The organism is Nocardia sp. 348MFTsu5.1, assembly GCF_000383535.1.
Lineage (GTDB): Bacteria > Actinomycetota > Actinomycetes > Mycobacteriales > Mycobacteriaceae > Williamsia > Williamsia faeni.
This window is the reverse complement of record NZ_KB911514.1, coordinates 57,672-288,357: the sequence shown is the minus strand read 5'-3', so window position 1 is coordinate 288,357 and position 230,686 is coordinate 57,672. Positions and strand designations below refer to the sequence as shown.

Annotated in this window: 213 protein-coding genes and 4 tRNA genes (2 of these 217 only partly in view); 61 read left to right on the top strand and 156 right to left on the bottom strand. The window is 64.9% G+C overall.

The genetic code is table 11. The features are described from left to right. Positions 1-353, top strand: partial view of a sigma-70 family RNA polymerase sigma factor gene (locus H290_RS0113895; RefSeq protein ID WP_051122039.1) — the final stretch only. It extends 619 nt beyond the left edge of the window; 353 of the gene's 972 nt are visible here — the last part of the coding sequence; its start codon lies beyond the left edge, outside the window; its stop codon occupies positions 351-353. Positions 354-431: 78 nt separating this feature from the next. Here the strand turns inward: H290_RS0113895 and H290_RS0113890 are convergent, their stop codons facing one another. Both H290_RS0113890 and H290_RS0113885 read right to left on the bottom strand, forming a co-directional pair. Then, positions 432-3,140 carry a bifunctional GNAT family N-acetyltransferase/acetate--CoA ligase family protein gene (locus tag H290_RS0113890; protein ID WP_020107417.1) on the bottom strand — a complete coding sequence of 903 codons (2,709 nt, stop codon included), beginning with the start codon at positions 3,138-3,140 and terminating at the stop codon, positions 432-434. Then, positions 3,133-4,413 (bottom strand): acetoin utilization protein AcuC, encoded by a 1,281-nt coding sequence (locus H290_RS0113885; protein WP_051122006.1) that lies wholly within the window; start codon positions 4,411-4,413, stop codon positions 3,133-3,135. The genes H290_RS0113890 and H290_RS0113885 overlap by 8 nt, the downstream gene beginning before the upstream one ends. Before the next feature lie 120 nt (positions 4,414-4,533). On the opposite strand from H290_RS0113885, the gene H290_RS0113880 reads away from it, so the two are divergent. Then, positions 4,534-5,217 (top strand): metal-dependent transcriptional regulator, encoded by a 684-nt coding sequence (locus tag H290_RS0113880; protein WP_028463173.1) that lies wholly within the window; start codon positions 4,534-4,536, stop codon positions 5,215-5,217. A gap of 12 nt (positions 5,218-5,229) precedes the next feature. Beyond that, positions 5,230-6,210, top strand: coding sequence for a UDP-glucose 4-epimerase GalE (galE, locus tag H290_RS0113875; RefSeq protein ID WP_020107414.1), 981 nt, complete (start codon positions 5,230-5,232; stop codon positions 6,208-6,210). Between the two features lie 116 nt (positions 6,211-6,326). On the opposite strand, the gene H290_RS30215 is transcribed toward galE, so the two are convergent. Together H290_RS30215 and H290_RS0113865 are read right to left on the bottom strand one after the other, a co-directional pair. Next, positions 6,327-7,622, bottom strand: coding sequence for a DUF4192 domain-containing protein (locus tag H290_RS30215; RefSeq protein ID WP_020107413.1), 1,296 nt, complete (start codon positions 7,620-7,622; stop codon positions 6,327-6,329). A 96-nt stretch (positions 7,623-7,718) separates the two neighbouring features. Next, positions 7,719-8,441 (bottom strand): DUF5642 family protein, encoded by a 723-nt coding sequence (locus H290_RS0113865; RefSeq protein WP_155976840.1) that lies wholly within the window; start codon positions 8,439-8,441, stop codon positions 7,719-7,721. A 92-nt stretch (positions 8,442-8,533) separates the two neighbouring features. Here H290_RS0113865 and H290_RS0113860 point away from each other — a divergent pair, with 92 nt between their 5' ends. The 4 genes from H290_RS0113860 (at position 8,534) to H290_RS0113845 (ending at position 12,364) form a co-directional block, all read left to right on the top strand. After that, complete coding sequence (locus H290_RS0113860) at positions 8,534-9,673, top strand: SPFH domain-containing protein (protein WP_020107411.1); 1,140 nt, start codon at positions 8,534-8,536, stop codon at positions 9,671-9,673. Between the two features lie 4 nt (positions 9,674-9,677). Beyond that, positions 9,678-10,907 carry a hypothetical protein gene (locus H290_RS0113855; RefSeq protein WP_051122004.1) on the top strand — a complete coding sequence of 410 codons (1,230 nt, stop codon included), beginning with the start codon at positions 9,678-9,680 and terminating at the stop codon, positions 10,905-10,907. Continuing rightward, a complete protein-coding gene (locus H290_RS0113850) occupies positions 10,904-11,380 on the top strand; it encodes a hypothetical protein (RefSeq protein WP_020107409.1) in 477 nt (158 codons plus the stop codon). Before H290_RS0113855 ends, H290_RS0113850 begins: the two co-directional genes overlap by 4 nt. Before the next feature lie 105 nt (positions 11,381-11,485). Then, positions 11,486-12,364, top strand: coding sequence for an SGNH/GDSL hydrolase family protein (locus H290_RS0113845; protein WP_020107408.1), 879 nt, complete (start codon positions 11,486-11,488; stop codon positions 12,362-12,364). On the opposite strand, the gene H290_RS0113840 is transcribed toward H290_RS0113845, so the two are convergent. Both H290_RS0113840 and H290_RS0113835 read right to left on the bottom strand, forming a co-directional pair. Beyond that, complete coding sequence (locus H290_RS0113840) at positions 12,361-12,990, bottom strand: MBL fold metallo-hydrolase (RefSeq protein ID WP_020107407.1); 630 nt, start codon at positions 12,988-12,990, stop codon at positions 12,361-12,363. The genes H290_RS0113845 and H290_RS0113840 overlap by 4 nt on opposite strands. Continuing rightward, a complete protein-coding gene (locus H290_RS0113835; RefSeq protein WP_020107406.1) occupies positions 12,987-14,075 on the bottom strand; it encodes an S-(hydroxymethyl)mycothiol dehydrogenase in 1,089 nt (362 codons plus the stop codon). Before H290_RS0113835 ends, H290_RS0113840 begins: the two co-directional genes overlap by 4 nt. A 319-nt stretch (positions 14,076-14,394) precedes the next feature. Here H290_RS0113835 and H290_RS0113830 point away from each other — a divergent pair, with 319 nt between their 5' ends. Both H290_RS0113830 and H290_RS0113825 read left to right on the top strand, forming a co-directional pair. Continuing rightward, a complete protein-coding gene (locus tag H290_RS0113830) occupies positions 14,395-15,378 on the top strand; it encodes a proteasome assembly chaperone family protein (RefSeq protein WP_020107405.1) in 984 nt (327 codons plus the stop codon). Next, positions 15,375-17,867, top strand: coding sequence for an RNA helicase (locus H290_RS0113825; RefSeq protein ID WP_020107404.1), 2,493 nt, complete (start codon positions 15,375-15,377; stop codon positions 17,865-17,867). Before H290_RS0113830 ends, H290_RS0113825 begins: the two co-directional genes overlap by 4 nt. Positions 17,868-17,871: 4 nt before the next feature. Here H290_RS0113825 and H290_RS28585 read toward each other — a convergent pair whose 3' ends face one another. Further along, positions 17,872-18,810 (bottom strand): hydrogen peroxide-inducible genes activator, encoded by a 939-nt coding sequence (locus tag H290_RS28585; RefSeq protein WP_036518887.1) that lies wholly within the window; start codon positions 18,808-18,810, stop codon positions 17,872-17,874. Between the two features lie 95 nt (positions 18,811-18,905). Here H290_RS28585 and H290_RS0113815 point away from each other — a divergent pair, with 95 nt between their 5' ends. Both H290_RS0113815 and H290_RS0113810 read left to right on the top strand, forming a co-directional pair. Beyond that, positions 18,906-19,493, top strand: a complete 588-nt coding sequence (locus tag H290_RS0113815; RefSeq protein WP_020107402.1) for a peroxiredoxin — start codon at positions 18,906-18,908, stop codon at positions 19,491-19,493. 28 nt (positions 19,494-19,521) lie between these two features. Continuing rightward, positions 19,522-20,052: an alkyl hydroperoxide reductase gene (locus H290_RS0113810; RefSeq protein ID WP_020107401.1), complete on the top strand. Its 531-nt coding sequence runs from the start codon at positions 19,522-19,524 to the stop codon at positions 20,050-20,052. Between the two features lie 82 nt (positions 20,053-20,134). Here H290_RS0113810 and H290_RS0113805 read toward each other — a convergent pair whose 3' ends face one another. Beyond that, positions 20,135-21,382 carry an aspartate aminotransferase family protein gene (locus tag H290_RS0113805; RefSeq protein WP_028463172.1) on the bottom strand — a complete coding sequence of 416 codons (1,248 nt, stop codon included), beginning with the start codon at positions 21,380-21,382 and terminating at the stop codon, positions 20,135-20,137. 58 nt (positions 21,383-21,440) lie between these two features. Here H290_RS0113805 and hrpA point away from each other — a divergent pair, with 58 nt between their 5' ends. After that, positions 21,441-25,340: an ATP-dependent RNA helicase HrpA gene (gene hrpA, locus H290_RS0113800; RefSeq protein ID WP_020107399.1), complete on the top strand. Its 3,900-nt coding sequence runs from the start codon at positions 21,441-21,443 to the stop codon at positions 25,338-25,340. Positions 25,341-25,364: 24 nt separating this feature from the next. Here the strand turns inward: hrpA and nrdR are convergent, their stop codons facing one another. Next, positions 25,365-25,820 (bottom strand): transcriptional regulator NrdR, encoded by a 456-nt coding sequence (gene nrdR, locus H290_RS0113795; RefSeq protein ID WP_020107398.1) that lies wholly within the window; start codon positions 25,818-25,820, stop codon positions 25,365-25,367. 90 nt (positions 25,821-25,910) lie between these two features. After that, positions 25,911-26,417, bottom strand: a complete 507-nt coding sequence (locus tag H290_RS31170) for a LysM peptidoglycan-binding domain-containing protein (RefSeq protein ID WP_020107397.1) — start codon at positions 26,415-26,417, stop codon at positions 25,911-25,913. 190 nt (positions 26,418-26,607) lie between these two features. Between H290_RS31170 and lexA the strand changes: the two genes are divergently transcribed. Next, positions 26,608-27,327, top strand: a complete 720-nt coding sequence (gene lexA, locus H290_RS0113785) for a transcriptional repressor LexA (protein WP_081631579.1) — start codon at positions 26,608-26,610, stop codon at positions 27,325-27,327. Positions 27,328-27,409: 82 nt separating this feature from the next. Here lexA and H290_RS0113780 read toward each other — a convergent pair whose 3' ends face one another. The 5 genes from H290_RS0113780 to H290_RS0113760 form a co-directional block, all read right to left on the bottom strand. Then, the gene (locus tag H290_RS0113780; protein ID WP_028463170.1) at positions 27,410-28,552 is read right to left on the bottom strand and encodes an acyl-CoA dehydrogenase family protein; all 1,143 of its coding nucleotides are present in this window, start codon (positions 28,550-28,552) and stop codon (positions 27,410-27,412) included. A gap of 113 nt (positions 28,553-28,665) precedes the next feature. Further along, positions 28,666-30,087, bottom strand: a complete 1,422-nt coding sequence (gene hflX, locus H290_RS0113775) for a GTPase HflX (RefSeq protein ID WP_020107394.1) — start codon at positions 30,085-30,087, stop codon at positions 28,666-28,668. A gap of 45 nt (positions 30,088-30,132) precedes the next feature. Next, on the bottom strand, positions 30,133-31,023 hold the full coding sequence (dapF, locus tag H290_RS0113770; protein ID WP_020107393.1) for a diaminopimelate epimerase: 891 nt from the start codon (positions 31,021-31,023) through the stop codon (positions 30,133-30,135). 39 nt (positions 31,024-31,062) lie between these two features. Further along, on the bottom strand, positions 31,063-31,965 hold the full coding sequence (gene miaA, locus H290_RS0113765) for a tRNA (adenosine(37)-N6)-dimethylallyltransferase MiaA (RefSeq protein WP_020107392.1): 903 nt from the start codon (positions 31,963-31,965) through the stop codon (positions 31,063-31,065). Beyond that, entirely contained in the window at positions 31,959-32,675 is a 717-nt protein-coding gene (locus H290_RS0113760) for a hypothetical protein (RefSeq protein WP_020107391.1), read from the bottom strand. Before H290_RS0113760 ends, miaA begins: the two co-directional genes overlap by 7 nt. A 195-nt stretch (positions 32,676-32,870) precedes the next feature. On the opposite strand from H290_RS0113760, the gene H290_RS0113755 reads away from it, so the two are divergent. Continuing rightward, complete coding sequence (locus tag H290_RS0113755) at positions 32,871-34,244, top strand: DUF349 domain-containing protein (protein WP_020107390.1); 1,374 nt, start codon at positions 32,871-32,873, stop codon at positions 34,242-34,244. Between the two features lie 50 nt (positions 34,245-34,294). Here H290_RS0113755 and H290_RS28575 read toward each other — a convergent pair whose 3' ends face one another. Continuing rightward, entirely contained in the window at positions 34,295-34,903 is a 609-nt protein-coding gene (locus H290_RS28575) for a hypothetical protein (RefSeq protein WP_020107389.1), read from the bottom strand. Next, a complete protein-coding gene (miaB, locus tag H290_RS0113740; RefSeq protein ID WP_020107388.1) occupies positions 34,903-36,450 on the bottom strand; it encodes a tRNA (N6-isopentenyl adenosine(37)-C2)-methylthiotransferase MiaB in 1,548 nt (515 codons plus the stop codon). Before miaB ends, H290_RS28575 begins: the two co-directional genes overlap by 1 nt. Before the next feature lie 215 nt (positions 36,451-36,665). Between miaB and gluA the strand changes: the two genes are divergently transcribed. Genes gluA through H290_RS0113720 form a run of 4 tightly spaced genes read left to right on the top strand, consistent with a single transcriptional unit; the run spans position 36,666 to position 39,989 of the window. After that, positions 36,666-37,394 (top strand): glutamate ABC transporter ATP-binding protein GluA, encoded by a 729-nt coding sequence (gluA, locus tag H290_RS0113735; protein WP_051122036.1) that lies wholly within the window; start codon positions 36,666-36,668, stop codon positions 37,392-37,394. Further along, complete coding sequence (locus H290_RS0113730; RefSeq protein WP_020107386.1) at positions 37,394-38,443, top strand: transporter substrate-binding domain-containing protein; 1,050 nt, start codon at positions 37,394-37,396, stop codon at positions 38,441-38,443. The genes gluA and H290_RS0113730 overlap by 1 nt, the downstream gene beginning before the upstream one ends. Beyond that, positions 38,440-39,123: an amino acid ABC transporter permease gene (locus H290_RS0113725; RefSeq protein WP_020107385.1), complete on the top strand. Its 684-nt coding sequence runs from the start codon at positions 38,440-38,442 to the stop codon at positions 39,121-39,123. Before H290_RS0113730 ends, H290_RS0113725 begins: the two co-directional genes overlap by 4 nt. Continuing rightward, complete coding sequence (locus tag H290_RS0113720; RefSeq protein WP_020107384.1) at positions 39,120-39,989, top strand: amino acid ABC transporter permease; 870 nt, start codon at positions 39,120-39,122, stop codon at positions 39,987-39,989. Before H290_RS0113725 ends, H290_RS0113720 begins: the two co-directional genes overlap by 4 nt. Here the strand turns inward: H290_RS0113720 and H290_RS28570 are convergent. The 9 genes from H290_RS28570 to pgsA all read right to left on the bottom strand — a co-directional run bounded on the left by H290_RS28570 (position 39,973) and on the right by pgsA (position 46,147). Continuing rightward, positions 39,973-40,632: a regulatory protein RecX gene (locus tag H290_RS28570; protein ID WP_020107383.1), complete on the bottom strand. Its 660-nt coding sequence runs from the start codon at positions 40,630-40,632 to the stop codon at positions 39,973-39,975. The two genes, H290_RS0113720 and H290_RS28570, sit on opposite strands and share 17 nt — an antisense overlap. Positions 40,633-40,646: 14 nt before the next feature. Then, a complete protein-coding gene (gene recA / locus H290_RS0113710) occupies positions 40,647-41,690 on the bottom strand; it encodes a recombinase RecA (RefSeq protein WP_020107382.1) in 1,044 nt (347 codons plus the stop codon). A gap of 256 nt (positions 41,691-41,946) precedes the next feature. Further along, a complete protein-coding gene (locus tag H290_RS0113705) occupies positions 41,947-42,141 on the bottom strand; it encodes a DUF3046 domain-containing protein (protein WP_020107381.1) in 195 nt (64 codons plus the stop codon). Positions 42,142-42,151: 10 nt separating this feature from the next. Next, positions 42,152-43,327 carry a glycosyltransferase gene (locus H290_RS0113700; RefSeq protein WP_028463165.1) on the bottom strand — a complete coding sequence of 392 codons (1,176 nt, stop codon included), beginning with the start codon at positions 43,325-43,327 and terminating at the stop codon, positions 42,152-42,154. A 28-nt stretch (positions 43,328-43,355) separates the two neighbouring features. Next, positions 43,356-43,529: a hypothetical protein gene (locus H290_RS31455; RefSeq protein ID WP_020107379.1), complete on the bottom strand. Its 174-nt coding sequence runs from the start codon at positions 43,527-43,529 to the stop codon at positions 43,356-43,358. Positions 43,530-43,662: 133 nt separating this feature from the next. Beyond that, positions 43,663-44,472, bottom strand: a complete 810-nt coding sequence (gene pspA / locus H290_RS0113690) for a phage shock protein PspA (protein ID WP_028463164.1) — start codon at positions 44,470-44,472, stop codon at positions 43,663-43,665. A gap of 84 nt (positions 44,473-44,556) precedes the next feature. Further along, the gene (locus H290_RS0113685; RefSeq protein WP_020107377.1) at positions 44,557-44,886 is read right to left on the bottom strand and encodes a helix-turn-helix domain-containing protein; all 330 of its coding nucleotides are present in this window, start codon (positions 44,884-44,886) and stop codon (positions 44,557-44,559) included. 65 nt (positions 44,887-44,951) lie between these two features. Next, positions 44,952-45,467 (bottom strand): CinA family protein, encoded by a 516-nt coding sequence (locus H290_RS28565; RefSeq protein WP_020107376.1) that lies wholly within the window; start codon positions 45,465-45,467, stop codon positions 44,952-44,954. Continuing rightward, positions 45,464-46,147: a CDP-diacylglycerol--glycerol-3-phosphate 3-phosphatidyltransferase gene (gene pgsA / locus H290_RS28560; RefSeq protein ID WP_020107375.1), complete on the bottom strand. Its 684-nt coding sequence runs from the start codon at positions 46,145-46,147 to the stop codon at positions 45,464-45,466. Before pgsA ends, H290_RS28565 begins: the two co-directional genes overlap by 4 nt. A gap of 110 nt (positions 46,148-46,257) precedes the next feature. Between pgsA and H290_RS0113670 the strand changes: the two genes are divergently transcribed. Both H290_RS0113670 and H290_RS0113665 read left to right on the top strand, forming a co-directional pair. Continuing rightward, positions 46,258-46,806 (top strand): amino-acid N-acetyltransferase, encoded by a 549-nt coding sequence (locus H290_RS0113670; RefSeq protein WP_020107374.1) that lies wholly within the window; start codon positions 46,258-46,260, stop codon positions 46,804-46,806. A gap of 44 nt (positions 46,807-46,850) precedes the next feature. Beyond that, positions 46,851-47,135 carry a YciI family protein gene (locus H290_RS0113665; protein WP_020107373.1) on the top strand — a complete coding sequence of 95 codons (285 nt, stop codon included), beginning with the start codon at positions 46,851-46,853 and terminating at the stop codon, positions 47,133-47,135. Here the strand turns inward: H290_RS0113665 and H290_RS0113660 are convergent. From H290_RS0113660 to H290_RS0113595, 14 genes are all read right to left on the bottom strand, one after another. Beyond that, positions 47,132-48,145 (bottom strand): TerC family protein, encoded by a 1,014-nt coding sequence (locus tag H290_RS0113660; RefSeq protein WP_028463163.1) that lies wholly within the window; start codon positions 48,143-48,145, stop codon positions 47,132-47,134. The genes H290_RS0113665 and H290_RS0113660 overlap by 4 nt on opposite strands. Before the next feature lie 99 nt (positions 48,146-48,244). After that, complete coding sequence (locus H290_RS0113655; protein WP_081631578.1) at positions 48,245-51,037, bottom strand: DNA translocase FtsK; 2,793 nt, start codon at positions 51,035-51,037, stop codon at positions 48,245-48,247. 83 nt (positions 51,038-51,120) lie between these two features. Further along, a complete protein-coding gene (locus H290_RS0113650; protein WP_020107370.1) occupies positions 51,121-51,741 on the bottom strand; it encodes a TIGR03085 family metal-binding protein in 621 nt (206 codons plus the stop codon). A gap of 44 nt (positions 51,742-51,785) precedes the next feature. Further along, positions 51,786-53,771, bottom strand: a complete 1,986-nt coding sequence (locus H290_RS0113645; protein WP_020107369.1) for an RNase J family beta-CASP ribonuclease — start codon at positions 53,769-53,771, stop codon at positions 51,786-51,788. Beyond that, the gene (gene dapA / locus H290_RS0113640; protein WP_020107368.1) at positions 53,768-54,673 is read right to left on the bottom strand and encodes a 4-hydroxy-tetrahydrodipicolinate synthase; all 906 of its coding nucleotides are present in this window, start codon (positions 54,671-54,673) and stop codon (positions 53,768-53,770) included. Before dapA ends, H290_RS0113645 begins: the two co-directional genes overlap by 4 nt. A 70-nt stretch (positions 54,674-54,743) precedes the next feature. After that, positions 54,744-55,496, bottom strand: coding sequence for an FAD-dependent thymidylate synthase (gene thyX / locus H290_RS0113635; RefSeq protein ID WP_020107367.1), 753 nt, complete (start codon positions 55,494-55,496; stop codon positions 54,744-54,746). An 81-nt stretch (positions 55,497-55,577) separates the two neighbouring features. Beyond that, positions 55,578-56,813 carry a winged helix-turn-helix domain-containing protein gene (locus H290_RS0113630; protein WP_020107366.1) on the bottom strand — a complete coding sequence of 412 codons (1,236 nt, stop codon included), beginning with the start codon at positions 56,811-56,813 and terminating at the stop codon, positions 55,578-55,580. Beyond that, entirely contained in the window at positions 56,813-57,313 is a 501-nt protein-coding gene (locus H290_RS0113625) for a dihydrofolate reductase (RefSeq protein ID WP_020107365.1), read from the bottom strand. Before H290_RS0113625 ends, H290_RS0113630 begins: the two co-directional genes overlap by 1 nt. A gap of 6 nt (positions 57,314-57,319) precedes the next feature. Next, positions 57,320-58,120, bottom strand: coding sequence for a thymidylate synthase (locus H290_RS0113620; protein ID WP_028463162.1), 801 nt, complete (start codon positions 58,118-58,120; stop codon positions 57,320-57,322). A 103-nt stretch (positions 58,121-58,223) separates the two neighbouring features. Next, positions 58,224-58,679: a flavodoxin family protein gene (locus H290_RS0113615; protein ID WP_028463161.1), complete on the bottom strand. Its 456-nt coding sequence runs from the start codon at positions 58,677-58,679 to the stop codon at positions 58,224-58,226. Positions 58,680-58,692: 13 nt separating this feature from the next. Further along, positions 58,693-59,172: a hypothetical protein gene (locus tag H290_RS0113610; protein ID WP_051122034.1), complete on the bottom strand. Its 480-nt coding sequence runs from the start codon at positions 59,170-59,172 to the stop codon at positions 58,693-58,695. Positions 59,173-59,186: 14 nt separating this feature from the next. Next, the gene (gene dapB / locus H290_RS0113605; protein ID WP_020107361.1) at positions 59,187-59,939 is read right to left on the bottom strand and encodes a 4-hydroxy-tetrahydrodipicolinate reductase; all 753 of its coding nucleotides are present in this window, start codon (positions 59,937-59,939) and stop codon (positions 59,187-59,189) included. A 54-nt stretch (positions 59,940-59,993) separates the two neighbouring features. Further along, positions 59,994-61,142: an N-methyl-L-tryptophan oxidase gene (solA, locus tag H290_RS0113600; protein ID WP_020107360.1), complete on the bottom strand. Its 1,149-nt coding sequence runs from the start codon at positions 61,140-61,142 to the stop codon at positions 59,994-59,996. Positions 61,143-61,160: 18 nt separating this feature from the next. Further along, the gene (locus H290_RS0113595) at positions 61,161-61,649 is read right to left on the bottom strand and encodes an Lrp/AsnC family transcriptional regulator (protein WP_028463160.1); all 489 of its coding nucleotides are present in this window, start codon (positions 61,647-61,649) and stop codon (positions 61,161-61,163) included. Positions 61,650-61,782: 133 nt separating this feature from the next. On the opposite strand from H290_RS0113595, the gene ald reads away from it, so the two are divergent. Continuing rightward, a complete protein-coding gene (gene ald / locus H290_RS0113590; protein ID WP_020107358.1) occupies positions 61,783-62,895 on the top strand; it encodes an alanine dehydrogenase in 1,113 nt (370 codons plus the stop codon). On the opposite strand, the gene H290_RS0113585 is transcribed toward ald, so the two are convergent. The 5 genes from H290_RS0113585 to H290_RS0113565 all read right to left on the bottom strand — a co-directional run bounded on the left by H290_RS0113585 (position 62,878) and on the right by H290_RS0113565 (position 70,124). After that, positions 62,878-64,749, bottom strand: a complete 1,872-nt coding sequence (locus H290_RS0113585; RefSeq protein WP_020107357.1) for a putative nucleotidyltransferase substrate binding domain-containing protein — start codon at positions 64,747-64,749, stop codon at positions 62,878-62,880. The genes ald and H290_RS0113585 overlap by 18 nt on opposite strands. A gap of 44 nt (positions 64,750-64,793) precedes the next feature. Beyond that, entirely contained in the window at positions 64,794-66,119 is a 1,326-nt protein-coding gene (locus H290_RS0113580; protein WP_231373669.1) for a pitrilysin family protein, read from the bottom strand. A gap of 8 nt (positions 66,120-66,127) precedes the next feature. Then, positions 66,128-68,401 (bottom strand): polyribonucleotide nucleotidyltransferase, encoded by a 2,274-nt coding sequence (locus tag H290_RS0113575; protein ID WP_020107355.1) that lies wholly within the window; start codon positions 68,399-68,401, stop codon positions 66,128-66,130. 346 nt (positions 68,402-68,747) lie between these two features. Continuing rightward, positions 68,748-69,017 carry a 30S ribosomal protein S15 gene (gene rpsO / locus H290_RS0113570; protein WP_020107354.1) on the bottom strand — a complete coding sequence of 90 codons (270 nt, stop codon included), beginning with the start codon at positions 69,015-69,017 and terminating at the stop codon, positions 68,748-68,750. A 150-nt stretch (positions 69,018-69,167) separates the two neighbouring features. Next, the gene (locus H290_RS0113565) at positions 69,168-70,124 is read right to left on the bottom strand and encodes a bifunctional riboflavin kinase/FAD synthetase (protein ID WP_081631577.1); all 957 of its coding nucleotides are present in this window, start codon (positions 70,122-70,124) and stop codon (positions 69,168-69,170) included. Positions 70,125-70,299: 175 nt separating this feature from the next. Here H290_RS0113565 and H290_RS0113560 point away from each other — a divergent pair, with 175 nt between their 5' ends. Next, a complete protein-coding gene (locus tag H290_RS0113560; protein WP_020107352.1) occupies positions 70,300-70,998 on the top strand; it encodes a metal-dependent transcriptional regulator in 699 nt (232 codons plus the stop codon). Positions 70,999-71,395: 397 nt separating this feature from the next. Here the strand turns inward: H290_RS0113560 and truB are convergent, their stop codons facing one another. The 13 genes from truB to rimP form a co-directional block, all read right to left on the bottom strand. Continuing rightward, positions 71,396-72,334: a tRNA pseudouridine(55) synthase TruB gene (truB, locus tag H290_RS0113555; RefSeq protein ID WP_020107351.1), complete on the bottom strand. Its 939-nt coding sequence runs from the start codon at positions 72,332-72,334 to the stop codon at positions 71,396-71,398. Further along, complete coding sequence (locus tag H290_RS0113550) at positions 72,331-72,987, bottom strand: 4'-phosphopantetheinyl transferase (RefSeq protein ID WP_020107350.1); 657 nt, start codon at positions 72,985-72,987, stop codon at positions 72,331-72,333. Before H290_RS0113550 ends, truB begins: the two co-directional genes overlap by 4 nt. Then, positions 72,984-73,973, bottom strand: coding sequence for a metallophosphoesterase (locus H290_RS0113545; RefSeq protein ID WP_020107349.1), 990 nt, complete (start codon positions 73,971-73,973; stop codon positions 72,984-72,986). The genes H290_RS0113550 and H290_RS0113545 overlap by 4 nt, the downstream gene beginning before the upstream one ends. 83 nt (positions 73,974-74,056) lie before the next feature. Continuing rightward, a complete protein-coding gene (locus H290_RS28555; RefSeq protein ID WP_020107348.1) occupies positions 74,057-75,196 on the bottom strand; it encodes a DUF2235 domain-containing protein in 1,140 nt (379 codons plus the stop codon). Between the two features lie 25 nt (positions 75,197-75,221). Next, entirely contained in the window at positions 75,222-77,819 is a 2,598-nt protein-coding gene (locus H290_RS0113535) for a LuxR family transcriptional regulator (protein ID WP_020107347.1), read from the bottom strand. 36 nt (positions 77,820-77,855) lie between these two features. After that, positions 77,856-79,238 carry an MATE family efflux transporter gene (locus H290_RS0113530; RefSeq protein WP_020107346.1) on the bottom strand — a complete coding sequence of 461 codons (1,383 nt, stop codon included), beginning with the start codon at positions 79,236-79,238 and terminating at the stop codon, positions 77,856-77,858. After that, a complete protein-coding gene (locus H290_RS0113525) occupies positions 79,235-80,209 on the bottom strand; it encodes a bifunctional oligoribonuclease/PAP phosphatase NrnA (protein WP_020107345.1) in 975 nt (324 codons plus the stop codon). The genes H290_RS0113530 and H290_RS0113525 overlap by 4 nt, the downstream gene beginning before the upstream one ends. Then, positions 80,206-80,691: a 30S ribosome-binding factor RbfA gene (gene rbfA / locus H290_RS0113520; protein WP_020107344.1), complete on the bottom strand. Its 486-nt coding sequence runs from the start codon at positions 80,689-80,691 to the stop codon at positions 80,206-80,208. Before rbfA ends, H290_RS0113525 begins: the two co-directional genes overlap by 4 nt. 64 nt (positions 80,692-80,755) lie before the next feature. After that, positions 80,756-81,046, bottom strand: a complete 291-nt coding sequence (locus H290_RS0113515) for a DUF503 domain-containing protein (RefSeq protein ID WP_020107343.1) — start codon at positions 81,044-81,046, stop codon at positions 80,756-80,758. A gap of 18 nt (positions 81,047-81,064) precedes the next feature. Continuing rightward, positions 81,065-84,043, bottom strand: coding sequence for a translation initiation factor IF-2 (gene infB, locus H290_RS28550; protein WP_036518881.1), 2,979 nt, complete (start codon positions 84,041-84,043; stop codon positions 81,065-81,067). Positions 84,044-84,123: 80 nt separating this feature from the next. Next, on the bottom strand, positions 84,124-84,444 hold the full coding sequence (locus H290_RS28545) for a YlxR family protein (protein ID WP_036518971.1): 321 nt from the start codon (positions 84,442-84,444) through the stop codon (positions 84,124-84,126). A gap of 103 nt (positions 84,445-84,547) precedes the next feature. Beyond that, positions 84,548-85,573 carry a transcription termination factor NusA gene (nusA, locus tag H290_RS0113490; protein WP_020107340.1) on the bottom strand — a complete coding sequence of 342 codons (1,026 nt, stop codon included), beginning with the start codon at positions 85,571-85,573 and terminating at the stop codon, positions 84,548-84,550. After that, positions 85,570-86,154 (bottom strand): ribosome maturation factor RimP, encoded by a 585-nt coding sequence (gene rimP, locus H290_RS0113485; RefSeq protein ID WP_028463156.1) that lies wholly within the window; start codon positions 86,152-86,154, stop codon positions 85,570-85,572. Before rimP ends, nusA begins: the two co-directional genes overlap by 4 nt. Positions 86,155-86,332: 178 nt before the next feature. On the opposite strand from rimP, the gene H290_RS28540 reads away from it, so the two are divergent. Beyond that, positions 86,333-86,863, top strand: a complete 531-nt coding sequence (locus tag H290_RS28540) for a hypothetical protein (protein ID WP_231373633.1) — start codon at positions 86,333-86,335, stop codon at positions 86,861-86,863. After that, the gene (locus H290_RS0113475; RefSeq protein WP_020107337.1) at positions 86,860-87,297 is read left to right on the top strand and encodes a ferritin-like domain-containing protein; all 438 of its coding nucleotides are present in this window, start codon (positions 86,860-86,862) and stop codon (positions 87,295-87,297) included. Before H290_RS28540 ends, H290_RS0113475 begins: the two co-directional genes overlap by 4 nt. Before the next feature lie 19 nt (positions 87,298-87,316). Here the strand turns inward: H290_RS0113475 and H290_RS0113470 are convergent, their stop codons facing one another. After that, the gene (locus H290_RS0113470; RefSeq protein WP_028463155.1) at positions 87,317-89,056 is read right to left on the bottom strand and encodes a proline--tRNA ligase; all 1,740 of its coding nucleotides are present in this window, start codon (positions 89,054-89,056) and stop codon (positions 87,317-87,319) included. A 118-nt stretch (positions 89,057-89,174) separates the two neighbouring features. Between H290_RS0113470 and yaaA the strand changes: the two genes are divergently transcribed. After that, the gene (gene yaaA / locus H290_RS0113465) at positions 89,175-89,918 is read left to right on the top strand and encodes a peroxide stress protein YaaA (RefSeq protein ID WP_020107335.1); all 744 of its coding nucleotides are present in this window, start codon (positions 89,175-89,177) and stop codon (positions 89,916-89,918) included. A gap of 6 nt (positions 89,919-89,924) precedes the next feature. Here yaaA and H290_RS0113460 read toward each other — a convergent pair whose 3' ends face one another. The 3 genes from H290_RS0113460 to H290_RS0113445 form a co-directional block, all read right to left on the bottom strand. Continuing rightward, entirely contained in the window at positions 89,925-91,352 is a 1,428-nt protein-coding gene (locus H290_RS0113460; RefSeq protein ID WP_369758822.1) for an MFS transporter, read from the bottom strand. Positions 91,353-91,503: 151 nt separating this feature from the next. Beyond that, entirely contained in the window at positions 91,504-92,742 is a 1,239-nt protein-coding gene (gene cobA, locus H290_RS0113450) for a uroporphyrinogen-III C-methyltransferase (RefSeq protein ID WP_020107333.1), read from the bottom strand. Between the two features lie 49 nt (positions 92,743-92,791). Next, positions 92,792-93,736 carry an acyl-ACP desaturase gene (locus H290_RS0113445; protein WP_036518961.1) on the bottom strand — a complete coding sequence of 315 codons (945 nt, stop codon included), beginning with the start codon at positions 93,734-93,736 and terminating at the stop codon, positions 92,792-92,794. Positions 93,737-93,835: 99 nt separating this feature from the next. Between H290_RS0113445 and H290_RS0113440 the strand changes: the two genes are divergently transcribed. Next, positions 93,836-94,498: a response regulator transcription factor gene (locus H290_RS0113440; protein ID WP_020107331.1), complete on the top strand. Its 663-nt coding sequence runs from the start codon at positions 93,836-93,838 to the stop codon at positions 94,496-94,498. Positions 94,499-94,533: 35 nt separating this feature from the next. Here the strand turns inward: H290_RS0113440 and H290_RS31655 are convergent, their stop codons facing one another. From H290_RS31655 to mqo, 8 genes are all read right to left on the bottom strand, one after another. Continuing rightward, on the bottom strand, positions 94,534-94,680 hold the full coding sequence (locus tag H290_RS31655) for an alpha/beta fold hydrolase (protein WP_231373631.1): 147 nt from the start codon (positions 94,678-94,680) through the stop codon (positions 94,534-94,536). Beyond that, on the bottom strand, positions 94,677-95,378 hold the full coding sequence (locus tag H290_RS28535) for an alpha/beta fold hydrolase (protein ID WP_231373626.1): 702 nt from the start codon (positions 95,376-95,378) through the stop codon (positions 94,677-94,679). The genes H290_RS31655 and H290_RS28535 overlap by 4 nt, the downstream gene beginning before the upstream one ends. 169 nt (positions 95,379-95,547) lie before the next feature. Beyond that, complete coding sequence (locus H290_RS0113430; RefSeq protein ID WP_020107330.1) at positions 95,548-97,167, bottom strand: GAF domain-containing sensor histidine kinase; 1,620 nt, start codon at positions 97,165-97,167, stop codon at positions 95,548-95,550. Between the two features lie 2 nt (positions 97,168-97,169). After that, complete coding sequence (locus tag H290_RS0113425) at positions 97,170-98,594, bottom strand: cobyrinate a,c-diamide synthase (RefSeq protein ID WP_028463154.1); 1,425 nt, start codon at positions 98,592-98,594, stop codon at positions 97,170-97,172. Beyond that, positions 98,588-99,202, bottom strand: a complete 615-nt coding sequence (cobO, locus tag H290_RS0113420; protein ID WP_020107328.1) for a cob(I)yrinic acid a,c-diamide adenosyltransferase — start codon at positions 99,200-99,202, stop codon at positions 98,588-98,590. The genes H290_RS0113425 and cobO overlap by 7 nt, the downstream gene beginning before the upstream one ends. 40 nt (positions 99,203-99,242) lie before the next feature. After that, positions 99,243-101,147: a VWA domain-containing protein gene (locus H290_RS0113415; RefSeq protein WP_020107327.1), complete on the bottom strand. Its 1,905-nt coding sequence runs from the start codon at positions 101,145-101,147 to the stop codon at positions 99,243-99,245. After that, a complete protein-coding gene (locus H290_RS0113410; protein ID WP_020107326.1) occupies positions 101,131-101,589 on the bottom strand; it encodes a GNAT family N-acetyltransferase in 459 nt (152 codons plus the stop codon). The genes H290_RS0113415 and H290_RS0113410 overlap by 17 nt, the downstream gene beginning before the upstream one ends. A 12-nt stretch (positions 101,590-101,601) precedes the next feature. Then, complete coding sequence (gene mqo, locus H290_RS28530; protein ID WP_051122030.1) at positions 101,602-103,086, bottom strand: malate dehydrogenase (quinone); 1,485 nt, start codon at positions 103,084-103,086, stop codon at positions 101,602-101,604. A gap of 206 nt (positions 103,087-103,292) precedes the next feature. On the opposite strand from mqo, the gene H290_RS0113395 reads away from it, so the two are divergent. Then, a complete protein-coding gene (locus H290_RS0113395) occupies positions 103,293-104,309 on the top strand; it encodes an alpha/beta hydrolase (RefSeq protein ID WP_020107323.1) in 1,017 nt (338 codons plus the stop codon). Next, positions 104,302-105,720: a mycothione reductase gene (locus H290_RS0113390; RefSeq protein ID WP_020107322.1), complete on the top strand. Its 1,419-nt coding sequence runs from the start codon at positions 104,302-104,304 to the stop codon at positions 105,718-105,720. Before H290_RS0113395 ends, H290_RS0113390 begins: the two co-directional genes overlap by 8 nt. Positions 105,721-105,724: 4 nt before the next feature. Here H290_RS0113390 and H290_RS0113385 read toward each other — a convergent pair whose 3' ends face one another. From H290_RS0113385 to map, 3 genes are all read right to left on the bottom strand, one after another. After that, entirely contained in the window at positions 105,725-106,525 is an 801-nt protein-coding gene (locus tag H290_RS0113385) for an alpha/beta fold hydrolase (RefSeq protein WP_028463152.1), read from the bottom strand. A gap of 98 nt (positions 106,526-106,623) precedes the next feature. Continuing rightward, complete coding sequence (locus H290_RS0113380; RefSeq protein ID WP_020107320.1) at positions 106,624-108,159, bottom strand: cobyric acid synthase; 1,536 nt, start codon at positions 108,157-108,159, stop codon at positions 106,624-106,626. 3 nt (positions 108,160-108,162) lie between these two features. Then, positions 108,163-109,026 carry a type I methionyl aminopeptidase gene (gene map, locus H290_RS0113375; RefSeq protein ID WP_020107319.1) on the bottom strand — a complete coding sequence of 288 codons (864 nt, stop codon included), beginning with the start codon at positions 109,024-109,026 and terminating at the stop codon, positions 108,163-108,165. 95 nt (positions 109,027-109,121) lie between these two features. Between map and H290_RS0113370 the strand changes: the two genes are divergently transcribed. Genes H290_RS0113370 through H290_RS0113360 form a run of 3 tightly spaced genes read left to right on the top strand, consistent with a single transcriptional unit; the run spans position 109,122 to position 112,071 of the window. Beyond that, entirely contained in the window at positions 109,122-110,174 is a 1,053-nt protein-coding gene (locus H290_RS0113370) for a hemin ABC transporter substrate-binding protein (RefSeq protein ID WP_051122000.1), read from the top strand. Beyond that, on the top strand, positions 110,171-111,253 hold the full coding sequence (locus H290_RS0113365) for an iron chelate uptake ABC transporter family permease subunit (protein WP_020107317.1): 1,083 nt from the start codon (positions 110,171-110,173) through the stop codon (positions 111,251-111,253). The genes H290_RS0113370 and H290_RS0113365 overlap by 4 nt, the downstream gene beginning before the upstream one ends. Further along, positions 111,250-112,071 carry a heme ABC transporter ATP-binding protein gene (locus H290_RS0113360; RefSeq protein WP_020107316.1) on the top strand — a complete coding sequence of 274 codons (822 nt, stop codon included), beginning with the start codon at positions 111,250-111,252 and terminating at the stop codon, positions 112,069-112,071. The genes H290_RS0113365 and H290_RS0113360 overlap by 4 nt, the downstream gene beginning before the upstream one ends. A gap of 139 nt (positions 112,072-112,210) precedes the next feature. Here H290_RS0113360 and H290_RS0113355 read toward each other — a convergent pair whose 3' ends face one another. The 6 genes from H290_RS0113355 to puuE all read right to left on the bottom strand — a co-directional run bounded on the left by H290_RS0113355 (position 112,211) and on the right by puuE (position 119,615). Then, complete coding sequence (locus tag H290_RS0113355) at positions 112,211-114,028, bottom strand: penicillin-binding transpeptidase domain-containing protein (protein WP_020107315.1); 1,818 nt, start codon at positions 114,026-114,028, stop codon at positions 112,211-112,213. Between the two features lie 61 nt (positions 114,029-114,089). Then, entirely contained in the window at positions 114,090-114,926 is an 837-nt protein-coding gene (locus tag H290_RS0113350) for a GNAT family N-acetyltransferase (protein WP_020107314.1), read from the bottom strand. A 68-nt stretch (positions 114,927-114,994) separates the two neighbouring features. After that, the gene (gene ispG / locus H290_RS0113345; RefSeq protein ID WP_020107313.1) at positions 114,995-116,158 is read right to left on the bottom strand and encodes a flavodoxin-dependent (E)-4-hydroxy-3-methylbut-2-enyl-diphosphate synthase; all 1,164 of its coding nucleotides are present in this window, start codon (positions 116,156-116,158) and stop codon (positions 114,995-114,997) included. Between the two features lie 52 nt (positions 116,159-116,210). After that, positions 116,211-117,416, bottom strand: a complete 1,206-nt coding sequence (locus tag H290_RS0113340) for an RIP metalloprotease (protein ID WP_020107312.1) — start codon at positions 117,414-117,416, stop codon at positions 116,211-116,213. A 23-nt stretch (positions 117,417-117,439) separates the two neighbouring features. Then, on the bottom strand, positions 117,440-118,609 hold the full coding sequence (gene dxr / locus H290_RS0113335; protein ID WP_020107311.1) for a 1-deoxy-D-xylulose-5-phosphate reductoisomerase: 1,170 nt from the start codon (positions 118,607-118,609) through the stop codon (positions 117,440-117,442). A 64-nt stretch (positions 118,610-118,673) separates the two neighbouring features. After that, positions 118,674-119,615 carry an allantoinase PuuE gene (puuE, locus tag H290_RS0113330; protein WP_020107310.1) on the bottom strand — a complete coding sequence of 314 codons (942 nt, stop codon included), beginning with the start codon at positions 119,613-119,615 and terminating at the stop codon, positions 118,674-118,676. A 186-nt stretch (positions 119,616-119,801) separates the two neighbouring features. On the opposite strand from puuE, the gene H290_RS0113325 reads away from it, so the two are divergent. Continuing rightward, positions 119,802-120,056: a DUF2631 domain-containing protein gene (locus H290_RS0113325; protein WP_020107309.1), complete on the top strand. Its 255-nt coding sequence runs from the start codon at positions 119,802-119,804 to the stop codon at positions 120,054-120,056. Positions 120,057-120,121: 65 nt separating this feature from the next. Continuing rightward, complete coding sequence (locus H290_RS0113320; protein ID WP_020107308.1) at positions 120,122-123,034, top strand: BTAD domain-containing putative transcriptional regulator; 2,913 nt, start codon at positions 120,122-120,124, stop codon at positions 123,032-123,034. On the opposite strand, the gene H290_RS0113315 is transcribed toward H290_RS0113320, so the two are convergent. Both H290_RS0113315 and rlmN read right to left on the bottom strand, forming a co-directional pair. Continuing rightward, entirely contained in the window at positions 122,963-124,048 is a 1,086-nt protein-coding gene (locus H290_RS0113315; RefSeq protein ID WP_020107307.1) for a class I SAM-dependent methyltransferase, read from the bottom strand. The two genes, H290_RS0113320 and H290_RS0113315, sit on opposite strands and share 72 nt — an antisense overlap. Before the next feature lie 104 nt (positions 124,049-124,152). Then, entirely contained in the window at positions 124,153-125,262 is a 1,110-nt protein-coding gene (rlmN, locus tag H290_RS0113310; RefSeq protein ID WP_020107306.1) for a 23S rRNA (adenine(2503)-C(2))-methyltransferase RlmN, read from the bottom strand. Positions 125,263-125,347: 85 nt separating this feature from the next. On the opposite strand from rlmN, the gene H290_RS0113305 reads away from it, so the two are divergent. Continuing rightward, positions 125,348-125,743: a lipopolysaccharide assembly LapA domain-containing protein gene (locus H290_RS0113305; RefSeq protein WP_081631584.1), complete on the top strand. Its 396-nt coding sequence runs from the start codon at positions 125,348-125,350 to the stop codon at positions 125,741-125,743. 4 nt (positions 125,744-125,747) lie between these two features. On the opposite strand, the gene H290_RS0113300 is transcribed toward H290_RS0113305, so the two are convergent. The 5 genes from H290_RS0113300 to rpsB form a co-directional block, all read right to left on the bottom strand. Continuing rightward, entirely contained in the window at positions 125,748-126,620 is an 873-nt protein-coding gene (locus H290_RS0113300) for a phosphatidate cytidylyltransferase (protein WP_051122026.1), read from the bottom strand. A gap of 51 nt (positions 126,621-126,671) precedes the next feature. Further along, the gene (gene frr, locus H290_RS0113295) at positions 126,672-127,229 is read right to left on the bottom strand and encodes a ribosome recycling factor (protein ID WP_020107303.1); all 558 of its coding nucleotides are present in this window, start codon (positions 127,227-127,229) and stop codon (positions 126,672-126,674) included. Between the two features lie 51 nt (positions 127,230-127,280). Then, positions 127,281-128,012: a UMP kinase gene (gene pyrH, locus H290_RS0113290; RefSeq protein ID WP_020107302.1), complete on the bottom strand. Its 732-nt coding sequence runs from the start codon at positions 128,010-128,012 to the stop codon at positions 127,281-127,283. 154 nt (positions 128,013-128,166) lie between these two features. Beyond that, on the bottom strand, positions 128,167-128,991 hold the full coding sequence (gene tsf, locus H290_RS0113285; RefSeq protein ID WP_020107301.1) for a translation elongation factor Ts: 825 nt from the start codon (positions 128,989-128,991) through the stop codon (positions 128,167-128,169). Positions 128,992-129,048: 57 nt separating this feature from the next. Then, positions 129,049-129,903, bottom strand: a complete 855-nt coding sequence (gene rpsB, locus H290_RS0113280) for a 30S ribosomal protein S2 (protein ID WP_028463148.1) — start codon at positions 129,901-129,903, stop codon at positions 129,049-129,051. 308 nt (positions 129,904-130,211) lie between these two features. Here rpsB and H290_RS0113275 point away from each other — a divergent pair, with 308 nt between their 5' ends. After that, on the top strand, positions 130,212-130,790 hold the full coding sequence (locus H290_RS0113275) for a M23 family metallopeptidase (protein WP_020107299.1): 579 nt from the start codon (positions 130,212-130,214) through the stop codon (positions 130,788-130,790). Positions 130,791-130,798: 8 nt separating this feature from the next. On the opposite strand, the gene H290_RS0113270 is transcribed toward H290_RS0113275, so the two are convergent. Further along, a complete protein-coding gene (locus tag H290_RS0113270; RefSeq protein WP_231373625.1) occupies positions 130,799-131,698 on the bottom strand; it encodes a tyrosine recombinase XerC in 900 nt (299 codons plus the stop codon). A 129-nt stretch (positions 131,699-131,827) separates the two neighbouring features. Beyond that, the gene (locus tag H290_RS0113265; RefSeq protein WP_020107297.1) at positions 131,828-132,667 is read right to left on the bottom strand and encodes a siderophore-interacting protein; all 840 of its coding nucleotides are present in this window, start codon (positions 132,665-132,667) and stop codon (positions 131,828-131,830) included. 136 nt (positions 132,668-132,803) lie between these two features. Between H290_RS0113265 and H290_RS0113260 the strand changes: the two genes are divergently transcribed. Beyond that, positions 132,804-133,643 (top strand): SDR family NAD(P)-dependent oxidoreductase, encoded by an 840-nt coding sequence (locus H290_RS0113260; RefSeq protein ID WP_028463145.1) that lies wholly within the window; start codon positions 132,804-132,806, stop codon positions 133,641-133,643. A gap of 10 nt (positions 133,644-133,653) precedes the next feature. Here the strand turns inward: H290_RS0113260 and dprA are convergent, their stop codons facing one another. The 4 genes from dprA to H290_RS0113240 all read right to left on the bottom strand — a co-directional run bounded on the left by dprA (position 133,654) and on the right by H290_RS0113240 (position 137,962). Then, on the bottom strand, positions 133,654-134,793 hold the full coding sequence (dprA, locus tag H290_RS0113255; protein ID WP_020107295.1) for a DNA-processing protein DprA: 1,140 nt from the start codon (positions 134,791-134,793) through the stop codon (positions 133,654-133,656). A gap of 10 nt (positions 134,794-134,803) precedes the next feature. Then, positions 134,804-136,360 carry a YifB family Mg chelatase-like AAA ATPase gene (locus H290_RS0113250; RefSeq protein ID WP_020107294.1) on the bottom strand — a complete coding sequence of 519 codons (1,557 nt, stop codon included), beginning with the start codon at positions 136,358-136,360 and terminating at the stop codon, positions 134,804-134,806. Between the two features lies 1 nt (position 136,361). After that, positions 136,362-136,757, bottom strand: a complete 396-nt coding sequence (locus H290_RS0113245) for a YraN family protein (RefSeq protein WP_020107293.1) — start codon at positions 136,755-136,757, stop codon at positions 136,362-136,364. Positions 136,758-136,969: 212 nt separating this feature from the next. After that, entirely contained in the window at positions 136,970-137,962 is a 993-nt protein-coding gene (locus tag H290_RS0113240) for an alpha/beta hydrolase (protein ID WP_369758821.1), read from the bottom strand. 361 nt (positions 137,963-138,323) lie between these two features. Here H290_RS0113240 and H290_RS0113235 point away from each other — a divergent pair, with 361 nt between their 5' ends. Then, positions 138,324-138,938, top strand: a complete 615-nt coding sequence (locus H290_RS0113235; protein WP_020107291.1) for a Type 1 glutamine amidotransferase-like domain-containing protein — start codon at positions 138,324-138,326, stop codon at positions 138,936-138,938. 57 nt (positions 138,939-138,995) lie between these two features. Here the strand turns inward: H290_RS0113235 and H290_RS0113230 are convergent, their stop codons facing one another. From H290_RS0113230 to H290_RS0113160, 14 genes are all read right to left on the bottom strand, one after another. Then, positions 138,996-139,319 (bottom strand): DUF2469 domain-containing protein, encoded by a 324-nt coding sequence (locus H290_RS0113230; RefSeq protein WP_020107290.1) that lies wholly within the window; start codon positions 139,317-139,319, stop codon positions 138,996-138,998. Positions 139,320-139,393: 74 nt separating this feature from the next. Next, positions 139,394-140,053, bottom strand: a complete 660-nt coding sequence (locus H290_RS0113225) for a ribonuclease HII (RefSeq protein ID WP_028463144.1) — start codon at positions 140,051-140,053, stop codon at positions 139,394-139,396. A gap of 8 nt (positions 140,054-140,061) precedes the next feature. Beyond that, positions 140,062-140,928 carry a signal peptidase I gene (lepB, locus tag H290_RS0113220; protein WP_020107288.1) on the bottom strand — a complete coding sequence of 289 codons (867 nt, stop codon included), beginning with the start codon at positions 140,926-140,928 and terminating at the stop codon, positions 140,062-140,064. Positions 140,929-140,945: 17 nt separating this feature from the next. Beyond that, entirely contained in the window at positions 140,946-141,287 is a 342-nt protein-coding gene (gene rplS / locus H290_RS0113215) for a 50S ribosomal protein L19 (protein WP_020107287.1), read from the bottom strand. Between the two features lie 38 nt (positions 141,288-141,325). Continuing rightward, on the bottom strand, positions 141,326-142,306 hold the full coding sequence (locus H290_RS0113210; protein WP_020107286.1) for a hypothetical protein: 981 nt from the start codon (positions 142,304-142,306) through the stop codon (positions 141,326-141,328). Between the two features lie 9 nt (positions 142,307-142,315). Continuing rightward, positions 142,316-142,750, bottom strand: a complete 435-nt coding sequence (locus tag H290_RS0113205; protein ID WP_020107285.1) for a hypothetical protein — start codon at positions 142,748-142,750, stop codon at positions 142,316-142,318. Beyond that, positions 142,747-143,748 carry a WXG100 family type VII secretion target gene (locus H290_RS28525; protein WP_155976836.1) on the bottom strand — a complete coding sequence of 334 codons (1,002 nt, stop codon included), beginning with the start codon at positions 143,746-143,748 and terminating at the stop codon, positions 142,747-142,749. The genes H290_RS0113205 and H290_RS28525 overlap by 4 nt, the downstream gene beginning before the upstream one ends. Beyond that, complete coding sequence (locus tag H290_RS0113195; protein ID WP_020107283.1) at positions 143,738-144,070, bottom strand: type VII secretion target; 333 nt, start codon at positions 144,068-144,070, stop codon at positions 143,738-143,740. The genes H290_RS28525 and H290_RS0113195 overlap by 11 nt, the downstream gene beginning before the upstream one ends. After that, entirely contained in the window at positions 144,070-144,444 is a 375-nt protein-coding gene (locus H290_RS0113190; RefSeq protein WP_155976835.1) for a YbaB/EbfC family nucleoid-associated protein, read from the bottom strand. Before H290_RS0113190 ends, H290_RS0113195 begins: the two co-directional genes overlap by 1 nt. Before the next feature lie 28 nt (positions 144,445-144,472). Continuing rightward, entirely contained in the window at positions 144,473-145,192 is a 720-nt protein-coding gene (gene trmD, locus H290_RS28520) for a tRNA (guanosine(37)-N1)-methyltransferase TrmD (protein WP_036518949.1), read from the bottom strand. Between the two features lie 38 nt (positions 145,193-145,230). Beyond that, positions 145,231-145,755 carry a ribosome maturation factor RimM gene (rimM, locus tag H290_RS0113180; RefSeq protein WP_028463142.1) on the bottom strand — a complete coding sequence of 175 codons (525 nt, stop codon included), beginning with the start codon at positions 145,753-145,755 and terminating at the stop codon, positions 145,231-145,233. A gap of 16 nt (positions 145,756-145,771) precedes the next feature. Continuing rightward, positions 145,772-146,014, bottom strand: coding sequence for an RNA-binding protein (locus tag H290_RS0113175; protein WP_020107279.1), 243 nt, complete (start codon positions 146,012-146,014; stop codon positions 145,772-145,774). Continuing rightward, positions 146,011-146,466, bottom strand: a complete 456-nt coding sequence (rpsP, locus tag H290_RS0113170; protein WP_020107278.1) for a 30S ribosomal protein S16 — start codon at positions 146,464-146,466, stop codon at positions 146,011-146,013. Before rpsP ends, H290_RS0113175 begins: the two co-directional genes overlap by 4 nt. A gap of 389 nt (positions 146,467-146,855) precedes the next feature. After that, positions 146,856-147,821, bottom strand: coding sequence for an NAD(P)/FAD-dependent oxidoreductase (locus tag H290_RS0113160; RefSeq protein WP_028463141.1), 966 nt, complete (start codon positions 147,819-147,821; stop codon positions 146,856-146,858). A gap of 80 nt (positions 147,822-147,901) precedes the next feature. Here H290_RS0113160 and H290_RS0113155 point away from each other — a divergent pair, with 80 nt between their 5' ends. Further along, positions 147,902-148,474, top strand: coding sequence for a helix-turn-helix domain-containing protein (locus tag H290_RS0113155; protein WP_020107275.1), 573 nt, complete (start codon positions 147,902-147,904; stop codon positions 148,472-148,474). Between the two features lie 6 nt (positions 148,475-148,480). Here H290_RS0113155 and H290_RS0113150 read toward each other — a convergent pair whose 3' ends face one another. From H290_RS0113150 to ftsY, 6 genes are all read right to left on the bottom strand, one after another. Then, a complete protein-coding gene (locus H290_RS0113150) occupies positions 148,481-149,557 on the bottom strand; it encodes an amidohydrolase family protein (RefSeq protein ID WP_020107274.1) in 1,077 nt (358 codons plus the stop codon). 14 nt (positions 149,558-149,571) lie between these two features. Further along, positions 149,572-151,173 (bottom strand): signal recognition particle protein, encoded by a 1,602-nt coding sequence (gene ffh, locus H290_RS0113145; protein ID WP_020107273.1) that lies wholly within the window; start codon positions 151,171-151,173, stop codon positions 149,572-149,574. Positions 151,174-151,177: 4 nt separating this feature from the next. Next, positions 151,178-153,697, bottom strand: coding sequence for a [protein-PII] uridylyltransferase (locus H290_RS0113140; RefSeq protein ID WP_020107272.1), 2,520 nt, complete (start codon positions 153,695-153,697; stop codon positions 151,178-151,180). 4 nt (positions 153,698-153,701) lie between these two features. Next, on the bottom strand, positions 153,702-154,040 hold the full coding sequence (locus tag H290_RS0113135; protein WP_020107271.1) for a P-II family nitrogen regulator: 339 nt from the start codon (positions 154,038-154,040) through the stop codon (positions 153,702-153,704). A gap of 5 nt (positions 154,041-154,045) precedes the next feature. Continuing rightward, positions 154,046-155,422 (bottom strand): ammonium transporter, encoded by a 1,377-nt coding sequence (locus tag H290_RS28515; protein ID WP_020107270.1) that lies wholly within the window; start codon positions 155,420-155,422, stop codon positions 154,046-154,048. 307 nt (positions 155,423-155,729) lie between these two features. Next, positions 155,730-157,193, bottom strand: a complete 1,464-nt coding sequence (ftsY, locus tag H290_RS0113125) for a signal recognition particle-docking protein FtsY (protein WP_020107269.1) — start codon at positions 157,191-157,193, stop codon at positions 155,730-155,732. Positions 157,194-157,346: 153 nt separating this feature from the next. Between ftsY and egtB the strand changes: the two genes are divergently transcribed. Both egtB and egtD read left to right on the top strand, forming a co-directional pair. Further along, on the top strand, positions 157,347-158,597 hold the full coding sequence (gene egtB, locus H290_RS0113120) for an ergothioneine biosynthesis protein EgtB (RefSeq protein WP_020107268.1): 1,251 nt from the start codon (positions 157,347-157,349) through the stop codon (positions 158,595-158,597). After that, positions 158,594-159,559: an L-histidine N(alpha)-methyltransferase gene (egtD, locus tag H290_RS0113115; protein ID WP_020107267.1), complete on the top strand. Its 966-nt coding sequence runs from the start codon at positions 158,594-158,596 to the stop codon at positions 159,557-159,559. Before egtB ends, egtD begins: the two co-directional genes overlap by 4 nt. Here the strand turns inward: egtD and smc are convergent. The 10 genes from smc to rsmD form a co-directional block, all read right to left on the bottom strand. Continuing rightward, entirely contained in the window at positions 159,544-163,182 is a 3,639-nt protein-coding gene (gene smc, locus H290_RS0113110; RefSeq protein WP_020107266.1) for a chromosome segregation protein SMC, read from the bottom strand. The two genes, egtD and smc, sit on opposite strands and share 16 nt — an antisense overlap. A gap of 17 nt (positions 163,183-163,199) precedes the next feature. Further along, entirely contained in the window at positions 163,200-163,508 is a 309-nt protein-coding gene (locus tag H290_RS0113105; RefSeq protein WP_020107265.1) for an acylphosphatase, read from the bottom strand. 3 nt (positions 163,509-163,511) lie between these two features. Beyond that, the gene (locus tag H290_RS0113100) at positions 163,512-163,958 is read right to left on the bottom strand and encodes an OsmC family protein (protein ID WP_020107264.1); all 447 of its coding nucleotides are present in this window, start codon (positions 163,956-163,958) and stop codon (positions 163,512-163,514) included. Between the two features lie 94 nt (positions 163,959-164,052). Further along, a complete protein-coding gene (locus H290_RS0113095) occupies positions 164,053-164,697 on the bottom strand; it encodes a nitroreductase family protein (RefSeq protein WP_231373612.1) in 645 nt (214 codons plus the stop codon). 181 nt (positions 164,698-164,878) lie between these two features. Continuing rightward, positions 164,879-165,754 carry a bifunctional DNA-formamidopyrimidine glycosylase/DNA-(apurinic or apyrimidinic site) lyase gene (mutM, locus tag H290_RS0113090; RefSeq protein ID WP_020107262.1) on the bottom strand — a complete coding sequence of 292 codons (876 nt, stop codon included), beginning with the start codon at positions 165,752-165,754 and terminating at the stop codon, positions 164,879-164,881. Continuing rightward, the gene (rnc, locus tag H290_RS0113085; protein WP_020107261.1) at positions 165,747-166,481 is read right to left on the bottom strand and encodes a ribonuclease III; all 735 of its coding nucleotides are present in this window, start codon (positions 166,479-166,481) and stop codon (positions 165,747-165,749) included. The genes mutM and rnc overlap by 8 nt, the downstream gene beginning before the upstream one ends. Then, complete coding sequence (locus H290_RS0113080; RefSeq protein ID WP_020107260.1) at positions 166,478-166,969, bottom strand: DUF177 domain-containing protein; 492 nt, start codon at positions 166,967-166,969, stop codon at positions 166,478-166,480. The genes rnc and H290_RS0113080 overlap by 4 nt, the downstream gene beginning before the upstream one ends. A gap of 177 nt (positions 166,970-167,146) precedes the next feature. Then, positions 167,147-167,920, bottom strand: a complete 774-nt coding sequence (locus H290_RS28510; RefSeq protein WP_020107259.1) for a DivIVA domain-containing protein — start codon at positions 167,918-167,920, stop codon at positions 167,147-167,149. Positions 167,921-168,135: 215 nt separating this feature from the next. After that, complete coding sequence (coaD, locus tag H290_RS0113070; protein WP_020107258.1) at positions 168,136-168,618, bottom strand: pantetheine-phosphate adenylyltransferase; 483 nt, start codon at positions 168,616-168,618, stop codon at positions 168,136-168,138. A 34-nt stretch (positions 168,619-168,652) separates the two neighbouring features. Beyond that, positions 168,653-169,201, bottom strand: a complete 549-nt coding sequence (rsmD, locus tag H290_RS0113065) for a 16S rRNA (guanine(966)-N(2))-methyltransferase RsmD (protein WP_020107257.1) — start codon at positions 169,199-169,201, stop codon at positions 168,653-168,655. A 189-nt stretch (positions 169,202-169,390) separates the two neighbouring features. Here rsmD and ectA point away from each other — a divergent pair, with 189 nt between their 5' ends. From ectA to H290_RS0113045, 4 genes are all read left to right on the top strand, one after another. Next, positions 169,391-169,912, top strand: a complete 522-nt coding sequence (gene ectA / locus H290_RS0113060) for a diaminobutyrate acetyltransferase (protein WP_020107256.1) — start codon at positions 169,391-169,393, stop codon at positions 169,910-169,912. A gap of 179 nt (positions 169,913-170,091) precedes the next feature. Continuing rightward, a complete protein-coding gene (gene ectB, locus H290_RS0113055; RefSeq protein WP_028463137.1) occupies positions 170,092-171,369 on the top strand; it encodes a diaminobutyrate--2-oxoglutarate transaminase in 1,278 nt (425 codons plus the stop codon). Positions 171,370-171,447: 78 nt separating this feature from the next. Next, positions 171,448-171,846 (top strand): ectoine synthase, encoded by a 399-nt coding sequence (locus H290_RS0113050; RefSeq protein ID WP_020107254.1) that lies wholly within the window; start codon positions 171,448-171,450, stop codon positions 171,844-171,846. A gap of 205 nt (positions 171,847-172,051) precedes the next feature. Beyond that, entirely contained in the window at positions 172,052-172,963 is a 912-nt protein-coding gene (locus H290_RS0113045) for a Sir2 family NAD-dependent protein deacetylase (protein ID WP_020107253.1), read from the top strand. Here H290_RS0113045 and proB read toward each other — a convergent pair. The 11 genes from proB to H290_RS0112990 all read right to left on the bottom strand — a co-directional run bounded on the left by proB (position 172,936) and on the right by H290_RS0112990 (position 186,364). Continuing rightward, a complete protein-coding gene (gene proB / locus H290_RS0113040; RefSeq protein WP_020107252.1) occupies positions 172,936-174,042 on the bottom strand; it encodes a glutamate 5-kinase in 1,107 nt (368 codons plus the stop codon). The two genes, H290_RS0113045 and proB, sit on opposite strands and share 28 nt — an antisense overlap. Beyond that, positions 174,039-175,505 (bottom strand): GTPase ObgE, encoded by a 1,467-nt coding sequence (obgE, locus tag H290_RS0113035; protein WP_028463136.1) that lies wholly within the window; start codon positions 175,503-175,505, stop codon positions 174,039-174,041. Before obgE ends, proB begins: the two co-directional genes overlap by 4 nt. A gap of 103 nt (positions 175,506-175,608) precedes the next feature. Continuing rightward, on the bottom strand, positions 175,609-175,872 hold the full coding sequence (gene rpmA / locus H290_RS0113030; RefSeq protein ID WP_028463135.1) for a 50S ribosomal protein L27: 264 nt from the start codon (positions 175,870-175,872) through the stop codon (positions 175,609-175,611). Between the two features lie 32 nt (positions 175,873-175,904). Then, the gene (rplU, locus tag H290_RS0113025) at positions 175,905-176,216 is read right to left on the bottom strand and encodes a 50S ribosomal protein L21 (protein ID WP_020107249.1); all 312 of its coding nucleotides are present in this window, start codon (positions 176,214-176,216) and stop codon (positions 175,905-175,907) included. A gap of 169 nt (positions 176,217-176,385) precedes the next feature. Continuing rightward, entirely contained in the window at positions 176,386-179,769 is a 3,384-nt protein-coding gene (locus tag H290_RS0113020) for a translation initiation factor IF-2 N-terminal domain-containing protein (protein ID WP_020107248.1), read from the bottom strand. Between the two features lie 342 nt (positions 179,770-180,111). Then, a complete protein-coding gene (gene ndk, locus H290_RS0113015; RefSeq protein WP_028463133.1) occupies positions 180,112-180,525 on the bottom strand; it encodes a nucleoside-diphosphate kinase in 414 nt (137 codons plus the stop codon). Between the two features lie 76 nt (positions 180,526-180,601). After that, entirely contained in the window at positions 180,602-180,997 is a 396-nt protein-coding gene (locus H290_RS0113010) for a hypothetical protein (RefSeq protein ID WP_020107246.1), read from the bottom strand. A gap of 172 nt (positions 180,998-181,169) precedes the next feature. Beyond that, positions 181,170-181,601 (bottom strand): DUF4233 domain-containing protein, encoded by a 432-nt coding sequence (locus H290_RS0113005; protein WP_020107245.1) that lies wholly within the window; start codon positions 181,599-181,601, stop codon positions 181,170-181,172. Beyond that, the gene (locus H290_RS0113000; RefSeq protein ID WP_020107244.1) at positions 181,598-183,010 is read right to left on the bottom strand and encodes a folylpolyglutamate synthase/dihydrofolate synthase family protein; all 1,413 of its coding nucleotides are present in this window, start codon (positions 183,008-183,010) and stop codon (positions 181,598-181,600) included. The genes H290_RS0113005 and H290_RS0113000 overlap by 4 nt, the downstream gene beginning before the upstream one ends. Continuing rightward, on the bottom strand, positions 183,007-185,682 hold the full coding sequence (locus tag H290_RS0112995) for a valine--tRNA ligase (protein ID WP_020107243.1): 2,676 nt from the start codon (positions 185,680-185,682) through the stop codon (positions 183,007-183,009). The genes H290_RS0113000 and H290_RS0112995 overlap by 4 nt, the downstream gene beginning before the upstream one ends. Before the next feature lie 76 nt (positions 185,683-185,758). Further along, positions 185,759-186,364 carry a molybdenum cofactor guanylyltransferase gene (locus H290_RS0112990; RefSeq protein WP_020107242.1) on the bottom strand — a complete coding sequence of 202 codons (606 nt, stop codon included), beginning with the start codon at positions 186,362-186,364 and terminating at the stop codon, positions 185,759-185,761. Between the two features lie 112 nt (positions 186,365-186,476). Between H290_RS0112990 and H290_RS0112985 the strand changes: the two genes are divergently transcribed. Beyond that, positions 186,477-188,774 carry an FdhF/YdeP family oxidoreductase gene (locus tag H290_RS0112985; RefSeq protein ID WP_020107241.1) on the top strand — a complete coding sequence of 766 codons (2,298 nt, stop codon included), beginning with the start codon at positions 186,477-186,479 and terminating at the stop codon, positions 188,772-188,774. Then, complete coding sequence (gene fdhD, locus H290_RS0112980; protein ID WP_020107240.1) at positions 188,774-189,595, top strand: formate dehydrogenase accessory sulfurtransferase FdhD; 822 nt, start codon at positions 188,774-188,776, stop codon at positions 189,593-189,595. Before H290_RS0112985 ends, fdhD begins: the two co-directional genes overlap by 1 nt. Positions 189,596-189,608: 13 nt before the next feature. Here the strand turns inward: fdhD and clpX are convergent, their stop codons facing one another. The 5 genes from clpX to H290_RS0112955 form a co-directional block, all read right to left on the bottom strand. After that, positions 189,609-190,886, bottom strand: a complete 1,278-nt coding sequence (clpX, locus tag H290_RS0112975; protein WP_020107239.1) for an ATP-dependent Clp protease ATP-binding subunit ClpX — start codon at positions 190,884-190,886, stop codon at positions 189,609-189,611. A 173-nt stretch (positions 190,887-191,059) separates the two neighbouring features. Next, the gene (locus H290_RS0112970; RefSeq protein WP_020107238.1) at positions 191,060-191,689 is read right to left on the bottom strand and encodes an ATP-dependent Clp protease proteolytic subunit; all 630 of its coding nucleotides are present in this window, start codon (positions 191,687-191,689) and stop codon (positions 191,060-191,062) included. Between the two features lie 74 nt (positions 191,690-191,763). Continuing rightward, the gene (locus tag H290_RS0112965) at positions 191,764-192,372 is read right to left on the bottom strand and encodes an ATP-dependent Clp protease proteolytic subunit (RefSeq protein ID WP_028463131.1); all 609 of its coding nucleotides are present in this window, start codon (positions 192,370-192,372) and stop codon (positions 191,764-191,766) included. 162 nt (positions 192,373-192,534) lie between these two features. Further along, a complete protein-coding gene (gene tig / locus H290_RS0112960; protein WP_020107236.1) occupies positions 192,535-193,896 on the bottom strand; it encodes a trigger factor in 1,362 nt (453 codons plus the stop codon). 32 nt (positions 193,897-193,928) lie between these two features. Then, a tRNA-Pro gene (locus tag H290_RS0112955) sits at positions 193,929-194,002 on the bottom strand. A 200-nt stretch (positions 194,003-194,202) separates the two neighbouring features. On the opposite strand from H290_RS0112955, the gene H290_RS0112950 reads away from it, so the two are divergent. Beyond that, positions 194,203-194,276, top strand: a tRNA-Gly gene (locus H290_RS0112950). A gap of 48 nt (positions 194,277-194,324) precedes the next feature. On the opposite strand, the gene H290_RS0112945 is transcribed toward H290_RS0112950, so the two are convergent. The 3 genes from H290_RS0112945 to H290_RS28505 all read right to left on the bottom strand — a co-directional run bounded on the left by H290_RS0112945 (position 194,325) and on the right by H290_RS28505 (position 197,269). Then, complete coding sequence (locus H290_RS0112945) at positions 194,325-195,197, bottom strand: CPBP family intramembrane glutamic endopeptidase (RefSeq protein ID WP_020107235.1); 873 nt, start codon at positions 195,195-195,197, stop codon at positions 194,325-194,327. A gap of 189 nt (positions 195,198-195,386) precedes the next feature. Further along, positions 195,387-196,058, bottom strand: coding sequence for a response regulator transcription factor (locus H290_RS0112940; protein WP_020107234.1), 672 nt, complete (start codon positions 196,056-196,058; stop codon positions 195,387-195,389). Further along, entirely contained in the window at positions 196,055-197,269 is a 1,215-nt protein-coding gene (locus H290_RS28505) for a sensor histidine kinase (RefSeq protein ID WP_020107233.1), read from the bottom strand. Before H290_RS28505 ends, H290_RS0112940 begins: the two co-directional genes overlap by 4 nt. Before the next feature lie 339 nt (positions 197,270-197,608). On the opposite strand from H290_RS28505, the gene H290_RS0112930 reads away from it, so the two are divergent. Further along, positions 197,609-198,763 carry a lipase family protein gene (locus H290_RS0112930; RefSeq protein WP_020107232.1) on the top strand — a complete coding sequence of 385 codons (1,155 nt, stop codon included), beginning with the start codon at positions 197,609-197,611 and terminating at the stop codon, positions 198,761-198,763. 175 nt (positions 198,764-198,938) lie between these two features. After that, positions 198,939-199,616 (top strand): L,D-transpeptidase, encoded by a 678-nt coding sequence (locus tag H290_RS0112925; protein ID WP_020107231.1) that lies wholly within the window; start codon positions 198,939-198,941, stop codon positions 199,614-199,616. 98 nt (positions 199,617-199,714) lie between these two features. On the opposite strand, the gene sthA is transcribed toward H290_RS0112925, so the two are convergent. The 4 genes from sthA to H290_RS0112905 all read right to left on the bottom strand — a co-directional run bounded on the left by sthA (position 199,715) and on the right by H290_RS0112905 (position 203,487). Next, a complete protein-coding gene (gene sthA / locus H290_RS0112920) occupies positions 199,715-201,151 on the bottom strand; it encodes a Si-specific NAD(P)(+) transhydrogenase (RefSeq protein ID WP_020107230.1) in 1,437 nt (478 codons plus the stop codon). A 142-nt stretch (positions 201,152-201,293) separates the two neighbouring features. Then, positions 201,294-202,148 carry a PE-PPE domain-containing protein gene (locus tag H290_RS0112915; protein WP_020107229.1) on the bottom strand — a complete coding sequence of 285 codons (855 nt, stop codon included), beginning with the start codon at positions 202,146-202,148 and terminating at the stop codon, positions 201,294-201,296. A 51-nt stretch (positions 202,149-202,199) separates the two neighbouring features. Further along, the gene (locus tag H290_RS0112910; RefSeq protein ID WP_028463130.1) at positions 202,200-202,997 is read right to left on the bottom strand and encodes an Fpg/Nei family DNA glycosylase; all 798 of its coding nucleotides are present in this window, start codon (positions 202,995-202,997) and stop codon (positions 202,200-202,202) included. 16 nt (positions 202,998-203,013) lie between these two features. Continuing rightward, positions 203,014-203,487 carry a ribose-5-phosphate isomerase gene (locus tag H290_RS0112905; RefSeq protein ID WP_020107227.1) on the bottom strand — a complete coding sequence of 158 codons (474 nt, stop codon included), beginning with the start codon at positions 203,485-203,487 and terminating at the stop codon, positions 203,014-203,016. Positions 203,488-203,588: 101 nt separating this feature from the next. Between H290_RS0112905 and H290_RS0112895 the strand changes: the two genes are divergently transcribed. Then, positions 203,589-204,653, top strand: coding sequence for a M48 family metalloprotease (locus tag H290_RS0112895; RefSeq protein WP_020107225.1), 1,065 nt, complete (start codon positions 203,589-203,591; stop codon positions 204,651-204,653). A gap of 17 nt (positions 204,654-204,670) precedes the next feature. Here H290_RS0112895 and H290_RS0112890 read toward each other — a convergent pair whose 3' ends face one another. Next, entirely contained in the window at positions 204,671-205,282 is a 612-nt protein-coding gene (locus tag H290_RS0112890) for a DsbA family protein (protein WP_020107224.1), read from the bottom strand. Positions 205,283-205,454: 172 nt separating this feature from the next. Here H290_RS0112890 and pepN point away from each other — a divergent pair, with 172 nt between their 5' ends. Then, the gene (gene pepN / locus H290_RS0112885; protein WP_020107223.1) at positions 205,455-208,022 is read left to right on the top strand and encodes an aminopeptidase N; all 2,568 of its coding nucleotides are present in this window, start codon (positions 205,455-205,457) and stop codon (positions 208,020-208,022) included. An 87-nt stretch (positions 208,023-208,109) separates the two neighbouring features. On the opposite strand, the gene H290_RS0112880 is transcribed toward pepN, so the two are convergent. The 3 genes from H290_RS0112880 to H290_RS28500 form a co-directional block, all read right to left on the bottom strand. After that, positions 208,110-208,583, bottom strand: a complete 474-nt coding sequence (locus tag H290_RS0112880; RefSeq protein WP_020107222.1) for a DUF5130 family protein — start codon at positions 208,581-208,583, stop codon at positions 208,110-208,112. Then, a complete protein-coding gene (locus H290_RS0112875) occupies positions 208,570-208,821 on the bottom strand; it encodes a hypothetical protein (protein ID WP_020107221.1) in 252 nt (83 codons plus the stop codon). The genes H290_RS0112880 and H290_RS0112875 overlap by 14 nt, the downstream gene beginning before the upstream one ends. A 122-nt stretch (positions 208,822-208,943) precedes the next feature. Continuing rightward, on the bottom strand, positions 208,944-209,633 hold the full coding sequence (locus H290_RS28500) for an HNH endonuclease (RefSeq protein WP_020107220.1): 690 nt from the start codon (positions 209,631-209,633) through the stop codon (positions 208,944-208,946). 222 nt (positions 209,634-209,855) lie between these two features. Between H290_RS28500 and H290_RS0112860 the strand changes: the two genes are divergently transcribed. Both H290_RS0112860 and H290_RS0112855 read left to right on the top strand, forming a co-directional pair. Further along, positions 209,856-210,260, top strand: coding sequence for a globin (locus tag H290_RS0112860; protein WP_020107218.1), 405 nt, complete (start codon positions 209,856-209,858; stop codon positions 210,258-210,260). Positions 210,261-210,324: 64 nt separating this feature from the next. After that, positions 210,325-211,974, top strand: coding sequence for a glycoside hydrolase family 13 protein (locus H290_RS0112855; protein ID WP_020107217.1), 1,650 nt, complete (start codon positions 210,325-210,327; stop codon positions 211,972-211,974). A 40-nt stretch (positions 211,975-212,014) separates the two neighbouring features. Here H290_RS0112855 and H290_RS0112850 read toward each other — a convergent pair whose 3' ends face one another. From H290_RS0112850 to H290_RS28495, 5 genes are all read right to left on the bottom strand, one after another. Then, complete coding sequence (locus H290_RS0112850; protein WP_020107216.1) at positions 212,015-212,707, bottom strand: hypothetical protein; 693 nt, start codon at positions 212,705-212,707, stop codon at positions 212,015-212,017. Beyond that, the gene (locus H290_RS0112845; RefSeq protein WP_020107215.1) at positions 212,707-217,521 is read right to left on the bottom strand and encodes an NAD-glutamate dehydrogenase; all 4,815 of its coding nucleotides are present in this window, start codon (positions 217,519-217,521) and stop codon (positions 212,707-212,709) included. Before H290_RS0112845 ends, H290_RS0112850 begins: the two co-directional genes overlap by 1 nt. 88 nt (positions 217,522-217,609) lie before the next feature. Then, positions 217,610-219,283: an energy-dependent translational throttle protein EttA gene (ettA, locus tag H290_RS0112840; RefSeq protein ID WP_028463128.1), complete on the bottom strand. Its 1,674-nt coding sequence runs from the start codon at positions 219,281-219,283 to the stop codon at positions 217,610-217,612. 238 nt (positions 219,284-219,521) lie between these two features. Beyond that, positions 219,522-219,959 carry a single-stranded DNA-binding protein gene (locus H290_RS0112835; protein ID WP_028463127.1) on the bottom strand — a complete coding sequence of 146 codons (438 nt, stop codon included), beginning with the start codon at positions 219,957-219,959 and terminating at the stop codon, positions 219,522-219,524. A 148-nt stretch (positions 219,960-220,107) separates the two neighbouring features. Further along, entirely contained in the window at positions 220,108-222,213 is a 2,106-nt protein-coding gene (locus H290_RS28495; protein WP_051121995.1) for a cytochrome c oxidase assembly protein, read from the bottom strand. Between the two features lie 88 nt (positions 222,214-222,301). Between H290_RS28495 and H290_RS0112825 the strand changes: the two genes are divergently transcribed. After that, positions 222,302-222,378: transfer RNA gene (locus H290_RS0112825), tRNA-Arg, on the top strand. Positions 222,379-222,488: 110 nt separating this feature from the next. Here the strand turns inward: H290_RS0112825 and H290_RS0112820 are convergent. After that, positions 222,489-222,725 carry a DUF1059 domain-containing protein gene (locus H290_RS0112820; protein ID WP_020107211.1) on the bottom strand — a complete coding sequence of 79 codons (237 nt, stop codon included), beginning with the start codon at positions 222,723-222,725 and terminating at the stop codon, positions 222,489-222,491. A gap of 186 nt (positions 222,726-222,911) precedes the next feature. Here H290_RS0112820 and H290_RS0112815 point away from each other — a divergent pair, with 186 nt between their 5' ends. The 7 genes from H290_RS0112815 (at position 222,912) to H290_RS0112780 (ending at position 229,180) form a co-directional block, all read left to right on the top strand. Beyond that, a complete protein-coding gene (locus H290_RS0112815) occupies positions 222,912-223,310 on the top strand; it encodes a DUF6188 family protein (protein ID WP_020107210.1) in 399 nt (132 codons plus the stop codon). Between the two features lie 68 nt (positions 223,311-223,378). Then, the gene (locus H290_RS28490) at positions 223,379-224,713 is read left to right on the top strand and encodes an HNH endonuclease signature motif containing protein (protein ID WP_020107209.1); all 1,335 of its coding nucleotides are present in this window, start codon (positions 223,379-223,381) and stop codon (positions 224,711-224,713) included. 87 nt (positions 224,714-224,800) lie between these two features. Next, on the top strand, positions 224,801-225,397 hold the full coding sequence (locus H290_RS0112805; RefSeq protein WP_020107208.1) for a PadR family transcriptional regulator: 597 nt from the start codon (positions 224,801-224,803) through the stop codon (positions 225,395-225,397). Beyond that, complete coding sequence (locus H290_RS0112800; protein ID WP_020107207.1) at positions 225,394-227,439, top strand: NADPH-dependent 2,4-dienoyl-CoA reductase; 2,046 nt, start codon at positions 225,394-225,396, stop codon at positions 227,437-227,439. Before H290_RS0112805 ends, H290_RS0112800 begins: the two co-directional genes overlap by 4 nt. A 67-nt stretch (positions 227,440-227,506) precedes the next feature. Then, complete coding sequence (gene cmrA / locus H290_RS0112795; protein WP_028463126.1) at positions 227,507-228,310, top strand: mycolate reductase; 804 nt, start codon at positions 227,507-227,509, stop codon at positions 228,308-228,310. Positions 228,311-228,424: 114 nt separating this feature from the next. Then, positions 228,425-229,024, top strand: a complete 600-nt coding sequence (gene orn, locus H290_RS0112785) for an oligoribonuclease (protein ID WP_028463125.1) — start codon at positions 228,425-228,427, stop codon at positions 229,022-229,024. Positions 229,025-229,107: 83 nt separating this feature from the next. After that, positions 229,108-229,180 (top strand) — tRNA-His (locus H290_RS0112780). Positions 229,181-229,454: 274 nt separating this feature from the next. Here the strand turns inward: H290_RS0112780 and H290_RS0112775 are convergent. Beyond that, a protein-coding gene (locus H290_RS0112775; protein WP_051121993.1) for an Ig-like domain-containing protein crosses the window boundary here: on the bottom strand, positions 229,455-230,686 show its 3' portion. 4 nt of this gene lie beyond the right edge of the window; the window shows 1,232 of its 1,236 coding nt (coding positions 5-1,236); the start codon falls outside the window, past its right edge — the gene reads right to left on this strand; its stop codon occupies positions 229,455-229,457.

Sequence of the window (230,686 nt, the reverse complement as noted above, 5' to 3'; positions counted from 1 at the left end):
ACCTCCTCGACCACAGCCGGGATCCGGTGAGCCTGGACATGCCCGTCGGCAGCGACGAAGAGGCACCGCTGGGCGACTTCATCGAGGACGCCGAAGCGACCTCCGCCGAGAACGCCGTCATCGCCGGTCTCCTGCACAGCGATGTCCGGACCGTCCTGGCGACCCTCGACGAGCGGGAACAGCAGGTCATCCGCCTGCGCTTCGGCCTCGACGACGGTCAGCCGCGCACCCTCGACCAGATCGGCCGCCTGTTCGGGCTCTCTCGCGAACGCGTCCGCCAGATCGAGCGCGAGGTCATGTCCAAGCTCCGTCAGGGTGATCGGGCCGAGCGTTTGCGCGCCTACGCCAGCTGAGCAAACCTTCAATGCGCGATCAGCCGCCACCAGATTTTCTGGTGGCGGCTGATCTATGTTCGGGCCCCGGGTCGGAATCTACAGTCGACGAGGACCGGAGTCGTGTTTGGTCGGAACCGGACCCACCGTCATCCGGGCGGCCAGCACCGCGACCCCGCGGGGTGTCGCGTGAATCGGATCGCACATCACATCCCGCGTTTCGGGAATGTCGTCGACCAGCGCGGAGATCCTGATCACCAGGTCGATGAGTGCGGCCTTGTCGACGGGTTCGGATCCGCCGTACCCGGACAGCAGCGGCGCCGACCGGGGCGCCTCGATGAGATCTGCGGCGTCACTTTCGGTCAACGGCAGTGCCCGGTACGCGCGGTCCCCCAGCAGATCGCTGGTCACGCCGGCAAGTCCGAACGACATCAGTGAACCGAACGACGGATCGTCGCGAACGCGGATGACGGTGCTGATGCCCTTGGGCGCCATCTGCTGTACGTGCAGCCGGGACTCCCCGGTCACCTCGGCGAGTTCGACCACCGCGAGTTCCACGGCATGCTGATCAGGGAGGTCGAGCCGGACGCCCTCGCGGTCCGCGCGCCCGCGCCACCCCTCGGAGAATGCCTTCACCGCGACCGGGTAGCCCAGTTCGTTTGCCGCCGCGGCACTTTCGTCAACCGTGCTGACCTCACGGAACGGCACGATCTCGATTCCATAGCAGCGCAGGATATCTGCGGTGCGCTGATCATCGAGTTCGATGACCGCGCCACCGGCACCCTCCACGGCTTCCCGAACGAGGAGCCGCGCGGTGTCCGGATCCACGTCAGCCGGACGCCTGACCTCCGACGGCGGCCGCGACCGCCACTGCGCGTACCGCCAGGCGTGGCCGAGGGCTTCGGCGGCGCGTTCCGGACTCGGATACGACGGGATGGAACCGCGCGCGGGGGTCCCGTACTTCCCCAGGACGGTGAGGTGCTGCGGAATACCCTCCACCGCAAGGAATGTCGTCACCACCGGCTTGTCAGACCCGGACATCCCGGTCATCAGTGCCTGCGCGTAACGGTCGACGCTGACCGCGACCGGCGGCACGAACACCGCGATGAGCGCATCGACGTCGTCATCGGCGGCCGCGATTCGGACGGCCTCCTCGAACGTCTCCGGTGAGGCACCCGGACCCAGATCAACACGCTGGACGACCCGGAGCCCGAAGTGACTACCCGCCTCCTGCGCCAGCACGCCGAGTGCAGTCGAGTTGCCGACGATGCCCACGCGCGGTCCGCGGGGCAACGGCTGGTAGGCGAATACCGTTGCGCAGTCGAAGAGCTGGGCGATGGTGCTGACCTGGATGACCCCGGCCTGAGCCAATATTGCGCGGGTACTCGCGTCGTCGAGTGAATGGTCGGCCGCCGCCATCGCCGGCGGTACCGCCCCTCGCCCCGACTTGACCGCCACCACCGGTTTGCCACTCGCGACCCGGCGCGCGAGCCGCGTGAACTTTCGCGGGTTGCCGAAACTCTCCAGGTAGAGAAGCACCACTTCGGTGTCGGGATCGGTATCCCAGTACTGCAATACGTCGTTGCCCGACACGTCCGCGCGGTTGCCGGCGGAGACGAACGTCGAAAGCCCGAGCTGCCGACGGGCGGCGGTGTCGAGGATCGCGATGCCCAATGCACCGGATTGGCAGAAGAATCCCACCGCGCCGCGACCGGGAACGTGCGGTGCGAGTGTGGCATTGAGGGAGATGGCCGGATCGGTGTTGGCAACACCGAGCGCGTTCGGACCGACAAGTCGCATGCCGTGTTCCCGGATCGATTCGACGAGTCGCCGTTCCGATTCGAGTCCGGAGTCGCTGGTGTCACCGAAGCCGGCCGACAGGACCAGCATGGTCTTGACGCCCTTGTGCAGACAGTCGTCGAGCACCTCTTCGACAGCGTCGGCGGGCACCGCGACGATCGCGAGATCCACCGGGTCGGGGATGTCGCGCACCGTCGAATACGCGCGGATGCCGCGAACCGCACGATGCTCGGAGTTGACCGGGAAGACCGGGCCGGTGAACCCTCCGGCAACCACGTTGGCCAGCACCGCATTTCCGACCTTGAGCCGGTCCACGGACGCACCGATCACCGCCACCGAGGCCGGACGAAGCAGGTTGGCGACACTGCGTGCCTCGGAGCCGCGTTCCCGGGCGTTGCGCACCGACAACAGGGCCTCGGTGGGGTCGATGGTGAACTCCACGTGGATGGTGCTGCCGTCGAAGCTGCGTCGCAGCTGATAACCGGCGTCGCGGAACACCGCGACCATGTTCGGGTTCTCCGCCAGTACCTCGGCCTCGAACTTCTCGAAGCCACATTCGGCCGCGGCGCCCGCGAGATGTTCGAGTAGGACCGGACCGAGCCCGCGTCCCTGGTGCTCGTCGGCGACCACGAACGCCACCTCCGCCGTGGTGGGCTTACCGCTCGCGCCGAGGCCCTCGTAGATGCCGATGGCGATGATCTCGCCGCCGAGAACACCCACGAACGCCACGCGTGTGTAGTGGTCGACCGTGGTCATCCGGGCGAGTTCACGCGCCGGGATGTGCGGAAAGGGACCGAAATATCGCAGGTAGCGCGTGCGCTCCGACAACCCCGAATGGAACTTGACCAGGGCGTCGGCGTCCTCGGGAACTATGGGGCGCAGATGCACCACCCCACCGTCGCTGGCCAGGACGTCGGCGATCCAGTGGCGCGGATAGTCGTGCGGTCCACGTTGATCGGGCCGGATGCTCTCGGTCGCCGAATTGCTGATTCCAGAATTGTCAGTCACGGGGATCCTCCGGATCGAGACCGCACAGCGGGTAGACGGCTCGGCGTGTCGCCATGATGGTGGCGTCGAGCCGGGTTTGCGCTGCCTCGGTGACACCGTCCATCAACGGGCCGCCACCATCACCATCCCACGGTAGATAGTCCAGGTCGCCACCGTCGGTCATTGTGAGTGCCGGATCACTCCGCAGCGACTCGTCGAGAAGCTGTCCCTCGATTGTGGCTGCCTCGCGCCAACTTTCATCGATGATCGTCTCGGGTGCGACGTCGTTGCCGGTGACCGCGGCGATCAGGTGCGTCCAGCTGCGGGGCACCACGTCGACGATCCCGTATCCGCCGCCACCGACCGCGAGCCACCGCCCCTCGGAGTACTTGTCGGCCAGGTCGCGCATCGCCAGAATCGCCGCTCGCTGGCCATCGACCGTGAGCGACAGATCGGTCAGCGGATCGCGGACGTGACTGTCTGCGCCACACTGACTGACGATGATCTGGGGCCGGAAGGTTTCGATCACCCCGGGGACGGTCGCCTTGAAGGCCCGCAACCAGAGTTTGTCGCCCGTCTCGGGCATCAGGGCGACGTTCATCGCGGTACCGCGGCCGTCTTGCTCCCCCACCTCTTCGGGCCAGCCGCTGCCCGGCCAGAGCGTTGCCGGATGCTGGTGCAGCGACACCGTCAGCACCCGTGGATCAGCCGCGAAAACCTTCTGGACACCATCACCGTGGTGGGCGTCGATGTCGATGTACGCGATCCGGTCGTAGCCCTGTTCGAGCAGCCAGCGGATCGCGACCGCGCAATCGTTGTAGATACAGAAGCCGGCCGCATGTCCGGGCATCGCGTGGTGCATGCCACCGCCGATGTTGACGGCCCGCTTCACCGACCCCGACGCGATGGCCGCCGCAGCGGCCATCGTCCCGCCGACCAGCAGACTCGCCGCACCGTGCATGCCCTCGAACGCGGGATTGTCGGCACTGCCGAGACCGAACACGCGCTCGAGGAGCTGCGCTGCACCCTTCGTGTGGCCGTCGATGGCGGACGCGGCCCGGACCGCGTCGAGGTAGGACGCGGTGTGCACTGTCTGGAGCAACTTCTCGTCCACCGGCATCGGCGGGCTGGTCTCGACGCCGTCGAGCACTCCCAGGGACCGCGACAACGACATGGTCAGCGCCAGCCTGACCGGGTTCATCGGGTGCGAAGGCGTCCATCGGTACCGCAGGAAATCGTCGCTCCAGATCACTGCCGCGGGCTGGGGATCCGATGTGTGTGACCGAACGCTCATGAAGTGAGCCTAGTGGCCTGCCCGACAGCGCAGGCCACTGTGACCCACGACCTCCTGCGGGGTTACCAACATCACCCTTCCAGCCAGGTAACCTGGGTCCAGACGAAAGGGATGGGGATCGTGAACGAACTGATCGACACGACTGAGATGTATCTCCGGACGATCTACGACCTCGAAGAAGAGGGCATTGTCCCACTGCGCGCTCGGATCGCCGAGCGTCTCGAGCAGAGCGGACCGACCGTCTCACAAACCGTTGCGCGGATGGAACGTGACGGTTTGGTACTCGTTGCCGGAGACCGACATCTCGAGCTGACCGACAAGGGCCGCAATCTCGCCACCTCGGTCATGCGTAAGCACCGTCTCGCCGAACGACTCCTCGTCGACGTCATCGGGATGCCCTGGGAAGACGTTCATGCCGAGGCCTGCCGCTGGGAACACGTGATGAGTGAGAACGTCGAGCGCCGGCTGCTCGAGGTTCTCGACCACCCGACCACCTCCCCGTACGGAAATCCGATTCCGGGACTGGAACAGCTGGGCTACTCCCCCAGCAGCACGCCCCCACCGATGACACGGATCTCCGATCTGCCGCAGGGTGAACCGGTTGCGGTGATCGTGCGCAGGTTGTCCGAGCACGCTCAGGCCGACGCCGAGTTGATCAGTGCGCTTCAAGATGCCGGTGTCGTTCCGAGCGCCCGCGTCAACATCACGGTGTCGCCGGATTCGATCATGATCAGCACACCGGGTCATTCCGGGCTGCTGCTCTCCGAAGAGATGGCACATTCCGTCCAGGTCGAGAAAGTCTGATACCAGCCCTCGATGAAACTCCTTGTCACCGGCGGTGCCGGTTATGTGGGTAGCGTCTGCGCCCGCGTCCTGATCGAACACGGTCACGATGTGACCATCATCGACAACCTGTCGACCGGCAATGCCGATGCGCTCCCCGAGGGTGCCGCCTTTGTCGAGGGCAACGTCAGCGATGTCGCCGCCGGGGTTCTGACGGCGCAATCCTTCGACGGAGTCCTGCATTTCGCCGCCCAATCGCTGGTCGGTGAATCCGTCGAACAGCCCGAGAAGTACTGGTACGGCAACGTTGTCGAGTCACTGTCGCTGCTCGAGGCGATCCGGACCTCGGGCACGCCGCGATTGGTCTTCTCGTCCACGGCGGCCACCTACGGAGAGCCCGAATCGGTCCCGATCCTGGAGTCGGCGCCCACCCGCCCGACCAACCCCTACGGCGCCACCAAATTGGCCATCGACCACGCGATCACGTCGTATGCGCACGCCCACGGCCTCGCGGCCACCAGCCTCCGGTACTTCAATGTGGCCGGAGCCTACGGCGGTGCGGGCGAGAACCGTGTCATCGAGACGCATCTGATCCCGCTGATCCTGCAGGTGGCCCTCGGTCACCGTGAGCACATCAAGATGTTCGGGACCGACTACCACACCGATGACGGCACAGCGGTCCGCGACTACATCCACGTGCAGGATCTCGCAGAGGCGCATGTCCTGGCGCTCGAAGCCGCCATCGCCGGCCGCCACGAGATCTTCAATCTGGGAAGCGGTACGGGTTTCTCTGTGCGGCAGGTCATTTCGGCCGTCGAAGAGGTCACCGGACGAAACATCCCGGTGGTTGATGCGCCGCGACGGGCCGGAGATCCGGCAGTGCTGATCGCCTCGAGCGACAAGGCCATCGCTGAACTCGGCTGGTATCCGGCAAAAACCGACCTGTCGGTCATCGTCGCCGATGCCTGGGAGTACACCCGCTCACTCGGCGAACGCGCCCACTCTCTCGTCTGATCCCGCCGTACCCCGATGATGTGGCCTTTTGGCGACCAAAACCCCAGGTCAGCACCGCCAAAAGGGCACACTATCGGGGGTTGGGGGGCTCGGGGTCGGGTGATGGCCCGGTCTGATCAGGCCGCCGGGTTCATCACCGGCGCAGGGAGTTCCACCCCCAGCGTCCGGGCGACGAGGTAGCCGGTCTGGGCACACTCCCCGATCACCTGCGGTGGTATCCCACGGGTCAGTGCGTCGTTGTACAGCACGGCCATCGAGTAGCCAGGGCTCGCTGTGAGCGCGAGGTCGAATGCGACGCCGGCCATCGCCCCGTTGCCGTGTACGTAGTGCACGAATCCGAGGAGCGTCGCGGCGGCCGCCTGACCTCGTCCCCGGAGCCGGCGGCAGAGCGCCGCCCACATTTGCTCGGCCTCGATCCAGCGATCGGTGACGGCCAGGGCCATCAACGCGTCGCGGACGTAGAGTTCGCGCAGCGACTTGTCGAGCACGCGTAGTTCGTCGCAGGTCAGCACGCCCGTGGCGCCGCGGTAGACCAGCGACAGCGCGTATTCGAGATCCTGCCGTTCCTGTAGCCGCCGCATCTGGTCGACAACCACGTCCAGCGGCGTCCGCTCGTCCCCGAATACCTCGACGCAGTGCTCCAGCACCTGCCGGTCGATGAATGTCTGGTCCACCGAACCCATCTCGCCGGACATGGTGTCCGTCAGCCGGGCCCGGTCGGCAGCGAGATCGCGGTAGGCGAGGTCGTCCGCCGCCGACACGACGTGCGCATCACACTCCGGATCACCGCAGTGCGGCAGCGGCGCCAGGTGTTCGGCCATCTCACCGCGGGTGGCCAGCACCCGCCGGCCCTTGGTGACCGCCCGGGCCACGGCCACCGGGCTGATCAGCGGGTCACCCACCAGACCCGTCTCCGATCCGGAATACACCGGCGCCCCGGACCATTCGTCATCCGACCACTCGTCGTCGGACCATCCGCCTTCGAGATATTCGCCAGATCTGCTGTCCCACACCGTCTGCCACACGCTACCGGCGGTTATCGCGGAGACGGCGAACCCGCCGTGGAGACCTCCGGTCGCCAGCAGCCGGCGGTGGATGCCGGCGGCGAGTCGCCGATACTCGTCCGAATCGATCGGATAGGTGTCATCGACGATGACGGCCACCACCCGCACCACCTCGTATGCCTCGCAGACCGCGGCGAGATGATCGATCACACCCAGCATTGCGGGTGTGGGTACGCCGTCATCGCCGAAAGTGAGGTCGTGGCGCATCGTCGTGCCGATCTCGGTTCCGTCACCGTCAAACGTGACCAGGATCAGCGATCGCTCCGGGATGAAGCCGAGCAGGGCCGGGACCGCGGTGATCAGTGCACCGGGGCCGGATACCGATGTTGTGTATTTGTCAGATGTCATGTGGTGATGGTCGGGCCCGAGGCCGACCCGACATCATCACCGACCGTGCGTTTTCCGCGGGTTATCCACCGCGCGTCGGCCCATCCACAGGCCGATTCAGCCGCGCGAGCGCTCCACCGCGGTGGTGTACAGCTCGTCGAGGGCGGCGCCATCGGGTACCGGTCCAGAACCCGGCGCCATGACGGTCACGTAGACCCGCACGCCATCATTCTGGGCGACCAATGCCGTCATCGTCTGGGTCATCGACCCCGACATCGTGACGCGCCGGAAAGCGAGCGATTCCTGCGACTGGGCCGGTGAGGGCGGCAGCACGGTGGTGGTCACCGTCGCGGTGGCACCCTGGTTGGTGGTCGTGTACGTCGGGCAGGCCTCGAGCTGGGCTTCCAACTCGGACAACGGCGAATCGGTCAGCACGGTGATGGCGCTGAGAGTGCCCGCGTTCGCCTCCGCACTCGCCGCGACCAGTGCCACCGCCTCATCGGATGTCGCCGGCAGTGGTGTGGGCGCACAGGTCGACGGGGTCACCAGAGCGCCGACGGGGTATCCGGCGGTATCGGCCATGACCGCGGGCAGATCTTCCGCCGACACCTCGGTCGCGTCGTACCCGGCCGGGAAGTCGGCGGCGGTCACCGATCTCTCCCGCACGTCGACCTCCTCCGACGGGAAGGTCCCCGGGCCCGTCGAGGGTCCGGCACTCGACGGCGCGGCCACCGGATCACCGTCGACCGCACTCGTGCATCCACCCACGACAAGGACAGCCGCCACCGCGACCACCTGCACCCAGCGCGGTTTGAACCGCTCGGAAGACACCCGACTCACCAACCCACTGTGCCACCGCGACTACGCCATTGCCGTGCGCGACACGACTAGACTCCGCGGTAGCAACCGAATCGCTAGGGAGAACACCGAATATGGGGATCATCGGCAAGATCAAAGGTGAGCTCGTCGACATCATCGAATGGATCGACGATTCACGCTCCACATTGGCGTGGCGTTTCCCCCGCTACAACAACGAGATCAAAAACGAGGCCGAACTCATCGTCCGCGAAGGTCAGCAGGCGGTTTTTGTCTACCGCGGCAAGCTCGCCGACCGGTTCGGGCCCGGGCATTACACCCTCACCTCTGAGAACTTGCCGCTCCTGAGCACCCTGCAGGGCTGGAAGCACGGATTCAACAGTCCGTTCCGCTCCGAGGTGTATTTCATCAACACCCGGCCGGTCACCGATCTGCGTTGGGGCACCCCCAATCCGGTGACTGTCCGCGACCCCGATTTCACGATGGTCCAGGTCCGCGCGAACGGTTTGTGTGTCGTTCGAGTGGCTGAACCTGAGATCTTTCTTCGGGAGGTCATCGGCACCGACAGTTCGGTCGATGTCGACGAGATCTCGGAGCTGATCCGCCGGGTCATCACCGTGGCGTTCTCGGACATGATCATGGAAACGCGGCTCGGGGTCATCGATCTCCAGGGCCGGCAGGTCGAACTGTCGGAGAAGCTCTGCACGTTTGTCAACGGCCAGGTGGACGACGAGTTCGGTTTGTCCGTCGACTCCATCACCATGAACATCTCACTGCCCGACGAGATCACCAATGCGATGACACGCGGTGTGGCACGCGGTGTCGAGGAGAGCGGATTTCTCAACAACGTCGGTGATCTCGGCCGCTACCAGCAGGGCAAGGCCGCCGATGCGATGATCGCCGCGGCGCAGAACCCGGGTGGCGGCGCCATGGGCGACATGATGTCGGCCGGGATGGGTGTGGCGCTCGGCAGCCAGATGGCCGGCCAGTTCGGCGGGCAGGGCGCGCAGCCGGCACCGGCAACCGTTCCCCCGCCGCTACCGGGCGCGGCAACCTTCCACGTCGACAATGGCGGCCAGGCCGCCGGACCGTTCACGGTCGCCCAGCTCCAGCCCGCAGTCGCATCAGGTCAGTTCAACGCGTCGACACTGGTCTGGAGTCAGGGCATGCCGGGCTGGGTGGCAGCCGGAACCGTGCCCGCCCTGTCCGGACTCTTCAGCACGCCTCCCCCGCTCCCCAACAACCCACCGGCATAGGAACATGGCTGACTCCCACCTCCCACCGCCCTTGCCCGCCAACAACAGTGACGCGGCCGACGGCCCGCCACCGCCGTTGCCACCTTTGCCGCCCGAGCCGGCGCGCGGACCGTCCGATCCACTGCGGGCACACTTCCAGGTCACCGAGCAGACCCGCACATATCCGTGCGACAGTTGTGGCGCCGCACTGGTTTTCGACCCTTCGACACAAAACCTGTTGTGTCTGAGCTGCGGCCGGTCGCACGCGATCGTCATCGACCCGGAGCGTCGGGTGATCGACCATGATCTGCAGTCGACGATGAGCCAGTTGCGCGCGCTGATGGCCACCGAGCACCCGTCGGCCGCGGCGATCACAGAGCGGGAAGTCGTCTGTCAGAGCTGCGGCGGCAGAAGCACATTCAGCGGAACCCTGACCTCGAGCCGATGCCCGTACTGCGCCACGCCGATCCAGCGGGACGACATCCACGATGCACCGCTGCGTTTACCGGTCGACGGGATCCTGCCGTTCCAGTTGAACGACGATCAGGGCCGTGAGGTCATCGAGAAGTGGATCCACAGTCGCTGGTTCGCGCCGACCGAGTTCAAGAAATACCGGGAACTGGGCGCGTTCACCAGCGTCTACGCCGCGTACTTCACGTACGACGCCGACACGACGTCGTCGTATACGGGGATGCGCGGTGACAATTACACGGTCACCACCGGAAGCGGTGACAACCGCCGGACCGAGACCAGGATCCGGTGGAGGCATCGATCCGGTGTGGTACGCAACAACTTCGACGATGTCGCGGTGCTGGCCAACACCGGCTTCGACACCGAGCGGGTGCACGAGCTCGAACCGTGGCCGACCGCGCAGGCCACCCCGTACAGTCCCGAGTTCGTCGCCGGACATCTCTGCCGCACCTACGATCACGATGCCGACCAGTGCTTCCCGGTTGCCCAGGAACGAATCAACGAGGGCATCGACGACACGATCCGGCGGGACATCGGCGGCGATCATCAACGCATCAATCAAAAGGACACGCGGTACAACGCGTTGACCTTCAAGCACGTGCTGCTGCCGATCTGGCTACTCACGGTCGTCTATGCCGGCAACCCATTTCAGGTCTTCATCAACGGCGTCACCGGCGAGGTTCAGGGGCAGCGGCCCTGGAGCACCGTCAAGATCGTGTTCGCGGTGCTTGCCGCACTGATCGTGATCGTCGGCATCGTTCTGGCCTGGCAGGCGGCGACATGATCACAGTTGTCGTGGTGATTGTTGTCATCGCGTGCGTGGCAGCGGTGGCCGGTGTCTTCGTGATGACCCGGCGCATCCGGGCCACGGCGCTGGCATCAGCCGAGATCATTCCCGGTCAGCCCACCACTGCACCGGTGTCGTGGGCGGGTTCACATGACCCCGAGGCCCGATTGCACCGCCGGATCCGCGATGCCCTGGCGCTGTTGCGATCGGATCCCAAACTCGGTTACGAGGGCGCTCGAATCGATGCCAGGGTTCGCATCGAGCTCGCCGCGACCGAACTCGACAATCGATTGATCGCGGCCGCTGCGTCACCAGGCCGGCTCCGCGAATCGGTTGTTGCCCAATCGGATTCCGCGGTCACCGAGTTGGAGAACGTGGCGGCGGCCCTGTCGTCCGGCGCCGACCTGGACCTCGCCCGGATCGAGGCATTGGTATCCCAGATGACTTCACCACCACAACTCGAAAACTAGTGCGCAACATAGCGATTGGATCTTTGATACCGAACCTCCCTCGACGGGCCCCGGAAACCCGCCAAACTCCCACGAGCGATCGGTGACCGGACTTACCCTGAACAGGTGAGGCAATTCAGGAAGCGCAGAGTTGCGGGATCCGTCATCGCAGCGGTCGCGGCGGTGCTCGCAACGTGCATCGTCCAGCCACCGGCCACCGCTGACACATTCTCTTACGTCTCCCTCGGCGGCTCGTTTGCCGCCGGGGCCGGAGTACCGCCTGAGGCGGCCGGGTCACCGGCGGGCTGCAAGCGCTCCGCGGCCAACTTTTCTCACCTCGTCGCCAGTGCCAAGGGTTACCAGCTGACCGATATGAGCTGCGGCGGAGCACAGGCGCTGAACCTGGTCACCTCTCAGGTGCCCGGCCAGCCGCCGCAGTTCGACGCCCTGAACGCCGGCACCGATCTCGTGACGATGTTGATCGGCTACAACAACGGCTCCGTCTACAGCGACAGCATCAATTCGTGCGCCCAGAACCCGCCCGGAGGGATCAGTTCCGAGGTCTTCACCTGCGAAGTCCGGAACGGACCCCGGTTCTCTCTCGAAATCGCGATGAACACCGGCCCGGCGATCGCGGGCGCCATAGCGGGCATAAAGAGCCGCGCCCCCTCGGCACGGATCATCGTTCTCGGCTATCCGGCGATATTTCCCCAGCAGGGAAACTGCGTACCCCGAAATCCGTTCTCGGTGGCGGACACCGCCTACCTCAACAGGATCGAGCAAGAGCTGAATGCAACGCTGCAAGCGCAGGCATGGCTCGCCGGCGTCCAGTGGCTGGACACATTCACCCCCAGCGTGGCGCACAACTCCTGCCAGAGTCCGGCGAGACGTTGGATCGAGCCCTACAGCTCACCTCAGGGAGCGGTGGGTCTGCATCCGAACGCCGCCGGAGAGCGCGCGATCGCCGACCTGGTGCTGGCGGCGATCGCGGGCTCGGGGCATTAGCTGCCGCGCTTGATCCATTCTTCCAGATGCGGGGATTCCTCCCCGACCGCGGTCGAATCTCCGTGTCCGGTATGGACTTTGGTCTGGGCGGGCAGGGTGAGGATCTTGGTACGGATGGACTCGATGATCGTTGGAAAGTCCGAGAACGACCGTCCCGTGGCACCGGGACCGCCCGAGAACAGGGTGTCCCCTGAGAACAGGACATCGAGTTCGGGGACGTAGATCGCGCAGGACCCCGGTGAGTGTCCCGGCGTGTTGAGCACCACCAGATCGGTTCCGGCCACACTGATCTTCTGGCCGTCGGCCAGATCACCGTCGGGAGTGCTGTCGGGGTAGGTCTGATCCCAGAGCATGGTGTCACCGGGATGCATCAGCATCGGGGCATCCACAGCCTTCGACAATTCCGGGGCGGCGGTGATGTGGTCGTTGTGGCCATGGGTCAGCACGATCGCCTTGACGGTCCGGCCGTCGACTGCCTCGATGATCGGTGCCGCGGTGTGCGCGGCGTCGATGATCACCACTTCGGAGTCGTCTCCGATGATCCAGATGTTGTTGTCGACGTCCCAGGTGCCACCGTCGAGGCTGAACTGGCCGGAGGTGACGACGTGCTGCACCCGCACACTCACAGGACCACCACCGAGCGCAGCACCTCGCCGGCCTCCATCTTGTGGAATGCCGCTTCGATGTCGGTCAGGCCGATCCGCTCGGAGACGAACTTCTCCAGCGGCAGCCGGCCCTGCTGGTACATGTCGACGAGCATCGGGAAGTCGCGTTCGGGCAGGCAGTCGCCGTACCAGGACGACTTGAGCGCCCCACCACGGGAGAAGAAGTCGACCAGCGGCAGTTCCAGGGTCATCTCCGGGGTCGGCACTCCGACCAGGACCACCACGCCGGCCAGATCGCGGGCGTAAAACGCGGTCTTGTAGGTCTCGGGGCGTCCCACGGCGTCGATCACCACGTCGGCGCCGTTGCCGTCGGTCAGTTCCTGGATCGCGGCCACGACGTCTTCGGTCACCGAACCGTCGATGGTGTGGGTGGCACCGAGGTCGGTGGCCCATTCGAGTTTGCGGGCATCGCGATCGACCGCGATGATCTTCGTCGCTCCGGCGAGACGGGCGCCGGCGATCGCGGCGTCTCCCACGCCGCCACAGCCGATGACCGCAACGCTGTCTCCGCGGCTCACACCGCCGGTGTTCATCGCCGCACCGATTCCGGCCATCACGCCACAACCGAGAAGTCCGACCACGGCCGGATCGGCGTCGGCGGCAACCTTGGTGCACTGCCCTTCGTGGACGAGGGTCTTGTCGGCGAATGCGCCGATCCCCAGAGCCGGGGTCAGGGCGGTGCCGTCGGCCAGCGTCATCGGCTTGCTCGCGTTGAACGTGTCGAAGCAGTACTGCGGACGTCCTCGCTTACAGGCGCGGCACACACCACAGACCGCGCGCCAGTTCAGGACCACGAAATCACCCGGTGAGACCATCGTGACCTGATCGCCCACGGTCTCGACCACACCTGAGGCCTCATGGCCCAGCAGGAACGGATACTCGTCGTTGATCCCACCGTCGCGGTATGCCAAGTCGGTGTGGCACACACCGCACGCAATGATCCGGACAACCACATCCCGCGGCCCCGGATCCGGGATGGTGATCGTCTCGATCGTGGTCGGGGCACCCTTGCCCGACGACACCACACCACGCACCTGCTCTGCCATGACAACCTTTCGCCGCACTGAATGTTCGGTCAGGACCTGCCGGTCGAGACCCGTCGGCCAAGGTTTTTCCCTGCCGATTTCCGGTCCCGAACCGCTATCACCCTATTCGATGTCCAGATCGTCATGTGTGCATCCGTTACCGTTCGCCGAGGGCGAACCGACGCGAGGGAATCGCATCCGGACTACTTCTGTTGTGCAGATGGGAGTGTCCCCGGATCGAGAACCAATGCCGTGCCCGGCACAAGGATTGGGACTGGCGGTGATCATGGGGGACAATGGATGAACACGACCGTACGACCAGGCAGCAAGGAGGTTCGCCATGGACGACAAGTCCACGCTCTATGAACTCGAGTTCCCGGCACCACAGCTGGCTGGTGACGAGGGCGAGGGTCCGGTGTTGATCCACGCGCTCGAAGGCTTCGCCGACGCCGGCCACGCCATCAAGCTGGCCGCCGATCACCTGCGACAGAGCCTCGATTCAGAACTGATCGCCACGTTCTCGACCGACGAGCTGATCGACTACCGCTCGCGACGCCCGATAATGACCTTCTCCGGGGAGCAGTTCACCGGGGTCGCGATGCACGAGCTGACCCTGCACGCCATCCGCGACAACGGCGGCAAGCCCTTCCTGCTGTTGGCCGGTTCGGAGCCCGATCTTCGGTGGGAACGTTTTGTGGCGGCGGTCACCGGTTTGGCCGATCAATTCGGCGTGTCGTCGGTCATCGGCCTCAACGCGATCCCGATGGGTATTCCCCACACCCGCCCGTCGACGATCACCGCTCACGGCAACAACAAAGAGCTGATCGAATCGCTGCCCCGCTGGGGTTCCGAACTCAAGATCCCGGCCAGCGCATCGATGCTGCTCGAGTTGCGCCTCGGTGAGCACGGGATGTCGACCGCCGGTTTGTCGGTCCATGTGCCGCACTATCTGGCCCAGGCCGAATATCCGGCCGCGTCACACAAGCTGATCGAATGCCTCGGTGAGGTCACCGGACTCGACCTGCCGATGGCGGCCCTGGCCAACGCGGCCGACAAGGTTCGCCACCAGGTCGACAAAGAGATCTCCGGCAACCACGAAGTCGAGTCGGTCGTGACCGCACTGGAAACCCAGTACGACTCCTTCACGCAGGCTCAGAAGGAGAAGGCCTCGCTGCTCGCTGCCGAGGGAGATCTGCCCACCGGCGACGAACTGGGCGCCGAACTCGAACGCTTCTTGGCCGATCACCTCAACGGTGGCGGCGATCAGCAGCCGGCCGACACCGAATCGGATCGCGACGAGCCCGGGGACGACGCCGGTCAGTGACCACCCCACTCTCCTTTCCGGACCACCGCGAGCCCGACGTCGATGAGCTGTATGCCGATTTCACGGCGTGGTGGTCCGACCGGGGTATCGAGCTGTACCCGCATCAAGATGAAGCGCTGATCGAACTCGCCGGTGGGGCGAACGTCATCCTGTCCACACCCACCGGCTCCGGTAAGTCCCTCGTGGCCAGCGGTGCGCTCTACTTCGCGGCGGCACAGGGCAAACGGGCCTTCTACACGGCACCGATCAAGGCGCTGGTGAGCGAGAAGTTCTTCGACCTGTGTTCGCAGTTCGGCGCGGAGAACGTCGGTATGCTCACCGGCGATGCGTCGGTCAACCCGACGGCACCCATCATCTGCGCCACCGCAGAGGTGGTGGCCAACATAGCGCTCCGCGAAGGTCCGGACTCGCCGATCGGCGTGATCGTCATGGACGAGTTCCACTACTACGCGGAGCCCGATCGTGGATGGGCCTGGCAGGTTCCGTTGATCGAACTGACGGGCTGCCAGTTCGTCCTGATGTCGGCGACTCTCGGCGATGTCAGTTTTTTCGTCGACGACCTGCGCCGCCGGACCGGCCGCGACACCGCCGCGATCACCGGCACCACTCGCCCTGTCCCCCTTGATTTCTCGTATTCGACGAAGCCGGTGCACGAAACGATCGAGCATCTGATCGCCAAGGACCGGGCGCCGGTGTACGTCGTGCACTTCACCCAGCTCTCCGCGATGGAACGCGCCCAGGCACTGCTGTCCGCCAACATCTGCAGCCGCGCCGAACGCGACGCCATCGCGGAGGAGATCGGCGATTTCCGGTTCAGCACCGGATTCGGCAAGACCCTCTCCAAGACGGTGCGGGCCGGAATCGGAATCCACCATGCCGGCATGTTGCCGCGCTACCGACGGCTCGTCGAACGCCTTGCGCAACAAGGACTCCTGCGTGTGGTCTGCGGAACCGACACGCTCGGCGTCGGGATCAACGTCCCCATCAGGACCGTGCTGTTCACCGGACTCACCAAGTTCGACGGTGTCCGCCAGCGTCATCTGCGGGCGCGAGAGTTCCATCAGATCGCCGGACGCGCCGGCCGCGCCGGGTTCGACACCCGCGGATTTGTCGTCGCAGAGGCACCGGACCACGACGTCGAGAACGCCCGCCTGGTCGCCAAGGCCGGCGATGATCCCAAGAAACTCAAGAAGATTCAGCGCAAGAAGGCCCCCGAGGGCTTTGTATCGTGGGGCGAGGCCACATTCGACAAACTCATCGTCGCGCCGCCGGAGCCGCTTCGCTCCCGATTTGCGGTCACGACGTCGATGCTGCTCGAAGTCATTGCACGGCCCGGCAATTGCTTCACCTCGATGCGACATCTCCTCGAAGACAACCACGAGACCCGCGCCCGCCAGCGCGGCCACATCCTGCGGGCCCTGAAGCTGTATCGGGCGCTGGTGAACAGCGGAGTCGTCGAGCGTCTCGACGAACCCGACGAATACGGCCGCCGGGCGGTCCTCGCTGTCGACCTACCGATCAACTTCGCGCTCAACAATCCGCTGTCCCCCTTTGCCCTTGCCGCGTTCGAACTGCTCGACCCCGAGTCGCCGACCTACGCGCTGGACCTGATCTCCATCGTCGAATCAACCCTCGATGATCCGCGACCGGTCCTCATGGGCCAGCAAAAGGCCGCTCGTGATGAAGCTATCGCCCGGATGAAAGCTGATGGCATCGAGTACGAGGAGCGCATGGAATTGCTCTCCGAGGTCACCTGGCCACGCCCGATGCGCGAGTTCATCTTCGAGGCGTTCGACATGTACCGACGCGGGCATCCGTGGGTGATCGACACACCCCCGCGTCCCAAAGCGGTGCTGCGCCAGATGATCGAGGAGGGGATGGACTGGAGCGATCTGATCTCCCGGTACTCACTCGCCCGCAGCGAAGGTGTGGTGCTGCGGTACCTCACCGACTGTTACCGGACACTGCGCCAGAGCATTCCGAATGCCGCGCGGACCGACGAGATCGACGATGTGGTCGAGTGGATCGGTGACCTGGTCCGTCGCGTCGACTCGAGCCTGCTCGATGAATGGGAACAGCTCACCCATCCCGATGCCGATCCCACCGGCCCGGCGGACCTCGCTCCACCGACCGGCGGCCGTCCGGTCAACCTGCGGGCCACCCGGGTCCACCTGCGCAACACCATGTTCCGCTACGTGAACCTGCTGTCGCGCCGCGATTGGTACGGACTGCAGACGATCTGGCCGGATCTGGACTGGGCCGACGAGATGGCCGATTTCGTCGACGAGTACGGCCCGGTGCAAGCCGGACCCGAAGCCCGCGGGCCGGCGCTGTTCAGCCTCACCGAGGTCGACGGCGAATGGCTCGCCCGGCAGGTCCTCGACGATCCCGACGGCGACCACGGATGGTCCCTGGAAGCACGCTTCTCGATGCCGCAGACCGCCGACGACGAACCCGAGCTCCTGGCCATGGAGATCATTCCCGGCTGACCCCTCAGGCCGGCCTCGCGGCACCGTTGCCCACACCGACGATGGCGGCCGTGATCACGTGAGCGAGTTGGCGATACTCGTCCTCCCGGCCGCTGGTCGCCCGCATCACCAACCCGATCCGACGTCCCGGCCGCGGCCGGGCAAAGCTCGCGATCGCCAGTGCACCACGCGCGGTTTCGGTTTGCACTGCGGTCTGCGGGATGAGCGTGACGCCCAGCCCACCCTCGACGCACTGGACCGCGGTGGCCAGCGACGCGGCCCGGGTGGGCCCGACGTCGGGGCGTACACCGGCGAGGCGGCACACCTCCAACGCCTGATCGCGCAAGCAGTGACCCTCGTCGAGCAGCAGTAGCGGCAAATCCGCCAACGCGGCCGGATCCACCCGGCTCCGGCCGGCGAGTGCGTGGCCGGGAGGCAGCGCCAGAACGAAGTCCTCGTCGTACATCGGCACCTCGATCATGCCGGTGGCGTCCGCCGGCAGTGCCATCATCGCCGCGTCGATCGAGTTGCGGCGCAAGGCATCCAGCAATCGATTCGTCTGATCCTCGACAACCCGCAGGGTCAGATCCGGGAGCTCGGTAGCCAGATTCCGAAGGATTCCCGGCAGCACGTACGGCGCCACCGTCGGAATCAGGCCCAGTCGGAGGGTGCCGGACAGCGGCCGCGAAACGCCGCCGGCGGCGGCGGTGAACATGTCGACCGCCTCGATCGCCGCGGTGGCACGCGGCAGTAACGCATCTCCCTCACTCGTCAAGAAGACACGCCGGGTCGAACGCTCGACGAGCTTTAAACCCAGCCCGGTTTCAAGTGATGCCAGGGCCTGCGACAGCGACGGCTGACTCACTCCTAAACTCTCTGCGGCAGAACCAAAATGGCGTTTATCTGCGATAGCGGCAAACGCCTTCAGTCCGGCGATCGTCGGTTGATAAGTTTGATCGGTCATACCTATCACTATAGTGCTACTCATCACGTTTCATTTTCAGTGGATCCAGGGCAGTATTAACGAAGTTGCTTTAAACAGACCTGAGGAGTGCATACATGCCATTGCTGACCATTGGTGACCAATTCCCCGCTTACAACCTGACGGCCGTCATCGGCGGAGACCTCTCGAAGGTCAACGCCACGCAGCCCGACGACTACTTCACAAACGTCACCTCCGACGACTACGCCGGCAAGTGGCGGATCGTGTTCTTCTGGCCCAAGGACTTCACCTTCGTGTGCCCCACCGAGATCGCCGCCTTCGGCAAGCTCAACGACGAGTTCGCCGATCGTGACGCCCAGGTCCTGGGTGCGTCCGTCGACAACGAGTTCGTGCACTTCCAGTGGCGCGCACAGCACGACGACCTGAAGACCCTTCCGTTCCCGATCCTTTCGGATCTGAAGCGGGAACTGGCCGAGGCCACCGGCGTTCTCAACGCCGACGGTGTCGCCGATCGCGCCACCTTCATCGTCGACCCGAACAACGAGGTCCAGTTCGTCTCTGTCACCGCCGGTTCGGTCGGCCGCAACGTCGACGAGGTCCTCCGCGTTCTCGACGCCCTGCAGTCCGACGAACTGTGCGCCTGCAACTGGAAGAAGGGCGATCCCACCATCAACGCGGGCGAGCTCCTGACCGCCAGCGTCTGATCGTCTGCTCGAAGAACGAAAGGCACCGATGAGCATCGACAACCTGAAGGAAATCCTTCCGGAGTATGCGAAGGACCTCAAGCTCAACCTGGGTTCCATCGCACGTACCACCGTCCTCAAGGACGAACAACTGTGGGGCACATTGCTGTCCACCGCCGCAGCCACCAAGAACGCGACCGTCCTGCGGGAGATCGCCGACGAAGCCGCCGACAACCTGTCGGCGGAGGCGTACAACGCTGCGCTCGGCGCCGCGTCGATCATGGGGATGAACAATGTGTTCTACCGTGGCCGCGGATTCCTGGACGGCAAGTACGACGACCTGCGGCCCGGACTGCGGATGAACATCATCGGCAACCCCGGCGTCGACAAGGCCAACTTCGAGTTGTGGTCGTTCGCGGTGTCATCCATCAACGGTTGCGGCCACTGCGTCGCCGCCCACGAGAACACCCTGCGCGAAGACGGTGTCGAGCGTGAGGCGATTCTCGAATCGCTGAAGGTCGCCTCGATCATCGCCGGCGTTGCTGCCGCACTCAGCACTGCCGAGGTTCTTGTCGGATAGCGGAAAACCCGCTGCCACAGGTACTGCCATATCAAAAGAGCAGGGACCCCGACCGGGTCCCTGCTCTTTTGGCTTCTGTGGGCTACGCCAGCGCATCGCCGATGCGCTGCGCCATGTCGCTGACCTGGGCACTGGTCATCACAAACGCCGGCGAGATCTGCAGTGCACCCTGACCGGCCGCGCGACCACTCACTCCGTGCTTACGCAGCGCGCCGATGACCGCCGGAGCTGTCGACGGATCCGCCAGCTGCACAGCGGCAACCGCACCGAGTCCGCTCCGGATCTCGCTCACCGCAGGCAGATCGGCCAGCGGAGCGAGCACTACGTGCAGGTCGGATTCGAGCCGCGCGGCCTCTTCGAGCAGTCCCTCGGACTCGATGATGTCGAGGTTCGCCATCGCCGCGGCCGCGGCACCGGCGTGGCCGCCGTAGGTGTAGCCGTGGCGCCACCACACACCACCGGCGTAGAACGGTTCGGCGATCTTCGGTGCGATGAACACCGCACCCATCGGGACGTATCCCGACGTCAATCCCTTGGCGGTGGTGATCATGTCGGGCTCGAGCCCGAAACGACTTGAGGCGAACCAGGATCCGCCGATCCGGCCGAATCCGGTGACGACCTCGTCGACGACGAACAGGACATCGTGGTCACGGCAGATCTGCCGGACCTCGGCCAGGTAGCCGTCCGGCGGCAGGTAGATGCCACCGGCACCGATGATCGGCTCGACGAAGAACGCGGCGATGTTGTCGGCGCCGATCCGCTCGATGAGACCGAGCAGGCTCTTCGCGTCATCCCATTCGACGGTTGCCGCGTCGGGCATGAGCTCGCCGTAGTTCTCGCGGTTCAGCGGCAGACCCGACAGCGCGGTGCCGCCCACGTGCATACCGTGGTACGCCTTGGTGCGGCCGACAACGATCTTCTTCTCCGGCTTGCCCAACTCATGCCAGTACCGGCGAGCGAGCTTCACCGCCGAATCGACCGAGTCGCTGCCACCCGAGGTGAAGAACACCTTGCTGCCCGGGATCGGTGCGAGGGCGGCCAGACGATCCGCGAGTGCGGCCGTCACATCCGAGGTGATGTCGCCGAACCCCGAGTAATGCGCCAACGTACTCAGCTGGCGGGCAACGGCGTCCGCGATCGCGGTCCGGCCGTGTCCGACGTTGGTGAACCACAGACCGGCTGTGGAATCGATGTACTTGTTTCCGGCGGCGTCCCAGATATAGGCGCCCTCGCCCTTGGCAACAACAAACGGTCCCGAGGCGCTCACCGCGCCCATGTCGGCAAAACCGTGCCAGAGACCGGCAGAAGAAGAAGCAGTCATGGGGTACATCATGCCTGGCAGGTGGCGGCACGATGTCAGGGCACCGGCGACTACCATTGGGGACGATATGTCGACCGCGCCCGATCAGCCCAGCCAACCCGCCGCATCAGGGCAGCCCCCCACATCCGGGCAGCGCCGACGCCGCGGACGTAAATCGTCCGGCAAACCTCCTTCGCCGCGATCGGGATCCCGCACCTCTGCCGGCCCCGGCCCGGAGGAACTCGAACGGCGTCGCGCGCTGGTCCCGGACCTGCGCTATCCGCCGGAACTGCCGGTTTCGGCGGCCCGCGCGGAGATCGCCGCGGCGATCGAGGCCCATCAGGTGGTTGTCGTCGCCGGTGAGACCGGCTCCGGCAAGACCACCCAGCTGCCGAAGATCTGCCTGGAGCTCGGCCGCGGTGTCGCCGGCAAGATCGGCCACACGCAACCACGACGGCTCGCTGCCAGATCGGTCGCCGAGCGGATCGCCGAAGAAACCGGCACCGAACTCGGCGGTGTTGTCGGGTACTCGGTCCGGTTCACCGACAAGGCCTCCCGCGACACCCTGGTCAAGGTGATGACCGACGGCATCCTGCTGCGGGAACTCTCGCAGGATCGCCTCCTGCGCGATTACGACACGCTGATCATCGACGAGGCCCACGAGCGAAGCCTCAACATCGACTTCATCCTCGGATATCTCAAACAGCTGCTCCCCCGGCGTCCCGACCTCAAGGTGATCATCACCTCGGCCACGATCGAGCCCGGCCGTTTCGCCGATCACTTCGCCACCGAGGACCGCCCGGTCCCCGTCATCGAGGTGTCCGGGCGCACGTACCCCGTCGAGATCCGTTATCGGCCACTCGTTGTCGAGGACGAGGACGAAGCCGACCTCGATCAGTTGCAGGCCATCGGTGAGGCGGTCGACGAACTCTTCGCCGAAGGCCCCGGCGACATCCTCGTGTTCTTGCCCACAGAACGCGAGATCAACGACACCGCCGCATCTCTGAAACATCTCGAGGCACGCGGCGTCGAGGTGATCCCGTTGTTCGCCCGGCTGTCCGCGGCCGATCAGCACCGGGTGTTCGCCTCGCACAAGGGCAGACGAATCGTGTTGTCCACCAACGTTGCCGAGACATCGCTGACCGTTCCGGGCATCCACTACGTGATCGATGCCGGTACCGCCCGCATCTCGCGCTATTCGACCCGCACCAAAGTTCAGCGGCTACCGATCGAGCCGATCTCCCAGGCCAGTGCCCGTCAGCGTGCCGGCCGATGTGGCCGTGTCGCCGCGGGCGTCTGCATCCGCCTGTACAGCGAAGACGATTTCGATGCCCGGCCCGAATACACCGAACCGGAAATCCTGCGCACCAATCTGGCCGCCGTCATCCTCAACATGACGTCGCTCGGGCTCGGTGACGTCGGACGCTTCCCGTTTGTGCAGCCACCGGATCCCAAGGCCATCCGCGACGGCCAACAGCTCCTCGACGAACTCGGCGCTCTGGCCCCGGCCACCCCCGACAACCCGGTGCGGCGGTTGACCCCGATCGGCCGGTCGCTGGCGAAGATCCCCGTCGATCCGCGGTTGGCCCGCATGCTCGTCGAGGCCGACACGCAGGGTGCGCTCGGCCCGATGCTGGTCCTGACCGCAGCGCTGTCGCTGCCCGATGTCCGGGAACGCCCGGCGGACCACCGGCAGGCCGCCGATGAATCACATCGCCGCTTCGCTGCCGCCGGCTCTGAGTTCCTCACGCTCCTCAATCTGTGGGCATATCTCGAGGAATTGCGAAAAGAGCTGTCCTCCAGCCAATTCCGCAAGCGCTGCAGCCGCGAGTTCCTGCACGGACTCCGGATCCGGGAATGGCGTGATCTGCATTCACAGCTGGTCCGGATCGTCCGGGATCTCGGCATGACCGTACCGGCGGCATTCGAGATCCCCGAACCGGAATCCGGGATGGCAGCAGCCATCCATCAGTCGGTGTTGTCGGGGCTGCTGAGCCAGATCGGGGTCCGCGAGGGGGAATCCAAAGAGTTTCTCGGAGCGCGCGGGACCAAGTTCATGATCTTCCCCGGGTCACACATGTCGAACAAACCGCCCCGGTTTGTGATGGCGGCCGAGATCGTGGAAACCTCACGGCTGTGGGCCCGGACCACCGCCCGGATCGAACCCGAGTGGGCCGAGCGACTGGCCGGCGACCTCGTCAAACGCCAATACAGCGAACCACACTGGTCGGGTAAGCATTCCGCGGCGATGGCCTACGAACGGGTCACGCTCTACGGCGTGCCGCTGGTCACGCAACGCCGTGTCAACTACGGCTCGATCGACCCCGAGGTCGCCCGGGAGTTGTTCATCCGCAGTGCCTTGGTCGAGGGCGACTGGCGCACCCAACATCCGTTCTTCCATCGCAACCGGGCACTCCTCGACGATGCCGAAGAATCGGTCCACCGGGTCCGGCGCACCGACGTGGTGGTCGACGATGACGTACTGTTCGCGCACTACGACCGTCTCGTCGGCGCCGAGGTCGTCTCCGGTCGACATTTCGACACCTGGTGGAAGACCGCCAGGAAGAAGGACCCGACACTCCTCGACCTGAATCCGGCCGATGTCGTGGCCGGCGGCGGTGCCACCGATCCCGCCGGATTCCCGGACGCCTGGCGCCAGGCCGACACCACATACGCCCTGCGATACCGATTCGAACCCGGTACCCCCGATGACGGTGTGAGCGTGCTGATCCCGTTGTCGTTGCTGGTCCGGGCCCGCCCCTCCGGCTTCGACTGGCTGGTCCCGGGGATGCGGACCGAACTGGTCACCGAGCTGATCCGCACCTTGCCCAAAACCCTTCGGCGCCAAGTCGGTCCGGCACCCGATCTGGCAGCGCAGGTGCTCGACGCGGTGACCCCACGTGCACGCCCGCTGACTGCGAGTGTGGCCGCCGAACTCACGCGGATCACCGGTGTGTCCATCGCGGCCGCCGACCTGAGGGCGACCGCGCTCGCAGACCACCTGCGGATGACGTTCATCGCCGTCGCCGCGAATGGCGACGAGCTCGGCCGCTCCAAGTCTCTGGCCGAACTCCAGGAACGCCTCGGCAACAAGGCGCGCGCCGCCCTCGAGAAGGAAGCGGCCCCGGCGGCCACCCCGGTGGCCAAGACCTGGACCGCCGATACCTTCGGCACGCTCACCCGGTCCATCCGGAGCACCGTTGCCGGGCAAGAGATCACGAGCTATCCAGCGTTGGTGGCCCGGGGTGGTGGCTTCACCGTTGCCCCGATGTCCACCGAGGCTGAACAACGTATCCAGATGTACAACGCGTTGATCGGTCTACTGATCAACGATGTACCAGCGTTGAGGCCGAATGCGACCTCCGCGCTGGGCACCTCCGACCGGTTGGCGCTGAGCCAGAGCCCGTATCCCACCGCGGCCGCGTTGCTCGCCGATTGCGTCCGCGCTGCGGTCATCGATCTTGTTCCGGCACAGCCCACTGTGTGGTCGGCAGCCGATTACGCGGCGCTGCGCACCCATGTCGCGGGTCAGGTCACCGGCCGGGCGACCACCAAGTTGCGTCAGGCCGCGGCAGTTCTGGCCCGGGTGGCCCCGCTGCGGACCGCGATCGAGGCGACGACGGTCGCCGACGCTGCCGACGATGTACGCGACCAACTCGGCGAGTTGGTTTTCGACGGATTCATCTCCGCCACCGGTGGCGAGCATCTGACGGAGATTCCCCGCTACCTCGATGCCGCGCTGGCGCGACTCGATCAGTTGCCGGCGTCGGCAGCGAGGGATGCCGCGTCGATGGCCACCGTCGACCGGGTCGTGGCGGCCTGGACCAGTCACCTACGGATGATGCCGTCGGAACGTCAGGATGCGGTCAGCGAAGCCGCCGGCTGGATCGTCGAGGAGCTGCGTGTCGGGCTGTTCGCTCAACAGCTGCGAACCGCGTACCCGATCTCAGAGAAGCGCGCCATCAAGGCAATTCGCGACCTGCGCTGACCCCAACGCAAAATTCGCGGGGAGTCAGGATTCGGACTTGCCGGACCGGAGATCGTCGATTTCTTTCTGGAAGTCGTCCACCGAGTCGAATGAGCGGTAGACGGAGGCGAAGCGAAGGTACGCGACCTCGTCGAGATCGCGGAGCGGACCGAGAATCGCAAGACCGACCTCGTTGGCCGGAACTTCGGCCGAACCCGAGGCCCTGACGGCTTCCTCGACCTGCTGCGCAAGATGCTGCAACTTGTCATCGTCGACAGCTCGGCCCTGGCAGGCCCGGCGGACGCCGCGCATGACCTTCTCGCGGCTGAAAGGTTCAGTGACGCCGGTCCGTTTGACCACCGAGAGCACCGCGGTCTCCACCGTGGTGAAACGGCGTCCGCACTCCGAACAGGCACGGCGACGACGGATTGCCTGTCCCTCGTCCGCCACCCGCGAATCGACTACGCGGGTGTCCTCGTTCTTGCAAAACGGGCAATGCATGCACGATTCCTCGACGGTCGACGGCCTGGGCGGAGTGACCAGACGCTGTGGTTCCGAGGATACCGCCCGGGCTGTGGGCCCCTGCATCATCTACCTGACGTAGACCGGCGTGACCAGCGCCTGCCCCACCGACAATGCCGAGTTGCTCATCGCGTTGAGCTCCATGATCTTTGCCACGACGGCTTCGGCCGGCATCTCGGGTGCGATCCGGGAAGCGATGGCCCCCAACGACTCCCCCGACTGAACCCGGACGACCTGGGTGCCGACGCGCCCCGGATCAGCAGACTGCTCCATCACGCCGCCGAAGAAGGTCATGAATGCAACGATCAGCATCAGACCGATTCCCGCGACGGCGCCGGCCGCCCAGGCGCGCCGACGGGCGAAGACCTTCTCGCGAGCGGTCGGCATTCGTTGTTCGGTGTTGCGCGATTCGGCGCAGGAGACGGCCACGCGGCGCTGAGCAGGCAGCCGGCGATCGGCCGGACGGGCGGTGTCCGCGGGCCGCAAGGGCCGCTTGGTACGCGGAACGGTAGCGCTCTCGGCGTGGTGAACGGGCCGAGCTGTGGCCGGCCGGATGATGGTGGTGGCTGCAGTCATGGGTTCAGTCCTCGGATCATCGGATCGATGGTGCATTCGATCACTCGTTCGATTGAAAGAGTGTTCGATTTGTATCACGGGGTTCCGACAAGCGCCACGCCTGATCGAACAAATGTTTGAGACTTGTGATGATTTGCACTACCTTTGTCCACATGGACCCCGCCCGATACCGCACGAACTGGAGGACCTGATGGCCGATACAACCCAGCCCCCGACGCCGTCGGACGGAGCCGCCACCACCGTGGTCGCCACCGGACCGCTGGCAGAAGGCTCACTGACCGCCCGCCAGAAAGCCGTACTCGAGGTCATCCGCGCCTCGGTCCGCGAGCGCGGCTACCCGCCGAGCATCCGGGAGATCGGTGACGCCGTCGGCCTGACCTCGACGTCGTCGGTCGCCCACCAGCTCCGCACACTCGAACGCAAAGGCTTCCTGCAGCGCGAGAACAACCGTCCCCGCGCGGTAAACATCCAGGACACCGACCTCAACCCGGCCACGGCTGCCGGTCAGGTGCAGGCACCCGACGAATCACTTCCGACGCCGACATTTGTCCCGGTCCTCGGCCGGATCGCGGCCGGTGGCCCGATCCTCGCCGAACAGGCCGTCGAAGACGTCTTCCCGCTCCCGAAGGAACTCGTCGGCGAGGGTTCGCTCTTCCTGCTCAGGGTGGTGGGCGAATCGATGATCGACGCCGCGATCTGCGACGGTGACTGGGTGGTCGTACGCCAGCAGAACGTCGCCGACAACGGAGACATCGTGGCCGCGATGATCGATGGCGAGGCCACGGTCAAGACCTTCAAGCGCACCAAAGACGCCGTGTGGCTGATGCCGCACAACCCGGTATTCGATCCCATCCCCGGCAACGATGCGGTCATCCTGGGCAAAGTTGTGACAGTGATGCGGCGACTCTAGAGACACACATGCGAAAAAGGCGGGTGCACCGGAGATCCGGTGCACCCGCCTTCTGCCGTTCGGCGCGTTGATGTTTGAGTGATCAGACCCCGAGGCTGCGTCCGATGACTTCCTTCATGATCTCGGTGGTGCCGCCGTAGATGGTCTGCACGCGTGAGTCCAGGAACGCCTTCGCGACGGAGTATTCACGCATGTAGCCGTAGCCGCCGTGCAGCTGCAGGCAGCGGTCGATCAGGTGCACCTGATTCTCGGTGGCGTAGTACTTGGCCATCGCGGCATCGGGGACGGTCAGCTTCTTCTCGTTCAGCAGCCCGATGCAGTGGTCGACGAACACGCGCGTCGTCGTCGTGGACGTGGCCAGCTCGGCCAGCAGGAAGCGGGTGTTCTGAAAGTTGCCGATCGAACGCCCGAAAGCCTTGCGGTCCTTGGAATATTGAACGGTGGTCTCCAGGACCTTCTCCATGGAGGCAGCGGCGACCACGGCGATCGACAGGCGCTCGCGCGGCAGGTTCTGCATCAGGTAGATGAAGCCGAGTCCCTCTTCACCGAGCAGGTTCTCGGCGGGTACGCGGACGTTGTCGAAGCTCAGTTCGGCGGTGTCCTGCGCCTTCATGCCGACCTTGTCGAGGTTGCGGCCGCGCTCGAAGCCGGGCATGCCGCGCTCGACGACCAGCAGGGAGAAACCCTTGGCGCCGGCCTCGGGATCGGTGCGCGCGACCACGATCACCAGGTCGGCGTTGATGCCGTTGGTGATGAAGGTCTTCGATCCGTTGAGCACCCAGTGATCGCCGTCCTTCTTGGCGGTCGTCTTGATCCCTTGCAGGTCCGAGCCGGTTCCGGGCTCGGTCATGGCGATGGCGGTGATGAGCTCACCGGAGGTGAATCCCGGGAGCCAGCGCGCCTTCTGCTCGTCGTTGGTCAACTCCAGCAGGTACGGCGCGATGACATCGTTGTGCAGGGTGAATCCCAGGCCGCTGAACCCACCGCGTGCGGATTCCTCGGAGACGATGCACTGATAGCGGAAGTCGTCGACTCCGCCGCCACCGAACTCCTCGGGCGCGTCAACGGCCAGGAAGCCGTTCTTACCGGCTTCGATCCACACGTCGCGATCGACGATGTTCTGCTCTTCCCAGCGGGCGTGGTGCGGCGCCACATGCTGCTCGAGGAAGCTGCGGTACGAATCGCGGTAGAGGAGGTGCTCAGGCTCGAAAATCGTGCGTTCCATCAAAGTCTCCATAACGAGGGTGTCCAAACGAGGTTGCCAGCAACTGTAACTGGATTCTACATTCAACCCAAGGAGCGCTCAGTCAGGGCAAGACGACCTGTCCAGGCCCGGATTCAGAACAGATGGGGCGCGGCGAACTCGGCCAGTGCATTGGCCAGTGCCGAGGGAACGCTGGCGACGATCTCGGTGCCGTCGGCACCATGCTTCTCGCTCGACACATCGCCTTCGGCATGGATGCGTGAGACCAGATCACCGCGGGAATACGGCACTCGGACACTGACGTGGACATCGTGCCTCGACACCGACTCACGAACCCGCTCGAGAAGTTCCGGGATACCTTCGCCCGTGGCGGCCGAGATGAAGACCGCCTTGGGGAACAGGCTCCTCAACTGAGTCAGCACAGTCGGGTCGGCGACGTCGATCTTGTTGATCACCAGCAGCTCCGGCGGTGTGGACGCCTTCTCGTCGTGGATCACCTCTTCGATGACCTTGCGCACTGCGCTGATCTGACCGGTGGGAATCGGGTCCGAACCATCGACGATGTGCAGCAAGAGGTCTGCGTCCGCGACCTCTTCGAGGGTCGAGCGGAACGCCTCCACCAGTTGGGTCGGCAGATGCCGGACGAATCCGACGGTGTCGGTGACCACGATTTCGCGACCGTCGTCGAGGGACATCCGCCGGGTGGTCGGATCCAGGGTGGCGAACAGCGCGTTCTGTACCAGGACGCCCGATCCGGTCATCGCGTTGATCAGACTGGACTTGCCCGCGTTGGTGTACCCGACGATCGTGACCGAGGCGAGTGCGGCTTGTTTCCGCTTGGTGCGCTTGGTGTTTCGCGACGTCTTCATCTCGCGGATCTCCCGGCGCAACTTCGCCGTCCGCTCGCGGATCCGGCGGCGGTCCGTCTCGATCTTCGTCTCACCGGGTCCACGCAGGCCCACACCGCCGTTGCTGCCGGCACGGCCACCGGCCTGGCGGGACATCGATTCACCCCAGCCACGCAGACGCGGCAACATGTATTCCATCTGAGCCAGCGCCACCTGGGCTTTGCCCTCGCGCGATGTGGCGTGCTGGGCGAAGATGTCGAGGATCAGCGCGGTCCGGTCGATGACCTTGACCTTCACCACCTTCTCCAATGCGGTGAGCTGTGCGGGTGTCAGTTCACCGTCGCAGATGACGGTGTCGGCGCCGGTGGCCACGACGACCTCACGGAGTTCGTGGGCTTTGCCCGAACCGATATAAGTGGCCGGATCAGGTTTGTCACGACGCTGAAAGAGTCCTTCGAGTACCTCGGATCCGGCGGTCTCGGCCAATGCCTTCAGTTCGGCGAGACTCGACTCGGCCTGGGCGGTGGTGCTGCCCTGCATCCAGACCCCGACGAGAACAACCCGTTCGAGTCGGAGCTGACGGTATTCGACCTCGGTGACGTCGGTGAGCTCGGTGGACAGACCTGCAACGCGCTTGAGCGAGCTGCGTTCGTCGAGTTGTAGTTCGCCGGTCGTCGGTGAATGTGAGTCGGATGAGTGTTCAGTCATGAGGTGACCATCGTGACATCCGGACAGGTGCACTGCATAACGGTTTTAGCGCCACCCTGCGTTGAGCATGCCCGCGCCGACGAGGACGGAGGGCCCGCGAAGTTCGTTCTCGTCGTCACCGACGGTGACGGTGACCGCTCCACCGGGAACGTTGACCACGACCGCGCCGGTGCTGCGCCCGACCGACTGCAAGGCCGCGGTGGCCGCCGCGACGGTTCCGGTGCCGCAGCTGCGGGTCTCCCCCACACCGCGCTCGTGCACCCGCATCGACACCTCGCCGACCAGTGCGGCGTCGGTCAACTCGACCAGCGGTGTCATCAGTTCGATGTTCACGCCGTCGGGGAATTCGGTGTGATCGAAGGTGATCGGCGCGGTGAGGTCGATGCTTTCGAGTTGCTCGACGGTCAGCCCCTCGACAACACAGGCCAGGTGGGGATTGCCGACGTTGACCGACAGTCCTGAGTACGTCTGATCGCCGATGCTCGCCTTGCTCTCGGCGCCGGTGCGTACCCGGCCCATCAGCACACTCACGTCCGCCGACGATTCCGTCAGGTGATGAACTGTCACGCGACGTCCGCCCGCTCGCGACCCGACTGTGAAGGTCGGCTCGGTGACCAGATCGTGGGCGGCGAGATAGTGGGCGAACACCCGCACGCCGTTACCGCACATCTCCGCGATCGATCCGTCGCCGTTGCGGTAGTCCATGAACCAGTCGTCGTGGGCGACGCCCGGCGGAAGAACCTCGAGGACTCCGGCGCCGAGGAGCGCGCCCGCGGTGGCGACACGGAGGACACCGTCGGCACCGATCCCGCGATGGCGATCACAGAGCGCCGAGACAAAATCCGGCGTCAGATCGAGTTGCACACCGGCATCGGGCAACAGCACGAAGTCGTTCTCCGTACCGTGCCCCTTCACAAAATCAACACGCCCGAACATTTGCTCAAGACTACGCGCCCAGGGCGGATTGCCCGGTTCTCACCCGTCCGCGGCCCGCAACGCCTGCCCCAGCAGATCGGGTGTGGAGGCATCGAGCCAGTGCACCCGTGGATCGCGCCGGAACCACGACCGTTGCCTGCGCACGTACCGGCGGGTGCCGATGAAGGTGAGTTCCTGCGCCTGCGCGATGTCGTGGTCACCGTCCAGCGCGGCTATCACCTGTGAATAGCCGATCGCCCGCGCCGCGGTGACGCCCTCTCGGAGCCCCCGGGACAACAGTGCCCGGACCTCGTCGACGAATCCCTGCGAAAACATTCGTTCGGTCCGCAACGCGATCCGGTTGTCGAGTTCTGCGGTATCCCGATCGAGCGCGATTATGGTTGTGCCCCAACGTGGTTCACCGATTGTCGGCGCAGACGCGGCAAACGGCTGCCCCGTCAACTCCACCACTTCGAGCGCCCGCACGATGCGTCTGCCGTCGGTGTCGAGGATGTTCCGGGCGGCTTCGGGGTCGACCTCGCCCAGCCTGTCGTGCAGGGCGAGAGAACCCAGACGTTCCAGGTCGGCCTCGTAGCGCCCGCGGACCTCGGGATCGGTGGCCGGGAATTTCCAGTCGTCGAGCAAGGCCTGGATGTACATCATCGACCCACCGACCACCACCGGTGTGCGGCCCTGCGCGAGCAATGACTCCACATCGGCTCGCGCCGCCTGCTGATATCGCGCCACCGTTGCGGTCTCGGTGACATCGAGGACGTCGATCTGATGGTGCACGATCCCGCGCCGCTCATCGGCCGGCACCTTGGCGGTACCGATGTCCATGCCCGTGTACTGCTGCATCGCGTCGATGTTCACGATGTCGCCGCCGAGCGCCTCGGCGATGTCGAGTGCCAGATCCGACTTACCGCTCGCGGTGGGCCCGATCACGGCGATCGGGTTCACCATGTGAGATCCCACAGCGCCACGGTGTAGCCGACGCCGAACGGCGCACCGGCGTAACGCAATTCAGGGGTGATGGCCGCACCCTGCGTCGCGGCCGTGGCCACCTGCCACGGACCACGGCCGGCGGCACCGAAACTTTCACAGTCCGGTTGCCCGAGGGCCGCGAGCGCGCCCCGGTCACCTGATGCCAGTGCCCTGTCGATGCTGTCCTGAAATTCCTCGGCGCCGTCCGCCGATCCACCGGGAGCCTTGGCACCGAGGGTGTTGGCGCCGTCGCCCACCACGAGCAATCCGATCGGCTCATCGCGGGTTGCCAGGCTCCGGGACAGCGCGTGTCCCTGATCGCTGCAGGCCGACGGACCACTCGACACGAACACCAATTCGGTGGTCAGCCTGATGTCCTGATCGACCTGGGCGCCGAGCCATCCACCGATCAGCAGTGACAGGTCCATCTCCGGGTCGGCGTCACCGGTTGCATCAGGCACCAGATCGACCCGGACGTCCACTCCGAAGCCGACAAAGCTCCCCCGCGCGGCGATCGGTCTCGTCGGGTCGCCCGCTCCGACGATCACCCACGTGCGGCACCGATCCGCCAGATCAGCGCATACCTGCAGCGTCGCAGCACGTACCGGCAACAACTCGGGCACCGCAGGACCGGACAGTTCGGGCACCAGAGCGGGTGCGGACGGGACAAAGGCGGCGGCGATCAACACCTGCGCAACGCTAGTCGACCACCCACACCACGAAGTGCCGGTGCCGACTCGAAGGCGAATCCGACACTCTTTTGTCGGCGACTGTCCACACCCGCCCCGGTGACCTGCTTCAATGAGTGTGGGCGGTGACGGTGGATCACCGTCGGCATCTGATGCATCTGGCAGCCGTGTCGCGCGGCAGGGATAAGGAATGACATGACCGATCACACGCCGCAACCGGCAGCCACGGAAACCTCGAATCCGACTCCGAGCCCGAAACCAGGACCCAAGCCCGGGCCCCGGCCCGGTCCGCGTCCCGGCCATCATCCGCCCGCCCATCCCCATCCAGCACCCGTCGATCCAAGTCGGCCTGCCTCCGACCCGTCCGAGTTCGGGCGGATCGACGAAGACGGTGCGGTCTGGCTGAAGAACTCTGACGGCGAGCACCAGATCGCCTCCTGGCAGGCCGGCACCGCCGCCGAGGGACTCGCCCACTTCGGACGCCGCTTCGACGATCTCGTCGTCGAAGTCGAATTGCTCGAGGAACGCCTCGACGCCGGCACCGGCGATCCACGCAAGACCAAGACCGCCGCTGTCGCACTCCTCGAATCACTGCCGACGGCCGCGGTCATCGGCGACGTCGATGCCGTGGCCACGCGCTTGCAGGCCATCATCGACTGGGCCGAAGGTGCTGCCGAGAAGGTCAAACACGACCGGGACGAATCCCGGGCCAAGGCCGTGGCCCGTAAGAACGAACTGGCCGCGGAAGCCGAGACCATCGGGGCCGAATCCACGCAGTGGAAGGTCGCCGGCGACCGGATGCGCCAGATCCTCGACGAGTGGAAGACCATCAAGGGCGTCGATCGCAAGACCGACGATCTGCTGTGGAAGCGCTACTCCAAGGCCCGTGACACCTTCAACCGGCGCCGCGGTGCCCATTTCGCCGAGATGGATCGGGAACGCGCCGGAGCGCGGGCTCGCAAGGAAGAGCTGATCACCGAAGCCGAGGCGCTGTCGTCGTCCACGGAGTGGGCGGACACCGCGGCGAAGTTCCGCGATCTCCTCACGCAGTGGAAAGCCGCCGGCCGCGCACCGCGCGATCAGGACGATGCCCTGTGGGCCCGGTTCAAAGCCGCTCAGGACGTCTTCTTCGGCGCCCGCAACGCCGCCACGTCCGAACGCGACGCGGAGTTCGAGGACAACGCCAAAGCGAAGATCGAACTCCTCACCCGCGCCGAGAAGACGATCGACCCCGACAGCGATCTCGACGCCGCCCGCCGTGACTTCCGGGTCATCCGCGATCAGTGGGACGAGATCGGCAAGGTACCCCGCGACCAGATGCACACCCTTGAGGCGCGGATCAAGGCCGTCGAGAAGCGGATCCGCGATGCGGAGTCCGCACAGTGGGAGCGCACCGATCCCGCTGTTAAGGCCCGCGCCCAGCAGTTCGCGGACCGGGTTGCCCAGCTCGAGGATCAGGCAGCAAAGGCCGAGGCCAATGGCAAGGCCAAAGATGCCCGCAAGCTCCGCGAGCAGGCCGAGCAGTGGCGTGAGTGGGCCAATGCGGCCGAGGGCGCGATCAACGACTGACGTACGTCAACAAAAGACCGGGCAGGCAGGCCCGGTCTTTTTTGTTGGGATCAGTCGTCTTTCTTGGGACGCTTGGAGACCGATTTGCGTTGCAGTGCAACGGCCTTCGCTTCCTGCTCCGCCGCGTCGTCGCGTCGTTGCGCCTCCAGCGACAGCTGCACCGAAGTGCGCACCCACACCACGCGCGCCCAGTGGAAGGTGAGGACGATCATCGCCAGCCAGCCCACCACGAGTCCGGCACCGACACCGCTCGGCGGGTCGAAGCCCGAAACGCCGGGTGTGTTGCGCGACCACCACGCCAGCATCCCTGCGACACATCCGACTGCGCAGCCGCACAACGCGATCCACGCGAAGAACCAGCGCCGGGTGACCAGCGCCAGCGTCGAGAACCCGATACCGAAGATCACCTGAAGCCAGATGAAAATGCGCGAGGTGATGGTGACATTCTCGGCGACGGCCTCGGAATTGAATGTCAGAACATCGATACCGCTGACCGAACCGGTATGGGGTAACACCAACGACAGCATCACCACCAGCACTGCGGCCGCGACCACCAGTGCCCGGGCACCGGGATCGATCTCCCCCGCGACCTTGCGCTCCGCTTTGCGCAGGTCGCCTTCGAACTGTTCGAACTCGTCGTCGGGCCGCTTGGTGGACATCAGACCTCACATCCCGAACCGCAACCGGATTCAACCGGCGCTTGCATTGGTTTTCCGATGGTCGGCAGACCCAGGCCCACTCCGATCGGCGGGGTCTGCGGTGTGGTGCCGGCCGCGTGCGCGTCACCCGCACGGGTACGCCGGTGGTTCCGCACTCCGGCGTCGGCAAGCAGATAGTGCGGCGCAGCGCCGGTCACGTCGGTGTCGATCAGGTCGCCGGGACGGATCGCGGCGTCGCTGGTCTCGAAGTGCACCAGGCGGCCATCGCGAGCACGACCGGTCATCCGGCCGGAACCCTCACGCCCGTCGGCGGTCACCAGCACCTCGACCGCTGTCCCGATCAACTTCTGGTTCTCTTCCAGGCAGATCCGGTCCTGCAGATCGGTCAGGCGCATATACCGCTGCGACACAACCTCTTTCGGAACCTGGTCGACCATCTCGGCCGCCGGGGTACCCGGTCGCGGTGAGTACTGGAATGTGTATGCACTGGTAAAGCGGGCCTTGGCCACGACGTCGAGGGTGGCCTGGAAGTCTTCCTCGGTCTCGCCCGGGAATCCGACGATGATGTCGGTGGTGATCGCTGCGTGCGGCATCGCGGCCCGGACCCGATCGATGATCCCGAGGAACTTGGTGCTCCGGTAGCTGCGCCGCATCGCCTTGAGGATTCGGTCCGAACCCGACTGCAGCGGCATGTGCAACTGCGGGCAGATGTTGGGGGTCTGCTCCATCGCCTCGATCACGTCATCGGTGAACTCGGCCGGGTGCGGGGATGTGAAACGGACTCTCTCGAGACCGTCGATCTCGCCACACGCGCGCAGCAGCGACGCGAATGCACCGCGGTCACGACCCAGCTCGGGGTCGGCGAATGACATCCCGTACGCGTTGACGTTCTGGCCGAGCAGCGTCACCTCGAGGACACCTTCGTCGACGAGCGCCTGCACTTCGGCGAGAACGTCACCGGGACGACGGTCGACCTCTTTGCCCCGCAACGCCGGAACGATGCAGAACGTGCAGGTGTTGTTGCACCCCACCGAGATCGACACCCAGCCCGAGTACGCCGATTCGCGCTTGGCGGGCAGCGTCGAAGGAAATGCCTCCAGCGCGTCGATGATCTCCACCTGCGCGGACTGATTGTGCCGCGCCCGTTCCAGGAGCACGGGAAGCGAACCGAGATTGTGCGTACCGAAGACGACGTCGACCCACGGGGCCTTCTGCACCACGGTGCTGCGATCCTTCTGCGCCAGACAACCGCCGACCGCGATCTGCATTCCCGGGCGACCGGCCTTCACCGGCGCCAGGTGGGAGAGATTGCCGTAGAGCTTGTTGTCGGCATTCTCGCGGACCGCACAGGTGTTGAAGACAACGAGGTCGGGCTCGGTCTCGGAGTCGGCCGGGACATAGCCGGCTTCCTCGAGCAAACCGGAGATCCGTTCCGAGTCATGGACGTTCATCTGACAGCCGTACGTGCGGACCTCATACGAACGGGCTGCGGAGATCTGGCCGGTCGTACCGTCTGAGGCCTGCGGTTCTGTCAACGAGATTGTCACGTGCCCCAGGGTACTTGCCATCGCCTACCAGGCGAAATGACACCGACGACCTGCCTGTTCCACACCTCGACGTCGGCAACACGGAACAGTCAATTGGTGCGGTTCGCTGCCGAGCGGTCCCCTTACCCCTAGGGTCGATATTCATGACAGCATCTTCGGACGGTTCGAACGCGGGGCAGTCGGGAACGGCATCCCGGGCCGGCAGCGGGAACACGATGATCAGTATGAAAAAGGTGCAGAAACACTTCGGTGATCTGCACGTGCTCAAGGATGTCGACCTCGAAGTCCCCACCGGACAGGTCGTCGTGGTGCTCGGCCCCTCGGGCTCGGGCAAGTCGACTCTGTGCCGGACGATCAATCGTCTCGAGCCGATCGACGAGGGCGAGATCTGGATCGACGGACAGATCCTGCCGAGCGAAGGCAAGGCGCTCGCGGCGCTGCGTGCCGACGTCGGCATGGTGTTCCAGTCGTTCAATCTCTTCGCCCACAAGACGATCCTCCAGAACGTGACCCTTGCCCCGATCAAGGTCCGCGGCAAGAGCAAGGCCGACGCCGAGAAGCGCGGGATGGAACTCCTCGAGCGCGTCGGTATCGCCAGCCAGAGAGACAAGTACCCGGCGCAGCTCTCCGGTGGCCAGCAGCAGCGTGTGGCCATCGCGCGATCGCTCGCGATGGAACCCAAGGTGATGCTGTTCGACGAGCCCACCTCGGCCCTTGATCCGGAGATGGTCAACGAGGTCCTCGATGTGATGGTCTCGCTGGCCAAGGAGGGCATGACCATGCTCGTGGTCACCCACGAGATGGGTTTTGCCCGCAAGGCTGCCGACCGGGTGATCTTCATGGCAGACGGCGCGATCGTCGAAGACGACGAGCCGGAGACCTTCTTCACCCAGCCGAAGTCCGATCGTGCCCGTGACTTCCTCGGCAAGATCCTGGGCCACTGATGAGTCAGATGAACCCGGTGCGTCCGGAACCAACGCCGCGCCCCAGGCGGCTGACCACCATCCTCGGCCTGGTTCTCGCGGCACTTCTCGTCACGGTCGGGATTTCTGCCTGCGGTAATACGGAACCGCGCAACCTGCTCGAGTCGATCGAGAACGGATCGGTGATCGGGGGCATCAAGTTCGATCAGCCCGGCCTCGGTCTGCGGCATCCCAACAAGACGTACACCGGCTTCGATGTCGCGGTGACCAAATATGTGGTCAACAACATCGCCGAGAAGAACGGCTGGGACAAACCGAAGATCAAGTGGCGCGAAACACCGTCCGCCCAGCGCGAGACGCTCATCGCGAACGGTGAGGTCGACATGATCGCGGCCACCTACTCGATCAACGCGGCGCGGTCGAAGAAGGTCGCGTTCGCCGGCCCGTACCTGATCAACTACCAGGCGCTGCTGGTACGCGAGGACGACGACGACATCGAAACCCTCACCGACATGAACAAGGGCAAGAAGCTGTGTTCGGTCACGGGCTCGACGTCCGCGCAGAACGTGAAGAACCAGCTCCCCAACGTTCAGCTGCAGGAGTTCGATTCGTACTCATCGTGTGTGGAAGCGCTCCGCCGCGGCAAGGTCGATGCATTGACCACCGACGAGGCCATCCTCGCCGGTTTCTCCAACTTCTATCCGGGTGAGTTCAAGTTGGTCGACATGACCTACCCGAAGGATGGGTGCGCGGGTTCCGGCAGTTCGCGGTCGCTCAAGAAGGCCGGGACCCCATTCTCGACGGAGCGCTACGGCATCGGATTGGCGAAGGAGTACCCGGAGGCGGTCGCCGCCGTGAATGCCGCGCTCACCGACATGCTGGCGACACCGCCCGGAGGTGGACCGTCCGCCTGGGAGAACGCGTTGCGCGAAGAACTCGGTGACAGCCAGGTCGACAAGATGATCGACCGCAGCGAGACGGCCGATTCGAAGTACGGGTTCACCCCGACCCCGGGTGACCTCACCTTCCTCGATTCCAAGTCGACCCCGTGCCCGGAGGGACAATCATGAGTGAACTGTGGTCCGATATCGGACCCGGTCTGTGGCCCGCGTACTGGGTGACCATTCAGCTGACCATCTACTCGGCGATCGGATCATTGATCTGGGGAACGATTCTCGCGGGTATGCGGGTCTCGCCTGTCCCGGTGATGCGGGTCTTCGGTGCGTTCTACGTCAACATCGTTCGCAATACCCCGCTCACCTTGATCGTGCTCTTCTGCTCGATCGGGTTGTACTACAACCTCGGACTCGCGCTTGCGCCCGAGAACGAGAACTTCGTCAAGAACAACAACTTCTGGCTCGCGGTGCTGGCGTTCGTTCTGTACACCTCGACCTTTGTCTGCGAGACACTGCGGTCGGGGTTCAACACCGTGCCACTCGGCCAGGCCGAAGCGGCCCGGTCACTGGGCCTACCGTTCACCAAGGTTCTCGGGGTCATCATCTTGCCGCAGGCGATGCGATCGGTCATCGGACCGATGGGCAGCGTCCTGATCGCCCTGACCAAGAACACCACGGTGGCGTCCGTCATCGGCGTCGGCGAGGCGTCGCTGCTGATGAAGGAACAGATCGAAAACCATGGGGATCAGATCATCGCGATCTTCGTCATCATCGCGATCGGATTCATGGTCCTCACACTCACCGAAGGCCTGATATTCGGTTACCTGGCAAAGCGATTGGCGGTCAAGCGATGAGTGGCGCAACGGTTTTGTACGACGCACCCGGACCCAAGGCCCGCAGACGCAATCACCTGATCACCATCGCATTCGGTGTTGTCCTGATCGCGGCGGTCGTCTATGTCCTGCTGGTGCTGGGGGACAACGGACAGCTCACGGCCGAGAAGTGGGATCCGTTCATCAAATCCACCACCTGGACCACGTATCTCCTGCCCGGCCTGTGGGGAACCATCAAAGCCGCGGTGCTCTCCATCGTATTCGCTCTGATCCTCGGCGCACTCCTCGGCGTCGGACGGCTCTCCGACCATCGGTGGGTCCGGTACCTCAGTGGCAGCTTCGTCGAGTTCTTCCGTGCCATCCCGGTGTTGATCCTGATCATCTTCGCCTACTACCTCTTTGCCGAGTACGCCCTGTTCCCTTCTGAGCAACTGGCATTCGCCGCGGTCGTCGCCGGCCTGACGCTCTACAACGGCTCGGTCATCGCTGAGATTCTCCGTTCCGGCATCAACTCACTACCCAAGGGGCAGGTCGAGGCCGCCAATTCGCTGGGTATGCGCAAATCGCAGACGATGCGGATGGTGTTGTTGCCACAGTCGATCACCGCCATGCTCCCGGCGTTGATCTCGCAGATGGTCATCGCGCTCAAGGACAGCGCGTTGGGTTACGCCATCGGTTACATCGAAGTGGTGCGCTCGGGCATCCAGGTCGGTGCGTACTACGGCAACTTCTTGCCGTCCCTCATCGTCGTTGCGATCGTGATGATCATCCTCAACTTCGGATTGTCCACACTGGCAACCGTTGTCGAACGTCGCCTTCGCGAGGGTAAGCGCAAGGTCAAGGCAGTCCACATCGCTGAGGAAGACGCAGTCACCGCAGTTCGTTGAGTCGCGTCTTCACCAGTTCGAACGCCAGCGACGGCGCATAGCCGCGACGAGCAAGCATCGCCACCAATCGGCGTGTGTGCTTGTCGCGGCTTTCGCGGTCAGAGAGGTCTTCGGCACCCAAGCGTGACGTCTTGCGTCGGAGCAGGTCGGCGGCGCGCTCGCGTTCGGTGTCGTCGTCGACCTGACCGATGGCCTGCTCGATGACCCTGTCCACCACGCCTTTCTGGCGTAGCTCATGGCGCAGTGCGGTGCGTCCCTTGCCGCTGTGCAGGTGGCGTGAACGCACCCACTGCTCGGCAAAATCTGCATCGTCGAGCAGGCCTGCGCGGTCGAGGCGCTCCATCACCGAATCGATCTCAAACGGTGGAAAGTCCTTGTCTTGCAGCCGCCCTCGCAGCTCGGCCCGACTCCGCGCCCGCACACCGAGCAGCCGGAGTGCGGCATCGTATGCCGAAGCACCGGTGCCCGAGGACAACGATCTGGGTTCGAGTGTGGGCTCCGCGAGAGGAACCGACGCGGCCTCGGGACCCCGGACGTCGGGAGCGGCGTCGTCTACGGATACAGGTCGGGAGAGGATCTCCGTTGTCGCCGACCGCAGTTCTGCGATGCTGGCACGGATATCCTCTCCCCCAGGTACTTTCACCTGTTACTGGATCCTCAGAACTCGACCGGCGCCGGAGCCACAGTCTCGTCCGCGGTCAGCACTGCACCGATACCGAGCTTCTCTTTGATCTTCTTCTCGATCTCATCAGCGATCTCGGTGTTCTCGAGCAGGAACTTACGTGCGTTCTCCTTGCCCTGTCCGAGCTGTTCACCCTCGTAGGTGAACCACGAGCCGGCCTTACGGATGAATCCGTGCAGCACGCCCATGTCGATGATCGAGCCTTCCTTGCTGATCCCGTGGCCGTACAGGATGTCGAACTCGGCCTGCTTGAACGGCGGCGCCACCTTGTTCTTGACGACCTTGACGCGGGTCCGGTTGCCGACCGCGTCGGTTCCGTCCTTGAGGGTCTCGATCCGGCGGACGTCGAGGCGCACCGATGCGTAGAACTTCAGCGCCTTACCACCGGTGGTGGTCTCCGGCGATCCGAACATGACGCCGATCTTCTCGCGCAGCTGGTTGATGAAGATCGCGGTGGTGCCCGAGTTGCTCATGGCACCGGTCATCTTGCGCAGCGCCTGGCTCATCAGACGAGCCTGCAGGCCGACGTGGCTGTCGCCCATCTCGCCTTCGATTTCCGCACGCGGGACCAGCGCGGCCACCGAGTCGATGACCAGGATGTCGAGTGCACCCGAGCGGATCAGCATGTCGGCGATCTCGAGAGCCTGCTCACCGGTGTCGGGTTGCGACACCAGCAGTGCGTCGGTGTCGACACCGAGCCGCTGCGCGTAGTCTGGGTCGAGTGCGTGCTCGGCATCGATGAAGGCTGCGATACCGCCGGCTGCCTGAGCATTGGCGACCGCATGCAGGGCCACTGTGGTCTTACCCGAGGATTCCGGGCCGTAGATCTCGACCACGCGGCCACGCGGCAGTCCGCCGATACCCAGCGCGACGTCCAGCGCGATCGAGCCGGTGGGGATGGTGGCGATCGGCTGGCGGGCGTTCTCGCCCAGACGCATCACCGAACCCTTGCCGTAGTTCTTGTCGATCTGGGCCAGGGCCAGGTCGAGTGCCTTTTCGCGGTCTGGTTGGGCTGCCATTTTTTCCCCTAGTGGTCGGGCCGAGTCCTCGGCGGTGGTGCCGCCGGTGTGGCGGGAGCGAGCTTTTTTTCGCGTGTTCGGCATCTCTTTGCGCACTGACGTCACGCTAGATCAGCCCTCTGACAATTCCTGGACTCGCAGTCCCGAGTCCCGCCATTTCCCATCGGTTGTCTGCCCACCACTGTAGGCGAACATCTGTTCGAGTCAACTACCGGCGGGCGCGACACGCCGCAGCATTTATGAGGGATGTGCTGATCTACCAGCGTGTGCGCGGGACATCGAAGTCCCGGCACAGGGCAACCCACACATCACGGGGATCCACCCCGGATTCGAGAGCTTCGGCAGCCGTCTTGCCACCGAATTCGATGAGGGCATGGTCGACAAGCATCGAATCGGCCGTGGCAGCGCCGAACTCGGTGGTCAGAAGTTCGGTGAATTCGGTGAGTCGCACGTCGTCAAGGCTAGCGAAGGACTTCCGGACTCGCCGCACGGGCACACAATGCCACCGCGTCGAGGACGTCGGCCCCGCTCTCACCGGCCCGACGGGCGGCATCGGCAAATGAACTGTTCTGCAATATCTTTCGAGTCGCCGACGCCAACGCGTCGACGGTCAGCGGCCGGACGACCTCCGCGCATCCCCATCGCCGCGCCCGCTGGGCCAGCTCCCACTGATCCCCACCACCGGGAACCAGCACCTGCGGCACCCCGGCCAGCATCGATTTTGCGAGCATCCCGTGCCCTCCGCCGCAGATCACCAGGGCTGCGCCGGCAAGCAATTCGTCCTGCCGACCGTGGCCGGCGAGCGCCCAGGCGGACAGTTCGTCGACCTGCGGGGCCAGCCCCGAGACAACGGCCCGGACCGGCATGCCCAGCACGTCCGGATCCAGCGCCGCGAGCGCAACCTCGATCATTCCGGCCGAACCCGTTGCCGCCGTGGACGGTGCGATGACCACCAGGGGGGCATCGCCGGGCGGACGGTCGAAGATCTTGTCGGTGGGTTCCCACAGCAGTGGTCCGATCAGCTCTGCGCCGGCCGGCCAATCCGGGCGCGGGACCTCCAGGGCGGGCAATGTCGCGATCAAACGGGCAGCGGGCTCGGGTGCCTGCGGCGTCAAACCGATCCCGGCCCGTGCGACCTCTCGTTGCCGATCACCCTGCCTGATCGACCGAGCGGTGGCCGCTCGCATCAATCCGTCCCGGATCCTCCCCGACAGGCCGGTTCCCGGTTCGAGTCCGCTGCCGATCGGCGGGAGCCCGACCGAGGCCCGGTACAGCGGATGCGGGGAGAGCTCGATCCATGGGGTGCCCAGCGATTCGGCGGCCCATCCCCCACAGACAGTGATGACATCGCAGACCACGAGATCGGGCTCGAAGTCGGCAAGCTCCGGAAGCAGCGCCTGGCACATCCGCGCCGCGCGGGCACTGAGCTTGGCGCCGGCGTCACCGTCGTCGTCGTCGGACCGGGCGGCGAGCCCGGGCAACTGCCGAACCTCGAGCCCCTGTGCGGCAGCCGCCTGCGCCCAGCCCGAGCCGGTGTACACGACTGCAGTGGAACCGTTGCGCTGCAACAGATTCGCAAGAGCCAGCATGGGAAATGCGTGGCCGGCATCCGAGCCGGCCACCAGAGCTACCCGCAACTGTTGCTCCTCGCCGATGGGTAGGTCGCTACAGTCCGGTGCGTGTCGGACTCTTGTCAGAACTCGCCCACTTGATCACGGCGATGACGCCGATCACCAGGAGGCCGATCACCAGAATTGTCAGCAGGCCTTTCAGCAGTGCCATGATCAGCCCGAAAGCCATCCACACCACCAGAACTGCCAGCAGCACCTTCCACCACATGTCATCCTCCTCGTTTGCTCTTCGTTGACTTCAACGGTGCCAGCACAGCACCCCGTTGTCACCGAAGAACAGGCAAGATGGGGGGAAGTTCAGGGATAACCCCCAGCCGACGGCAGGGACTGGGGCCGATGGCTCAGTTCGCCTGAGGCTTCTCGATGTTCAGCGAGGGCGCCGCGGGGTCTGCGGCGGGCGCGGCACTGGTCTCACCGGCGGTCAGCGACTCACCGGCCATGGAGGCGCGGATCTGCTCGAGTCGCGAATGCCCGGCCATCTGGACGCTGGCCTGCTGGACCTCCATCATGCGGCCCTGCACCGAATTACGAGAGAGTTCGGCAGAGCCGAGCGCATTGGCGTAGCGACGCTCGATCTTGTCGCGGACCTGCTCGAGGTTGGGGGTGTTGCCGGGCGCTGCCAGTTCGCTCATCTGGTTCAGCGACGCCGAGACCTGTTCCTGCATCTTCGCCTGTTCCAGCTGGCTCAGCAGTTTGGTCCGCTCAGAAAGCTTGTGCTGCAACATCATCGAGTTCTGTTCGACCGCACGCTTGGCCTGTTCGGCGGCCTGCAGCGACTGATCGTGGAGTGCCTTGAGGTCTTCGACACTCTGCTCCCCGGTCACCAGCTGCGCGGCGAAAGCCTCCGCTGCATTGGTGTACTCGGTCGCCTTGGCGGCGTCACCGGCAGCAGTTGCCTTGTCTGCCAGGGTCAGCGCCTGCCGGGTGTTGGCCTGCAGCCGCTCGATGTCCTCGAGCTGTCGATTGAGCTTCATCTCCAGCTGACGCTGGTTGCCGATGACGGCCGCAGCCTGCTGCGACAGAGCCTGATGCTGACGCTGTGCATCCTCGATCGCCTGCTGGATCTGAATCTTCGGGTCGGCATTCTCATCGATCTTCGCGTTTCCGAACGCCATCAAGTAGCGCCATGCCTTCACAAACGGGTTAGCCATTGCCCCTGCCTTGTCTTCAGTCCGATTCCGAGCAGTCCTCGACTCAATCTATCGTCTGAACCCGCACAGTGACACCGAAGAGCGTCAAGCAGCAGCCAGAGCCGACGCGGGTTGCGGGATGACAACCTTCGTCTCGGTCGCAATCGAAGTGTGCGCGGACGAAGGCGAAACCCGGTCCAGATCGGTACGGAGTGTGTCGCGGACATCGAGGAGTACGTCGGCGATCTCCACCTCGAGCGCATCGCAGATCGCAGCGAGCAATTCGCTGGATGCTTCCTTTTGTCCGCGTTCGACCTCGGACAGATAGCCCAGGCTGACCCGGGCGCTCGTCGATACCTCACGCAGGGTGCGGCCTTGATCCATCCGGACACGCCGCAGACTGCCACCGAGCGCTTCCCGCAGGAGCAGTGCCATTTGAGTCCTCCTCAACACGTCAGTCTGTCCAACGCAGTACGGTCCGATTCCGTTCCCACAGCAAATCACGCGAGCCAGTCGAGCAGTTCCCCGATCGACCGTGTGCACGACATTAGACGAATATCCCAGCGGTCGCCCTGCAGCGACATGCCCACGACCTTGGTGTCGAATCCGGCATTCTCGGTTGCTGTGCCGGAGCGGGCCCGCGCCAGACCGCAGAACACCGTGCCCGGCGCTTTGCCGTCCTGCGGATCCGGACCCGCCACCCCGGTCAGAGAAATTCCATATGTTGCCCCGCAACGCTGCGCCGCACCGATCGCCAATTCTTCGGCGGTCTGCCCCGCCACCGGTCCATACTGCTCCAGCGTGCCTGCCCGGACACCGGCGAGGTCCGCCTTGAGGTCGGTGGCATAGACGATCAGGCCGCCTCGCAGCACCGCACTGGCACCGGGAATGCCCCCGATCATCGCGGACAGCAAACCGGCCGTGAGGGACTCGCTGGTGGCCACACTCTGGCCGCGGCGGGTCAATTCGGCGACCAACCGTCGCGCCGGCTCCCCTGCCAGCGGATCGGCTGTCACCGGCCGGAGCTCTCGTCCCGTTGCGCCGACCTTTCGTCCCGGCGCACGGCCGCAGCATCCCGACGACGCTGCGCCCGCTTGGCGAAGGCCTGCCAGACATAGTCGATTCCGGTGACCACCGTCGCGATCAGGGCGGCGGCCATCAGCACGACTGCGACCCAGTGCAGCGGGGCGGGCAGCGGCAGGATGTAGAGCCCGATCGCAAAGGCCTGCAGGAGTGTTTTGATCTTGCCGCCGCGACTTGCCGGGATCACCCCGTGCCGCAGGACCCAAAAGCGCAGGACGGTGATGCCGAGTTCCCGGGCGAGGATCACCCCCGTCACCCACCAGGGCAACTCGCCGAGTATCGACAACCCGATCAGCGCCGAACCGATCAGGGCCTTGTCTGCGATCGGATCGGCGAGCTTCCCGAAGTCGGTGATCAGTCCGCGCTCTCGCGCGATCCGTCCGTCGTAGTGGTCGGTGACGGCGGCGAGGGCAAAGATGCCCCACGCCAGGGTCCGCCACCACGGATTGTCGCCGTCGTCGATGAACAGGACCACGATGAAGACCGGGACCAGCGCGATCCGGAAGATCGTCAGGATATTGGCGAGGTTGAGGATCGGGACCTCTTTGCTGACCAGATCCGAAATCGGGTCCGGCTCGGTGGCGCTGACCTCTCGACGCAAACGATCAGCCACGCGCTACACCCTGCAGCGCCGATTCGAGATACCCAATACCCACGTGCACAAGGATAGGTTGCTCCCACTGCGGCAAAGGGCCGGGGTGCACACGTATTAATGTTTCACCCATGGCATCTGACAACAGCTCGGCCGGCGAGCCCGCTGCTGCAACCGAACCGAAGGCCGACGCGATCGTGCGCCGGGCCCGAACCTCGGACGTGCCGCGGATCAAAGCCCTGATCGATCAGTACGCGGGCAAGATCCTCCTCGAGAAGAATCTGGTCACGCTCTACGAGGCCGTCCAGGAGTTCTGGGTTGCCGAGGTCGACGGTTCTGTTGTCGGCTGCGGAGCCCTCCACGTGCTGTGGGCCGACCTCGGGGAGGTTCGTACCGTCGCGGTCGAGCAGTCGATGGCCGGCCACGGTATCGGGCACATCCTGGTGAGCCGACTCCTCGAAATGGCGCGGGAACTGCAGCTGAGCCGGGTGTTCGTGCTGACCTTCGAAACCCGGTTCTTCGGCAAGCACGGGTTCGTCGAGATCGCCGGAACCCCGGTGACCGCCGAGGTGTACGAGGAGATGTGCCGCTCGTATGACGCCGGTGTCGCCGAGTTCCTCGATCTGAGCTACGTCAAACCGAACACCCTCGGCAACACCCGCATGCTCGCCACCCTCTGAATCCACACCCGACCGCAACCAGACACTCCACCGAAAGAAGCCTCGTGGCAACGTTTCTCGTCGATTACACCTTCACCGCCGACACCGCCGCCATCCGCGACGAAACAAGGCCGGCGCATCGTGCCTGGCTGTCAAACCTCTTCGACGAGGGCATCCTGAAGGCTTCCGGACCGTACCCGGACGGCCTCGGCGCCCTCCTCATCTTTCAGGCCTCCGACGAGGACGCCGTCAAGGAACTCCTCCAGCACGACCCCTACGTGCCGGTCGACGCCATCGAAGCCACATCGATTCGCGGCTGGACGCCGGTGTTCGGCCCGATCAGCGACTAATCGGGAGCCTTGTCGGACGCTTGTGTCACGGCCTTCCGCTCGTCGGATCTCGTCTTCAGCAAGCTCGCCACGGTGGTGATCACCAGCGTTCCGACGATGACCGACAGTGACACCGGGGTGGAGATCACCGGCACCGAGACGTGTTCGCCACCGTTGATGAACGGCAGGGTGTTCTCGTGCAACGCGTGGAGCACCAGCTTCAGGCCGATGAAACCGAGGATGAACGAGAGCCCGAACGACAGGTAGACCAGCTTGTCGAGGAGTCCGCCGAGCAGGAAGTACAGCTGGCGCAGACCCATCAACGCAAAGGCGTTGGCGGTGAAGACGATGTACGGCTCTTCGGTCAGGCCGTAGATCGCCGGGATCGAGTCGAGTGCGAAGAGCACATCGGTGAAGCCGATGACGATCAGGACCACCAGCATCGGTGTGGCGAAGCGTTTGCCGTTCACCTTGGTGAACAGCTTGTCCCGGTCGTAGTCGTCGGTGGTGCGCAGCGCCTTCTTCACAAACTTCTGGACGCGGCTCTCGCGCTCTTCCTCCGCTTCGACCACGTGATCTGATTCACGCAGAAGCTTGATGGCGGTGAAGATCAGGAATGCGCCGAAGAGGTAGAAGACCCACGAGTACGCGTTGATGGCTGCGGCACCCACCGCGATGAACGCGCCACGCATCACCAGCGCCATCACGATTCCGAGGAGCAGCACCTTCTGCTGATACTCCCTGGGCACCGCGAACTTGGCCATGATGATGACAAAGACGAACAGGTTGTCGACCGAGAGCGCTTTCTCCGTCACATAACCGGCGTAGTACTCGGTGCCCGACGTCGATCCCCACTTCCACCACACGAACCCGCCGAAGATCAGGGCGATCGTGATGTAGACGGCCGACCAGAAGCCGGACTCCTTGATCGACGGGGCGTGAGCAACCCGAACGTGCGCGAAGAAGTCGAAGACGAACAACGCCAAGATCACCAGGCAGGTAACAATCCATACTGTCGGTGAAACGTGCACCGGTGGAGCCTCCAAAGTGTTGGGTAAAAGGTAAAGACTACTTTACCCAATCACAATGAACACCGGGTTACCAACCGTCGGCCCGGGATCCGGCAGACCTCAGAAGTCCTCGGCGTCGCCGTCTGCTTCCTCGCCGCCACCGCCGGTGATCGAGTAGATGACGCCGGCGAGGTCCTCGGGTTTGACGAGCACCTCACGGGCTTTCGACCCCTCCGATGGCCCGACGACTCCGCGGTTCTCCATGAGGTCCATCAGGCGTCCGGCCTTGGCGAATCCGACTCGGAGCTTGCGCTGGAGCATGGACGTCGAACCGAATTGGCTCGACACCACGAGCTCGATGGCCTGCAGCAGATCGTCGAGGTCGTTGCCGATGTCGCTGTCGATGTCCTTCTTGTCCGCGACCTTCTGTGCAGTGACACCCTCGGTGTAGTCGGGTTCACTCTGGACCTTCGCAAAGTCCACCACGGCCTGGATCTCTTCGTCCGTGATGAAGGCGCCCTGCATGCGGATGGGTTTGCCGGCACCCATCGGCAGGAACAATCCGTCGCCCATACCGATCAGTTTCTCGGCACCGGGCTGGTCGAGGATGACTCGCGAGTCGGTCAGCGACGACGTCGCGAATGCCAGTCGAGAGGGCACGTTCGTCTTGATCAGACCGGTGACCACGTCAACCGACGGACGCTGGGTGGCCAGGACCAGATGGATACCTGCGGCGCGCGCCTTCTGGGTGATCCGGACAATCGATTCCTCGACCTCGCGAGGCGCCGTCATCATCAGGTCGGCGAGCTCGTCGACGATCGCGAGAATGTAGGGGTACGGCTTGTAGACACGCTCGGACCCGAGCGGGGTGGTGATCTCCCCCGACTTGACCTTGCTGTTGAAGTCGTCGATGTGACGCACGCGGGACGCCTTCATGTCCTGGTACCGCTGTTCCATCTCCTCCACCAGCCAGGCCAGCGCGGAGGCAGCTTTCTTCGGCTGGGTGATGATCGGCGTGATGAGGTGCGGAATTCCTTCGTACGGCGTGAGTTCCACCATCTTGGGGTCGATCAGGATCATCCTGACCTCTTGCGGGGTGGCACGCGTCAGCAGCGAGACCAGCATCGAGTTCACGAAGCTCGACTTACCGGAACCGGTGGAGCCGGCGACCAGCAGGTGAGGCATTTTCGCCAGGTTCGCGGCCACGAAGTTGCCTTCGATGTCCTTACCCAGTCCCACCACGAGGGGATGTTTGTCTTTGCGGGTCGACGCCGCGGTCAGCACGTCGGCCAGGCGGACCATTTCCCGGTCACTGTTGGGCACCTCGATACCCACGGCCGACTTGCCGGGGATCGGGGCCAGCAGGCGGACGTTGTCGGTCGCTGCGGCGTAGGAGATGTTGCGCTGCAGCGCGGTGATCTTCTCGACCTTCACACCCGGCCCGAGTTCGACCTCGTAGCGGGTGACCGTCGGCCCCCGGGTGAACCCGGTGACGGCGGCGTCGATCTTGAACTGTTCGAGGACCGCGGAGATACGGTCGATCATCTCGTCGTTGGCGGCGCTGCCCAGCTTGGGTGGGTCGCCCTCGATGAGCAGGCTTGCCGGCGGCAGTTTGTAGTCACCTTCGATGGCGCGGTCGACCAGCATCCCGTCCCGCGGCATGTCTTCGTCTTCGTCGTCGGCCGAGACCTGCGGCGGGGTCGGTGCCGCAACAGGGCGCTTGCGGACCGGCTTCGCGCCGGCCGGCGGCGTCTGCAGGGCTTCGGTCACCGCGGTCGGTGCGCCGCTGTCATCGATGATCGGTTCGGTCAATGCCTCCGACGCGGACACCGACGGCGTGGTGCGACGGCGCACCGGCCGGCTCGGCGCATCGGTTCGAGCGGCGGGCGCCGGATCGTCGATGGGATAGTTGTTGTACGGATCCCCGAAGGCCGTGTCCCCATACGCATTGTCGGCATCGAAGTTGTCGTCGCCGAAGTTGTCGTCGCCGTACTCGCCCTCTTCGTCCCACTCCTGTTCGGCGCCGAGGCCGAGGTACGAACTGACGACGGCAAACAGGTCACGCACTGTCAGTCCGGACAACAGCAGTAGACCAAATGCGATGCACAGCAAGAGAATCGGTATCGAGATCCATGCGGTCAGCCCGTCGGTGAGTGGTCCACCGACCGCGAAACCGATGAAACCACCGGCAGTTTGACGCTCCGACATCTCGGTCGGAGCACCGGTGAAGATGTGCCACAGACCTGCCAGCGGCAGCCCGATCAGCAACGCCGAACCGATGTAGCGGCCACGACTGCGCGGATTCGGCGCATGCCGCATGAGCACAAACGCGGCGACGATGAGCACGAGCGGCAGCAGCACCGCCACCGTACCGATGACCGCACGGGCCGCCGAGTCGACAAACACTCCGACCGGGCCACCGGCGTCGAACCAGATTGCCGCCACGACGACGATCGACAGAGCGATCAGCAGGAGTGCGAGTCCGTCGCGGCCCTGGGTCTGTTGGTAGTCGACGTCGGCAGTGGACTGGTCGTCCCAGCTGTCGCCGGCGTCGTACATGCTCTCGTCGTAGTGCGGGTCGCCGCCACGCGAGCCCGTGCGGGCCACCGCGCCGACACCTTTGGCCAGCAGGCCCCATCCCGCGCCGACCCCACTGCCCACAGCCTTGAGTGCTGAACGCCGCGGCGGCGCCGAAGCCCTGGCGCGGGTGGACGTCGCCGCCCTACTCGACCCCCGGTTTCCGGCGGTCGCTTTTTTGGCCGCTGCCGTCTTCTTCGCGGCAGGCTTCTTGGCGGACGTCGAGGCCTTCTTCGCCGGAGCCTTGCGTGGGGCAGCCTTCTTGGCGGCAGGTTTCTTCCCGGTCGCAGAACTGCGACCGGGCGCGCCAGAGCGAGCAGTGGACTTGGTTGCCATGGGTGCCACCTTAGTAGGCAACAGTCACACAGACCTCATCTACAACACTTGTAACGAGGTTGCGTGTCGGATTCGTGATGGTCCTAGAAACCGCGCTTGGCTGCTTTCACTGCGGCGACCGCATCGGCGTCGCCTTCGAAATCCAAACGCGTCTGGGCGCGTCCGAACGAGAACAGCAACAGTTCCAGGGGTTCCCCGACCACCCGGACCGATGGTCCGGTGCCCCCGGTGGCCACCTGCTCGCCGTCGGGGGTGACCAATTCAACAGTTGCCGGAGACTTGGAGATCACCCTTTTCGCCATCGGCTTCAGAGTCCTGAGGATCGCCTTGTTCGCTTCGGCACTGACGGTGCGCGGCTCCCACGCCCCTGCTGCGCGGCGGACGTCTTCGTGGTGCACAAAATACTCGGTGATGTTCACAAAACGGTCGACCAGCTTCATCGGTGAGTACAGCGGCGGTCCGGCGGCGAACTTGGCGAGCATTGAATCCCAGTCCGCTTCCGCAGCCTTGTCCTGCACCGACTTCGTGTGTCCGGCAAACGCCGAAATCAGGATGCCCGGCGAGGCGTCCAGACGATATTCACGCACGATCATGTGGGCGGTCAGATCCCGGGCCGTCCAACCCTCACAGAGAGTGGGGGCGTCGGGACCGACGGCACGGAGGGTGGTCACAAGTGCTGCACGTTCATCTCGGGCAATCGTCATGACAACACCCTATGTGGCGCCGACCACCCTTGTGGCGCAGAGCGCTAGCGGTTTCCGAACTCGCTCACCGTCATGACCGTGGGGATGATCATGGGGCGACGCCGGTACTTCTCGGCGACCCAGCGCCCGACGACCCGCCGGATGGTCTGCGCGATCTGATGGCTGTCCGTGACACCTTCGTTGGCCATCTGTTCGAGCGACTGGTCAACCAGGACCGCAGCATTTTTGAGGGCCCCCGTGTCGTCGGAGAATCCACGACCGGACACCTCGGGTGGGCCGACGGCGCGACCGGTGTCGGCGTCGATCACCACGGCGATCGCGATGAATCCGCCTTCGCCGAGGACGAGCCGCTCGGACAGTGTCGACTCACCGACATCGCCGACCGACAGGCCGTCGACGTATACGTAACCCACCGGAACCCGTCCGGTGATGGCTGCGCGTCCGTCGATGAGATCGACGATCACGCCGTCTTCGGCGATGACCACGGCATCCGCCGGGACGCCGGTGGCCTCGGCGAGTGCGGCGTTGGCGCGAAGGTGGCGCCATTCGCCGTGGACGGGCATCACGTTCGACGGGCGGACTGCGTTGTAGAGGTACAGCAGCTCGCCCGCCGAGGCGTGGCCGGAGACATGCACCTTCGCGCTCTGCTGTGTGACCACGGTGGCACCGCGCCGTGCGAGACCGTTGACCACGGCAAACACAGAGTTCTCGTTGCCCGGGATGAGCGAGGACGCCAGCACTACGAGATCGTCGGCGCGGATGTTGATCTGCCGGTGTTCTCCGCGAGCCATCCGGGACAGCGCCGAGAGCGGTTCGCCCTGCGATCCGGTCGAGACCAGCACAAGTTTGTTGTCGGGCAGTGCCGCGGCGGTGTCCATGTCCACGACCACGCCGTCGGGCACACGCAGGTAGCCGAGCTCCTGGGCGATCTGCATGTTGCGGACCATCGACCGTCCGACAAATGTCACCCGGCGCCCGTGGGCATGAGCGACGTCGACGACCTGCTGGATCCGGTGCACATGACTGGCGAAGGACGCCACGATCACACGTTGCTTCGCCTTGCCGATCACCTGATCGAGGACGCCACCGATCTCACGTTCGGGGGTGACGAATCCGGGGACCTCGGCGTTGGTCGAGTCGACCAGGAACAAGTCGACACCTTCGTCACCGAGACGGCTGAAACCGGCGAGGTCGGTGAGCCGGCCGTCGAGCGGCAGCTGGTCGAGTTTGATGTCGCCGGTGTGCAGAACCACGCCGGCACCGGTGCGGATCGCCACGGCCAGTGCGTCGGGAATCGAGTGGTTGACCGCGAAGTATTCGACCTCGAACGGCCCGTGCTTGGTGAACTCGCCCTCGAACACCTCGGTCAGCTTCGGTCGCAGCCGGTGTTCTTTGCACTTGGCCGCGAGCAGCGCAAGCGTGAACTTCGCGCCGATCACGGGGATGTCCGACCGCAGGCGAAGCAGGAACGGCACGGCGCCGATGTGATCTTCGTGTCCGTGCGTCAGGATGATCGCCTCGACGTCGTCGATGCGATCTTCGATGTAGCGGAAGTCGGGCAGGATCAGGTCGACACCGGGCTGGGCGTCTTCCGGGAACAGGACACCGCAGTCGACGACCAGCAGACGGCCGTCGTATTCGAAAACGGTCATGTTCCGGCCGATTTCGCCGATTCCACCCAGCGCAACGATCCGCATGCCGCCGGCCGGGAGTTTCGGCGGGGTGCCGAGCCTGTTGGTGTTCTCGGCAACTCGGGCGTCGGTGCGCCGCTGTCCCGACTGCGGCTGACCCCCGCGGCGGTTCTGGGAAGCCTTCTGCTGGGATGGCTTTTGCTGGGAAGTCTTCTTCTGGGGAGACCGCTTCTGTGCGCCCGCTTTTGGCGCCTGCGCAGGTGTCTTGGAGTCGGTGATGTTGTCCGCCTTCGGTTCCGCCGCAGCTGGGCTGGTTTGTGGTTTCGGCTCTGCCGGTGGCCCGGCTTTGCGGCGGGACACCCGGGGGCGCTTACGCTCCGGGGAATCGGGGGCGGTCATGAAAGCACCTTGGCCGCACGCAGATCCGCGATCAGCGTCTCGATCTGTGGCCCGTTGGCCGGAACCTGTGGAAGCCGTGGGTCGCCGACGTCCAGACCCAGGATCCGCAATGCCGCCTTGACCATCGTGACACCGCCGAGACGGCCCATCGCGTTGACGAGCGGGATCATCGATATGTTCAGTTCACGGGCCCGGACGAGATCGCCCTTGTTGACGGCATCGAGCATGTCGCGCAGTCGATCCGGGACCAGGTGACCGATGACACTGACAAAACCGACGGCACCGATCGACAGCCAGGGCAGGTTCAGGGCATCTTCACCGGAGAGGTACTGGAGGCCGGTGTCGGCCATCAGCGACGCCGCCGAGTTCAGATCACCCTTGGCGTCTTTGACACCCAGGATGTTCGGGTGGCGCGACAACTCCAGCAGGGTGCGGTGCTCGATCGGGATCACCGACCGCGGCGGGATGTCGTAGAGCAGCACCGGGAGGTCCGTGGCGTCGGCGATGGCGGTGAAGTGCGCCAGCAGACCGGCCTGCGGCGGTCGCGAGTAGTAAGGGGTCACCACCAGCAGCCCATGCGCGCCGGCCGCTGCCGCCTCCTTGGCAAACCAGACACTTTCGCGGGTGTCGTAGCTGCCGGCACCCTGCACGATCCGGGCGCGGTCGCCGACCGCGTCCAGGACCACCCGAAGAAGCTCGAGTTTCTCGGCGGGTGAGGTGGTGGGCGACTCGCCTGTGGTGCCGGAGACAACCAGACCATCGCAGCCACCAGAGACAAGCCGGTCGGCAAGTTCGGCGGCTCGATCGAGGTCCAGCGATCCGTCAGCGGTGAACGGGGTAACCATCGCAACACTGACAGTCCCGAAGGGGAAGCTCTGTGGTTGCGTCGCACCGGTGATCATGGTGGTTAAGGTTACCGGAGCCAGGGCCTCTCGCTTAATCCCGTGGCGCCGATGTCGGCGCCGCGGCTATTCAGCCCTCCAGAACGAACGGCGACGTGGCCACTTCGGTGCCGTCCAGCAGGGTCCCGATCTCGAAGTCTCCGAAAACCGTTGGCGCGACATCGGTGAGCTGACGCAGGCATTCGATGGCCAGTTGCCGGATCTCGACATCGGCATGTTCGGTCGCGCGCATCCCGATGAAATGGCGCCAGGCGCGGTAGTTGCCGGTGACGACGATCTTGGTCTCGGTGGCGTTCGGCAGTACTGCGCGCGCGGCCTGGCGCGCCTGTTTGCGTCGCAGGATGTTGTTGGGGACGTCGGAGAATTTGTCTTCCAAAGCGGTCAGCAACTCGGAGTACGCCTTCCGGCTGGCGTCGGTGGCCTCGATGAACAGGGCTTCGAGTTCGGCGTCGCCACGGATTGCCGGCGGTGGCACGACATTCGAATCATGTTCGGGCACAAAGCGTTGCGAGAGCTGCGAGTACGAAAAGTGGCGATGCCGGATCAATTCGTGGGTGCACGACCGCGAGATTCCCGCGATATAGAACGTCACGGTCGCGTGTTCGAGCAGCGACAGATGGCCGACTTCCAGGATGTGCCGTAGGTACCCGGCGTTGGTCGCCGTCCGGGGATTGGGTTTGTCCCAGCTCTGATAGCAGGCCCGGCCCGCGAACTCGACGAGCGCTTCGCCGCCGTCGACGTCAGTGCTCCACGGCACATCGGCAGGCGCGTCGAACGACGTCCTCGCCACCAGTTGCACCTTCAACGGCACCAATTCCGACACTGCAGATCCTCTTTCCTATCGGTCTACCCGATTGTCCACCACTGCAGAGGCGGACATGCGATCGACCTCGACCACCTCTCCTCACCTGAAAGCGGATGATCCGATGGCCCTGGCCAGAACCGGGGCCAGATCACCCCGATCCCCGACCTCCACCCGAGCTACACCGAGCCACACGGCCATCGCGTGGAGGTCTGCGGCCAGGGACTGCGCCACCACCGACGGATCTGCTCCCGGTTCGCAGAAGGCTCCCGGCACCAGGAGCCGGTCGGTGGCCCTGTCGATTTTCAGGTCGACGCGGGCCACCAGTTGATCGCCCATCAGGTACGGCAGAACGTAGTAGCCGTGCACCCTTTTCGCCTCGGGAACATAGATCTCGATGCGGTAGTGGAAGTCGAAGACCCGCTCGGTCCGCGGCCGGAAGAAGATCAGCGGGTCGAACGGGCTGAGCAATGCAGTCCGGGTGACCGCGCGGGGGATCCGGGCGGCCGGGTCCAGGTAGGCGGGCTTCGACCAGCCCTGTACCTGCACCTGCTCGATCGCCCCTGCCGATATCAGCTCGGCAAGCGCGTCGCGCGCGGGTTGGGGTTTGAGCCGGTAGTAGTCGCGGATGTCGGCTTCGGTGCCGACTCCCAGCGCCGTCACCGAGCCGCGCACCAACTCGCGGATCGCGTCGTCACGCTCGATCTCGACGCTTGCGTACTCCCCCAGGACGTTCTCGGTGAGGTCGTAGTAGCGGGTGAATCCGTTGCGCCGGGTCGCGGAGAGTTCACCGGCGGCAAACATCACCTCGCACAGGTACTTGACCTGGCTGCGGTCCCACCACGTGCCCTTTTTGGGGCGTTTCTCGTGGCCGAGGTGGTCCTCGATCATGCCGCTGGTGCTGGGCCCGATCTCGGCAACCGTGTCACGGATGACAGCGCGCATCGCCGTGACCTTCCGGTCGCCCACGGCTTCGCGCCAACGGCCGTGCCGGAAGTCTTCCATCCGCCATCGAAACAGCGGCCAGTGTTCGATCGGCACCAGCGCGGCCTCGTGCGCCCAGTATTCGGCCAGCAGGGTCGGTCGACGCGGCCCCGGTTCCCAGGCAGCCTGTTCCAATATGGCGCGATCGTAGGCACCGAGACGGCTGAAGATCGGCATGTAGTGGGCGCGGACCGCCACGGTGACCGAATCCATCTGCAACAGACGGGTTCGTTCGAGGACCCGACTGAGATGTTTGCGGTTCACCGCACCGGCCGGTATCCGGTCGGTGAATCCTTGCGCCGCCAAAGCAATTCGACGCGCCTGCGCGCCTGACAGCTGATCCCGGCCCGGCACTACGCCCTGACCGTGTACTTCAGGAACCGGTACCGGAGCCCGTTCTCGGCTTCCTGCCACGGCTCGTCAACCGAAAGCTCCCACCGTTCGGGGTCCAGGTCAGGAGCCCGGGTATCACCGTCCGGCACCTCGACATCGATTTCGGTGACGTAGGCGATGTCCGCCAGATCGAGTGCAGCGCGGTAGATTTCGCCACCACCCATCACGAAGACGGTGTCATCGAGTTGGTGGCCGGCCGAGATCGCCGACGCGACGTCCGGAAAGCTGCGCGCACCGTCGCCGAGCCAGTCACGTGTGCGGGTGATCACCAGATTCTCGCGACCGGGCAAGGGCCGAAATCGTGGTGGCAGCGAATCCCAGGTGCGGCGGCCCATGACCACCGGATGTCTGCCGGTGACCTGACGAAAATACTTCTGGTCTTCGGACAGTTGCCACGGCATGTCGCCGCCGCGGCCGATCACACCGTCGGCGGACTGCGCCCAGATGAGTGCGATGGTCATCTGCCGCTAAACCGCCACCGGCGCTTTGATTCCCGGGTGGTACTTGTAGTCGACCACCTCGATGTCGTCGAACTCGTAGTCGAAGATCGAATCCCGCTTCGCCAGCGCCAGCGTCGGGTACGGGTACGGGTCGCGGCCGAGTTGCCTGGTGACCTGTTCGATGTGGTTGTCGTAGATATGGCAGTCTCCGCCGGTCCAGACGAACTCTCCGACCTCGAGGCCGGCCTGCGCGGCCATCATGTGGGTCAGCAGCGCGTACGACGCGATGTTGAACGGAACTCCGAGGAACAGGTCGGCACTGCGCTGATAGAGCTGGCAGGACAGTTTGCCGTCGGCCACATAGAACTGGAAGAACGCGTGGCACGGCGGGAGTGCCATCTGCGGGATTTCTCCGACGTTCCAGGCCGAGACGATGTTGCGGCGCGAGTCGGGATTCGTCCGGAGCATGTCGAGCGCCGCACTGATCTGATCGATGTGCTCGCCCGACGGGGTCGGCCAGCTGCGCCACTGCACGCCGTAGACGGGTCCGAGTTCACCCTGGGCGTCCGCCCATTCGTCCCAGATGGTGACACCGTGCTCTTGCAGCCACCGCACGTTCGAGTCACCGCGCAGGAACCACAGCAACTCGTAGACGATCGACTTCAGATGGACCCGCTTGGTGGTGATCAGCGGGAAACCTTCGGACAGGTCATAGCGCAGCTGGTGCCCGAACAGGCTCCTGGTGCCGGTGCCCGTGCGGTCGGCCTTCGGTGTCCCGCTGTCAAGGACCAGCCGCAGCAGGTCCTCGTAAGGGGTCGGAATCTTCACTGCGTCCGTCACGGGACCAAGTCTAGAGGGCGCCGAGGTCAAGGGCACCGATCAGCTCCTGCGATATCGCAGCACAACGCGGACCACTGAGCGTCTCCACGGATCACCCCTCCATCAACTGGGCAGCGATCGTCGCGCCCAGTTCCCAGCAGGATTCGAGATCGGTTTTGCTCGGTTTCCCCGCCACCACAACGTATTCGGCGGTTTTGGCCCAGCCCAGGCCAGTGGTGATCCGATCGACGGCGCGTTCGGCACCCTCTGTGCCCTCGTTGCCGTGCAGGTACAGGCCGAATGGGCGTCCCTGGGTGGAGTCCAAGATTTGGTAGTACGCACCGTCGAACGCATGCTTGAGTGCACCACTGATATAGCCGAGGTTGGCCGGCGTTCCGAGTAGGTATCCGTCGGCCTCGAGGAAGTCGGTGGCGGAGACCGACAGTGCCGCGCGCCGCACCACCTCCACCCCCTCGATCTCGGGGTCTGTCGCGCCGGACACCACTGCCTCGAACATCGCCTGGCAATACGGCGACGGAGTGTGGTGAACGATCAACAATCGCGACATCGACACTCCCTACCTAGGACTCGGCTTCTTTCTCCTGCGCCACAGCACGTTTCATCATTTCGCGGGCTCGCCCTCGGTCGCCGGCGTAGTCGTAAGCGCGGGCGATGCGGTACGTCGAGCGCCAGTTGGTGGGGTCGGCTTCCCACTCTGCCTTGACTTGCGCGAACAACTCGTCGGCAGCGTCACGTTCGATACGCCCCGACGGCCGCTTGGGCAGCGCCGATATGTCGAGTTCCTTGCCCTCTTCACGCATCCGGCGGGCCAGGCGCTGATGAGCGATGCCGGAACGCAGCGCGCCCACCACCATCCAGACACCCAGCACCGGCAGGATCAGAACTCCGATACCCAGAACAATCCCGACCACGTCGCCACTGGTCATCAGATCGATGGCACGAGCACCCAACAGGAAGAAGTAGAAGAAGAGCACCAGGACGAGTACACCGATCCCGATGACTATCGGCCGGGCGTCCTTCTGTTTCTCGTTCTCGCTCACGACTTCGGTCCCGTTCACAGATCCATCAACTCGTCGAGGCCCACGGTGAGCCCCGGACGACCAGCGATCTCCCGGACACCGAGCAGCACACCGGGAACGAAGGAGGTGCGATCGATCGAGTCGTGCCGGATCGTCAACGTTTCACCCTGTGTCCCGAACAGGACCTCCTGATGAGCGACCAGGCCGGCGAGGCGTACCGAATGCACCCGCACACCTTCCACATCGGCACCGCGAGCACCGTCGAGCTCGGTCGTGGTGGCATCCGGGCTGACCGGGACCCCCGCTTCCGCGCGCGCCTCGGCGATGAGCCGCGCGGTCCGGTAGGCAGTACCCGACGGGGCGTCCGCCTTGTGCGGGTGGTGGAGTTCGATCACCTCGACCGAATCGAAGAAACGTGCAGCCTGCTGAGCGAATCGCATGCTCAGCACCGCGCCGATGGCAAAGTTCGGTGCGATCAGGACACCGACGCCGGGGTTGGCGGAGAGCCAGCCACGGACGGTGTCGAGGCGGGCATCGTCGAAGCCCGTCGTGCCGACAACCGCGTGAATCCCGTTCTCGATCAAGAACTTCAGGTTGTCCATGACCACGTCTGGGTGGGTGAAGTCCACCACCACAGAGGTCGAGGTCTCGACGAATCGCGACAACGGGTCGTCTTTGTCGACGCCTGCGCGAAAGTCGAGATCGGCCGCGGCCTCGACGCCCTCGACGATTGCCTGGCCGACCTTGCCGCCGGAACCGAGTACACCTACTTTGATCTGGTCAGTCACCCGGTCGAGTCTAGTCAGCTCGATGTCGCGCCTCCTACCAGGTCCAAGTGACCTTCATTGCAGAAGTCGCCCCGGATCGAACAGCCCGATCGGATGGTCCGTGCGACCGTCGATGACCAGATCGGCGAGGATCTCACCGATCACCGGTACGAACTTGAAACCGTGGCCGGAGAATCCACAGGCGACAGTCACCCTGTCGAACCATGGATGACGCGCGACGACGAAGTGTTCGTCCGGGGTGGTGGAGTACATACAGGTCGCGGCATCCAGGACGTCTCCGGTCAGGCCTGGGAGCAATTCACCGACCCGCTCGAGCATCGCCGCCTTCTCGTCGGGATGAACGTCCCGGTCGATGGTGTCCGGCGTGCAATCCGTGCCCTTGCGGAAGAACGCGACTTTGGCGCCGCCCCGCGGTCCGTCGATGGCCGGGAATCCGTAGATCTGCTCGACCCGCTCGTTCTCGTGGATGTAGATCGGCCCTCCGGCCATGGGCGCCGAACCCGCGATCGTATCGATCCAGTACATGACCTGCCGCTCGATCCGGATCGGAACACCGATGTCGGACAGCAATTCCGGTGCCCAGGCGCCCGGACAGATCACCAGCTGAGCCGCTCGATGGGTTGCGGCTGCGGTGACGACGCTCACACCGTTGTCGTCACAACTCCACGACAGGACCGGCTCGCCGAAATGCAGTTCTGCTCCGGCCTGTTCGGCCAGTCGGATGTGGGCCTGCACGGTGAGTTCCGGGCGGGCGAACCCGGCCAGTTGCTCAAAGAGGGCCATCTGCCCGTCTCCTGGTTCGAAGGCCGGAAACCGTTGGTGCACTTCGCCGGCAGTGAGGACGTCGTGGTCGAGGCCCCACGTTTCGGAAGACTGCAGCGACCCGGCGAACGTCATTGATTCTTCAGGACCGATGAACAAACCTCCGGTGATCGAATAGACATCGAAACCGCTGTCCCGCTTGAGCTTTTCCCACAATTCATACGAGCGCAGCAGCAGCGGCACATACGCCGGGTCCTCGAAGTACGACTGCCGAATGATGCGGGAGCCGCCATGGCTGGAACCGCGGTCGTGCGCCACACCGAAGCGTTCCAGGCCGAGCACGGAGAGTCCGCGCGCCGCCAGGTGATACGCCGCCGCTGAGCCCATACCGCCCAGACCGAGAACGATGACGTCGTGACGAACGTCTGTTGGAGTGCTCATTTGTGAACTCCGGCCTGTTCAGAAGATCGGCGCCGAACCGCGCACGTGCTCGAACACCAGGGATGTGGTGGTTCCGGCAACCTCGGGCCGAGAATTGAGCATTTCGATGAACTTGCGCAGCGCTTCGGTGTCGGCGGTGGCCACATGCAGCAGGTAATCGTCGGCGCCTGACAAGAAGAAGACGTCGATGACCTCGTCCTTGCGAGCAATCTCGGCAACAAACCTCCTGATCTGCCCCCGGGCATCAGACTGCAAGCTCACCGCCACCATCGCGCGTAGCGGACGCCCCACGGCGGCCGGATCGATGTCGGCAAAGAACCCGCGCACCACCCCCATCTCGGTGAGGCGACGAATCCGGCCGTGACAGGTGGACGCCGCGATGCCCACTTCGGCGGCCAGCGCACTGTTCGACATGCGCGCATCGACCTGCAGCAGTGCGAGTAGTCGCCGATCGACGTCATCGAGGTCGGCTGTCCGGGCCCGAATATTGTTCGACTCAACTGCCATGACGACCTCCATTTCCGCAATATCTTCGCTAGATACTATCAATTTAAGAATATTATTCACAGTTATTGTGGATTGTTCGATGTTTCTTCACTCTGGTGTCAGGCCGATCACACCACTATCGAGGAGTCATCCCATGCGCGTCGGCATCCCACGCGAAGTCAAGAACAACGAGTTCCGAGTCGCCATCACCCCGGCGGGTGTTGCCGAACTGACTCGGCGTGGCCACGAAGTGATCATCGAACACGAAGCCGGCACCGGATCTGCCATCGCCGACACCGACTTCAAGGAGGCCGGCGCACAGATCCTCGGCACCGCCCGCGAAGTGTGGGAACAAGCCGATCTGCTGCTCAAGGTCAAAGAACCCATCGCGTCGGAATACGGACTCATGCGCGAGGGACAGACACTCTTCACCTACCTGCACCTTGCTGCGAGCCGTGCCTGCACCGACGCTCTGTTGCAATCCGGCACCACCTCGATCGCGTATGAGACAGTCCAGGCTCCCGACGGATCACTGCCCTTGCTGGCCCCGATGAGCGAGGTCGCCGGACGCCTGGCACCTCAGGTCGGCGCCTACCACCTCATGCGCTCGGCCGGCGGCCGAGGCGTCCTCATGGGCGGCGTTCCCGGAACCGCACCCGCCGAGGTTGTTGTCATCGGCGGCGGCGTCAGCGGAGTCAACGCAGCCACGATCGCGGTCGGCATGGGTGCCGAGGTCACCGTCTTCGACCTCGACATCAACAAACTGCGCGCCATCGACGCCCGTTTCAATGGTCGGGTTCACACCCGGTACAGCACCAAACTCGACCTCGACGAGGCCGTCAAGAAGGCCGATCTGCTCATCGGAGCGGTGTTGGTTCCCGGAGCCAAGGCACCGGTCCTGGTCTCCAATTCCCTGGTGTCACAGATGAAGCCCGGTTCAGTACTGGTCGACATCGCCATCGACCAGGGCGGCTGCTTCGAGGACTCGCGGCCAACCACCCACGACGACCCGACGTTCAAGGTTCACGATTCGGTCTTCTACTGCGTGGCCAACATGCCCGGATCGGTGGCCAGCACATCGACGACGGCGCTGACCGGAGCAACACTCCCCTACGTCCTGCGTCTCGCCGATCTCGGCTGGATCGAGGCCCTGCGCCGAGATCCCGCGCTGGCCAAGGGCCTGTCCACCCACCAGGGTGAACTGCTCTGCCCGCACGTCTCCGAAGACCTCGACATCCCGCTGGGCATCTCACCCCTGGCGGCCTGACACCTCCGGTTCGGACCACTGCTTGACCGACATGTAGTGGGACATGTTGTCCATTCGCCGCTGGACTGCCGACACCTCCCGGACCGCCTGTCCGAGGAGGCTGCGGTCCAGTGGCGAAAGGCGTTGCATGGTCAGCACATCCGTGGCCGACTCACCATGGTCGAGCTGTGCGACCTGATACGTCAGGCGAATCTTCTGCAGCACCTCGAACACCTCGACGAGCGTGTTCGCGTTGTCCTCACTGAGCATCGCACTTCCCGCGGCGGCCGCGAGTCGGCCGCGGGTGCCGACCTCGGGGCTCTGCACACTCAGTGCCGCCCACCGCGCGATGTTGATCACCGGGATCAGCGCATGGCTCTTGATGTCGAATGTTCCCCCGCGGCGGGACAACACATCCCGCATCGACCGCAGTTTCGCCTTGTACGACAACGATTCAGCGAGGAGCAGTCGCATCGTCCCGGGGTGCTGCCGCAATTCGCGAAACACTTCGGAGACCGCGGTTGCGCCGGGATCACCCCAGATCGGACGACCGTCGAGCAACAGCGACGCCAGGATCATGCCCTTGTTGTCGAGGGGTGACTCGAGCCATTGTCCGGCGACCGCACGCCATTGGCTGTGAGTCCTGGAGAACAGCGGCATGTCCGCGGTGGCCCCGTTGAGGTCGACCCCGAGCCCGCACTGGCGCAGCACCTCACCGACCTCGGCAAATGCGGCACGATACGCAGCGATCTGCTCCGGATCAGAAACGGACTCGTCGAACGACACCGCTGAGTCGACATCGGAACTGAGCACCGACTCCCGACGAGCGTTGCTACCCAACGACAGCCAGGTCAGGGCACTCGGGTCGAGGTCGGGACGCGACGGCAGCACGATCTCCAGTGCGCGCCGGACCACGGCGTCGGTGAGCACCGACAACACTGCGGTCACCTCGAACGACGGACGCCCCCGTCGCAGGAGATCGGCTGCCACATAACGCATTCGACGTCCACGATCGGCAAGCGTGTCGATCGAATCGGCACGGGCGATCTGGTCTCGCAGTGACATACCGGCGCCGGCAGGCGCGTTGACGAAGTCTTCGGGAACCACGACACCGCACAGAGTCCCCCGCGGATCGATCACCGGTACGCAGGTCACACCACGCTCGAGGATGTCGACGAGTACTTCTGATGCCGGGGTGGTCGTGACGGCCGTGATCGCCGGAAAGGTCATCACGTCCCGCACCGGTTGGTTCAGATCCGAACCGGTGGCGACGACACGGGCGCGAATGTCGCGGTCGGTCAGCACGCCGAACCGCCCGTCGTCGACCGGGATCACGATGTAACCGCCGTGGTGTTCGGAAATCTTCTGCGCCGCCTGCTGGACGGTCATGTCCGCGGACCCGACCACCGGTGCCGTGCGGAGAAGTTCACTGACCGTGCCGTAGCTGTTGATCGACGATGAATCGATGCGCTGGGCGACCGTCAGTTTGCGGGCCAGGAACTCCGCACCGGCCAGCGACGAGAACACCGGGCGCACCGTGTGGCCCGGAATCCGGTAGACCCGCACCGGACCGGCAGCGAGCGCCAACGGGCCGATGGCCGATCCGGTCAGCATGGCCGAATAGCCGAAAACCCCACCGGGACCGAGGATCTCGTCAGGGCCGTCAGGCTTGTGATCAGGTGTGTTCCACAACTCCACCTGACCCGACACCACCACCGCGAGTTCTTCGATCTGATCGACGAAGCCGTTCATGATCGTGCTACCGGACTCGTGATCCTCGATGCGCGAGGCTTCCGCGATCCGCGCCAGCTTCTCGTCCGCCAGTGCATCGAAGGGCGGATACCCGGCGAGGAACTCTGCGATCGACGTCGTCATGGGGCAATCGTGCCAGGTGACCCGGCGAAGCGCCGAAACTGCGGTCAGTGCACCAGCGAGGTCAACGACTTCGGTAACTGACGATGACTGCGATAGGGACCGACCACTGCCGCACCAAACGGGTGTCCGAGCAGTTCACGGGCCACCCTGGTGGTGTCGGCCGCGCTGACGCGGTCGATCTTGCGCAATGTCTCGTCGACGGTCATCCGTTTGCCGTAATTGATCTCACCGCGGCCGTTGCGGTGCATCCGGGACTGGGAGTCCTCCAGTCCGAGGACCATTGCCCCGCGGAGCGACCCCTTGGCACGGGCCAGCTCTTCGGAGGTGATCCCGTTGTCGGCGACCTCGGTCAGGATGCCGGTGATGACCGAGGTGACCTCGGCGAGATGGTCGGGCGAGCAACCCGCGTACACCGAGAAGGCGCCGACATCGGCAAACGAGTCGACCGACGAATAGACCGAGTAGGCCAGTCCCCGGGATTCCCGGATCTCCTGGAACAGGCGGGAACTCAGGCCCCCACCCAGTGCGGTGTTGAGGACCGACAGTGCCCAGCGATCGCTGCTGCCACGTCCCGGGCCCCGAACGCCGAGCAACAGGTGCGCCTGTTCGGTGTCGCGATACGACACCTCCAGCGTGGGTCGACCGCCGATCGCCTTGGCGCCCAATCGAATCGGTGCAGGCTTGGCAGACTTGTCGAGATGTCCGGCAAAGGTCTTGCGGGCGACAGCAAGGACCTCGGCGTGGTCGATGTTGCCGGCGACCGACAGGACCATCTTGTCAGGGGTGTAGCGGCGCTGGTGGAAGGAACGCACCTGAGACCGCGTCATCGACGTGATCGATTCCGACGAACCGATGACCGGCCGACCGAGTGGATGGTTGCCGTACATCGCCGTCATGAACAGGTCGGCGAGCAGATCCTCGGGGTCGTCGTCGCGCATGGCGATCTCTTCGAGTACCACCGCCCGCTCGATCCCGACGTCTTCGGTGCGGCATTCGCCACGCAGGACGACGTCGGCGACGATGTCGACGGCCGTTGCCATGTGCTCGTCGAGGACGTGGGCGTAGTAACAGGTCTGCTCTTTGCCGGTGAAGGCGTTGAGCTCTCCGCCGATCGCATCGATCTGCTCGGCGGTGTTGGCTGCCGTTCGGGTCGGCGTCGACTTGAACAGCAGGTGTTCAAGGAAGTGCGCGGCCCCGGCGACGGAAGGCTTCTCGTCTCTTGATCCAACCGCGACCCAGAGTCCCACCGACGCCGAACGCACGCCGGGAAGGTACTCGGTGACCACCCGCAGCCCACCGGGCAGTACGGATCTCCGTACTGCCCGGTGGGTGACTGGGGACACAGATGGCTGCGTCCCGGTTAAACCTATTGTGCTGCTCAGGCTTTCGCCTCTGCAGCTTCGGCGGGTGCAGCCGCGGCCTCGTCTTCGACGGGGACCAGGCTGATCTTGCCGCGATCGTCGATGTCGGCGATCTCCACGCGGATCTTCTCACCCACGTTGACCACGTCTTCGACCTTGGCGATCCGCTTGCCCTTGCCCAGCTTCGAGATGTGGACGAGGCCGTCACGGCCCGGGAGCAGCGAGACGAACGCACCGAAGGTGGTCGTCTTGACGACGGTTCCGAGGAACCGCTCGCCCACCTTGGGCAACTGCGGGTTGGCGATGGCGTTGATCATGTCGATCGCGGCCTGGGCAGACGGACCATCGGTGGCGCCGACGAACACGGTGCCGTCGTCTTCGATGGAGATGTTCGCACCGGTCTGCTCGGTGATCGAGTTGATCATCTTGCCCTTGGGCCCGATGACCTCGCCGATCTTGTCGACCGGGACCTTGACCGTGGTGACACGCGGAGCGAACGGGCTCATCTCGTCGGGCTCGTCGATGGCCTCGGCCATGACCTCGAGGATGGTGTTCCGTGCGTCCTTGGCCTGAGCGAGCGCCGAAGCCAGCACGCTCGAGGGGATGCCGTCGAGCTTGGTGTCGAGCTGCAGGGCCGTCACGAAGTCCTTGGTTCCGGCGACCTTGAAGTCCATGTCACCGAAGGCATCTTCGGCGCCGAGGATGTCGGTGAGTGCGACGTAGCGGGTCTGACCGTCGACCTCGTCGGAGACCAGGCCCATGGCGATACCGGCAACCGGCGCCTTGAGCGGCACACCGGCGTTCAGCAGCGACATCGTCGATGCACAGACCGAGCCCATCGAGGTCGAACCGTTGGAGCTCAATGCCTCCGACACCTGGCGGATGGCGTACGGGAACTCCGCGACGCTCGGCAGCACCGGCATCAGAGCGCGCTCGGCGAGTGCGCCGTGCCCGATCTCGCGACGCTTCGGCGAACCGACACGACCGGTCTCACCGGTCGAGTACGGCGGGAAGTTGTAGTGGTGCATGTAGCGCTTGCTCGTCTCGGGTCCGAGCGAGTCGACCTGCTGAGCCATCTTGACCATGTCGAGGGTGGTGACGCCCATGATCTGGGTCTCGCCACGCTCGAACAGTGAGCTGCCGTGTGCACGCGGGATGATCGCGACCTCGGCCGACAGCGAACGGATGTCGGTGACACCGCGTCCGTCGATCCGGAAGTGGTCGGTCAGGATGCGCTGGCGCACGAGCTTCTTGGTCAGCGACCGGTATGCGGCGCCGATTTCCTTCTCGCGGCCTGCGAACTGATCGGTGAGCTGGCCGAGGATGTCGACCTTGAGCTCGTCGGTCTTGTCGTCGCGCTCGGACTTGCCCGCGATGCTCAGGATCTCTCCGAGACGCGCAGCTCCGGCAGCCTCGACGGCAGCGAAGACGTCGTCGCCATACGGCGGGAACAACGGGAAGTCACCGGTCGGCTTGGCGGCCTCGGCGGCAAGCTTCTGCTGTGCCTCGCACAGACGCGCGATGAACGGCTTGGCGGCCTCGAGGCCCTCGGCGACAATCGCCTCGGTCGGCGCCTGGGCGCCACCCTCGATGAGCTCGATCACGTTGTCGGTGGCCTCGGCCTCGACCATCATGATGGCGACATCGGCGGAATCACCTTCGCCACCGACGATGCGGCCGGCGACGACCATGTCGAAGACAGCGCCTTCGAGCTGCTCGACCGTCGGGAATGCCACCCACTGGCCGGCCTTGTTCTCGTCGGTCGGGATCAGGGCGACGCGCACGCCACCGACAGGTCCGGAGAACGGCAGTCCGGCGATCTGGGTCGATGCCGAAGCAGCGTTGATCGCGACGACGTCGTACAGGTCGTTGGGATTGAGGCTCAGGATGGTGACGACAACCTGGATCTCGTTGCGCAGGCCGTCGACGAACGACGGACGCAGCGGCCGGTCGATGAGGCGGCAGGTGAGAATGGCGTCGGTGGACGGACGGCCTTCACGACGGAAGAACGATCCGGGGATGCGGCCGGCGGCGTACATACGCTCTTCGACGTCCACGGTCAGCGGGAAGAAGTCGAACTGGTCTTTCGGGTGCTTGCCGGCGCTGGTGGCCGAGAGCAGCATGGTCTCTTCGTCGAGGTAGGCGACAACTGCGCCGGCTGCCTGCTGGGCGAGACGTCCGGTCTCGAAACGGATGGTGCGGGTGCCGAAGGTGCCGTTGTCGATGATGGCGGTCGCTTCGGTGATCTCGTCGTCGTACTCCACAGCGTCTGTGCTGGTGACGTCGGTCATGTGTGGGAATCTCCTACGTTTGGGCTCGAGGTTCGCGACCGACCTGCAAGCGGTCGGCCGGCTCGCGGGCAAACACACGCGAGTAGGCCCTGAGCCAGGAGAACGCTTGCTGTCGCCGTGTGACGGCCGTCGATCGAAGCCGCCGGACGTCGTCTATATTCCGGGAGCCACTACCGAAGACCGCTCACCAGTGCGGACGCACAGACGAACATTTTCCTGGCACAAAAGCCAAGCCGAGGATATCACTTGACATCCCCGGCTTTGACAATCTTGAGTTACTTCGGCCCAACCTTGCCGGTCAGGCACTACTTACCGCACGACCCGCCGAGGCGAGTCGGGTTGGCACCTAGCGGCGCAGGCCGAGGCGCTCGATCAACGAGCGGTAGCGCTGCACATCGACCTTGGCGACGTACTTGAGCAGCCGGCGACGCTTGCCGACCAGCAACAGCAGTCCGCGACGGCTGTGGTGATCATGCTTGTGCTGCTTGAGGTGCTCGGTCAGGTCCACGATGCGCTTGGTGAGCATTGCGACCTGGGCCTCCGGAGACCCGGTATCGGTCTCGTGCAGGCCGTACTCGGCCAGAATGGTCTTCTTTTCTTCAACGGTCAGTGCCACAAAAACTCCTGGTTATGACGATCGCGCGTGAGTGGTCGAACATCGATGACCTACCAGGCCACCGGATGATCGTGGTGCGGCCACCGCGAACCGCAGCGCACACCAACGAACAACTGTACCGGCGGGCCCGCCACCGGGCCAAATCGTCTGCTAAGGGAGCAGCAGCCGGGTCTGGTCCACGTCGGCGGAGATCTGATCGATCAGGTTCGAGACCTTGTCGTACTTCACCTGACCCCGGATCCGGGCGACGAAGTCCACGGCCACGTGCTGGCCGTACAGATCGGCGGAGGTGTCGAGGACATACGCCTCGATCGTCCGGGTCCGGCCCGAGAACGTCGGGTTCGTCCCGACCGAGACCGCAGCCCGGTAGCTCTCCCCCGGTTCCACCTGACCGACCACCGGTCCGGCGCCGAGCACCGTGAACCAGGCGGCGTACACCCCGTCGGCCGGGATGGCCGAGTACATCGGTGGGGCGATGTTGGCGGTCGGGAATCCGAGGTCGCTGCCGCGGCCGTCTCCCCGCACCACAACACCTTCGACGCGATGTGGTCGTCCGAGCGCTTCGGTGGCGGTCGCGACGTCACCGGCGTCGACACACGACCTGATGTACGTCGACGACAACGTGACGGCATGCTCTCCGAGAAGTGAGACGGCTTCGACCTCGAAGCCGAAGCGCTCGCCGAACTTGCGCAGGGTGTCGACGTTGCCCGCCGCTTTCTTGCCGAAGGTGAAGTTGTCGCCGACGACGACCACCTGAGCGTGCAGTCGCTCGACGAGAACCTCGTGGGCAAAATCCTTGGGCGTCTGGGAGGCCAGGATGGGTGTGAACGGCATGACACAGAAGACGTCGATACCGAGTTCTTCGGCCAGCTCGGCGCGACGGGTCAGGGTCGAGAGCTGCGGCGGATGACTTCCCGGGCGCACGACTTCGGCCGGGTGGGGATCGAACGTCATCAGGACCGCGGGCACACCACGTTCTTTGGCAGCCCGGATGGCCCTGGTGATCAGTTGAGCATGCCCCCGGTGGACGCCGTCGAACACGCCGATCGTGACCACACATCTGCCCCAGTCCGCGGGGATATCGTCAAGCCCTCGCCAACGCAACACCGCACAAGCCTACGACTCCGTTCATGCCGGTGCGACAGCGCACACTCCCGGGCGCGCCGACCGAGCATCGGTGAGTGCCCGGCGATGAATTGATTGGTGCGGCAATGACACAGATTCCAGTCACTCGTCATAAACTCGATCGGTGCCCTCCTCTGAGACTCCCCCCGAATCCACGGTGGACCCTGCCACTCTGGCGGGGTTGAAGGCGGTCTCCGAACTGTCGACGGTCACCCAGGACTATCTGAAGGTCATCTGGACCGGGCAAGAGTGGAAGCCCGAGAAGATCACGACCAAGATGCTTGCGGAAAAGCTCGGTGTCTCCCCCTCGACGGCCTCCGAGGCAATCCGCAAACTCGCTGATCAGGGCCTGGTGGTGCACGAACGCTACGGGTCGATCACCCTGACCGAGACCGGCCGCACCGCCGCGATCCTGATGGTCCGGCGCCACCGCCTGCTCGAGACCTTCCTCGTTCGCGAACTCGGATACAGCTGGGATGAGGTCCACGACGAGGCCGAGGTCCTCGAACACGCGGTCTCCGACCGGTTCATGGCACGCCTCGACACCAAACTCGATCATCCGACCCGCGATCCACACGGCGACCCGATCCCGTCCATCGACGGTTCCGTTCCCACCCCGGACGCCTCGCTGCTGGCAGATCTCGAAGTCGGCGCCGGCGGACGCATCGCCCGGATCGCCGACACCGATCCGGAAATGCTGCGCTACTTCGATTCCGTCGGTATCGCCCTCGATCGGCAGGTCACCATCCGTGAACTCCGGCCGTTTGCCGGGACCATCGAGATCAGTATCGACGAAGGCACACCGATCAACCTGGGAGACATTGCCGCCCGCGCGATCTGGCTCGTCACCGCCTGACGTTCGGCCCCACCTGCACCACTGCCGTCACTACCCCGGACCACCGCCACCTCCGTCGAGCGTGCCGATATCACCGCCGACCGTGCCGAAATCACCGTTGACCGTGCCAATGATGCTCTCGCCCTGGGAGTTTCGGCACGGTCGACGGCCCGTTCGGCACGCTCGGCGGTCTGTTCGGCACGGTCGGCGGCCCCGTTCGGCACGCTCGACGGCGCATCGACGACGCCTGCACAAGAGGTCTCCGGCCACCGCCGCCGAGCGTGCCCTAGATACCGTCGACCGTGCCCAAAATGCCACTGCCCAAACCGTTTTGGCACGCTCGACGGCCCGTTGGGCACGGTCGGCGGCTTGTTCGGCACGCTCGGCGGCTCGTTGGGCACGCTCGACGGAGGGTGGGTCAGTGGCCTCGGAGGGTCGCGGGCCTGACCACCATGACCGAGCTCGCACGGCGGCCCTTCTCCTGCAGCAGCGCGATAGTGTGACCGTCCGGATCGATGGCGGCGTAGGTGCCTTCCATGCCGATCGGTTCGAGCCAGCGACCCTGGCTGATGGATTCGGCTTCGTCGGCACTGATGTTGCGGTGCGGGAACGCGAATTGGGCAGCCGAATCGATGTCGAGCGAGACACCCGGGTCGTCGGCCACATCTTCTAGCGTGCGCGCGACGTCGAGGCCGAACGGTCCGACCCTGGTGCGGCGCAACGACGTCAGATGTCCCCCGACACCCAGAGCGGCACCGAGATCGCGGGCCAGCGACCGGATGTATGTGCCGGCCGAGCATTCGACCTCGACGTCGACATCGGTGTAGGTGACCTCATCGGGGTTGTTCTCGGCGGGCGGCACCACCCGGACCTCACCGACCTCGAAGCGGGACACCGTGACCGGTCGCGCCTTCAACTCGAACTCGGCGCCGTCACGGGCGAGTGCATGCGCCCTGCGACCGTCGACCTTGATCGCACTGACCCGCGCCGGGATCTGGCTGATGTCGCCGGTCAGTGCCGCGACATGTGCCGTGATCTGGTCGAGTTCGACGTGCCCGGCATCGGCCGACGAGATGACCTCGCCCTCGGCGTCATCGGTGTCGGTTGCCGCACCGAGGCGGATGGTGGCCGTGTAGGCCTTGGTGGTCAGAGAAAGCAGACCGAGCATCTTGGTCGCCCGCTCGACCCCGATCACCAGTACGCCGGTGGCCATGGGATCCAGGGTGCCGGCGTGCCCGACCTTCCTGGTCTTGAGCAGCTTCCGGCAGGCGGACACCACATCGTGGCTGGTCATACCCTGGGCTTTGTCCACGATCAGCAGGCCGGCGCCGTCGAGGCCGGAACTCAACTTGCTCATAGCGAGATCACCGCGATGATCAGGCCACCCTCGACAAGCCACCGACCGTCGAAACCAAGCAGCGGTTCACCACCGTCGACGGTGGCGCCGTCGACCAGTAGCTCACTACGAAACGTGCCCATGGTCCCCGATCCGGTCTGTTCGAACGTGATGTGTGCATCCTCGAATCCCAGCCACCGCTTGGTCAGCGGAAACCAGGCCTTGTACGTTGCCTCCTTGGCGCAGAACAGGAGTCGATCCCAGTGCACGGAATCGTCTCGCACCGCCAGGACCTCCCGTTCGGGCTCCAGACTCACCGCGTCGAGGACCCCGTCGGGCAGCGGCGCGTGCGGTTCGGCATCCATACCGAGCGAGCGCACCTGCATCGAGTACCCGGCGATGGCAGCCCGGTAACCGTCACAGTGGGTCAGGCTTCCGACCACCTGCCGTGGCCACAGCGGCTCACCCTTCTCGCCCCGCATGATCGGTACCGGATCGATGCCCAACTGGCCCAATGCTTCTCGGGCACACTTCCGCGTGGTGACAAATTCCTTGCGCCGCTTCTCAACAGCCCGCGCGATCAGCCCGGCCTCGGCGGGCATCGGCGCATGATCGGGCATCTCACCAAACGATTCGGCCACCGCAACCCCGGAGGGCAACAGCTTTTCGATCATGGTGTCCCGCGATTCTGTGCGCGTTCGGCTCTGCGAGCCTTCACATCTTCACGCTTGCGCGCCAACTTCTCAGCGAACTCGGCGGCCCGCTCGCGGTAGTCGGGCGGCAGTTCGAATCGGGCACCGTGGTCGGGCAGGTGCTCGGGCCGCAGACCATCGTCGGGTGTGATCTTGCGGAGCAACGGCTCGGGCAGACCACGCCGATTCCATTCCCGGGGATAGCCGACCGAGACCTCCTCGAAGCGGACATCGTCGTACCAGGTGGTCCGGGGGATGTGCAGGTGTCCGTAGACGCAACACGTCGCGTTGTACCGGGTGTGCCAGTCGGCGGTCAGTTCGCTGCCACACCACAGCGCGAACTCCGGGTACATGAGCGTATCGGTGGGTTCGCGGCGCAGCGGCCAGTGGTTGATGAGTACCTTCGGCTCGGCCCGATCGAGCTGGTCCAACCGCTTTCGGGTTTGCTCGATCCGCGCACGACCCCAGGCGTCACGTGTGGGGTACGGCTCAGGCGACAACAGGAACTCGTCGGTGGCGACGACGTTGTTCTCGCGTGCGACCGCCAGTGCCTGCAGCTTGTTGGTGGTTCCGGCGGGACGAAAGGTGTAGTCGTACAACAGGAACATCGGGACCACCCGAACCGGCGTCGACCCATCGCGGGGATCGAACAACGGGTATATGTCCTCGGGGGTGACCACTCCGAGGTCACGGCACATCTGGACGAGGTAGTCGTACCGGGCCACCCCGAAGATCTGCATCGGATCCTTGGCGGTGGTGTACAGCTCGTGATTGCCGGGGACCCAGATGACGGTCTCGAATCTGGCCTTCAGGCGACGGAGGGTGTCGGAGAGGTCGTCGGTGCGCTCGCTCACATCACCGGCGACGATGAGCCAGTCACCCTCGTCGTGCGGATGGATCCTGTCGATCACCGATTCGTTGCCGCGATGTGCGACATGCAGGTCACTGATCGCCCACAATGTCGCCATGGAAATCCCTTCGCGCGTACCTGCCCGGACGTTTTGCCCCAACACGCGAGGGTAGTCGACCAGACGACGGCGGCGTTGCCTGGCTATCCCGCCGGACGCGTCTCCAGGTCCTTCGCGACGGTCTCGAAGCGTTCACTACCGAGGCCTTTGATCCACCGCTTGACCCCTGCCGCCGGCAAAGAACCACCATTGTCCAGCACCCATCGGGTGTAGACCTCGGACGCCAGGTCGACGGCCACATCAGCGCCACGATCTTTCACTGCTGGGCGTTGGAGTACCCGCCACCCCCGCTTGAACAGCGAGCCGCCCGAGGTCGTGAAGGACACCGCCACCACACTCAGCATGTTCAGCACCCGATAGGGACCCTTCAGGGTCTTGTGCAGGACCACCTCCTGCGGCTCGGTGACGAGCCGACTGTCCACGAACGCCAGCTCGGCGGCGCGAGCCTCCTCGACCATCCATTTCAACGACCTGTTCGCCAGCTCCGACTCGGGGTATCCACCGCCGACATCGCTGTGCACACCGTCGAACCAGATCTGTTTGACGTCGGACGTCGCCTTCTTGTTCTCCGTCCAGAGCGCCGGAGCAAATGCCCGCCGACGCTCGTGAATTGCCAAGGCGTGCCTGGCGGTGGCGACCTGGGGTGTCAGCGACACATTGTGGAATTGGTACTTCCGGCGTGTCACGCCTGGAACGCCCAGGGTTCCGACGGTGTCGAACACCCCGAGGAAACGGATGAACTCGTCATGCTTGTCGTAACAGTCGGCCCTGAAGTCGGCCGCGGCCTCGGACCATTCGGGAGTGGGCTCCTCGCCATCGGCCGGCCGCCCACGGTAGAGCGGCATCGCTTTCGACAGTTTGTTCTTCACCAGCCCGTCGGGCGTGAGCAGTCCGATCGCATTGATCATCCCCGCCAGGCTGCGCGCCGTGTAGGCACCGCGACTGAATCCGAACACGTAGATCTGGTCGCCTTCTTGGTAGTTCAACGCCAGAAACCGGTAGGCCCCGACGATCGCCGCGTCGAGTCCCAGCCCGAAAGCACCACCGGCGAGCTTCTCGAATTTGGTTGCGCCGGTACCGACTCCGGCCGCGTAGTAGACGATCTGCATGGGAAGATCTGCCGGAGCCGGATCGACCGCCCGCGCGATTTTTTCGATGTTCGAGACGTCTTTGTCGTCCGCGCTCTTCCACGTTCCGTCGCAGCACACAACCAGATTCTTCACTGCCCGCCCTCCCGTCGAACCTCTGTCAGTTCTCGTTTCTCAGCAACGTTGTCAGGTCCGCCCGATCAGAGAGATCCAACTTGGTGCAGGCCCGGTAGATGTGTCCTTCGACGGTGCGCACCGACACCGTCAGCCGTTCGGCGATCGCCTTGTTCGACAAACCGGCCGCCACCAGGGTGGCGATCTCCCGCTCCCGGGCCGTCAGCGGCAATGGATGCGCGGCCGCGACCAGGGCCGGGGTCCGCAAGCCGCCACATTCGGCCGACAACCGGCCCGCGATGGCCGCCGACGATGCCATTGCTGCCCGGTCGCCGGCCGCGTCGTGAACGTTGGCGGCCTGCGCGGCGGCGTCGGCAGCCGAGATCAGCGCACCGATCTGCGCCAACTCATCTGCACTCGCGTCCAAGGCCGCGCCATCACCCGCTGCGACCGCCGCGGCATGGCGGGCGTAGGCACCAACCAGAACCCCGTCGACTTCACCTGCCAATTCGGCCAACCGCGGCGCGGCCGTCTCATCGCCGAACCGGGCCGCGGCGTGCAGCGCTTCGGCCTCGATACCGAACTGCCCAGCCGCCGAAGCCTCCCTGGCCGCGGCCTGAGCGACGGAGACCGCTTCCCCTGTCACCCCCTGCGCTGCCGCAAGCCACGCCTCGGTGATCCTCAGTTGGGGGGCGAACACCGCAACGTACCGCCCTTCGCGCCGCCTGGCCTCGGTCAATACGCGGAGCGCGTCGGTGTCGCGGCCCAATGCCGAATATGACTGCGCCAAAATGATTCTGCCCGGAAAGCTCCAGGCCGCAGCAGACGTGGTGTCCAGTGCCGCCAGCGACTGCTCGCAGCGTCCGACAGCCGACTGAAGGCGTCCACAGGCCAGATCCACATTCCCCATCACGATGTTCGCGATCGCCCAGCCGAGAAACTGGCCGGCGGTCCTGAACTGTAGGTTGCGGGCCGCTTCCTTGCCGCCTTCATCGAACTGCCCGGTCAGGGTCAACCCGATCACGGCCCCGTACCCGCCCATGAACTTGAGCAGGCCATCGACCTTCGTCTCGACCTTCCGTCCACGCGCAGCGATCTCGGCGACCTCGGAGCCGCGTCCACTCAGTGCCCGCGCCAGACCGCCACCGAAGCACGCCCACTCCAGCGCGTAGGGCGACGCCCGTGGGGCGTCGAGTACCTTCTGGGATCGTTCGAGGGCCTCGGTGAGGCGGCCTTCGAACAACGCACAGGCCGACGCGAGGCCCTCAACGACCAATTCCAGTGCCGGATCATCGATTCGATCGGAGACCAGTGCCAGCACCTCGTCGGCGCGACGACTCTCACCCATCGTCCACAGCAGGTTGCTGATTCGGGTCAACCCCCACTGCACCAGCTGGACCGGGTCCATGTCTGCGGGGTCGAACGCCGTGAGTGTCTTGTCGGATGCCTCGGCCTTGCCTTGCCAAAGCAACGCCCGGGCAAGGAGATTCGCCGCGGCCAACCCGCCACCCGCATCGAGCGCGGCCTGCGCGAATCGTTCGCCCAGTGGGATATTCGCCAGCGAGATCGCATCGTTGGCCGCCCGGCTCATCAGCTCGACATCCACTTTTTCGTCGCTGTCGAGGGAGAGCTCCGCCAGCTTGATGCGCTCGGCGGCGGTTCTCAGGTCCCGACCCGCGAGAGCTTTCACCAACTGGCCCCGCAGTCGCCGTGACGACGCGATTCCCAGTCGGCGGCGGATCACATCACCGAACAGCGGATGTGTGTAGTGGACGTTGAACCGGGACCCCTCGCGTGCCACCCGGATCAGGCCACGGGTTTCGGCGTCGTCAACTGCGGTGTCACCCGCGAGTTCGCACAGCACGTCGATGTCCAAGGGCTCGCAGAACGTGAGCAGTTTGAGTACGTGCAGCGACTCGTCGTCGAGGTGGTCGATGCGACTTTCGAGCAAAGAGGCCAGCTCGGAAGTGACTGCGGCCCGGCCCCGCAACTGCCACACACCACGGACCTGCCGCAACGCACCCGATTCCAGGGCGCCTTCGACGAGATGGTGCAGAAAAAGCGCGTTGCCCCCGGAAGCATCCCAGATGACATCGGCACTCAAACCTTCGAGACGACCACCCAAGACCGATTCGATCAGCTCGACGCTCTGCTCTTTCGAAAACGGCGAGAGAACCAGCCGCACCAGGTGACGGTCTTTCCACAGTGAGGTCACCGCATCCGGCACCACCTCACCACTGCGGACCGTCGCGATGATCCGGACCGCCCGGTCGATGGCCAGCTGGTGCAGCAGTGTTGCCGACAGCTCGTCGAGGAGGTGCGCGTCGTCGACACCGATGACCGTGTCGCCACCGGCCAGCAGCGCGGCCCGGGCGGCGGACATGAAGGTGACGGGATCGGTCGACGTCGAGGGCCCGACAAGATGTGCAAAAGCACCCAGCGGGATGCTGCGCGCCGATTCGGTACCGGCCACCCAGCGCACCTGCCCGGCCATCGTCCCGGTGGCATAGCGCGCCAAAGTGGTCTTGCCCACGCCGGGTTCACCCGTGAGCACAACACCGAGGTCTGGTGCCTCGGACGCGAGAGCCGACTGGATCGTCTTGAACTCCCGCTCGCGTTCAATCAACGGCCATGTACGAGCCACGGGTAAATACTAGGCCGCAACTGCCCGGTTTGAAGGTTAACTCTGCGGGTCAGGCCGTTTCGCCACCGTTGTCCAGCGCCCGCCACGCACCCGCCAGAGCACGGTGACCAGCCGAAGTGCCATGAATACGACCAATCCTGACCAGATTCCGGCCAAACCCCAATCGAAGATCAGCGACAACCAGATCAACGGGAAGAATCCGATCAGTGCACACGCGAGTGTCGCATTTCGGAGAAATGCCGCGTCCGCACTGCCCAGGAGAACGCCGTCAAGAGCGAATACCACGCCGGCGATCGGCAATATCGCGACAAAGAACCACCACGGGGTGCTCACCGCTTCGAGTACGTCAGGGTCCGACGTGAATATCCTCGGCACCAGCGAACTCCCCAAGGCGAAAAACACCGCCAGCAGGATCGAGACCCCCACCGACCATTGCGTCACCCGGCGAGTGACCCGCCACGCCGCCGGAACCGCACCCGCACCGAGCGCTGCGCCGACCAGCGCCTGTGCCGCGATCGCGAACGAATCGAGCAATAGCGCCACGAAGTTCCACAACTGGAGCACCAGCTGATGAGAGGCCACCGCCGCGACCCCGAAGCGGCTTGCCACGGCGGCCGCCGACAGAAAGCAGATCTGAAAGGACAGACTCCGGATGATCAGGTCTCGCCCCAACACCAACTGCCCAACCATGACCGACCATTCCGGTCGCCGGCTCGGCAGATGTTCGCGTGCGCATTCGGCGATCACGCGAGTCGCGAACAAGATCCCCGCGATGCTCTGCCCGACCACATTCGCAACCGCGCTGCCCTCCAGTCCCATCTCCGGCGCACCCAGCAATCCGTGTACCAACATTGGACACAGAACAGCTGAAACACCGAGTCCGGCAACCACATACACAATCGGCCGACGGGTGTCCTGCACTCCACGCATCCAGCCGTTGCCGGCCATCGACAGCAAGATCAGGGGGACGCCGAACACCGCGATCCGAAGCCAGCTGGTCGCCTCGTCGGCCACCGATCCCCCGCCGGTGAGCGCGGACAGAATCCATGGGGCACCGAGCTGGACCACGGCAACAATCGCGGTGCCGATCCCGAGAGCGATCCAGGTGGCCTGCATACCTTCGAAGACGGCGCCGGCGCGATCACCGGCACCGAACTTCTGTGCGGCCCGCGCGGTGGTGCCGTAGGACAGAAAAGTCAATTGAGTGCTGACGACCCCCAGCACCAGGACGCCCACACCCAGCGCGGCGAGGTCGGTCCCTCCGAGTCGGCCGACCACGGCCAGGTCGAGCATCAAATACAGCGGCTCGGCGATCAAGACAACCAGCGCCGACAGCGAGAGCCGGAGAATCCGATTGTTCGTCGGATTGAATTCCGGGCTCGCGAGCGCGCCCTGGGATTGCTCGGATTCGGAACTCACACCGAAGCGAGGAAGTGCCTGACGACCTCTGCGGCGGTTCCGGAGGCACCGAAGCCGGCCGCGAGTTGATGGCCACCGCCGCCATGTGCCACTGCGATCGGAACCAGGTCGACCTCCGACTTGGCCCGCATCGACACCGTCCACTGGCCCGGAGAGCCCTCTTTGAACACCACGGCCACCTCGGCCTCGGCGGTTGTCCGAACGATGTCGACCACGCTCTCGCTCTCCTCCCAGCTCAATGCTGCTGCGGAGTCGTGGTCGACAATGGCGTACACCAGCCCGCGACCATCGAACGCCGACTCGATCAGCACCGCGGAGTCGAGCGCCGCCGACACCATGGCAAGCCAGGCAAATCTGTGGGTGTCGAGCAGTGTCCGGGTCCAGCGGCGGCCATCGACACCGACATCGAGCATTCGTGCCGCGATCAGGTGCGACTTCGGACGACCCCACTTGAACGAGCCGGTATCGGTGACAACGCCGGCGTAGATGCAGGTCGCCATGTCGAGGTCGACGGTCACACCGAGCTCGTCGATGATCGACAGAACGAGCTCGGCGGTGCAATCCGCTTGCGGGTCAACATAATTGATCGTGCCGAAGCCCTCGTTGGAGATGTGGTGATCGATGACGATCGAGTGGGTCGCCGATTCGACCAACGCGGACAGGGCTTCGAGACGGTAGATACTCGCGCAGTCGACCGCCACCACCACCGGATGGCCGACAACGTCTTTCGAGTCCAAGATCAGATCTGCGCCGGGCAGCTGGGCAAGTGCCGTCGGCAGCTCCGTCGGTCCGGCGAAACTGAGCTCGACCGCGGTGCCGAGCCGGCGCAGCGCCTCCGCGATCGCCAGTCCGCTGCCGATCGTGTCGGCATCGGGCCGGGTGTGACAGAGCACTGTGACCGCCGGGGCCACAGAGAGAACCTCGGCCACGGACCGCAATGCCTCGTCGAACGGAGCCTTGGTACTACTCACCGCTCGCCTGTGCTTGCCGCGCCGTCCCCGGAATCATCGTCATCGTCATTTGCCCGTGGTTCACGGTACGGGTCGGGGTCACCGGCCGGAGCCGCATCGCGGGCGAGCCGGGCCACCTCTTCGTCCTGCAGGCGGGCACGCTCGAGCAGCTCTTCCATTTCCTTCGCGGTGTCGGGAACCCGGTCGAGGACAAACGTCAGGGTCGGGGTGAACCGGACACCGGTTCCGGCACCCACCTTCGACCGCAGAACCCCGGTGGCCTTGGCCAATCCGGCGGCGGCCGACGAGTAGTCGGGTGGCGTGTCCAGCGAGGGACCCATCACCGTGTAAAAGATCGTTGCATCATGCAGGTCACCGGTGACTTTTGCGTCGGTGACCGTCACATAGGCGAGCCGGGGATCCTTGATCTCACTCGCAATCGCCGACGCGACGATCGACGAGATCCGCTTCGCCAGCCTCTGTGCCCGTGCCGGGTCTGCCATGGCAGCTCACACTCCTGTTTCCCGATGATCCGACGCCAGCCGGAACACCCATTGTGACTCATCCTCAATCGTCGCTGCCGCGAACAATCCGACGAACCGACAGTACTTCGATCTCGGGACGATTGGACACCAGCGACTCGCAGGCGTCCAGGATTTCACCGACGTGCCGAGCGTCACCGGCCACCGCCGCGACCCCTATTCGGGCGCGGCGGTGAAGGTCGAGATCGTCGACCTCGGCGACAGCCACCCGCAGACGCGCCAGTGATGCGACGATGGGTCGCACCACTGAGCGCTTCTGCTTGAGTGAGTGGATGTCGCCGAGCAGAAGGTCGATCTCGAGCGAACCGACAAACATCTCAGCTTGGCGGGACTATCAGTCCCGCGCCTTCTCCCGCAACTCGTAGGTCTCGATCACGTCATCGACCTTGATATCGTTGTACGTGATCGTCAGACCACATTCGTAACCGTCGCGAACCTCGGTGGCATCGTCCTTCTCCCGCTTGAGCGAGGAGATGGTGAGGTTCTCTGCGACGACCACATTGTCACGCAGCAGCCGCGCCTTGGCGTTGCGTCGCATGATGCCCGAGGTGACGAGACAACCGGCGATGTTGCCGACCTTGGACGACCGGAAGATCGCCCGGATGTCCGCCCGACCCAGCTCGACCTCTTCGTAGACCGGCTTGAGCAGACCCTTGAGTGCGCTCTGGATCTCGTCGATGGCCTGGTAGATCACCGAGTAGTACCGGATGTCCACGCCTTCGCGGTTGGCCAGCTCGGTTGCCTTGCCCTCTGCCCGGACGTTGAACCCGATGATGATCGCGTTCGACGCCGACGCCAGGTTGACGTTGGTCTCCGTGACGCCACCGACACCGCGGTCGATGACGCGCAACTGCACCTCGTCGTCGATCTCGATGCCCATGAGGGCCTCTTCGAGGGCTTCCACGGTTCCCGAGTTGTCGCCCTTGAGGATCAGGTTCAGCTGTGAATGTTCCTTCAGTGCCGAATCCAGGTCTTCCAGGCTGATCCGCTTGCGGCTGCGGGCAGCCAGTGCGTTGCGCTTACGCGCATTGCGGCGGTCGGCGATCTGACGAGCGATGCGATCCTCGTCGACCACGAGCAGGTTGTCGCCTGCACCCGGGACCGACGTGAAGCCGATGACCTGGACAGGTCGCGACGGCAGCGCCGCGGCCACGTCTTCGCCGTGCTCGTCGACCATCCGACGAACACGTCCGTAGGCGTCGCCGGCCACGATCGAGTCGCCGACCCGCAGCGTTCCGCGCTGGATGAGCACGGTTGCCACCGGTCCACGGCCGCGGTCGAGGTGTGCCTCGATGGCAACACCCTGAGCGTCCATGTCCGGGTTGGCACGCAGGTCGAGCGAGGCATCCGCGGTCAGCAGCACTGCTTCGAGCAGTGCGTCGATGTTGGTGCCCTGCTTGGCCGAGATGTCGACGAACATCGTCTCTCCACCGAAGTCTTCTGCGACCAGCCCGTATTCGGTGAGCTGGGCACGGATCTTCTGCGGATCAGCACCTTCCTTGTCGATCTTGTTGACCGCCACCACAATCGGCACGTCGGCCGCCTGCGCATGGTTGATCGCCTCGACCGTCTGCGGCATGACGCCGTCGTCGGCTGCGACCACGAGGATCGCAATATCGGTGGCCTTCGCACCACGGGCACGCATGGCGGTGAACGCCTCGTGACCGGGGGTGTCGATGAAGGTGACGAGTCGTTCGACACCTTCGAGCTCGGTGAGGACCTGGTAGGCACCGATGTGCTGCGTGATGCCGCCGGCTTCGCCCTCGCGGACGTTCGCCTTACGGATCGTGTCGAGCAGTCGGGTCTTACCGTGATCGACGTGACCCATGACGGTCACCACCGGCGGACGCTGTTCGAGATCGTCCTCGCCACCCGCATCCTCGCCGTAGGTGAGGTCGAAGGAGTCGAGCAGTTCGCGATCTTCGTCTTCCGGGCTGACAACCTGGACGGTGTAGTTCATCTCGCCGCCGAGCAGCTCCAGCGTCTCGTCGTTGACCGACTCGGTCGCTGTGACCATCTCGCCGAGATTGAACAACGCCTGTACGAGTGCCGCCGGGTTCGCATTGATCTTGTCTGCGAAGTCGGACAGCGAAGCTCCACGAGCAAGGCGAATGGTTTCGCCGTTGCCACGTGGCAACCGGACGCCGCCGACTGCGGGCGCCTGCATGCTCTCGTACTCGGCGCGTTTTGCCCGCTTCGACTTGCGGCCACGACGAACGGCACCACCGGGACGACCGAACGCGCCGGCTGCGCCGCCACGACCACGGCCACCGCCACCGGGACGACCCCGGAATCCACCGGGGGGGCCTCCGGGTGCACCGGTCGGAGCACCGGCACCGGCACCGCCGCCACCGCCACCTGGGCCACCGCGGTAGCCACCGCCGCCGCCGCCGCCACCGGGACGACCGCCGCCACCGCCGGGTCCACCGCGGGCGCCGCCGGGTCCACCGCGAGCGCCACCGGGTCCACCGGGGCCACTGGGTCGAGCCGAGCGTGCCGGCATCGCACCCGGGTTGGGGCGAGGAGGCATGCTACCGGGGCTGGGACGAGGTCCGCCCTGACCCGGTGCGGGACGGGGACCGCCCTGACCCGGGGCCGGACGACCACCGGCTGCCGCGCCACCCGCGCCGGGACGCTGTCCCGAGCCGGGACGGGCTCCACCCTGTCCCGGTGCGGGACGCGAAGCGGGCCGTTCGACGGGTGCTGCACTTGAGTAAGGGTTGTTGCCGACCCGCGGTGCGCGCGGACCGGGCTTGGGGCCACCGGGACGTGCGGCCGGAGCCGGACGTGACTGGGGTGCCGGAGACTGGGCTGCTGCTGCGGCCGGGGCTTCGGACGCAGCGGGAGCCGGTGTGCTCTTTGCGGCTGCCGGTGCTGCCGGTGCGGGTGCACTGGGAGCAGGGGCGGGCGCCGACGGGGCCGGTGCCTGCGCAGCGGGGCGCGGAGCCGGGGTCGGAGCTGCCTTCGGCGCAGGGGTCGGCCGCGGTGCACCGGGCTTGGCGCCGGTGGACGGTGCTGCCGGAGCACCTGCATTGCTGGTGGATACCGGTCCCGGACGCGCGGCGCCCGGCTTTGCCGGTGATGATTGTCCGGCCGGGGCAGTGCCTCCGGCGGATGCTGATTGCCCTCCGGCGTTACCGGCGGGGGCGTCCTTCCCTGGGAAGGACTGGCGTAGTCGCCGGGCCACGGGGGCCTCAACGGTCGACGACGCAGATTTGACGAACTCGCCCTGCTCGCTGAGTCGTGCAAGCACTTCCTTGCTTGTCACTCCCAGTTCTTTGGCCAATTCGTGCACGCGGGCCTTGCCTGCCACTGCTCTCCTCACTTGGAGGTCGAGCGGCATTGCCCGCTACGACCTCGGTTTACGTCCGAAACGTGCTCATCGCAAGAACTTCACGGTGTGCTCATGTCTTCTGCTACCTGTTCCTTAGTGGCCGACTGCTGCCGGCCTCTCTGTTTGGCCACCGATTCGATCTCTCGACTCAGTAGATCGGCGTCGACGGTCAACCCGCCGATCCGAAATGCCCTGGCGAAGGCCTTGCGCTGAATCGCGGTTCCCAAGCAATCGGGATCCGGATGCAGCCAGGCGCCACGCCCTGACATGGTCCGCCGATGGTCGATCACGACCACCGTCTGATCATCGTCGCGCCGCATGGCCAGCCGAACGAATTCGGTGGCCGGGTGACACTGTCGACATCCGACGCATGTACGCATCGGCAGATTTTCGCGGTGGGGCGAAGGATCACTGTGGACCACCGGTGAGTCTACCGCCCACTGCGAGTCAGATGCTAATGACACCCGTCTCGGCACGTCGGATTCAGCTCGCACCTGCCGCAGACGGCTCCGTGTCCGAATCGGTCTGGGCGTCGCTGCGGATGTCGATCCGCCATCCGGTGAGCCGGGCGGCCAGGCGTGCGTTCTGGCCTTCTTTGCCGATGGCCAGGGACAACTGGTAATCGGGCACCACGACACGGGCCGCCTTCGCCGCGAGATCGACGACTGTGACAGATACCACCTTCGACGGCGAGAGTGCATTGCCGACGAATACCGCCGGGTCGTTGTCGTAGTCGATGATGTCGATCTTCTCGCCGGCGAGCTCGCTCATCACGTTGCGTACCCGCTGCCCCATGGGACCGATGCAGGCGCCCTTGGCGTTGAGGCCGGACACCCCGGTGTGAACCGCGATCTTCGACCGGTGGCCGGCCTCGCGGGCCACCGCCACGATCTCGACCGATCCGTCTTCGATCTCGGGGACCTCGAGCGAGAAGAGCTTGCGCACGAGATTGGGGTGCGTGCGCGACAGTGTGATCTGCAGACCACGGGCCCCGCGGGCGACACCGACGACGTAGCACTTGATCCGCTCGCCGTGCACGTATGTTTCTCCGGGCACCTGCTCGGCAGGCGGCAGCACACCCTCTTGGCCGGTGGCCTCGCTACCGATGCGGACAACGACCATGCCTCGGGCATTGGCCCGCGCATCCTGCTGCACGACGCCACCGACGATCTCGCCCTCATGTGTGGAGAACTCGCCGAAGTTCTTGTCGTGCTCGGCATCTCGAAGGCGCTGCAGGATCACCTGACGCGCTGTGGTGGCCGCGATGCGCCCGAAACCCTCAGGGGTGTCGTCCCATTCGGAGATGACGTTGCCGTCGGAGTCACGCTCCTGCGCCATCACCCGGACCTGGCCGGATTTGCGGTCGACGTCGATGTACGCGTGCGGCGCGAACCCGTCGGTGTGCCGGTAAGCCGTCAGCAGTGCCGACTGGATGGTCTCGATCACGGCATCGATCGTGATGCCCTTTTCGGCCTCGATCATGCGGAGCGCTGCGATATCGATATTCATTTGTTCCCTTTCCTTCTTGCCTCGATCTGCTCGGGATCAAGGCCGCACACCTCGAGTTCGGCAGCACCCGGCTCGCCGAAATCAACCTGCACAAATGCTTTGCGTACTGATGCGAGTGCCACCCTGGTGGTGGCGAAACCCTTACTTGTCCTTGTGACCAACGCAACGCCCGACTGGTCCTCGTCGAGGACCCCGATCCGGCCGGCGAGTCGCTCTGGCGGATCGGCGACGAGGTCGACCACCACCTTGCGGCCGGCAGCGCGGCGCCAGTGGCGCGGCTGCGTCAGTGGGCGGTCCACACCCGGAGATGTGACTTCGAGTGTGTAGGTCGGCAATGCTGCAAACACGTCTTCGTGTTGCGCGCCGGTCTCTTCGTCCGTGCCGTCGAGGATCACCGAGATCGAGCGGCTCAACTCGGCCAGCTCGTCGAGCGACGCGCCGCCGTCGCGGTCGACGACCAACTTCACCAGATTCTCCGGGCCCGTCGCCACAACCGACAGTTCCTCGACGTCGTACCCCTTGTCGGTGACCACCGGTTCGATCAGTTCACTGATCCGATCGTGGTCGATTGCCCCGGGCATCGGCGTCTCCTCCATGTGCAGTTGTCAGGTCTTTGCTCCGACCAGCTTAACGCCCCGCGCCACCTGCTCTTGACCATCGGCCGCACCGCGGCGTGACGAGTGGGCCACAGTGGGGTCGCGAACCGCCGAGCGGTGAGCAGATCTGCCCCCGCTCGCGCGGGCTGGCACTATGACCGTTGTGACGGTCAGCGAAGTTTCGGCGATAGGCGACATGCGGGGAATCACGCCCTCCCGCCGCGCATTTCTGCAATCAGCGGTGGCGTTCGCCGCGGGCGGGGCCGCGATCGCCGCGGTCGCCGCCTGTGGCACGAGCGCCGAGATCACCGCGCAACAACTCCTTGCCGACCAGCTCCTGCCACAGGTGACCGCTGCCAACACCGATGCCGCCGAGGCGACCGCCGCGATCGCGGGCAACCCGGATCGGGCCGCAGCCCTCACCGTCATCGCCGATCAGCGAACAGAGCATGCCGTCGCCCTGACCGACGAGATCACCCGACTCGATGCCGGGCGGGCCGAGACCGCGTCCAGTTCGGCCACGCCGAGCCCCGCGGTGACCACCCCACCCACCATCGATGCCCTGCGCAGCCGGCTCACCGCTTCAGCCCTCTCGGCCGGAAACCTGGCGACCGAACTCGACGGCTACGTCGCCGGACTGCTCGGGTCGATCAGCGCCGGAACCACAACTCTTGCGGCGGTGCAGCTTTCATGACCACGACGACAGATGCGATCGCCGTTGCCCTGGATGCGGAAAATGCCGCGATCTTCACCTACGGCGTGGTCGCAGCCCATGCCGCATCCGTGCGGGACCAGATGATCAGCGAGTACACCGCCGAACATCGTGCGCAGAGAACCGAATTGGAAGCTGCCCTGACTGTCGCCCAGGCCGCTGTTCCGGCGGCGGCCGCCGGCTACAACCTGCCCGTACCCGTGACCGATCCGGTGTCGGCGCTGACCGTGGCGCTGGCCGTCGAAGAAGACTGCGCGATCGCCTATCGCAGCGTGATCGAGCAGGCAGCCGATCCAGAGGGCCGCCGGCTCGGTCTGCGCGGACTGACGGCGAGTGCGGTCCGGGCGGCACAGTGGCGAGTGGTGCTCAGGATCTCACCCGCCACCGTTGCCCTGCCCGGCGGAGACGCAGCGTAGCTCGATCGCGCAGCGGTGATTACCGGCCGGCGAGCAGGGTCTCGACCGCCACATCGGCAGCGATCTCCGTCGCTTCTCCGGTGAATCGGTCGCGGATCTCGACGGTGCCGTTTGCCCAGCCGCGTCCAACGACGACAACCACGGGCATACCGAGCAGCTCGGCATCCTTGAACTTCACGCCGGGCGAGGCCTTGCGGTCGTCGAGCAGCACCGACATTCCGGCGGCGTCGAGTTCGACCGCAAGACTCTGCGCGCCAGCCCAGGCCTGCTCGTCCTTGTTGGCGATCACCAGGTGAACGTCGTACGGCGCCACGGACTTCGGCCAGCGCAGACCCTTCTCGTCGTGATGCTGCTCGGCGATGACGGCGACCATGCGGGAGACCCCCACACCGTACGAACCCTGGATCAGCCGGACGGGTTTGCCGTTCTCGCCGAGGACGTCGACGGAAAATGCGTCGGTGTACTTGGTTCCGAGCTGGAAGATGTGGCCGATCTCGATGCCTCGCGCCGTGACCAGTGTTCCGATGCCGTCGGGTGACGGATCTCCGTCGCGGACCTCGGCGGCCTCGATGGTGCCGTCGGGCACGAAGTCGCGGCCGGCGACGAGGTCGATCACGTGCTTGCCGGGTTCGTTGGCCCCGGTGATCCACGACGTGCCGTCGACGATACGGGGGTCGACCAGGTAGCGAACTTCGTTGTCCTGCAGACCCTTCGGGCCGATGTAGCCACGAACCAGGAAGGGGTTGGCCGCGAAGTCCGCGTCGGTGATGAGCTCGACTCCGGCCGGTTCCACTGCCGATCCGAGGCGCTTCATGTCGACTTCGCGGTCACCGGGGATGCCGACGGCCAGCAGTTCGGTCTTGCCATCGGGGTGCCGCAGTTTCACGACAACGTTCTTGAGGGTGTCGGCGGCGGTGAAGCCACGGTCGGGGAAGGTCTCCTGCGCCCAGGTGACGAGGGTGTCGATAGTGGGGGTGTCACCGGTGTCGTGCACGGTGGCCGCGGGCAGACCCTCGATCGGCAGCGCCGGGGGCGCGGGGGTGATGACGGCCTCCACGTTGGCGGCGTAACCCGACTCCGGGCTGCGAACGTAGGTGTCCTCGCCCACTTCACTTTCAGCGAGGAACTCTTCGGACGCCGACCCGCCCATGGCACCGGAGGTGGCGGCAACGACCACGTAGTTGACCTGCAGTCGCCGGAAAATTTCCTGGTAGGCCTCGCGGTGGGCGTCGTAGGAGGCTTTCGCGGCGTCGAGATCCAGGTCGAAGGAGTACGAGTCCTTCATGATGAACTCGCGCCCGCGCAGGATGCCGGCCCGGGGGCGTTCCTCGTCGCGGTACTTGGTCTGGATCTGGTAGATCGTCAGCGGGAGGTCTTTGTACGACGAGTACTCCCCCTTGACCAACTGCGCGAACAGCTCCTCGTGGGTGGGGCCGAGCAACATGTCGGCGCCCTTGCGGTCCTTGAGCCGGAACAGCGCGTCACCGTATTCGGTCCACCGCCCGGTGGTCTCGTAGGGCTCGCGCGGCAGCAGTGCGGGCAGCGAGATCTCCTGGCCGCCGATGTTGTTCATCTCCTCGCGGACAACATCTTCGACCTTCCGCAACACCTTCAGGCCCAACGGGAGCCAGCTGTAGACGCCGGGGGCGACGCGGCGGACATACCCACCACGGACCAGCAACCGGTGGCTGGGCACCTCGGCATCGGCGGGATCGTCGCGCAGTGTGCGCAGGAACAGGGTCGACATGCGTGTGATCACGTCAGACACCATATCCCTGCGGCCGGGCCGGGCTGAATTCCTGTGGCCAGACCGGACTGCACCCCGTTGACCAGACCAGGGCGGCGATGGCCGGGGCGGACCGATACGGTCTATCACTGTGTTGATCGTGCTGCCCCCATCAGAGACCAAGGCCACCGGTGGCCGCGGCGCTCCCCTCGACCTCGATCTGCTGTCGCTGCCCTCACTGACGCCGCTGCGCCGCAAGATCGCCGATGCGTTGGTCACCCTGTCCGGCGACCCGGCGGCGAGCCAGAAGGCCCTGGGGCTGGGCGTATCCCAGTTCGACGAGATCGAGCGCAACGCCCAGTTGTGGTCGAGCCCGACCAGTCCGGCGATCGAGCGGTACACGGGCGTGCTGTTCGATGCCCTCGACTACCGATCGCTGACCCGGGCCGCGAAGGTCAAGGCCGCCGATCGGCTGGCGATCGGCTCCGCGCTGTTCGGTGTGTTGCGGGCGACCGATCCGATCCCCGCCTACCGGCTGTCGGCGGGATCGAAACTACCCGGATTCGGAACGCTCGCCGCCAACTGGAAACCGGCGCTCACCGATGCCCTCGTGGGACTCCGTGAGGATCTGATCGTCGATCTGCGGTCGGGGGGCTATCAGCAACTGGGACCGATCCCCGATGCGATCACCGTGACCGTCCTGACCGAGAACGCCTCCGGCGCCCGGACGGTGGTCAGCCACTTCAACAAGCATCACAAGGGTGTGCTGACCCGATCGCTGCTCGGCTCACGCAAGCAGGTGCGGGACGTCAACTCGCTGGCCGCCGTGGCCGTCGCCGGTGGGCAACGTGCGGAGATCGGCTCGGACCGTGAGCTGATCATCCTCACGGACTGATGCCGGTCAGGCCCGGTGATCCTCGGGGTCGACCAGGGTGTGGGCGGCTTCCTGCGCCGCCTGTCCCTCGGCTACGTCTTCGGGCGTGAACCGCATGAACAGCACCACGATGCCGGCCGCCAACGCCAGTCCCGCACAACAGTCGAAAGCCAGTCCGTAACCGCATGCCAGCGCGTCGAGCTGGGCGTGGTCCATCTCGTCGACCGGGCCCGTCGTCCCACCCTTGGACAACGTCCGGCTGGTGACCATTGCGCCGACGGCAACGAGTGCGATCGCGCCACCGAGATTCTGGGCGACTTGAGCAAGTGCGGTCAGCGGACCGATCTCGTGGGGTCCGACGCCGGCCACCACCGACAGGGTCAGCGGGATGACGGCCATGCCGACACCGGCGCCGATCACCACCACCGGGAAGTAGATGTGCGGGAAGTAGGACGGGGCGTCCTGGGCGATTCTCCCCGCATAGATGCAGCCGGCCATCACCACGGCGCCACCGGAAAGCACCAGCCAGCGCGGCTGGAATTTAAGTGCCAGCTTCGATGCGAGCGCCGCCGCCGCCCCGAGGCCGAAGGCGAACGGAACCACTGCCAGTCCGCTCCGGATCGGTGAAAATTTCAGGATGCCCTGCAGGTAGAGCGAGATGAACACCGCCATGCACATGATGATGGCGCCGGCCAGCAGGATCGCGATCAGCGCCGCCACGCGACTGCTGTTGGAGAACAGAGAGAACGGCAGGATCGGGTTCTCCGTAGTGCGTTCGACATGCACGAACGCGGCCAGCGAGGCCAGTCCGATGATCAGCGGGATCACGACCACCGGGCGCAACCAGCCACCCGGTCCCTCGTTCACCGCCAGCACCACCAGGGTGCAACCAAGTGTCGCGAGTACCGCACCGCGCACATCGAGTGACAACCGCTCGCCCTGCGACTCGCGGAGGTACAGGATCGCCCCGACCACCACCAGCAGACCGATGGGCACATTGATCAGGAACACCAGGCGCCACGAGAGTTCGGTGAGCATGCCACCGGCGATCAGTCCGATGACCGAACCGATGCCGGTCATCGCGGCATACACGGCAAACGCCTGGTTCCGGGGTTTGCCGGGGGCAAATGTGGTGGCGACCAGTGCCATCGCGGTGGGCGCGGCCACCGCCGCCGACGCACCCTGCAGGCCGCGTCCGATGATCAGGCTGATCGGATCCCACGCCAGTCCACAGAGCAGTGAGGAGACGGTGAACGCAGCGACACCGGCCACGAACATGCGTTTGCGGCCGAAGGTGTCGCCGAGCCGCCCGCCGAGCAGCATGAGTCCGCCGAAGGCCAGCACGTAGGCGGTGATGATCCAGGCACCGCCGCTGTCGGACAGCCCCAGCGCGTTCTGAATCCTGGGAAGCGCCAGCGCTGCGACCGTGCCATCGAGCACGACCAACAGCTGCATACCGCCCAGGATGACGATCTGCGGTCCCCACACACGGGTGTGTCCGACGTCAGCGGCCACGGGTGGTGAGGAGGTCATGGAGATCGACGGTACCGCTGTCGGGCCCCCGTTTCACAATCATGGTTGTCACGATGGCACGTCGATCTGCCGCTCAGAGCGCGGCTTCAAATCCGGCAACCGGACCGATCACCACGATGGCCGGTGGTTTCACCTGTTCGTTCTCGGCGTCGACGGCGGCGTTGCCCAGTGTGGTGCGAACCACACGCTGGTTGCTCAGGGTTGCGTTTTCGATGATCGCCACCGGGATCGACGCGTCCCGGCCGCCGGCGATCAATGTGCCGGCGAAGATGTCGAGACGTTCGACGGCCATCATCAGGACGATGGTGCCGCGCATCTGCGCCAGCGCAGACCAGTTGACCAGCGAGTCGGGGTGATCGGGCGGAATGTGCCCGGACACGACCACTACCTCGTGGGTCACGCCGCGATGGGTCACCGGGATACCTGCGGCGGACGGACCGGCGATGGCACTGGTGATACCCGGGACGACGGTGACCGGGACGCCGGCCGCAACACACGCCTCGAGTTCTTCGAAACCCCGGCCGTAGACGTACGGGTCGCCACCCTTGAACCGGACGACGAACTTCCCGGCCTTCGCGCGGTCGATGAGGACGGCGTTGATGGCCTCCTGTTTCATCGCCCGGCCATAGGGCACTTTCGCGGCATCGATGATCTCGACGTGGGGTCCGAGTTCGGCCAGCAGCGCCGGTGGGGCGAGCCGGTCGGCGACCACCACGTCGGCGGCGGCGAGCAGACGTCGTCCGCGCACCGTGATCAGGTCCGGATCGCCGGGTCCCCCACCGACCAGAGCCACCCCGGCGGGCTGGCGTTCCTGAGCGGCGGCCTCGATCCCGGCCGCACCCAGTTCGCCGCCGCCGAGTGCCGCTCCGATGGCGGTGCGCACCGCGGCCGACCGACGATGATCGCCGCCGGCCAGGACACCCACGGTCAGATTGCCCTGATGCAGTGAGGCCGGCGTGACGGCCGTGCCCTGACGAGCATCGTCGGCGCGAACGCAGAAGATCCGGCGTTGCTCGGCCTCGGCGACCACGGCGGCGTTGACGACTGGGTCGTCGGTGCAGGCCAGGACGTACCAGGCCCCGTCGAGGTCTCCGGATTCATAGGGACGCGCGTACAGCGTGATCCCAGGGAAGGACTCCACCGTGGGCGTGGCCTGCGGTGTGATCACGTGGATGTCGGCGCCGCTGTCGGCGAGGGTGCCGAGCCGGCGCTGCACCACCGACCCCCCACCGATGATCACCACCCGCTTGCCCACGAGATTCAGTCCGACGAGGTAGTGATCTCGCTCCACCTCGGTTGTCGATTCGGTCATGCGTAGACCGTACTGTGACCCGCCGTCGCCAAACGATTTGGACTGCCCGCTAGACGCGGGCCACCATGCGCACGCGCGAACGTTCGAACCGGTCCACTTTTCCCCGCAGGTCTTCGAGAAACACGGCGAGCTCGTCGCGGGTGCGTTCACCTTCGGGGCCGAAGTCGTTGCGGTCGAAGATGTTCCACTTGCGCAGGACGGGTTCGACCACCTCGTGGAGATGTTGGGGCAGGTCATAGATCCCCGCCTTGGCGATCAACACGGCGTTGCGGCGGAAGCCCGGCATCGATGCCCCCGGCATCTGGAACATCGAGAGAACGAGGTGGATCGCCGCGATCGTCTGGTCGGGTGTCAGGTCGAGGGCGCCGGCCACGATGTTGCGATAGAACAGCATGTGCAGGTTCTCATCGGCGGCGACCCGGGCGAGCATCCGGTCGGCGATCGGATCACCGCAGGCCTTTCCGGTGTTGCGGTGCGACACCCGCGTCGCCAGTTCCTGGAAGGTCACGTAGGCCACCGCAAACAGCATGTCCGAGGAGCGATCCCGGTTGCCGTCATCGGCGGGCATCGGGTTGAACCCCTGGGTCATGTGGATCATCCGGGCCTCCTCCAATGCCACCGGATCCACGCCGCGGGTGACCACCAGGTAGTCCCGCATGACCACACTGTGCTTGTTCTCCTCAGCGGTCCACCGGCCCACCCAGTAGCCCCAGGCGTCATCGAGGGTGAAGTTCTGGGCGATCACCCGGTGATAGGACGGCAGATTGTCCTCGGTCAGCAGGTTGGTGAACATCGCCGCCCTGGCGGTCTCGTCGAGGCCGGACTGGCTCGGGTCCCAGTCGATTCCGCCGAGAGCGGCAAAGTTACGCCCTTGATCCCAGGGCACGAAGTCATGCGGATGCCAGTCCTTCGACATCGCGAGATGCCGGTTGACCTCTCCCTCACAGACGGGCAACAACTCGCGCAGCAGGTCCGGCCCCGACATCGTCTTCATGTCACCGAGTCTGCTCGCCGGCAACCTGTCCGCGCGTGGGTCAAAAGTCCCCCTTCACCAGGGACATCGCCTCGTTTCTGGTGCGGTACTTTGTAATCCATGACGGCAAAAATCCGCGCATTCCTGGTCGACGATCACGAGCTGGTTCGCCGCGGACTACGCGACCTGCTCGGCACCGCCGACGACATCGAGGTGGTCGGTGAGGCCGCAAGTGCCGGTGAGGCATTGGTGGCCATCACCAGCGCGGTACCCGACGTCGCCATCCTCGATGTGCGTCTGCCCGACGGCAACGGCGTTGAACTGTGTCGCGAGATCCGCAGTGCCACACCATCGGTGCAATGTCTGATGCTCACGTCGTACGCCGACGACGAAGCGTTGCTGGCCGCCGTGATGGCCGGCGCCGCAGGATTTGTCCTCAAGCAGATCCTCGGGCACAACCTGGTGGCAGCGGTGCGCACGGTGGGTACGGGCGGTTCACTGCTCGACGCCGGGAGCACCGCCGCGCTGATGGCCAAGCTGCGGGCCGACGGTACCGGCGTCGATCCCCTCGCCGAGTTGACCGGGCAAGAGCGTGAGGTGTTCGCCCTCGTCGGAGAAGGACTGACAAACCGCCAGATCGCCGCGAAGATGTTCCTCGCCGAGAAGACCATCAAGAACTACGTTTCCCGGATTCTCGCGAAGCTCGATCTGCAGCGGCGCACCCAGGTGGCAGTGATGGCCACGAAATTGAAGGACAAGAACGAACGAGGCCTGCAGCCATAGATTGTTTGCCGTGCCTGGTTCGAAGTGGCGGCGGTTCAGGTTGTCGCAATGAAGTCACGTAGAACGTCGGCGAAGCGGTCCGGTTCATCAAGGTGCGGAAAGTGGCCGGCCCCTTCGAACAGCTCGACGCGACATTCCGGGACCGCCTTCTGCGCGCCGATCGCATGCCAGGCCGGGATCATCCGTCCCGGGATCCCCAGACGATGAGGGTCGGGATCGGCGCGACGTCGGGCAGGTAGTCATGGGCGTTGACTGTCTGGCCCCCGGGGTCGATGACGGCGCGGGTCGTGGCCAAAAAGGCGCGTCGGCTTGCCGCGTCTCCGAGCGAGGTGAAGCCCTGCCAGATCGTGGTGATATCCGTGCCGGCTCGCCAGCCCGCTCTGGACAGGACCCGCCCGGCGCTCTCGGCACCTGTACGAATCCACCCTGATGTCAGGACGGGCAGGACCCATTCGGCCCCGGGCAGCGACGCGGCGCGCAGAACCGGGTTGACCTCCCGACCCAACCCACCGCTCGAAACGAGAACCAACCGCTTGACGCGCGACGGGAACAGATAGTAGAACACCATCGCGATGCCCCCGCCGAGAGAGTGGCCGACGAGGGTGACCTGCTCGATTCCGAGGCGGTCGAGCAGGTCGCGCAGCGTTGCCGCGTGCGCACCGAGCGAATAGTCTCCCACCGGCTTGTCCGACTCGCCGTGCCCGAAGAGGTCTGGCACGATCAACCGGTGGTCGTCCTGCAGACGGTCGATCAGGTGAGTCCACTGGCGTTGCGAACCGAGAATCCCGTGGATGAACAGCACCACCGCGCCCGTGCCGCTGTCCAGGTAGGAAAGTTCGTGGCCGTGGACAGTCACAGTTCGGCGTGTCGGCGGCTCCATGACAACCCCCCAGCGCTCGTCGCAAACCAGTGGGTCTCACCGTACCCGAGCGTCGGACCCAGACTGTGATCGTCAGGCAGGCCCAGCCTTTCGATTTCCACGATGGCGTCAATTCCGTGGCGGAAGATGCCTCGGCGGCCACCCGGATCCGTTCAGAGGCTCCAGGCCTTCACAACGGCACGGTCCAGGTGATGGTGGTGCCGCCGCCGGGCGTATCGGAGATCGAGAAGGTGCCGTCGTTCTGCTCGGCCCGGCGCGCCAGATTGTTCAGTCCACTATGGGTCACGGTCGCCCCGATTCCCGACCCGTTGTCGGTGATCGAGATGCTCAGCACATCATCCGCCGAGACGAGAACGTCGATCCGGTCAGCCTTCGAATGCCGTAGGGCATTGGAAATACCTTCGCGCAGAACAGCTTCGATGTGTCCGTCCAACCGAGATGGCACCAGGGTGTCGACGGGTCCGGCAAAACGCACCGATGGCGAGATCGGTGCGTGAGCCGACAGCTCGGTGACGATGTCCAGGGCCCGCCGGCGCAACGTGGCCGAATCCTGAGCACCTTCGCCCGACGTGCTGAGATCGAAGATGGCCGTGCGGATCTGCTCGACGGTCCGGTCCAGGTCCACGATCGCCTGGCTGAGCTGCTCATCGCCCCCGGTCCTCGACGAGAACGACTGCAACGACATCCCGATCGCAAAAAGGCGCTGGATGACGTGGTCGTGGAGGTCCCGGGCGATCCGGTGACGGTCGGTGAGCATATGCATCTCACGGGTCACCGCCTGTTGGAGGTCGTAAGCCAGTGCCATCGACGCGATGTCGGCGGTGGCGATCAGTCCGGATTCTTCTTCTTCGGCCCAGGCAGGCCGACGGTGATGCGTCAACATCATCACGCCGAAACGTCCGCCGGCACGCAACAACGGCACCAGGGTGACCCACTGGGCCCCGCCCCGCACCAGCGGCGCCGGAACCTGCACTGCCGGTGCGACGACGATCGCCGATGACTGGCCCAGTTCGAAGGCGCCGAGCTCGGGTAGGTCGCCGGTATGCGCCAGTACGGTGGCCCGGTTGTCATCGGTCCCGAGGATGAAAACATCTGTGGCATCGGCCAAATCGGCGAGATCGAGGGCCAGCGAGGTGAGGGTGTCCTCGAGCGCCGCCCCCGCCAGGGATCCGGCGCCGCGGCGCGCGAGCATCCGCATCCATCGCTCGCGGGTGCGCGCAATCTCGTACAGCCGGGCATTGTCGATCGCCACACCGGCCGCAGCAGACAGCACGCGGACGGCTACCTCGTCGGCGTCTGTGAATCCGCCACCGGTGACCTTCTCGGTGAGATAGATGCTCCCGAACACCGATCCCCGGACGATGATCGGTGCCCCGAGGAATGTCGCCATCGGTGGATGGTTGGGCGGGAACCCCACCGCACTGGAATGTGCACCCAACTCATCGATGCGCAGCACCTGCGGATGGTTGATCAGCAGCCCGAGAACACCACGGCCCACCGGCAGGTGACCCATCGTCGAGCGCACCTGCGGTTCGATACCCGTGTGCACAAAGGCCGAGAGCCGGCCATCGTCACCGCGCACCCCGAGCGCGCCGTAGCGGGCATCCAGGGCCCCTACCGCGACATTGATGATCCGCTGCAGCGTGGCGTCGAGGTCCAGGCCACTGCCCACGGCCAGCACCGCTTCGAGGAGATCGCGCATCACCACCGGGCTGTCGCTCAGGTCGGTCATGTCGAGTCCGGCCAGCAGACCCGCACTCAGGTCCACTTCCGGCGATTTGTCCGTCATCGTTACTCGACTCGAATCCGGCGGGCGGCACCCACCAGACGCGAGACCGCCTCGGGATTCCCGGCCGGATGCGTATGCAGGTACGACGCATGCACCGCGGTACCCGGCCCCGACAATGTCCAGCCTTCCGTTTCGGTCACGCCATCGCGACGCCAGCCCCAGGCCGACGGCGTCGAATCGTCGACTGCCGTCACCGTTGTCCGGTGGAACTCGTGGCCACGGACGCGCGTGCCGGCGTCGAACAGCACCGAATCGGTGACGGCCACCGCATCGCGATAGCCCAAGGTCAGTCTCTTGCCGAATGTTCCACGTAGCGGCAGTACCCCGGCCATCGCATGGTTGTCGAGGCTTTGCGACAGATACAGCAACCCCGCGCATTCGGCATGGATCGGAATCCCGGATCCCGCGGCCGCCCGCAGCGCGGTGAGCAACGGCCTGTTCGACGCCAGCGCCGCGGCGTGTTCTTCGGGGAATCCGCCCCCGATCACCACTCCGGCGCAACCGTCCGGAAGCAGATCGACAACCGGATCGAAGGTCACTACCTCGGCACCGGCAGCCCGCAGCAGTTCCCCGTGCTCGGCGTAGCCGAATGTGAACGCGGCACCGGAGGCCACCGCGATCACCGGTCTGGAGACGGTCAGGCCGGGGCCATCGTTCGTCTGCTCCCCGACCTCGTCGTCGGCCGACCAGACCGGTCCCGAGCGGCCGGCCGGCCCGATGTCGGCCGCAGCGACCAGCGCCGGTACATCCACGGCGCCACCGACCAATTCGGTCATCGCCTCGATGGCGGCAATTGCCTCAGGTCCCCGTTCGGCGGCCGGTATGAGACCGAGGTGCCGGGAAGGCACCGCCATCTCCGGGTTGCGCGGTACGGCACCGAATACCTGGAGTCCGGCGCGGTCGCAGGCCTGGCGCAACACGTATTCGTGTCGTGGCGAACCCACCCGGTTGAGGATGACGCCGCGGATGTCGATACCCGGGTCGTAGCTGACGAATCCGTGCAGGATCGCCGCCAGAGACTGGCTGTGCCCCGAGGCGTCGACGACCAGTACCACCGGCGCTCCCAGGATGTTGGCCACCTGCGCGGTCGAACCGGGGGCGATCGCCGGCATGTGATCCTCGGTGATCCGGCCGTCGAACAGGCCCATCACACCCTCGATGACCGCGATGTCGCAGCCGGCCGAACCCGACCGATACAGCGGACCGATCCGCTCCTCGGAGACCAGCACCGGATCGAGGTTGCGGCCCGGACGGCCGGCGGCAATGCCGTGGTAACCGGGGTCGATGTAGTCCGGTCCCACTTTGAACGGCGCAACCTGATGGCCGCGGCGGGCCAGTGCACCGATCAAACCCGTTGTGATCGTGGTCTTTCCGCTGCCCGACGAGGGGGCGGCGATCACGATGGCCGGTGGGGACGCAGTCACCACTCGATGCCCTTCTGACCTTTGCGGCCGGCGTCCATGGGATGCCGGACCTTGACCATCTCCGTCACCAGATCGGCGGCTTCGATCAATTTCGCCGGCGCCCGTCGCCCGGTGATCACCACGTGCTGCTTGCCCTCGCGGGCCGTCAGCACCTCGAGAACATCGTCGAGATCGATCCAGCCCCAGTTGATCGGATAGGTGAACTCGTCGAGAACGTAGAACTGATGCTGCTGATCGATGATGCGGCGACGGATCTCGGCCCACCCCTGCGCCGCCTGCTCGGCATGATCGGCGTCGCCGCCGGCGTGGCGAATCCACGACCAGCCCTCGCCCATCTTGTGCCATTGCACCGGACCTCCCTGGCCCGTTGCGTCGTGCAGTTCTCCGAGCGCGGTCAGCGCGCTCTCCTCGCCCACTTTCCACTTCGCGCTCTTCACGAACTGGAAGACACCGATGTCGAGGCCCGCGTTCCAGGCCCGCATCGCCATCCCGAAGGCCGCCGTCGACTTGCCTTTGCCGTCGCCTGTGTGGACCGCGAGCACCGGCTGATTGCGCCGAGCGCGCGTGGTCAGCCCGTCGTCCGGAATGACTGATGGAACACCCTGGGGCACAACAATTCCCTTCTACACCACAACAACACACCAGAACTACTCACGCAGCCGACCTGACAACTGCGGCGACACCACCCGCGGTCAGATCGGCGAGCTGCACACACTCGCCGCCCAACTGGCCGGCCAACACCCGCGCCAGACCGAGACGAACCATGCCCTGTTCACAATCGACCACGACCGTCGACGTTCCGTCGCGGCGCAGACGGTCCGCAGCGACCCCGGCGCGGGCAAGCGCCCCGCTACCCGAGGTGGCACGGCCGTCGGTCAGCACCACCAGTAGCGGTCGCCGGTTCGGCTCTTTGTAGGCGTTGCGGCGAACCACGTCACGTGCGGTCAGCAACCCTTCGGCCAGCGGCGTCCGGCCACCGGTCGACACACCGGCCAGCCTGCGCAGCGCGGCGTCCACCGAACGTGTCGGCGGCACGGTGACCTCGGCTCCGGCACCCCGCAGGGTGACCACGGCAACCCGGTCGCGGCGTTGATACGAATCGGTGAGCATGGACACGACCGCGCCGCTAACCGCGTCGAGACGCTTGCGGGCGGTCATCGAACCCGAGAGGTCGAGGACGAACACCACGAGGTTGCCCTCTTTGCCACGGCGCTCGGCCTTGCGGATGTCTTGTGGCAACACCTGCAGGCGGAGCTGGCCCCGTTCGATGTGCTCGGCGGCCGCCGCCAGAATCGTGTCCATCAGATGCACGCCGTGGCCGCCGTCCCGCACACCACGCACAGCCTGGCCCCGGCTGCTCAGCGACGGCGAGCGCCGACCCGGTTCGCCGTTACCGACTCCGGTGGCGCGCAACGCCTTCACTGCGACGCCCCGGCGATCCGGTGAAAAACCCGGACCGGGCGGTGGCGGCCCACCGCCGCCGGGGTCGTCCGGATCGGGATCCGGCCTGTCCGCCGGCGATTCGCCGCCATCGGACGGGGCGGAATCCTGAGGGGCACTGTTGTTGTCGGAACTACCAGGCTCTTGTGCCTGCTGGTCGGCATTGTCGAGCGCGTCGTCGATCTGCTGCTCGGTCAAGCCGGGTTCGTCGAAGGGGTCGCGGCGGCGCCGGTGCGGCAACGCGAGTTCGACAGCCCGCCGAACGTCGATGTCCTCGACCTCACTTGCTCCACGCCACGCCGCATGGGCCCGGGCCGTCCGGGTGACCACGAGGTCACCGCGCAGACCATCGACGTCGAGTTCCAGGCAGATCGCCGCGATCCGGCGCAACTGCGCCGTCGGCAAGATCACCGATTCCAGTGCAGCCCTGGCCTTTTCGATTGCCGCGGCAATCTCGGAATCGGCCACCGTGTACTCGGACGCGAACTCGGCGGGGTCGGCCTCATAGGCCATCCGGCGTTCGATCACCGCAACACGCTGCGAAACCTCGCGCGGCGCAGTGACATCGACCGCCAGCCCGAATCGATCGAGCAGCTGCGGCCGCAGTTCACCCTCTTCAGGATTCATCGTGCCGACCAGGACAAAACGCGCAGATTGTGTGTGCGACACGCCATCTCGTTCGATGACCACCCGGCCGGTCGCGGCCGCGTCGAGCAGCACGTCGACGAGATGATCGGCGAGCAGGTTGACCTCGTCGATGTAGAGGACACCACCGTCCGCGTGCGCCAGCAGACCTGGGGTGAAAGCCTTGGCACCCTCGGAGAGGATCTTCTGCAGATCCAGCGAACCGATCACCCGGTCCTCGGTGGCGCCGATCGGGAGCTCGACAACAGCCGCCGCCGAATCGGTCCGTCGCGGCAGCAAAGGACCCAACGCACGAACCACCGTTGTCTTGGCGGTGCCCTTCTCTCCGCGAATCAGCACCCCGCCGATCGACGGCGCGATCGCGGACAGGATCAGCGCAAGCTTGAGCTGTTCCTGTCCGACCACCGCACTGAACGGAAACGGGAGATCCGGGGCGACCGGGTTCGTCAGACCGTCAGCGATATCCGCCACGCTTCATCGGGACGTGGGGCACACCGTCGAGCAGGTATTCCTCACCGTCGATGGCAAAGCCGTGTTTGGCATACATGTCGACCAGGTAGGTCTGTGCGTGGATCCGGCACAGGTTCGAGCCCACGTCGGCCAATGCCGTCTGCAGAAGTCGGCTGGTGTGTCCCTGTCCACGACGCGAACGTTCGGTGCACAGTCGGCCGATCCGGAACGACGTGACGCCGCCCTCGTGCTCTTCGAGCAGACGGAGAGTACTGATGATCTCGCCGTCTTCTTCCAGCCACAGGTGCCGGGTGCCCGGATCGAGGTCTCGGCCGTCGAGTTCGGCATAGGGACACGCCTGCTCGACAACGAACACCTCCATCCGCAGCTGGAAGATCTTGTACAGAGTCGGCAGGGCGATGTCCTGGGTCCAACTGCGGTGCAGGCTAGCGGTGGCTGTCATATGCGATACCTATCACACGGCGGCAGGTGCTGCCAGGTGAGCAGATGCGTCACCGGTGCCCTGACCGTGGTTGTCGGCCAACTTCAGGATCTTCGATGACCAATCCCACACCTGCCCGAACAGGCCCGGGTTGTCGTTCAGCTTGGTGCCGTACGACGGGATCATCTCGGTGAGCTGCGGCTCCCAGGACTGGTAGTGCTTCGGGAAGCAGCGTTCGAGAACGTCCAGCATGGCCGGAACCGCCGTCGAGGCACCCGGTGAGGCGCCCAGCAGACCGGCGATGCTGCCGTCTTCGGCAGCGACCACCGCGGTACCGAACTCGAGCACGCCGCCGCGACCCTTCTTTCGGATCACCTGGACGCGCTGGCCGGCGACGATCATCTCCCAGTCCTCACCGGCAGCCCGGGGCACGAACTCGGACAGTGTCTCCACCCGGTCGGCGGGCCCGGCGGCCAGTTCGCTGATCAGGTACTTCAGCAGACCGAATTCCTTGGGAGCGATCGACAACATCGGGATCGCGTTGCCCGGCTTGATCGACGCGAGCAGGTCGGTGTTCTTGCCCTCTTTGAGGAACTTCGGCGACCAGCCGGCATACGGCCCGAACAGCAGTCCGGCGGTGCCGTTGATGACGCGGGTGTCGAGGTGCGGGACGGACATCGGGGGTGCACCCACCGCGGCCTTGCCGTAGACCTTGGCGCTGTGGTCGGCGATCAGGTCCTTGTTGGTGCAGCGGAAGAATGCGCCGCTGACCGGGAAGCCACCAAATCCCTTGGCTTCCTTGATGCCCGACTTCTGCAGGAGCTGCAGCGCACCACCACCGGCACCGACGAACACAAAGTTCGCCTTGGCCGTGGACTTCTCTTTGGTGCGAAGGTTCTTGACCTTGAGCTTCCAGCTGCCGTCGGACTGTTTGTCCAGGTTCGTGACGGCGTGACCGAAGTTCACGGTGCCACCGGAACGGCCGACGAAGCCGAGCATCTGCTGGGTGAGCGCGCCGAAGTCCACGTCCGTGCCACCGGTGAACCAGTTGAGTGCCACCGGATCCGAAAAATCGCGGCCGGCCGACATCAGCGGCAGGCGCTTGGTGAACTCGTCGGGGTCGGTGATGTATTCCATGCCCTTGAACAGGGTCTGCCCGGCCAGGTTGTCGTAACGCTTGCGGAGATAGTCGACATTCGACGCGCCGTGGACGAAGCCCACGTGAGGAATGGGGTTGATGAACTCTTCGGGAGTACCGAGGACACCGGTCTCGACCGAGTTGGCCCAGAACTGACGGGACACCTGGAACTGTTCGTTGATCGTCAGTGCCTTGGTGATGTCCACATCACCGTCGGCGGTCTGCGGGGTGTAGTTCAACTCACACAGTGCGGAGTGCCCCGTGCCCGCGTTGTTCCACGGATCGCTGCTCTCGGCGGCGGCGGCGTCGAGGCGCTCGTAAATGCTGATCGACCAATCCGGCTGCAGGCGATGCAACAGCGTCGCCAGCGTGGCGCTCATGATTCCCGCGCCTACCAGCGCAATGTCGGTTGTGATCACTCCACCGGCGCGCGGGGTTGCAGACTCAGACACTCCAGCTCAACTTCCTGTTTCAGCCTATCTACCTGTGCCGAACATTGTTCCTCATCCGCCGGGGTCTTCTCCAACTGGCCGTCCGCGCCGCGCCGCGACACCCCCGGCACCGGCGCGCTCTACAGTGGACAATCGTGGCACCTTCCTCCTGGCAGCCCGATGCCCTCGGCCCGGACTTCTCGACACTGACCTTCGATCTGGGACCCGATCCCGACGGTGAGGGCCAGATCGCGGCGTCGCTGGTCCGTCACCGGGAGCCGTCGGCAACGTCCGCGGCGGTCCTCTACGTCCATGGCTTCACCGACTACTTCTTCCAGCGCGAACTCGCCGAGTTCTTCACCTCGCGAGGTTACGCGTTCTACGCCCTGGATCTGCGTAAATGCGGTCGTTCGCAACGTCCTGGGCAGACCCCTCACCAAATCACCGATCTGGCGGCCTACGACACCGAACTCGACCTGGCCCTGGCCCGGATCAACACGGAGACACAAGGCGTCCCGGTGATCGTGGTCGCCCACTCCACCGGAGGCCTCATCACCCCGCTGTGGCTCGACCGGCTGCGCTCGCGACCCAGCCCGTCGGCCGGTGGCCCGGCGGGCCTGATCCTGAACTCGCCCTGGTTCGATCTGCAGGGCGCGCCGCTCCTTCGTACCGTCGGCACCACCGTGATCAACTCGGTCGCCCGAGTCCGTCCACTGCAGGCGATCCCCCGCAAACTCGAGGGAGCCTACGGCCGGAGCCTGCACAACTCCGTCCACGGCGAGTGGGAGTACGACCTCAATTACAAACCGCTCGACGGATATCCGGTGACATTCGGATTCCTCAGCGCGGTCCGTCGTGGCCAGGCCCGCCTGCATCAGGGGCTCGATGTCGGGGTCCCGTCGCTGGTGCTCCGCTCCGATGCGACAACACTCGCCGGTCCCGGCCCCGATGGTGCGGTGCCGCACATCGATTCGGCCGATGGCGTTCTGGATACGCGACAGATCGCCCGCTGGGCCGGCTGCCTGGGCGACCGAACCAGCGTGGTGCCCGTGCCCGGTGCCCGGCATGACGTCTTCTTGTCGAGCGCAGGTGTCCGCGAACTCGCGTACACCGAAATGGACAACTGGTTGCTGAGCAACCAAGAACGAATACGAGGTGGACAGAATGCCTGAACCGACAGCCATCGGAGAACCGAAGAGGGTTGATCTGGCGATCATCGGATCGGGTACCGGTAATTCCATCCCCGACGAGCGATTCGACGACCAGCAGATCGCGATCTTCGAAGAGAGCATCTACGGCGGTACCTGCCTGAACGTCGGCTGCATCCCCACCAAGATGTTCGTCTACGCCGCCGAGGTCGCCGCGACCATCAGGGAAGGCGAGCGCCTCGGTGTCACGGGCTCGGTCACCTCGGTGGACTGGCCCGGCATCGTCAACCGGGTCTTCGGGCGCATCGACCCGATCTCCGCCGGCGGCAAGCGATACCGCGTCGAGGACTGCGACAACATCACGGTCTACTCCAGCCATGTCGAATTCGACGGTGTCGATGCCGACGGCCGGTATCGATTACGCACTGCCGCAGGCGATCTCGTCCTTGCGACCAAGGTTGTCATCGCATCCGGTTCGCGCCCGGTGATACCCGAGGTCATCACCGACAGCGGCGTGACCTTCCATACCAACGACGACGTCATGCGACTGCCGGAGGTACCCGAACACCTCATCATCGTGGGCAGCGGCTACATCGCCGCAGAGTTCGCCCATGTCTTCGGCGCACTGGGCTCCAAGGTCACGATCATCGCCCGCAGCGGTGCGATGCTCCGCGCCCAGGACCACGACATCTCGGCCCGATTCACCGAGATCGCCTCCGCCGCCTGGGATGTGCAATTCAACGCCAAGATCACCGACCTGCAGTCCACCGAGCGGGGACTGCGAATGGAACTGGGCGACGGTACCGTCCTCGACGCCGACGCCGACGCATTGCTCGTTGCCGTCGGCCGGATCCCCAACTCCGACAAACTCGGACTCGACTCCATCGGTGTCGGCGTGGACGACGAAGGCCGGATCCGTCGGGATGCGTACGGCCGCACCGCAGCTCGAGGTGTCTGGACACTGGGTGACGTCAGCTCTCCGCACCAGCTCAAGCACGTCGCCAACCACGAGGGGCGCGTTGTACAGGCAAACCTGTTGCGAGACTGGGACGGAACCGATCTCGATTCCTTCGACAACCGGTTCGTCCCGGCGGCGGTGTTCACCCACCCGCAGATCGCCTCGGTCGGGTTGACCGAAACCCAGGCCATCGAGGCCGGCCTGGACATCACCGTCAAGATCCAGGCCTACGGCGACGTCGCCTACGGCTGGGCGATGGAAGACACCACCGGCCTGTGCAAGCTGATCGCGGAGAAGGGAACCGGCCGACTGCTCGGCGGGCACATCATCGGCCCGCAGGCTCCGACCGTGATCCAGCCACTGATCCAGGCGATGTCATTCGGCATCGACGCGCGCACCCTGGCGCGGGGCCAGTACTGGATCCATCCGGCGATGCCCGAGGTCCTCGAGAACGCCCTGCTCGGCCTGGATATCTAGCGGTTCACCACACGGACGACCGCAGCGCGATCTCGCTGGCAACGGCAGCGGGAGCGTTCTGCGGGATCCAGTGATCAACACCTTCGAGTGCCGAGAAACGGAAGTCGGAGTAGACGAATCGCCCGCTGGCCTCGGCCTGCTCGCGTCCCAGTGCCGTATCGCCGTCACCCCAGAGCACCGTGGTCGGCGTCTCGATCGGTCCGCAGGCGAGGTGGGACTTGATGTCGCCGGTGAAGTTGGCGCGGTACCAGTTCAGTGCCGCGGTCAGCGCCGGTCGTTCCGTGAGGGGCAGAACGCTGTCGTCGGGCACGAGTTCGCGCAGGACCTTGGCGTCGTCCGCGAGCATCGCATCCTCGGATCCGGGCTTGACGAAGTCGAGGATGTACGACGACCTGTCGCGTTGGTCGCTCGACGCCAGCGATGCCGAGATGGCCGACGGATGGCCGACACTGATCGCCACCAGTCCGGTGACCCGCTGTGGATGTTTCGAGGCCAGATGCCAGGCGACCAACGCCCCCATGTCGTGGCCGACGACCATCGAGTACCCGACACCCAGGGCGTCGAGGATGCCGATGGCGTCGGAGACCAGATGCCCGAACTCGTAGTTCTCGGCACCCTCGGGCCGGGCCCCGGCGCTGTATCCACGCTGATCGGGAACGATCGTCCGGAGGCCGGATTCGTGCAAACGACCGACTACCTGATCGAAACAGGCTCCGGTGGTCGGGAATCCGTGCAACAGGAGGACTGCGGGTCCGTTGTCGGGGCCACCGATCCGGACGTCGAATTCCAGGTCGCCCACAGTGATGCTGCGGTGTTCGATGCTCACCGCGCCAGCCTACGTGCCGATGACCGCGCTGCGGGTGAACCCCGCAACAGATGTATGCGGCGACACCGGCGCAAGGATCAGGTCAACGCGGTCGTGATCACCGGCAATCCGCCGGTCGGCCCTTGTGCGATGATCTCCATCACGCGTTCGAAGTCCAGGTGTGTCTCGACCAGATCGGCGATCAGATCGAGCTGCGCCATGCGGGCCGCGTCGAACGAGGTCCGGCCGGCCACGAATCCGGGCCGTCCGGCCTGCGCGGCCACGTTCCCCAGGTAGTCCCGCCGGAACTCGTCGCACGCCAGCAACCCGTGCCAGTGCGTCCCGACAACCGCACCGCGGATACTGCCCTCCGGACCGAAGTCGTTGTCGGTCAGCAACGACGCATCATTGTTGGCAACGACCCGGCCATGATGGATCTCGTACCCGTGCACGGGTTTTCCGAATGCGTTGCCACGAACCTGCCGCAGGACTTTGTCGGTCTCGAACCGGATTCGCAGATCGAGCACGCCGAGACCCGGTACCGTGCCCACCCCGGCCTCGACATCGTCGACGATCTCGCGCCCCAGCATCTGGTATCCCCCGCAGACGCCCAGAACCGGCCGCCCCGCGGCAGCCCTGGCGATCAACGCGACGTCCAGGCCCCGCGACCGCAACCACGCCAGATCCGAGACCGTCGCCTTGCTACCGGGCAGCACCGCAAGGTCCGCCGAGGCCACCGCCGCCGCATCGTCGACCCACCGGACATCAACACCCGGTTCACAGGCCAGCGCCTCGACATCGGTCGAATTCGAGATGCGGGGCAGCCTGATCGCGGCCACCGACAGGCGCTCGGTACCCAGGGCCGCCGCCGCCCGGCCGACGGTGTGACCGACAACCGACGCCAAGGAATCCTCCGCGTCGAGCCATAGGCCCTCGGCAAAGGGCACCACCCCCAGCGTGGGCCTGCCGGTGAGTTGTTCGAGTTGCACCAGTCCCGGCTCGAGCAGCGATTGGTCTCCGCGGAACTTGTTGATCACAAAACCGGAGATGCGGGCCTGATCCGAGGGACTCAGGCACGCCACCGTGCCGAGTAGATGGGCCAGCACTCCCCCACGATCGATGTCGCCGACCACCACCACCGGGAGATCGGCCGCCTGCGCCAGACCCATGTTGGCGATGTCGGAACGCCGCAGATTGATCTCGGCGGGCGAACCCGCACCCTCGCAGATCACGACGTCGAAATCAGTACGCAGAGAAGCCAATTCGTCGGCCACGATCTGTGCCAACGCCGCGCGCCGGGTGTGATAGTCGGCGGCACCCACGGTTCCGTCCACGTGTCCTCGCACCACCACCTGCGACTGCCGGTCGCTGCCGGGCTTGAGAAGCACCGGGTTGAAGCGGACCGACGGCGCCAGTCCGCAGGCGACGGCCTGCATGGCCTGTGCCCGGCCGATCTCACCGCCGTCGAGCGTGACCGCCGAGTTGTTCGACATGTTCTGCGCCTTGAACGGCGCCACCGACACCCCACGTCGATGGAGGGCACGGCACAGACCTGCCACGATCAGGCTCTTACCGGCATCAGAACTCGTTCCGGCGACCAGGAGCGCGCCCCGGATCGATTGCGCGTCCGGCACCGATCAGGCGTCCGGCAGGGTCAGGATCTCGGTTCCCGAGTCGGTCACGACCAGCGTGTGCTCGAACTGGGCGGTCCACTTCTTGTCGGCGGTCACGACGGTCCAGCCGTCATCCCAGATGCTGTATTCGAGTGCACCCAGATTGATCATCGGCTCGATGGTGAACACCATGCCGGGCTCGATGACGGTGTCGATGTTCGGCTGGTCGTAATGCAGGATCACCAGGCCGTTGTGGAATGTCTCCCCGATCCCGTGACCGGTGAAGTCGCGGACGACGTTGTAGCCGAACCGATTCGCGTACGACTCGATGACCCGGCCGATCACGTTCAGCTCGCGTCCGGGACGTACGGCTTTGATCGCGCGGGCGGTGGCCTCACGCGTGCGCTCCACCAGGTCGACGACCTCGGGCGCAACATCGCCGGCCAGGAACGTCGCATTGGTGTCGCCGTGCACGCCGTCGATGTAGGCCGTCACATCGATGTTCACGATGTCGCCGTCCTCGATCACCGTCGAGTCCGGGATGCCGTGGCAGATCACCTCGTTGAGCGAGGTGCAGCACGATTTGGGAAAGCCCTTGTAGCCCAGGGTCGACGGGTACGCGCCGTGATCGATCATGTACTCGTGTGCCACGCGGTCGAGTTCATCGGTGGTGACACCGGGGGCCACGGCCCGGCCTGCCTCGGCGAGCGCATTGGCGGCGATCTTCGACGCCAGCCGCATCTTCTCGATGGTCTCCGGGGTCTGCACCCACGGTTCATGGCCTTCATTGGCGGTGGATTTCCACACATACTCGGGACGAGCGATCTTGCTGGGGACCGACAGCGTCGGTGAGATCTTTCCGGGGGCGAGGGCGGCACGAACTGGCATGCGCACCAGCCTAGCCCGAGGCGGCCGGCTCTTGGCCTGAGGTTGCAAAACCGGAAGTAAGGTTATGCTCACATGACCTGTGAGAGGGGTGGTGGATGACAGGCAGTCGGAGGTCGGCTGCGCACGGCTACAAAGCCATTGCCGCAGTGCTGGCCCTCCTGGTATGTGGAATTGTGGGCTGCTCGACCGCCCCGATCACCGACCCCTCGCAGAGTTCCGCAGCTCCCGGCGAGTTCCTGCGATCAGGTCCCCGGACCGCGGTCATCGCAGGACCTGTGGTCGAACCGATCGCCGTGAATCCGACTCCGGTTCTGCCCGTGACGGTCCCGTCGCCGGGCCACGGAGATGTCACCGTCACCGATGTGAGCCGGATCATCCCCATCGACCGCGGCGGGACGCTCGCCAACATCGTCTACTCGTTGGGGCTGGGCCCCAATGTGATCGCGAAATCGCGCGCCGCCGGAATCCCGGAAGCCGACAAACTGCCGGTGATCACCGATTCCGGCCATGCGGTCAACGTCGAAGCTGTCCTGGCCCAGAATCCGACGGTCGTGCTCATCGACGAATCGACCACGCCGCCGGGAACCATCGATCAATTGATCGCCGCCGGTCAGACCGTCGTGGTGTTCACCAGCGACCGGACCATCGCCACCACTCCGACGTTGATCCAGGATGTCGCCGATTCGCTCGGGGTACCCGAGGAAGGTGAGCAACTCGCCACCCGCACCGTCAATCAGATCGAGGCGGCCCGGCAACTGGTCCCGGAAGCCGCCCGCGGCGCGAAGATGGCATTTCTCTACCTGCGCGGACCACGGCTGCAACTGCTCTCCGGCCCGGGCTCCGGCGCCGACGACCTGATCACCACACTCGGGGGCGTCGACGCGGGTACCGCGGCCGGACTGAAGGCGGCATTCACCACGGTCAACACCGAAGCGATGATCAACGCGGACCCGGATGTGATCATCGTGATGACCCAGGGTGCCGATTCGGTCGGTGGTATCGACAAGGTGGTGACGCTGCCGGGATTGGCCCACACCGACGCCGGACGCAACAGCCGGGTGGTCCAGATGGATGAAGGCGAGGTTCTGACCTTCGGGCCCAACACGGGGCGGGTTCTCGCAGCCCTGGCCCAGGCGATCTACCAATGACCTCACTCAAGGACCGCGTCACCGCGACCACCGGCGCGCGGGCGAACCTCTGGACCCGCAACACCGCGATCATCGCGCTGATGCTGTTGCTGCTGGTGGTCCTGGTGGGCTGGTCGGCGTCCGTCGGCCAGGTCCCGATCCCACCCGCAGAAGTCTTCGGTTCGGTCATGCATCACATGGGATTCGACATCGGCCCGATGCCGGCTTCACCCGTGGGCGAAGCAACGTTGTGGGAGGTCCGGTTCCCGCGCATCGTGATGGGTCTGCTCGTCGGAGCGACCCTGGCCTGCGGCGGCTGCCTGATGCAGGGCGTGCTCGCCAACCCGCTGGCCGAACCCGGTGTCATCGGGGTGTCCGCGGGAGCGGCGGTCGGCGCCTGCGTGACGATTGTCTCCGGCGGAATCTGGGCCAGTGTCTGGGGTATCGCCGGTGCCGCGTTCATCACTGCGCTGATCACCGTGGCGATGGTCTACGCGTTGTCGATGCGCGACGGCTCGTCGTCCCCGGTGATGCTGATCCTCATCGGTATCGCGGTCAACGCCTTCGCCTCCGGCATCATCGCGTTCCTGACTTTCGCCGCCGACACCAACGATCGTGAACAGATCGTCTTCTGGCAGTTGGGGTCGTTGCAGGGCGTCGGCTGGAAGCCGGTGTGGGTGGTGTTGCCCATCGCCGTCGTCGCGATCTCCGCGAGCATGCTGCTGGTGCGACGTCTCGATCTGCTCTCACTCGGTGAGATCTCGGCCGCGGCACTCGGTGTGCCCGTGGAAACCGTACGACGCTTCGCGATCCTGTTGGTCGCGTTGTTGACCGCGGCGGCAGTCGCTTTCACCGGCATCGTCCTGTTCGTGGGCCTCGTGGTGCCGCACGTGATGCGGCTCATCGTCGGCCCACGGCACCTGATCCTGCTTCCGACAAGTGTCATCGGCGGGGCCATCGTGATCTGCGCCGCCGACCTGGGTTCACGGACGCTGATCGACGGTGCCGACATACCGCTCGGTGTGCTGACCTCGCTGGTGGGCGGGCCGGTGTTCTTCCTGCTGCTTCGGCGCAGCCGTCACGCGGGGGTGGGCTGGTGAACCGGCCCGCCCTGACCGCGGCCGGTGTCGAGGTGACGATCGGTGGCCGTCGCATCGTGGCCGGCATCGACCTCGAACTGCATCACGGTGAGATCGTCGCCCTGGTCGGCCCCAACGGCTGCGGCAAATCGACGCTGCTGTCCGGACTCGGCGGACTGCGACCGTTGTCTTCGGGAACCGTGAGTTTCGACGGCACCGGCCTCACCTCCATCGGCGCGCTGGAGCTGGCCCGCCGGCGCGCCCTTGTCACCCAATCGGGGCGGACCGACATCCCGTTCCTGGTCCACGAAGTGGTCGAGATGGGCCGCTATCCCTGGAGCCGAACTCCGCAGGCGGCACAGTCCGCGGCGATCATCGAAGAGTCGATGGCCGAGTGCGACCTGCTAGAGATTCGGGACCGGCCGTTCAGTCAACTATCCGGTGGGCAACAGGCCCGGGTCTCGCTGGCCCGGGCACTGGCGCAGCACGCCGGCATCCTGATGCTCGACGAACCGACGGCGGCGCTGGACATCCACCATCAGGAACGCGTGCTGGCGCTGCTGGCCAAGCGTCGGGCCGCCGGTGCGGCAGTCCTCATGGTCGTCCATGATCTTTCGCTCGCGGCGGCATATGCGAATCGGGTGATCCTGATGAAGGCCGGGCAGATCGTGGCCACCGGGCCGACTGAATCCGTGATGACCCCTGAGCTCCTGTCGAGGATCTACGACCATCGGGTGTTGACGTGGACTCATCCCGACACCGGTCAATTGGTGGTTCTGCCCGACAGATCGCATGCCCCGACCGCAGGTCACCCGGGCCGGCGGGGTACTCCCCTCTAGCGCCCCGCCGACCCGGGTCATGATCTGACGCCGGCAATCCAGTTGCGGTTCCACTGACGACCGAATCCGCAATCGGCAGCAATCGAGGAAATTATAGGCAGGGTGTCTTTTAGAACGCCAGCGCTACGCAGCGCTGCCGTCATTCCGGCAGCGCGGCCAACATCTGATGGGTGACGGCCACCGCGTTGTCGGAGCTGCCACCGAGGACAACCAGCGTCGCGAATGCCAGGTCACCGCGGTATCCGGCGAACCAGGCGTGCGATCCACCGTCGACCTCGGCCTCCCCGGTCTTGCCGTAGACGACCCCGAGATCTGCCATCCGAAGGGCGGTTCCGGATGCGATCACCTCACGCATCATGGGGCGGATCCCGTTGATCGCGTCCACGTCTGCCGCCGGATGTGGTCCGGCGATGGTGGTTTCACGGCCCAGGATCAGCTGGGGAACCGGTGTCGAGCCGTGGGCCACCGTCGCGGCCACCATGGCCAATCCGAACGGGCTGGTGAGCACCTTGCCCTGACCGAAACCGTCTTCGGTCCGTTGTACCAATTCCGGCGCTATCGGCACCGACCCGGAATCGAGGGGTAGACCGACCACGGAATACTCCGGTCCGATTCCCATCGACGCCGCCGCACGCGTGAGGTCGGAGGGCCCCATCTGGCTGGCGAGTTTCGCAAAGGTGGTGTTGCATGACCGTGCGAATGCGGTCTGCATCGGCACGACACCCAGCGCGAAGCCGTTGTAGTTGGGCACGCTTCGTTCACCGATCGTGATCTCGCCCGGGCAACCGACCATCGTCGAGGGTGTCGCCAGGCCGGTCTCCATCGCGGCCACCGACGTCACCATCTTGAACGTCGAACCCGGCGGATACAGGCCGATCGTCGCGATCTGTCCGTCTTTGTCGGCCAACTTGTTCTGTGCCACGGCGAGGATGCGGCCGGTGGACGGTTGGATGACAACCATCGCCACCTGAAAGTCGTTGCGGGTGTTGACCGCTCGCTGTGCGGCTTCCTGCACCTGGCGCGACAGACTGATCTCGACGGCCGGCGCCGGATCCGGGGGCGTCTGCGCCAGGACCCCGGCGTCGGCGCCGTTGGGATTGACCGCCACCACCTGCCAACCGGCCTTGCCATCGAGGTCCTTGGAGACCTCTTTTTTGACCTGCGCGAGCAACGCCGGCGCGAAGTCCGGATCCGGGGCCACCAGATCCGACTGCTCCACGGCGCTGACACCGGGCAGCCCGGCCAGACGATCCCGCACCAGGTCGTAGTCGCGTTCACTCAGGATGATCACCGAGTACGTCCCGCTGTGTCCGGTCGCCTGCTCGGCGATCACCTGCGCCGACATGTCGGGCTCAAACCTTTGCAACGCCTCGGCCAGGGCGCCGGCAGTCGAGGCCACCGCACCTGACTGTGCGGCCACGGCCGCGTCGAACTGGATGTTCAGGACCGTGCCGGGCACCAGAACGTTGGTTCCGTCGCTCTCGCGCACCGGGGCGCGGTCTGGTGTCAGGGTCCGCAACGACATTGTCTGCGTGCCACCGAGCTGCGGATGAATGGCGGTGGGCACCCAGCGAACCACCCACCCGGTGTCGTTCCTGGACATCTGCAACGTCGCCGAGTATTCCCAGCTGTCCTCGCCGGGGAGCTCCCACGTGTAGTCGGCACTGACCGTCGCGGTGTCGCCGGTGATCTTCACCTGACCGGTGTCCGCCGACATGTCTGTGGCCCGCAGGCCGTCCCAGGTGGCCGTCACCGCAGCTGCAGCGGGATCAGGGCGGTCGGTCGCTTGACCCGCCCGCTCGGGGTCGTTGTCGGCGAAAGCGTTCAGGAACCGTTGCGCGGCCGCGCCGGGGCCGTTGTCATCTGCTGAACAGGCCAGAGCGGTTGCCGACAAGGCGAGTGTGGTGACAACAACCACAAGTACCTTGATCTGCCGGCGGCCGGCGATACGAATCATCACCGGTCATGCTATTTGCGAACGGCACCCGAACCCGGTTGCCACGCAGGAAAATCCGAGGTCAGTCGACCAGAACGGTGGCGAAGGTGCCGACCTCGTGCATGCCGACGCGCCGATAGGCCTCGCGGGCAGCGATATTGAACGAATTGACGTACAGGCTGGCGGTTCGGCCACCGGCGACGATCGCCTCGACCACGGTCGCGGTACCGGACGCCCCGAGTCCGAGGCCACGCTTGTCCGGGGACACCCAGACACCCTGGATCTGACCGACACTGCGGGAGAGCGCGCCGATCTCGGCCTTGAACACCACCTCGCCGTTCTCGAACCGCGCATACGCCCGACCGGCGTTGATCAGTCCGGCGATCCGGCGACGGTACGAACGCCCACCGTCGCCGGCACAGGGATCGACCCCGACCTCACCGATGAACATCTCCACCGCAGCCGGCAGGTAGGCGTCGATCTCGTCGAGGCGGACGCGCCGGACTTGCGGATCACCGGCGATCACCGGTTCTGCGGCCATCGCCAACAGTGGCTGGCTGCACCGGATTTCACGCGCCGGGCCCCAGTGTTCGCTGGTGTACTCCCACAGTGGCATCACCAGTTCGGACGGACCCACGATCGACGAGCAGGCCCGCGGATTCCGGACCGCGCGTTCGGCGAAGATGCGGACATCGTCCTGGGTTCCGAACAGCGGCACCAGATTGGCACCGGAGAAACACAGCGACGACATCGGCTGGTCGTTGCTCCACAGCTCGCCACCGAGAGATCTGGGGTGGATACCGTGGTCTTCGACCCGGGCGGCAACCATGCAGGAGGCAACCGGATCCTGTGCCAGGGCATGGGTCACCGCGTAGTAGTCCCGCTCACCCAGCGGACGGTCACCCAACAGCTTCAGCACCGCGGCTCCCAGGGTCGTAGCAGACTTTTACGTTCTCTCGCCATTCTGCCAGCCGGGAACCGTCGCGGTCAGCTCACCGTGACAATCGGTTCGCCGGATTCCGATTCGCCGGCGGCTTCGGCGATGCGCATCGCCTCCTCGATGAGTGTCTCCACGATCTGTGCCTCGGGGACGGTCTTGATGACCTCGCCCTTGACGAAGATCTGGCCTCGGCCGTTGCCCGAGGCGACCCCGAGGTCGGCTTCGCGGGCCTCGCCCGGTCCGTTGACCACGCAACCCATCACGGCCACGCGCAGCGGGATCTCCATACCCTCGAGTCCGGCACTCACCTCTTCGGCGAGTTTGTAGACGTCGACCTGGGCGCGACCGCAGGACGGGCAGGACACGATCTCGAGTTTGCGGGGCCGCAGGTTCAGCGATTGCAGGATCTGGTTGCCGACCTTGATCTCTTCGATCGGCGGGGCGGACAGCGAGACGCGGATGGTGTCGCCGATACCCTCCGCCAGCAGCGCACCGAATGCGACAGCCGATTTGATCGTGCCCTGGAAAGCCGGTCCGGCCTCGGTCACACCGAGGTGAAGCGGGTAGTCGCAGGCGGCCGCGAGTTGCCGGTACGCCTCGACCATGATCACCGGGTCGTTGTGTTTGACCGAGATCTTGATGTCGCCGAACCCGTGCTCCTCGAATAGGCCCGCCTCCCACAACGCCGATTCCACCAGCGCCTCGGGGGTGGCCTTGCCGTACTTCTTGAGGAGTCGTGGATCGAGCGAGCCCGCGTTCACCCCGATCCGGATGGGGATGCCGGCGGCACCGGCGGCCTTGGCGACCTCTTTGACCCGTCCGTCGAACTCCTTGATGTTGCCGGGATTGACCCGGACGGCCGCACATCCGGCGTCGATCGCGGCGAAGATGTACTTCGGCTGGAAGTGAATGTCGGCGATGACCGGGATCTGCGACTTCTTGGCGATCGCGGGAAGCGCTTCGGCATCCTCGGGGCGAGGGCAGGCCACCCGGACGATGTCGCAGCCCGCGGCGGTCAGTTCCGCGATCTGCTGGAGCGTCGCGTTCACGTCGTGCGTCTTGGTGGTGGTCATCGACTGGACCGACACCGGGTGGTCGCTGCCCACCGGTACCGAACCGACCTGGAGTTGGCGGGTCTTGCGGCGCTGCGCAAGGACCGGTGGCGGCGCGGACGGCATCCCCAGACCGATTGCGGTTGCGTCTGCACTCATCGAGTCACTTCCTGATCTCTGCGGTTGGCTGCTTGTTGGAACGCCTTGGTTTTTAGAACGCCTTGATCGGGTTCACGATGTCCGCGGTGAGCGTCAGGGCCATGTATCCGCCCATGATCGCCAGTACGACATACGTGATCGGCATCAGTTTCATGTAGTCGACGGGCGGTCCGGCGGCCAGGCCACGGGAGCCGCGCAACGTGTTGCGCACCTTCTCGTAGCCCACGATTGCCATGTGCCCACCATCCAAGGGTAGTAGTGGCACCAAATTGAACAGTGCCAGGAAGAAGTTGATGCTTGCCAACAGGAAGATGAAGAACCACCACACACCGTGATCGGCCGCATCTCCTCCGATGACCGAGGCACCGACAACGCTCACCGGGGTGTCCGCCGCGCGTTCTCCGCCGGTGACCGATGTCCACAGATCGCTGATCTTCGAGGGCAGTGAGATCAGCGATTCCCAGGTCCGCACCATGAGGTCGCCGGTGAATCCGGCGGCGGCGGGGACCGCCCCGAGGACCGAGGGGTTCTGCCAACCGGTGTCATAGCCGATACCGACCATGCCGATTTCTTTGGTGACCGGCGCGCCCTGCTCGTCGGTGCCGGTCACGGTCACCTTTTGCGGTGTGACGATGACCTCACGCTCGGAACCGCTTCGCTCGACGGTCAGGGTGACCGGAGCCGTTCCCGCCCGCAACACCGTGCTCAGCTCGCTGGTGCTGCTGATCTTCTCCCCGTTGGCGGCGACCACGGTGTCGCCGATCTGCAGGCCGGCCTGCTGCGCCGGGCCTTCGCCCGAGCAGGATGCGAGTTCGTTGTTGTTGATGGTCGTGCCCACACACGACAACGATCCGACCTTCGCGGGCAACGTCTCGTTCAGACTCGGCAGACCCCATCCGATCGCCATGATCACGATGAGCGCGAATCCGAGGATGAGATTCATCGATGGTCCGGCGACGAGCACCACGATCCGCTTCCACGGTTTCTGCCGGAACATCGCCCGTGATTCGTCCTCCGGTGCCATGACGTCGTGCGTGGTCATGCCTGCGATGTCGCAGAATCCGCCGAGCGGGACCGCTTTCAGGCCGTACTCGGTCTCGCCTTTGCGAGTCGACCACAGCGTCGGACCGAAGCCGACAAAATAGCGGCGAACCTTCATTCCGGTGCGCTGCGCGGCCCACATGTGGCCGCACTCATGCCAGGAGATCGAGGCCAGCAAACCGAGGGCAAAGAGCACCACGCCCAACACAAACATCATCGGTCGTACTTACCCTTCTAGAACTATCGGCGACGTGCGCCGGCAACAAGTGCGCGGGCACGTTCCCGCGCCCAGGCGTCGGCCGCCAGGACCTCATCCACCGTACCTGGGTCGGCAGACCACTGATCTGCACTGCCGAGCACCTCCCCCACAATCCCGACGATCCGCGGGAAGGTGATCTCACCGGCGAAGAAGCCATCGGCTGCGGCCTCATTGGCGGCGTTGAAGACCGCCGTGAGGCATCCGCCCCGGGTTCCCGCCTCGCGGGCGAGATCGATCGCCGGGAACACCGCGTTGTCGACGGGCGCAAAGGTCCACGTACTCGCCTGACCGAAATCACAGGCGAGCGATGCCCCCGCGATCCGGTCGGGCCACCCCAGCGCCAGCGCGATCGGCAGCTTCATCGAGGGCGGCGAGGCCTTGGCGATCGTGGCCCCGTCGATGAAAGTCACCATCGAGTGCACGATCGATTGCCGGTGCACGGTCACGTCGATGCGGTCGTACGGAACACCGAACAACAGGTGCGCCTCGATCACCTCGAGCGCCTTGTTCACCAGCGTTGCCGAGTTGAGTGTGATCATCGGGCCCATCGACCACGTGGGGTGTTTGCCCGCCTGCTCCGGCGTCACATCGGTCAATTGTGCTGCATCCCAGCCGTAGAACGGTCCACCCGACGCGGTCAGGACCAGTCGGTCGACTTCCTCGGCGGTTCCGCCGCGTAGGCACTGCGCGATGGCCGAATGTTCGGAGTCGACCGCGACGATCTGTCCCGGGGCCGCCGCCGCCAGCACCAGGGCGCCACCGGCGACGAGCGACTCCTTGTTGGCCAATGCCAGCCGGGCCCCCGACGCCAGCGCCGCCAGCGTCGGTCGCAGTCCCAGCGAACCCACCACCGCGTTGAGAACGACATCGGCCTCGACGTTCTCGATCAACTCGCACATGGCATCGGGTCCACTGCGGATACCGTCGACACCGGCCATCGCGGCAACCTTGTCCGCCTTGCCGGAATCGGCCACCGCCACGGCCGAGCCGGGCAAGCCGAGGTCGACGATCTGCTTGGCGAGCAGATCCACATTTCCCCCACCGGCACCGAGGCCCACCACCGTGAAGCGGTCACGGTTGTCGGCTATCACTTCCAGTGCCTGGGTGCCGATCGATCCGGTGCTGCCGAGGATGAGAACGCGTGTGGTCACCTCCCCAGTGTCCTCGATCGGGTGGGCATTCGGTCAAGTGCGCCGAATTCGACCACCGCTGCGGCTATGCCACCGGCGGGTGAGTTGCGATCCAGTGCCGCGCGATGTCGATGCGACGGGTGATCCAGACCTTCTCGTGGGACTGCACGTGGTCGAGGAAACGTTCGAGTGCCGCGGTGCGAGCGGGACGTCCGGCCAGCCGGCAGTGCAGCCCGATCGAGAGCATCTTGGGTGCACCCGCCTCGCCTTCGGCGTAGAGGACGTCGAACGCGTCTCGCAGATGGGCATAGAACTGATCCCCCGACGGAAACCCGGCCGGCGACGAGTACTTCATGTCGTTGGTGTCGAGTGTGTACGGCACCACCAGGTGGTCGACTTCCGATTCGCCCAGCGGAACCTTCACCCAGTACGGCAGGTCGTCGGCGTAGCTGTCGGAGTCGTAGATCAATCCACCGTGTTCGACGACGAGGCGTCGGGTGTTCGGTGAGTCGCGGCCGGTGTACCAGCCCAGCGGTGCGCTCCCGGTGAGGTCGGTGAGGATCTCCATGGCCTCGGCCATGTGCTCGCGCTCGATGTCGGGGTCGGTGAGCTGATAGTTCAGCCAGCGCAGTCCGTGTGAGGCGATCTCGTCCCCACGTTCGAGAAAGGCCGCCACCGCCTCGGGGTTGCGGGCCATGGCCTGCGCCACTGCGAAGATCGTCAGCGGGAGTCCACGCCGCTCGAACACCCGCAAGATCCGCCAGAGGCCGGCCCGGGATCCGTACTCGTACAGCGACTCCATACTCATGTGCCGGTTCGGAAAAGCGGTGGCGCCGACCATCTCCGACAGGAACGTCTCACTCCCCTCGTCCCCTTCGAGGACATTGTTCTCCGCGCCCTCTTCGTAGTTCAGGACGAACTGGACGGCAATGTTCGCCCCTGCCGGCCACTTCGGATTCGGCGGCGTCGGGCCGTATCCGATCAGATCTCTCGGATAGTCGACGTGGGTGTGATTCTCGAGCGGCACGGCATCATTCTGGCACCGGCCCCCCAACACTGCCGGTCGAGCGGCGCACCCGCACCCCACGGTGCGCGGCGCCTCTGCCCGGCGGCACGCCGTCAGTCCGCTGCAGACGGCCCGCGACTGCCGGTGCCCGCCGGGTCACGATATGCTCAGCGGAGCAAAAGTCGGATCGAACCAGCAGGAGTAACCGTGGCCAGCACTGAGGTCGAGTACAAGCCCGAACCCGCAGAAGCGCCTTCAGCCCGGTTCGGTTGGCACGGCGAAGGCCTGCGGACCTTCAAGATCGCCGCCTGGGTCTCGGTCGTCGCACTGCTCGGCATGACCATCGGCAACCACGAAGGCCACGTCGAGGACTTCTACCTCCTCGGCTTCGCCGGCCTGCTCGTCTTCATCCTCGTTCGCGGCGAGATCAAGAGCCGCGGAAAGTGGAAGCGGCGCAAGTAGCGTTTCGCTTCCTCCAACGGGGAATGGCGCGCATTTCCTGATCGTCCGCGCCTATCCTCGTCAGCATGGACATACGCGTCCTGGGGCCGCTACAGGTAGTCAGTGCCACCGGTGTGGATGTCACTCCCACCAGCCCGAGCCAGCGAACGGTGATTGCCGTCCTGGTCGCGGAATTCGGCTCCTACGTCGACGCCGATTCCCTGACCGAAGCTCTGTGGGGTGGTGTGCCCCCGGCGTCGGCACACCGAACACTGCACAGCTACCTGTCGCGGTTGCGCTCATCGCTCGGTCCGGTGATCAAGTCCAGCGCCGCCGGTTATGCACTCGACCGGACTCAGATCCGCTTGGACGCAGCCGAGTTCCGGACCGCGACCGACATCGCCGGAAATCTTCCCGCAGCGACCGCCGCCGATCAACTCCGCAGCGCGCTCGCGCTGTGGCGGGGAAGAGCGTTCGGAGAACTCGCCGGGCTACCCCAGATCGCCGCCACCGCACACGGACTCGAATTGATCCGGCTCGGCGCGCGAGAGCAGTTCGCCGATGCGCTGTTGCGGTCGGGCGACCATGCCGGCGCGATCGTCGAGGCCGACGCCCTCGTCACCGAACATCCCCTCCACGACCCCGCGTGGGTGCTGCTCGTGCGGGCGTACACCGCGGCGCGCCGACAAGCCGAGGCGATCAACACCTTTCGACGCGCCCATCGGGCCCTGACCGACGCGGGTCTGGAACCGTCCGAGCGCCTTCGTCGCGCGCAGCAGGCCGCGTTCGATACTGCCGGGACATTCGAGCGACCCCCCGATGAGGGAGACGAAGCCGGCCTCATCGGACGAGGCAGTGACCTGGACGCGATCTGCGCTCTGCTCGAACGGTCGAGTCTGGTCACCGTGGTGGGCGCTGGGGGCGTGGGGAAAACTGCGGTCGCGCGGGCCGTGATCGACCGCCACCGCAACCTTCACAACGCGGGGGTCCGCGTTGTCGAACTGGCGGCCGTCACCGATCCGGGCGCGGTCCCCGACGCAGTGATCACCGCGATCGGACTCACCGGCGACGCGGGCAATCCCCTGGACGTGTTGCGGCAGGCCCGGCATCTGGATGTGCTTGTGCTCCTCGACAATTGCGAACACGTCCTGGATTCGGTCTGCGCGGTGACCGACGCATTACTCGGTGGTGGCGACGGCTCCCTTCGGGTGATCGCCACCAGTCGGGAGCTGCTGGGAATGCCCCGCGAATACGGCTGGCCGTTGCGCCCACTGGACACCGGCGGCCCCGATTCGCCTGCGCAACAGTACTTCTCCGTCCGCGCGTCCGCTGCCCGCCCCGGTGCGCTGGCCGCCGGCGACGATCACGTCGTCGACCGGATCGTCCGGCAGCTCGACGGTTTGCCACTCGCGATCGAGTTGGCCGCGGCGAGGGTCGCGACCCTGGGCGTGGCCGATCTCGCCGATCAGATCGAGGCGAACATCAGCGGGTCCACCGACGCGACACCCCTGACCCGTCGGGGAGGCGAACCTCGACATCGGACCCTCAAAGCCGCGATCGACTGGTCTCGTGCCCTGCTGCCGCCCGACGCCCGCCACACGCTGGATCAGTGGACGGTGTTCGCCGGGGCTGTGCGCGCCGACGATGCGGCCGCCATCCTCGCCGTCGATCCGGCGACGCTCGACCTCCTGGCACAGCAATCATTGCTGTCCACCGAAATCCGTTCCGGCCGAACCTACTACAGAATGTTGCAGACCGTCCGTGCGGTCGTCGGCCGGCCCGACGACCGGACATTGCGCGCGCACCTTCGGCACTATGGGGCGGTCGCGGCCGAATGCGCACAGACTCTGCAGACATCCGGCGAGGCGGATGCACACCGACGTCTGACCGAGCTGATCGACGAACTACGGATCGCCCACAGCAGGGCACGAACGCTCGACATCGAGGCGGCGGTGGCGCTGTCGGTGAATCTGCACTGGTTCGGCGTATCGCGTCTGCACACCGAATTGCTCGGCTGGGCAGGCAAACTGACGCCCCTGGTCCAGGATCGACCCACGCTCGCGGCCGCGGTCGATGCAACGCTGTCGTACCGCCTGGTGATCGCCGAACAGCTCGATTCGGCCCGGGTTCGGGCCGATTGCGCCATCCGGACGAGCTCCGAGCACTCGACACGCGCACACGCTCTCGAAGCTCTCGGCGATTGCAGTCTGTTCGAAGGTGACCTCCCGGCGGCCTACGACCACTATGGCGCACTGAGCCGCGTCGGCATCGCGATGGGCAACAGCTACTACGAATTGATCGGGCGGGTCGGCCAGATCATGACGTTGGCATACGGGAACCGCCGCGCCGAGGCAGCAGCCGAACTCGGCGCCCTGAACGTTGACTTCGCCGGCCGCATCCTGAGCCCGACCCAGGCGAGCTGGCTGGAGTACGTACGCGGCGAAGCGGTCCTCGACGACGCACCGGTGGCCGCGACCGCGGCATTCGACAGGTCGATCGAGCTCGCAGACTCTGTCGGGAGCCGCTATGTCGCCGGCGTCGCAAGAGTCTCGGCGGTCAGCCTCGAGGCCCGCACCGGTGATCCGGTCGCCGCACTGACGCGGTACGCCGAAGTCATCGAACACTGGCTCGGCACCGGCTCGTGGTCACACCTGCTCACCACGATGCGCAACCTGGCGTCCACGCTCGAGGCAGTGGGCGCCGACCATGGCGCCGCGCAGCTGATCGGCGCGGTGTCACGTCCCGATAAGACACGGTCGTACGGAGCCGAGGCAGCTCGGCTGGCCGATGCCACAGCGGCATTGCGGTCCCGGCTCGGCACCGACATGTTCGACAGCGAATACGCGGTCGGTGCGACGCGTGACCTGTCCACCGGCGGCCGGATCGCCATCACCGAGATCCGACGTCTACTCGAGCACCGGACACCGTCACTGCAGCCGGTAGAACCGGAACATGTCGTGATCGATGTCGACGATCGACGCACCATCGAATCCGGCTGAGCGAGCATAACTTTCGAGTGTCGAATGCCGCATGACCGTACCGGTCGCCGCGCTGTCCGGATCCGACATTCCGTCGGGCAGGCAGCACAGGATCGAGAATCCGTAGAGGATCTGCTCAACCGGCCCGGCATCGGCACCGAAGGATTCCGCGGTGCGCTCATCCATGATCACCACCGGTGCGCCCGGAGCGGCGAGACGCCTTGCGGTCGAGAGAAATGCCACCGGATCGGACAGATCGTGAACGCACTCGAACGCGAAGACCGCGTCATATCGACCGGTCAGTTCGGCCTCCCGTAGATCGGCGATCCGGAAATGCACACGATCCCCCACCCCGTGGGCAGCCGCGTTGCGGGTCGCCGCCGCGATGGACGCCGCGTCGACATCAAAACCGTCGACCGTGATCTGCGGATATCCGAGAGCCAGGGCAATGGCCGACCAGCCTTCACCGCAGCCGATGTCGGCGACCTGACCACCGGTTTGCAAGCGACTGTGCAGGTCGGGGATCTTCGGGAGGAATTCCTGGGTGAGCTGGCCGAGGAACATGGGCCGGTTGGCGTAGGCCTGCGCCTCGCGCGCGTCGGTGCCGAGCTGCTGCCACGACACCCCACCGCCGTTTCGGTACACCTCGACAAGGGACGGCAGGGCCGCTCCGGTGGCGGCGAAGAAGCGGGACAACGACGCCATGTAGCTCAGACTGTCCTGGTTCACCAGAACCTCGGCATGCGCCGGCGGCAACGCGAACCGAACCGGATCGTGTTCCATCTGCGCGGTGATGTATCCCGCAACACTCTGATGTTCGAGCCACTCACGGGCATACCTCGGGACTGTGCCCGTGCGGTGTGCCAGTTCGTCGGCGGTCATCGGACCCTCGGCAGCCAGCGTCCGGTACCAGCCGAGTCGATCGCCGAGGTAGAGCGCAGACACATTCTGCGCTCCCAGCAGGTCTGCAAAGACGCTTTCGGCGAACTGTTCGACCGACGGTTCGGAGCCGGTGGGTGCTGCTGTGGTGGACATTGGACGATTCCTTCCTCGTATCGAATGATGCGAGTCCAGAATCGCGGGCGGACGTTGCAGCCCGGATGCAGCCCGGTTGCAGCGCCAGAGCCGCTGACCCGGTGCTACTTCTCCTCGGCCGCCAACTGTCCACACGCGGCGGCGATCTCCTGGCCACGGGTGTCTCGGACGGTGCACGAAACACCCTGCGCGAGAACCCGTCGCACGAACTCCCGCTCGGCCGGCTTCGGGCTGGCATCCCACTTCGAACCCGGCGTCGGATTGAGTGGGATCAGGTTCACGTGGACCAGAGGTCCGAGAGCCTTGCGCAGCTTCTCCCCGAGCAGGTCCGCACGCCACGGCTGATCGTTGATATCGCGGATCAGGGCATATTCGATCGAGACCCGGCGACCGGTGTTGTCGGCGTAGTAGCGCGCGGCGTCGAGCACCTCTTTCACCGACCAGCGGTTGTTCACGGGTACCAGCGTGTCCCGGAGTTCGTCGTCCGGTGTGTGCAGGGAGACGGCGAGTGTGACCGTCAGGCCCTCATCGGCCATCCGCCGGATCGCCGGAGCCAGTCCCACCGTCGACACGGTCACCGAACGCTGCGAGATGCCCAGGCCGTCAGGTGCCGGTGAGGTGATCTTCCGGACCGCGTCGATCACGCGCTTGTAGTTGGCCAGCGGCTCGCCCATGCCCATGAACACCACGTTGGAGAGGCGTCCGGGTTCACCCAGCTCTCCATCACGCATCGCGCGGGCCGCCGACCGGACCTGGTCGACGATCTCGGCGGTCGACAGATTGCGGTCCAGCCCACCCTGCCCGGTGGCACAGAAAGGACACGCCATACCGCAGCCGGCCTGGCTGGAGATGCAGAGTGTGGTGCGGTCGGTGTACCGCATCAGCACCGATTCGAGCAGCGTCCCGTCATGCAATCGCCACAGCGTCTTGCGGGTGGTGTTGTCGTCGCAGGCGATGTGCCGGACCACGGTCATCAGCTGCGGAAACAGCGCCTGCCCCACTGGCTCGCGCATCGCCGCAGGTAGGTCGGTCATTTCGGCGGGATCGGCGTTGAGCCGCGTGTAGTACTGACGGGCCAGCTGGTCCGCGCGGAACTTCGGCAGGCCGAGCTTGGCAACCGCGGCAATGCGACCTTCGGCGTCCAGATCTGCCAGGTGCTGTGGAGGTTTGCCGCGTTTGGGCGCGTCGAACACCAGCGGAAGCGGAACAGTCATCCTTAAAGCCTGACGTAGATCGGCCGGAGATGCCAATCTCGCAACTGTGATTGTCGCCGACCGACAGTTGGCGGACGATGGAATCATGACCCAGCCGCCAGATGGATATCCGCAGGAACCCGCCGGCAACTACCTGCCACCTGATCAGGCGCCGCAGGCCAACTACCCGGTGGCGGGCGAGGTCCCGGCCGCCGACCACCGCGATGAATTCAATCGTCAGGCCCTTGATGATGTGAAGCACACCCGCATCAATGCGCTCTGGGTCGGCTTGATCGCCGGTGCGATCATCACGCTGCTGCTGCTGATTTTCATCGTGCAGAATGTCGAAAGCCAGAGCATTCATCTGTTGTTCTGGACCGTCGAGCTACCACTCGGCGTCAGTCTGCTGATCGCGGCCATCCTCGGCGCGGTGATCACCGGAATTGTCGGGAGCCTACGGATGTACCAGGTTCGACGGGCGGTCAAAAAGGCTCAGGTCTGACGGCTCAGAGCAGGGCGCCCAGGATCGCCCACACCACGAACGCCGACGGCAAGAGAGAATCGAGCCGGTCCATGATGCCGCCGTGACCGGGTAGCAGAGTTCCCATGTCCTTGATCCCGAGGTCGCGTTTGACCTGCGATTCGACGAGGTCGCCGAGGGTGGCGCAGATGACCAGAACCGGACCCAGGATCAGTCCGATCCACCACTGCGCATCCACCACGAACATCACGGTCAGCACTGAACCGGCAACACCGAAGATCAGTGAGCCGACCATCCCCTCCCACGACTTCTTGGGACTGATCGCGGGCGCCATCGGATGCTTGCCGAACGAGACGCCGAAGAGGTAGCCGCCGACGTCGGAGCAGACCACCACGATCATCAGGGTGAACACCCGGGCGGCGCCGTTGTCCTCGAGCACCATCGACGCGCCGAACGCACCCATCAGTGGGAGCCAGCAGAGCACGAGCGTGGTGCCCGCGAGATCTTGGAGGTAATTATCCGGCGCGGACTGCAGCCCTTGGCCCAGCAACTTCCAGATCATCGAGACCAGCACAGTCGCGGCCAGAGCCACGATGGACGCCGTAACGCCCCACGGCCAGCTCACCCACATGATGGCCTGGCCGCCGACCAGGACCGGGATCAGCGCCACCTTGATGCCACTCTCGCGGAATCGCTTGGTCACTTCCCAGCTCGCGACACCGATGGCCACGGCGACAACCGGGAACCAGACTTCGGGCACAAAGATGAGAATCAGGATCAGGGACACACCCAGTGTGCCGCCCACCCCGATCGCGGCCGGCAGGTCACGTCCCGCTCGGGAGGTGGAGCCCTTCGGCTGCGGACCCGGTGTGCCCTGCGGCCGATCTGTATCGGTCACCTGTTGCCCTGCTCCTTTGGTCACCACCGAAGACGTGTCATCGACGATGACTCAGACCTCGAGTAGTTCGGCTTCTTTGTGCTTGACCAGATCATCGATCTGGGTGACGTACGACGCGGTGGTCTTGTCGAGGTCCTTTTCCGCGCGACCCACCTCATCCTCACCGGCTTCGCCGTCCTTCTGGATGCGCTTGAGCTCATCGACTGCTTTACGTCGCACGTTGCGGATGGAGACCTTGGCGTCTTCGCCCTTTGACTTGACCTGCTTGACGAGCTCGCGGCGCCGCTCTTCGGTCAGCTGTGGAATCGAGATCCGGATGATGTTGCCGTCATTGGTCGGATTGACGCCGAGATCGGAATTGCGGATGGCGGTCTCGATCGGCCCCAGCGAACTCGCCTCGTAGGGCTTGATCACCACCATGCGAGCCTCCGTGGTGTTGATGGAGGCTACCTGTGTGACCGGAGTCGGAGATCCGTAGTAGTCGATGGTGACCCGGTTGAACATCGCCGGATTCGCACGGCCGGTGCGGACCGAGCCCATGTCATCCCGCGCGACACTGACAGCCTTTTCCATTCTTTCTTCGGCGTCTAGGAGCGCGTCGTCGATCATGGTGTCCTCCGTTGTCGATGTGTCATGGCGTCCGGGGTATATGTCTACCGGTCAGGTGGTGACCAGTGTTCCGATCTTCTCACCTGCGACCGCTCGCGCAATGTTGCCCTGCTCGAGAAGGTTGAAAACCAGGATCGGCATCTGGTTGTCCATGCACAGGCTGAACGCCGTCGCATCGGCGACCTTGAGGCCCTTCTCCAGGACTTCGCGGTGGGTGATCTCGCGGAACAGTGTGGCATCGGGATCAACCCGGGGGTCGGCCGAGTAGACGCCGTCGACGCCTTTGGCCATCAGGACGACCTCTGCCTGGATCTCCAGGGCGCGCTGCGCGGCGGTGGTGTCGGTGGAGAAGTACGGCATGCCCATACCGGCACCGAAGATGACGACGCGGCCCTTTTCCAGGTGCCGCTGTGCGCGCAGCGGGATGTAGGGTTCGGCGACCTGACCCATGGTGATGGCGGTCTGCACACGCGTCACGATGCCGCGCTTTTCCAGAAAGTCTTGTAGTGCAAGGCAATTCATGACGGTGCCGAGCATGCCCATGTAGTCCGAGCGCGAACGGTCGAGGCCACGCTGCTGCAGTTCGGCGCCACGGAAGAAGTTGCCGCCACCGATGACCACTGCCACCTCGACACCTGATTTGACCACTTCGGCGATCTGGTCGGCCACAGTCGAGACGACGTCGGGATCGAGCCCGACCTTGCCTCCGCCGAACATCTCACCACCGAGCTTGAGAAGCACGCGCTTGAATCCGGTGCGGTCTGGCGCGATGTTCTCGGTCATGTGGGGAGTCCCTTCGTAGTGCCGGGTGTTCGTCAGGCTAATTCTTGCGCCCCAACACAATGTGTCATCTGCGTCGGGCTCGATCGTAACGGGACGCCTGCGCAAAAGAACCCCGGCGAATCAAATGATTCGCACGGGGTTCCTTGCACAAAAATCAGGCCTGTCCGACCTCGAAACGGGTGAACGACACTACCTGTGCGCCCGCTTCCTCGAGAACAGCCTTGACTGTCTTCTTGGACTCGGTGACCGACGCCTGGTCTACGAGGACGACGTCCTTGTAGAACCCGTTGACGCGACCTTCGACGATCTTGGGGAGCGCAGCCTCGGGCTTGCCCTCCTCACGAGCGGTCTGCTCGGCGATGTGACGCTCGGAAGCGACAACCTCCGCAGGGACCTCGTCACGGGTTGCGTACTTGGCGCGCAGCGCAGCGACCTGCATGGCAGCGCCGCGAGCGGCCTCTGCTGCAGCGTCGGTGTCGCCGGTGTACTCGACCAGGACACCAACAGACGGCGGCAGATCCGACGCCCGCTTGTGCAGGTACGAGGCAACCTTGCCCTCGTGGAAGGCCACGCGACGCAGGACCAGCTTCTCGCCGATCTTGGCAGCGAGTGCCTGAACGAGCTCGTCGACCGTGCCGTCGCCGACCTTGGCGGCCTTGAGGACCTCCACGTCGGACGTCTTCGCAGCGACTGCAGCGTCGAGAACCTGGGCCGCGAGGGCCTGGAACTCTTCGTTCTTCGCAACGAAATCGGTCTCGGAGTTGATCTCGATCATCGCGCCGTCTTTGGCGGCGATCAGACCTTCGGCGGTGGACCGCTCGGCACGCTTGCCGACGTCCTTGGCGCCCTTGATACGGAGCTCTTCGACGGCCTTGTCGAAATCGCCATCATTGGCGGCCAGAGCGTTTTTGCAATCGAGCATTCCCGAACCGGTGAGTTCGCGGAGCCGCTTGACGTCAGCGGCGGTGTAGTTCGCCATGGGTGGGCGAGCCTCCTGTAGTCGAATGTTTCTGGAAGTTGTTGAACCAGAAGGGAATCAGGCCTGTGCAGGGGTTTCGGCTTCAGCGGCGGGAGCCTCTGCTGCCGGTGCCTCTGCGACGGGTGCCTCTGCGGGTGCGGTGGCCTCGGTCAGCAGTTCCTGCTCCCACTCGGCGAGGGGCTCGCCGGCGGCATTCTGCGGCTTGGCGTCGGAAGAGCTCTGGCCGGCGCGTGCCTGCACACCTTCAGCGACTGCAGCGGCGACCACGTGGGTCAGCAGTGCAGCGGAGCGGATGGCGTCGTCGTTGCCCGGGATCGGGTAGTCGACGAGGTCGGGGTCGCAGTTGGTGTCCAGGATCGCGATGACCGGAATGTTCAGCTTGCGAGCCTCGGAGACCGCGAGGTGCTCCTTGTTGGTGTCGACGACCCAGATGGCCGACGGAACCTTGGCCATGTCCCGGATACCACCGAGGGTGCGATCAAGCTTGGTCATCTCACGCGTGAGCATGAGGATTTCCTTCTTGGTGCGTCCTTCGAAGCCGCCGGTCTGCTCCATTGCCTCGAGGTCCTTCAGGCGCAACAGGCGCTTGTGGACGGTCGAGAAGTTGGTGAGCATTCCGCCGAGCCAGCGCTGGTTCACATACGGCATGCCGACGCGGGTGGCCTCGGCAGCGATGGATTCCTGAGCCTGCTTCTTGGTACCGACAAACAGGATGGTGCCGCCGTGGGCAACCGTCTCCTTGACGAATTCGTACGCCTTGTCGATGTAGGTCAGCGTCTGCTGCAAGTCAATGATGTAGATGCCGTTGCGATCGGTGAAGATGAAACGCTTCATCTTCGGATTCCAACGACGGGTCTGATGCCCGAAATGAGCGCCGCTGTCAAGCAGCTGCTTCATGGTTACGACAGCCATGGTTTCACTTTCATGTGCAGTTACGTCGGCATCCGGTTGGTTGCCGACCCTGGCACCTGTCAGGTGTGGAACCTTCTTCACAGAAGGACTGCCCACACCCCGTGTCGGACGAACAAAACTGTTGGCCGACCGCAGGCGCGCGAAGTCACTCCCACCGAGGCGAGAGCGCCATGTGAGTCTACGCGCGCCGGGCTCCCAGACGAAATCGCCGTCCCACCTCTCGGAGTGCCCGCTGTCAAGGCCTTCGGCCGAATTGTGGATGACCGGTCAGGTTCTCCACAAACACTCCCCTGACCTGGTGTGATCGGGTGGCTGCGACCACCATCGTCGACATGGCTTTGTGGCGGGCGTTTCATCGGGCAACCACGACCGTAGTCGCCGCCGTGGTCACCGCTTCGATCCTTTCGGCTCCGTGGACACCGGTCGCAGGCACCGCACCGGCCTCCGGCACCGATCAGGGCTACGGCTGGCCGCTGTCCCCGGTTCCCTCGGTGGTACGCCGATTCGAACCGCCCTCGCAGCGCTGGCTGGCCGGACACCGGGGTGTCGACCTCGCCGCACCCGCGGGTTCGGTTGTCAGGTCGGCCGGGGACGGGATAGTGCATTTCTCGGGCCAGGTCGCCGGCAAACCGGTGGTATCGATCCGGCACCCGGACGGACTACTGACCACGTACGAGCCCGTCACCGGCTCGGTCAGAGAAGGTGCGTCTGTCAGTCGCGGATCACCGATCGGCGTGCTCGACTCCGGTCACGCGGGCTGCCGAAGTGCGTGCCTGCACTGGGGTGCCCGACGCGGAGCCGGTGCATCGGCTGTGTACTTCGACCCACTGGCACTGCTCGGACTGGTACGGGTGCGCCTCAAACCACTGCAGCCCGGCGATGGATGAACCGCCCATCACGCCCGGGGATGCGCCTGGTCGTGGACTTTTCGCAGGCGTTCGACGCTGACGTGGGTATAGAGCTGCGTGGTTGCCAGACTGGCGTGTCCGAGAAGTTCCTGTACGACCCGGAGGTCGGCGCCACCTTCGAGGAGGTGAGTGGCTGCGCTGTGCCGCAGACCGTGGGGTCCGAGATCGGGCGCGTCGGGCGAGGCGGTCAGCACCCTGTGTACGACGGTTCGGGCCATTCGCTGATCGAGTCGTCCACCTTGTGCGCCGAGCAGGAGTGCGTGACCGGATTTGGGCTGAGCGAGCGCGGGTCGACCGGTCAGCAGCCACCGATCGACGGCCCTGGCAGCCGGGGTCCCGAACGGCACGGTCCGCTCTTTGTTGCCTTTGCCGATGACCTGCAACACATTCCGCGACCGGTCGACGTCGTCGATGTCGAGGCCACAGAGTTCCCCGACCCGAATACCGGTGGCATACAACAGTTCGACGATGAGCTGATCGCGCTGCGCGATCGGATCGTCCGGATCACGGTCGGGTGCGGCCGGCGTCAAGGCCGCCCTGGCCTGATCGGCGCTCAACACACCGGGCAGTGTTCGGTGCGCTTTCGGTGCCTGCAGTCGGGTACCCGGATCGACGGCGAAGATTCCTTCGCGGGTGGCCCAGGCCGTGAACCGCTTGGCCGATGAGGCTTGCCGCGCAATGGTTGTCCGGGCCGCACCGCTCTTGCTGTGCGCGGCCAGCCACGCCCGCAAGGTCGCCAGGTCGATGGCCGGAGGCGCCTGTCCGCGGACCCCGGCAAAGCTGATCAATGAGCGGATATCCCCGAGATAGGCACGCACGGTGTGCTCGCTGTGCCCGCATTCGAGACGCAGATAGCTCTCGTACTCGTCGATGATCGATGTGCTCACCCGCTCAGCCAACCGATCGGGGTCGCCGGCTGCAAGCCGCCACACCCCCGACACCCCAAAGTGTGGCCTTTTGGTTATGCCCACCTGGGCAAATGCTCACCAAAACCGCACATCATCGGGGGCGGGCCATCAGGTGGTTGCGCCCTCCCGCGCTCGCTGACTTGCCTTCCACTGACGGAAGCCCTCTTCGGTGTGGCCGCGTCGCCAATAACCACTGATCGATGCGTTGGCCGCTGGTACTCCGCGTTCCTTGCGGATATAGCCACGCAGGTTCTGCATCACCACTTCGGCTTCGCCGTGGATGAACACCTGAACCGAACCCGGCAGCCATTCGGCGGTCCGGACGGCCGCGACGATCGGGGCGTTGGCCCCGCCGAGGTCATCAGTGATGGCGTCGGAACTGACGCCACGGTGCAGCCAGACGATCTCGGCGGTGTCGGGGGCGATCAGATCGACTTCATCATCGGGTCCACCGACCTCGATGAACGCCTTCACCACGGTTCCGTCGGGCATGGCTTCGAGGGCCGCGGCGAGTGCGGGAAGTCCCGCCTCGTCGGAAGCCAACAAATGCCAGTCGACATCTGTCTTGGGCCGATAGCCGCTGCCGGGACCCTGAAATCGGATCTCCTCACCCGGTAGGGCCGCAGCCGCCCAGGGACCTGCGATGCCCTCGTCGCCGTGAACAACAAAATCCACCGCGATCTCACGGGCCGCGTTGTCGACCCGCCGGACTGTGTACGTACGCAGGATCGTCGGCTCATCACCGCGGAGCTTGGCCCGGATCCGTTGCAGACCGCGCGGTTTGGCGGCTGTCGCTTCCTCTTCCGGGAACATGAACTTGATGTACATGTCGGTGTCGTCGTTCGCCTGGAAGTCGTCGAAGCCGGGGCCCCCGAGATACACCCGTACCAGGTGGGGTGCGAGCTGTTCCGTCCGCTGAACCGTCATCGTATTTTGTCGCCTGGCCACGCGTGCGTCCTCTCGTCGATGGCGGCGGGCCGGCAGTCATTCGTCATGCCGGCTCCGGCCACCCGATCCACCGTACCCGAATATAGGTGACCCTAAGTCGCGCGCATCACAGCTGCGGCACCGATACCGTTGTCGAATGCCAACAATTTTGATCACCGGAGCGTCCCGTGGAATCGGCCGGGCCACATCCCTGCGGCTTGCGTTGTCGGGATGGGATGTGTTCGCCGGGGTGCGCGATCAGTCCGCAGGCGACGAGCTGAAGAGCGCGGTACCCGACCGGATCACCCCGGTCATCCTCGACATCACCGATGCAGAGCACGTTCGCGCTCTCGGGGATGTGCTGCCTGACAGTCTCGACGCCGTGGTCAACAATGCCGGGATCGTTGTCGGCGGACCGGTGGAGACCATTTCGGCGGAGCAGTTGCGTCATCAGCTCGAGGTGAACGTGGTCGGGCAGCTCGCGGTGACGCAGGCCGTGTTGCCGCGGCTGCGCACCTCGAAGGGCCGCGTGATCTTCGTGTCGTCGGTCAGCGGCCGGATCGCGACGCCGATGACGGGCGCATACAACGCATCCAAGTTCGCCCTCGAGGGAATGGCGGATGCCCTTCGAATCGAGTTGCGGCCGTGGAAGATTCCGGTTGTTCTGGTCGAGCCCGGCCAAACCGATACCGACATCTGGCGCGACGCCCAGTCCACACTCGACAACAGTCTCACCGAACTCAGCGACGCCCACCGGACGCTGTATGCCAAGCATATCGACGGATATCGCAAAACCATCGGAATGTCGCAGAAGGCTGCGGTACCCGCCGACGACGTGGCGGCCACTATCGAATCCGCGCTCACCGACAAACGCCCGCGAGCCCGATACGTGGTCGGTACAGCGAACAGAGTGCAGGCCCCACTGATCGGATTGCTGCCGACAAGGCTCACCGACATCATCATCGGAAAGGTCACCGGCGTTCCGCGCACCCCGTGAGCTCAGCCGGTCACCCACCACGCGCCAGGGTCCACCCGGATCCGTTGGTACGGAGCATCCCCCGGGCTTCGAGTACTGCGAGCGCAGACCGCACCTGACGCAGATCCAGCCCGCAGGCAAAGGAGATCTCACCGATCGTGAGAGTTCCTGTCGCCGGGACGGCGTCGTAGACCCGCAGCTGGTTCGGGTCGAGATTGTCGGTGCGACGTTCGCGCGGACCGGTTGTGGACCCGGCATTGCCTTCTCCGGGCTGCGCGAGTCGCAGGACGTCCTGCGAGTCGGTGACCAGCTGAGCAACGCCGTCGGCGATCATCCGATGGCAACCCACCGACGTCGCAGACGTGACCGGTCCGGGTACCGCACCGAGCGGTGTACCGAGCTTGCGCGCCCAGGCAGCGGTATTCGCCGCACCGCTGCGTTGCCCGGCCTCGACCACAACCACCGCCGCGGACAGCGCCGCCACAAGCCGGTTCCGCGTGAGGAATCGGTGTTTGGCGGCGTTGGTACCGGGCGGGTACTCGCTCACCACCAGCCCGGTGCGCGCAATCTCGGACAACAGCCTCGAATGCCCGGCGGGATAGTCACGGTCGATACCGCATGCCAGAACCGCCACCGTGATACCGCTGGAGGCAAGCACATTGCGATGTGCGACCCCGTCGATTCCATACGCGCCGCCGGAGACCACCGACCAGCTCTCGGCGACCAGACCATTCGCGATGTTTGCGGTGACGTGCTCGCCGTACCCCGACGCCGCGCGCGACCCCACGATCGCGATCGACCGGTCGATGGATTGGTCGAGTTGCCCGGGTCCACGCACCCACAAGGCCAGTGGTTCCCCGCCTTTGGCAGCTGTATCGGCCTTGCTCAACGCCAGCAACTGCCAGCCCGGCCACTCGGCGTCGTCAGGTGTCACCAACCGTCCACCGACGCGCGCTGCCGCGTCCAGGACCTCTGCTGCGGTGTTCACGCCGTACCGCGCCTCGGTCAGTTTCAGCACTGCGGCATGTTCGGAGGGAATCGCTCGGGTGGCTACGGCTTTGGCCGCAGCCGTGACTCCCACGTCGGCAATCAATGTCCGCAGCGCCGCGCTGGGCGGTTCGGCAACTGTCGCAAGGTATGCCCAGTCGCGCCGTTCGTATTCGTCGAGCAACTACTCCCCCTCAGTTGTATCCGCGGTCGCGGAACATCAGCGCCTGTGCCACATGGTCTTCCGACGGCTCCCCGACACCGGCCAGGTCAGCGAGTGTCCACGCCAATCTCAACGCCCGGTCCGCCCCGCGGGCCGTGATGCGGCCGTCTCGCAGGAACAGTTCGATCGGGCGGGTCGTACCCGGCGGTAGCCGGAAATGTCCGCGCCGCAGCACCGAACCCGGTACCTCCGAATTGGTCTGCCAGCCTTGGCCACTCCACCGTTCCCGGGCTGCGGACCGCGCGGCGATCACGCGCTGACGAACATCAGCACTCGATTCCGCGGCTCCCGCGGTCAATGCCGCGTTGCCCGGAGGATCCATCCGGACCCGGATGTCCACCCGGTCCATCAGCGGCCCGGACAACTTCCCCAGATATCGTCGGCGAGCAGTCGGCGAACACACGCAGTCCACATCGTTCGCGGGTGCGCAGGGACATGGGTTCGCCGCGAGCACCAGCTGAAATCGAGCCGGGAACCGCGCCACCCCATCACGACGGGCGACTCGAACCTCACCGTCTTCCAGTGGTGTCCGCAGCGTTTCGAGCACCTTCACTCCCAATTCCGCACACTCATCCAGGAACAAGACGCCACGATGTGCCCGGGACACCGCACCCGGTTTCGCCATCCCGGTGCCACCACCGATCATCGCCGTCACGGTTGTCGAATGATGGGGCGCAATGAACGGCGCCTCCGTCACCAGCGGATGATGTTCCGGCAAACCACCGGCAATCGAATGAATCGCCGTGACCTCCAACGCCTCCGACTCCCCCAGCGGCGGCAAGATTCCCGGCAACCGACGCGCCAGCATCGTCTTCCCGATCCCCGGCGGTCCCGTCAGCAACAGATGATGCGCGCCCGCAGCGGCAATCTCCATCGCGTACCGCGCCTCATCCTGACCGACGACGTCGGACAGATCCGGAGACACCGGCACCGGTGCCCGCTCGACCGCCTCGCACACCGTGTCCAAGACGGTCACCCCGCGCAACCACCCCAGCACCTCACGCAAGTGCGACGCCCCACCAACATCGATCCCGGACACCAACGCCGCCTCCGCGACATTCGCCAGCGGCACAACCACATACGCAAACCCCGCCTTACGCGCTGCGACCACTGCCGGCAACACACCCCGCACCGGCCGCAACCGCCCATCCAGCGCCAACTCCCCGATGAACACCGACTTCTCCAGCAACCGCGACGGTTTGTCGGTATTCGCAGCCAACACCGCAAGGGCAAGCCCGAGATCGAAAATCGAACCCGCCTTCGGCAACGTCGCCGGCGACAGCGCCAACGTGATCCGCCCCTCCGGCCACTTCTCGGCGCCGCCACCGGCCTCATCACCCGAACCCTTGCTCGCCGACGCGGTATTCGTGATCGCCGCCCGAACCCGGTCTTTGGCCTCTTTCAACGCCGCATCCCCCAAACCCACCAGGTGCACCCCCGGCAACCCCTGCCCGATCGACGCCTCGATCTCGACCACGATCCCCTCGACACCACTGATGGCCACCGACCGCACCCGACCCAGCTTCATCTCAGAAAACCCCACGCAGATGCGAAAATGTCGGCTGCTCCGACGAATTCAGCTGCACCGCAATCACATCAAAACGCACCACCGGCCACCGCCGATTCTGCTCACGCAACCACAACCCCGCCAGGCGACGCATCCGCTTGTACTTCTCGAACGACACCGCCTCGGCAACATCACCGAACAACGCGCCAGTCCGCGCCTTGACCTCCACGACCACCAACGCCACGCCATCTACAGCGATCACATCCAACTCGCCGTAGCGGCACCGCCAATTACGCTCCACCACAACCCAACCCGCGTCCTCCAGGAACCGAACAGCCAGGTCCTCCCCCAACTGACCGACCTCACGACGTGTCCGCTTCGCACCGCCCTGACCCGACTGTTCCCCCGACTGATTCATGAATCAACAATGACCGGAACCGCCCACACACCGGCAATAAAAACCACCCAGACGCTCCCACTGTGGATGAAAATCGGATCTGTGGATATCCGTTGGCCTGAGGCTGCCCACGAAACCCATCGACATCGGACACGGCGATACCGCGCTGGAGGTGTACGCGGACGGGGTGAAACTCGGTGAGCTCGGCGGGCCCTGAATCAGCGCGCCGCCGATCAGCCGGCCAAAGCCGACCTGAACAAGGGCCACGACTCGTGGAGATCGTCCTGCCAATAGGCCCAGCTGTGTGTGCCGGGTTCGGCGAGACCGACGGTGGCAGGAATTCCCAACTGCCGCAGGCGGTCCCGCATCCGAACCGTGCAGCGGTTCGTGGCGGCCTCGATCACGCCGCCAACCGCGACCTGGTCGGCGAGTTTGGCTATGCTTCCATTGATGCCCGGACCGTCCAAAACGTCGTACTCACCCGGCAGACCGGTACTGTTCGACAAATAGATGGCCTTGCCCCTGAGCCTTTCGGCATTCACGTACGGATCGTTGCGAACCCATTCCGGATCGGTCGGAGCCCCCCACATATTCACCGTGTCGCCGCCACCACGCCCCTCGACCGTGATCCGGACGAACGCCTGCCCCTCGGGGTCGCTGGTCATCGCACAACCGCTGTACGCACCAACGGCCTGGTAGAGGTCCGGTGCCCGCAGAACCAATTGGAACACCGAGGTACCTGCCATCGAAATCCCGGCGATCGCGTTGCGCCCATTGCCGTTGAACTCGGCATCCATCAGCGGGGGTAGTTCCTCGGTGAGAAATGTCGCCCACTTCTGCCTACCCAGGGTCGGATCGTCATTCCGCCAATCGGTGAAATAGCTGGCCGCGCCGCCCATCGGGACCACAACATTCACGTTCTTGCCGGCGAAGAACGTCCCGATGTCGGTCCGATCGAACCAACTGCTTCCCTCCTCACCGCCCGCAGCACCGTTGAGGAGATACATCGTCGCCGCCGGACGTGATCGATCCGCCGCAGGAAGCACCTTGACCGATATGTCCGAATACATTGCCGCAGAATGGACAACGACGTTGACCATTCCCTGTGGTCCATTCGCCGTGCTGACGATGCGTGAGCCATCCGACGGCCCCGGATCTTCATCCGACGGAATGTCCCTCGGCTCAGCATTTGCCGGCCCGACTGATACAAAAGACAGTCCGCACATAACCACGATCAGTGTCACAAGACGGAATCCCGCCATGTACGTTCTCCGGTGGACCGCGCTGCGAATCGGTCGACGAGGTATCACGAGATCCCCTCTACAACCGCCTGATTCCGCATGCCGCCGAGTAGAACACATCAAACCCACAGCAGGCCGGTGAATAGCCTTCTGAACTGCAAGTGAATCACTTCAGACGACAGTCCTAGATCGTCCGGTTTTACCGCTCAACCAAGTTCAGCCCTGCGCCACAACAGATCTCAGGGCGCAGTGGCCGATGGCGTTGCGGCGGCATCCTTCCCGGGTGGCCAACGCGCGCCGGCCTCCGTCGGGCCCGCACCGGCGAGGAACGTGGCAGGCTGGTGCCATGGCCGAACTACTGCTGGTCAGTCGATGGCTGGATGCAATCCCCGGATTCCTGACGCCCCGGACCGGACCGGGGGCGCGCATCGGTTTCGTGCCGACCGCATCGTCGATCTACGACGACCGCGCCTGGGTGGATTTCGACCGTGCCACCCTCCGTAGCCAAGGCTGGCAGACGGTGGAGCTCGACATCGAGACAATGCCGGCGGCGGATCTCAAAAATGCGCTGACCACTGTCGACGCCATATTCGTCTCGGGAGGTAACGTCTTCCATCTACTCGCTGCGATGCACCGCACCGGCTTCGCCGACATGCTCACCGAGCGAGTACACGCCGGGCTCCCGTACATCGGTGCGAGCGCGGGCGCCTGCGTCGTCGGCATCGACATCGAGCCGCTCGGCCTCCTCGACGACCCGAAAGAGGCGACCGGATTGCGATCGACGGCGGGTCTCGGCTGGATCGATGAGGTCATCGTGCCGCACGCCGACGGCATCGTGTCGGGTCGCACGGTCATCGAGGAGGTCGCCCGCCGCTATGGCAAACGATTCACGCTGCGTCTGCTCGCCGACGATCAGGCGTTGCTCGTCTCGGATGACTCCCGGTCGGTGATCTCTTCCTGAGCTCTCCGTTGCCCCGCAGCATGTCTCACAAACCGACGCCGTTCTGGAACCTCCGGACTAATCGCCCAGCACTCCGTCCTCGGGCAAGCGCAGATCCTGCTTCTCGAGTTCTTCGATATTGACGTCTTTGAAGGTGATCACCCGGACCTGCTTCACAAAGCGAGCCGGACGGTACATGTCCCACACCCAGGCATCGCTCATGCGGACTTCGAAGTAGACCTCTCCGTCGGCATTGCGGGGCACCATATCCACCGCATTGGCGAGATAGAATCGCCGCTCGGTCTCAACCACGTAGGTGAATTGACCGACGATGTCCTTGTATTCGCGGTACAGGGACAGTTCCATCTCGGTTTCATACTTCTCGAGATCCTCGGCGCTCATCTTGCAAGGGTATCGCGCCCATGGCCTGTGTCAGTGCACCGCTATAGAACTACCAGGGCACCGCACGACAATCATCAGGGCACGCGCACTCGCATCCTCACGTTGCGGTACGACATCCGATGCTGCTCAGAGGGTCCGTGCTGATCGAGACACTCCATATGCATCTGCGTGCTGTACCCCTTGTGCACCGCAAATCCATACCCGGGCAGCCGACGGTCCATGTCGACCATGATGCGGTCCCTGGTCACCTTGGCGACGATGCTTGCGGCAGCGATACATGCGGCTGCGCCGTCGCCACCGATGACCGGCAGGGACGGGGCGGTGAGTCCGGGCACCAGAAAACCGTCGCACAATACGTATCCGGGGGGCACGGTCAGTCCAGCCACGGCGCGGCGCATGCCCTCGATATTCGCTACGTGGATCCCGATTCGGTCGATCTCGTCGGCGTCGATGATCACCGCGGCCCACGCAAGCGCATGACGGGTGATCGATTTGTACAACTTCTCGCGGGTGCGTTCGCTCAACTTCTTCGAATCATCAAGTCCCGCGAGCGAAACCAGCTGGGTCGGCTTGAGGACGCAGGCGGCCACGACCAGTGGGCCCGCACAGGCACCTCTACCGGCTTCATCGACGCCGGCGACCGGACCGAGACCGCTGCGATTGAGAGCGGCCTCGAAGGTCCGTAGCCCGGCTGCTCGTCGTATCGCCACCCGAGGTGGCCATGTGGTTGCCACCGGCACCGCTAAGTCTGGGGGTTGACGGAATCGACGCCGCCGAAGCGGGACAACGGATAGATGATGAGGCGCACCTTGCCGCGGATGTCGTCGACGGGCACCATGCCGTGCAGCTCGTCGTCGATGTGGTACCGGGAGTCGGCGGAGTTGCCGCGGTTGTCGCCCATCACCCAGACCTGCCCTTCGGGCACGTCGAGGGGGCCGAAATCGGGGCCGTAGCAGGGATTGAGTTCGCCGTTGTTGTCGAGGAGCTCACCGGGTCGCATCGCCGCGTTCTTCTGCTGCATTGCCACATCGATGTAAGGCTCGACCAGTGGCTTGCCGTCGACCTTGACGCCGGTTCCGTCGGCGTTGTCGCATTCGACGCGCTGGCCGCCGACAGCGATCACACGCTTGACGAGATTGTTTTCATCCGGTGGGGCAAAACCGAACCACGACAATGCATTCTCCGCGCCACGGACCACGGTGTTCGACGACCGTGGGGATTGCCATCCCAGATCCCACGACGAGGTCGGGGCCTTGAAGACGACGACATCACCGGGATCGGGGTCACCGAAACGGTAGGCCAGCTTGTCGATCACGATGCGGTCGTTGGTGCACCCGGTGCACCCGGACAGTGTCGGTTGCATCGATTCCGAAGGAATCACGTACTGCCGTCCGACGAAGGTCTGCAGAACCCAGGTCAGTAAGAGCACACAGACGATGATGATGGCGGTTTCGCGGAGCAGTGAAGCCTTCTTTTTGGGCTTCTTGCCATCATCATCGTCGAGGCTGCGCCATGGGCGCGGTGAGTCTGCTGACTCGGACGGGATATCGCTGTCGGATTCGTTTCCGTACGGATTCGAACCGTCAGGAGTGCGGGGGGTGTCGACCACTCCGCAAGCCTAGTGTGTCAGCGCTTTTCTTTGATCTTTGCTGCCTTGCCGCGCAGGTCGCGCAGGTAGTACAGCTTCGCGCGACGGACGTCGCCGCGGGTCACGATCTCGACCTTGGCGAGGTTCGGGCTGTGGACCGGGAAGGTGCGCTCCACGCCGACACCGAACGACACCTTGCGAACCGTGAAGGTTTCGCGGACGCCACCACCCTGACGACGGATGACAACACCCTTGAAGACCTGAACGCGTTCTTTCGAGCCCTCGATCACCTTCACGTGAACGTTGAGGGTGTCACCCGGACGGAAGTCGGGGATGTCGTCGCGCAGGGACTTGTTGTCCAAGAAATCCAGAGTGTTCATACTGTCGGTTCCAATCCTGTTGGCGTGAGCAGAGGAACCTAGCGGCCTTTCGGCTCGACTGGTTCGTGCTCTGTTTCGTTTGGTCTCCGCGACAGATCAGGCGACATGGAAGTACCCGGCGTCTGACCGTCGATCGGCAACTGGTCAATTGTGCCAGACGGACCCCGCCCGTGAGAAATCGCCGCGGCCAGCACGAGCTCTGCAGACTCCCCCGGCGCCGGCGCGGCGTGGACCCTGGCATCGAGTTCCACCTCGGCTCCGGCCTTGGCATGTGCGACGTCCGGCTTCCCGGCCATCAGATCCTGCATGAAGATCTTGGCCCGGATGAGGGGCCGCCGGACGCGGCGTTCACGCTTGACCGCCGCGACCATCTTCTTCTCGCGCTGGGTGTAGCGCCACCGGGCCCAAGGTGATGTCGGGCGTGCCAACCGGATCGAACCCACGATCAGCAGCGGGAAGATGAACAACCCGATCAGCCCTGTCCAGATCTTGCCCTTGAGCAGCACGATGCCCGCGAGTACCGCGACCACGGCGAAAGAAATGACGAATCCGACCATTGACACGACATCACCGGTGTCGGGATCGTCGATCTCGAACGGGCGGAATCCCATCAGGATCAGGCCCATCACCGCCAACGCCACGAAGACCGCGTCGATGGACGCCCGGCCCTCTTCGGCCCAGTACACATCTCTCAGATAAAAGATCAGCGCGAACTCGTCGAGTACCAGCGCCGCCCCGATTCCGAAGAGGCCCGCAAAGATCGACAACACGGCCTGCGAACCGTTGATCGACATCGTGATGAGGCCCAGACCCGAGATCATCGTGAGCACGGTTCCGAACACCACGTGATGGATGTGCATGCCACCGGGCGTCACGTTGTTGAACCACCAGCTGACCTCCGCGCGGATCAGTCGAACACTGATCCGAATTCCGAGAAAGCCGAGAATGAAACCGATGTAAGCGACAAACAATGGCAGTCGACCGTCGTCGACAATGCTTTCCTGGAACCAGTGGTCCATTCGGAAAGATTAACCCTCTATGTGATCGCGAAGAACACTTGCAACCAAAACGGTCGAACCGGTCGCGGCGCTGGCTTCGCAGACGAGTTCCCGCAGGCCATCGCGTCCCCTGCCGGCAATGCCGAACTCCAGTGCCGCGACGGCGCGCGCCCGGCCGAACTCCGCCCGATACTCCGCAGTCCGGCCGGCGTGCCCAGCGGAAAAGGCGAGACCGTCGAGTCGTGCCCGCATCGATCCGATCGACAACCGGTGAGCGGGCCCGATCGGTCGATTCGCCCGCCAATCGGTCAGGACTGCAGTGATCACACCGTCGGTCGGAACCGCTGCGGCATCAAGCGCGGTGACGGTCAGCATGAGGCCGGCCCGGCTCAACTGTCCGGGTTCGACGCGTGCCACGAGGCCTGCGACACCTGAACCGAGTGCGTCGATCCGGTGCGCCGTCACTGCCCGGAATCCTGATCGTCACCGTCGCCGACGTCCAGATTCCGGGCGCCGCCCTCGGTGATCTCGGCAGCGACCTCCGGGGGTGGCGGTGTGGTGGCACAGACCGCCAGCGGCTCGATGTCACGATCAGCGAAGTAGCCCATGATGGCGAGTTCGGGTGCCCGCCCGTCGCCCACAACCATCTCGTGTGGTTCCAGCGCGGTACCCGGCCGGAGATATCCGCCCAGTTCGCTGGTCCCGACGACCACCACATGGCGACCGTCGCCCGCCACACCCAGTCCGACCGCCAGCCGGACCCACGGCGCCACCTCCGGTGGCTGGATCGCGGCCAGGTGTGCCGCTCGGGACCGCAGCATCGCCAGGTCTGCGTCGGAGATGTCCAGGTCTGGCCGATGGTCGGCACCACGCGCCCGCACCATCGCTCCGGCCAGCGCACCCGCCATGGCGCCGCCCATCGGCGCCATCATCGGCGTTCCACCGCCACCGGACTGAGAGGGACCATCGTCCGTCTCACTCTGCGTCTGCAGGTCGTCAGTGATGTCGCGGGTGCGCCGGTCCAGTTGTCCGGCGGCAGCTGCCATCACCCGGACCGCCGCGTCGTGTGCCCCCGCCAGCGTGGTCGTGTCGCCGGTCGCGGCCGCGACTACCTGCCCTGCCAAGAGGTCTCGGTCGGCCATCGCCGCCACGAGGGTGAGCCGTTGCTGCGTCTCTGCAACCGCATCACCGTAGGCACGCGTGGCACGGCCCTGGTGGGCGAGGCGGTCGCGCACGGTGGTCAGAGTGGTGTCGGCGATGCGTCGGGCCTGGTTGGCCATCGCATCGGCAGCGTGGCCGTCACCGGTATCGGCGATGTGGCGGGCCCTGTCGGAAAGGACGATCTGTAGGTCCGACAGTCGCTGGGCCAGCGCCGAGAACCGCTCGCCTGCCAGTTGAATACGTTCGGGATCCATTGTCGGCCATAGCTTTTCCAGCATCTCTGGAATCGGTTCACTCAACATGGGCGCTCCGGAGGTCGGCGGCACCGGCCTCATCAACCTCGCCGAACTCGGCGGCGGCGCGGGTGAGGTTGTCGGTGAAGGCAATAATCGAGTTCCGAACCGCGTGCAGCTCCGCCGCGGTCATCCCGGCGAACGCGGCCAGTGCCGTATTGAAGTCAGCTCCGGTGTGGTGGCCGGAGCAGTGGTGCCGAAGGTCGCCGATGATCGCGTCCACCTCGGCCAGCACCGCGTCGATCTCCCCGACAACCGGGGCGAGCCCGCGTCCCGCAGCGGCCAGCACAGCCCCGTCGACGAGCAGATCAGGGCCGGAGACATCGTCCATCACGCGCCTCCCCCGAGCGGTGCCTCATCGAGATCGCGGTACTGCGGTCCCGGATTTTGGACGATGTGCGCGGTCAACTGGTTCCGCTGCCCGGCGAGTTCCCTGTCGGCCCTCGTGACGAGTTCACAGATCAGCGCCGACAGCTGGTCGGCGCGGTAGCGGCGCATGGCCGGCGGCTCCAGGCGGAGGTCGATCAGGGCACCGCGAGCGTTGGTGACCACCGTGACCAGGCGATCTGTCGAGGTCACCTCGACGGTCATCGTCCGTAGTTGTTCTTCGACCTCACGCAGTTGCGCACGCTGCTCGTCGACCTCGTCGAGCACGGAATCCCATGCCCGCCTGCTCGCAGTTGTCCAGCCGGATTCGGCACTCATCGCCACCCCCCAATGGTGTGCCGAGATCCTAACCTGCGCCGGACTCCGTCGGGTCGGCCGCCAACAAATCCGGCGGCAGGAGATCAGGGCGGCGCGCGCGGGTGCGTTCGATCGACTGCTCGCGGCGCCAGCGTTCCTGTTTCGCGTGGTCACCGCCGAGAAGCACCGGCGGAACGTCCAGCCCTCGCCATGACGGCGGGCGGGTATAGCTCGGACCCTCGAGCAAGCCGTCGGAGAACGAGTCCTGCTGATGCGAGTTGGCGTTGCCCAGGACCCCGTCGATCAGGCGGACGGTGGCCTCGACCATGGCCAACACGGCAACCTCGCCGCCGATCAGCACAAAGTCGCCAATCGAAACCTCTTGGACCCGAACACGTTTGGCCGCATCATCGATGACTCGCTGGTCGATGCCCTCGTAGCGGCCGCAGGCGAAGACGATGTGATGTTCTTTGCTCCAGGCCTGCGCGGTCGCCTGGGTGAACGGAACGCCGGCGGGTGTCGGCACCACGAGGAGTGCGTCGTCCGGACAGACGTCGTCCAGGCAGGGACCCCACACAGTCGGCTTCATGACCATTCCGGGTCCGCCGCCGTAGGGCGAATCGTCGACGGCACGATGCACGTCATGGGTCCAGTCGCGCAGATTGTATGTGTCGACCGCGAGAATTCCTCGGTCAATGGCCTTGCCCAGCAAGGCCATTCGCATCGGTTCGAGATACTCTGGAAATATGGAGACGACGCCGATCCGAATGGCCGGCCCAGGCGTCGTCGACTGTTCGGACACGTCGGTCACTCCGGATCGAGCAGACCGTCGGGCGGATCGATCTCGATGAGGTCGCGGCCCACCGTGGGGACGATCGCCGCCACAAACGGAATCAGGATGTCGCGGCCATCGGCCGCCTTCACCGACAGCAGATCGCCGCCGGGCATGTGGACAACGTCGGTGAGGACACCGACCTCCTCGCCGGACACGGTCCGGACCGCTGCGCCCTGAAGCTCATGGTCGTAGAACTCGTCGGGGTCGTCGCCGGACGAAACGTCCGCCGAGTCGATCAGAAAGAGGGTGCCACGCATCTCGGTGGCGGTATCCCGGTCGGTGACCTCGGCCAGGGTCAGCAACAGCCGCCCGGAATGATTCCGGGCAGCCGTCACCGTGTAGTTGTTCTCGACAAACGTGTTCTTGCCGGTCGATTTGCGCCCACGAAGGACACGACCGACGGCAAACCGCTCGTCGGGTTCATCGGTCCGGACATCGACCACCAATTCGCCGCGGACGCCATGCGTCTTGGCAACGCGGCCGACAACCAGATCCATCTGTGTTTCGACCCGATCAGCGATCGGTGTCGACGATGTCGACACGCACACCCCGGCCACCGATACCGGTGACAAGCGTGCGCAACGCGGTGGCCGTGCGACCGTTACGGCCGATGACCTTACCCAGGTCTTCCGGGTTCACGTGAACTTCGACAAACCGTCCGCGCCGACCGGTGACGAGCTCAACGCGTACGTCATCCGGGTTGGCAACGATGCCGCGAACGAGATGTTCGACTGCGTCAGCGACAACGACACTCACTTGTCGGTTGCCTCAGAATCGGGGGCCTGCGCTGCAGCCTCTTCAGCAGGCGCGTCGGCCTTCTTGGCGGCCTTCTTCTTCGGGGTGGTCGCCTCGGCGGCCGGAGCGTTGTCGGCAGCGGCGAGCGCAGCGTTGAACAGGTCGAGCTTCGACGGCTTCGGCTCCGCGACACGCAGGGTGCCCTCGGTGCCCGGCAGGCCCTTGTGCTTCTGCCAGTCACCGGTGATCTTCAGGAGTGCGGCGACAGGCTCGGTCGGCTGTGCGCCAACTCCCAGCCAGTACTGCGCGCGCTCGGTGTCGATCTCGATCAGCGAAGGCTCTTCCTTGGGGTGGTACCGACCGATGGTCTCGATGGCCCGGCCGTTGCGGCGGGTACGCGAGTCGGCGACGACGATGCGGTACTGGGGATTGCGGATCTTGCCGAGGCGGGTGAGCTTGATCTTGACAGACACGAGTTACTTCCTTCTATGGTCACAGTGCAATTCGGCGACGTTCCGGAATTGGAACGCCCGGTTTTGCTGTTCATCTGGTGTGACCGCCGGTCGGCACGTGGCCGGGTCCGGCGAACCAGCTAGCCATTCTGCCAGAGTCGGACCCCTGAACTGAAATCACGCCGTCCCGACCCCTCCGGCCCCTCCGTCGAGCGGGCCGAACGGACCGCCGACCGTGCCCTTGTCGCTGTCGACCGTGCCGCAGTTGCACCAACATCGACATCGGTCGACACCTTGGGCACGCTGGGTGGTCGGTTCGGCACGCTGGGCGGTCGGTTCGGCACGGTCGGCGGTGGTCGGTTCGGCACGCTGGGCGGTCCGTTCGGCACGGTCGGCGGTGGTCGGTGCTGTCAGACGGTCGCGGCGGCGGTGGCGGCGACAGCCGACCGAATCTCTTCGGCGATGAGATCTGCGTTGATCTGAGCGCCCGCGAGCGCACCGGCGGCGGCTGCCCCCGAGACCTGAGCCATCAGATTGGTGATGTTGCCGGCCACCCATACTCCCGGCACCGTCGTCACGCCGTTCTCGTCGGCGGGGATGTGCTCCCCCACGCCCATCGGATGCTCCTGTGATTCGAGTCCGAGGTCGGCGAGGAATCCTGCTCGGGCAACAAAGCGTGGCATCACGGTCACCGCCTCGCGTTCCACAAATGTCCCGTCCGCGAGCCGGACACCGGTCAGCTTGTCGCCCGACGACTCCACTGCGGCCACCGCACCCTCCACGACGCGGATCCCGCGGGCCGCCAGCGACACGGCATCTTCGTCGGACAGCGTCAGGGCGTCGTTGAGGAAGAGCGTCACGTTCTCACTCAGCTGCCGGAACATCTGCGCCTGATGCACGGCCCAGGCATTTCTCGCGAGAACGCCGATCGCCTGGTCGCGCACTTCCCAGCCGTGGCAGTACGGGCAGTGCAGTAGATCTTTGCCCCAGCGTTCACGCAGGCCGGGGATGTCGGGTAGCTCATCGATCAACCCCGTGGTCAGCAGCAGACGACGCGCCTTGACAGTCCGTCCATCCGCAACAGCAATCACAAATCCGACGTCGACGGCACCCGAGATCGAAACGACCTCCGCGTCCACCAGATCGACACCGTATCGGCCGACCTCATCGCGACCGATGTCCAGGAGCTCGGCCGGTGGAGTTCCCTCGCGGGTGAGGTACCCGTGCACCCCGGCGGCCGGAGCGTTCCGCGGAGCCCCGGAGTCGATGACGAGAACCGATCGCCGGGACCTTCCCAGCATCAACCCTCCGCTCAGACCCGCAGCCCCGCCGCCGACCACCACCACGTCGTATTCGTTGTTCATGTCATCAGTCATGTCCCCCACCCTGAGCCCAGCCGAGAACTTCTGGCAAGAAAATTTGCCATCCCGGCAATTTTTGGCCAGACTCGGATCCCATGGACACCGAGTTGAATCAAGCCTTGAACGCGGTCGGACCACGCCTTCGCGCCTTGCGCCGCGATCGCGCGATCACCTTGTCCGACCTGTCCGCGACCACTGGCATCTCCGAGAGCACCCTGTCCCGACTCGAATCCGGTGGCCGCAAACCCACACTCGAGTTACTACTGCCGCTGGCCAAGGCATACGCGATACCCCTCGACGAACTCGTCGGCGCACCCCAGACCGGTGACCCGCGGATACATCTGCGGCCGATCAGCCGCCACGGCCGCACATTCATCCCGCTCTCCCGGCGTGCGGGGGGTGTCCAGGCCTTCAAACAGATCATGCCGCCACAGGACATCGCACACCCCGAACTCAAGACCCATGAGGGCTACGAGTGGCTGTATGTCCTGTCGGGACGGGTCCGGTTGATCCTCGGGGAACAGGATCTCGAATTGTTGCCGGGCGAGGTGGTCGAGTTCGACACTCATGTACCCCACTGGATCGGCGCCATCGGGCCTGAGCCGGCCGAGGTTCTCAACCTCTTCGGCGCACAGGGCGAACGCGTCCACGTCCGGGCGCGTACCTGAACCTGCTCAGATGATGTTCCCGCCGCAGACGATGGTCTCCGGTGCCCGCAAGGCAGTCAGGTCCTCGATCGGATCACCCGACAGCACAAGGACATCCGCGCGATCACCGTCGTCGAGTAGTCCGACGCCGAGCCAGTTCCGCGCGGAACCACAGGCCGCGTCGATCGCAGCACGTGCCCCCAGCCCGATGCCTGCCAGCGCCACCACCTCGTCGACAATGCGACCGTGTTCGACGAACCCGCCGGCATCGGTCCCGGCGTAGATGTCGACTCCGGCCGCAACGGCGTTGGCAAATGTTTCCGGGGCATCGGCGTAGAGCTTGCGCATGTGCTGCTGATAGGCCGGGAACCGGTCGGCTCCGTCGGCGATCGCCGGAAAGTTCTCCACCTGGATCATGGTGGGCACCAGGCCGATCCGCTGCTGCGCCATCACCGCGATGAGGTCGTCATTCAGGCCGGTGCCGTGTTCGATGCAGTCGATGCCGGCGCCGATGAGTCCATATAGTGCCTCGGTGCCGAAAACATGTGCGGTCACCTTCGCACCACGTTCGTGCGCAACGGAGATCGCTTCGCGCAGCACATCTTCCGGCCAGAGCGGGGCCAGATCCCCGGTGTCGCGGTCGATCCAGTCCCCCACGAGTTTGACCCAGCCGTCCCCGGCGCCGGTCTGCCTCGCCACCTCGGCCGGCAGATCAGTGACGTCGTCGAGGTCGACGCCGTAGTCGCGGATGTAGCGCTTGGGACGGGCGATGTGTTTGCCCGCCCGGATGAACTGCGGACACCGGGAGTCGGCGTCGAGTGGATGGGTGTCCAACGGCGATCCGACCTCACGGATGAGAGTCGCCCCGGCCCGGACATCGGCGTAGGCGAAAGCCCGGGCCTGCTCGATCGTCACACCGAGTCCCGGTGCGATGCCAACGTGATTGTGGGCGTCCACGAGACCCGGCATGATCCAGCCGCCGTCGGTGACTGTGACCGCACCCGGCACCGCCTCGTGGGTGATCACGCCACCGTCGACCCAGAACTCGATCGGCTCGCCGCTGCCGACGGCGCGACCACGAAAGTGCAACTGCGACGGCGTCATACGACTGCTTCCGGTTATTTCTTCTTCGGCCGCTGGAACTGACTCACGTCGATACCCTCGAGGCCCGGGGGTATCTGGTCGAGACCGGCAGGCATGTTCGACAGGTCCGGGAATCCGGCGGGCATCCCACCGGGCATTCCGCCGCCCGGCATGCCACCCGGGAAACCGCCCCTGATCTTCGGTGGCGTCGGCCCGCGAGCGCCCTTCTTGCCCTTCTTGCCACCCTTTTTGCGGTTCACCTTGCGGTTGCCGCCGGGCATGCCCATCCGTCCGGCCATCTGCGACATCATCTTCCGCGCGTCGAAGAAGCGGTCGACGAGCTGGTTGACGTCACTGACGGCGACACCCGAACCGTTCGCGATCCGGGCCCGGCGAGATCCGTTGATGATCTTCGGGTTATCGCGTTCGGCAGGTGTCATACCGCGAATGATGGCCTGCACCTTGTCGAGTTGTTTGTCATCGACCTGTGACAGCGCATCTTTCATCTGACCCGCACCCGGCAGCATGCCGAGCAGGTTCCCGATTGGACCCATCTTGCGGATCATCAGCATCTGCTCGAGGAAGTCCTCGAGCGTCAGTTCACCCTGGCTGATCTTGGTGGCCGCATCTTCGGCCTGCTGCACATCCCAGTGCTGCTCGGCCTGTTCGATGAGGCTGAGAACGTCGCCCATCCCGAGGATGCGACTCGACATCCGGTCGGGATGGAAGACGTCGAAGTCTTCGAGTTTCTCGCCCGAGGACGCGAACATGATCGGACGGCCGGTCATCTCCCGCACCGACAACGCGGCACCACCGCGGGCATCACCATCGAGTTTGGTGAGCACCACACCGGTGAAATCGACGCCGGCGGCAAACGCCTCGGCCGTGGCCACCGCGTCCTGACCGATCATGGCGTCGAGAACGAACAGCACCTCGTCCGGATTCACCGCATCGCGGATCCCGCGGGCCTGACGCATCAACTCTTCGTCGATACCGAGTCGACCGGCGGTATCGACGATCACTACGTCATGGAGCTTCGACGTGGCCTCGGCGACACCACCTCGGGCGACCTCGATCGGCTCGGCGAGGCTTTCGGCGCCGTCATGGCCGGAGACACCGAGTTCGCCGGTTCCGCCGATGCTCTGACCCGGATGGGGTGCATACACGGGGACACCGGCACGTTCACCGACGATCTGCAGCTGACTGACCGCGCCGGGCCGCTGGAGATCACAGGCCACGAGCATGGGCGTATGCCCCTGCTTCTTGAGCCAGGCCGCCAGCTTTCCGGCGAGTGTCGTCTTACCGGCACCCTGCAGACCCGCGAGCATGATCACGGTCGGCGGATTCTTGGCGAACTGGATCCGCCGAGTCTCGCCGCCGAGGATGCCGACGAGTTCCTCGTTGACGATCTTGACAACTTGCTGCGCCGGATTCAGCGCCCCGGACACCTCGGCGCCCTTGGCGCGTTGCTTGATCCGGCTGATGAATCCGCGGACAACGGGCAGCGCCACGTCCGCTTCGAGGAGCGCGAGACGTATCTCGCGACAGGTGCGATCGATGTCGGCATCGGACAGCTTGCCCTTGCCGCGCAGATCGGTCAGGACACCGGCCAACCGGCCTGAGAGGGAGTCGAACATGCCCCTAGCCTATCGGGACACCGGATTTACCGGGTTTGTCGTCATGCTCTCGGGGTGGCGCCGGTGGTGGCACCACGGCCAGAATCGCCCGTTCGAGCTGGTCACGGACCGATGAGCCATCCCCGGGCAACCGGATGCAGAACGAGTCGACCACCGATCCACCCAGCGTGGCGACCTTGGCCCAGGTGATGAAAGCACCGTGGTTTTCCAGAACCGCACTGACCCGGGCAAGCAGTCCCACCCGGTCTCCGGCGCGGAGTTCGAGGATGACGCTGCTGTCGTCGTATCCGTCGAACCAGATCACCCTCGGCGGTGCCTGTGCGAACAACGCGGGCACTGCCGGAGACACGCTGCCGTCCGGTGGCGCGGGCGGCGCGGTATCGCGTTCCTTGGCGTCGAGACGCGCGATCACGTCGATCCCGCCTTCGACTGCCTGGATCAGCTGCTGGCGCAGCAACCCCACCTCGCCGGGGTCACCGAAGATTGGTGACACCAGGAAGGTGTTGACCGCACTGCCGGCATGGCTTTGCACCACCGCACTGAGCAGACGCAGCCCCCGCAACGACAACACTCCGGCCATCCGGGACAACAAACCCGGCTGTTCCGGCGCGATCATGGTCACCGCGAAGGTGTGCGGGTTGTCCGTGTTCACCAGGTCGACGCTGATTCCACCGGCCTCGGCCAGCGCGATCAGTTCCGGTGTCAACGGATCGGGGGTGGAGAGCTCGCCGCCCTCCATCAACCGCAGGCAGCGCCTCACGAGTTCACCGATCAGTGAGGCCTTCCAATCGCCCCAGACACCCGGACCGGTGGCCAGCGAATCCGCTTCGGACAATGCCGCGAGAAGCTCCAGCAGGACCCGCGAGCCGCCGAGTGTGTCGACGACACTCTGCACCGTCGCCGGATCGTCGAGGTCGCGGCGGGTGGCCATCTCGGGTAACAGCAGGTGGTAGCGAACCATCATCGACAGGGTCGCCACGTCTTCGGGCCACAACCCGATCCGGTTGCCGACCTGGTTGGCGAGTTCGGCACCGACAACACTGTGATCGGCTCCGCGCCCCTTGCCCAGATCGTGGATCAGCGCGCCGAGCACCAACAGGTCGGGGCGTGACACCCGTGTCGTCAGAGCGCTTGCGTTGGCTGCGGTCTCGACAAGATGCCGGTCAACGGTCCACGTGTGCATGGCATCTCGGGGCGGCAGATCCCGCACCGCACCCCATTCGGGAATGAGCCGACCCCACAGGCCCGTTCGGTCCAGCGCCTCGATCGGGCCGAGCATGTGCTCACCGGAACCGAGCAGAACCAGCAGATCGCTGAGCGCGTCGGCCGGCCACGGTTCGCGTAGTTCTGGTGCGAAATCGGCCAGCCTGGCGAGCGTCGATGCCGCCATCGGGAGTCCGGTGCGCGCCGACGCGGCCGCGACCCGGAGGATGAGTCCGGGATCCTTGCTGGGGAACGCATTTCGCGCGAGTGCGACCTCACCCTGGTGTTCGACGACACCCTCGTCGAGCGGCCGGCGGATCGGCGATCGCCGCAACTTCGACAAACCCTTGCGCGGCAAGGAGTTCGACGAGGTACGCAAACCCACGTCGACGGCATAGCTGATTGTGCGGGCGCTGTCGCTGATCGTGCGTGCCAACTCGAATCGATCACCGATCCGGAGTGCGGCGCCGATCTCGTCGGCGTCCTGGGCCCGGAGCTGTTCCCTGGGCCGACCGGTGATCCGGTGCAGTTCGGTACGAACGTCCAGCAAACGGGTATATGCCTGGCGCAGACCACCACCGGGCGAATCCGGCCGCAGTGCGGCCATGCCATCGGTCAGCTGTGCAATTGCCAGTGCGTCGAGCATGTGCACATCGCGAAGCCCGCCGCGACCGAATTTCAGGTCGGGTTCGGCTCGGTGCGCGATGCTCCCGGTGCGCCGCCAGCGATCACGGGCCTGATCGACCAAGCCGGGAAAGCGAGACCGGATATCGGCGCGCCATTGCTGGCGAATACCGCCGATCAGCAGGCGAGACAAATCCTCGTCGCCGGCGATGTGCCTCGCCTCGAGAAGGCCCAGGGCCGCACTCATGTCGGACGCGGCGACCTGCAGGGCCTGCGACACCGTTCGGACGCTGTGGTCGAGTTTGATGTGCGCGTCCCACAGCGGGTACCAGATCTGGTCTGCGACCTCGGAGACGAGGGAGGGATCCATCTCGTCATGGAGCAGGATCAGATCGAGATCCGAGTGGGGCAACAACTCCTGGCGCCCGAGTCCACCGACAGCCACGATCGCGAAACCGCTACCCGGTTTGATGCCGATCTCGGCAGCCTTGGTGGTGAGCCAGAAGTCGTGCAGGTCAACGAGCACCCGGCGCAGGCCGGGCGCATCGATACGCTTACTGCCTTCGGCACGGGTGAGCAGCTGCTTGCGGGCGGTGACCAGGTCCGTCGCCGCAGCAGGAGTCGGGTGAGACGGCTGCGGTCCTGCATCCGAGGGTTCCTCGGACGCAGGACCGCGACCGCCATTGAGAAATGGCACCGTTTTACAGAGCTTCGCTGCCGCGTTCTCCGGTACGCACCCTGACAACGGCTTCCACCGGGGAGACCCAGACCTTGCCGTCACCGATCTTGCCGGTGCGTGCGGCTTCGACGATCACGTCGACAACCTTGTCCACTGCGGCGTCGTCGACGACGACCTCCACCCGGACCTTGGGAACGAAGTCGACCGAGTATTCCGCCCCGCGGTAGACCTCGGTGTGACCCTTCTGGCGTCCATAACCCTGGACCTCGCTGACGGTCATACCGACAACACCTGCTTGCTCCAGGCCGGCCTTGACATCTTCGAGCGTGAAAGGCTTCACGATCGCGGTAATGAGCTTCACTTAGATCATCCCTCCTTGGTCAGCGTGCTGCCGCCATGACCAAATTGCGTGCTTGAACCGCCCAATGATGCAAAATCGTACGCGGATTCAGCGTGTTGAGACTCATCGGCGCCACGTGCTTCACCTTCGGCGTCGATCTTGATGCCAATCGTGTACTTCAGTGCCAGCGCGATGACTGCGGTGATGATGCCCGAGTAGGCAAGCACTGCACCCGCTCCGACAACCTGCCGCCACAGCTGATCGACACCGCCACCGTAGAACAGTCCGTCCACGCCTGCCGGGGCTTCCGCAGTTGCGACAAAGCCGATGAGGATGGTTCCCAGCAAACCGCCGACGAGGTGGACACCCACGACGTCCAGCGAATCGTCGTAGCCGAACTTGTACTTGAGGCCGACGGCCAGTGCACAGAGCACACCGGCAACCGCGCCGATGAGGAGCGCTCCCCAGAAGTTCACCGAACTACATGACGGAGTGATGGCAACGAGACCGGCGACGATGCCCGATGCGGCGCCGAGGGTGGTCGCCCGGCCGTCGCGGATCCGCTCCACGACCAACCAGCAGAGCATGGCCACGGCGGTGGCGATCGTCGTGGTCAGAAAAGTGCTGGCCGCGGTGCCATTGGAGGCACCCGCCGAACCGGCGTTGAAGCCGTACCAGCCGAACCACAGCAGGCCGGCGCCGAGCATGACAAACGGAAGGTTGTGCGGACGCATCGGAGTCGACGGCCAGCCCTGACGCTTTCCGAGGATGATCGCGAGTACAAGTCCGGCGACACCGGCGTTGATGTGGACCGCGGTACCACCCGCGAAGTCGATTGCCTTGAGCTTGTTGGCAATCCAGCCGCCGCTGTCCCCGGTGTAACCGTCGAACGCGAACACCCAGTGCGCAACCGGGAAGTAGACGATGGTCGCCCAGATCGCGGTGAAGGCCGCCCAGGCGCTGAACCTCATGCGGTCGGCAACGGCACCCGAGATCAGCGCGACGGTGATGATCGCGAACATCAACTGGAAGGCGACGAACACGGCCAGCGGGATGGTTCCGAAGAGCGGGATATTGACGGCATCCGCGGCTTCGACGCCGTTCGTGGGATCAGCCTCGATCGCCGGTGAACCGCTGGCGCTGATGACACCATCCAGGGCGAAGTACTGGGAAGGATCGCCGATCACGCCTCCCTTGGAGTCACCGAAGGCGACCGAGAACCCGTAAAGAGCCCAGAGCACCGTGACGATGCCCATCGAGATGAAGCTCATCATGAGCATGTTCAAAACATTCTTCGCGCGGACCATGCCGCCGTAGAAGAATGCCAAACCTGGAGTCATCAGCAACACGAGCGCGGCGCTCGCTAACATCCAGGCGGTGTCACCTGTATCGGGCACACCCATAACGGGGTAATCCGCCACCTTCAGTCCTCCTCAGCTATCTGCCTGCAGCACACTGCCGCAGTTACGACCTGACGAGAAGGTTGCTTGTCGCATGTTTCGGTGATGGCTATGCCATGTTGCTGGCACGTTAACGGAACCGGAAGTCGTGTTTCGCCCAGGTATCGCCCCAGGTCGTGTGTCGAGCACATCGATCGACATCTACGCAAAAGTCGTCAAACGATAGTTCCGTGTCCTTGGTTCCGCGTCCCGCGGCGGTTTGATGTCCTACGGCCTATGGCGCAGCGGACAATTCCTCACCGCGGGAACGTCACCCGAGCAGTGCGTCGACAAATGCCTCGGGCTCGAAGGGTGCGAGATCGTCGGCGCCCTCGCCCAGACCCACGAGCTTGACCGGCACACCGAGTTCACGCTGAACGTGGAAGACGATCCCGCCCTTGGCCGTGCCGTCCAGCTTGGTCAGGACCACACCCGTGATCGACACGACCTCGGAGAACACCTTCGCCTGGGTCAAACCGTTCTGTCCCGTCGTCGCGTCGAGGACCAGCAGCACCTCGTCGACGGCTGCCCGCTTCTCGACGACTCGTTTGACCTTGCCGAGCTCGTCCATCAATCCGGTCTTGGTGTGCAAGCGTCCGGCGGTGTCGATCATCACCACATCGACGCCTTCGTCGATGCCGCGCGTCACCGCATCGAAGGCGACCGCGGCGGGGTCGGCGCCTTCTTTACCGCGGACGACCTCGGCGCCGACCCGCTCGGCCCACGTCTGCAGCTGATCGGCTGCCGCGGCGCGGAAGGTGTCAGCCGCACCGAGCAACACCCGGCGACCGTCGGCCACCAGGACGCGGGCAAGCTTGCCGGTGGTGGTCGTCTTGCCGGTGCCGTTGACGCCGACCACGAGCAGGACAGAAGGCTTGCCGGCGTGCGGCAATGCGCGGATGGAACGGTCCAGGTTCGGTTCCACCTGTGCGATCAATACCTTGCGGAGCAGCGCCCGGACCTCGGCCGCCGAGCGGACCGGCGCCTGCGCGAGTTCGGTCCGCAGCTGTTCGACCACGGCCATCGTCACCGACGTACCGAGGTCGGCCATCAGGAGCGTGTCCTCGATCTCTTCCCAGCTGTCCTCGTCCAGGTCGCCGGCACCGAGCAGTCCGAGCATGCTCTTGCCCAAAGCGTTCTGGGACCGCGCGAGCCGCCCGCGGAGCAGACCGAGCCGGCCCGCGGTCGGCGCGATCTCGTCGAGGACCGGTTCTGTGACCTCGGGCTCAGGCTCGACCACCGGCTCCGGTGCGAGCACTTCCGGCTCCAGAACCTCGGGCTCCAGAACCTCCGGGGATGCGGCCTCGGGCGCCGCGGGCTCGGCGATCACCTCGGGCTCGACGACCTCAGGAGCAACCGCCTCGGGCTCGGCAACTTCCGGCTCTGCGACCTCGGGTTCGACCACCGGGGTCTCGACAACCGGCGGTGCGACCACAGGCGGTTCGACAACCGGCGGCTCGGGCGCGAGCACTTCGCCGGGTGCGCTCGGCACATCCGGGGTGGGTGGTTCGGCGAGTGCGGTCCCCGATCCGCCCTGCGTGAACGAGAAACCCGAACCGGCCTGATAGCCACCCGATTTGTCGACCTGCCTGGTGCCATCGGATCCGGTGATCTGATCTGTGCTGTCGCGCAGCGAGATTCGACGGCGGCGCGACACCACCAATCCGGCGACCACCAGGGCCAACAGCAAAACGGCAACGACAACAACGATCGCGATTACGGCACCAGAGTTCACCGGCCCAGTCTGCCAGAGCAGATCCGGGCCGCACGCCCGGACACTGTCGGGGGAACATCCGCAACCGCGCCGATCACCAGCGTCCGGGCGTACGGTTATTGTCAGACCCTTCATCCATACTCGTTACGCCCTGACCACCACCAGGAGACGAACATGAGCATTTCGGTTGACCAGTCAGCTCTGACCACCAGATTCCTCGACACGCGCGGGCTCACCGACCGTCTCACCGCCGCATTGTCACCCGAAGACCAGACACCTCAGTCGATGCCGGACGCCAGTCCCACCAAATGGCATCGCGCGCACGTCAGCTGGTTCTTCGAGGAGTTCATCCTTCGTGATCTGCCCGGGTACACGGTCTACGACGAGTCGTTCCGCTATCTGTTCAACAGCTATTACGAGTCGGTCGGCGCCCGTCATCCGCGGCCGCAGCGAGGCCTGATCACCCGGCCCGGCGTCGAGGAGATCACCCGCTACCGCGAGTACATCGACGCCGCCCTGGCGCAGGCCCTCACCGAAGGCCGACTCGATGAGACCGCGATGGGGCTGGTCGAGCTCGGCTGCCACCACGAACAGCAGCATCAGGAACTGGTGTTGATGGACATCAAGCATCTGCTCTCGATCCATCCCTTCGGACCCGTCTATGTCGAGCGGGCGCCAGAGTCCCGTGAATTCTCCGGCTCGCCGATGTCAGCTCCCGCATTGCGCTGGCAGGTGATGCCGGGTGGCCTGGTGGAGATCGGCGCCGACGGCCCCGGATTCAGCTACGACAACGAGGGCCCGCGTCACACCGTTTATCTCCAGGAATACGAGATCGCCAACCGGCAGGTCACCAACGGCGAATGGCTCGAGTTCATGGCCGACGACGGTTACCGCCGCAGCGAGTTCTGGCTGTCCGACGGCTGGGCCACCGTCCAGGAGACCGGATGGGACGCACCGGGTTACTGGAGCCACGACGACGGCACCTGGACCACGTTCACACTGTCCGGTCGCCGTCCGATCGTCGCCGACGAGCCCGTGGTCCACGTCTCGTTCTACGAAGCCGATGCCTACGCGCGATGGGCCGGCGCGCGCCTACCCACAGAGTTCGAGTGGGAGAACGCCGCAGCAGTGACCGGCGGGCGCCGCGGTGGCTTGCTCGATCCGCTGCGATGTCACCCGTCGATCGCCTCGGAGGCGATGGTCGGCGACGTGTGGGAGTGGACGTCGAGTGCCTATCTCCCCTATCCGGGTTTTGTCCCGGCCAACGGTGCCGTGGGCGAGTACAACGGCAAGTTCATGAGCGACCAGCACGTCTTGCGCGGCGCCAGCGCTCTGACGCCGCCCGGGCACGAACGGATCACCTACCGCAATTTCTTCCCGGCACCGTCGCGATGGGTATTCAGCGGCCTGCGGCTGGCCCGATGACGACATCGCAGTCGGATGCGTCCGTGAACCCCGAACTCGTCGCCGACGCGGTCGTCGGCCTCTGGCAGGATCCGCCGGTGCTACCGGCCAAGTGGCTGTACGACAAACGCGGCAGCGAGTTGTTCGACGAGATCACGCGCCTGCCGGAGTACTACCCCACCCGCCGGGAGACCGAGATCTTGCGGGGTCACAGCGGTGATATCGCGCGGCACTCCGGTGCCCGCACCATGATCGAACTCGGCTCCGGAACGTCGGAGAAGACCCGGTTGCTGCTGCAGGCATTCAGCGATCGCGGTGGCGACTTCACATACGTGCCCCTCGATGTGAGCGTCGAGATGCTCACCTCGGCCGCCGAACAGCTGGCCGCGGAATTCCCGGCGATCACGGTCGAACCCCTCCACGCCGACTTCGGTGATCCCGCCCTGTCGCTGGCTCACCACCGCGGCCCCCGGATGGCGATCTTCCTGGGTGGCACGATCGGCAACCTCGACACCGGTGAGCGCGCCGACTTCTTCCGCCGGATCACCGGAGCCCTGCGTCCCGGAGACTTCTTCCTGCTCGGCGCCGACCTGATCAAGGATTCCGGCCGTCTCATCGCCGCCTACAACGATCGCGCAGGCGTGACCGCCGATTTCAACCGCAACGTGATCGAGGTGTTGCGCACCGGCCTGGCAGCCCGAGGCCTCTACGCGGACGACTTCGATCACATCGCGAGATGGAACCCCGCCGAACACCGGATCGAGATGTGGCTCCGCGCCCGTCGCAACGTCTTCGCGGAGTTCGGGACCATCGAGCGGAGCTGGACACTACCCAAGGGTGCCGAGATCCTCACCGAGATCAGCACCAAGTTCGACCTCGACACGCTGCACGACGAGCTGGCGGTCGCAGGCCTTCACCGGCACCACACCTGGACCGATCAGGCCGGAGATTTTGCGGTGCTGCTCAGTCAGGTAGCGGGCTGACCCGCCCCGGCGGGCGGCGCACCCACATCTTGCCCACGCATCCGCTGCGAGATCACCGTGGTGATGCCGTCGCCCTGCATGCTGACGCCATAAAGCGCGTCGGCGACTTCCATGGTCGGCTTCTGGTGAGTGATGACGATCAGCTGTGACTTCTCACGCAGCTGCTCGAACAAGGTGATGAGCCGGCGCAGGTTGGTGTCGTCGAGCGCTGCCTCGACCTCGTCCATCACGTAGAAGGGTGAGGGGCGGGCCCGGAAGATGGCCACCAGCATGGCAACAGCGGTCAGTGACTTCTCGCCGCCGGACAACAGCGACAAACGTTTGACCTTCTTGCCGGGTGGACGTGCCTCCACATCGATGCCGGTGGTGAGCATGTCCGACGGATCGGTGAGCACGAGGCGGCCCTCGCCACCGGGGAACAGTGTCTTGAACACTTCGACGAACTCGCGCTCGACGTCTGCGTAGGCCTCGGTGAAGACCTGCAGGATCCGGTTGTCGACATCCTGCACCACGTCGAGCAGGTCATGCCGGGCCTTCTTAACGTCTTCGAGTTGCGTGGACAGGAAGTTGTAGCGCTCCTCGAGTGCGGCAAACTCTTCCAGCGCAAGAGGATTCACCTTGCCGAGGGTGTTCAGATCTTTTTGCGCCTTCTTGGCGCGGGCCTGCTGTGTGGCACGGTCGTAGGGCATCGGCGCCGGTGCGACCACCGTCTCGCCGCGCTCCTTGGCCTGGTTGTATTCGGCGATCTCCAGTTCCGTTGGCGGCAAAGCGATGTCGGGGCCGTACTCGGCGATGAGGTCGTCGGGGCTGATCGCGAAGTCGTTCATGATCTGCTCTTCGAGCTGCTCGATCCGCAGTGAGACCTGCGCCTTGGCAACCTCATCACGGTGCACCGCGTCCTTCAGCGACGTGAGTTGCGCACCAACCTCGGCGGCCGCCTTCCTGGCCACGTCGAGATGTTCGGTCCGGGTCGCACGCTCGCGCTCGAGTTCATCGCGATAGGACTGTGCCTGTGCCACAGCGATTTCCAGTCGCGCTGCAATCAGCTTCCCGGATTCCAGGACAACCTCGGCAACCTCGGCCGCATGGGCGCGTGCCTTGTTCTGGCGTTCCGCACGTTCCCGTGCCTCCCGCTCGGCGCGCGCTGCGCGGCGCAGCGAATCGGCCTTTCCGCGGACCGAGGCCAAACGCTCTTCCGAACTCCGCAGAACCAGCCGGGCCTCCATCTCGACGGCCCTGGCCTCGGTGACCGCGGCCGCCGCCGCGTCTCGTTCGCCGTCAGGCAGGTCACCCCCACCGTCGGGGTCGGAGCTCTCGTCGCGGGCCAGGTGCAACCGCTCTTCGGCTGCGGCGAGTGTCGAGATCGCCTCGGTGCGACTGTCCTCGACGCGGGCGCGTTGCGATGCCAGCCGTGCCGATTCTTCTTGCGCCGCACGGGCGGCCTGGCCCAGGCGGGCGAGTTGTTCGTAGATCGCCCCGAGCTGTGCGTCCGATTCGTGCAGCGCGGCGAGTGCCTGTTCCGCGGTGTCGCGGCAGTCGGACTGTTGCGCCAATGCTCCGGACAGGGCGGCCATCAGCTCTTCGCTTCGACGCCCCGCCTGCACCAGATCACTTTGAGCGGTGTCGATTGCCGATTGGACCTCGATGGTCGACGGCCGTGCACCGGTGCCGCCACTGCGCCAGCCGGCGCCGATCAGGTCGCCGTCGAGCGTCACGATCCGCAACGAACCAAGGTGCGGTACAACCTGTTTCGCGTCGGCGACAACAATCTCGGCGGTGTCGACCGTGTCGGCGACAACGGTATATCCCAACAAGAGTTCGATTGCGCCGTGCAGTGATTCGGGGACCGAGACCACGTCGAGCGCCCATCGCGCACCGGTAGGCAGGACCGCGGTGCCCCGGCCGGCCGCCTCGACACCACCGATGAGCACCGACGCCCGGCCACCCTCGTTCTCCCGCAGCGCCGACAGTGACGCACGGGCCGTGGGTAGGTCGGCGGTGGCAACGGCATCGGCGGCCGGTCCCAGCGCTGCCGCTATGGCCGGTTCGTAACCCTCCTCGATGCGCAGCAATGACGACATCGGTCCCAGCAATTCGGACGAGCGGTGCTCCAGCAACCAGGCGCCACCGTCCTTGCGCTCCAGACCGACCGCCAGGGCATCGATCCGGGCTTTGAGAGACGTGACCTGTTGTTCGGCCGCACGTTCGGCGGCCTGCAGTTCTGCAACCCGCTCGTTCGCCTGATTGAGCGCGGCGACACTGCGCTCATGATGTTCGTCGAGCCCGAGCTCGGAGGCATCGAGTTCGGAGACGGTTGCCGATGCGGCGTCGAACTCCTCGCCGGCCGCCTCGGCACGGGCTGCCGCATTCTCGATCGCGGCACCGAGCCGGGCCGTTTCCGCGTCGATCGTCTCGACCTTGGTGCGGAGATTGTCGACCTGTCCTTCGAGTCGCGCCAGACCCTCACGCCGGTCGGCCACTGCCCGGACCGCGGCCATATGCGCACGTTGGGCCGCCGCGGCCTCTTCCTCGAGTTCGGCGAGGGCTTCCTTGGCCCCGTCGAGCTGCATGCCGGCCTCTTCGACGCTGTCGGTGAGGGCGGCCTCCTCGGCGGCCGCGGCATCTGCCTGACGATCGAGTTGATCGGGATCGCGACCGGAATCGGCCCGAACCGGTTCGGCCAGGTATCGGCTGCGCTCGGAGGCGATCCGGCAGGTCGCCCCGACCCGCTCGGTCAGCGCTGACAGCGCAAACCACGCCTGACCGGCCTCCGTGGCCGCCGGAACGATCTGCGCCAGCGACTTCTCGTTGTCATCGACCTGGGTCGAGAGCTCATCGAGCTGTTCGGCCAGCTCATCCTGCTGCCGGCGGAGTTCGGTTTCACTGGTCTGTTGCTCGGCGAGTTCGCTGCGCCGGATCACCAGGTCGTCGGCTGCGAGCCGGAGCCGGGCGTCGCGGAGGTCGGCCTGGACCGTCTGGGCACGACGGGCGATCTCGGCCTGCCGGCCCAGCGGTTTGAGCTGGCGTCGCAACTCGGAGGTCAGGTCGCCCAGGCGCGACAGGTTCGACTGCATCGCGTCGAGCTTGCGAACAGCCTTTTCTTTGCGTTTACGGTGTTTGAGGACACCGGCCGCCTCTTCGATGAAGGCGCGACGTTCTTCCGGGCGCGATTCGAGGATCGCGGCGAGGCGTCCCTGCCCGACGATGACGTGCATCTCGCGGCCGATGCCGGAGTCACTGAGCAATTCCTGGACGTCCATCAACCGGCAGGAACTGCCGTTGATCTCGTATTCACCGGCGCCGTCACGGAACATCCGGCGTGTCACCGACACCTCGGAATAGTCGATGGGCAGGGCACCGTCGGAGTTGTCGATCGTCAGTGTCACCTCGGCCCGGCCCAGGGCGGCGCGCCCCGAGGTACCGGCAAATATGACGTCTTCCATCTTTCCGCCACGCAACGCTTTGGCGCCCTGCTCACCCATCACCCAGGTCAGGGCATCGACCACGTTTGATTTGCCGGACCCGTTGGGACCGACCACGCAGGTGATACCTGGTTCGAAACGCAGGGTGGTTGCCGACGCGAAGGACTTGAATCCCTTCAGTGTCAGGCTCTTGAGGTGCACAGCGCTTCAGAGTACCTTCAGCGCTCGACAAATCCGGTGAGGTCGCCCCGTGGAGGTTCCCAATCGGTGACCACTGTGTCGACCTGGCCGGGGCTCTTGCCTGCGTCGATCTGGTCGAGGAGCGCCTGACATGCAGCCCGTTCCCCTTCCGCGGTGATCAGGACGCGACCGTCACGCTGGTTGGCGGCGGACCCCACAAGACCCAGTTCGAGTGCCCGGGCCCTGGTCCACCACCGGAATCCGACACCCTGCACGTACCCGTGAACCCAGGCACGCATCCGGACCACGTCGGATCCGGTTGCCTCCCGCAGCCCCTGGTCCGTCATGACCTACTCCGTCTCGATGGACAAACCGACCTTGGTGCCCGCCTTCAGGGTGCGGCCGACGGTGCACACGGCATCGACGGCCCGCTCGACCACCACGAGCAACCGCTGGGCTGCTTCGGGATCGAGTTCGGACAGGTCGACCTCGAGAACCTCGTTGAGTTGCGGATAAAGCTCGTTTTCGCGGTCCGCAGCGCCACTCACCTTGATCGTGGCGTCGTAGTCATCGCCGAGGCGACGGGAAAGTGGCCTGTCGGAACTCATTCCGGTACAGGCCGCCAACGCGATCTTCAGCAGTTCACCCGGCGTGAACACGCCCTCGACGTCCTCCGAGCCGATCAGAACTTCGGCACCGCGGCTGCTCTGGCCGGTGTACCGACGGGTTCCGGTGCGCTCCACCCACAACTCGGTGGTCGCGGGCGCGGCAGACTGACTTTGTTCGGTTACGGTCATGCCGATATTTAACACCCGCCGGTGAGCCACAATTCCACGGGCGGGTCGCCCACAATTGCGCGGGCGGGTCGCCCAGAATTGCAGCACCGCGGATTCACCAACGATCGATGTGCAAGACGTTCTCGAGCGGTTCACGCGGTGCCGGCTTGAACGTCTCGCCGGTGAAGTAGGCCGTCGGAATCAATGCGCCCTGGTGGTACCCGGCCGGGATCCCCAGCAAGTCGGCGATCTCGGCCTCGCGCTGCAAATGCAGTGTGGTCCAGGCAGTTCCGAGGCCGCGGGCCCGCGCTGCCAGCGCAAAACTCCACACCGCCGGCAACAATGATCCCCACAGTCCCGCCTGATTACCGGCCGGCAGGGTATTTCCGGCCTTGATGCAGGGAATCAGCAGGACCGGCGCTTCCCCCATATGCTCTCCGAGCCACGCAACACTGCCGCCGATCCGCTGTTGCACAGGTGCCCGGTCGGGGTCGTCGGCAAAGAGTTTGGCCGCAGACTGATTCGAGGCGAGGTAGTCGTCCACGAGTTCGCCGTAGATGCGTCCGAGGGTGGCCCGGATCTCCGGATCGGTGATCACCAGCCACTGCCATCCCTGACGGTTCGAACCCGAGGGAGCCTGCAGCGCGACCTCCAGACATTCCTTGATCACGTCCAGGGGGACGGGCCGGGTCATGTCGAGGCGTTTCCGCACGGTCCTGGTGGTGGTGAGCAATTCGTCCGGTGTCAGGTCGAGGGTCATGACACCGATCATGCCGTCCCACGGTCTCGCGCCAGAACACCACACCCCCCCCCCGCGAGCGGGCACACACCCCCGCCGAACGGGCCGATATCACCACCGAGCGGGCCTTTCTCACCCGGTGGAGCGGCAACTTTGGCTCGCTCGACGGTCGTAAGGGCACGGTCGATGGTGTGGGCGGCAGCTAACCGCGGGGGCGGATCTGACAGCGTGGGCAACTGAACGAGCTGCGGTTCATGAATTGTTCGCGACGCATGATTGCGCCACAGCGACGGCAGGGTTCACCTTCGCGGCCATAGGCGTTCAGCGAACGTTCGAAGTAGCCGGACTGACCGTTGACGTTGACGTACAACGCATCAAATGACGTCCCGCCCTGCTCGAGTGCCTGAGCCATCACCTCGGCGGCATTGTCCAGCACCGAGCGCAAAGCCTTGGCGGTGAGCTTGTCCGTCAGTCGCAGGCCGTGAACTCTGCTGCGCCACAGCGCTTCATCGGCATAGATGTTGCCGATACCCGAAACGACCGTCTGATCGAGTATCGCCCGTTTGATCTCGGTGTGTTTACGTTTGAGAACCCGGACCACGGCATCCGGATCATATTCCGGTGCAAAGGGATCCGGCGCGATGTGCGCGATCGAGGCGGGTCCCAGATCACCGATGGTCGGGGATGCGACGAGATCGTCGACCATCCAGCCGCCGAATGTGCGTTGGTCGACGAAACGCAGCTCGGTTCCGTCGTCGAGTGTCACCCGGATCCGCAGGTGGATTTCGTCGTCGGCCCCCGCCTGCTGAACCAGCATCTGTCCACTCATCCCGAGGTGGACGACAATCGCCAGTGGATCGGCTCCGCCGAGTGGATCAGCTTCCAGCCAAAGGTATTTGCCGCGCCGGCGGGCGTCGGTGACCGTCGCGCCGGCGAGCAGTCCGATCAGGTCGAGCGCGCCCCCGAGATGCCGGCGGACCGCCCGCGGGTGCAAGACCTCGACCGCCGTGATCCGGCGACCGACAACATGATCGGCCAGGCCGCGGCGTACCACCTCGACCTCGGGCAGTTCAGGCATCGTCTCCAGTCCCGGAGATCGCCTTCCAGGCAGTCGATGCGGCCAGTTGTTCGGCCTCTTTCTTGGTCTTTCCGACTCCGGAACCCATCGCGTCGCCGCCGACCAGAACCGTCGCGGTGAACTCTTTGCAGTGATCCGGTCCGGTGGAGGTGATCTGGTAAGCCGGTACGCCCAGGCCCTTTTCGGCCGTGAGCTCCTGCAGGGACGTCTTCCAGTCGAGGCCGGCGCCGAGCGCTGCCGACCGGCTCAGAGCGGACGAGAAGAGCGCCAGAACCGTGGTGCGGGCGGTTTCGAGGCCGAGTTCGAGGTGGACGGCACCGATCAGCGCTTCCATGCCATCGGCCAGGATGCTCGCCTTGTCGCGGCCACCGGTCATCTCTTCGCCTTTTCCGAGACGAAGGTGCGCGCCCAGGCCACCGGGGCCCAGACCGCGGGCGACGTCGGCCAGTGCGTGCATGTTGACCACACTCGCGCGGATCTTGGCGAGTTCGCCTTCCGCGCGATCGGGATGGGTGCGGTAAAGGTGCTCTGTGACAACAACACCGAGCACCGAGTCTCCGAGGAACTCGAGGCGCTCATTGGTGGGGAGCCGGCCGTGTTCGTACGCGTAGGAACGATGCGTCAGGGCCAGTTCCAACATCTCGTCGGACAACACCACATTGATGGCGGCCAGCAGATCACCGTGATCAGTCTGAGCATTCACACCGGATCCGACGGTCTCTGTCACGGTTTCGACTCTGGTTCCTCGGCAAACTTCGATGCCAGGCCGGCCCACCGCGGGTCGATCTTGTCGTGGTGGTGACCGGCTTCGGCCACCGCAAGCCGCACACCGCATTCGGGGCACAGGCCCTGGCAGTCGTCGCGGCACAACGGCGTATGCGGCAGATCGAGTGCAACCGCGTCGATGATCGCCTGTTCCAGATCGATCTTGTCGTCGACGATGCGATGCATCTCGTCGGCGTCGGTCGTCTCGTCGGTCGCGCTGTCCGGGTAGGCGAACAGCTCGGTCAGGTAGACGCTCGCGGTACCCGACACGGGCTCCAGGCAACGGACACATTGACCTTCGGTCTCGCCGCTCACACAGCCGGTGACCAGAACACCTTCGGAGACGGCCTCCAATCGGAGGTCGAGATCCACGTCACTGCCCGCCGGAATGGCGATCATGTCCAGACCGATCCGGGGCCCATCGGTGATCGCCCGATGAACCTCCTTCATAGAACCGGCTCGCCTACCCAGACTGCGGATGTCCAGGGTGAACGGGCCGTCTACGGGACGATTCTGACGTGTTGAACTGCCTTCGCGCTGTGACACAAGCAACCACGATACGCCCCGGAGCACCCCATTCGACAATCACGACGCGGGCCCGGATCCACGTCCGGTCCGTGGGGTGCTTCAGACAGCCATCCCGGTACCGAAGTCGGCCCGACGGACATGCTCGGCGTAGTCATGCACGCCGGCACCCGTGCGCAGTTGCTGGCGACCACGATTGACCGAACGGATGGTGCCGGTCAGCAATTCCTCGAACCCGGCGAGCTTGTTGTCGACGTAGACGTCACATTCGCCGCGCAGACGGTCGGACTCGGCATGCGCCGCGTCGATGATCCGCTCGGACTCGGAGCGCGCGGCCTGGACAACCTCGGTCTCCGACACCAGTCGCTGCTGTTCGGCAATACCTTCGGCAACCGAACGTTCGTAGTTGGCGTTGCCGGATTCGATCATCCGCTCCGCTTCGGAATGCGCACGTCCGGTCACCGATTCGTACTCCCGGCTCGCGGTGGCGGCCAAACGTTCTGCCTCGGCGGTCGCGTCGGCCAGCAGTTGGCCGGAGTGCGACTGCGCTTCGGCAACCATGCGGTCGGCGTGAGATTTCGCCTCGGCCAGGATCCGGTCGGCCTCCGCGCGGGCATGGGCCAGCGACGAATCCGCTTCCGCGGTGGCCTCCCCGACCATGGTGTCTGCGTGCAGACGCGCATCTCCCAGCAGTTTGTCGCGCTGGTCGAGCACATCCTGCGCGTCGTCCAGGTCGCCGGGGATCGCGTCCTTGACGTCGTCCAGCAGTTCCAACACGTCGCCCCGAGGAACAACGCAACCCGCAGTCATCGGAACACTGCGTGCTTCTTCGACGATCGCACCCAACTCGTCCAGCGCTTCGAATACCCGGTACACAGCTACCTCACTCCTCGCCGCAAACCCTGATGGTCGTGCCCGGTTGGCACGTGCTCATCGTGTTGCGATCTGTGGTTGGTGTTATTTCTGTGACTAGTGTGCCCAATGTTGCGGCTGTGACGACGCAACCCAGGCCGGTGTGTCGAGTTCTACGGTAGGCCGATTTCCAGGCCGAAACCTGGGTAGACAGCAAAAAGGGTTACGGAACCGGCCGCTCAGCGGCCCGATGACAGCTTCGCAAGTAGCTGTTCGTGCACTACGGATGGCAAAAAGTCGCCAACGGGTCCCCCGAGTTTCGCGACTTCCTTCACCAGAGAACTCGACACATGCGCCAGACGGGGGTCGGTGAGCATGAATATCGTCTCGACACCGGTGAGGTCACGGTTCATCTGCGCCATCGGCAGTTCGTATTCGAAGTCCGTCGAACCTCGCAGGCCCTTCACGATGGTGTCGAACCCCTGGTCACGCACGTAGTCGACCAGCAGGCCCTGCCAGCTGTCGATTCGGACGTTCGGCAGGTGCGCGGTCACTTTGCGCAGAAGTTCGAGACGTTCATCAACGGTGAACATCCCCTGCTTGTTGGGGTTGATCGTCACAGTGATGACCAACTCGTCGAATCGGGACGCGGCACGCTCGAAGACATAAAGATGCCCCGACGTGACCGGGTCGAACGATCCTGGGCAAACGGCTCCGGACATGAGAGCAAGTTATCAGCAGCCGACGTCAGACTGTTCAGCCGAGTTCGGCCATTTCGACCCGCGTCTCGCCGTACTTGCGGATCTCCGGCTCCCCGAAAGCGTCCGGCCACCCGGTGGCGGCGCTGCGCACCGACCGCTCGAGTACCACCATCCCTCCCGGGGCCAACGCTCCGCCGGACAACAACGTGAGCATCTCGTCGACCTGTTCGCCGGGCAGGTCATAGGGAGGATCGGCAAACACGAGGTCGGCCACCGGAGCACCTCCGCGTAAGTAGTCGGCGACACGACGGCGCACGAGCCGCGCGCCGGACAGTCCCGACGACGTGATGTTGCCGCCGATGACCTTCGCAGCCTTGGCGTCGGATTCGACGAGGATCGCCGACCCGGCCCCGCGCGAGAGTGCCTCGAGGCCCAGAGCACCCGATCCGGCGAACAGATCGAAAACCACCAGTCCGGAGAAGTCGATCCGATTGGTCAAGATGTTGAAGACCGACTCACGTACCTGATCCGTTGTCGGACGGGTGCCGGCGGCCGGGACTGCCAGACGTCGGCCGCGGGCAGAGCCGGCGATGATGCGGGTCATGGGCCTCATTGTCGCGCCTGCGCGCGGCCACCGAATCATCGGGGGACGCAGCGCATACCGTCGCCGAAGACAATAGTTGGTGATGCACGTCACAAACCGGTGATGATCAGGCGTTTGTAGGGTGCATTCGGTACCAATTTCTAGAGGTGGGTGACATCGATGTGATGCCTTGTTAACTTCGAATTCGATATGAGCCCAACTCAGATCAGCGCTACCCTAACCGCCGCGCCGGACGCGGTGGCATTTCGTTCACCAAAGGTTTCCGACGGAGTCCGGCTCTGGGAAATCGCCCGTGACTCAAAAGTTCTCGACCTCAATTCGAGTTACGCCTACATTCTGTGGTGTCAGGATTACGCCCAGACATCCGTGGTCGCCGAAGTCGACGGTGCAGTCGTCGGATTTGTGACCGGTTATCTCCGACCGCACTTGCCCGACGCCGTCATGGTGTGGCAGGTTGCCGTCGACGCCGACCAGCGGGGTCTCGGATTGGCCGGAAAGATGTTGAACCAGTTGATGGATCGACTCGAGCCGCGCGGAATCACGACACTGCACACCACGATCAGTCCGGACAACACCGCCTCTCAGGCTTTGTTCCAAGGTTTGGCCGATCGCCGCGAGATGAGCATCCGGCGTGAAGAACTGTTCTCGGCCAACGATTTCCCGGACGACCACGAGCAAGAGGATCTGTACATCGTCGCTCCGCGACGCTGACCTCGAGAGCATCAGGCCGCCTGCGTGTGGCCGATCGTCGGCGTAGCCCTCGCCGACCCAGGCGGAAGCCGGGATCTACCCGCCCGCCACCACTACCCCCAAACTCAGTTGGAAATAACCCGCATCCCTGTACCAACAGGTGAGAAGCCGGGGAGTTTTTCGCACCCATCGGAGGAATCATGACTGCATCAATGCAAGAAACCTTCTCGAGCAATATTTTCGAAACCCGCGAATCCGAGGTTCGCAGCTACAGCCGCAGTTGGCCCGCGATCTTCACCAGCGCCAAGGGCGCGTGGGTCACGGACAACGAGGGCAAGCAGTATCTCGACTTCTTTGCCGGCGCAGGAGCTTTGAACTACGGACACAACAATCCGCTGTTGAAGGCCGCCCTGCTCGACTACATTGAAAACGATGGCATCACCCACGGTCTCGACATGTCCACCAAGGCCAAAGGTGAGTTCCTGCAGGCATTTCAGGACAAGATCCTGATTCCCCGTGGACTCGACTACAAGGTCCAGTTCCCCGGACCCACAGGCGCGAACTCTGTCGAAAGTGCACTGAAGCTGGCCCGCAAGGTTACCGGACGTACGTCGATCATCAACTTCACCAACGCCTTTCACGGAATGACGCTCGGCGCCCTCTCCGTGACCGGAAACTCGATGAAGCGCGCCGGCGCCGGTATCCCGCTGGTCCACGCCACCCCGATGCCCTTCGACAACTACTTCGACGGTGTCGTCGAGGACTTCAGCTGGTTCGAGCGCGTACTCGACGACTCGGGTAGCGGACTCAACCGCCCGGCCGCCGTCATCGTCGAGACAGTGCAGGGTGAGGGCGGCGTCAATGTCGCCCGACCGGAATGGCTGCGGGCCCTGTCCGAGCTCTGCAAGCGACGCGACATCCTGTTGATCGTCGACGACGTGCAGATGGGCTGCGGCCGCACCGGACCGTTCTTCTCGTTCGAGGAGGCCGGTATCGAGCCCGACATCGTCACCCTGTCGAAGTCGATCGGCGGGTACGGACTCCCGATGGCCTTGACGCTGTTCAAGCCGCATCTCGACGTCTGGGCACCGGGCGAGCACAACGGCACCTTCCGCGGCAACAACCCCGCGTTTGTCACCGCCACGAAGGCGATCGAGCACTACTGGTCGGACGACACCTTCGAGAAGGAGACGCTCGCCAAGGGCGAGCGGATCCGCGACGCGTTCATCTCGCTGTGCGGCGCACATGAGGGCATCAGCACCCGCGGCCGCGGCATGGTCCAGGGACTGGTCTTCGCCGAACCCGCGCACGCCGCCAAGGTTTGCGCACTCGCCTACGACCGCGGACTGCTGGTCGAATCCGCCGGCCCGTCGGACGAGGTCGTGAAGCTCCTGCCACCGCTGACGATCAGCAACGAAGAGCTCGATCAGGGCCTCGCGATCCTCGCCCAGGTGACCGCAGAGATCCTCCATTCCTGAGCTCCGACGACCAAGCCGGGTTCGAGGTCGAGCTCCGACTACGTCTTCGTCTCCCCTGCAACAGAAAGGTTTACAGACATGATTGTGCGTACCACGCAGGAGATCACCGATACCGACCGTGACATCGAGGCCGACAACGGGAACTGGCGTTCCAAGCGAATCGTGCTCGGCGGCGACCTGGTCGGATTCTCCTTCCACGAGACGACCATCAAGGCCGGAACAGACAACGAGTTCCACTACGCCAACCACGTGGAGGCCGTCTGGCTGGTCGAAGGTGAGGGCACGCTCCTCGACCGCGAAACCGGCGAGAAGTACCCGCTCGGCCCCGGCTCGATGTACCTGCTGAACGGCCACGAACGGCACACCGTCACCGCCGATACCCAGATGCGCATGCTGTGCGTGTTCAACCCGCCCGTCGTCGGCAACGAGACCCACGACGAGAACGGTGTTTACCCGCTGGTCACCGTCGGCACCTGACGCGGGTCCGGCCGGGGCGCGGCCCGCTGTCTTCGGGCCCTCGCCGGGTAGCGCTGTCTGGCGCAAGTGCGTTGCGCCAGTTGCCCGGACACTTCGGTGGCCTCGCGCGGGCCGGATCCGGCAAGAGAAACTCGGCACCCCACACCAGGGGTGCCGAGTTTTGCGGTCGGGCCGACATCTCGATTGCCCCGGTACCCTGGATGTCGTGCGAACCCGCCCGGTGCAGTGGGCACCTGCAGAGCCCACCGACCCCGACCCCGACCTCCCGCAGCGGATACAGCAGCTCCGCGAACAACTCGCAGGCAAACGCGCCCTCGTACTGACCGGCGCGGGCATGTCGACCGATTCGGGTATCCCCGACTACCGCAGTCCGGGCTCCCCCGCTCGCACGCCGATGACAATCGAGATGTTTCTCAGTTCCGCGCAGTTCCGCCGCCACTACTGGGCCCGCAACCACATCGGCTGGCGTCACATGGATGCCGCGTTACCCAACGCCGGCCATCGCGCCCTCGCCGATCTGGAGCGAGACGGCCGGATCAACGGAATCATCACCCAGAACGTGGACATGCTGCACCTCAAGGCCGGGAACCGGGCCGTGCTCGATCTCCATGGCAGCTACGGTCGTGTCCGGTGCCTGAGCTGCGCGCACGTGATGTCGCGCCATCGGCTCGCAGATCTCCTCGAGCCTCACAACGCCGGTTTCGTCACCCGGATCCGCGGCCGGGGTGCCATCGAGGTGGCGCCGGATGCCGATGTCGTGGTCGCGGACACCACCGACTTCACCATGGTCGACTGTCCGGCCTGCGGCGGAATCCTGAAACCCGACATCGTCTACTTCGGCGAAAGTGTGCCGAAAAGCGTTGTCGAGCAGGGTTTTGCGATGGTCGACGAGGCGGATGCACTGCTGGTGCTCGGATCGTCGCTGACCGTGATGAGTGGCCTGCGTTTCGTCCGGCGCGCCCGGCGCAACGGCACACCGATTTACATCGTCAACCGCGGTCACACCCGCGGCGACGAGATGGCAACTCTCAAGATCGACGGCTCGTGCTCACAGGTACTCGAACTGTTGCGCGGCGAGTCCGCAGACTTCTACAGCGCCACCAGATCATCGGCGTGAACCACCGGCCGGCGAAAGTCCGCCGGTAGATCCCCGGTTGATTTCCCGATCATCTGGGCCACTTCGCCGGCGTCATAGCCAACGACGCCCCGCGCGCGGGTCTGCCCCTTCTGATCGGCGAGATCAACCACGTCGCCGTTGTAGAAGCGACCTTTGGTTGCGACGATGCCCGCCGCCAGGAGCGAATGCCGCGCCCCGGCAACGGCCCGGATGGCTCCGTCGTCGAGAATCAGACGACCGGTGGCCTCCGCGGCATGCCGAACCCAGAACTTCCGTGCTGAAAGACGTTGGGGCCGTGGCGCAAACGCGGTACCCACCGAAGCATCGGTCAATGCCGCCGAGGCGTCCGCGGCCGCTGCGAGCAAGACCGGGAGACCGGCATCGGCGGCCAGCCGAGCGGCCGAGAGCTTGGAGGCCATCCCGCCGGTACCGAGTGCACCACCGCTACCGGCGATGACACCGTCGAGATCTTCGGGGCCACCGACCTCGGGGATCAACGTGGCATCACCCTTGCGCGGATCACCGTCATACAGTCCATCGACATCGGACAGGAGAACCAACGCATCGGCGCCGGCCAGATGTGCCACCAGGGCAGCCAGCCGGTCGTTGTCACCGAAACGGATCTCATTGGTTGCCACGGTGTCGTTTTCGTTGACGATCGCCACCGCGCCCAGCGAACGCAGCCGATCGAGTGTCCGCTGCGCGTTGGCGTGATGAGCACGCAGGGAGACGTCATGGGCGGTCAGCAGCACCTGCCCGACGGTTCGGTCATAGCGGGCGAACGACGTGTTCCAGGCATGCGCCAGAGCAAGCTGACCGACACTGGCCGCCGCCTGCTTGGTCGCGAGATCCTTCGGTCGGGCCTTGAGCCCGAGTGGCGCGATACCTGCACCGATGGCACCGGACGACACGACGATGACGTCCGAACCCGCACGCATCCGCGCTTCGATCGCATCGGCGAGGGCATCGAGCCGCCTGACGTCGAGGCCTGTGGTCAGCTCGGTGAGCGCCGACGAGCCGATCTTCACAACAATGCTGCGGGCACCAGTGATCTGTTGCCGGGTGGCACTGGTCGTCACGATTCGTCCGGATCCTCGAGTTCCACTTCGAGGCCGCGACGCAGGCGCCGGGCGATCTTACGATCGGACGCACCGACCCGGTCGGGACGATCGAGACGGATGTCAGATCCGCGACCACTCATCGGGAAGTCCTCTGCCACAGCAACTTGCGGCTCCCATTCGAACGAGACCTCGCCGATGGTGACCAGACATCCGGCCTCGGCACCCTGTTTCACCAGTTCGGCCTCGACACCGAGTCGACTGAGCCGGTCGGCGAGGTAGCCGACCGCCTCGTCGTTCCCGAACTGCGTCTGCTTGATCCAGCGCTCCGGACGCGTGCCGCGGACGATGAAGCCACCGGGCTCATCCGGGTCGGCGATCACGGAGAATCCGCTGTCGTCGGTGGCGATCGGACGGATCACCGGGCGACGGGCAACCGGCTTCGGATGATCGATCCGGTACTGCCGCACCTGGTCGGCAAGTGCGTACGTGAGTTCTTTGAGTCCCTTGTGAGTGACAGCCGAGATCATGAAAATCGGCCAGCCACGCTGTGCCAGTTCAGGTTTGATCAACTCGGCGAGTTCGGCGGCGTCGGGTACGTCGATCTTGTTGAGGATCACCACACGCGGCCGGCTCGCGAGATCGCCCAGACCGGTGTCGGACTTCAGAACCGGCTGATAGGCGGCCAGTTCGGCTTCGAGGACATCGATGTCGGTGATCGGGTCACGACCGGGCTCGAGAGTGGCGCAGTCGACGACGTGCGCCAACACCGCGCAACGCTCGATGTGGCGCAAGAAATCGAGGCCGAGTCCGCGACCTTCCGAAGCACCGGGGATCAGCCCGGGGACATCGGCGATGGTGAAGGTTTCCGACCCGCTGTTGACCACACCCAGGTTGGGGCGCAGCGTCGTGAAGGGATAGTCGGCGATCTTCGGCTTGGCCGCAGAGAGCACCGACACCAGCGACGATTTGCCGGCCGACGGGAAGCCGACCAGGCCGACGTCCGCAACGGACTTGAGTTCGAGGACAAGCTCGCGGATCTCGCCTTCTTCACCGAGCAGGGCGAAGCCGGGAGCCTTGCGCGCCTTGGACGCGAGGGAGGCGTTGCCGAGACCGCCACGGCCACCGGAGGCCGCCGCAAATGTGGTGCCCTCCCCAACGAGGTCGGCCAGGAGCCTGCCGTCGGGGTCGAGGACCATCGTGCCATCCGGCACCGGCAGCACCAGCGGTTCGCCCTTGGCGCCATCGCGGTTGGCGCCGGCACCGGGCCTGCCGTTGCCGGCCTTGGCATGCGGGTGGAAGTGGAAGTCGAGCAACGTGTGGACCTGCGAATCGACCACCAGGGTCACGTCACCGCCGTTGCCACCGTTGCCGCCGTCAGGGCCACCGAGGGGTTTGAACTTCTCGCGATGAACAGAGGAGCAGCCGTGGCCACCGTTGCCCGCGGTCGCGTGAATCGTCACGCGGTCAACAAATCTAGACATTTTTCACCTTGCGAGAGTTCGGAAATTTCTAAGGGGCGGACCGGATCGTGTGACCCTGCCCGCCCCTTAGGAGCTATAGCTTTGTGAAGCTGGCTGCGCCGGATCAGGCCTGCACAGGCTCCGGAACAATATTGACGGTCTTGCGGCCACGCTTGGCACCGAACTCGACCGCACCTGCAGAAAGAGCGAATAGAGTGTCGTCGCCGCCACGTCCGACGTTGATGCCGGGGTGGAAGTGCGTGCCGCGCTGGCGAACGATGATCTCGCCGGCGCTGACCTGCTGGCCACCGAAGCGCTTCACACCGAGTCGCTGGGCATTCGAATCGCGCCCGTTGCGCGAACTGGATGCACCCTTCTTATGTGCCATGACTGTTCTCCTGAAAAGTGTGTGGGCTTGTGTTACTTGATACCGGTGACCTTGAGAACCGTCAGCTTCTGACGGTGCCCCTGGCGCTTGTGGTAGCCGGTCTTGTTCTTGAACTTGTGGATCTTGATCTTCGGACCCTTGACGTGCTCGACGACCTCACCGGTCACCGAGATCTTCGCCAGCGCGTCTGCGTCCGTGGTCAGATCAGCACCGTTGACGACAAGCGTCACGGGCAGCGAGACGGATTCACCGAGCTTGCTGTCAATCTTCTCGACCTTTACCAGATCGCCTTCAGCGACCTTGTACTGCTTACCGCCGGTCTTGACGATCGCGTACGTTGCCATCGGAGAGCTACCTCTTACTGTCTGTCGTGGTTCGTTCGGGCTCTTGCCCGTTGCCGATCCGGCCGGGCGCCGCAATTCTCGCAGCGCTATCCGTCCGCCGAATGGCGACTGATCCAGGTTACGGGAGTGTGGTCGACCAGGTCAAACCAGCGCCCGTATCCCGCGTGTTTCACTCCTCGACCGGCGGTCCCGCCGGACGCCCGGCTGCCCGACGTCGCGGCTTGCGACGTACGGCGACGACCGGTTCTGTGGTCGCTCCCACCGGACCCGACGTGGTGACGGGTGCGGCCGGAGTCACCTCGACAACCACCGCAGGCTGCGATGGAGCCGAAGAAGCTGTTGGTTTCCGCCGTACCGCGCGCCGGCGCTTGGGCGGTGTCGGATGCCCGGTAGGTGCCTGTGCGGGCTCCGATGTGGAGACGTCCTCGGCCACGGCCGGGACGATCGTGACATCCGTCACCGACGGCTCATCGACCTTGTCCGCAGCGGCAACAACCGATTCGGGCTGTGGTTCTGGCTCGATCACCGGGGCCTGGCGCTGGGGTTCTGCAACCACGGCGACGTCTTCACGGACCGGTGATTCCACAGCAGCGGTCGACGGTGTCGTCGCTGCCGCCGAATCCGGTTCTGCGTCATGCTGTTCGGTGCCGTGGGCTTCGGCGTGGTGCGTTTCACCGTCGGAGTCCGTCGTGTGGCTCGCCATCGCCCGGAACATCGGATGCTCGGCCGGGCTGTGCGGCGCCGGCTTCGATTCGACGACCTGCGCGGCAGCCGGCTGATCGGTCTTGCCGCCCCGGCGATTCCGGCGCGGACGCTTCGAATCACTGCCGCCGCGGTTCGAGTCGTCGCCACCGGCGGAGATCTCAACCGGGTTGGCGTGCACCACGATCCCCCGGCCACTGCAGCAGGTACACGTGGTCGAGAACGCCTCGAGCAGTCCGGTACCGAGGCGCTTACGCGTCATCTGCACCAGTCCGAGTGAGGTCACCTCCGACACCTGATGGCGGGTGCGATCCCGTCCCAGGGCCTCGGTGAGCCTGCGCAGCACCAGATCCCGGTTGGATTCGAGGACCATGTCGATGAAGTCGACGATGATCATGCCGCCGATGTCGCGCAACCTCATCTGCCGCACGATTTCCTCGGCGGCTTCCAGGTTGTTGCGGGTGACGGTCTCTTCGAGGTTGCCGCCGGAGCCGGTGAACTTGCCGGTGTTGACGTCGACGACCGTCATGGCTTCGGTGTGCTCGATGATCAGCGTGCCACCCGACGGCAGCCAGACCTTGCGGTCCAGTGCCTTTGCCAGCTGCTCGTCGATCCGGTGCACATCGAAGACGTCGGGTGCGTCCGCATGCGCCTTGTCGAAGCGCTCGACGCGATCGAGAAGGTCGGGGGCGACGCCGCGGACATAGCTCTCGACCTGATCCCAGGCGCCGTTGCCTTCGACGATCAACTTCTTGAAGTCTTCGTTGAACAGGTCGCGGACAACCTTCACCAGCAGATCGGGCTCTTCGTACAGGGCCTGGGGCGCAGTCGATTTCGACTTGCCCGCCGCCGGTGTCGCCGCGCTGATGGTCTCCCACTGCTGCTGCAGACGTTCGATGTCGCGGGTGAGTTCTTCGGCAGCCACACCTTCGGACGCCGTACGGATGATCACGCCGGCGTCGTCGGGGACGATCTTGCCGAGGATCTGCTTCAGACGCTTGCGCTCGGTGTCGGGCAGCTTGCGGCTGATCCCGGTCGATCCGCCACCGGGCACATAGACCAGGTAACGACCGGCCAACGAGATCTGCGTGGTCAGGCGAGCACCCTTGTGCCCCACCGGATCCTTGCTGACCTGCACCAGAACCGGATCACCGGGCCGCAGTGCCTGCTCGATCTTTCGCGAACCACCGTCGAGTCCGGCTGCATCCCAGTTGACCTCACCGGCGTAGAGAACGCCGTTGCGGCCACGGCCGATGTCGACGAAGGCCGCCTCCATGCCGGGCAGAACGTTCTGCACCCGTCCGAGGTAGATGTTGCCGACCATCGACGAGGAGTTCGACGTGGTCACGAAGTGCTCCACCAGAACGCCGTCTTCGAGGACCGCGACCTGGGTGTAGTCGCGGGTTGCCTGCGGTGCATCGGAGGGCGAATTGTCGCCGTGTGCCTCGTGGGTCACGGTCGCGGCCACGCCGGAGCGTTCCCGGACAACCATCACCCGGTCGACCGATTCGCGGCGGGCCAGGAACTCGGACTCGCTCAGGATCGGCGGACGACGACGGCCCGCGTCACGTCCATCACGGCGACGCTGACGCTTCGCCTCGAGCCGTGTCGAACCGGAGATACCCTGCACCTCATCGCGGACCCGCGACTTGTTGCGGGGTTCACGCTCGTGCACAACCGTATTCGGCGGATCGTCCGTGGTGGTGGCGTCGTCACTCTCGCCGCCCTTACGACGGCGACGGCGACGGCGGCGACGGTTGGCCGAACCGGCCTCGTCACCGGACTCATCCGAATCATCGGCGTCGGCGTCGGCCGAACCCTTCGAGTCGCCGGCGGTGGTGTCTTCAGCGGCTTCGGCATCGTCGGTGGACGAGTCGGCCTTCTCACCGGTGACGTCACCGTCATCCGATGCATCGGAGGTCAAATCCGCGTCGGCGTCGGTCCTGGGCTTCTTCGACCGGCTGCGCTTGCGGCGGTTGTTGCTCTTGACCTCGGTCTTGTCTGTCTGCTCGTCGTCGGAGTCCGCGGTGCTGGACGCCTGGGTGTCCGATTCTTGGGCGTCCTGGCTGTCCGATTCCCGGGTGTCCGCATCAACAGAGGTGTCTTCGTCGGTCCCGTCCGCGGATGCGGCTTCACCGCGACCACGCCCACGTCCGCGGCGGCCACGACGACGGCGACGTGAACCACCATCACCGTCATCATCAGAGTCAGTATCGGTGTCGGAGTCGGAGTCGTCTGATTCCTGGTCTGCGTGCACCGGTGCCACGGGCTCCGCCGACAGGAACAGCGGAGATCCGGCATGTTCGGTCGAAGCAGGTCGCTCCACCGCGAGTGGGGCTTCTTCTTCGGCCGCAGAGAACAGATTGAACGTTTCGGCGGTCTTCTTGCGCCTGACCCGGGGAGCACGGACCGGGGCCTCGTCAGGAGAGGGTTCCACGTCGGTGGGTTCCACCGCCGTCGGCGCCTCGGCCTCTGGGGCTTCGGCTTCCGGTTCTGCAGCGACGGCTTCCGGTTCGGCGACCGGGATCTCTGGCTCGGCGGCCGGCGCCTGCTGATCAGCTGTCGGGGCGGGAGCCTCGGCGGTCTCAGCGGGCTCGGAAGGTTCGGCCGAAGCTTCCGAATCCGCCGGTTCGGCTTCAGCAGCGATCTTGTCGCGAACAGCGATGGCGGTACTGCGCACGATGCTCGACTGGGGGCTGCGAGCCGTGATTCCCATGTCGGCGAGGTGCGCGAGAACCTCGCGGCTGCTCAGCCCCAAAATTCTTGCGAGTGCATGCACTCGCATCTTGTGCGGAAACTCATGCGCCGAACCGCTGTGGTTCAGATCGTCCGGCGACTGTGTGTCGGCCACGTATTCTCCTCAAGCCCCCGGGCGCGGATAAACGCGGCCACGCGAGGGCTGTGCTATTTACCCGGACTCGGCCGGGATTGTAGGTCTCGCTTCGCCCGGTGGGTGCGGGAGGTTCCCCGCATCCGCCGGCGATGCCTGGCGTGATGATTGACTAACTCGAGCGCCGCGATGTCCACACCACGTCGCATGAATATCCATGCGACCTGGGGACCGAGCACTCGATCTGATCATCTGGTCGTCGGCGCCCGTCGGGCTCGACAACCTTTGCCAGTATCCCACACAACACATCAGGCGCGGCCAAGTCCTCCTACTTCGGCGAAAAGTCGGAGGACGGCCATGCAATCACCCGAGGTCAGGGAACCAGAGTGCGATCTCACGCTCGGCGGAATCGGGTGAGTCCGACCCGTGGACGAGGTTGAACTGGGTACTGAGTGCGAAGTCACCGCGAATTGTTCCGGGGACGGCCTTCTCGACGGGGTCCGTGCCGCCGGCGATCTGCCGGAAAGCGGCAATCGCCCGGGGGCCCTCGAGCACTGCGGCCACCAACGGCCCCGAGGTGATGAATTCGAGCAGAGAGGGGTAGAAGGGCTTGCCCTCGTGTTCGGCGTAGTGACCCGCAGCGACCTCGTCGCTGACGGTCTTGAGTTCCATCGCCACCAGCGACAGGCCTTTACGTTCGATTCGGCCGATGATGTCGCCAACGAGTTGGCGGCTCACACCGTCGGGCTTGATCAATACCAGAGTTCGTTCAGTCACCGGGCAAGCCTAACGTGCGCCATCTGCCGGACTCGCCGCACGCCGGACCAATGTCATCGCAACCCGGGCGCAGCAACTAGGGCTGGCAGTACTTGCCTTCGACCGCGAAGAATCCGTAACTGAAGGCCCCACCACCGACGGGCGCCGGATCGATCACGACCTGTACGCAGCCGCCCGGCGATGCAAGCGCCTCGTCGACGGCGATGTCGAATCTGGCCGCCATCGCCAGGTTCGCGAGCTTGTACTCCTCGGGCACCGGGATCGACGCGATGAACTCGGGTAACTGCAAATCCGCGGCGCGTTCTGTGATCGTGTGTGTGGCGAGGTACCCGAACTGGCTGTCGCCGACGGGCATCGGCGAGAGCGCCTCCGCCGAAGCCGCCCCAGCTCCCATCACCAGGCCTGCGGCCATGCAGGCACCGCCGCCGAGAGCGGCGACTGCGGCGGGAACAGACTTCGGGGTACGCAACATAAACAGCACAGACCTTTCGATCACGGGAAGTGACGTTCGACGGAAGAGACGGCGGACGACGGAGACGTAAGGCATCTTGTCAGCGTCGCCCGCACGACAACACCCCAAATGTCCGGATTTCAGGTCACGTTCCGGCAACAACCCCGCCCCGGCGTCAGCCCGGGATCGGGTGTCAGTCCTCGATCGGTTCCTGCCCGTTCAGAAGTCCGCGTTCCATCCGGAGCCGGACATCTCGTTTGATGTATGCGATGTACAACCAGACGATCCCGAATACGACACCCACGACACCGATCGACCAATGAATCGCCCAGCCCGCGATCGCCACGACCTGCAGCGCAAGGTCGTAGGGCAACGCCCAGCTGCGGCCCTGCAGGCCGGAACCGAGGATCATGGCCAGCATCAGCCCGCCGAGGTAGATGCCCGACCACGGTGTCAGTCCCCCACCGACTCGCCACACGATCGGGAACGCCAGGCCGATGACGATCGCTTCGAGAATCAAGGTACCGGCCATCACACCCCGGAATCCCCGCCATGGATCGACCGCAGGTGGGGTGAACCGCTGCGGGGTCGAACCCTGGGCGCCGGTGGCGTCGTCCCCACTCATGCCGGATCCTTACCGAACAGTGTGCGAGCGGCACCCGCGGTCACCACCGAACCGGTGATCACCACACCTGTCCCGGACATCGTGCCGTTATCGTCCAGGCTTTCCTCGGCTAGTTCGATGGCGGCCTCGACCGCATCAGGCAGGAAACCGTGGACCTGAACCCGGTCTTCACCGAAGATCGAGATCGCGACCTCGGCGAGGAGCTCTGGATCCATCGCCCGCGGAGAACCGTTGTGGGTCAAGACGATGACGTCGAAGATCGGCTCGAACGCGGTCAGCAGACCGGCGACGTCCTTGTCGGCCATCGCGCTGACGACACCGATGAGGCGCCGGAAGTCGAACTCGTCGGTGAGTGCTGTCGCCAGTGCTGCGGCTCCGTGCGGATTGTGCGCGGCGTCGAGGAAGACTGTGGGCGCCGAGCGCACACGTTCCAGACGCCCCGGACTCGTGACAGCGGCAAACCCGGCGCGAACGGCCTCGACATCGAGTTGCCGGTCGGCACCGGCACCGAAGAACGCCTCGACCGCAGCCAGCGCCAAAACCGCATTCGACGCCTGGTGTGCGCCGTGGAGCGGCAGGAACACCTCGGGGTATTCGCCGCCGAGGCCCTGCAACGTCAGCAATTGCCCGCCGACGGCTGTCCTGCGTTCGAGCACCGCGAACTCAGAACCCTCGCGCGCGACAAACGAATCCGCCTCCACCGCAGCCCGCAGCAGCACATCGGCGACCTCGGGTGTTTGCACCGCCAGGATCGTCACCGGGTCGGTGGGGACCAACGAATCCGGTGCCTTCTTGATGATCCCGGCCTTCTCCCCCGCGATCTCGGCGAGTGTGTCGCCGAGAAAGTCGCTGTGGTCCAACGCAATCGGCGTGATGACCGTGACGGTGGAATCGATGACATTTGTCGCGTCCCATCGCCCGCCCATCCCGGTCTCCACCACGGCGACCTCGACCGGGGCCTCGGCGAAGGCGGTGTACGCCATCGCCGTCAGCACCTCGAATTTGCTCATCCGGGGTCCGTCGGCGGCGATCGAACGGTCGTCGATCATGTCGATGTACGGCTCGAGTTCGCGGTAGGTGTCGACGTACGTCCGCGGCGAGATCGGTACCCCGTCGATCGAGATCCGCTCGGTCGCCAGCTGCAGATGCGGGCTGGTGATCCGGCCGGTGCGACGATGCAGCGCGGTCAGCAGCGCATCGATGATCCGCGACACCGACGTCTTGCCGTTGGTCCCGGCGACGTGGATCGACGGATAGCCCTTCTGGGGCGAGCCCAGCAGATCCATCAGCGCCGAGATCCGGGCCAAGGACGGATCGATCTTGGTTTCCGGCCAGCGGGTGTCCAGCAGCGCCTCGACCTCGGCCAGTTCTGCGAGGTCATCGGCGTTCGGGAGGTGCGGTTCGGTCACGATCCGGAGCCCAGCGCCTCGATCTTCGCGGAGATCCTGACAACTTCGTCGCGGGCGAATTGCTGTCGCCCACGAATCTTGTCGACCACCGCATCCGGCGCCTTAGACAGGAACTGCTCGTTGCCCAGTTTCTTGGTGGTCGTGTCGAGTTCCTTCTCTGCGACACCGAGATCCTTTGCCAGACGCCGCTTTTCGGCCTCGACATCGATGGAACCCGAGGTGTCGATCCGCACGGTGACCGTGGTCGCGCGCAGGCGCACCTCGATGGTTGCGGTCGCCGAGAAGTCGTCCTCGGCCGGGGTCAGCTTGGCCAGCGAGTCGATGTAGTCGCGCTGGCCGCCCAGATCCGCCTCGTCGAGACCGATCAGTTCGGCAGCCACCTTCTGCGAGGGCTTGAGGCCCTGGTCGCTGCGGAAACGGCGGATATCGGTGATCAGCTTCTGGGTGTCCTCGACCCGGTCGGCCGCCACGGTGTCCGTCGCGACACCCGAGGAGGTCGGCCACTGCGAGATCACCACGGATTCGCCACCGGTGAGCGTCTTCCACAGCACCTCGGTGACAAACGGCATCACCGGATGCAGCATCCGCAGCAGGGCGTCGAGGACGGTGCCGAGCACGACTTTGGTTGCCGCCGAACGGGCTTCGTCGCCACGCGCGAACTGCACCTTGGCCAGTTCGAGGTACCAGTCACAGAACTCGTCCCACGCAAAGTGGTACAGCGCCTCGCAGGCCTTGGAGAACTCGTAGGCCTCGAATCCGGCATCGACGTCAAGGCGGACCTGTTCGAGCCGGTCCAGGATCCAGCGATCGGTGTCGGTGAGGTCTTCGCGCGCCGGCAGTTCACCGACGGCCGCACCGTTCATCAGCGCAAACTTGGTGGCGTTGAACAGCTTCGTGGCGAAGTTCCGGGACGACTGCGCGTGATCGTCGCCCACCGACAGGTCACCACCGGGGTTGGCCCCACGGGCCAGCGTGAAGCGGAGCGCATCGGCACCGTACTGCGCGACCCAATCGAGCGGGTCGATGCCGTTGCCCTTCGACTTCGACATCTTGCTGCCGAACTCGTCACGGACAAGACCGTGCAGGAACACGTTGCGGAACGGGACCGGCGTGTTGTTGCCGGTCTGTGCGCCCAACGCGTCGGCGACGTAGGTGCCGAACATCATCATCCGGGCCACCCAGAAGAAGAGGATGTCGTAGCCGGTCACCAGCACGGAGGTGGGATAGAACTTCTTCAGTTCGTCGCCGACCTGCGGCCAGCCCATCGTCGAGAACGGCCACAGGCCGGACGAGAACCAGGTGTCGAGCACATCGTTGTCCTGGACGTAACCGGCCGGCGGCTCGTCGTCCGGACCGACGCAGACCATGTCGCCGTCCGGTCCGTACCAGACCGGGATGCGGTGGCCCCACCACAACTGGCGAGAAATACACCAGTCGTGCATGTCGTCGACCCAGGCGAACCAGCGGGGCTCCAGGGACTTCGGATGGATCACGGTCTCGCCGCTGCGCACCGCATCACCGGCGGACTTGGCCAGCGTCTCGACATTGACCCACCACTGCATGCTCAGCCGCGGCTCGATCGGCTCCCCGCTTCGCTCGGAATGACCGACGCTGTGCAGGTAGGGGCGCACCTCTTTCACGATGCGACCCTGTGCGGCGAGCACCTCCCTGATCTTCGCGCGCGCCTCGTAGCGGTCGAGACCGTCGAACTCGGTGCCGGTCCCGGCAACGTGGGCCGATTCGTCCAGCATCACCGGCATCGGAAGGTTGTGGCGGGACCCCAGAGCGAAGTCGTTGGGGTCGTGGGCAGGCGTGATCTTCACTGCGCCACTGCCGAATTCGGGATCAACGTAGTCGTCGGCGATCACCGGGATCTTGCGGTCGACGAAGGGGTGATCGAGTTCGGTTCCGACGAGGTGCCGGTACCGGTCGTCGTCGGGGTGCACCGCGATGGCGGTGTCACCGAGCATCGTCTCCAGACGAGTGGTGGCGACCACGATGTGGGGTTCGTTGTCGTCGAGCGAGCCGTAGCGGAAGCTCACCAGCTCACCCTCGACATCGGAGTACTTGACCTCGATGTCGGAGATCGCGGTCTTCAGGACCGGCGACCAGTTCACCAGCCGTTCGGCGCGGTAGATGAGGCCGTCGTCGTACATCTGCTTGAAGACGGTCTGCACCGCCTTCGACAGACCCTCGTCCATCGTGAAGCGTTCCCGCGACCAGTCCACGCCGTCGCCGAGGCTGCGCATCTGCGTGCCGATGGTGCCGCCGGACTCCGCCTTCCACGCCCAGACGCGGTTGATGAACTCATCGCGGCCGAGGTCGTCCTTGTTCTCGCCGTTCGCCGTGAGCTGACGCTCGACCATGCTCTGGGTCGCGATGCCCGCGTGGTCCATTCCGGGAAGCCACAGCACCTCGTAACCCTGCATCCGGCGGCGCCGGCAGAGGGCGTCCATCAACACGTGGTCGAGGGCGTGGCCCATGTGCAGCGACCCCGTCACGTTCGGCGGGGGCAGCACGATCGAGAACGGCGGTTTGTCGCTGCTCGGGTCCGCAGTGAAGTATCCCGCGTCAACCCAGCCCTGATAGAGCTCGTCCTCGTGAGCACCCGGATCCCAGGCCTTGGGCAGGGCGGTGGAACTGGTGTCGGGATGCGCGGTCGATTCGGTCACCGGCCAATTCTAGGCAGTCGCCCGGCGAGCTACGAAGCCGCACGTCGGGTATAGGAACTCCGACGCCGATCCGGGCTCAGTGAACCCGGAGCCGATGCAGGTCTTCGGGCGCGTTCACATTGGTCAACCAGGACGGATCGCTGAGCGTCACGCGGTTGGTACGCAGCGCGTCGACTGCGGCGAGCATCCGGCGTTCCCCGGTCTGGACCAGGTCGGCAAGCGTGCCTGCCGCCCGCGTGCGATAGACGCCGGCCAATGGATGTGCCCGCTGCGTATCCACCGCGATCGCGGCGTCATCGGCATCCGACAGCCCCCGGAGCAACTCGTCGATCATCTCCACCGAGACCAGCGGCATGTCGGTGGCACACACGAACACCACGTCGCGTCCGGCTTCGGCCGCCGCAGCCAGCCCACGTGCCAAACCGGCGAGCGGTCCGGCACCCGGCTTCTCGTCGGTGACCCAACGAATCTGCTCGGTGCCGGGATGTTCTTCGCTGAGCCCCAGATAGGCCGGCGACTTGGCGGGGGCAACCACCAGGACGGGATCGCACCGCTCAGACACAACCCTGGTGATCCGGACGAGCATCGACTCGCCATTCCAGGCCAATGCCGCCTTGTCGCTGCCCATCCGTTTGGATGCCCCGCCTGCCAAGACCAGTGCGCCCACTCGTGAAGTCTCCATGGGGACAGTTAACGCGAGCCGGGTCGCCCTGTGGGCCGATTCGCAACAGGTCGTGTGGAGCAAATCTCCGTGCCCGGTGGGTGAGTCATCGTAAACAGGGAAAGATGGACACATGGACACCGAATCGATCCCGGAGCCCGCGCGCCGAGAAGTCGACCAGCACCCGCCCAAGCAGTGGGCTGTGGGTGTCACCGCGGTCGCCGTGGCTCTGGGTCGCTCGGTGAAACAGATGGGTGCATTGCGCACCGCTCAGACGCTCGTGGCCCTCAATCAGCAGGAGGGCTTCGACTGCCCCGGTTGCGCGTGGCCGGAAACACCCGGCCACCGCAAGCACGCCGAGTTCTGCGAGAACGGCGCGAAGGCAGTTGCCGAAGAAGCGACCAAACGAACGATCGGCCCGGATTTCTTTGCCGCGCACAGCGTTTCCGACCTCCGCGCACGCTCTGAATACTGGATGAGCCAGCAGGGCCGGATCACCCATCCGATGGTGCTGGCCGCCGGAGACGACCACTATCGCCCCATCGAATGGGATCAGGCCTTTGCCCTGATCGCCGAGGAACTCAAAGCTCTCGAGAGCCCGGATCAGGCAGCGTTCTACACCTCCGGTCGCACCAGCAACGAGGCCGCATTCCTCTACCAGCTGTTTGCCCGATCGCTCGGCACCAACAACCTTCCCGACTGCTCCAACATGTGCCACGAGTCCTCGGGCAGCGCGCTGATCGAGGCGATCGGCATCGGCAAGGGTTCGGTGTCCGTCCCTGACATCGAGGCCGCGGACCTGATCATCATCGCCGGACAGAACCCCGGCACCAACCATCCGCGGATGCTGTCGGTCCTGGAAAAGGCAAAAGAACACGGTGCCACCATCATCGCGGTGAATCCGCTCCCCGAAGCCGGTCTGCTGCGATTCAAGGACCCGCAGAAGGTCAGCGGCGTCATCGGCAAGGGCACAGCATTGGCCGACGAGTTCCTCCAGATCCGCATCGGCGGCGACATGGCGCTGTTCCGGGGTCTGGGGAAATTACTTCTCGACGCCGAGAAGAAGGCTCCAGGAACAGTTTTCGACCACGCCTTCATCAACGAACACTGTCTCGGTGTCGACGACTATCTCGCTGAACTCGAGAAGGTCGACCTCGACGAGATCGTCACAGCCACCGGGTTGAGCGAGCACACGATCCGCGCGACCGCGGACCGGATGATCGCCTCGCATCGGACCATCATCTGCTGGGCGATGGGCCTGACACAGCAGGCTCACGGCGTCGCGACCATCGAGGAACTCACCAATCTCCTGTTGCTGCGCGGCATGATCGGCAAGCCCGGTGCCGGAGTGTGCCCCGTGCGTGGACATTCCAACGTGCAGGGCGACCGCACCATGGGTGTCTGGGAGAAGATGCCCGATGCGTTCCTCGATGCCCTCGACCGCGAGTTCACGATCACCTCACCCCGGAAACACGGTCTCGACACCGTCGACACCATCCGCGCGATGGCCGCCGGCGACATCAAGGTATTCATGGCCATGGGCGGCAATTTTGTGTCCGCCACCCCCGACACCCACGCCACGGCGGCCGCGATGGGGAACTGCCGTCTCACCGTGCAGGTGAGCACCAAGCTGAACGCCTCACATCTGCGGCCCGGCACCACCGCACTCATCCTGCCCACACTCGGCCGCACCGACAAAGATGTGCGCGACGGACGCAAACAGGCTGTCACCGTGGAGGATTCGATGTCGGTGGTGCATCTGTCACGCGGATCGCTGCCGCCGTCGAGCGCTCAGCTCCGCAGTGAGGTCTCGATCATCTGCGACCTCGCGCAGGCGACTCTCGGGGCCGATCACCCGGTCCCCTGGGGCCCGATGTCCGACGACTACGACACGATCCGCGACCACATCTCACGCGTGGTCCCCGGTTTTGCGGGCTTCAACGACAAAGTCCGTCATCCCGACGGGTTTGTGCTGCCCCATCCGCCGCGCGACACCCGCTCATTCCCCACCCGGACCGGCAAGGCAAATCTGGCCACGAACCCCTTGCAGTGGCTTCGGGTCCCCGAGGGACGCCTCATCCTGCAGACCATGCGCAGCCACGACCAGTACAACACCACGATCTACGGTCACGACGACCGTTACCGCGGGATCAAGGGCGACCGGCGAGTGGTGTTGATGAACCCGGCGGACATCACCGATCTCGGATTCACCGAAGGCCAGAGTGTCGATCTGGTCTCCGAGTTCGCGGGCACCGGCGGTATCGAAGAACGCCGCGTCGAAGGATTCCGGATCGTCGGGTATCCCACTCCCCGCGGCAATGCGGCGGCGTACTACCCCGAAACCAATCCACTGGTCCCCCTCGAACATGTTGCGGCCAAATCGAATACGCCGGTATCGAAGGCCATCACCATCCGGCTGGAGCGCTGCTGATGGGGCGGGCAAGCGCACGGACGCGCGTTCGGCGCATACGCCCGGGCGGTACCGATTCCCGCGCCGACACGCTGGCCGTCGAGGAGCCACTGGAGATCCGGGTTGCCGGCGAATCACTGTCGGTCACGATGCGAACGCCCGGCGCAGACATCGATTTCACCCACGGTTTCTTGTTGACCGAAGGCATCATCGACAAAGCCGACGACATCGCCGTCATCCGCTATTGCAACGGTGTCGACGACGAGGGCCGCAACACCTACAACCTCCTCGATGTGACGTTGCGCAACGATCGCCGGGTGCCGGAGACCGCCACCCGCAACTTCTTCACCACGTCGTCGTGCGGTGTGTGCGGGAAGGCGTCACTCGACGCGGTACGACTCGCCTCGAATCATCGCCCGGCCGACGACCACTGCACCGTCGACGTCGAGACCCTCGCCCGATTACCTGATCGACTTCGCGAGTCCCAGAAGATATTCAGCTCCACCGGAGGGGTTCACGGGGCCGCGCTCTTCACCACCGAGGGCACATTGCTCGTGGCGAGAGAAGATGTCGGACGACACAACGCGGTCGACAAGGTGATCGGCTGGGCGGTGCAACAAAACACCCTGCCGTTGCGCAACACCATTTTGATGTTGTCCGGCAGGGTGTCGTTCGAGCTGGTGCAGAAGGCCGTGATGGCTGGCATCCCGATTGTTGCCGCCGTGTCGGCACCGTCGTCGCTGGCTGTGGACCTCGGCGCCGAGCAAGATGTCGCCATCGTCGGTTTCTTGCGCGGCGAATCGATGAACGTGTACTGCGCCGGTCACCGCATCGTCGAGTGACCGGGCGCAGTGGTTACGCGCTCTTCTCGCGCCGTTCGTCGCGACGCGGCTTGCGCGGGACGATGGTCGGAAGTACGTTGTCGCGCACCGTTTCTCCGGTGACAACAACCTTGGCGACGTCGTCGCGGCTGGGGATGTCGTACATCACCGGCTGCAAGACTTCTTCCATGATCGCGCGCAGTCCGCGAGCACCGGTTCCACGATGGATGGCCTGATCGGCGATCGCCTCGAGGGCGTCGTCGTCGAATTCGAGTTCCACACCGTCCATGTCGAATAGCCGTGCGTACTGCTTGACCAGAGCGTTCTTCGGCTCCGAGAGGATGTTGATCAGTGACGGCTTGTCGAGCTTGGTCACCGATGCGATCACCGGGAGACGCCCGATGAACTCGGGGATCAGACCGAACTTGATCAGGTCTTCGGGCATGACCTCGGCGAAGTGGTCGCTGCTGTCGTCGTCGTTCTTGGCCACCTCGGTGCCGAATCCGATGCCACGCTTGCCAATTCGATCGGAGACGATCTTGTCGAGTCCGGCGAAGGCACCCGCGACGATGAAGAGCACGTTGGTGGTGTCGATCTGGATGAACTCTTGATGCGGATGCTTACGGCCACCCTGCGGCGGCACCGATGCCTGGGTGCCCTCGAGGATCTTGAGGAGAGCCTGCTGCACACCTTCGCCCGAGACGTCGCGGGTGATCGACGGGTTCTCGCTCTTTCGGGCGATCTTGTCGACCTCATCGATGTAGATGATGCCGGTCTCGGCACGCTTGACGTCGTAGTCGGCGGCCTGGATCAGCTTCAGCAGGATGTTCTCGACATCCTCGCCCACGTAACCGGCCTCGGTGAGAGCCGTGGCATCGGCGATGGCAAACGGGACATTGAGCATCTTGGCGAGGGTCTGGGCCAGGTAGGTCTTGCCGCAACCGGTGGGGCCGAGCATCAGGATGTTCGACTTGGCGAGCTCGACGGGCTCTGCACCTCGCGAGTCCTTGCGGTCGCCCGCCTGAATGCGCTTGTAGTGGTTGTAGACCGCCACTGCCAGAGTCCGCTTCGCGGTGTCCTGTCCGATGACGTAGTTCTCCAGGAAGTCCCGGATCTCGGCCGGCTTGGGGAGTTCATCGAGTTTGACGTCACTGGTCTCGGCCAGCTCCTCTTCGATGATCTCGTTGCACAGGTCGATGCACTCATCGCAGATGTACACACCGGGTCCAGCGATCAGCTTCTTGACCTGCTTCTGGCTCTTTCCGCAGAAAGAACACTTCAGAAGATCGCCACCATCTCCGATACGTGCCATCTGTTGCTTTCCCTACTTCCCTTGCCTGACGCCCCAACGACGATGAAGTTCGGCGGTCCGCCCCAGCTCACGCGGAGCACAGTACCCACGACCGTACCCGTAGGTGGGCGGAACTTCGACCGATAAAGCGAAATGTCGCGGGCCTATTTCAGGCCCGCGACAGCCCATACGCGCTACTTGCGGCCCGACTTCTTCCGGTATTCGAAGACCTCGTCGATGATGCCGTATTCCTTGGCCTGCGCGGCGGTCAGAATGTTGTCGCGGTCGGTGTCCTTGCGGATCTTGTCGGACGGCTGACCGGTGTGACCGGCCAGGATGTCGTCGAGCTTCCGGCGGATGCGCTCGATCTCGGCGGCCTGGATCTCGAGGTCGGAGACCTGACCCTGGTATGCCCCACCGGTCCGCGGCTGATGGATCAGGATCGTCGCGTTCGGCAGAGCCGCCCGCTTGCCCGGTGTACCACCGGCCAGGACGATCGCCGCCGCAGATGCTGCCTCACCGAGGCACACCGTGGCGATGTCGCAGTGGACGTACTGCATGGTGTCGTAGATGGCCAGCATCGCGGGCACACTGCCACCGGGCGAGTTCACGTACAAGATGATGTCGCGGTCGGGATCCTGCGACTCGAGCACCAGTAGCTGCGCCATGATGTCGTTGGCCACGGTCTCGTCAATCGGTGTGCCCAGGAAGACAATTCGCTCTTCGAAAAGCTTGGCGTAGGGGTTGTACTCGCGAGCACCGTTCGGTGTGTGCTCGATGAACGAAGGCAGGATGTACCGCGACTGGGGTGAAAGGTTGTTCATGGTCCTCATTACTTTCGGATGAGTGTGCGAGGGGCCGGAGACGAAGCGGAGCGGAGCTCGACCAGAGAAGCCGGTCAGGCGCGCGAGATCACGTGATCGACGAGGCCGTATTCCTTGGCCTGCTCGGCCGTGAACCACTTGTCGCGGTCGGCGTCCAACTCGATCTGTTCCAGCGTCTGTCCGGAGAACTCGGCGTTGAGCTTGTTCATCTCTTTTTTCGTCAGCGCGAACTGCTCGGCCTGGATGGCGATGTCGGCAGCCGTGCCACCGATGCCGGCGGACGGCTGGTGCATCATGATCCGCGCGTGGGGCAGGGCGTGCCGCTTGCCCTTGGTGCCCGCGGCGAGCAGGAACTGGCCCATGGAAGCGGCCATGCCCATCGCATAGGTGGCGACATCACACGGTGCGAGCTGCATGGTGTCGAAGATCGCCATCCCGGCCGTCACCGAACCGCCGGGGGAATTGATGTAGAGGTTGATGTCTTTTGTCGGATCTTCTGCCGACAGCAACAGAATCTGGGCGCACAGCCGGTTGGCGATGTCATCGTCGACCTGGGTTCCCAGGAAGATGATGCGCTCACGCAGCAGACGCTCGAAGACCGAGTCGGTCAGATTCAGTCCGGCCACACCCGAACTCGCGGATACTCCGGAGAGCGCTGGCGTGTGGATCTTCGGCTCAGTCACGGTACCTACCTTCGCGTCCCAGGATCGGCTCCTGGGATTTTTCGTTCAACGGACTCACAGTGATTTGACTGCTGGCTTCGACAGTAACGAATAGGGACGACGCCGAACCCTCGGCGTCGCCCCTATTCGCTGACAGCAGAATGCTTGCTGGCGTTTTGTCTCTTATGACTCGTCGGTTGACTCGTCACCCTCTGCGTCTGCAACCTGCTTCGGGAAGAACTCGTCGGTGTCGACCACGGTGCCGTCGGTGTCCTTGACGGTGACCTCGTTGACGATCGAGGAGAGCGCCTTGCTGCGGCGGACCTCGGCGTAGATCGCGCCGACCTGGCCGGCCTGCTGCAGCTGCTGAGCGAACTCGGCGGGCTGCATGCCGTAGCGCTGCGCCTGGAACATGATCTGCTGCATCAGCTCGTCCTGAGCGACGTCGGTCTCCTGCTGATCGGCGATCGCGTCGAGCAGCAGCTGGGTCTTCACCGACTTCTCGGCACCCTCACGCGCTTCGGCTTCGAACTTCTCGCGGGTGGTGCCCTGAGCCTCGAGCAGACGCTCGAATGCCTCATCGTCGTGATTGAGGCTGTGGACGACCTGGTGGATCTGGCCGTCGACCTCGGCGGCGACGATCGCCTCGGGCAGCGGAACGTCGATGGTCTCGACCAGCTTGGCGACGAGCGCCTCGCTGATGGCGTTCGCCTGACCCATCTTCTTCGACCGGGCGACACGCTCACGCAGGTCGGCCTTCAGCTCGTCGACGGTGTCGAATTCGCTTGCCAGCTGGGCAAACTCGTCGTCGACCTCGGGAAGCTCGCGCTCCTTGACCGACACGACCTTGACGGTGACGTCGGCTTCGTCGCCACTGTGGTCTCCGGCGACCAGCGTGCTCTTGAAGATCTTCTCTTCGCCGGCCTTGAGACCGATGAGGGCATCGTCGAGTCCGTCGATCAGCTCACCCGAGCCGACCTCGTGGGACAGACCGCTCGTCGCGGCTTCCTCGACCTCTTTGCCGTCGATGGTGGCCGACAGGTCGATGGAGACGAAGTCCCCATCGGCGACCGGGCGGTCGACACCGGTCAGGGTGCCGAAGCGGGCGCGCAGGGCCTCGAGCTGCTCGTCGACAGCGTCGTCGTCCACCGACACCGGCTCGACCTCGATCTCGAGGGTCGAGTAATCCGGCAGGTCGATCTCGGGGCGCACGTCGACCTCGGCGGTGAACGTGATGCTCTTGCCGTACTCGAGTTCCGAAAGATCGATCTCGGGCTGGCCGATGGCCTTGATCTCGCTGGACTCGACAGCCTCGCTGTACTTGGCGGGGATCGCGTCATTCACGACCTGAGCCAGCACCGCGTCGCGGCCGACACGGGCCTCGATCAGCTTGGCGGGTGCCTTACCCGGACGGAAGCCGGGGATCCGGATGTCCCGTGCCATCGTCTTGTAGGTGCGGGCGAAATCCGGCTCGAGTTCCTCGAAGGAAACCTCGACGTTGAGTTTGACCCGCGTCGGGCTGATCTGCTCGACGGTGCTCTTCACTTGACTCCCTTGTAGTGCGTTTCTCTCGTGAGTCGGGATGACAGGATTCGAACCTGCGACCCTCCGCTCCCAAAGCGGATGCGCTACCAAGCTGCGCCACATCCCGTGAGGTCTTCCGAAAGCGAGCAACACTCGCCGCTTTCGCCGAACGCAAATACTACGTGACCGCTGCCCCGCGAACCTAAACCGGGCGTCACAGGCCCGCACCACGCCGTCGCGACCAGGCGATTTCATGTCGGCCGGATCGAGGCGGTACAGTTCGTTTCGCAGCGGCAGCAGTGGCGATCCCAGTGATGTCGTATGCATGCGGGTGTAGCTCAATGGTAGAGCCCTAGTCTTCCAAACTAGCTACGCGGGTTCGATTCCCGTCACCCGCTCCACCTGCAAAAAGCCCCGGTCAGCGTGCTGACCGGGGCTTTTTTGGTGAGTCAGTGATGCATGGCGACTTCAAGCTTCGGATTCACCTGCACGTCTTCGACCAACGGAAGATCTCGACGCCACACCTTCGCCCGCCCCAGGTAGACGGCACCGACCAGGATGACCGCGCCGAAGGTGGCGATACCGCTCTCCCCCGCCACGTAGGCAAGATCTGCCGGTGACGCGGCGACCACGGCGGCGGCGCCGAGGACAAAAGCCGTGTTCGCGGCGTTGTGTGCCACAGCTACTGGCCAGACCGTGTGTGAACGATCCCAGAGATATGCATAGAAGATGCCGGCAACGGTGATCGTCGCGACCGCCATCGGGGCGACGATCCATCGACTGCCGTCTGCGTCATACGTGGTGGCGATGAGGATGAGCGGCAGGTGGAAGCAACCATGGATGAATCCGGTCAGCACAGCCGCCTTGCGCCGGTTGGTGAACTGCTGGATCCGGGGCAACAGAAATCCGCGCCAGCCGATCTCTTCGCCCAGGATGAACACGGTGCCGATGGCGAGTTCGATGACGAGGTCGGCCACCCAGCTCGCACTGCCGAGCGGCGTGAAGTGGATGGACACGAAGTCGGCGACCCCCGACAACACCGCGGCACCGTAGGCGAGGATCACCAGCACCATCGGGATGGCCAACGCCGGTCGCAGCGCCGAACCGCCCGAGCGCCGCAGACCGAAGCTGTTCCAGAGTTCTCGGCGTTTGCCCTTCGGGATGATGGTGAACGTCATGATGGCGACGGTGACCACCGGTACCAGCACACTGAGCATCGTGTTGATACCGGCGTCGGGCAGGACCACGGCGATACCGATGGCAAGCGAGTACGCCACCGCGACGAAAACGGCGATTTCACGAAAGGCATTGGATCCGAACATCAGAACTCCTGTGCGACTGCGATCGGGGCGATCGCTGCGGGGCGTGCGGCCGGCTGACCGTGCCCCATCAATGTGCTCCCCCGGACATGGGGTGGGCATCTGGCGCGAGGCCCTTTGTGGACGAGACCGCAGACAGAGCCCAGACCCGTCTCCTCTGTCTGCAGATAGAGACCGCAGGGGGTTACGAGGTCACGCCCCCGGTACCGCCAGTCCCGATTCGTAGGCGTACATGACCAGTTGCGCACGGTCGCGGCTGTCCAGTTTTGTCAGCAGATGGCTGACGTGGGTCTTCACCGTGCCGTAGCCCATGTGCAACGAGGTCGCGATCTCGTCATTGGACATGCCTCGCGCAATGGCGATCAGAACCTCGCGCTCCCGCGCGGTGAGCCCGTCCTCGGGCGGTGGCCGTGGACCCGAATCCGGCAGCGCGGCAAAGCGTTCGATCATCCGCCTGGTGACAGCCGGATCCAGGAGGGATTCTCCGCTCGCGATGACCGCGATGGCGTGCAGCAGCAGGTCGGGCCTGGTGTCTTTCAGGAGGAATCCGCTCGCCCCGGCACGGAGCGCCTCGATCACGAGTTCGTCTTCGTCAAAGGTTGTGAGTATCAACACCTTTGTGCCTGAGCACGCCGGATCGGTGACGATACGCCGGGTCGCCTCGATTCCATCTGTGCCGGGCATCCGGACGTCCATCAACACGACGTCCGGAGTGGTCCGGCGGCACAGATCCCACCCCTGTTGTCCGTTGTCGGCCTCGCCGACGACCTCGATACCGGGATCCGAATTCAACAGCACCACGAAGCCGGAACGCACGAGCGCCTGATCATCGACGACGGCCACTGTCGTCACGGGCGCGCTCACGAGGCACCCTCACGCCGGGCGGGAAGCGTCCCGTGGACGCGGAATCCTCCCGCTGGGTCGGGACCTGCGATCAGGGAACCACCGACAATCTGTGCGCGTTCCCGAAGGCCGATCAGTCCGTGGCCGCCACCGCCGTCCGGCCCGGGCGCGACCGAGCGCCCACCGGGGTCGGTCACGTCGATGTCGAGATGATCGTGTTTGTGGTCGAGATGTACACGCGCCGACGAGCCGCCATATTTGAGCACGTTGGTCAGCGACTCCTGCACGATCCGATAGGCAGACAATTCGACTGCGGCATCGAGTTCGACCGGTGTACCCGTCTCGTCGAACGCCACCTCGAGCCCCGCCGACCGGACCACAGCGATCAAAGCGGGTAGCTCGCCCAGGCCTTGCGGCACCGGACCATCGACACGGTCACCGTCTTCGCGGAGAATGCCGAGCATCGAACGGGTCTGGGCCAGCGCCTCACGACTCGTTTCGGCGACAACAAGAAGGGCGCGTTCGGCTGCGTCGACGTCGGTATGGATGACATGCGCACCGACACCCGCCTGGACGGCGATGAGCGACATGCTGTGCGCCACCACGTCGTGAAGTTCACGCGCGATCCGCAGGCGTTCCTCGGCGACCGCGCGCGTCGCCTGTTCGCGCGCCAGGGCCGCATCATGTTCGGCGGCCCGGATCTGGTCGCGATGCTGTGCGCGGCGACCGCGGATCGCGTCGCCCACTGCCCAGGCCGTGAGGAGAAGCGCCCAGGCCTGCAAGAGGTCTGACATGCGCAGGTCGGGGACATCGGCGGCTGCGAGTGCGGCGAAGACTCCCATGGTGCCGATGAGTGCGAGTGCGGCATTGCGACGCCGGCCATGCGCGGCCAGGGAGTAGAGGGCAAACAGCAACAGGATCGACAGCAAGCCGATGTAGTTGCCGGTCAGCACAACGATCAGACAACCGGTTGCGAAGGCGTAGTACGACAGCGTCGGGTGTACGCGTCGCCAATAGAGCGATGCTGTCGCGACAATCGTGCCGATGACCGCGATCGCGTTCGGCTCGTGCAGCCGGGGATCGACGGCGTGGACATCCGTGCTCAGCAACGAGATGAGCGCAAGCGCGGTCGCGACGACCGCGATGCCGATGTCGAGAAAGGGCGCCAATCGCCTCGCCGCGCCCGCCCAGATGCCGCCTTCGTTCCACACGGAGCGGGCCGGCCGGTTCATGGCGCGGATGCTACGCGTGTTGTGGACTACTCGGGCACAATGTTTGATCGCCGCGATCAAAACCGTTGTGATCCAGGCGCTGACGGGATCACCCAGCCAAAATGATCGTCAGGCTCAGGCTGAATTGAGCCCACCCGCTTCGCCTTGACAGGTCCTGCCTGACAACGGTTACATATCGGACATCGTCGTCGGGGAGGTCGACGCTCGTTGCTGCATTGACCCATGTGACCCGGAGGCCCTCTTTTGAGCACGTCCAGTACTGCCGTGTTCCGCACTCGACTACGACGTCGGCTGATTACCGTCGGAACTCTCTGCGCGACCACCTTGGCCCTGCTGACAATGACGCCCGCCGTTGCCGGCGCCGACGACGTCGCGCTACCGACTCCGCTGGGCGACCGCTTTTACGTCGCTCCGGCCAATATCGGCGACTACGCCAACGGTGACATCGTCGCCAGCCGCAAGATGCCCAACCCGCCGGGGTTCGTGAATATCGAGACCTGGCAATTGAAGTTCCGCAGCACGGACATGTACGAGCGGCCGATCGCCGCCGTCACGACCCTGCTGCTGCCCCAGAACCGGACCGCGAACGCGCCTGTTCTGAGCTTCCAGGACATCGTGAACGCGCTCGGACTCGAATGTGCACCTTCACAAACGCTGTTCACGCAGACCAACAGCCTTACCGCTCGTCAGGGACCGGCTCTGAACGGATTGCTGGCACAAGGCTGGGTCATCGAGGTCCCCGACCATCTCGGCCCGCGCAGCGCGTACGGTGCCGCCCAACTCGGTGGCCGGATCACCCTGGACGGCATCAAGGCCGGAAAGAACTTCCGCACCGCGAACATCTCCGGGAGTCCCGTCGGACTGATCGGGTATTCCGGTGGCGGAATGGCCACCGCGTGGGCGGCTGCACTCGCGCCCACCTACGCACCGGGACTCCGGTTGGCCGGCAGCGCATACGGCGGCGCACCGATGAATCTGATCAAAATGGCGGAAGGCCTGGGTTACAACAACCCTCATCCGGCATTCGGACTCGCGTACGCCGCCGCGGTCGGACTGTCGCGGGAGTACCCGGACGAGATCCCGATGTGGGACAACCTGACTGATCTCGGGCGGTCGATGTACCTGCGGATGCAGAATGCCTGCACCAACGAGATCCTGGAGATCGGGCAGGATCACAGCGCCGACGAGATGACACCGGACGTCAAGATCTTCGATGACCCCACCGTCCGGGCAGTCGTCGCCGCCAACGGCCTCGACATCTACCCCGGGTCACCGAACTCGCCCGTCTTCGAATGGCACAGTCCCACGGACGAACTGATCCCGGTCGATTCGATCATCACCACCAACAACCGGTATTGCCGTGCCGGTGTCCGAGTATCGAGCCTGCTCACCCCGGCACCGAATCATGTGGCCGCCTATCCACTGGGCATCCCCGGGGCGATTCAGTGGCTGTCTGATCGATTTGCCGGTCTGCCGGCGCCAAGCACCTGCTGACGGCCAGTGAGACAGATCACTCTTGGCCCGGAGTGTCGAACCTCACTGGTCCCATCAGCAACTCTGACCTCAAAAGCGTTCGTAGCGTTTGGCCGGGTGGTACCAACATGCAAGTATTGAATCTGCGCTTTCGGGAGGCGCATTAAACCGCAGCCTAACGTTAGGGTTATCCATAGTGTCGACCAGCAAGTTCACCCGCGGGAGCACCGCGAAACGCCTTCTTGCCGCCGGACTCGGTGTTGTTGTCATGGCCTTGGCCGTCCCAACTGCAGCTTCGGCACAGCCGTCGCCCACCATCCCCGGGCTTCCCGGCGTGCCGCTCCCCCAGATCCCTGGCCTGACCGTGCCCACACCGCAGGCACCGGAGACCACGCCCCAGCCTGCCCCGGAGCCCGTCAAGCCGGCCGAGCCCGCACCTCCGGTGAAGACCGACACCGGCTGGGTCGCGCTCGCCGACGACGCCACCCACGAACTGACCGTGTGGCACGACGGCAAGATCGTCCGCAAGATGCCGATCTCGATGGGCTCGAACGAACACCCGACCCCCAACGGCACGTACTACACCAAAGAGAAGTACCGCGACATGTACATGGATTCGTCCACGTACGGTGTCCCGATCGACTCACCCGGCGGTTACCGCACCTATGTCGAGTACGCGATCCGGATGTCGTGGGACGGAATCTTCCTCCACGCCGCACCATGGTCGCTGGAGCAGCAGGGCAACACCAATGTGAGCCATGGCTGCATCAACGTGAGCACTGAGAACGGTAAGTGGGCCTACGAGAACTTCCCGGAAGGAACTCCCATCGTGGTGCAGGGCACCATCGGTGGGGAGTACATCCAGGGCAGCTAGACCGCAGAGCATCTGAAGAACCGGCGCCGAGAGCATCTCTCGGCGCCGGTTTTTTCGTATCGCGTGTTGCTTCGCCCGGTGCCTGTGTGGTGACGCGCTTATTCCGCGCCGAGATCATGCCCGTTGCCGACGCCGGTGACCCGCGCGATGGCCCGCATCTTGTTCACCGCGTCCAGGGCCGCCACCTTGTAACCCTCGGCGAGGGTCGGGTAGTTGAACACCGCATCGACCAGATAGTCGATGGTTCCCCCGCAACCCATCACGGTCTGCCCGATGTGCACCAATTCCGCGGCGTTGGAACCGAATACATGCACGCCCAGGATGCTGCGGTCCTGTGCGTGGACCAGGAGTTTGAGCATGCCGTACGCGTCACCCATGATGGTGCCCCGGGCGAGCTCCCGGTAACGGGCAACACCGACTTCGAAGGGCACGTTGTCCGCAGTCAGCTGTTCCTCGGTCTTGCCGACAAAGCTGATCTCCGGGATCGAATAGATACCGATCGGATGTTTGGACGAGTCCGCGACGCCGACCGGTTCACCGAAGGCGTCGTAGGCGGCCCGTCGTCCCTGCTCCATGGCGGTGGCCGCGAGCGCCGGGAATCCGATGACGTCGCCCACCGCATAGATGTGCGGCACAGCCGTGCGGAAGCACTCGTCAACCTTGAGGCGGCCGCGATTGTCGCCCTCCAAACCGGCTGCGGCAACACCGAGTTCCTCGGTGACACCTTGACGGCCGGCTGAATACAACACGGTGTCGGCAGGGATCTTCTTCCCCGACTCCAGCACCGTGACGGTTCCCGCCTGATGCTTCTCGACCAATTTCACCGATTCGCCGAACCGGAAGGTGACGCCTCGGTCGCGCAGCTGGTACTGCAGTGCCTCGACTATTTCGCGGTCGACGAAGTCGAGCATGCTCTCGCGCTGCTCGACCACGGTGACCTTGGTTCCCAACGCCGCGAACATCGACGCATACTCGATCCCGATGACACCGGCACCGACCACCACCATGGACTGTGACACCCGGTCCATTCCGAGGATCTGATCGGAATCGACGATCGTCGCGCCGTCGAACTCGACGCTGGCCGGCCGCGCGGGACGGGTGCCGACCGCGATCACCGCGTGGTCGAACGTGATGTTCTTGTGGTCGCCGCCCTCGGATTCGACGGTGAGCTCGTTGGGTCCGACAAACTTCCCGCTGCCGATCAGGAGCGTAACCCGGTTGCGGGACAACTGATTCTGGATGACATCGATCTCTTTGCGCACCACGTGCGCCGTACGAGATGAGAGATCAGCGATGGTGATATCGGTCTTGAGCCGGTAGGACTGCCCGTACAACTCCCGCTGATTCAGTCCGGTCAGATACAGGACTGCCTCGCGCAGCGTCTTCGACGGGATCGTACCGGTGTTGATACAGACCCCACCGACCATGTTCCGGCGTTCGACGACCGCTGCCTTCTTGCCGAGCTTCGCGGCCGCGATGGCCGCCTTCTGCCCTGCCGGGCCGGATCCGATGACAACCAGGTCGTAATGATCCACGTCGATTTCTCCCAGCGTTGTTAGTTCTGGGAATCAGTGTCGCCCAACTAAGGGTGTCTCACATTTCAGACGCATGAATTGTTACCACCGGGCAGTTCGGCACCTGGCAGCCGGCGAAAGGCAGGTGCCGAGGTCAGAACAACTAGGCCGCACGACGGTCGATGCCGAACGGGAGGAACGTCACCTGAACCTGCAACCACTGCGCCAGGACCTCACAGCCCGACAAAGTCCCACCCGCCAGTGGCTCTGCGTCATACGCGGTGTGCCGCCCTCCGCTGCGGTTCACGATCTGCAGACCACGCCACATCAACTTTCGGGGCAGGTATCCCGCGATCTCGGCCATCACGATCCGCAGACGCCGCACGTCCTGACGCCATTGGCGTGGACTGATCGATGTGCGAGTCGCGTTCTGAAAGTCATTGCCCCTGAGCACCTGCCAGAGGTTGCGGAACCAGCCACGCACATCCCGGATGGACATCGCGGCAGTGAGGTCGGCAAAATCTCGCAGCAGTGAATCCCGGCTTGCATTGCAGATGACGTCGGCGGGGTCGGCGATCCACATCACCGGGACATCAGTGGGTATCGCCGGGCCTTCACCGGCCAGACCGAACCCGTCACAACCTGCAACGACCCCCGGCGGCTGGTGTGGATCGGCCACAAACCCGACCGCGACGACTGCCCGCGAACTCTTCCGATCCGCCAACAGGTTTCGGATCACCACTGCACCCTGGGAGTACCCGATCAACATCACCGGCCCGGGCGTCGCGACCAGGCGGTCCCGCAGGTTGGCCACGCCCGCGCGCACGCTGTCGAGATAGCTCATACCGGCCAGATCGGGGACCGGGCCATAGCTGGCCGGATACCCCACCCATTGACAGTCGAACCGTTCGTCGAGTCGGCCGGTCACCTCGGCGAGCAGCCCGCCGACCCGTTGACGGGTGTCACCTGCATAGGATTCTCCGGTTCCTCCGACCACGAGCACCGTCACGACTGCCATGCGACCATGATGCCGATCAAACCTGAGCGCCTGCTGAGGCGACCACCCACATCAGTCGGCTTGGCAGACCGGACACCAATACACCTTGCGCGCCACCATCTCTCCCATCAGGATCGGCGTCCCGCAGATCCGGCAGGGCTCACCGGTTCGCCGGTAGACGTAGGTCCGCGGCCGGCCCGGGCCGTACGCCGGAGCCCCGTGATCGTCATCGGGCCGGACCACGTGCATCTTGCCGCGCCGCACACCGATCGCCATCAAGGCGACCAGATCCGCCCACAATGCCTCCCATTCCGGGCGGTCGATCCCGGTGCCGGGACGATGCGGGTTGATCGCCGCCCGAAAGAGGACCTCGGCGCGGTAGACGTTCCCCACGCCGCAGAGCACCTTCTGGTCCATCAGAAGCGCCCCGATTGCCTTGCGGGACCGCGTGATCGCCGCCCAGGCCAGGTCAGGATCGGCGTCCTTGCGCAGCGGATCCGGGCCGAGTCGCGCGGTCAGTGCCGTCAGATCGTCCGGGGTGTACAGCTCGCAGGCGGTCGGTCCCCGCAGATCGGTGCCGTAGACCTGCGACTCCATACGCATCCGCACCTGACCGACCGGTTCGGGAAGCGGCGCTTCGCCTTCGCTGAATGCCCCGTAGAGACCGAGGTGCACATGCACGATCTCACCATTGCCGTAGCGATGGATCAGATGCTTGCCCCAGGCCTCGGCCCGGACGAACGTCTGTCCGTCGACCCGCCCGGCCCCCGAGGAGAAACGTCCCTGCGGACTACTGACCGCGACTTGCCGGCCGGCAAACTTTCGATGATGGATCCGGGCCAACCGGTGAAGCGTATGCCCTTCCGGCACAGCTGATTTCGAAGTCTCAGCCGGCAGGCAGCGCCGGCGGGACGCCGCTGCGCTCATACTGCGCGAGGATGTCGATGCGGCGCTGGTGACGCTCTTCACCCGACCACTCGGTACCGATGAAGGCGTCGACGATCGCGAGCGCCTCGGCCTGGCTGTGCATGCGGCCACCGATACCAATCAGCTGAGCCTTGTTGTGCTGGCGCGCCAACTGCGCCGTCTCGACGCTCCACGCCAGCGCGCAACGGGCTCCGGGGACCTTGTTCGCGGCGATCTGCTCACCGTTTCCGCTGCCACCGAGCACAATCCCGAGACTGCCTTCGTCGGCGACGGTCCGTAGCGCGGCGTCGACGCAGAACGACGGATAGTCGTCGAGCGCGTCGTATTCGTGCGCTCCACAATCGATCACCTCGTGACCCGAAGAGGTCAAATGTTCGGCAATCTGGGCTTTGAGTTCGAATCCGGCATGGTCGCCACCTAAGTACACGCGCATGGCAACCAGTCTGACAGAGTGCGGCGGCGCCCCGGGCATCGATCGGGAATCGGAGTTCACGGGTCGGGTGTTTGCGCAGGCCCGGCACTAGTCTCGGCAGAGTGAATCCCGACACGCCTACACTCCCACCGGCGTCGCACTGGCTTCCCCCGGCCCCCTATGCCGGACGGCCGAGGCGGCATCCGTGGGAGATTCCGATCCTGGTCCTGGTCCTGATCGTCGGCATCGGCGGGTACGTCCTGGGTGTGATCCTCGTGGCGACCGGTTCTCTGAACACGTGGTTCGTGCTGATCCTGATCGCACCGCTGCTGCTGTATCTGATCCGCGGCCTGACTTACGCGATGCCGCGCGTCAACGGAGTGAAGATGAGCCCCACCCAGTTCCCAGAGGGCTATCAGATGGTGGTCGAGGCAGCACGCAGATTCGGGCTCGAACATGTTCCCGACGCCTACGTCGTCCTCGGCAACGGCAGGATCAACGCCTATGCCTCCGGCCACGGATTCCGGCGGTTTGTTGTCGTTTATTCAGATCTTTTCGAGATCGGCGGGCACGCCCGCAGTCCTGAGGCGTTGCGGTTCATCATCGGCCACGAGGTCGGTCACATCGCGGCCGGGCACGTGTCGTATTGGCGACAGCTCGGTTCGACGATCGGCCTGAACATCCCCGTGCTCGGCCAGGCCCTGTCGCGGTCGATGGAGTACACCGCAGACAATCACGGCTACTACAACCAGCCGTCGGGGTCGCCCGGCGCCATCGGGGTACTGGCTGCCGGCAAATACATGCTGACGTCGGTGAGCTTCGACGAGTTCGCCGATCGGGCAACCCTGGAGAAGGGCTTCTTCACCTGGCTGACCAATCTGCAGTCGACCCATCCGGTGCTGACCTGGCGAGCTGCGGCCCTCCGAGACCGCTCCGGGGCGGGCCGGATGTTCTTCCGCCCCCGCCGGATCGTTCGGGGAATCGGCAGCGGCCACATCCAGATGCTGCCGCCCCCAACTCCTGTGCCCCCGACCTGGGCGGGGGCCATGGTTGCCGGCGGACCGATCAGCGGATATCCGCCGTACTTTCCGCCGGCACCTCCCGCGACGCCGTCTGGGCCCGCGGCCTCACCGCCGCCGGTCGACCTGACGAAGAATCAGGCCGACCGGGACCCACAGGAGCCGTAACCCGGGGACTGAGCAGGTCAGTCGAACTCCGGTCCCTCGTTGCGGGAGCGCTTGAGTTCGAAGAAGTGCGGGTAACTCGACAGCGCCAACGCGCCGTCCCACACCTTGCCGGCGTCCTCGCCGCGCGGGATCCGCGACAGGACCGGTCCGAAGAAGGCCACGTCGTTGATGTGGATCGTCGGGGTTCCGACGTCGTCGCCAACCTTGTCCATACCGGCGTGATGGCTCTTTCTGATCGCTTCGTCGAAAGTGGTTTCGTCGGCGGCCTTGGCCAGCTCCGCGGGCAGCCCCACCTCGGCGAGCGCTTGTGAAATGACTTCGTCGAAGTCCTCGATGCCCTTGTTGTGGATGAGCGTTCCGAAGGCGGTGTACAGCGGCGACAGGATCTCATCGCCGCGCTCGGCCTGCGCCGCAGCGATCACGCGGACCGGGCGCCAGGCCTGCGACAGTTTCTCCCGGTATTCGTCGGGGATGTCCTTGCCCTCGTTCAGCACTGCCAGGCTCATGATGTGGAAGTTTGTCTCGATGCTGCGTACCTTCTCGACCTCCAGAATCCAGCGGGAGGTGATCCAGCACCACGGGCAGAGGGGGTCGAACCAGAAGTCAACGCGATCAAGCGAGTCGGTCATGAGTTGGAGAACTCCTTCAGCAATAGAACGTGAGTAATGGTGCCGGTGGAAACCATCGCATGGTTCAACAACGGGCGGCGGGTCACATTCCCTCCCGCACTCAACCGGCGCGGCAGACCACGCATACGGTAGTTGTGTAGCAATCGGCAAAATCCCTGAGAAGCGAGGCAACGTGGCGGTACCAAACCTGACCCGGGAACTGGCGGGCCAACGCTCGGCGAACATCTCGGTCTCCAACTATGCGATCGATCTCGACCTCACCGACGGTGCGGGCAAACCCGGCGAGAAGACATTCCGGTCGGCGGTGACCATCACTTTCACCGCCACCTCCGGTTCGTCGTCGTTTGTCGATCTGATCGCGCAAACGGTGCATACCGCGACCCTCAACGGTTCGCCGGTGGACATCTCCGCCTACACCGAAGAAGACGGCCTGGCCCTGACCGACCTGGCCGCAGACAACACCCTGGTTGTGGTCGCCGACTGCATCTACTCCCATACCGGAGAGGGTCTGCATCGTTTTGTCGACCCCACCGACGACGCGGTCTACCTGTACTCGCAGTTCGAAACCGCCGACGCCAAACGGATGTTCGCCTGTTTTGATCAGCCGGACATGAAGGCCACCTTCGACGTCACCGTCACCGCTCCGGCGGACTGGAAGGTCATCTCCAACGGCGCCGGCACCGAAACCGGACCCGGCACACACACTTTCGCCACCACCCCGTTGCTGAGCACTTATCTGGTGGCCCTGATCGCGGGGCCGTATTCGGTATGGACCGACAGCTACACCGACGAGCACGGCACCATCGACCTCGGCATCTTCTGTCGCTCGTCGCTGGCCGAGTTCATGGATGAGGAGCGACTGTTCACCGAGACCAAGCAGGGTTTCGAGTTCTACCACAAGAACTTTGGGATCCCTTACGCCTTCGGTAAGTATGACCAGCTCTTTGTTCCCGAGTTCAATGCCGGCGCCATGGAGAATGCCGGCGCGGTGACGTTCCTCGAGGACTACGTCTTCCGTTCCAAGGTCACCAAGTACCTGTACGAACGCCGCGCCGAAACCGTGCTGCACGAAATGGCACACATGTGGTTCGGCGACCTCGTCACCATGCAGTGGTGGGATGACCTGTGGCTCAACGAATCCTTCGCCACATTTGCCTCGGTCCTCTGCCAGTCCGAGGCCACCGAATACAAGAATGCCTGGACCACATTCGCCAACGTCGAGAAGTCCTGGGCGTACCGGCAGGATCAACTCCCGTCCACCCACCCGGTGGCCGCCGACATCCCCGACATCGCGGCGGTCGAGGTCAATTTCGACGGAATCACCTATGCCAAGGGCGCTTCGGTGCTCAAGCAGCTGGTCGCGTACGTCGGTCTCGAGGAGTTCCTGTCCGGACTCCGCGACTACTTCCAGACCCACCAGTTCGGGAACGCCACGTTCGCCGATCTCCTCGGCGCACTCGAGAAGGCGTCAGGCCGCGACCTGTCCGACTGGGGTTCCCAGTGGCTGAAGACCACCGGTATCAACGTCATCAGTCCCGACTTCGACGTCGATGAGTCCGGGGCCTTCACCCGCTTCGACATCCTCCAGGACGGCGCGGCCCCCGGCGCGGGCGAAACCCGGACCCACCGCCTTGCTGTCGGCGTGTACGACGACGTCGACGGAAAGCTGGTTCGTACCAAGCGGGTTGAGCTCGACGTCGCCGGTGAGCGTACCGCCGTCGCCGAGCTCGTCGGCGTGAACCGCGGACAGCTGATCCTCCTGAACGACGACGACCTGACGTACTGCTCCGTCCGGCTCGATCCCGATTCGCTGGCCACGGCGACGAGCCGCCTCGCCGCCATCAGCGAGTCCATGCCCCGCACCCTGGTGTGGTCGGCCGCCTGGGAGATGACCCGGCAGGCCGAGATGCGGGCTCGTGAGTTTGCCGCACTCGTCGAGCACGGGATCGGCGCCGAAACCGAGATCGGTGTGGTGCAGCGGGTTCTCCTGCAGGCCCAGACCGCGATTGATGCCTACGCCGACCCCGAGTGGGCGACCTCGGTGGGCTGGCCGACGTTCAGCGCCCGCCTGCTCGAACTCGCCCGCGCGGCGGAGCCGGGTTCGGATCACCAGCTGGCCTTCGTCAACGCACTGCTGTCCGGGGTGCTCGCCCCCGAGCACACCGATGTGGCCCGCGCGCTGCTCGATTCCGACCCGGCCGAGGCGGGTCTGGCCGGACTCACGGTCGATACCGATCTGCGGTGGACGATCGTGCAGGCCCTCGCCACCGCGGGAGCCATCGACACCGACCCGGCCACCAGCCCGGTGATCGATGCCGAACTGGCCCGCGACAACACCTCGGCCGGCAGCAGGCAGGCTGCCAAGGCACGTGCTTCCCGTCCGCTGCCGGAGGCAAAGGCGAAGGCGTGGGCGCAGGTGACCGAGGATGACACCCTGTCGAACACGCTGGGGCGGTCGATCATCGCCGGCTTCTCGCGTCCGGGTCAGGGTGAACTCGTGGCGCCCTACACCGCGAAGTACTTCGAGATGGCCCCGCTGGTGTGGGAACGTCGTTCGAGCGAGGTTGCCCAGACTGTCGTGGTCGGGCTGTACCCGAGCTGGGCGGTGTCGCAGGACGCGCTGGCACTGGCAGATGAATTGCTGGCCGGCGATCATCCCCCGGCGCTGCGCCGGCTGATCTCCGAGGGACGCGACACCGTCGCGCGAACGCTGCGGGCCCGCACCTTCGACAAGAGCTAGACGCACACCGCCTTCACACAAAGGCGGGGCAACCGAAAGGTTGCCCCGCCCCTTGTGTCTGAGCAGATGTGTTTGTTCAGGTGTGGATCAGCGAACCGTGACCGCTGCCGCGATGACCCGGATGGCGGAGATCAGTCCGTCGACGAGGTCACCGGAACGGATGCCGGCGATCGCTGCGGTGACTCCGAGCTGGGCCACCCGATCGTTGAGACGTGCGGCGACCTCTTTGCCGGAGACGACGACAACGTCCTTGGTGTTCGGCGACACCGCGATCAGCGCGGCGTGCTCGGGTTCCGGCGCGTTCGGCAGGATTGCCGCGGCGCCGGCGACTGCATCTACGCCCAGGTCGCCGATGAACACCGAGAAACGGATTCCCGTCTCATCGGTAGCGTCGGCCAATGCCTCGTCCAAGGCCACCAGTTCGTCGGTCTTGAACGGCGGCGTGGTGGGCACATCCGTGGGGAAACGAGCTGCCGAGATCCGGCCACTGATGGTCAGTGCCGAACCCATGGGGAGCGTTTCCGGATCGACGGTCGACTTGACCACATCACCACTTGCCACTTGCCGAGCCTCCGATCAAATCGTCCGTGCCGTGCCCGTGATACGTCGGGGCCACAGGTGCGGCCTCGGTTGCGCTGAGCAGCAACGGTCCGTGCTCCCACTTCTGGTCGATCGTGTAGAACTTCACCTTCGGGTACTTGACACCGCTGGTGAACAGCAACGCCAAAATCACCATCACCACAGCAATGATTGTGATGATGAGGACCGGCATGCCGACCGCCACAATCAGGTCTTCCATCGTTCCGCCCTTCAGAACCGCTCGACTCTTGTGTCAAAACTTAGCCGACGAGCCGTGCCCACGTCTCGCCGAGGTCACCCGGCGCGTCGGAGAACAGTACGCGAAGGTCTCGCGGACCGCGCTCAGGCAGCCCCGACGTCGAGGTAGCGCGACCAGGCCGGGTCGAATTCCTTCACCGTGGCCAGCAGGCGCCAATGGCGTCCCTTCGGTGCGGTCAGGGCAACCTTGAGCGTCCACCCGAGCTCGGAGAGCATCCGGTCGGCCTTTTTGTGGTTGCACGAGGCACAGCACGCGACGCAGTTGTCCCAGGTGTGCGTCCCGCCGCGACTTCGTGGCACCACGTGGTCGATGGTGTCGGCTTTCGCCCCGCAATAGCCGCAGCGCGTCCGGTCCCGTTGCATCAGCGCCGCCCGTGTCATCGGGATGACCGCGCGATACGGAACCCGCACATATGTCCGCAGCCGGATCACCGACGGCACCGCGATCGCCATCTCCGCCGAATGAATGAGCGGCCCGTTGCCGTCCTCATGGATGACATCGGCCCGCTCACGGAGCACCAGGACAATTGCCCTGCGTATCGAGATCGCGGCAAGTGGCTCGTAGGTCGCATTCAGGAGCAGCACGCGGTGCTTGCCCCAGCGCGAATTGGATCCACCCGCCGGCGGCGCCCCGATGGCGTCGACGGCGCGGGGACCGGTGTCGAGCGTGGACACGCTCGCCGCGCCGCGCGATCTGACGCGTCCATCAGTGGTGGTCGAGACACGATCGTGCCCCGCGTGGCCCTTCTTGCGCTGCACCTTCACCCGCGACATCTAACCTCCCGGCCATACGAACCGACCTCGATGGGAACGATTCAGTTCAACACGGATACCGAACAATTGCACGACAAAATGCAGGTCGCCACCGGGCTTCTGTGTGAACTCTGGATGTCCGCGCCCGCAGCACCAATCGTCTGGGCCATGAAGACACGATCGTTCGGGCACCGAACAGACCTACGGGCGGCGGCCACGCACACGTGATCGGCGAGTGGAACAATGGGTGCCGTGACTACTTCTCCGCAGACGTTCTACGAGGCAGTGGGCGGCGAACAGACGTTTCACGACCTGACCGCCCGCTTCTACGAGGAAGTCGCGAAGGACGAGATCCTCCGACCGCTCTACCCCGAAGAAGACCTCGGTCCGGCCGAGCGGCGGATGCGGATGTTCCTCGCACAGTACTGGGGCGGACCCCGGACGTATTCGGACGAACGAGGCCACCCGAGGTTGCGGATGCGGCACAACCCGTTCCGCATAGGCCCCATCGAAAAAGCGGCCTGGCTGCGATGCATGTACATCGCCATCGCTTCGATCGACTCCCAACGCCTCGATGATGATCATCGGCGGGCGCTGACCGACTACGTCGAGATGGCGGCCGACTCGATGGTGAACTCCCCGATGTGAGACCGATACGCGCCACAGCCGCATGATCCTGACGTTCGCACGGGAGTGAGGCAAGATAATTCAGGTGAGTGACGAGACAAGCGATCTTTCCACGGCCGCAAGCGATGTTTCGGCGGAGGTTCAGTCCCAATCCGATCCAGGATTCCCGCGGTGGTGGCAGAACGCGATCTTCTATCAGATCTATCCCCGTTCGTTCTCTGACGACAACGGCGACGGTATCGGCGACATCCGCGGTGTGATCGACAAACTGGGCTATCTCGAGCTGGTCGGTGTGGACGCCATCTGGCTCAGCCCGGTGATGAAGTCCCCGATGGCCGACCACGGCTACGACGTCTCCGACCCGCGGGACATCGATGACCTGTTCGGTGGCCTCGAGGCGCTCGATGCACTCATCCGCGAAGCCCACGAGCGCGACATCAAGGTCACCATGGACCTCGTCCCCAACCACACCAGCGACCAACACGCCTGGTTCATCGAGGCACTCAACTCCGAGCCCGGCAGCGCTGCCCGGCAGCGCTATATCTTCCGCGACGGTCTCGGCGACGACGGCAGCCTGCCGCCCAACAACTGGACCAGCGTGTTCGGAGGCCCCGCCTGGAACCGTGTCACCGAACCCGACGGCCGCCCGGGCCAGTGGTACCTCCACATCTTCGTCCCCGAACAACCCGATCTGAACTGGGACAATCCGGAGGTCTTCGCCGACCTCGACAAGACACTCCGATTCTGGCTCGACCGTGGTGTCGACGGATTCCGGATCGACGTCGCCCACGGCATGGCAAAGCCCGAGGGTCTCCCCGACATGAACAATGACGCGGTCGGACTCCTGGGCAACCTGGACGATGACCCCCGCTTCGACAACGACGGAGTGCACGACATCCATCGGCGAATCCGCGCGGTCCTTGACGACTATCCCGATGCCATGGCCGTCGGGGAGATCTGGGTCAAGGACAACACCCGGTTCGCTGATTATGTGCGCCCGGACGAACTCCACCTCGGCTTCAACTTCCGGCTGGCACAGGTGCCGTTCGAGTCCGAAGAGATCCGGCTGGCGATCGAACACTCACTGGAGTCAATCGCATCGGTGTCGGGTACACCCACCTGGACATTGTCGAACCACGACGTCGAGCGGGAGGTCACCCGTTACTCGACCGCCGATTCACCACAGGCCGGCATCGACCGGGCCCGCGCGATGATCCTGGTCGAACTCGCGCTACCGGGCGCGGTCTTCATCTACAACGGCGCCGAACTCGGCCTGCCCAATGCCGACCTGCCGGACGACGTGCTGCAGGATCCGGTCTGGGAGCGCTCGGGACATACCGAACGCGGGCGCGACGGGTGTCGCGTGCCGCTGCCCTGGGAGGGCACAACTCCCCCGTTTGCGTTCTCCAGCAACCCGGATACCTGGTTGCCGATCCCCGCGGAGTGGGCGGCCCTGACCGTCGAGACTCAGCTCGAAGACGTGAACTCGACGCTGTCCCTGTACCGGCAGGCGATCGAGTACCGCAAGACGCGTCCGGAATTCGCCGGCGAGGCCATCGAGTGGTACGGCGCGCCGGCCGGATGCCTGGCATTCCGCCGGTCGCTGGGCAAGTTGGTCTGTGCACTCAACGCCGGACCCGAACCGATCGGTCTGCCGCCGGGAGAGGTCCTACTCAGCAGCGCACCTCTGGTCGACGGCAAACTCCCACCGAATGCGGCGGCCTGGCTCGTCTGACGCCGAACGGTCCGTCCGCGGTCGCGGCGTCCGGGCACCGCTAGTTGACCGACAGGCCCAACGGCATGGTTCGGCGCTGATACACCGACCCGAAGCGGGCATCGAGTCGTGCCCACACCGCGGTCGCACGCACCCGGACCATCTCGGCATCGTCGATGTCGTCGATCGGCGATGTCTCGCTGATGTCGCGGTTGTCGGCCTGACGCACAAAACCCATGGCCGTCAGTGCAAACACCGAACGCATCGACACCCCGACCACCTGATCAGACGACTCCGATGAGACATTGAGCACCTGCTGGTCGAGCAGGCCGGTCGGCGGTCCGTGTCCGCTGCCCTGCGTGCGGGCGACCTCCGCACCGGTCCGCGACAGTTGCACCAGAACCCGCGCGGGTACGTCGTCGACGTGCGTGAACCCGGCGGCCGACGGCAGCGCGCCGCGCCACGCACTGTCGAGGGCAAATCCGGTGTCCACCGTGGCGGCCGCCGGATCGTCGTAGGTCGCCCGCAACACCGTGCGCAGTTCGGACGCCCCGCAGACCACGTCGTCGCCGGACATCGACCCGGACACCACCCGGCTGGCCAAGACATCGAATCCGGTGTTGACCCAGACGCCGAGGAGTCCGTCGGGACGACGTTTGATGCGGATCACCGCGACATCGTCGGCGCGTAGTGCCCGCCCGGCGAACGCCGCCAGATCGATCCGATCACGGGCGGACAGTGTCAATTCGGCCATCAGCGGATGGTGCTCCTCAGTTGTCGGGCGGCGACCGACAGGGTCGCCAGATCGAGGTTCCCACTCTCGGCGATGTCCGCCAGTGTTGCGCGAACCCGGGACAACCTCGAGGTGTTGTTCAGTTCCCACTCGGCTATCTTCTCGTCCGCCGATTCGGTGGGTTCACCCGAGTCGAGGATCACCAGACACAGCGCTCGCAACGCCCCGTGCAGGTCGTCGCGCAATGCCAGCCGGGCCAGCGAATGCCACCGGTCGATGCGATCGAGGTCGGACACCGCGCTGAGCAGTTGATGCACCCCGAGATGTTCCATCAGCGCGAAGTACAGATCGCCGACCTCCAGTGGATCGCGGTCGGCGATCTCGGCGGCGTCGATGATGTCGAGGAGGCAGAAACGATGCAGGCTCGAGGCAACGGCCTGCGCTGTCTCGCCGGGGACGCCATCTGCGCGCAGACGCTCGGCATGCCGATTGATGGCTCGCGCCGACGCCCCGCGCAGCCAGCCCGCCAGAGACGGTGACAGCTCCGCGACGAGACCGCCGTAACGGGTGACCTCGGCGGCCATCGCCAACGGCTGTGGGCGCCCGGCGATCATCCAGCGAGACGCCCGGAAGAGCAGTCGGCGGGTGTAGACGATCATCGAGTTGGTGGTCGGCACCGGACACGGGGCCGCTGCGATGTCCCGCCACAGGGCGTGCAGTCCGAAGATCTCCGTGACCACCTCATACGACCGCACCACGTCGACCGGGTCGCTGCCGCTGCCCTCACAGAGACGGAAAACGTGTGTGATCCCGGCGTTGTCGACCAGATCGTTGACCACCGTGGTGGTGACGATCTCCCGCCGCAGTTGATGGGTTGCGATCCCCTCGGCAAACCGTTCCTGCAACGGGGCCGGGAAATAGCCGATCAGACGCGGCGAGAAGACGTCGTTGTCCGGCAGTTCCCCCGCGAGCATGTCGACCTTGAGGCCGAGTTTGACGTGGGCCATCACGGTGGCGAGCTCCGGTGAGGTCAAACCGTGACGGCCGGTGGCATTTCCGCGTTCTACCAGTTGTTCCGGACGGGGTAGCGCCTCGAGACGCAGGTCGACGCCGCGACCGGCCATCTCTTTCAGCAGCCGGGTGTAGACCTCGGCCGTCACGTCGGCATCGGCCCGGCTGATCCCGAGCTCTGCGTTCTGGGAGACGTTGTCCGCCAACACCAGATCCCCGACCTCGGTGGTCATCGACTCCAGCAACGGATTTCGCTGCGCCGCCGGCAGCCGGCCCACCGACACCTGGGAATCGAGCAGGATCTTGATGTTGACCTCATGGTCCGAACAATCGACACCGGCGGAGTTGTCCATCGCGTCGGTGTTCACCCGGCCACCGCCGAGCGCGAACTCGATACGGCCGAGTTCGGTCAGCCCGAGGTTGCCACCTTCTCCGACGACCTTGGCGCGCAACTCGTTTCCGTCGACGCGAATGGAGTCGTTGGCCTTGTCCCCCACCTGTTCGTTGGACTGGGTTCCGGCTTTCACGTAGGTTCCGATGCCGCCGTTCCACAGCAGGTCGACCGGTGCCATCAGGATCGCCCGGATGAGTTCCGGTGGCGACAGGGCACCGATGTCCTCAGCCAGCCCCAGTGCTTCGGCAGCTCGGGGACTGACCGGAATCGATTTCTGATCGCGGGCCCACACGCCACCGCCGTCGCTGATCAGGTCCGCGTCGTACTCGGCCCACGACGATCGGGGCAGCTCGAACAGGCGCCTGCGCTCCACAAAGGAGCGGGCGGCGTCGGGATCCGGGTCGATGAATACGTGCCGGTGATCAAATGCGGCCACCAACCGGATGTGCTCGGACAACAGCATTCCGTTACCGAACACATCGCCACTCATGTCGCCGATCCCGACCACCGTGAAGTCCTCGGTCTGGGTGTCCGCACCCATCTCCCGGAAGTGCCGTTTCACCGCTTCCCAGGCACCGCGGGCCGTGATGCCCATCGCCTTGTGGTCGTACCCGGCCGACCCTCCCGAGGCGAAGGCGTCACCCAGCCAAAATTTGTACTGTCCGGCAACATCATTGGCGATGTCCGAGAACGAGGCCGTCCCCTTGTCTGCGGCCACCACCAGATACGGGTCGTCGTCGTCGCGGCGCACCACCTCCGGCGGTCCGACGATGTCGCCCGACTTGGCTTCGATGTTGTCGGTGACGTCGAGCAACCCGGAGATGAACCGTCGATAACATGCGATGCCTTCGGCCCGGGTCGCCTCGCGGTCGGCGGCCGCGTCACCGGTGGGGATCGGCGGACGTCTGACCACGAATCCGCCCTTGGAGCCGACCGGCACGATCACCGCGTTCTTGACCGCCTGAGCCTTGACCAGTCCCAGGATCTCCGTCCGGAAATCCTCTTGCCGGTCGGACCAGCGCAGGCCACCGCGCGCGACCGACCCGAACCGTAGGTGCACGCCTTCGACACGCGGCGAGTACACATAGATCTCGAACAGCGGCCGGGGTAACGGCGTTTGCGGGATCTCGCGGGGCCGGAGTTTGAAGCTCAGGGTCTGGTGCTGCAACCCTTCCCGATTCGTGCCGTAGTAGTTGGTGCGGACCGTGGCAGACAGGACCGCGACGAAAGCGTTGACGATCCGGTCGACGTCCATGCTGATGATGTGGCCGATGGCCACCGTCAGGCCTTCGAGTACCTCCCTGCGCCGGTTGTCGTCGGCGGCATCCGGATCGAATGAGGCCCGGAAAAGTTCGACCAGCGACTTGGTGATCACCGTGTTGGCGCCCAGCACCGCCGCCACATGTGTTGTGCTGTAAGAACTCCCACACTGACGCAGGTAGCGGGCGTAGGCCCGCAACATGGCGACCTGATGCCACGTCAACCCACACCGGAAGATCAGCTCGTTGAAATTGTCGACTTCGGCGTCGCCGCGCCAGATCTCGGAAAAGGCTTCGGTGAAACGATGTTCCACATCGTCGACGCTCTCCTGGTCGACCACCATCCCGCCGGCCAGTGCGAGCCCGAACTCGTAGACGAAGCACCGCCGGCCGTCCTGGCGCTCGATCTCTAGTGGACGTTCGTCGAGGACGTTGACGCCGAGGCTGTGCAGGACCGGCAGGATCTCAGTCAGGGTGGCCGGGCGTCCACACAGATAGAACGCGAAGCGCCAGTCCTGACCACCACCGAGTGCGTCATCTGCCGGCCGGTACAGGCGAACGTAGAAGTCACCGTCTTCCAGTGCGTCGACGATCGCGACATCGATATAGGCCTCCGCCGGACTGCGCACGTCTTTGTAGCTGTCGGGCAGCGTCGCTGCATAGAACGTGATCTCTTCGAGGTCACCGGCGTCACCCACCGCGATTTCACGGAGCCGCTCGTCCCACCCACGTGCAGCCTCGATCATCTTGTCCTGCAAGGCAATCTGGCCCGGAGTACCCACCGCCAGACTGCCCAGCTCACGACAATCACGCGAATCGACCCGCATCACCACGTGTAACAGCGCCAATGCGGATTCACTGACACGCGCGGTGTATTCCAGATGCCCGCCGCCGAGCTCGGCCAGCAGCAGTTTCTGCAATAACTCGCGCAGCCGGGTTGTGTAGCGGTCACGCGGCAGATAGACCAGCGCCGACACGATCTCGCCGGCGGGATCAGGCCGCAGGAACACCCGCACCTGCCGGCTCGGTACGGCCTCGAGGACTCCCGACAGCGTCCGGGCGAGTTCTTCGGCGGGCACCGAGAAGAGCTCGGTTCGAGGCAGGGTCTGCATCAACTCGAGGATCGCCATGCCGTTGTACGAGCTCGGGTCGACCTCTGCCATGGCGAGCACGTCGCTGACCTTGGTGTCGATCACCGGGATCTGCAGGATGTTCTCATGCAGCGCAGTCGAGGTGAAGCTGCCGACGAACACATGATCGCCCACGCGAGTGCCGTCGGTTTCGTAGTCGGCAATCGTGATGAGGGTGGGAAAGTTCGACCGCTGGATACGCGTCGGGAGATAGAGCTGCTGAACGCTGACCGGGCCGTTGCCGGGGGCGGTTCTGTGCGCGGCGTTCTCACCCCGCCAGATACCCAGACCCGTATCGGATTCGGCGGTGCGGTCGCCGTCTGCCGTCACACAGTGCACGTAACCGAAAGGTGAGAAATGCTGCTCGGCGAACCATCCGAGCATCTGCGCATGATCTGATGCCGTCGCGCAGTCGATACCGTCCGGCACGTCCGCCGTCGTATAGGAACCGAAGATGTCGGCAAGGCTCGCGATCAGACCGATCATGGCGGCCCGATCGCGATGGACGTCGCGGATTCGGCCGACCACGGTGTCGAGCTCTGCCCGGACTCGTCCGAGGTCGATCGCCGATGCGGTCGGTGTCGCCTCGACATAGATCCACGACTCGGTGATCCGGCCGTGGCCGGTCTCATCGCCCGATGCGTCGGGGCCGTCCACTCCCAGGAGCACGCCGTCGGCGTCACGGACAACCGGCAGAATCGGGTGATCGATGCGGACGACCATCAGATCGGTCGCCTCGATGCCCGCCACCACGGACTCGACCAGCAGCGGCATGTCGTCGGCGACCATCGCGATCAGCACCGACCCGCCGTCGTGGTCGATGTCGATGACCGTTGTGCCCGGAGTCCTGATGTGCCCCAGCCCCAGATGCCGGAAGAGCTGGGATCGTTGTGACGACCCCAACTCTTCCCAAGACTTCTGCCGACGGGTGCCCGGTCCGTGGAAGTACCCGCTGATTGCTTGCGCCAGCAGGGCTTTCACAGAGGCTGGCAGATTCCCGGACAAGGAATCAGCCAGATCAGACTGTGTCGATCCGGTCATTGCCGTCACGCTCCAGTTGATCGGTCTCCCGCGGTCTCTCCGAGGGGTCTTCCATCAAATGTAGTGTTCGGCAGCGACCTACGAATTGCTAATCGCGAGTCAGCTTTCGGTGTGTCACAGAATGCGGACGCGCGGCTTCGGCGCCGAGGCGCTCGATCTTGTTGGCCTCGTATGCCTCGAAGTTGCCCTCGAACCAGAACCACTGACCCTCGGCGACGTTGCCTTCCCACGCGAGGATGTGCGTACAGGTGCGGTCGAGGAACCAGCGGTCGTGCGAGATGACCACTGCACAGCCGGGGAACTGGTCGAGCGCGTTCTCCAGCGAGCTGAGGGTCTCGACGTCGAGGTCGTTGGTCGGCTCATCGAGCAGGATCAGGTTGCCACCCTCTTTGAGGGTCAGTGCCAGGTTCAGACGGTTGCGCTCACCACCGGAGAGCACCTCTGCCTTCTTCTGCTGATCGGGCCCCTTGAAGCCGAACGCACTGACGTAGGCGCGCGACGGCATCTCGTTCTGGCCGACCTCGATGAAGTCGAGTCCGTCGGAGACAACTTCCCAGACATTCTTCTTGGGATCGATGTTGGCGCGGTTCTGGTCGACGTAACTGAGCTTGACCGTGTCGCCGACCTTGACGTCACCCGAATCGGGATCTTCGAGCCCGACGATGGTCTTGAACAGCGTGGTCTTACCGACACCGTTGGGGCCGATGACCCCGACGATGCCGTTACGCGGCAGCGTGAACGACAGGTCCTTGATCAGGACGCGCCCGCCGAAGCCCTTGTCCAGGTTCTTGACGTTGACCACGATGTCGCCGAGTCGCGGCGGCGTCGGGATCTGGATCTCTTCGAAGTCGAGTTTGCGCATCTTGTCGGCTTCGGCGGCCATCTCTTCGTACCGGCCGAGGCGCGCCTTGCTCTTGGTCTGGCGGGCCTTGGATCCGGACCGAACCCACGCCAGTTCCTCTTTGAGGCGCTTTTGCAGCTTCTGATCCTTTTTCCCCTGAACTTCGAGGCGCGCGGCCTTCTTCTCCAGGTAAGTCGAGTAGTTGCCCTCGTACGGATGCAGCTTTCCGCGGTCGACCTCACAGATCCACTGCGCGACGTGATCGAGGAAGTACCGGTCGTGGGTCACTGCGAGTACGGCGCCGTGGTACGCGGCCAGGTACTGCTCCAGCCACAGCACGCTCTCGGCGTCGAGGTGGTTGGTGGGCTCGTCGAGAAGCAGCAGGTCGGGCTTCTGCAGCAGCAGCTTGCACAGAGCGACGCGACGACGTTCACCACCGGAGAGGTGGGTGACGGGTTCGTCGGCCGGCGGGCAACGGAGCGCGTCCATCGCCTGTTCGAGCTGCGAGTCCAGGTCCCAGGCATCGCCGTGGTCGAGGGCTTCCTGCAGCTGGCCCATTTCTTCCATGAGCTCGTCCGAGTAGTCCGTCGCCATCAGTTCGGCGATTTCGTTGTAGCGGTCGAGCTGCTCCTTGATCAGGCCCATGCCCTCTTCGACGTTCTGCCGAACCGTCTTTTCTTCGTTGAGCTTGGGCTCCTGCATGAGGATGCCGACCGACGCCGCCGGATCCAGGAATGCCTCACCGTTGGACGGCTGATCGATGCCGGCCATGATCTTCAGGATCGACGACTTACCGGCACCGTTGGGGCCGACCACACCGATCTTCGCCCCCGGATAGAACGACATTGTGACGTCATCCAGAATCACCTTGTCGCCGTGTGCTTTTCGCACCTTTTTCATGGTGTAAATAAACTCTGCCACGTTAGGGCCTCTCTACCTGCTCGTAAGGGGTGTCGGGCTGACCGATCGCGCGCGTTCTGCCCTTCACTGAACGCCGGTCACCTCGGGCCGATGACACGTCGCCAGGCATCACTCGCGACGCGCACCGAGGCAATCCAGCCAATGCACCCCTCAACCCTATCCAATCCACACGCGACATTTTCCGCCCCCGCGTTACGGATGCTTGATCGACGTGAAGAGGATGGGGCATCGAGGTTGCTCAGGCAGCGGCGGCGCTGTCCTGACCGGCCCGCCCATCGGAAGAGCCGGGCACCGTCGACGTGGTTGTGACCCGAGGCATCATTCCCTCGAAGCTGACGGTGCACCGGCTCAGGTCCATCCCGATCACGGATGCCGTCATCTCCAGGTCGGCACGTCGTTCACCGGATTCGCTGATGTACTCGTTGGTCTTGATCTGCCCGTGTGCGATCACCGGCCGCCCCTTGGCCACCACCGGCGCGGCACCATCGATGAGTCGGCGCCAGCAACTGACGGTCAGGTAGAGCGAAGGTCCGTCGGCCCACTCCCCCGAGCGCTTGTCGAGCCGGCGGGAATTGCACGCCATCCGGAACGACAACACCTCTTCACCGGCCGTCGTGTGCCGTCGGCGCGGATCCGAGATCACGGTCCCGATGACAGTTGTATAGGTCTCGTACATGGTTCTCCCCCTGATGATTTCGAACGCTCTCGGCGCCACCTGGTTCTCCGGTGTGAGACCAGCATGGCCCGGGGTACCGACCATCAGCCGACGCCGGGAGGTGAACTGGGGATGCAATCGAACACTGTGGACAAACGTCGCACTCCGATCAGGATCGAGTACCCGGTGTCGGTTCACTCGAGTCCGGTTCCGCGGATTCATCCGGCGCCGCCGCGTCTGCCACCGGGCCCGATGCGACAGCCGCCTCGGGCTCGGAAACACCGGACATCTGCTTCAGCATCGCGTTGTAGCTGGCCAACTCGGCATCCTCGTCACGATCGGCGCGGCGATCGTACTGGCGCGCCTGCCGGAGGTCCTGGCGACTCCATTGCACGAGCAGCGCCAGCATCACCACGACGAGTGGGACCTCGCCGGCCGCCCACGCGATACCGCCGCCGAGTCGTTGATCACTCATCAGGTCCGGGGCCCACGGCAGCATCAGGCTCTGGTAATAGCTGCGTGCAATGACGTTGTCGGTGCTCATCAACGCGACGCCGAAGAAGGCATGGAACGGCAACGAGGCGAACACCATTGCGAGTTTGACCACCGGTGACAGTGTTCGCGGCGCCGGGTCGATCCCGATGACCAGCCAATAGAAGAGGTAGCCGGTGATGATGAAGTGGAAGTTCATCGCCACGTGCGCGGCGTGGTAGTCGACCAGTGTTTCGAACAACCCGCCCAGGTACAACACGTAATAGCTGCCGACGAACAGCACTGACGCGATCAGCGGATGGGTGATGAACCGCGAGAACGGACTGTGCAGGATGGCAAGAATCCATTCGCGCGGTCCGGGTGGAGCCGTCTTGCCGGCCGGTTTCAGTGCCCTCAGAGCCAACGTCATGGGTCCACCGAGCACCAGCAGGACCGGCGCCAGCATCGCCAACATCATGTGCGCGATCATGTGCAGGCTGAACATCGCCGGCGCGTACCTACCCAGGCCGGAGGACGTGGCGAACAGCAGTGCCGCGCAGCCGAGGATCCAGGCGATCGTCCGGCCGATCGGCCACGCATCCCCGCGACGGCGCAGGCGGATCACACCGCGCACGTAGACGACGGCCATGACGATCGCCAGCGTCCCGAACAGCAGGTCGAACCGCCAGTCGAGGAAGATCCGGCCGAAGGTGGGTTCGTGATCGATCCGGTAACCCAGAAGCAGTTCGGACGCCGGCATGTTCGACGGATTGACGTTCGCCGGAGGTGGGGTCCGGGACAGACCCACGGCGACCCCGAATGTCGCCGCGAACACCAGGAGCTCGACCGTGGCAAAGCGGATCAACGGGCGACGGTTGTCGTCCTTCTCGATCGCCGGGATGGTCGCCTTTCGGTGCCATGCACCAAACCCACCGAGCACCACCAGGGCCGCTGTCTTCACCAGCACCAGCTGTCCGTACGTCTCGGTGAACAGCTGATCGATGTGCACGCGGATCAGGGCATTGATCACGCCGCTGGCCCCGACGACGAGAAACGTCCAGAACGCGACCCGGGAGTAACGGGTGATCGCCAGCAGCGTGTAGCGGCCGCCACCCCGGGCGTAGATCAGGACTGCGAACAATCCACCCATCCACAGGCAGGCTCCCACGAGATGCAGGATCAGGCTGTTGGTCGCGACGTCGTGACTTCCACCGGTCGACGAGTGCCCCGCCAGTGCGATCGGCATCAACGTCAGGATCGACAGCGGCAGCACGATCAGAGCCCAGGTCCAGCGCAATGCGATGCGTGCCACGAGCGCGCAGATCAGGGCAAAGATCGCGGTCCACAGCCAGGACCGGGCGTCGGCGACCTGATCAAATGCGGTGATCAGCCGATTGGGACTCAGCGTCTCCGACAGCGGATACCCAGAGGCGTCCGAAATCGTCAGCGGAATCATCAGCAGCGCCGCAACGGCCCAGACCAGCGCTCCGACCGATGCGGTCTTGATCGCGCGGTAGCCGCCGACATCGAGCACGCCGTCCGACTGCGGGGGAACAAAAAAGGCCGCGAACAACGCGCCGCCGACGGCGATCACCGCGCCGATCTCACCGATCGTCTGCACGGTGGGCAACCCGTACCGCGTCAGCGTCCCAGGATCTCCGACACCGGCGAGATCGAGCGCGGTGCCGGCCGAGATCGCGGTGACCGCCACCGCAACCCCAGCTGCCACCCAGGCCAACACCCAGCCAATGCTTGCCGCGGCACTGCGCCGGATATCGATCGAATCGGGACTGGGTGTACTCACCCCCTCAGGGTAGGCACCGGCCCGATGTGACTCGCGTCCGCATGCTTTCGCCCGGGCCGTTATACTCACCTGCGCCGGTCTTCGGTAAGCCTCCGTAGCTCATCAGGATAGAGCAGCGGCCTTCTAATCCGCAGGTAGCAGGTTCGAGTCCTGCCGGGGGCACCATCACATCCTTGGCCGCCTCCGGCGGCTGTGCGCCTACTGTGTTTGAAAGAGATCGACGCAGGCGCACCACACATTCACCTGCTGACAACACCCCGCACACCGGGGGTCGGTCAGTCTTCCGGAAGCTCCTTGAAGGCCTTCTTGGTGGCCCGGTACCAGCCAAGACCGGATATCGGCTTCTTCCACCGGCCTTGCATGTCCTTCAGTGCACTTTCATGGGTTGTGTCACCGTTTGCGACCGCCTCTTTCAGGTGGCGATCTTGTGCCTGGATCACCTCGTCGGCCTTTTCGCCGCGGAGTTCGAGGTCACATGGTCCGCCCAGTTGCTTACACGTCATCGTTTTCATGACTTCCGACCTCCCGGTCAAACGGGGACATCGCGAGAGTTGATGTCCTGTCGGTGACGTTATCCGCAGCGTCACCATCCGCGCTTCTCGATTTCTGATCGATGCCTGACTCTGGGTCGCACCTCTAGGTCGACGTCCGACGGGGTGTTACCGTCGAATGTGACGTCCGACACACGGAGGCTCACGATGCAACTGTGGATTCAAGGTCACATCGTCGAACGACTCACGTTCGAAGACAATCTGACGTTCTTCTTCAGCAACCACTGCGAGTTGGTCCTGTGGACTCCGTTCGCGCTGACCTCACCCCCGATAGGCGGACGCGGGATCGAACACGACAACATCGATCCGGCCAACGTGATCGCCGAGCAGCGACCGCTGTTCGCGATGCTCGGCACGCGAGGCGACGTGGTCGAGTGCAACGACGACGGTGACCTTCACATCGAGTTCGGCGACGGCAGTGCGATCGACCTGCCCAGCGACCCCGAGAAACCATCGTGGGAGCTCTTCGCCAAACGACACGGCTACGCAACGTGTGAGAAAACCGGCCAGATCCGCATCATCGAACACAATCACGCGACCACCTGACCCCACCTTGTCGGACCCCGGATCTAAGCTTCAAACACTGCTTCGATCACGACGTCCGGGGGGACCACATGTCGCAAACAGAAGATATTGCCAGCCTGCGAGATCGCTTGCGGCATATCGAGTTCGATGTCAGTTCCGTTGATTCGGTGGACCAGATCACCGCACTCGAAGATCTCAAAGCTGCCTGCGCCGCCGCCCAGGCGCGGGCGACGATGAACCTTTCGACCAAGCGCCGACAGGAACATCGAGAACAGGGTGTGCCCGAGAAGAGAGTGGGTGCGGGCGTCGCCTCCGAGGTCGGATTGGCCCGACGTGTGTCGCCTCACCGAGGTGGCCGCTACCTCGGTTTCGCACGAGCGGTGGTCGATGAGATGCCGCACACGATGGCAGCACTCGAATCAGGCCGCCTCTCGGAGTGGCGTGCGACCATCCTCGTTCGCGAGACCGCCTACCTCGCCGTCGAGGATCGGATCGCGATCGACACCGAACTCTGCGCCGATCCGGCAGCCCTCGATGGCGTCGGAGACAAGGCACTCACAGCTCGCGCGAAAGCGCTTGCCTATCAGCGCGATCCGCACGCAGTCGTGGCGCGCGCCGGCAAGGCGGCCAAAGATCGGAGGGTGACGTCGCGCCCCGCGCCCGACTGTATGGCGAACGTGACAGCGCTGCTTCCGGTCGCACAGGGCGTCGGTGTGATCGCAGCACTACGCAAAGCGGCCGACCTACACACCAGCACCGGCGACAACCGGTCGCGGGATCAGATCATGGCCGACGTGTTGTTCGAGCGGGTGACCGGCCGAGCCGCAGCCGAGGGAGTTCCGATCACGGTCAACCTCGTCATGTCCGACACTGCGCTACTGGGTGATTCGGACGACGCCGCCCATGTCGACGGCCACGGTCCCATCCCGGCCGGGATTGCCAGACAACTGGTCGCCACTGCCGCCGGACGCGACGCGAAGCTCGCGATCAGACGGTTGTTCACGAAACCTGCGACCGGTGCGCTGGTCGCGATGGAATCGGTCGCGCGAGCATTCCCCAAAGCCCTGGCACTGCTGATCCGCCTTCGCGATCAGATGTGCCGCACCCCTTACTGTGACGCTCCGGTGCGCCATGTCGACCATGTGACACCACATGCCCAGGGCGGATCCACGAATGCCGACAACGGCCAGGGACTGTGCGAGGAATGCAACTACGCCAAACAGGCACCGGGTTGGCATTCGGCAACTCAGCCCTCACCGACCGGCCGCCATTCAGTGCGCCTGACCACACCTACCGGCCACCGGCACACCTCCACCGCGCCGCCGCTCTCCCATCCCGGATCCCCGCTTCCCCATCCCCGGACTGACCGGCCAACACTCCACAGCCGGATCGAATCGCGCCTCAACGAGTTGATGGCGGCATAGTTTGCGAACTACCCAGGTCAGGCATATGCACTTTTGAGTATATGAACGCTATTGCATAGCGCTGAGTTGCATGGGTATGGTGCACAGGTGGCACTCGAACACGCGATCATGACCTCGCTCGCCGAGCGACCGGGAACCGGCTATGAGATCGGCCAGCAGTTCTCGCGGTCAATCGGTCATTTCTGGTCGGCCACCCACCAGCAGATCTATCGGACGCTCAAAAAGCTTCACTCCGATGGGCTGGTCAGCTTCGAGTCCGTGGCACAGGACGGCCGGCCTGACAAGAAGGTCTACACATTGTCCGCGAAAGGGCGTACCGCACTACGTGATTGGGTTGGTACACCCACCGAACCCCAGCAACTTCGCGACGAACTGGGTGTCAAGATCAGGGCCGCCGAGGCCGCCGATCTGCCCCAACTGATCGGCGAACTGCGCAGGCAACGCGCTGTGCACGAGGAACGCCTCCGCCTCTACCAAGAGTTCGAAAAGCACGATTTCCCAGACCCCAGCGCACTCAACCTGCGCAAACTCAAACAACACCTCGTGCTGCGTGGTGGCGTGCGCATCGAAGTCGGCTTCATCGACTGGTGCGACGAAGTGATCGCCGCACTCGAGGGCGTCGTCGATACATCATCCAACACTGACCACACGGCCAGCCCCCGTGACCAGAGAGGTTCTCCATGACCAATCCGTACCCAAAGTTGTTCGAGCCGTTGACGATCAACAAGACCGTCCTCAGAAACCGCATCATCATGGGATCGATGCACACCGGCCTCGAAGACCGCATCTGGGACACCGATAAGCTGGCCGCGTACTACGCGGAACGCGCCCGTGGCGGCGCCGGCCTGATCATCACAGGCGGTATCGCGCCCACCCGCGCCGGGCTCCTCTTGCCGTTCGGTAGCAAACTCACCAATAAGATCGACGTCATCCGGCACCGACGACTCACCTCCGCCGTGCACAGAGAAGGCGGCAAGATCGCCATGCAGGTCCTCTATGCCGGCCGTTATGGCTACACCCCGCTCAAATTCAGTGTCAGCTGGGAGAAGTCGCCCGTCCACCCGTTCCAGCCGATCAAGATGAACGATGCGCTCATCAGGCATGCGATCTGGTCATACGGTCGCTGCGCAAAACTCGCCAAGGATGCGGGTTACGACGGCATCGAGATCATGGGTGGTGAGGGCTACCTCCTCAACACATTCCTGTGCAAACGCACCAACAACCGCACCGACAAGTGGGGCGGCAATACCGAGAACCGTCAGCGGATCGTTGTCGAGATCGCGAAGGAGATCCGCAAGAAGACGGGCCCCGACTTCATGGTGATCATGCGCCAGTCGATCGCCGACCTGGTCAAGGACGGCCAGACGTGGGACGAAATCGCTTCGCTGGCACGCAAACTCGAGGCCGCCGGCGTCGACGCGATCAATACCGACATCGGTTGGCACGAAGCACAGGTCCCCACGATCGTCACGTCGGTTCCGCGTGGAGCGTTTGTCAGCTACACCGAGCGTTTGCGCGAAGAGGTGTCGATCCCGCTGATCGCGTCGAACCGGATCAACACCCCAGAACTCGGCGAGGAGATCCTCGAGGGTGGCCGGGTCGACGCCATCTCGATGGCACGACCCTTGTTGGCAGATCCCGAGTTCGCCAACAAGGCCCGGGCGGGCCGCGGCGACGAGATCAACACCTGCATTGCCTGCAACCAGGCCTGCCTCGACCACGCGTTTGTCGGCAAGAAGGTGTCCTGCCTGCTGAACCCGCGCGCCGGGCGCGAGACGACCCTGACCCTGGGCCCCACGCGTATGGCCAAGCGCGTCGCGGTTGTCGGTGCCGGCCCGGCCGGACTCTCTGCCGCTGTCGCCGCCGCGCAGCGTGGACACACCGTGCATCTCTTCGAGGCCGGCGAGCAGATCGGAGGCCAGTTCTCGATCGCCGCCCGAATTCCCGGCAAGGAGGAGTTCTCCGAGACCATCCGCTACTACAAGCGGCAACTCGAAGTCACCGGCGTGCAGGTCCACCTCAACACCTGGATCACCGCCGATGAACTCATCGAGCAGAAGTTCGACGACGTTGTCGTCGCGACCGGTGTCACGCCCCGGATGCCGAACATCCCGGGAATCGACCATCCGAAGGTGTTGTCGTACGCCGATGCCGTCCTCGGTCGCGGCGAGATAGGCAAGACCGTTGCGGTGATCGGTGCCGGCGGAATCGGATTCGATGTCAGCGAATTCCTGATCGTCGACGACTCCCCCGCCCTCAACATCAAGGAATGGAATGAGGAGTGGGGTATCACCGACGACCTCACCGTTCCCGGATTCGTCGGCAGGCCGCGGCCCACGCCGGCCTCCCGCAAGGTCTACCTCGTCCAGCGCAAGCCCGGACGCCAGGGCAAGACACTTGGCAAGACCTCCGGGTGGGTGCACCGCGCCACCGTCAAAATGAAGGGCGTGGAACAGATTTCGGGCGCCACCTACGACAAGGTCGATGACGCCGGACTGCACCTGAGCTTCGATCCGAAGGAAGAGGGTGGCGAGCGCACCACGCGCATCCTCGACGTCGACACCATCGTGGTGTGCGCCGGACAGGAATCGGTCCGCGACCTGATCGATCCGTTGACCGTGGGCGGAGTCAACACCCACGTGATCGGTGGTGCCGATGTGGCCGCCGAACTCGACGCAAAGCGCGCGATCCGTCAGGGCACCGAGGTCGCCGCGAGTATTGTCTGACCTCACGCGGCGTATGCCCTGGCTTTCGGGGCCGTTGGTGCTTGCGTGGACGGTTACGATCTGGGCCATGGGTATTCCTGAGCCGTCATCGTCCGCCCGGGCAGTGGTCACCGGAGCCTCCTCCGGAATCGGCGCGGCGCTCGCCACCGAGTTGGCCCGCCGTGGCCATTCCCTGATCCTGGTGGCGCGCCGAGAAGGGATCCTGCAGGCCACGGCGACCGAACTCGCGCAGGAGTTCGGCGTCGAGGTCGAGGTGATGGCGACAGACCTCTCCGATTCCGCCGCGACCACGGCACTGTGCGAACAGTTGGCAGGCCGGGAGATCTCCATCCTGTGCAACAACGCCGGAATCGCGACCTTCGGGGCACTGGTGGAGCTCGACGCGGAGTATGAGCGGGCCCAGGTGCGGCTGAATACCGTTGCCGTGCATGACCTCACGTTGGCGGTCCTGCCCCGGATGGTCGAGCGGGGTTCCGGCGGCATCCTCATGGTCGGGTCGGCCGCGGGCAACATGCCCATTCCTCACAACGCCACCTATGCCGCATCGAAGGCGTTTGTGAACACCTTCTCCGAGTCCCTGCGCGGCGAGGTCTCCGGCCAGGGTGTCCACGTGACGTTGCTGGCACCGGGGCCCGTCCGCACGCATACCCCGTCGCCGGAAGAAGCCAGCACCGTCGACCGAGTGGTCCCGGACTTCCTCTGGAACTCGAGCGAGTACGTGGCGAAGCTGAGTCTGGATGCGTTAGAACGCAACAAAATGCGCGTTGTGCCGGGCATGTTGTCCAAGGCGATGTCAGTTGGGGGCGGTTACATCCCACGCAAGTTCACCGCCCCCATCGTCGGAACGTTCTACCGAAAGTTCGGCGACTGATCGTCGAGCTGCATGTTCGAAAACCGTACCGGCCGGATCGAGACCGCCGATGCCCTCGATGTCCGTGCCGGTCTGGCCTACGGGCGCAGAGTATCGCTGAACTAAGGTGAAGTGGTGCAAGACAAACTTGTGTGGATCGACTGCGAGATGACCGGCCTGCAATTGGGCAGCGACAAACTCATCGAAATCGCAGCGTTGGTCACCGACAGCGAACTGAACATCTTGGGCGACGGCGTAGACGTTGTCATCCATGCCGACGACGACGCCCTGGCCGCGATGCCCGACGTCGTCAAGAAGATGCATGCCGCATCAGGCCTGACCGAGGAGGTGCGACGCTCCACGGTCACTCTCGACGAGGCCGAGAAGATGGTGCTGGAGTACCTGCGGGCGGAGATCGGTTCAGCCGGCGCCGCTCCTCTGGCCGGTAACTCGATCGCCACGGACCGCGGATTCATCGCACGCGATATGCCGAAGCTGGACGGCTACCTGCACTACCGCATGGTCGACGTCAGCTCGATCAAGGAACTGTGCCGGCGCTGGTACCCGAAGATCTACTTCGGCCAGCCGCAGAAGGGCCTCGCCCACCGCGCCCTGGCCGACATCCGCGAATCCATCCGCGAACTCAAGTACTACCGCGAAACCGCATTCGTGGCACTGCCGGGCCCAGACACCTCAGCCATCGAAGAAGTGACCAAAACACTCGGTCCGGCTTGATAACCCGCAGGTCAAAGCCCGATTGGAGTTTCTGCCCGGCATACCGCTAAAGTTAGTTCCGGTCCGCAGAGCGGATACCGATGGTGGGCGTAGTTCAGTTGGTAGAGCACCAGATTGTGATTCTGGCTGTCGCGGGTTCGAGTCCCGTCGTCCACCCAACGAAGATGGTCTATCACGCCTACCGGCGTGGTAGACCATTTTTGTATCTGCAACCCGGGGCCGGTTGACCCACCGCGACAACAGCATTGGTCTCAGCGCCTCTCAGGCGCTCCCCTCCGACGTCGACGACGCCCAGGATGCGTTGACCCGTCCTGAACGCACAGCGTCGCGCTCGGAGCCCCACATACGACAAACGCCGGGTGGTAACCGTCTCTCGACGATCACCACCCGGCGCAGCCTACGAATCACGCGGGTCGGGACTCGGCCCAGATCAGGCGTTGCCTGCCTTCCACGTCTCCCAGGGGATGTTCCAGTCACCGAGGCCGTCGGTACCCGGCAGCTCGTCACCGATGGTGTTCTTGACGGTGACGATGTCGCCGCGGAGTGAGTTCTGCACCCACCAGAGTGCGTTCTCCGGGCTGACGTTCAGGCATCCATGGCTGGTGTTCTCGGAGCCCTGCGCGTACACCGACCACGGCGCGGAGTGGATGTAGATACCGCTCCAAGACATCTGGGTCGCGTTGTCGACGTCGAGCTTGTATCCGGCCGGCGAGTTCACGGGGACACCGTAGGTCGACGAGTCCATCACGATCCGATCGAGACGGTCGCCGATGATGTAGGTGCCGTTGTTGGTCGGGGTCGAATCCTTGCCCATCGACGTCGGCATGGTCTTGATGACGTTGCCGTTCTCACTGATGGTGATCATCTTGGTGTTGTCGTCGGCAACGGCGATCAGTTCACGGCCGATCGTGAAGTTCGTCTTGAGGTTCTCCTGACCGAACAGGCCGTCCCCCAGGTCGATTCCGTAGGTGTTGACCTCGACGTCGACCTTCGTACCGGGCTTCCAGTAGTTCTCGGGCCGCCAGCGCAGTTCGGTGTCACTGAGCCAGTAGAACGCACCCTCGGTCGGCGGATCGGTCTTGATGGTGATCGCGTCCTGGGCAGCCTTGCGGTTCGGGATCGACTCGTCGAATCGGATCGACACGGGCATCCCGACACCGACGGTCGAGCCCTCGTCCGGCAGCAGGTAGGCCTGGGTCAGGTTGTTCGGGGAGCTGGTGGTGAACGTGCGGCTCGACTGGGTCGTGCCTCCGATGCCCTTGGCGTCGGCCACCAGGGTGTACTGCTTGTTGTACCCGAACGATCCGGCGGGAACCGTCCAGGTCTTCTGGTCGTCGGACATGACACCCGGCACAGCGGTTCCGGCCTCGTTGGTGATCTGAACGTTGGTCAGTCGGCCATCGCTGGCGACCACCTGAACCGGTGCGCCCGGCGCGAAACCGACGTCTCCATCGATGACCGGCTGGTTCGCGAATCCGGTGACCTCGACGGCAGGCTGCAGCAGATCGTCGAAGGGCGTGGTGCTCACCACCTGGTCGCTGTACTTCGGCGGCTTGGGTTCAGCAGAAGAGCACGCCGAAGCGACACCCGCGAGTGTCAGCAACAAAATCAATAGAACCGTGGGCGTTTTCGCCCTCCGGGTCACAGAGGCCTGCCGGAACC

Bases quoted from the DNA above. Each gene is read 5' to 3' on its own strand.
- H290_RS28515 (WP_020107270.1), bottom strand. From the start codon at position 155,422: ATGGGTGTGCCCGATACAGGTGACACCGCCTGGATGTTAGCGAGCGCC.
- H290_RS0113365 (WP_020107317.1), top strand. From the start codon at position 110,171: ATGACCTCACTCAAGGACCGCGTCACCGCGACCACCGGCGCGCGGGCG.
- H290_RS0113235 (WP_020107291.1), top strand. From the start codon at position 138,324: ATGGCCGAACTACTGCTGGTCAGTCGATGGCTGGATGCAATCCCCGGA.
- H290_RS0112850 (WP_020107216.1), bottom strand. From the start codon at position 212,707: ATGGCCGAATTGACACTGTCCGCCCGTGATCGGATCGATCTGGCGGCG.
- H290_RS0112800 (WP_020107207.1), top strand. From the start codon at position 225,394: ATGACCAATCCGTACCCAAAGTTGTTCGAGCCGTTGACGATCAACAAG.
- coaD (WP_020107258.1), bottom strand. From the start codon at position 168,618: ATGTCCGGAGCCGTTTGCCCAGGATCGTTCGACCCGGTCACGTCGGGG.
- cmrA (WP_028463126.1), top strand. From the start codon at position 227,507: ATGGGTATTCCTGAGCCGTCATCGTCCGCCCGGGCAGTGGTCACCGGA.
- H290_RS0113305 (WP_081631584.1), top strand. From the start codon at position 125,348: ATGACCCAGCCGCCAGATGGATATCCGCAGGAACCCGCCGGCAACTAC.
- H290_RS0113625 (WP_020107365.1), bottom strand. From the start codon at position 57,313: ATGACCATCGCACTCATCTGGGCGCAGTCCGCCGACGGTGTGATCGGC.
- H290_RS0112835 (WP_028463127.1), bottom strand. From the start codon at position 219,959: ATGTACGAGACCTATACAACTGTCATCGGGACCGTGATCTCGGATCCG.
- H290_RS28575 (WP_020107389.1), bottom strand. From the start codon at position 34,903: ATGTCCACCAAGCGGCCCGACGACGAGTTCGAACAGTTCGAAGGCGAC.
- H290_RS0113010 (WP_020107246.1), bottom strand. From the start codon at position 180,997: ATGTTGCGTACCCCGAAGTCTGTTCCCGCCGCAGTCGCCGCTCTCGGC.
- rsmD (WP_020107257.1), bottom strand. From the start codon at position 169,201: ATGACCCGCATCATCGCCGGCTCTGCCCGCGGCCGACGTCTGGCAGTC.
- H290_RS0113260 (WP_028463145.1), top strand. From the start codon at position 132,804: ATGCCAACAATTTTGATCACCGGAGCGTCCCGTGGAATCGGCCGGGCC.
- nusA (WP_020107340.1), bottom strand. From the start codon at position 85,573: ATGAATATCGATATCGCAGCGCTCCGCATGATCGAGGCCGAAAAGGGC.
- H290_RS0113100 (WP_020107264.1), bottom strand. From the start codon at position 163,958: ATGACCGTAACCGAACAAAGTCAGTCTGCCGCGCCCGCGACCACCGAG.
- H290_RS0113150 (WP_020107274.1), bottom strand. From the start codon at position 149,557: ATGACGCCGTCGCAGTTGCACTTTCGTGGTCGCGCCGTCGGCAGCGGC.
- obgE (WP_028463136.1), bottom strand. From the start codon at position 175,505: ATGTCTAGATTTGTTGACCGCGTGACGATTCACGCGACCGCGGGCAAC.
- H290_RS0112945 (WP_020107235.1), bottom strand. From the start codon at position 195,197: ATGTTCGGATCCAATGCCTTTCGTGAAATCGCCGTTTTCGTCGCGGTG.
- mqo (WP_051122030.1), bottom strand. From the start codon at position 103,086: ATGAGCGCCACGCTGGCGACGCTGTTGCATCGCCTGCAGCCGGATTGG.
- H290_RS0113685 (WP_020107377.1), bottom strand. From the start codon at position 44,886: ATGGCACTGCTCCTGCGGGAAGCGCTCGGTGGCAGTCTGCGGCGTGTC.
- H290_RS0113545 (WP_020107349.1), bottom strand. From the start codon at position 73,973: ATGGCGACATTGTGGGCGATCAGTGACCTGCATGTCGCACATCGCGGC.
- H290_RS0113105 (WP_020107265.1), bottom strand. From the start codon at position 163,508: ATGACGGACCAGGGGCTGCGGGAGGCAACCGGATCCGACGTGGTCCGG.
- H290_RS0113080 (WP_020107260.1), bottom strand. From the start codon at position 166,969: ATGAAGGAGGTTCATCGGGCGATCACCGATGGGCCCCGGATCGGTCTG.
- H290_RS28525 (WP_155976836.1), bottom strand. From the start codon at position 143,748: ATGTTGAGTGAACCGATTCCAGAGATGCTGGAAAAGCTATGGCCGACA.
- rplS (WP_020107287.1), bottom strand. From the start codon at position 141,287: ATGAACACTCTGGATTTCTTGGACAACAAGTCCCTGCGCGACGACATC.
- rimM (WP_028463142.1), bottom strand. From the start codon at position 145,755: ATGGATCTGGTTGTCGGCCGCGTTGCCAAGACGCATGGCGTCCGCGGC.
- H290_RS0113320 (WP_020107308.1), top strand. From the start codon at position 120,122: ATGGACATACGCGTCCTGGGGCCGCTACAGGTAGTCAGTGCCACCGGT.
- H290_RS0113475 (WP_020107337.1), top strand. From the start codon at position 86,860: ATGACCACGACGACAGATGCGATCGCCGTTGCCCTGGATGCGGAAAAT.
- H290_RS28585 (WP_036518887.1), bottom strand. From the start codon at position 18,810: ATGACCGATCAAACTTATCAACCGACGATCGCCGGACTGAAGGCGTTT.
- H290_RS0113655 (WP_081631578.1), bottom strand. From the start codon at position 51,037: ATGGCAACCAAGTCCACTGCTCGCTCTGGCGCGCCCGGTCGCAGTTCT.
- H290_RS30215 (WP_020107413.1), bottom strand. From the start codon at position 7,622: ATGACATCTGACAAATACACAACATCGGTATCCGGCCCCGGTGCACTG.
- H290_RS0113595 (WP_028463160.1), bottom strand. From the start codon at position 61,649: ATGGCAGTTGAGTCGAACAATATTCGGGCCCGGACAGCCGACCTCGAT.
- H290_RS0113410 (WP_020107326.1), bottom strand. From the start codon at position 101,589: ATGACAGCCACCGCTAGCCTGCACCGCAGTTGGACCCAGGACATCGCC.
- H290_RS0113615 (WP_028463161.1), bottom strand. From the start codon at position 58,679: ATGTCGCGATTGTTGATCGTTCACCACACTCCGTCGCCGTATTGCCAG.
- gluA (WP_051122036.1), top strand. From the start codon at position 36,666: ATGATCAGTATGAAAAAGGTGCAGAAACACTTCGGTGATCTGCACGTG.
- H290_RS0113885 (WP_051122006.1), bottom strand. From the start codon at position 4,413: ATGAGCGTTCGGTCACACACATCGGATCCCCAGCCCGCGGCAGTGATC.
- H290_RS0113460 (WP_369758822.1), bottom strand. From the start codon at position 91,352: ATGCAGCTGTTGGTCGTGCTCGATGGCACGGTCGCAGCGCTGGCGCTT.
- H290_RS0113210 (WP_020107286.1), bottom strand. From the start codon at position 142,306: ATGGACCACTGGTTCCAGGAAAGCATTGTCGACGACGGTCGACTGCCA.
- H290_RS0113195 (WP_020107283.1), bottom strand. From the start codon at position 144,070: ATGGACGATGTCTCCGGCCCTGATCTGCTCGTCGACGGGGCTGTGCTG.
- H290_RS0113650 (WP_020107370.1), bottom strand. From the start codon at position 51,741: ATGACGATTGCCCGAGATGAACGTGCAGCACTTGTGACCACCCTCCGT.
- H290_RS0113860 (WP_020107411.1), top strand. From the start codon at position 8,534: ATGGGGATCATCGGCAAGATCAAAGGTGAGCTCGTCGACATCATCGAA.
- frr (WP_020107303.1), bottom strand. From the start codon at position 127,229: ATGATCGACGACGCGCTCCTAGACGCCGAAGAAAGAATGGAAAAGGCT.
- H290_RS0113780 (WP_028463170.1), bottom strand. From the start codon at position 28,552: ATGGAACGCACGATTTTCGAGCCTGAGCACCTCCTCTACCGCGATTCG.
- H290_RS0113430 (WP_020107330.1), bottom strand. From the start codon at position 97,167: ATGACGGACAAATCGCCGGAAGTGGACCTGAGTGCGGGTCTGCTGGCC.
- H290_RS0113830 (WP_020107405.1), top strand. From the start codon at position 14,395: ATGGACGACAAGTCCACGCTCTATGAACTCGAGTTCCCGGCACCACAG.
- H290_RS0113835 (WP_020107406.1), bottom strand. From the start codon at position 14,075: ATGGCAGAGCAGGTGCGTGGTGTGGTGTCGTCGGGCAAGGGTGCCCCG.
- hrpA (WP_020107399.1), top strand. From the start codon at position 21,441: ATGTCGACCGCGCCCGATCAGCCCAGCCAACCCGCCGCATCAGGGCAG.
- H290_RS0112915 (WP_020107229.1), bottom strand. From the start codon at position 202,148: ATGGCAGTCGTGACGGTGCTCGTGGTCGGAGGAACCGGAGAATCCTAT.
- H290_RS0113670 (WP_020107374.1), top strand. From the start codon at position 46,258: ATGGCATCTGACAACAGCTCGGCCGGCGAGCCCGCTGCTGCAACCGAA.
- H290_RS0113550 (WP_020107350.1), bottom strand. From the start codon at position 72,987: ATGATCGAAAAGCTGTTGCCCTCCGGGGTTGCGGTGGCCGAATCGTTT.
- H290_RS0113050 (WP_020107254.1), top strand. From the start codon at position 171,448: ATGATTGTGCGTACCACGCAGGAGATCACCGATACCGACCGTGACATC.
- ispG (WP_020107313.1), bottom strand. From the start codon at position 116,158: ATGAGTGCAGACGCAACCGCAATCGGTCTGGGGATGCCGTCCGCGCCG.
- H290_RS0113805 (WP_028463172.1), bottom strand. From the start codon at position 21,382: ATGTACCCCATGACTGCTTCTTCTTCTGCCGGTCTCTGGCACGGTTTT.
- H290_RS0113575 (WP_020107355.1), bottom strand. From the start codon at position 68,401: ATGACCGACGTCACCAGCACAGACGCTGTGGAGTACGACGACGAGATC.
- rlmN (WP_020107306.1), bottom strand. From the start codon at position 125,262: ATGACTGTTCCGCTTCCGCTGGTGTTCGACGCGCCCAAACGCGGCAAA.
- H290_RS0113340 (WP_020107312.1), bottom strand. From the start codon at position 117,416: ATGATGTTTGTGTTGGGCGTGGTGCTCTTTGCCCTCGGTTTGCTGGCC.
- H290_RS31170 (WP_020107397.1), bottom strand. From the start codon at position 26,417: ATGACTGCAGCCACCACCATCATCCGGCCGGCCACAGCTCGGCCCGTT.
- H290_RS0113355 (WP_020107315.1), bottom strand. From the start codon at position 114,028: ATGATTCGTATCGCCGGCCGCCGGCAGATCAAGGTACTTGTGGTTGTT.
- egtB (WP_020107268.1), top strand. From the start codon at position 157,347: ATGAGCATTTCGGTTGACCAGTCAGCTCTGACCACCAGATTCCTCGAC.
- rimP (WP_028463156.1), bottom strand. From the start codon at position 86,154: ATGCCCGGGGCAATCGACCACGATCGGATCAGTGAACTGATCGAACCG.
- H290_RS0113850 (WP_020107409.1), top strand. From the start codon at position 10,904: ATGATCACAGTTGTCGTGGTGATTGTTGTCATCGCGTGCGTGGCAGCG.
- ectB (WP_028463137.1), top strand. From the start codon at position 170,092: ATGACTGCATCAATGCAAGAAACCTTCTCGAGCAATATTTTCGAAACC.
- truB (WP_020107351.1), bottom strand. From the start codon at position 72,334: ATGAGCAAGTTGAGTTCCGGCCTCGACGGCGCCGGCCTGCTGATCGTG.
- H290_RS31455 (WP_020107379.1), bottom strand. From the start codon at position 43,529: ATGTGGTGGAAGGTGCTGCTGGCAGTTCTGGTGGTGTGGATGGCTTTC.
- H290_RS0112985 (WP_020107241.1), top strand. From the start codon at position 186,477: ATGGACACCGAATCGATCCCGGAGCCCGCGCGCCGAGAAGTCGACCAG.
- miaA (WP_020107392.1), bottom strand. From the start codon at position 31,965: ATGGTGAACCCGATCGCCGTGATCGGGCCCACCGCGAGCGGTAAGTCG.
- H290_RS0113445 (WP_036518961.1), bottom strand. From the start codon at position 93,736: ATGAAGACGATGTCGGGGCCGGACCTGCTGCGCGAGTTGTTGCCCGTC.
- H290_RS0113245 (WP_020107293.1), bottom strand. From the start codon at position 136,757: ATGAATCAGTCGGGGGAACAGTCGGGTCAGGGCGGTGCGAAGCGGACA.
- clpX (WP_020107239.1), bottom strand. From the start codon at position 190,886: ATGGCACGTATCGGAGATGGTGGCGATCTTCTGAAGTGTTCTTTCTGC.
- H290_RS0113810 (WP_020107401.1), top strand. From the start codon at position 19,522: ATGAGCATCGACAACCTGAAGGAAATCCTTCCGGAGTATGCGAAGGAC.
- solA (WP_020107360.1), bottom strand. From the start codon at position 61,142: ATGAGCACTCCAACAGACGTTCGTCACGACGTCATCGTTCTCGGTCTG.
- H290_RS0113250 (WP_020107294.1), bottom strand. From the start codon at position 136,360: ATGAAGCTGGGTCGGGTGCGGTCGGTGGCCATCAGTGGTGTCGAGGGG.
- H290_RS28490 (WP_020107209.1), top strand. From the start codon at position 223,379: ATGTCGCAAACAGAAGATATTGCCAGCCTGCGAGATCGCTTGCGGCAT.
- H290_RS0112860 (WP_020107218.1), top strand. From the start codon at position 209,856: ATGGGTGCCGTGACTACTTCTCCGCAGACGTTCTACGAGGCAGTGGGC.
- H290_RS0113155 (WP_020107275.1), top strand. From the start codon at position 147,902: ATGGACACCGAGTTGAATCAAGCCTTGAACGCGGTCGGACCACGCCTT.
- nrdR (WP_020107398.1), bottom strand. From the start codon at position 25,820: ATGCATTGCCCGTTTTGCAAGAACGAGGACACCCGCGTAGTCGATTCG.
- H290_RS0112930 (WP_020107232.1), top strand. From the start codon at position 197,609: ATGACGCCCGCCGTTGCCGGCGCCGACGACGTCGCGCTACCGACTCCG.
- H290_RS31655 (WP_231373631.1), bottom strand. From the start codon at position 94,680: ATGATCCCGGCCTGGCATGCGATCGGCGCGCAGAAGGCGGTCCCGGAA.
- rpsB (WP_028463148.1), bottom strand. From the start codon at position 129,903: ATGGCTGTCGTAACCATGAAGCAGCTGCTTGACAGCGGCGCTCATTTC.
- ectA (WP_020107256.1), top strand. From the start codon at position 169,391: ATGAGCCCAACTCAGATCAGCGCTACCCTAACCGCCGCGCCGGACGCG.
- H290_RS28535 (WP_231373626.1), bottom strand. From the start codon at position 95,378: ATGGAGCCGCCGACACGCCGAACTGTGACTGTCCACGGCCACGAACTT.
- H290_RS0113585 (WP_020107357.1), bottom strand. From the start codon at position 64,749: ATGACGACGTCGATCGCAGAGTTCCTCGCCGGGTATCCGCCCTTCGAT.
- H290_RS0112845 (WP_020107215.1), bottom strand. From the start codon at position 217,521: ATGACCGGATCGACACAGTCTGATCTGGCTGATTCCTTGTCCGGGAAT.
- H290_RS0112990 (WP_020107242.1), bottom strand. From the start codon at position 186,364: ATGGAGACTTCACGAGTGGGCGCACTGGTCTTGGCAGGCGGGGCATCC.
- ald (WP_020107358.1), top strand. From the start codon at position 61,783: ATGCGCGTCGGCATCCCACGCGAAGTCAAGAACAACGAGTTCCGAGTC.
- H290_RS0113755 (WP_020107390.1), top strand. From the start codon at position 32,871: ATGACCGATCACACGCCGCAACCGGCAGCCACGGAAACCTCGAATCCG.
- H290_RS0113645 (WP_020107369.1), bottom strand. From the start codon at position 53,771: ATGACCGCCCCCGATTCCCCGGAGCGTAAGCGCCCCCGGGTGTCCCGC.
- H290_RS0113515 (WP_020107343.1), bottom strand. From the start codon at position 81,046: ATGTTTGTCGGTTCGCTCGAGATCGACCTTCTGCTCGGCGACATCCAC.
- H290_RS0112890 (WP_020107224.1), bottom strand. From the start codon at position 205,282: ATGACCGACTCGCTTGATCGCGTTGACTTCTGGTTCGACCCCCTCTGC.
- H290_RS0113725 (WP_020107385.1), top strand. From the start codon at position 38,440: ATGAGTGAACTGTGGTCCGATATCGGACCCGGTCTGTGGCCCGCGTAC.
- H290_RS0113160 (WP_028463141.1), bottom strand. From the start codon at position 147,821: ATGACTGATGACATGAACAACGAATACGACGTGGTGGTGGTCGGCGGC.
- H290_RS0113230 (WP_020107290.1), bottom strand. From the start codon at position 139,319: ATGAGCGCCGAGGATCTCGAGAAGTATGAAACCGAGATGGAACTGTCC.
- H290_RS0112820 (WP_020107211.1), bottom strand. From the start codon at position 222,725: ATGAAAACGATGACGTGTAAGCAACTGGGCGGACCATGTGACCTCGAA.
- H290_RS0113240 (WP_369758821.1), bottom strand. From the start codon at position 137,962: ATGTGCGGACTGTCTTTTGTATCAGTCGGGCCGGCAAATGCTGAGCCG.
- H290_RS0113315 (WP_020107307.1), bottom strand. From the start codon at position 124,048: ATGTCCACCACAGCAGCACCCACCGGCTCCGAACCGTCGGTCGAACAG.
- cobA (WP_020107333.1), bottom strand. From the start codon at position 92,742: ATGACCGAATCGACAACCGAGGTGGAGCGAGATCACTACCTCGTCGGA.
- galE (WP_020107414.1), top strand. From the start codon at position 5,230: ATGAAACTCCTTGTCACCGGCGGTGCCGGTTATGTGGGTAGCGTCTGC.
- H290_RS0113390 (WP_020107322.1), top strand. From the start codon at position 104,302: ATGCCTGAACCGACAGCCATCGGAGAACCGAAGAGGGTTGATCTGGCG.
- dapA (WP_020107368.1), bottom strand. From the start codon at position 54,673: ATGATCACCGGTGCGACGCAACCACAGAGCTTCCCCTTCGGGACTGTC.
- pyrH (WP_020107302.1), bottom strand. From the start codon at position 128,012: ATGACCGAGAACATCGCGCCAGACCGCACCGGATTCAAGCGCGTGCTT.
- H290_RS0113815 (WP_020107402.1), top strand. From the start codon at position 18,906: ATGCCATTGCTGACCATTGGTGACCAATTCCCCGCTTACAACCTGACG.
- H290_RS28545 (WP_036518971.1), bottom strand. From the start codon at position 84,444: ATGCGTACATGCGTCGGATGTCGACAGTGTCACCCGGCCACCGAATTC.
- hflX (WP_020107394.1), bottom strand. From the start codon at position 30,087: ATGACTGAACACTCATCCGACTCACATTCACCGACGACCGGCGAACTA.
- lexA (WP_081631579.1), top strand. From the start codon at position 26,608: ATGGCCGATACAACCCAGCCCCCGACGCCGTCGGACGGAGCCGCCACC.
- H290_RS28505 (WP_020107233.1), bottom strand. From the start codon at position 197,269: ATGAACCGGCCGGCCCGCTCCGTGTGGAACGAAGGCGGCATCTGGGCG.
- recA (WP_020107382.1), bottom strand. From the start codon at position 41,690: ATGGCAGCCCAACCAGACCGCGAAAAGGCACTCGACCTGGCCCTGGCC.
- H290_RS0113370 (WP_051122000.1), top strand. From the start codon at position 109,122: ATGACAGGCAGTCGGAGGTCGGCTGCGCACGGCTACAAAGCCATTGCC.
- H290_RS0112970 (WP_020107238.1), bottom strand. From the start codon at position 191,689: ATGAACAACCTTTCACCCCAGTCGCGGTACATCCTGCCTTCGTTCATC.
- H290_RS0113855 (WP_051122004.1), top strand. From the start codon at position 9,678: ATGGCTGACTCCCACCTCCCACCGCCCTTGCCCGCCAACAACAGTGAC.
- rbfA (WP_020107344.1), bottom strand. From the start codon at position 80,691: ATGGCAGACCCGGCACGGGCACAGAGGCTGGCGAAGCGGATCTCGTCG.
- ffh (WP_020107273.1), bottom strand. From the start codon at position 151,173: ATGTTCGACTCCCTCTCAGGCCGGTTGGCCGGTGTCCTGACCGATCTG.
- fdhD (WP_020107240.1), top strand. From the start codon at position 188,774: ATGGGGCGGGCAAGCGCACGGACGCGCGTTCGGCGCATACGCCCGGGC.
- rpmA (WP_028463135.1), bottom strand. From the start codon at position 175,872: ATGGCACATAAGAAGGGTGCATCCAGTTCGCGCAACGGGCGCGATTCG.
- egtD (WP_020107267.1), top strand. From the start codon at position 158,594: ATGACGACATCGCAGTCGGATGCGTCCGTGAACCCCGAACTCGTCGCC.
- dapF (WP_020107393.1), bottom strand. From the start codon at position 31,023: ATGTTCGGGCGTGTTGATTTTGTGAAGGGGCACGGTACGGAGAACGAC.
- H290_RS0112905 (WP_020107227.1), bottom strand. From the start codon at position 203,487: ATGCGCGTGTACTTAGGTGGCGACCATGCCGGATTCGAACTCAAAGCC.
- mutM (WP_020107262.1), bottom strand. From the start codon at position 165,754: ATGCCTGAACTGCCCGAGGTCGAGGTGGTACGCCGCGGCCTGGCCGAT.
- H290_RS0113440 (WP_020107331.1), top strand. From the start codon at position 93,836: ATGACGGCAAAAATCCGCGCATTCCTGGTCGACGATCACGAGCTGGTT.
- H290_RS28500 (WP_020107220.1), bottom strand. From the start codon at position 209,633: ATGTCGCGGGTGAAGGTGCAGCGCAAGAAGGGCCACGCGGGGCACGAT.
- tsf (WP_020107301.1), bottom strand. From the start codon at position 128,991: ATGGCGAACTACACCGCCGCTGACGTCAAGCGGCTCCGCGAACTCACC.
- H290_RS0113720 (WP_020107384.1), top strand. From the start codon at position 39,120: ATGAGTGGCGCAACGGTTTTGTACGACGCACCCGGACCCAAGGCCCGC.
- H290_RS0113190 (WP_155976835.1), bottom strand. From the start codon at position 144,444: ATGAGTGCCGAATCCGGCTGGACAACTGCGAGCAGGCGGGCATGGGAT.
- H290_RS0113095 (WP_231373612.1), bottom strand. From the start codon at position 164,697: ATGACCCTCGACCTGACACCGGACGAATTGCTCACCACCACCAGGACC.
- H290_RS0112875 (WP_020107221.1), bottom strand. From the start codon at position 208,821: ATGGAAGACCTGATTGTGGCGGTCGGCATGCCGGTCCTCATCATCACA.
- H290_RS0113005 (WP_020107245.1), bottom strand. From the start codon at position 181,601: ATGAGTGGGGACGACGCCACCGGCGCCCAGGGTTCGACCCCGCAGCGG.
- pspA (WP_028463164.1), bottom strand. From the start codon at position 44,472: ATGGCTAACCCGTTTGTGAAGGCATGGCGCTACTTGATGGCGTTCGGA.
- H290_RS0112815 (WP_020107210.1), top strand. From the start codon at position 222,912: ATGCAACTGTGGATTCAAGGTCACATCGTCGAACGACTCACGTTCGAA.
- H290_RS0113730 (WP_020107386.1), top strand. From the start codon at position 37,394: ATGAGTCAGATGAACCCGGTGCGTCCGGAACCAACGCCGCGCCCCAGG.
- rplU (WP_020107249.1), bottom strand. From the start codon at position 176,216: ATGGCAACGTACGCGATCGTCAAGACCGGCGGTAAGCAGTACAAGGTC.
- map (WP_020107319.1), bottom strand. From the start codon at position 109,026: ATGCCAGTTCGTGCCGCCCTCGCCCCCGGAAAGATCTCACCGACGCTG.